Source organism: Pedobacter hartonius (assembly GCF_900107535.1).
GTDB lineage: Bacteria > Bacteroidota > Bacteroidia > Sphingobacteriales > Sphingobacteriaceae > Pedobacter > Pedobacter hartonius.
This window is the reverse complement of record NZ_FNRA01000012.1, coordinates 1-194,958: the sequence shown is the minus strand read 5'-3', so window position 1 is coordinate 194,958 and position 194,958 is coordinate 1. Positions and strand designations below refer to the sequence as shown.

The window sequence follows — 194,958 nt, the reverse complement described above, 5'->3', positions numbered from 1 at the left end:
AATGGTTCTTTATTTTTCATCGCGTCCTAAGTATTACTAAATTACTTATTTTAACTCTAACTTTTTAGAGTTGACACAGTTCACTTTACAGTCTCAATTTTATGGATTTGCAAACATTTTATAAAGACCAATATGATAAATCCCTTGCTAGTAAAAGCGAGATAAATTCTTCCTTATCTACACATATCGGTATATCAACCACTTTAGTGGCAGCTCTATTTTATGCTACCACAAATTTTGATTTTAATGATAATCTAATTTTAAGTGTATTTTTTATCGATTTCCATTTATCGTCTTAGTAAAGCCTTTTCGGATTTCCATGATGGGCAAGAATATGCTCGTTATCTATGTTGCAAACTGTCACAATCTCTTTAAGGTAGTTATCATCTTTTGGCTACTTAACAAAGGTAAAACGCGTGAATAGCCCGCGCAGAGGGGATGATGCTCATATTTTTCAGAATATCTAAAGCCATTCTTAGCAGGTAAAAGATCCTGGATTTCTGCTGCCGGATGATGATTGATTTTTTTAAGTATATCTACCATCCAGATCATTGGGTTTATTCCCTGTAATTTAAAGGTTCCCATGAAAGAATATAGCATTGCGCTTCTTTGTGCGCCATCATGTGATCCACTGAAGAGGAAGTTTTTTCTGCCCAGGGTAATAGTTCTGATACTTGACTCTATCGGATTGTTATCAATGTTTAGAAAACCCGTTATTCAGTGAAAATGATGGCGTGATTACGGTTTATACACCCAAAACGGTGTAATACTGGCATACCGACTCAGTAAGCGTTCTATATAATAAATTATTGAGATCCTAAACCAGTCCTACCGGGCATACCCCATCCTTAGGTCGCGGGTACCCCGGCTATACCTCAGCTATACCCCCATAGGTATAGTTGAGGTATAGCCGGAGTATGTTTTAAGCATATGCGGGGTATGTCTGATCAGACTAAAACACCAGCTATATACCATCACGCCCAGTCTTGTTATACACCCCTAACCGGGTCATTACAGCAAGCTCTGCAGCTGCATGTGAAAGCCAATAAGACCGCGCTGTAATCGGTAAATAATACTGCAGCATTTTCGTAAGCTAACACTACAGCATATGTAACCCTCCCTTTTTTCGAACCGGTTTAGGAGACGATAATTCAAATCTATATAATATTTTTTCATCCATCAGTATGCAGTCATCTCGCAGGAGATGACTGCATACTGATGCTCCATTCTGCTCTATATTCCAGCGGAGTTTTACCACCTAATGTTTCATGTGGTCTTCTGGAATTGTAATCTGTTACCCATTCTTCTGTTAGGATCTGTACCTGCATTACATCTTCAAATAAGTAGGCATCCAGAATACTTTCTCTAAAGCTTCGGTTGAAACGTTCTATGTATCCATTTTGCATGGGTCTACCGGGTTGGGTATACTGGATTTTGATATTATTGTCCTCGCACCAGGTATTAAATTCCTTACTTATAAATTCAGGTCCATTATCCTGATATATTTGGCTTTCCGTGTTCGTTAATAATCTGTTCCATTAGCGCTGTAACCCTCACTGCAGGCATAGAATGCGCAACATCAATAGCATCCCGGTTAAAATCATCAATTACATTTAATGTCCGGAACTTTCTTTGATTGGTTAGTACATCACTCATGAAATCAACAGACCACATTTCACCAGGAGCTGATGGTTGCGCAAGGGGATTTTTCACCCGCTGTGGCACACGTCTGCGTGTTTTTCGTCTTTGATTTAACCCCATTAGTAAATATACGCGCCGCACCCGCTTGCGATTCCACTTCAAGCCCTGCTGATACTAATATAATGGCTCTCCGCCACATAAGTAATCATGTTTTTGCGCTGGCAGGGCTTTAGAACTTTTTTGACAGCACGTCTTTCAGGATTTTATTGTCCAACGCCAGTTCAGCATACATATGCTTTAATCTGCGGTTTTCCTCCTCCAACTCTTTCAAACGGCGAAGTTCCTGGTTATACATTCCTGAATACTTTTTCTTCCAATTGTAAAAAGTCGCCTGATGTACGCTAAGAGCACGGCAGATATCCGCCAATGTTTTTCCTGACTCCTGTTCCTTAATTGCTGCCACGATTTGGCTCTCACTGATTATTTATTTTTTCATCTTACTGTTTTAAAGTTACAAATTTTCGTCTTTTATACAGTCCGATTTTTTGGGAGGGTTACACACCTTATACTGCGAAAAATTGTGTGATTTTACTAGGGGCTACAAACAAAAAACGCTTTAAACATAAGTTTAAAGCGTTTTAGTGTATTTTGATTATACATTTGCGGAGAGTGGGGGATTCGAACCCGCGGACCCTTTGACAAGTCAACAGTTTTCAAGACTGCCGCAATCGACCACTCTGCCAACTCTCCGCGACAAAAGTACAAATACTGCTTGATTCTGCAAATAATGATGTTGATTTTTTAACAGGAAATTGATAACTAGTTAAAGGAGAGATAGAAATATTTTTATTTATTCATTTTATTGCCCTCTAAAGGCGCTTTTTTGAACAAATTGAAGGGCTGTTTGATGATTTTGATGCTCCGTTTGGAGAGGTCTACACTTGCATTCAGCTCAAAACCGAGTAAAAGTATCAGAGAATTGAGGTATAACCAGATCATAATTACGATCAATGTACCTATCGATCCATACACTTTATTATAAGATCCGAAGTGGTTGATATAAAAAGAGAACCCCCAGATCGTCAGAAACGCAAGGATTGTAGCCAGCCATGATCCGGCACTGAAGAGACGCCATTTTTTGGTGTTGGCCGGGCCATAACGGTAGAGAATAGAAATGGTCACGAAATAGAGTAATCCAAGCAAGGCCCAGCGGGAAAGCTCGATGACATACACAATAAATTTCCCATTGATATGCAGTCCCCGGTTCAGATAGTTCAGTGTAATTTCACCGATAGTCATCGCGGCAATGGTAACGATCAGGGAAAATGCAATTACGCAGGTCAGTATTAACGCAATAAAACGCTGTTTAAGCCAGCTTCTGGTTTCCCGGGTGAGTGATGACTTATTGAAGGCCTTCATAAGGTTGTGTAAGCCGTTAGTAGCAAAGAACACGGACAGGATGATACCAAAAGATAACAACTTCCCGTTCTGTATCTTAACGATCTCAGCAATGGTGGTCTCAAAAGCTTTATAGGCTTGTTTCGGAAGGATCAGCTGCAGTAGCACCATGAGCTGATCCTGGAAGCCGATACGCTTAGGGATATAGGGGATTAAGGTAAACAGGAATATAATTCCGGGGAAGATAGCCAGCATGAAATTATACGCCAGTGAAGAGGCCTTGTTCACTAAAGATTCTTTGCCTATCTCTTTAAAGAAAAACACAGCAATAGTGTAAAGCGGGAGGGGGCTAAACCCTGGTAAAACATAAACTTTTGTCCAGTCTATAAATAAGGAGTAGAGCCTTATCTTTAAAAGTTGTCTATGTACCCAGATCATCCATCAAAATTAAGTAAAATATTGGGCTATCTTTTCCATAAAATATCCCGGTGGCTGACATGGCTTTTTCCTGGCCATATCAAAGAAAACCAGGATAGTTGACCCGATATTGATCAGCACTCCATCCTCATTGAAGATTTCATAGTTAAACGTTATCCTTGTGCCCGGCAGGTCATTCACAACAGTCCTGATGGTGAGTTCCTGGTCATAAAGGGCGGGTCTGATAAACTTACAGTGCAGCTCCAGCAGTGGCATCATAATTCCAGATTCTTCCATCTGAACATAGGTCATATCCAGACTGCGCAGCATTTCTGTTCTCGCCATATCGTAATAGATGGCGTAATTCCCGTTATGGACATATCCCATCTGATCCGTCTCATTGTATCTTACCCGTATCTTAGTTTCGTGCGTATACATCCTACTTAAAAATATTCCTCTTGTTGAGTGCTGCCCGGTATTTATTTGCATTGATCTCATGTTCCGCTTTAGTCTCCGCAAAGGCATGGTATCCTGAGAAGTCTTCTTTAGCGCACATGTAGATATAATTGTTTTTATCGTGATTGAGAACGGCATCTATCGCATTGATGCTGGGCATCATGATAGGGCCGGGAGGCAATCCTGCATATTTATAGGTATTATATTTTGAATCTACGCGCAGCAGGGCATTGGTTACCCGCTTCACCGTAAAATCATTATTGGCAAAGATGACAGTAGGGTCTGCCTGCAGCAGGATGCCCCTGTCCAGACGGTTGAGGTATAACCCTGCAATGATCGGCATCTCTTTGTCGTAAAGTGCCTCTCCATCCACAATGGAAGCCAGTACGGTTACTTGCTGCGGACTTAACTTCAAAGCAGCTGCCTTTTGTTTACGCTCTGCATTCCAGAATTTATCATATTCTTTCTGCATCCTGGTAAAGAATTCAATCGGCGACGTATTCCAGTACATATCATAGGTGTTCGGGATGAACATCGTATAACTATTATCAGTGGTAAAACCATATTTCTCAACAAGCGCTGCAGAGTCCAGCACCCTGATAAAAGTGGCTGAGTCTGCTTCCAGGTTTTTTGCCAGGTAACCTGAAAAATCTTCTTTTCTTCTGATGTTATGGAACTTTAGCTTTACGGGTTCCTGGTTTCCGGCTTTGATCATATTGATCAGCGCGCGGTTGGTCAGTCCTTTGGATAGCTTATAGCGGCCCGGTTTTAAGCGCTGTGCAAGATCCATTTTTGCAGCGGCCTGACTAAACGAACCTACATCTTTCAGCAGATCTTTGCCTTTGATCTCGGCATACAGGTCGTCAATAGAAGAACCTGTTTTAATATAGAGGTAGTTTTCTTTACCTGATATGTTGGGCTTGAAATATATCCTGAACTGCTGGTATCCATAAAACCCTGCTGCAATACCGAGCAGGAGCACACCTGCAGCTATAAGAATAATGGTACCTTTTTTTATTTTTTTATTTTCGGTAGTCATAGAAGATTTTGAATACTAATTTGTGGGCTTATTGTTTGACAAGGTAATATTTACAGGCGTACCAATTTTAACTTTTGATAAGGTATCTGATAACACCGGGTCCTGCCCTATAATAACGGCATTTGCGGTATCTGTGATATTGCCTTCATAAGTTATCGTTCCTAACTTAAGGTTTGATCCCCTCAGGGAGAAAGCAGCCTCGTCTCTAGTAAATCCTAACAGCGATGGTATATCCACATCTTCATTTCCTCTGCCGTCACCAAGCAGCATGTCTATTTTCGAACCTTTAGGGATAATATCTCCGGGTTTGATGGCCTGTCCTCCAAAAGAGACTTCCAGTACCACATCCCGGCTGACATCAGCTTTGTAGACCGTGTCACCAACTTTTAATCCAAAGCTGTTAATGACAGACTGGGCTTCAATGAACGACTTGAACTGCACATCAGGAAATTTCACATTTGGTGCCTGCGCGGTATTGATGGTGAGGTAAATGGTCCTGTTGTCCTTTACAAAAGTGTTAGCTTCAGGATCCTGATCGATCACCGTTCCCGGTGGCAGGTCCATAATATATACCGAGTCTACCTCATAACGCAATCCCAGATCCTCCAGTTTGGTAACCGCCTGGTTGAATGATAGTCCTTTAACAGCAGGAACATTCAAACCTTGTCCGTGTTTAGTATAATAACGCAGACTGAAAAAGGCAACCAGCAGCAAGACTACAACAGTAGTAATAGCAGCAAGAAGGTTATTTCTGAATGATTTAGTTTGCAGGTAGGAGATGAAATTTGCCATTTATTTTTATGGGTGCATTGTATTTGGGTCAAATTTAGACTAAAATTATATTTTATCGGAATTTAAATGAGATCTGAATAAACTATTTTAATATTTTTGAGCCAATATCTTATAGTTGAATTCATTTCATCGTAAAGATAAAGAATGCCTAAATATGAAAACAATGAAGAAAGTAATCGCATTACTTACCGGAGGTACTACAGGAGAATGGGTAGTGTCTGTAAAAAGCGCGGCAACGATAGCCCATAACCTCGATCCCGATAAATTTGAGGTTTATAAGATCATGCTGACACAGCAGGGATGGTTTTATGAACCTGCAGATTCTGTCAGGATAGAGATCGATAAAAATGATTTTTCACTCATTATCAAAGGACGGAAAGTAACTTTTGACGGGGTCTTTATTGCTATCCATGGCGCCCCCGGGGAAGATGGTAAGTTGCAGGGCTATTTTGATATGCTCGGTATCCCTTATACGACCTGTGATGCATTAACTTCAGCAATTACAATGAATAAAGGCTATACAAAAGCCATTGTACAGGATATTCCATCGCTACAGGTGGCCAAATCCGTTCAGATATTCAGCAATGCTCCCTATAACCTGGCCGATATCAAACAAAATCTTAAACTTCCTTATTTTGTTAAGCCGAACAATGGCGGCAGCAGTATTGGGATGAGCAAGGTAAAAAATCAATATGACCTGCAATCGGCAATCGATAAGGCATTTAAAGAAGACACTCAGATCCTGATTGAAGAATTTATTGAAGGCCGTGAATTTACGGTGGGTGTAGTAAAGCTGGACGGGAAAGTTACCGTGCTGCCGGCTACTGAAGTAGAAACAGCTAAGGAGTTTTTTGATTTTGAAGCAAAATATACCCCGGGAGTAGCCATTGAAACCACTCCTGCAAAATTGAAAGAAGAAACACGCAAAAGGGTGGAAGAGATTGCCTCAGCAGTATATTTGAAATTGAATTGCAGGGGAGTAGTAAGGATCGATTTTATTTTGCTTGGCGATGAAGGTGATTTCTATTTTATAGAGATCAATACCATCCCCGGTCAGACTGCAACGAGCTTTATCCCTCAGCAGGTAGCAGCATTTGGCTTACCGCTGAACGATTTTTATACAAAACTGATCAAAGAAACTATTGGCTGATCAAAGCGCTGAATTAATGATCAGAGCGCTGAATTAGAAAGAGCTGCAGTCTTGCAATGCGTCAGAAAGTGTTTAACTTTTTTGAGCGGTGCAAGACTGCAGCTCTTTTTGTTTAAAACCTGAAACCGATGTTTAATCCGGCCCGGGCACCAGCCCATGGGCCTTTAATATGGATGTTTGCGCCGTTGCCATCTACCTGAGCGGTAGCATGTACCAGCGGAAGATCCTCAACAAAGTCATCAAGCTGTTTTTTAAATTCGGCCTGCTCCAGGGCATTTAAGGTTTTCTGTCCGGTCAGGTCGCCTTTGGCAGTACCATAATTTGGCCCCACAATCCACCAGTCCAGGTACAAAAGTTTGGTCAGTTTCCATTGTGCCCCGATCATCAGCCCGGCAGTATAAGTATTAATGCCACCCTTAAAGTATATAGTTTCAGAGAGGTTCAATTGCGTGATGTCATATTGAAAAGGACCCTCACCATTGTATTTCGCATACCTTGCAAATGGCGCAAGGTAGAAGCCCTGGAATATACCTTTGCCCACATAAAACCTTACTTCAGGAGTAATCGCGAAGTTTGATGTTTTAAAATTATTAATCGTTCTTTCTGTTTGTTCATCGTCTACCCAGTCATTTATCGTAGATTTAAATGGAATTCCGGATTTGGGCATGAACCGGTAGCCTATAGCTACGGCTACTTTGTTTCCTACCGCACGTTCATATTGAAACGAGTAGCTTTTTGTAGCGAGTGCAGCCACGTTCCATTTGAGGATGTTTTTTCCATCTGCTGATGAGGCATCTGCGGAAGCAGTTTGCGCCCGGAGTTGCTGGATGCCAAATAGTAGTGAGGCTACTGAAAGTGCAACAATTTTTTTCGTAAGGTTTTTGCTCATAGTGATTTTTGAAAAATTAGATGTTATATGTGTATTTATTTTTACAGATTGAGTAATTTTGAGTAATGTTAAGTAATTTTTGGATAAAATATCATTTCAAAACCATCTTATACAAAAAGGGTGCCGTGATCTACGAATCGGGGCAGACTCCCCGGTATGTCTATTTTATTAAAAGCGGCGAGATCAGGATGGTGACAGTAAATCATGATGGTAAAGAGTTTATTCAGGGTGTTTTTAAAGCAAAGCAATATTTCGGTGAACCGGCCTTGCTGCTGCAGCGTTCCTATCTGGCCTATACCATTGCGTCCCGGGATACGGAACTGATCCTGGTGGACCGCCCTCATTTTCTCAAATTACTGGAAGAAGACAGGGCTTTCAGCATGAACCTGATAGAAACCCTCAGCAGCCGGTTGTTTTATAAATCTATGATGCTGGAGGAACTGGCCAATGAGCAGGCCGAACACAGGCTGCAAACACTGATTACCTATTTATGGCGTGATACAGAAAAAGGGGGCAGTCTGGATTTTACCCGTCAGGCATTGGCAGATATGAGTGGTTTAAGGGTGGAAACAGTGATCAGAACGATAAAAAAAATGGCCGCCGCCGGAGAACTGAAGCTGAGCAGGGGAAAGATCTTTAAGATCTAATATGATATAGGTCATAAAACCGGCAGCTGCGATTGCTTACCTTTGGGTATTAATTGATCATAATCAGATGAAACCTATATCAAAATTTGAAGCTGTTGTCCAATGTAAATGCCCAAGGTGCAGACAGGGGGATATATTCTCAGGTAAAATGTATTCTTTGTCTTTTAAAGGACAGACCACAAACGAATATTGCCCGCACTGTAACCTGCGTTTTGAAAGGGAACCCGGTTTCTTCTATGTTTCGATGTTTGTAAGTTATGCAATGAATGTGGCAGAAATGATCAGTGCAAGTGTGGCAAGTTATATTTTAGGACTTCCACTGGTTTATGAAAGTCTCTGGTATTATGTAGGTATCCTGCTATTGACAGTGTTTATCTTCAGCCCCTTCAATTACCGTTACTCCAGAGTGATCCTGCTGCACTGGTTAACCCCCGGACTGGGATATGTACCCGGCAGCGGAGATGAAGACGTTAAACTGATGAAAACTGCATGATGACCTATATACTATAGGTTTCGATCATCTGTTCGGTAACCCTGCTGCCTCTGCCTGAAGAAGTATCGATCAACACATAATCGAACCAGCCATCTGCTGCAATCTTCTTCGTTGCTGCATTTTCAATTTCAAACTGCACACGGCAGCCTTTTTCGTTGATCGTAAGTATGCCGGTGCGGATTTTTATCTGATTGCCCATTTTTAAAGGCCTTTTGAAATCCACATAGGCAGTACGCACTACCCATCCGTAGCCGTTCTGCAGGAAATGCTCCATCGGCATGTGGTAGAACTTCTCCATCTGCTCATACCGCGCAGCCAGCACATAATCAAAGTATTTGCTGTTATGAACATGGTTGAACATGTCTATATCGTCGGGCCTTACCTTCAATTCAGTCTCGAATATGCTGTACTGGTTCTTTTCCATGAGGCAAAAATAAGGCTTAAAGGCTGTTTATTGAAATGTTAATCATCACAAACATGTATTATTTAAATCATATTCTGATATTTGCGAATCATTAAAACTTACACTATCTTTGCGCTCAATTAATTAATCCATATACACTTTAGTATAATTCAAGTAATGTATTTAAGTAAAGAAGTAAAAGCCGAAATTTTTCAAAAACACGGCGAAGTAGAAACTAACACAGGTTCTGCAGAAGGTCAGGTAGCGTTATTCACCTACCGCATTGCACACTTAACAGAACACTTAAAGAAAAATCGTAAAGATTTCTCTACTCAGTTATCTCTTCAGAAATTAGTAGGTAAACGCCGTGGTATCCTGGCTTACCTGTTTAAAAAAGATATCAACCGCTACCGTGCCATCATCAAAGCTTTAGGGCTAAGGGATATTATCAAACCACTTGGTTCGAGAGACAGCAAATAAGCGTAATAATATCAAGGAAAGCCATTCTTTAGGATGGCTTTTTTACTTTGTGAAATAAAATAAGTATATATAAATCTGGTGTGGAGAAAGAGGAAAACACACCGCAACAAATTGTAAATGAATGTAATAAAAAAATCGTTCGACCTGGGAGATGGTAGGATCATTGAAATTGAAACAGGTAAACTGGCTAAACAAGCTGACGGTTCTGTAGTCGTAAGAATGGGTGATACCATGCTTTTAGCAACTGTAGTATCTTCTGTAGGCGCTAAATCAGGTGTTGACTTTTTACCTTTATCTGTAGATTACCAGGAGAAATATGCTGCCGCAGGCCGTATTCCAGGTGGTTTCTTACGTCGTGAGGCAAGATTATCAGACTATGAGGTTTTAATCTCACGTTTGGTTGACCGTGCTTTACGCCCGATGTTCCCTGAAGATTATCACTCTGATACACAGGTGATGATCACACTGATCTCATCTGATAAAAATATTATGCCGGATTCACTGGCAGGTTTAGCTGCTTCTGCTGCTATCGCTGTTTCAGATATTCCGTTTAATGGCCCTATCTCTGAAGTTCGTGTAGCAAAAATTGATGGTCAGTTAGTGATCAATCCTTATGTGAGCGACTTAGAGCGTGCAACCATGGAATTCCTTGTTGCAGGTACTGAGAATGATATCGTGATGGTTGAAGGTGAAGCTGATGAGATTTCTGAAGAGGAAATGGTTGAAGCGATCGAATTTGCACACAAAGCGATCGTTATCCAGGTTCAGGTTCAGAAAGAACTTGCTGAAGCAGTAGGTAAAACCGTTAAACGTACATATTCCCATGAAGACAGCAATCCTGAACTGAAAGAACAGGTGTATGCTGCTACTTATGATAAAGTATATGCTGTCGCAAAAAGCCAGACTTCAAAATCTGAGCGTGGTGATAAATTCGGAGAGATCCTGATGGACTTCATCGCTACTTTAGGCGAAGATATTGATGATGTAACAGGTTTCCTGTCAAAAAAATATTTCCACGATGTACAATATGACGCTATCCGTAACCTTGTATTAGATGAAGGTATGCGTTTGGATGGCCGTGATGCACGTACTGTACGTCCGATCTGGTCTGAAGTAAGTTACCTTCCTTCGGCTCACGGTTCAGCGGTATTCACACGTGGTGAAACCCAGTCTTTAACTACCGTTACTTTAGGTTCTAAAGATGATGAGCAAATGATTGATGGTGCTTTCATCAATGGCTACAACAAATTCCTTTTACACTATAACTTCCCTGGTTTCTCTACTGGTGAGGTTCGCCCGAACAGGGGAGCAGGCCGTCGTGAGATTGGTCATGGTAACCTGGCAATGCGTTCACTGAGAAAAGTTTTACCAGGACTGGAAGAAAATCCATATACTATACGTATCGTTTCTGATATCCTTGAATCAAACGGTTCTTCATCTATGGCTACTGTTTGTGCAGGTACACTTGCACTGATGGATGCCGGTATCAAAATCAAAGCTCCGGTATCGGGTATTGCAATGGGATTGATCACTGACGAGAAAACTGGTAAATATGCGATCCTTACAGATATCCTTGGTGATGAAGATCACTTGGGGGATATGGATTTCAAGGTTACAGGTACTGAAAAAGGTATCGTTGCCTGTCAGATGGACTTAAAAATCAATGGTCTGAAATGGGAAGTGTTAACTGCTGCCCTTAAACAAGCCAACGAAGCTCGTCTTCACATCTTAAACGAGATGAAGAAAACGATTGCCGCTCCACGTGAAGATTACAAGGACCATGCTCCGCGTATCGTTTCTTTAAGTATTGACAAGGAATTCATAGGTGCTGTAATCGGGCCCGGCGGTAAAATCATCCAGGAGATGCAACGCGAAACCGGCGCATCGATCTCTATCGAAGAGGTTGGTAACAAAGGTATCGTTGAGATCTTCGCTGATAACAAAGCGGCTATTGATGCTGCAGTAAAACGTATCAACGCGATCGCTGCCAAACCGGATATCGGTGCAACATATGATGGTAAAGTGAAATCAATCATGCCATTTGGTGCATTTGTTGAGATCATGCCAGGTAAAGACGGTCTGCTGCACATCTCTGAGATTGCATGGGAACGTTTGGAAACGATGGATGGCGTGCTGAAAGAAGGCGACAAGATCCAGGTTAAACTATTAGATATCGATAAGCAAGGTAAAATGAAGCTTTCCAGAAAAGCTTTACTGCCGCGCCCCGCTAAACCGGAAGGCACGCAGGAAAACAAACCTGCTTAATGAATTGTCATAAACCCCGCATTTTGCGGGGTTTTTTGTTTTAAAATAGGTTATTTTTTTATATTTACTTCCTCAAAACACTTCCCCGGTTTCCGGTTGCGTATTTTTGAAAAATCATAACTCAAACACATGAAACACCTGATTGCCCCTTCGGTTCTTTCTGCAGATTTTGCCAATCTGCAACGTGATGTGGAGATGATCAATTCCAGCGAAGCAGATTGGTTCCATGTAGATATTATGGATGGCGTATTCGTACCCAATATCTCCTTTGGTTTCCCCGTGATGGAAGCGATCAGCAGGCATGCAAAGAAACCCCTCGATGTACATCTGATGATCGTCAATCCAGATCATTATATTGAACGTTTCGCGCAAGCCGGAGCCTCAACGATCACGGTACATTATGAAGCCTGTCCGCATCTGCATAAAACCATACAGTCTATACATGAGGCAGGTGCAAAAGCCTGTGTTGCGCTCAATCCCCATACTCCGGTGGAATTACTGAGTGATATCCTTACAGATCTTGATATGGTACTGGTGATGTCCGTAAACCCCGGTTTCGGTGGGCAGAAGTTTATTCCCAATACATTGGATAAGATCCGCAGGCTGAGAAGCCTGGCCAATGTTTTAAATCCCGGTCTGCTGATAGAGGTGGACGGGGGAGTAGCCCTGCATAATACACCCGCTTTACTTCATGCCGGCGCAGACGTGCTGGTAGCAGGAAATTCTATTTTCGGAGCGGAATCGCCCGTAGAAATGATTTCCGCAATGAAACATCTGCCTTCAACTGAAAGCAGTAGTATATAAGATCTATTGTCCCGGTAGATAATTTCAAAAAGGCAGGTTTAATTTCTATAAAACGATTACATTTACAACCAATAAATAGCATATAAAATGAGACATAATTTTGGAGCAGGTCCCTGCATTCTACCCCAGGAAGTATTTAAACAGGCGTCACAAGCGGTTTTAGATTTTAAAGACGGGTTATCGATACTGGAAATCTCCCATCGTACACCAGAGTTTGAAGCGGTAGTAGAGGAAGCTGTTAAACTAGTTAAAGAACTATTAAATGTGCCTGAAGGTTACTCTGTGTTGTTTTTACAGGGCGGTGCAAGTCTGCAGTTTGCAATGGTTCCGATGAACCTGCTGAACGAAGGACAAACTGCAAGTTACCTGGAAACAGGTGTATGGGCTAATAAGGCCATCAAGGAAGTGAAAAACTTTGGAACAGCTAACGTGGTAGCTTCTTCAAAAGACGCTAACTTCACTTATATCCCTAAGGACTATTCAATTCCTGAAGACAGCACTTATTTCCACTTTACGTCAAACAATACAATTTACGGAACTGAACTGATGACTGTACCGGTAACGAAGGTTCCCGTAGTTTGCGACATGTCTTCTGATATCCTGAGCAGGGTAATCGATGTTTCCCAGTATGACCTGATTTATGCAGGTTCACAGAAAAATATAGGCCCTGCCGGTTCAACAGTTGTGATCATTAAAGATTCGATCTTAGGGAAAACTACCAACAAGATCCCTTCTATGCTGGATTATAAACAACATATCGACGGCGGATCTATGTACAATACTCCTCCGGTATTTGCTATTTATGTAGCCATGCTGAACCTGAGATGGTTAAAATCTAAAGGTGGTGTTGCTGAAATTGAAAAAGAAAATATCGCCAAAGCAAAAGCTCTGTACACAGAAATTGACAGAAACCCATTGTTTAAAGGTACCTGTGCTGTGGAAGACCGCTCCAGAATGAACATCTGTTTCGTTATGGAAAATCCTGAACTGGAAAAACCATTCCTGAAATTTGCTGAAGAGAACGGTATGGAAGGTATTAAAGGACACAGAAGTGTAGGTGGTTTTAGAGCATCTGTTTACAATGCCCTTCCAATTACAAGCGTACACGCATTAGTAGAACTCATGCAGGAATTTGCAGAAAAACACCAAAAATAAAATTTAATGACTAGGATACTTGCAAACGACGGGATAGACCCCATCGGAAAAAGATTATTAGAAGAAGCCGGTTTTATTGTAGATACAGAAACTGTCGCACAGGATAAACTGATTGAAGCGCTGCAAAATTATGACGGTATCACCGTTAGAAGTGCAACTAAGGTACGTAAGGACGTGATTGATGCATGCCCGAACCTGAAACTGATTGGAAGAGGTGGTGTAGGGATGGATAATATCGACGTGGAATATGCACGTGAAAAAGGTATTGCTGTTGTAAATACGCCTGCAGCATCTTCTTTATCTGTTGCTGAACTTGTTTTTGCACACCTGTTCACCGGTGTACGCTTTTTACAGGACTCCAACCGTAAAATGCCGGTTGAAGGTGCTGCCAGCTTTAATAAACTGAAAAAAGACTATGCCAAAGGTGTTGAACTGAAAGGTAAAACCTTAGGTATTATCGGTTTCGGTAGAATAGGAAGGGCAACTGCCTCAGTAGCTTTAGGCCTGGGAATGAATGTCCTTGCGTATGACCTTTATCCGTTTGAAGGTGCAATTACACTGAAGTTTCAGGGCGGCCTGAGCCTGGATATCCCGGTAAAAACTGTTGCGCTTGAAGAAGTGATCAAAAACAGTGACTTCATTACTTTACACACTCCATTTGCAGACCGTCCTATATTGGGTGCGGCTGAATTTGACCAGGTAAAACCAGGAGTAGGAATAGTAAACTGCTCAAGAGGTGGGACCATTGATGAGCAGGCGCTGATCAATGCGCTGGACAGCGGAAAGGTTGCTTTTGCAGGACTTGACGTATTTGACAATGAGCCTACTCCTTTAGAGGCGATCTTAAAACACCCTAAAATTTCATTGACACCGCATATTGGTGCCGCTACAAATGAAGCACAGGAACGTATCGGTGAAGAACTGGCCTCACTGATTATTGCTCATTTCAATAAATAAAAAGATCAGGTATAGGGGTTTAAACTATTGGATCCCTATACCTTGTTTATTTTCTCAGTCTGCTGAAAATAAAGATTCCGCCGGCCAGGATCACCACAGATAAAAAGATGATCACATAAGTACTGGTGTCTTTTTTTTCTGTTACTTCCGATGTTCTGGCTTTGAGCTCGTCATTCTGCTCCTGCAATTTTTTGATGGCGAGCATATATCCTTCTATGCGTTTATTGGTGCTGCTTGCATTGCTTTGTACCTGCTGCACTTCCTGGTCTTTATAATTCATCAGCACCTTTAGTTCCCGGAAGATATTATTATCACTGAGGATGATCCCTCTCAATATTTCATTGGAATTCCTCAGGTCATTTTTTGTTTGTAAACCGAAGATACCGGTCCTGGCGCTCAGGCTAAGATCATACTGACCGAATTTCGCACTCCGCTCTGCCAGCAATGCGTTGATCTTAAGGCGTTGTGTCTGGTAAGCAGATGTGTCGGCCTCCATAGCCATCACATTCAGGGCAGCACTTAAACCGATGCACAGGAGCAAAAATCTGATCATATTGTTTTTTTAGCTGATAAAGCAAACTTTATGCCTTATCGTATTTTTGATGAAAAAATGCAAAAATCAGGAGTGAAACTGGATACGGACAATATCACTCAGATGTAAGCCCAGTAACCCGCTCGCCTTTCCCTTGTTGATGGCAATCTCCAGGTGGTTACTGATCCCGAACAGGCACAGTTTTTCGCCTTCAGGGACTTCATTGTAATGCCAGCTCAGCTGGGTGATCGTTTCACTCTTCCTGAAGTAAAGGGTAAAGTCGCGGTTACGCTGTATTTTGGTGAATAGCTCTTTGGTAATATTGGTGATGACATTGCAGAAGGTGTCGATATAGATCACGCTCCCCCTGATCATGTCTTTCTCAATAACCGGGTTCAGCAGCGTCCGCTCTTCAATGCCGCCGGTGGGCAGGCCAATGTCTTTCAGTTTTCCGCCTTTGGCAAGATGAATTGCTGCTTTCACAAAAATGTCTACCAGCGGGAAGTGTAAATATTTAAGGTCCTGCATAATATTCAGCTCCACAATCTCATCCGGTTTTCCTTCAAAAAGGAGAGAAAAGATTCCGTTATCGGCACCAACAAAATAATGGTCCTGGTATTTTAGCCCTACGTATTTTGTATTCTCACTGAACACAGAATCTATACCTATCAGATGCACAGTGCCTTTAGGAAAATAATGGTATACATTCTTTAAAACGAAGGCCGCATAAGAGATATTGAACGAAGGAACTTCATGGGTGATATCAACAATAGTAGCTGTAGGTAAGATCGTCAGAATACTGCCTTTAAGGGCAGCCTGATAAAAATCTTTGGAACCTAAATCTGTTGTTAAAGTGATAATGGCCATTAAATATTGAATATTTATTCTTATTCTTGCGTATGCGGTAATCGCCTACAAATATTCAAATTTAAATCAAAATATACACCTCTATCCAAAAAACAATATTTTGAACGAACTTAAACTAACATTAGAAACAGTAGATCCGGCACAATTCTGGGGCTCGAACAACGAGCATTATGAATTGATCAAACGTGCATTTCCAAAGCTGAAAATAGTTGCCAGAGGCAATGAAGTTAAGGTGTTAGGTGATGAGGAAGAGCAGAAATTATTCGATAAGAAGTTCGGCAAATTAATAGGACATCTTGAACAATATGGTTCGCTGAATACAGGTGAGATAGAGTCAATTTTAGCGATCAAACATATGGCTGAATCTGCCGATGCTGCTCCTGAAAAGGTGAATGGCGGAGGAGGGGAGGTCATCGTCTTCGGTAACAACGGCGTAATGATCAAGGCCAGGACAGCTAACCAGCGCCGCATGGTGGACAGTATCGTTAAGAATGATGTCCTTTTTGCAATAGGCCCTGCCGGAACCGGTAAAACATATACTGCCGTAGCACTTGCTGTGCGGGCATTGAAAAATAAAGAGATCAAAAGGATCATCCTCACCAGGCCCGCAGTGGAAGCAGGAGAAAACCTGGGCTTTCTGCCGGGAGATCTGAAAGAAAAGGTAGATCCTTACCTTCGTCCGCTATATGATGCCCTGGACGATATGATTCCCGCTGAGAAACTTAAACTGTACCTGGAGAACAGGACGATTGAAATTGCACCCCTGGCGTTTATGCGCGGAAGGACGCTTGACAATTGTTTCGTGATCCTGGATGAGGCACAAAACTCAACCGACCTGCAGCTGAAGATGTTCCTGACAAGGATGGGCCCGTCGGCAAAGTTCATTGTTACCGGTGACGTAACGCAGATCGATTTACCAAAGAAAAACATGTCCGGCCTCCATAATGCCCTGCGTATCCTGGATGACATTCCGGGCATCGATATTATTTATCTGACCGGAGAAGACGTAGTCAGGCATAAGCTTGTGAAGAGGATTTTGAAAGCCTACGGAGATATACAGTAATTTTTAAACAATAAATTGATGTGATCCATCAACAACATGAGAGCAATAAAAGAAACCAATTTTAAATTTCCAAAACAGAGCAATTTCTATAAAGGTAAGGTACGTGACGTATATACGATTGATCACCGTCTGATGACGATGGTGGTGACTGACAGGATCTCTGCATTTGATGTGGTGCTTCCTGAAGCTATCCCCTTTAAAGGACAGGTACTCAATCAGATCGCTGCCAAATTCTTAAAAGCAACGGCTGATATTGTTCCGAACTGGGTGATCGCCGTGCCTGATGAAATGGTGACTATCGGAAGGATCTGTGAGCCCTTTAAAGTGGAAATGGTAGTTCGTGGTTATCTTGCAGGACATGCCTGGAGAGAATACAGTGCAGGTAAACGCAGTGTTTGCGGTGTGGCACTGCCGGATGGACTGAAGGAAAATGACCAGTTACCGGAGCCCATCATCACCCCGACAACCAAAGCGCATGTTGGTCATGATGAAGATATTTCAAGGGAGGATATTTTAGCCCGAGGCATCGTCTCGATCCAGGATTATGACAGGCTGGAAGAATTTACTTTCGCCCTCTACAAAAGGGGAACAGAGATGGCTGCTGAAAGAGGGCTGATCCTGGTGGATACGAAATACGAATTCGGCAAGGTTGGAGAGGAGATCTTCCTGATCGATGAGATCCATACGCCGGATTCATCGCGTTATTTTTATGCCGAGGGGTATAGGGAACGCCAGGATACCAATGAGCCACAAAAGCAGCTTTCAAAGGAATTTGTAAGAAAATGGCTGATTGATAACGGTTTTCAGGGAAAAGACGGACAAACAGTACCGGAAATGACGCCGGAACTTGTGGATTCTATCTCTGAACGTTATATAGAACTCTATGAACAGATCACAGGCGATAAATTTGTGAAGAATGAACAGGATGATATCCCCGACAGAATAGAGCAAAATGTTTTAAAGAGTCTGACTACACTTTTATCAAATTAAATTCTTAATTTGTTAGCATCAAATAGCGAAGTATGAAATTTTCAGTTGATAAACACGAAAAGTATGTTGTCCTCAGATTAGATGAACCCCGCCTTACCGCGGATAATACCCCCAGGTTAAAATCTGAATTCATTTTATTGAATGCTGAAGGATACTGTAATATAGTTCTGGACCTGTCTGTAGTGTCTGCATGTGACGACTCACAGGACCTGAGCTGTCTGCTGGTGGGGGACCGCTTATGCAAAAAAGCAAAAGGCTTATTCATTGTTACAGGCATAACGAAATGCATTTCCCAGTTATTGGAAATGTCTTCTATTGACCAGTCGTTAAATATTGTAAGCCAGCTGGAAGAAGCTGAAGATCTGATCTTCATGGAAGAAATAGAGAAGGAATTACTAGGGAGTTTTGATCAGAAAAATTAATGAAATTTGAGGTTACCATTTTAGGGAGTAGTTCCGCTACTCCTGTATTTAACAGAAATCCAACAGCACAGCTTCTAAATTGTAATGAAAAGATCTACCTGATTGACTGCGGGGAAGGTACGCAGCAGCAGATGATCAGATTCGGCCTGAAAGCCAGTAAGATAGATGCCGTTTTTATCAGCCACCTCCATGGTGACCATTATTTTGGCTTAATTGGCCTGCTTTCTACCATGCACCTCAACGGGCGCATCAAGCCTTTCCAGATATTTGCACCTCCTCCGCTGAAGGAGATCCTGGAAATGCAGTTCCGGTATTCTGATACCATACTGAGGTATGAGATTGATTTTATACCCACAACCGCTGATGCCCCGGCAAAAATCTTTGAAAACCAGGACATGGTTGTTGAAACGATTATCCTCAACCACCGTATTCCTACTACCGGGTTTAAATTCACTGAAAAGAAACGCCAGCGTAAACTGCGCTCAGAAAAACTGGAAGCAGACAATATTCCGCTGGAATACTATCCCTTATTAAAGAGGGGGCTTGACCTTGAACTGCCCGGCGGCAGGATCATTGCCAATGCAGACTATACCATAGACTCGGATGCTCCGAAATGTTACTGCTACTGTTCGGATACACTAGCGGACGGCAGTTACCTGGACAGTATCCGCAATTGTACCATGTTGTATCATGAAGCCACCTTTCTGGATGAGCTGCTGGACAGGGCCAATATGACCCATCATACTACCGCTTTACAGGCAGGATCTATCGCGAAGGATGTTGGGGCAGGCAAGCTGCTGATCGGGCATTTTTCTTCGAGATATAAAACGCTGCTTCCCTTGCTGGAAGAAGCTTCAGGTGTATTTGCAAATACTGAGCTGGCCCTGGAAGGAAATACCTACAGCATTTAACCGCATCGCAGCTTATCCCGGAAAAGGAGATACTGCCTGCGAAAAAATAATTGACGATATAAAAAAGGGGTGCTGCTTTCAAACGAAAAGCAGCACCCCTTTTTTATATCGTCACCCTCCGGATGCATGAAATTTATTATTTATCCTTTCCACCGCCTCCGAATACAGAGAAGTGTACATAACGTTTTGGATTTTCTTTCAGGTCTATGATCAGGTTATCCAGGTTTTTAGACGCATTGTTCAAATTATCATACATCTTGGTATCGTTCACCAGTAAACCCAGTGTGCCCTTACCATCATTTACTTTGGTCACGATGCCCTGCAGATCTGTAACGGCTTTGTTTGCGTTATCTATCGTTTGTTTAAAATTAGCAGCAGCTACCTGATCGGTAATGGTGTTGATATTGTTTAAGATCGCGTTGATCTTGGCATTGTTGTTTTTCAGGTTTCCTGAGATAGACTCCGCATTGGCGAGGATCGCTGCAATTCGTTTTCCTTCTGTTCCCACTAATCCGTCTACCTTTTTAGAGGTTCCTTCAAGGGAAGCCAGCGTAGCAGAAATACTGTTGAAACTTTTATTTACATTTTTCTGGAAGTCAGGATTCAGGATCGTATTCACGCTGGTCAGGATGGAGTCCATTTTTCCAATGATCAGCTCCGCTTTTTTCTGTACCGGCTGAACGGCTTCCATCAGGTTTTTCTCTACGTTTGAGTTCAGTGTATCACCATCCTGGGCGAAATCTTTACCCGTGCCCAAAGCCATAACGATTGCTTTACTTCCCAGCAGGTCTGTACCTTCAAGTCTGGCCACGCTGTTTTTGGGAATATCATATTTGCCTTTGATTTTCAGTGTAGCTACAATTTCACCATTAGGCTGCAAAACCAGTTTGTCAACCCGGCCGATCTGGAATCCGTTGATCAGTACTGGTTTTGATACACCCAGTCCGTCAACACGTGAGTATCTGGCATATAATACAGTTTCGCTTGAAAAAATTGAATTACCTTTCAGAAAGTTATATCCGATGATTAATACGGCGATGGAAAAGGCCGCTAGTATGCCTACTTTGGTTTCGTTTGCTATTTTCACTTATGCTATGATTTACTAATTTACTTCTGTTTGTTTCTTATAGGTCTTTACAGCCTTAAAAATTGCGTTCACAATTTCCGACTGTCCGCTGGCAGAATTCATGTAATCTTCTTCGGTAGGATTTGAAATAAATCCTATTTCGGTGAGTACAGAAGGCAAGCCACATCGTTGCAGGACTAAAATTCCCTGTTCTTTTACACCCCTGTCCATCCGGTGGTTTTCTTTTGTGTAATTGTTCTGGATCAGCTTCGCCAATCTTAAGCTTTTGTCTCTGTACACATTCTTAAACAAAGATAGTATAATAAATGTTTCGGGATCCTTCGGATCGTATCCGTCGTAATTCTTTTTGTAATCCTTTTCAAGGCTGATATCCGCATTCTCCCGGATCGCCCCGTCCTGTTCATGCAAGCGGTGGCTCCCTGCAACAAATGTTTCAACCCCTCTTGTCGACTTGTCTTTTACATAGCTGTAACGGGCTGTTTTTTTTCCTTTTCTCTTGGTGTAACCTGTAACTACTCTTTTATCCGGCATGGAATTACAATGGATGGCTATAAATAAATCTGCTTTGGCATTATTTGCGATCTCCGCTCTTTTATACAAGGATACATCGATATCCCTTTTGCGTGTATACAGGATTTTTACTCCCGGCATTTCCTCTTCAAATTTCCTGCCTAATTTAAGTGCTACCTGCAAAGCTATATTTTTCTCCTTCGAATAACTTCCTGCCGCACCGGGTTTATCACCACCATGACCAGCATCAATCACTATAGTTTTTACTCTATATCCCTGTGAAAAAGCATTTTGCAGTGTAAAGACAAAAAAAAGCGTCAGCAGGAATATATTTCTTTTCAGTATCATTTAGCTCTTTATTTTTATGCTGTTTTTTTTTATGTTTTTTACAATAAATTATGTCGTTCTGCAGGACAGATTATTCCGTTATACTGCCTTACTGCGAACAAAGATAGTATAATTAAGTTTTTAGTTTGAATTGTTGCACAACGCTTAAATTGTATTCTCTTTCAGGATCTTAAACCTTCCGGAATATTTGTGTCAACTCAAAATATTTTTAACGTATAATCATCTGATAATCTTATATTTATGTAACGAGAAATAAATATATTTTAGCAAAACAGGATTTGCTCCCGGCAATGCTATATTTTTCATTAATTTTGAGCGTTTTGGGATAAACACTAGTGCAATTGTTACATTCATTCACGAATTTGAGATTCTTACAGACTGTTATTTTATTGAGCTCAATCGCATTACTGGTGTTTGCCGGTCATTCTGCGTTTGCATCTTCCACTTTTTCGTCAATGCAGGTCATTCAGCAGCAGGATACCACCAAAAAACCTGCCGTAATTCCTCAGGATACCTCCAAAAAAGTAATCAAGGCCGGTGCGGAAAAGATAGAATACTCTGCCGTGGATTCCACGAAGTTCAGCAAGGACAAAAGCATTATTTATCTGTATGGGAAGGCGAGGGTGATCTATCAGTCTTTTGAGCTGGATGCCGACTATATTACCTATAATTCAAAAACCAATACCATATTTGCCAGCGGAAGGAAAGATACCAAGAGTAATAAATACCTAGGAAAGCCCATCTTTAAGATGGAAAAGGAAGGCTCATCAGTTGCAGATTCGCTGTTTTATAACACCAAATCGGGCAAGGGAACAGTATTCAATACTTTTACTGAGCAGGAAGGCGGATTTTTCTCCGGCGGACAAAGTAAAAAGCAACCCGATAATGAAATCAATGTGAAAGGTATAACCTACAGTACCTGTGACCTGCCGCATCCGCATTATGGCTTGTTTATCACCAAAGGTATTGTGACTGATAAACAGATCATTACCGGCCCAGTTTACCTGAAAATCGAGGATATCCCGCTTCCATTGGGATTACCCTTCGCTTTTTTTCCAAAACCAAACAAGAAAAATTCAGGAGTGATTATTCCTTCCTTCGGTGACGATGCCACAAGGGGCTTCAACTTTCAGAACGGTGGATATTATCTCATTCTGAACGATTACTGGGATGCGAAATTTCTGGGGACCATTTACACCAGGGGTTCCTATAGCACATCCGTAACCTCAAGTTATAAAAAGCGCTATAAATACACCGGTAATATCAAGCTGGACTATGCCAGTAACCGGTATGGGGTGGAAGGAACCCCTGAATATACACCGAGAAAGGATTATAGCATCCAGTGGGTACATACCCAGGATGCAAATGCCAAACCGGGAACCACCTTTAGTGCGAACGTAAACATTAAGACCAGCGGTTACAATACCAATACTGCAGGTAACAATTCCTATAATTACCAGGCGATCACTGAAAATATCCTGTCTTCAGGTATCAGTTATTCCAGGAATTTCTCCAATGGCATCAACTATTCACTGGCGGCAACGCACAGTCAGAATACGCTTTCAAAGGATGTAAATATCGTGTTGCCCTCGTTCAGCCTGAACGTTCCTACCTTCAGCCCTTTCGATTCCAAGAAAAGGGTAGGTGATCAGAAGTGGTATCAGAAGATCACTGTCGGGTATAGCGTAGTAGCAACGAACTCGATCAGCACGAAAGACAGTCTTTTGTTTAAACAGGAGAGTTTGAACCACCTCAGTAATGGTTTCCAGCACACGGTTCCGATATCAGTAAACTTTACAGCCTTTAAGTATTTCAATTTTACAGCAGGAGCCAACTATCTGGAAAAATGGCAGTTCCAGTCTACCAGGCAGGTTGCTATCAAGGGAGTTGTACAGAACGGTATCGTTCAGCCCTATCGTACGGTACTGGATACGGTTGACGGATTTAACCGCTCAGGTGAGTACAGTATCAATATGGGTTTGTCTACCAAGGTCTACAATACCGCACAATTTAAAAACCTGGGGAACTTAAAGGCCATAAGATGGGTGATCACACCAAGTGTGAACGCGAGTTACAGGCCCGACTTTTCAAAACCGTCCTTTGGCTATTACAAAGATCTCTTGTACCAGGATGGAACACCTGTTCGTGATGAGATCTACAACAGGACCAAACGTTACTCTATCTTTCAGGGTACAACCTACGGAGGCCCGGCAGAGGGGGAAAGCGGAAGTATCAGTTTCGGAATTGACAATACCGTGGAAGCCAAAGTGTATTCTGCAAAAGACACCACAGGCAGCGGTACAAGAAAGATCCCGATCATCCAGGGTTTAAGTATCAACGGTTCCTATAACTTTTTATCACCGTCATTCAAATTGTCAGAATTGTCATTCAGCGGCCGTTCGCAGTTTACTGATAAACTGGGTTTTACCTATGACGGTTCATTCAGTCCGTATGCCGTAAAGGATTCACTTATCAGTAGCACGGAAAAGGTGCGTAAAATGGTCGACCGGTATACGATACCCAGCTTAACCCGTTTTGGTTTCTCCTTCGGTTATAGTTTAAATGCTGAAGCATTTAAAGCACACAATCAGAATGTAGACAATGCGACGAAACAGGTGCAGAAAGCAGGGATGACGCCTGAGCAGGCCGCACAATTGCAGGAAGTGAGCAATGATCCGAATGCCTTTGTGGATTTTAATATTCCCTGGAACTTTACATTCTCTTACCGTTTTGATTACAGCAAACCGCGCACCGCATTTAACTCGACCACAACAAATACGCTGAACTTTAACGGCGACTTTAACGCGACTCCAAAATGGAAAATTCAGTTTACCTCAGGATGGGACTTTAAAGAGAGTGGCCTGTCGCCAACATCATTCTCCATCTACAGGGACCTTCACTGTTGGGACCTGAGTGTCCACTGGATACCGATTGGAACATACAGAAGTTATAACCTGACGATCAAAGTTAAGGCATCAATCTTGCAGGATCTGAAACTGAGCAAGCAACAGGCTTATTATACACGTTTTTAAAGAATTTTATGTTAGCTGAGATCATAACCATAGGTGACGAAATATTAATCGGCCAGATTGTGGACACCAATTCTGCATGGATGGCAAAAGAACTGAATGCGATCGGCATTAAAGTAAAGCAGATCACTTCTGTATCAGACGATGCTGACCATATTACAGAAGCACTGTCCAGGGCAGAGAAAAGAGCCCGCGTAATACTGATTACCGGCGGTCTTGGCCCTACAAAGGATGATATTACTAAATTCACCCTGGCGAAGTATTTTAAGATGGGGATGAGGCGTGACGCTGGTGTCCTCGAAAACGTAGAGGCCATATTCAAGCGCGGCAACCGGCCGATGATTGAATCAAATATCAGGCAGGCCGATGTTCCTGAGGGCTGTACCGTGATCCAGAATAAGAACGGCACTGCACCCTGTATGTGGTTTGAACACGGTGAAAATATCATTGTCTCTATGCCTGGTGTGCCCTTTGAAATGATGTATCTGATGGGAGAGGAGATCCTGCCGAGACTGACAAAGTCGTTCAAACTGCCTTTCATCTACCACAAAACTATATTAACGGCTAACCTTGGAGAATCATTTCTTGCGCAGGAAATCGCTGACATAGAAGATAGCCTGCCCCCGTCAATCAAACTTGCCTACCTGCCAAAACTGGGTCAGGTAAGACTGCGTTTAAGTACCAGCGGGCCTGATGAACAGCAGTTAAAAGATGAAGTGGAGATCTATGCCCGGCAGATCATCACCAGACTGAAACCTTATATCGTAGCTGAAGATGATATCGCACTGGAAGAAGCCATTCTGAATATCATGAAAAAGAAAGGACTGACGCTTTCTACTGCGGAAAGTTGCACAGGCGGATACATTTCTCATCTGATTACCAAACACCCCGGCTGTTCCGCAGTATTTGCCGGTGGGGCCGTGACATACTCCTATGAGCTGAAGGAATCTGTGCTGGGTGTAAAGGCGGATACGCTGAATACCTATGGTGCAGTCAGCGAACAAACGGTAAAGGAAATGGCTGAAGGAGCAATTAAACATTTCAATACAGATTACAGCGTTGCCGTAAGCGGCATTGCCGGACCTGATGGCGGGACGGAGGGTAAGCCTGTCGGAACCGTCTGGATAGCAGTAGCTAACAGGAATAAGGTAGTCGCCAGGGTATTCAGCTTTGGAAACAAAAGAATACAGAATATAGAGCGCTCTGCCAGCTCTGCACTGTCAATGGTTTTGAATTTACTGAAAGAAGACGTGAATTAGGTGTAAAAACCTTACTTTTGCAATCAATAGGAAATACCAAATTTACTGTAAACTAAATGGCACAATACGAATTATTATTACCTAAAATGGGAGAGAGTGTTGCAGAAGCAACTGTCATCAAATGGTTGAAACAGCCTGGTGATATGATCAGTTTAGATGATACATTGTTAGAAATCGCCACAGATAAGGTGGATTCAGAAGTACCGTCACCAGTGGCGGGAAAATTGATCAGTCAGTTATATAATGAAGACGATGTTGTTCAGGTAGGTGCGGTCATCGCCCTGATTGAAACGGATGAAGTGGAAAGCAAACCTGCAGTAGCGGAAGCGCAGCCTTCACCCGCAGAGCCGGAACCGGCAGCAGCTGCGACACCAGAGGAAAATATTCCTGGTATAGCGCAGCTACCGGAAACTGTAGTGCCTCAACCTGCTGTTCAACAGCAAGAGACCACATCCGATCGTTTTTATTCACCCCTGGTGAAAAATATCGCCACGCAGGAGCAGATCAGCACTGAGGAACTGGACCAGATCACCGGAAGCGGTGCAGATGGCCGGCTCACGAAAGATGACCTGCTGAACTACCTGCAGAACGGGCGCAAAAATACCACGCAGCCTTCAGCGGCTCCGGCCCCTCCGTCTGCATCTCAGCCGGTCAGCCCTGAACAACCGGCCACAAACAAACAGAACCTTACTGCGCCTTCAGCAAAACCTGAGGTGGCACGCCCTGCGGTAAGCATCAGTGGTGGTGACGAGGTTATTGAAATGGACCGTATGGGTAAGCTGATTGCAGATCATATGGTGATGAGTAAACAGACTTCGGCGCATGTTACATCCTTTGTTGAAGCAGATGTCACCAATATGGTGGTATGGAGAGAGAAGGTGAAGAAGAATTTTGAAAAGCGGGAAAATGAGAAAATAACCTTTACCCCGATCTTTATTGAAGCGGTAACAAAAGCAATCAAAGATTTTCCAATGATCAACGTATCAGTAAACGGTACCAGCATCATCAGAAAAAGAGATATCAATATTGGTATGGCAGCGGCACTTCCCAATGGGAACCTGATCGTACCGGTCATCAAAAACGCAGATCAGCTGAACCTTGTAGGTTTAACAAAAGCAGTGAACGACCTTGCCAACCGTGCCAGGGGATCTAAGCTTAAACCTGATGACACACAAAATGGTACCTTCACTTTAACCAATGTGGGTTCTTTTGGAAATGTGATGGGAACACCTATCATTAATCAGCCGCAGGTGGCGATACTTGCCGTGGGTACGATTAAAAAGAAACCTGCAGTGCTCGAAACTGAATTCGGAGATGTAATTGCTATCCGCCATATGATGTTCCTTTCGCTTTCTTATGACCATAGAGTGGTTAATGGGGCGCTTGGTGGCATGTTCGTAAGAAGAGTTGCGGATTATCTGGAAAACTGGGATGCGAACAGGGAAATTTAATCTACCTGGTTACTCAGTATGCTATGCATACTGTAAACTAATCCCAGTATAAGACATCTGTAATGCAGTTATGATATTTTGAACAGCTGTGTATTTAAGTGCCCTGCCTGGAACGGTGGTATAGAAGATCCCCCAGGAGGAACTTAAAAAAGATGGATATAATATATCCATCTTTCATATTGATGATCTTTTCGAAGTAAGTAATCAACTAAGCAAGCATAAACAATTAAGCGTTCAACTAAGAAACAATCCTCCTGAAAACACGGGACTATTGCACCAGCACTTCTTCAGCAGCAATTTCCTGGATCTGTTGTTCAGTATAAGTAAAACGGCCTGTATTAGCGATGAACACGTCTTTCTGTACTAGCAGGTCTTTATTTGCCAGAAGTGATTTCAGGCTTACACTTCCAATGACATACTTGTAGTCATTTCTTGAGAAACGTTCTATAATATTTTCAATTTTGAGTTTCTCTACCGTGTATTCGTGTGTGTATCTCAGGTATACCTCAATGTTCACATTATCAGTATGGATCAGTCCGTTTTTCTGGTGGTATTTTTTGTACTCATACCTGTAGCCGTATCTCAATGCAGCAATATCGGATAACACTGCAGCACCCGTTGGGTGCCCTCCGGCACCTTTTCCAAAGAAAAATTGTTTGTCGGCAAAAGCAGCCTGAACGGTGACACCATTGTATTCATTTTCAACGTTGAAAAGGAAATCATCAGACTTTACAAATTTTGGCAGTACATAAGTTACGACCTGTTTAGTGCTGATCTTGCGTGCGGTAGGTACCAGTTTAATCTTGAAATTCTTCTCCCTGGCATACTGAATATCATGCTCCGATAGATTCTGGATTCCTATGTTCAGGATCTTATCCGGATTGATGAACAATCCGTAAGCATGGGCTGTGGCAATGGCCAGTTTGAATTTTGGGTCGAAACCACCAACATCCATTATCGGGTCTGTTTCAGCAAAGCCAAGATCCTGAGCCTGTTTTAAAGCATCAGCATAAGGCATGTTCTCATTAAATATTTTGGAGAGGATATAGTTTGATGAACCATTGAATATCCCGCTTATTCCATGCAGCAACTCATTGTCGTAATACTCTTCAAGATTCCTGATGATAGGAATACTGCCGCAAACTGCGCCTTCATAAAGAAGGGAAGTTCCATATTTTGCCTGTAATTCAACCAGTTCTTCCAGGTGATTGGCAATCATTTTTTTATTCGCTGAAACGACATGTTTTCCATTAATCAGCGCTTTCCGGGTGATCTCAAAAGCCGCATCAGCATCATCAATCAGTTCAACTATGGTATTGATCTCTTCATTGTTCAGTATCTCATCATGATCTGTAGTAAACAGTTTAGCGTCAAGGCTCCGCTTTTTATCAGGATTTTTTATTGCTATTTTGATGATCTCGAGGTTCAGGTCCTGACCACGGATGATGTCATGCAATCCCTGTCCCACCACTCCAAAACCGAATATTCCAATTTTAAGTTTCTTATTCATTATGCTATTTTATGCAGTTTAACAATTTTTTTATTTGCGCTTTCCTTCAAAAAGTTCCCGATGATATTGGTTAAAATGTCTGTTTCAATCAGAAAGCCGTCATGTCCGTAGGCAGATTTGATGCTGTGGAACTCAGCTCCGGGAATATGTTTTCCCAGGAACTCCTGCTCATTGACAGGGAAAAGGAAGTCATTCTCAATGCCGATCACCAGCGTATTTGATTTGATTCCCGCCAGGGCATCGGCCACACTTTTTCGTCCTCTGCCAACATTGTGGCTGTCCATTGCTTTGGTAAGGTACCAATAGCTGTAGGCATTAAACCTACGGCAGAGTTTTTCGCCCTGATATTTTTGATAGGACGCAGCCCGGAAATCACCCGTCTTGTCATTTACACTTTCCACCTGTGTGGCATTATAAGCTTCATAGGTACGGTAGGAAAGCAAGGCTATACTTCTGGCTGCCTGAAGTCCTTTCATTCCACCGTCAGGCTGCTGGCTGTAGAAACTGCGGTCGGCACTGATGGCTAGGCGCTGGCTTTCATTGAATGCAATTCCCCAAGGGGTCTGGAAGGCGTTACAGGCTACGAGTATTAGATTTTCAATAGTGATGGTATTTGCAATTGCCCATTCTGAAGCCTGCTGACCTCCTAAAGATCCGCCGATCAATACCTTGATTTTTGTAATTCCAAGGTGGTCTGCCAATAGCTGATGTACTTTGGCAAGATCCCGGATGGTAAACTCAGGGAAGGAAAGGTAATAAGGATTTCCGGTTACCGGATCAATATTAAGAGGGCTGGTAGTGCCATAATGCGAGCCCAGCACATTAGCACAAATGATAAAATGCTCTTCAGGATTAAACAGGTATTTATCGCCTACAAGTCCCTTCCACCAGTCGGCCACATCTGCATTAGCAGTCAAAGCATGGCAAGCCCAGATTACATTATTTTTTTTGGCATTTAACCTGCCATAAGTCTGATAGGCAATTTGAAGTTCAGAAAGCTTTTTTCCGTTTTCAAGTTTAAAAGGCTTTTTGTGATGATATATAGCTGTTGATGACATTATACTAAATCTTTATATAGAGAGGCTGTTGCTGTGTGTTTAAACATGCATAAAGCCGTAATAGAATTTGTTTGAGTTGACATGTTGACTGAGTTGAAAAAGGAATACCTTCCGGTTGGGTTTACAATGGGAGGTTAGTTCAGGCAACAACACATATATTCAAAAGCCCGTGTATCAGGATTAATGTTAGGCTGCTTTTCGCCCGGTAGCGATAGTATTGATCTTGTTTTCATTTGTCTAAATTTATCTTTCCAGAAAGCAATATGCTGACTGGTCAGGAATTGGCACCTTCTCCATTTGGGAGGGTTGCCAGTGGGTCATAGAGCCTGTCTCTCGCCACTTCTTTATAAATCAAACCCGGTGATTGAGGTTGACTCGAAAAGCTTTCGCTTTATGTCTACAAATGTAATGCTACAGATTATATTTTCAAAATATAATTCTGAATAATTGTTACAGTACTGTAAGTTAGGGTGTTAAAATGATTTAAATCGTCAAATTCACAGGCGTTACGCCTTGAAATGAGCCCCTGTTCCTGCAAAACAGCGTTTAAATGTGTCTGCGTTAATCGGTACAGAAAAATTCAGAATTATATTTTGCAGGAATCAGGAGGGCGGCTATACTATATTTTCAAAGGCCTGTTCAAGATCTGCCCTGATATCATCTATATGTTCTATCCCTACAGAAACCCTCAGTAACTGTGGGGTAACGCCTGCAGCCAGTTGTTCTTCGTCCTCCATCTGCTGATGCGTAGTTGCTGATGGCTGTATGATGAGTGTTTTTGCATCTCCTACATTGGCCACGTGGCTGATCAGCTGCAGTGAATCTACCAGTCGTGTTGCCTGTTTTTTGTTGCCCTTTAATTCAAAGGCCAATACTGCGCCATACCCATTTTTCAAGTATTTTTTTGCGTTCTGATGATAAGGGCTGCTTTCCAGTCCCGGATAAAATACCTGGCTGACCTGCTCATGTTTTTCCAGCCATGTGGCCAGTGCAAGCGCATTGTCTACATGGCGCTGTACGCGAAGGGAAAGTGTTTCAAGCCCTTGCAGCAGGAGAAATGAATTAAAAGGAGAGAGGGCGGGGCCAAAATCTCTTAGGCCTTCAACCCGGGCGCGAATGATAAACTGGATATTTCCAAAGCTACTGCCTTCACCGAATACGTCGCTGTAAACCAGGCCGTGGTAACTCTCGGAAGGAGAACTGAACTGCCCGAACTTGCCATTGCCCCAGTTATACTTTCCGCCGTCTACAATCACACCGCCGATACTGTTACCATGACCGCCGATCCATTTGGTAGCAGACTGCACTACGATGTGCGCACCGTAATCCAGTGGCCTGAACAGGTAACCTGCAGCACCGAATGTATTATCGACAACCAAAGGAAGGTTGTATTTTTCAGCCACCAGGGCCAGCTCTTCAAAATCAGGAATACTGAAAGAAGGGTTCCCTATGGTCTCTACATACAGTGCTTTTGTATTTTCATCAATCCGGGATTCGAAATCCTTCGTATTGTCGCTCGCCGCAAACCGTACCTCTATGCCCAGTCGTTTAAAGGCGACTTTAAACTGGTTATGGGTACCGCCATACAGGTGTGGTGAAGACACAAAGTTATCACCAGTCTCCATCATGTTATTCAGCGCGATGAACTGGGCAGCCTGCCCCGAAGCCACTGCCAATGCTGCCACACCACCCTCCAGTGCTGCCACGCGTTTTTCAAACACGTCTGTTGTAGGATTCATGATACGGGTATAGATATTCCCGAATTCCTTCAGCGCAAAGAGGTTTGCCCCATGCTCGGCACTGTTAAAGCCATAAGAGGTGGTTTGATAAATAGGCACTGCTCTGGCGCCTGTTGTAGGATCTATTTCCTGTCCGGCATGAAGCTGCAGCGTTTCAAATTGATATTTTGTAGGCATCGCGATGTTTGTAAGGTTCAGGTAACATTAACGTGGTATAAATATATTTATTATTAATATTTTTCTATGCGATAAACCAGATAAAAACAAAATAAATTTCATTATTATTTTTCTCTGATTCTTAACTGATATGACATATGGAAAACACAACCTGAACTTTTTAACGGTCACAGCGCTTAGCAATGCAGACATTTATCCATTGTAATAAAATCTTGCGCTGCCTGGTTTTTATTAGAAACCAGGAGATGCACCATCAACTGATTTAGCACTTCCCTGTGTTACTGGGGGTTAAATTGCTGGTATTCGTCGTAGTGATTTTTGAGCAAATGAATTTAAATTTTTAAGTTTTTTGGCAGGATTTATGCAAGGGGTAAATTCAAAACAGACGTATATGAAAAGAATATTAGTAATAGCAGCCATTTTATGCAGTTCATTAATGGTTTTACAAAGTTGCTCCAGCACAAAAAGTACTGCAGGTACAAGTTTGAGAAGAGGGGCCGTAACAGGTAACTGGGTATTGAATAATATCACTTTTGAAGGCGTGCCTGCTGCCAATGTAAAATCCCTTTTCAATGAGGCTTCATACAAATGTTTTATTGGAAGTACATGGCGTTTAACCAATAGCGGAAATGGTAGCTACACATTGCCCGGAACCGCAGATTGCCCTGCAAGAACACAAGATATTTTTTGGTCGGTGAGTACTGCAGATGAGACATTCCAATTTAAAAAATTGAACGAAGGTGATAAAGCCAAGAGCATCACAGATGGTTACAGACTTGTCCTCTCTTCAACTTCCGGAGATCAGCTGATCCTGAAATCACCTGTGGAATACGGATCTGCGCCTGCAAACATTGTATTGAACTTTACCAAAGCGGCGAAATAGATTCCTATTCCTCCAATTAAAGTATACAAGCTGCCTCAGAATAATCTGAAGGCAGCTTTTTTTTACAGAAAAAATTCTGTATTTTAATAAAATTAATACAAATGGGTAATTAATTTAACCCATATTCAACTGTTTTATGCTATGGCAAATATTTCAATTATCGGTAGTGGTTTTTCTGGTTTGGCGGCATCCTGTTTTGCAGCGAAAGAAGGACATCGGGTTGCTGTATTTGAAAAAAACAGAGATATAGGTGGTAGGGCAAGGGTGTACAGTGCGGAGGGATTCACTTTTGATATGGGTCCCAGCTGGTACTGGATGCCTGATATTTTTGAGAACTTCTTCAGCGCCTTTGGAAAATCAGCCGCAGATTATTATGAACTGAAACAGCTGGATCCCGGTTTCCAGATCATCTTCGGAAAGGACGACGTCATAGAAATCCCTGCCAGTATGGATGAGTTAGAACAGGTATTTGAATCCATAGAACCTGGCAGCGCTGTCGCATTGCGTAAATTTTTAAAGGAAGCTGAGTTCAAATACGAAGTTGGTATGAAAGACCTGGTTTATAAGCCTGCATTTTCATGGATGGAGTACGCCAATATGGATGTGGTTCAGGGAATGCTGAAAGCCAATCTCTTCAGCTCCGTCAGTTCCCATGTAAAAAGCTATTTCAGGGATGAACGCCTCATTGCCCTGATGGAGTTTCCGGTACTTTTCCTGGGGGCGATGGCAAACAGGATACCCGCTTTATATACAATGATGAACTACTCAGCCCTGGTGCAGGGGACTTTCTACCCGGTTGGCGGCATGTGTAAAATCGTCAGCGGGATGAAAGAGCTTGCAGAATCCCTGGACGTTGAATTCCACGCCGGTGTACAGGTAGAACATATAGAGGTTACCGGAGGACTGGTCTCCGGCTTGAAAACAAGTATAGGCCCGGTCAAAACGGACGGACTGATTGCCGCAGCGGATTATCACCATGTTGAACAGCAGCTGCTGGATGAGCCTTACAGAAATTACAAGGAAAAATATTGGGAGAAAAAGACTTTCGCCCCTTCCTGTCTGATATATTATGTAGGAGTAAGCAAAAAATTGAAGAAGCTGCAGCACCATAACCTGTTCTTTGATGCCGATTTTACTCAGCATGCCCATGATATTTACAGCAGTCCGCAATGGCCCGAAGAGCCATTGTTCTATGTCTGCTGCCCATCCAAAACAGATGCAGGGGTAGCCCCTGAAGGAATGGAGAACTTGTTTCTGCTGGTTCCCGTTGCGGCGGGGCTGAAAGATGATGTGACTACCAGGGAAGGATATTTTGACGGGCTCATCAGGCGTGTTGAAAATTTTTGCGGCGAAAGTTTCCGCGAACAGATCATTTATAAGAGAACATATTGCATCAATGATTTCACTGAGGATTATCATGCTTATAAAGGAAATGCGTATGGACTGGCAAATACGTTAATGCAGACTGCTGTGCTGAAACCCTCCTTAAAAAATAAACAGCTTAAAAATATGTTCTATGCAGGGCAGCTGACAGTTCCCGGCCCGGGCGTTCCTCCCGCATTGATATCAGGTCAGGTAGCGGCCGGACAGCTGGATCAGTATTTTAAAAGAAAATAGCCATGAAAGAACTGTTTGATCATATTTCTGTTGCCTCAAGCACATTGGTCACCAAAACCTACAGTACCAGCTTTTCACTCGGCATCCGGTGCCTGAATAAAAAATTCCACAACGCCATTTACAGCATTTATGGTTTCGTGCGTCTGGCGGATGAAATTGTAGATTCATTTCATGATTTTAACAAGGCAGATCTGCTGGAAGATTTTAAAACAGACACCTATAAAGCAATCCGTCAGCGGATCAGCCTTAATCCTATACTTAACAGTTTCCAGCATGTGGTTCATGATTATTCCATTGAAAGCGGGCTTACTGACTGTTTCCTGGCCAGCATGGAAATGGATCTTCAGCAGACGCAGCATTCTGCAAATTCATACGAAACCTATATATTAGGCTCCGCAGAAGTAGTTGGGCTGATGTGCCTGCGGGTGTTTACCGAAAATAACCAGGAATTATACAAAAACCTGAAACCTGCGGCAATGAGGCTGGGGGCGGCCTTTCAGAAGGTGAATTTTCTGAGAGACCTGAAAAATGACTATGAAGTATTGGGAAGGGTATATTTTCCACAGGTAGACCTCAGCATATTCTCTGAAAAGGAAAAAAAAGAAATTGAGCGGGACATTGAAGAAGATTTTGCTGCAGCACTGGCCGGGATCAGGCAACTGCCACGCAGTTCCCGCTTTGGTGTTTATGTAGCTTATATTTATTACAGGAGCCTGTTCAACAAGATCAAGTCTGTTTCTTCCGTACGTATCCTTTCGGAACGGATACGTATCCCCAATTCAAGAAAACTGAGCCTTCTTGCAGGCTCGTATGTTAAACATAGCTTCCGGATGATATGAAAACTGTGCTGTTGCTGCTGTTTGTATGGCTGAAAATTGGCACTCCGGACCTTTCTGCATGCCGCAGGTTGCTGGATGGCTCATTCGGCAGTGAGAAGGTAACCGGTCAGTTCTACGGGCAGTTAAAGGACGTGGATGAAGATGATGCACCCGTCATGCTGGGTTTCAGGGCCATGTCTGAATTCATGATGTCTAAACACCTGGTTAATCCATTCAGCAGGATCAGCCACTTTAACCGCGGAAGAAGACTGCTGGAAGCGGCAATTGAAAAGGACCATACCTCAGCAGAACTCCTGTTTTTCAGGCTTGCCATACAAAGTAATGCCCCCTCTCTGCTGAGATACAGCAGTAACATCAGGGAAGATAAGCTGAACCTGATTTGTTATCTGAAGACCGGCGCAAATCAGCCCCATGCAGACAAAGAGTTACATAAACGAATTAAATACTATCTGCTGGTCAACCCATATTGTACCGGCGAAGAAAAAACACTGATTAAGACCCTATAATATGACTGAATACGTTTTACTGGTAGATGAGCAGGATAATGAAATAGGTATAATGGAGAAATTGCTGGCCCATCAGGAAGCTTTATTACACCGGGCGATATCTGTGTTTATATTTAATGATAAAGACGAACTGCTGCTGCAAAAACGGGCTGCAGAAAAATACCATTCCCCGTTATTGTGGACGAATACCTGCTGCTCACACCCCAGGCCGGGCGAAGTGCTGATTGAGGCTGCCCACCGTAGATTGATGGAGGAAATGAAAATGGCCTGTAATTTGACACACCAGTTTAGTTTTACCTATAAGGCAGTACTCACAGAGGAACTGACCGAGCATGAACTTGACCATGTATTTTTTGGGGAGAGTAATGCTTTGCCAGTTCCAGATCCTGCTGAGGTGTCCGATTGGAAATATCTGCCTCTTAAAGCCATTGAGGCAGATATCGAGAAAAATCCGGGTGTTTATACCAGCTGGTTCAAATTAATGTTAAATAAAATTAAAAGCGTTCGGGATGAACATACTGATTAATATAGCAATAGTACTGCTTACCTTTTGTCTGATGGAATGTGTAACCTGGTTAACACATAAGTACATTATGCACGGACTGCTCTGGACCCTGCATGACGACCATCACAACAAAGCCCAAACTTTTTTTGAGAAAAATGATTATTTCTTTGTGATCTTCGCCTGTATCTCCATGGCCTTTTTTATCCTGGGTACTTTCATTACCGACCTTGGTTTCCTCTTCTATATCGGTATCGGAATCACGCTGTATGGCCTTGCCTATTTTATGGTACACGATATCCTGATCCATCAGCGCTTTAAACTGTTCAGCAGAACCAATAATTTCTATTTCCGCGCTTTACGCAAAGCACATAAGGTGCACCACAAGCATTTAGGGAAAGAGGAAGGGGAGTGTTTCGGAATGTTATTCGTCCCGATGAAGTATTTCAGGGAAGCAATGAAGACGTTCAAATAGTTTTACGTTCATAGCTTTGACATAAACCTGACAGCTTAACGGCCTGCTGACGCCTTCATCTGTTGATTTTATCTTACTTTTGAGGTATAATATACCATATGGATACCAAGCAGAAACTTACTTTTATATTGAATGACGCCGATCTGGCTCAGGAATTAAAAGATATCGCGTTAAAAGTCCAGAACACTGAGCGGATCACCTTTGATGAAGGGGTCTATCTCTATGAACATGCTGAACTGGGTTTTCTAGGCGTTCTGGCCAATTATATCAGAGAACAAAAACACGGGGACAGAACTTATTTCAACCGCAATTTTCATATCGAACCCACCAATGTTTGTGTATATACCTGTAATTTCTGCTCCTATTCCCGTTTGATAAAAAATAAGGAAGAAGGATGGGAAATGAGTGTGGACGGGATGATAGATGCCCTGAAAAAATACGACAATGAGCCCGTAACGGAGGTGCATATTACCGGCGGTGTGGTGCCTAAACAAAACCTTGATTTTTATGCAGAGTTTTTCAGGAGGACCAAAGCTCACCGCCCCGGCTTGCATATCAAGGCACTTACACCCGTAGAGTATTATTACATTTTCAAAAAGGCAAAACTCAGCCATTATGACGGAATGAGATATATGCAGGAAGCCGGACTGGATTCCATGCCCGGCGGTGGTGCCGAGATCTTCCATCCGGAAATAAGGGAAAAGATCGCCAATGATAAATGTAATGCAGAGCAATGGCTGGACATCCACGAACAGGCCCATAAATTGCGCATGCGTACAAATGCTACGATGCTTTACGGACATATTGAACAATTCTGGCACAGGGTAGACCATATGGAGCGCCTGCGCCAGCTGCAGGATAAAACCGGAGGTTTCCAGGCTTTTATTCCGCTGAAGTTCAGAAATCAGAATAACCAGATGGACCATGTGCCTGAGGTATCTGTGATCGAAGACCTCCGGAACTACGCCATTGCAAGGATCTACATGGATAACTTTGACCATATCAAAGCGTACTGGGCAATGATCAGCCGCCAGACCGCACAACTTTCCCTGAATTTTGGTGTGGATGATATTGATGGTACACTTGATGATACGACCAAAATTTACTCTATGGCGGGTGCCGAGGAACAAACTCCCGGAATGAGCACAAAAGATTTAGTTAACCTAATCAAACAGGTACACCGTCAGCCTATTGAAAGAGATACCCTGTATAATGTGGTGACCGACTATACGGATTATGTATTTGATGAAGAAGTTAAACCACAGTTTTATAAGTTGCCGGTAATCAATTAATGGACAAAGAACTATATATCATCCGCCATGGGGAGACAGATCTGAATAAACAGGGCATCATACAGGGACGGGGTATAGACAGTGATCTCAACAACACGGGCAGGGAACAGGCTGCTGCATTTTATGCAATGTATAAAGATGTTCCTTTTGACAAAGTTTATACCTCAGCACTGAAGCGCACACAGCAGACTGTTCAGCAATATATTGACGCCGGCCTTCCCTGGGAAAAACATCCCGAACTTGATGAACTTGCCTGGGGGGAATGGGAGGGAACACAAACCAGTGAACATGCCATCGGTGCATTCAAAGACATGACCGAAAAGTGGCAGGGCGGAGATTATGATGCCCATTTTGCAGGTGGCGAAAGCCCGAATGATGTTGCCCTCAGGCTGAAAGTTATCATTGAAATCATCAAAAGCAGGTCTGATGAAAAGTTAATACTGGTATGTATGCACGGGCGCGCGCTGCGTTTGCTGCTGTGCCTTTTCAGTGGTAAACCAATGTCTGCAATGTATGATTTCCCCCATCAGAATACAGGCCTGTATAAAGTAACTTTAACAGGCGATACCTTTACAATTACTGATGAAAACAATACCGATCATTTAAATAATGGATAAAATTAAAATTTCTGCCGTTGCCTATACCAATACCAAGGCATTTATCTACGGCATTGAAAATTCAGGAATACAGGAACAAATCGATTTAAGTTTAGATATACCTTCAGATTGCGCTGCCAAAGTCATTGACGGAACCGTTGATGTAGGACTGATCCCCGTAGCGGCTATCCCGCATGTACCTCATGCCACGATCATTTCTGATTACTGCATAGGCTCTGTAGGCGCTGTAAATTCGGTGTTTATCTTTAGTAAAGTACCCGCAAGCCAGATCAGAACACTAAAACTGGACAGCCATTCCAGAACTTCCAATAACCTGGCAAGGGTTTTACTGAAATTCTATTTCAAACTGGACATTACTTATACTACAGACCCTGATGCGGAAACCGATGCGATCGTATTGATTGGTGACAGGACCTTTGGAAAAAAAGCTGATTATAACTTTGCTTATGACATGGGCGAGGAATGGATGAAATTTACCGGATTGCCTTTTGTATATGCTGCCTGGGTAGCCAATAAGCCTATACCGGAAGCTTTCTTGACGGAATTTAATGCAGCGCTGAAACTGGGACTGGATAACCGCAAGGAATTGTTAAAAACTCTGCCGCACAATCCTGATTTTGATGTGGAAGATTACCTGATGAATAAACTGGATTTTGAACTGACAGAGAAAAAACGTGAGGCGCTATCCTTGTTTTTATCTTATATCACACAATTGTAGAGGTTAAGCCGGGGCAAGTGCCCCGGCTTTAAGAATCGAAATCGCATCATCTGCCAGTTCATCGGTTAACCTAACCATAGGGCTTGTCATTACTAAATTCTGTTTCATATCAAACGGCAACGCATGTAGTGACTTATCATCATCAATGATGACGATCTGATCATCAGAGTGGCCACCAGAATTATACCATTGCAGAATTTCCTCTTTACGGCTTAAATTCAAATCGTTGGCTGTCAGCCGGTCAAGCGCAGAGACACTTATCCCCCGTAATTTAAAAATATCCTTCCACTCCGAAATACTGTAGATTGATTTATGCGATGTTGTCAGGACAAGGGTAGCATCAGTCTTATTAATGATCTTCTGCAATGCCTGTATGGATTTCAGACTAAATACAGGGAATCCGTCCTGAAGAAATTCAGGCCTTTTCCATGACTGAGCAGGAACCATTACACCATCTATGTCTAACAATACGTACATATCATCACACAATTTGATTTCCCCAAACCTGATTATATACCACATTTTCTGACACATTCGCCTGATGATTGGTGTACATAGTTTGGCATGTGTAGAAGCCAGATGAATTTCATTGTTCTTTAGATAATCCAGGATATATGAACTTGTGATTTGTTCCATCATAGTATACCTAATGTTGGATATTACTATATTTAACTAATTTGAAATAAATGATTATACCGGTAAAATTAATTATTAATTTATTAAAAGCGAATTTATTTTGGATATAATCCATTAAAACGGCACAATGTAAATTATAGAGATATCAATTGTGTGGCTATGATACAGCTCCATTTCTGAATGAGCTGACGCTTTATCGTATTGAGAAGATTCCTTTAAAGTATTTCCAATGCTATTTTTCAAAAAAAAACCTAAAGCTAAACCAGAGGTAGTATATTTACATTTTTTGTAACGTAACATATATTTTGGCTAAAGATAAGACTAAGGAAACACCGTTAATGGGTCAGTGGAATACGATTAAGGCGAAATATCCTGGCGCATTGTTATTGTTTAGAGTAGGTGATTTTTATGAGACTTTTGGGGCAGACGCCATCAAAACCTCAGAGATACTGGGTATTACTTTGACAAGACGGGGCAATGGTTCGGATATGAATAATGAGCTTGCCGGTTTCCCGCATCATTCACTGGATACCTATCTTTCCAAGCTTGTTCGCGCAGGCCAGCGCGTAGCGATCTGTGACCAGCTGGAAGATCCCAAAACTACCAAGAACATAGTGAAACGCGGGGTAACTGAACTGGTTACACCCGGGGTTGCTTATGGCGATAATATACTGAGTCAGAAATCAAATAATTATTTAGCAGCGGTTTATTTTGACAAAGCTGCTATTGGTGTTTCATTTGTAGATATATCTACGGGTGAATTTCATGTTGCCCAGGGCAATGCAGAGTATATAGATAAACTTTTACTTGGTTTTAAGCCCACCGAAGTAGTTTTCCAAAAAAGTAAGCGCCATGAATTCATGGAGTTATTCGGAGACAAATTTTATACCTATCCGATGGATGACTGGGCCTTTACCAGTGACTATGCCAATGAGATCTTAAACAAACATTTTGAAGTCAGTTCTTTAAAGGGTTTTGGTGTGGATAAGATACAATCTGGTATTGTAGCCGCAGGCATCGTGCTACATTACCTGAACGAAACTGAACACCGTAACCTGAAACATATCTCATCGATCTCCCGCCTGGAAGAAGATCATTACATGTGGCTGGACCGTTTCACGGTGCGCAACCTGGAGCTGGTGAGCTCGGCGAATGAAAATGCAACAACACTGTTCAACGTGCTCGACCACACTTCCACCCCAATGGGGGCCAGGATGCTCCATAAATGGATCGTCATGCCGCTCAAAGAACTGAAGGCAATCCAGGAGCGGCTGGGAACAGTTGAATTCATGGTTGGCCATGAACAACTCATGACGGAATTCCTGACCCATATCAGACAGATAGGAGACCTGGAAAGACTGATCTCCAAAGTAGGCCTGCAGCGTTGCGGCCCCCGGGAACTGTGCCAGCTGAAGAAATCGCTCTATTCCATCGAGGAAATAAAGAATACCGCGTTAAAAACCAACAATCCGTATTTAAAACAGCTCGCCGACCAGCTTGATCCCTGCCTCAGTATCCGCGATCAGCTGGAAAGAGAACTGCAGCAAGACCCTCCGGCATTGCTGGTCAAAGGGAATGTAATTGCAGACGGAATTGATGAGGAGCTGGATAAACTGCGCGCCATATCAGTAGGAGGAAAAGACTTCCTCGTAGAGATCCAGAAGCGCGAAGCGGCGAAAACAGGTATTCCATCTTTAAAAATATCTTTTAATAACGTATTTGGTTATTATCTTGAAGTTACGCATACGCACAAGGATAAAGTGCCTGCAGAATGGACCCGTAAACAAACGCTGGTGAATGCCGAGCGGTATATTACACCGGAATTAAAGGAATACGAGGAGAAGATCCTCGGGGCTGAAGATAAAATCCAGATGATCGAGGTACGGATGTATGAGGCGCTGGTCAGACAGGTTGCCGCCTATATCAGGCCCATTCAGCTGAATGCCTATCTTACTGCCCAGCTGGACGTACTGCTTTGTTTCGCCCAGCTTGCGATCAGCAATCACTATGTAAAACCGGATCTGAACAATTCAAAACTGCTTGATATCAAGGGCGGCAGGCACCCTGTTATCGAAAAGCGCCTTGCCGTAGGCGATGAATACATCACCAATGATGTGTTCCTTGACAATGATACCCAGCAGATCATTATCATCACCGGACCGAATATGTCCGGTAAATCGGCCATCCTGAGACAAACCGGCCTCATCGTGCTGATGGCACAGATGGGTTCCTTTGTCCCCGCAAAAGCTGCATCTTTCGGTATTGTAGATAAGATATTTACCCGCGTGGGTGCATCAGATAACCTGTCTTCAGGAGAAAGTACATTCATGGTAGAAATGAATGAAACTGCCAGCATCTTGAATAATATATCCGACCGCAGTTTAATCCTGCTGGATGAGATCGGTAGGGGAACCAGTACCTATGACGGGATTTCCATCGCCTGGGCTATTGCCGAATTCCTGCATACCCATCCCACAGCAAGACCGAAAACATTGTTCGCCACACACTATCATGAGCTGAACGAACTGGCAGCAACAATGCCCCGGATCAGGAACTTCAATGTCTCTGTGAAAGAAATGTCCAATAAAGTGATCTTTCTGCGTAAGCTCGTACCTGGCGGAAGTGAGCACAGCTTTGGGATACATGTAGCAAAAATGGCAGGAATGCCCGCTAAGCTGATCGGCCGCGCCAATGAGATCCTCAAGAAACTCGAGATTGACAGAACGGAAGGCCAGAGTATCAAGGACAGCATCAAAAAAGTACAGAACCAGGCTTACCAGCTGCATATGTTTGCTGTAGAGGACCCAGTTCTGGTGCAGATCAGGGATATGCTGAATAACCTGGATGTAAATGTGCTCACCCCGGTAGAGGCACTGCTGAAACTGGATGAGATCCAAAGATTAATTAAACAATAATATGAATACTTTAAGCCTGCGCCGCCATAGCTCTCTTCAATTCATGATCGTGATGGCTGTGCTGGTCTTTTTGTCTTCCTGCGGAAGCAAGAGGCCCGGGGCTTACAGCAGCACAAAAGCAGCAAAGGCTGCCGAAGCAATGGCCGAATTAAAGAGTAAGGCCTTGTACCGTTTCATTACCGACTGGACAGGAGTAAAATACAAATTGGGAGGAATGGACAAAAGAGGCATAGATTGTTCAGGATTTGCCTTACTTTTGAATAAGGAAATTTATGGACAGGATATTCCGCGGCGTTCGCGGGATCAGGCCGATGTGATCAGGGAGAAGAACCCGGATCAGCTGAAGGAGGGGGACCTTGTTTTTTTCTCCTTCGGAGGTAAGGAGATAGACCATGTTGGCGTTTACCTTAACCATGGTTTCTTTGTTCATGCCTCTACAACGAGAGGTGTAATTGTTGATGACATGAACCTGCCCGCCTATCAGCATGTGCTGATCAAAGGGGGACCGGTAAAAAATTAAATAAATGCAAATGGAACCTAAGCACGATATATCTTTCTGGACTAAATATAAAAAGTTTGCTACAACCGAAATATTGATGTATCTTATTATGATAATAGGTATAGGATTGGGTATTATCTTTCTAAGCTAATATAAAATCTGTATCAATATAAAATCAGGGTGTGAATAAATGCTAGTTTTAACCTGCCCTTTGACAACAAAAAAATAAAATACTGATGAAATTAAATTTAATCCGCCCTCTTGCTTTTTTCGATCTGGAAACCACCGGCGTTAATGTTGGTGCTGATCGTATTGTTGAAATTGCAATATTAAAGGCCATGCCAGATGGATCTGAGCTGGTAAAAACAATGCGCATCCATCCGGAAATGCCTATTCCCCTGCAGTCCTCACTGATCCACGGGATCTATGACGAACATATTGCAGCTGCACCTAAATTTAGTCAGGTGGCGGCAGAGCTGGCTGAATTTATCGGTGATGCAGATCTTGCCGGTTACAATTCCAACCGCTTTGATATTCCTGTCCTGCTTGAAGAATTCCTTCGTGCGGGAGTAGATTTTGATATGACCAACAGAAAGTTTGTTGATGTACAGAATATTTTCCACCAGATGGAACAACGTACCCTGCGTGCCGCTTACAAATTCTATTGTGATAAGGATATCATTAACGCACACTCCGCAGAAGCTGATATCACGGCTACTTACCACGTGCTGCTTGCCCAGCTGGAGCGTTATGAAAATGCCGATTTTGAAGATAAACAAGGCAATGTTTCGCAGCCGGTAAAAAATGATGTCGATGCGTTGCATTCCTTCACGAATATGAACAAACCGTTTGACTTTGCCGGCAGAATGGTATTTAACGAAGAAGGCGAAGAGGTATTCAACTTTGGAAAACATAAAAACCGCTCCGTAGAGTCTGTTTTTGATACAGAGCCAAGCTATTATGCCTGGATGAAACAAGGTGACTTCCCGTTGTATACCAAGAAAAAACTGGAAGAGATCTGGCTGAGATGGAACAAAAAGAAAGACCTGGCCAGGGCCGCAAAAAACCAGTCGCCAAAATCCACTGAAGCAGTACGGTCCAACGAAGGCGTAAAACATGCCGAAGCCACCAGATTTGCAGAAGCAGCGAAACCTGCAGCCGGAACCAATCCTGCTAACGCTAAGCCTGCTCAGCCCGCCCGCCCGGAACAACAGGGTGGTGGTCAGCCAAGAAAACCCTTCCAGCAGCAACCAAAAAAGGAAAAACCCGCAGTTGATGTCACATCAGATATGCTGGAACAGCTTAAAATGAAGTTTGGTAAATAAAATTCCCTTAATGAATAAATTTATAATGGCCGGCCTCATCAATATGATGGGGCTGTCTGCTTTTGCCCAGCAGGCTTTGCCTGTTCCTGCAGCCATACAGCAGGCTTATACCAAAGGAACGAGAAATGTGAATGGCGGGCCCGGAGCGAAATACTGGCAGAATACTGCGGATTACGACCTGAAGGTGAATTTCGATCCGGTATCCCGGATGCTGAAAGGAACCGTTGCGGTTGTTTATAAAAACCAGAGTCCGGATACGCTCAAAGAACTATGGTTTAAGCTTTACCCGAATCTATATAAAAAAGGCGTTCCGAGAATTTCAAAGATAGCAGAAAAGGACCAGGGAGATGGTATGCAGATCAGTGCGATGGAAGTCAATGGAAAAACCATTTCTTCAGATGCGATTGTTATTGACGGAACAAATATGCATACTACAATTTCTTCCCTTGCACCGGGTGCTACGGCAAAATTAACGATCACCTATCAGTATGAGCTTAATAAAGGATCCCATACCAGAACCGGGCAGGTAGATGATGGTGCTTATTTTATCGCTTACTTTTTTCCAAGGATAGCAGTTTATGATGATGTGGATGGCTGGAACAAATATCCTTATTTAGGTGAAGCTGAATTCTACAACGACTTTTGCAATTTCAAAGCCGCAGTGACTGTACCAGGAGATTATGTGTTATGGGCTACGGGCGACCTGAAAAATACGAAAAGTGTTTTCAGCCCGGCTATTGCCGAAAAGATCGCACTGGCAGAAAAAGTTGATTCTGTGGTGAATGTAATTACTCCGGCTGACCTCGCAGCTCAGCGCATTACCACTAAGCAGGATTTGAATACCTGGAAGTTTGAGGCAGAGAAGGTCACCGATTTTGTTTTTGCCCTGAGCAATCATTACCTCTGGAAATCCAGCAGCCTGGTGGTAGATCCGAAAACAAACAGACGGACACGCGTAGATGCCGTTTTTAATGCTGACCACAAAGATTATTACGAGGTGATAGATTTTGCACGGAAGACGGTGGAGTCTATGAGTTACCAATTTCCAAAATGGCCTTTTCCTTATGCACATGAAACGGTGTTCGATGGTTTAGACCAGATGGAATACCCGATGATGGTCAATGATAACCCTACAGGAAAACGCCAGGATGGGATTACGCTGACTGACCATGAGATCTTCCATACTATGTTTCCTTTTTATATGGGCATCAATGAGACCAAATACGGATGGATGGACGAAGGATGGGCTACGATTGGCGAATGGCTGATCTCTCCCATGATTGATCCTGATGTAGTGGACGAATACGGGGTTTCTGCCACAGCAATTTCATCGGGTTCAGGCAACGATACACCCATCATGACCTTTACAACAGATCTTAAAGGAGCAGGTACCTTTACAAATACTTATCCCAAACCCGGTCTGGGATACCTTTTCGTTAAAGATTACCTTGGGGATGAAGTGTTTACGAAGGCTTTACACCACTATATTGAACAGTGGCATGGTAAACATCCGATGCCATTCGATTTTTTCTATAGTATGAATGAAGGTTCGGGAAAGAATCTGGACTGGTTCTGGAAACGCTGGTTCTTTGATGGCGGCGTGAATGACCTTGGTCTTTTGTCTGCGGATAAAACAGCTGAGGGGTATGCGGTCCGTGTTGAAAACAAAAGCGGGCGACCAATGCCGGTTGATCTGAATTTATATTTTACCGATGGTTCTACTGACAAGCTGCACCAGACGATTGGTGTATGGGAAAACGGAGAGAAGGTGATCACCATTCCTTTGACCACAGCCAAAAAACTGAAAAGAATATTACTTGGCAGCACCTATGTGCCTGACAAATTCGATAATAATAATTTTTTAAATATTAAATAGGAGCATTATCACCGGGAATTTGCCTGATGAAATCAATATTGCGGGTTAAGCCTTTAAACTTAGTCCGCTTTACCGCCGAATGTTTAAAGATCTGCCTGAATACATCTTCTGTGATATCCAGCCAGTCTTCGCGTTTCATCTGCAGTAAATTCTCCCCGGGCTGAAAAGCCGGTTCTGTATGCGGAACGGAAAACCTGTTCCAGGGACAAACATCCTGGCAGATATCACAGCCAAACATCCAGTTGTCCATCTGTTTGTCAAAGCTCTTAGGGATTTCGTCTTTCAGCTCAATGGTGAGATAGGAGATGCATTTTCTTGCATCGATCACGAAGGGCGAAAGGATGGCCTCAGTAGGACAGGCATCAATGCACCTGGTACAGCTGCCGCAATGGTCGGTCTGGAAAGGCTCGTCATAGGCGAGGCCTAAATCAATGATCAGTTCCGCAAGGAAAAAGAATGAACCGCTTTTCTTGCTGATGATATTGCTGTTTTTTCCCACCCATCCTATACCGGCACGTTTGGCCCAGGCACGATCGAGCACAGGAGCGGAATCAACAAAGGCTCTTCCGCTTACGGCACCAATCGTTTCATTGATGAAATTGAGCAGCTGGAATAATTTGTCCTTAATGACTGTATGGTAATCTGTCCCATAGGCATATTTGGAGATCTTGGGCGCATCAGGGTCGGACTGACTCTCTGAAGGAAAATAATTTAGCGTCAATGAAATAACCGATTTGGCATCATCTACCAGCAAACGCGGGTCAAGCCGTTTGTCAAAATGGTTCTCCATGTATTCCATTTGCCCGTGATGGTTATTCTTCAGCCAGTTTTCCAGCCTGGGTGCTTCTTCTTCCAGAAATCCCGCTTTTGCAATACCGCATTGCATAAAGCCCAAACGTATGGCTTCATCTTTAATCAACTGGCTGTATTTTGCGGCATTGTTATACATCTCGGGTACAAAGGTAAGCTTTCGTTTGAAAACCTTTTGAGGATAGTTTTGTTATCTGAATGTAAACACAATCTAAACTTATGGAAAATACAGATCCCAAACACTCGGAAAGCCCAGATGGGAACGCAAAACCGGTAGAACATGATTATGCAAAACATGAACAGGATCCCGGACCATCGCCACAGGCTGTGAATGAAGAAAATGACAAAGGTGCAGGACCCACCATGAAATGGATTATTCCAATCCTGATCATTATCCTTGCTATTCTTTACTGGATATTCTTTAAAGACCGTCCATCCACAAATTAAAAGACGGACCTAAACAAATTGATCCGGCTATAGATAATGTAGCCGGATCAATTTGTTTAAAAGAAATCCGTCTATTTCAATAATTTCACTTCATAAAGATCTTTACGGCGGTCTTTCAATATTTTCACCGTACCAAAGTGGTGTAATTCATCCAGCAGGTGAAGGTCTACATCCACTACAAGCATCATCTCTGTATTTGGCGTAGTTTCTGCCTTTACCGCGTTGGTAGGGAAGGCAAAGTCAGATGGCGTAAAAACGGCCGACTGAGCGAACTGTATATCCATGTTATTTACTTTCGGTAAATTCCCTACGCAGCCTGCAATTGCCACATAACACTCATTCTCAATTGCACGTGCCTGGGCACATCTTCTGACACGCGTATATCCGTTTTGGGTATCTGTTAAGAAAGGCACAAAGAGGATTTGCATACCCTGGTCTGCATAAATTCTGCTCAGCTCAGGGAACTCCACATCGTAACAAATCAGGATCCCGATCTTTCCGCAGTCCGTATCAAATACTTTCAGTTTATCGCCACCCACCATACCATAGTATTTCTGCTCATTTGGCGTAATATGGATCTTCCTGTATTCTTCGGTTTTTCCACTGCGGTGACACAGATAGGTAGCATTGTACAATTTATTGTTTTCCAGTATCGGCATACTGCCCGATATGATATTTACATTATAAGACACAGCATATTCCTGGATCTTTTCTACAATTTCTGCCGTTAATTCAGCCAGCTTGCGCATCGCCTCCATTTCAGGCAAATGATTATAAGGCTGCAGCAATGGTGTGTTAAAAAGTTCAGGGAACATCAGGAAGTCAGACTTGTAACCGCTCACCGCGTCTACAAAAAATTCTACCTGCTCATAAAATGCATCCATATCCGGGAACAGGCGCATTTGCCATTGTACCAACCCTATGCGGATTGTTTTTGCAGAACGGGCTGAAGCATCAACGCCCTGGTAATAAATATTGTTCCATTCGATCAGCGTAGCAAATTCCTTGGATTCATGATCTCCCGGCAGGTAGTTCTTCAGCACTTTTCTGACGTGAAAATCATTCGAGATCTGAAAGGTAAGGGTAGGGTCATACAACTCTTTTGCCTTCACCTTATCAATATACTGTCTCGGGCTGAGGGTCTCTGCATGTTCGTGGTAACCCGGTATACGGCCACCCGCAATGATGCTTTTCAGGTTCAGGCTTTCACAAAGCTCTTTCCTGGCTTCATATAACCTGCGTCCTAAACGCAGGCCCCGGTATTCAGGAGAAACAAATATCTCTATACCATATAACGTATCTCCATTGGGATCGTGCGTGGAAAAAGTGTATTTCCCTGTGATCATTTCATAAGTATGTTTATCACCATACTCGTCATAATCAACGATGATTGCCAGAGAGCAGGCTACCACTTTATCATCAACAGCGATACATAACTGTCCTTCAGGAAAAAGTTTCAGCAGCTTTGCAATAGTTTGTTTACTCCATATTTGTCCGCCAAGCGTGTCGTACGCCTGTTCCATTGACTCTTTCAGGTCGTTGTAATCCTCAAGGGTTAGTTTTCTTGTTTCAATGTTCATCTGTATGCTGTGTTTTGTTTTGAAAGCGTCTTACAGGCGCCTGACGTGCAGAAGCACGCCGGCACACTTGACTACGCGGAGCAACACATAAATGATGCCCGGAATGTCAAAAAAGTAAAATCAACTGGATTGTTACCTCAAATCAGCTATTATAATTTAATCCTGCGAACCAGAATTACCTGAACATATCCTGCGAAAAAATAACTTAAACGCAGAAACATCAACAGAATGCCCTTAAAACAAACGCCCTGACTGCGCCGCGTAGGATCTGTTCAAGTGTTTGTATGCAGCTTCTGTTACTTCCCGTCCTCTCGATGTACGCATCATATATCCCTCCTGGATGAGGAAAGGTTCATATACCTCTTCAATTGTCCCTTCATCTTCACCAACTGCGGTGGCAATGGTTTTCAATCCCACGGGGCCGCCTTTAAATTTATCAATAATCGTCAGCAGGATCTTGTTGTCCATTTCATCCAGCCCGTGCTCATCCACATTCAGCGCCGTAAGGGCATATTTTGCGATGGCCGTATCAATCGTGCCATTGCCTTTAATCTGTGCGAAATCCCTGGTGCGTCTGAGCAATGCGTTTGCAATCCTCGGTGTACCGCGGCTTCTTCTGGCAATCTCGTAGGCACCTTCCTCTGTGATCGGTGTTTTCAGGATCTGCGAGGAACGGAGCACAATGGTTGTCAGCAGTTTGGCGTCATAGTAGGCCAGCCTGGAATTGATACCGAAACGGGCACGCAGGGGAGCGGTGAGCAGTCCCGAACGGGTAGTGGCTCCAACCAGCGTAAAGGGATTTAACGTGATCTGAACCGAGCGGGCATTGGGCCCGCTTTCCAGCATGATGTCAATCTTAAAATCTTCCATTGCCGAATACAGGTATTCCTCTACAAGAGGACTCAGGCGGTGGATCTCGTCGATAAACAGTATATCTCCGGTCTCCAGGTTGGTCAGCAGACCAGCCAGGTCACCGGGTTTATCCAGAACAGGGCCTGAGGTAACTTTGATACCTACGCCCATTTCATTGGCCACAATATAAGAAAGGGTGGTTTTCCCCAGTCCCGGAGGACCGTGAAGCAATACATGGTCTAAAGGTTCGCCCCGCAGTTTTGCTGCCTTAACAAATATCTTCAGGTTTTCCATGATCTTTTCCTGACCTGTAAAATCTTCAAAGGCCTGCGGGCGCAGGACTTTTTCTATATCCCTTTCACCAGGGCTTAAGCTTTCTGAAGAAGGGTCAAGGTTTTCATTCATTTTGTAAAGTTAAGATAAAAACTTTGCAGCTGGCCGCGCTTCTTTGGTACCATTGGAATAATCGTAAAATCCTTCGCCTGATTTGATACCTTTTTTGCCGGCCATCACCATATTTACCAGCAGCGGGCAGGGTGCATATTTCGGGTTGCCGAAGCCTTCGTGTAATACCTTCATGATCGCCAGGCATACATCCAGTCCGATAAAATCTGCCAGCTGCAGCGGTCCCATGGGATGGGCCATACCCAGCTTCATTACCGTATCGATCTCCTCTACACCCGCAACACATTCGTAGAGGCTGAAGATGGCCTCATTGATCATCGGCATCAGTATCCTGTTGGCGATAAATCCGGCGTAGTCATTTACCTCAACCGGTGATTTGCCCAGTTTCAGGGAGAGGTCCATTACAGCAGCTGTGGTTTCATCTGAGGTGGCATATCCCCTGATCACCTCTACCAGTTTCATTACCGGTACAGGGTTCATGAAATGCATGCCGATGACGTTTTTGCCTCTGCTGGTCACTGCGGCGATCTGTGTAATTGAAATGGAAGAGGTATTGCTGGCCAGTATAGCGTCAGCTTTACTGTAGGCATCCAGCTGTCTGAAGATTTTCAGTTTGAGTTCCAGGTTTTCCGTAGCCGCCTCCACAGTAAGATCTGCCTCGGCCACGCCTTCCTTTAAATCGCTGAAGGGATGTATCCGGTTCAGGATAGCCGTCTTGTCATCCTCGGTAAGGCTGCCTTTAGCTATCTGACGGTCAATGTTTTTGGCAATGGTAGTTAATCCTTTATTTAAGGCTTCCTGGGAGATGTCGACAAGGTTTACGTCGTAGCCAAACTGGGCAAAAGTATGCGCTATACCATTTCCCATCGTTCCTGATCCGATGACCGCTATTTTATTCATGATGCTGAGCGTTAGTTAAGGTGCTAGTCTGTCAATTTTCCAGTCTCCGTTTACGCTGCTGTAAGCGATCCTGTCATGAAGTCTGCTGGAACGTCCCTGCCAGAATTCAATATGTATGGGCTGTAAAATATAGCCGCCCCAGTGCTCCGGGCGGGGAACCTCTTTGTCTGCATACGCATCAGTAAGTTCCTGCACACGGTTCTCCAGTATCTCCCGGTTTGGAATAATGGTACTTTGCGGGGAGGCCAGTGCCCCGATCTGGCTGCCTGCAGGGCGAGAATGGAAATAGGAAGTAGATTCTTCCGGTGATACCTTGACGATCGTTCCTTCTATGCGGACCTGCCGCTCAAGTTCTGCCCAGAAGAACACCATTGCCGCCTGCGGGTTTTCCTGCAGCTCGCGGCCTTTCTGACTGGCATAATTGGTATAAAATACAAAGCCTTGTTCATCAAAGCCTTTCAGCAGTAAGATACGCGCGGAAGGTTTTCCGCTGAGGTCTGCCGTGGCCAGTGTCATTACATTCGGTTCAGACAACTGCGCCTCAAGCGCCTCTTTAAACCATTTGCCAAATTGTGTAAAAGGATTTTGGTCGATATCCGTTTCTGCAAGTATTGCAGCGCGGTAATCCTGTCTCAAATTTTGAATACTTTCTTTAGTCAGCTCCATTCAGCAAAAATAGGTTTTAGTTTTTTTAAAATTATCAGTATTTTTCAGAATGATAAGTCAACTCACACCTTCAGCAGGGAAACTGCTTATTTCTGAACCCTTTCTAAGCGACCCTAACTTCGCCAGATCTGTTGTATTGTTAACGGAACATGGTGATAATGGGACACTTGGATTTGTTATCAACCATCCGAGCCTCCTGATGGTGGATGACCTGATCTCTGATATCGGAGCAGCAAATTTTCCTGTATTTTATGGAGGGCCTGTGGCTACAGACACGATACATTTCATCCATCGTTGTCCGGACAGGATTGTGGATGGGGAGGAGATTGCAAAAGGGGTATACTGGGGCGGCAATTTCGAAACGCTGAAAGCGCTGATCGGGCAGGGGGCTGTTACCCATGAGGAGGTGAAATTCTTTGTCGGTTATTCCGGATGGGGAGAACAGCAGCTTCAGGATGAGCTTGAAGGAAATACCTGGATCGTATCGGATCAATACGATTCAGATATGATATTTTCTGCTGATGAGGAGCAATTATGGAAAGAGGTGATTATTCACCTCGGACCCAAATATGCGCACATCAGCAGGTTTCCTCAGAATCCGAATTTGAATTAAACCCTTTTTTGCCACCTGCTGCGCTACAGATAAACGGTATGTATATCACCTGTTTAGGGTATATGCTGAGGGAGTTAACTAAGTTAGTTTTGTCGGATCACAAATACATGTTTAACAGAATTTGATCAGGAAAAATGAAAAAAATTACTCTAACACTAATTGCTTTATTATTTGGATGTGTTGTATTAGTTGGTTTTACAGCTAAAAACCATTCGGGGATAACTGCAGAAGCCGCGCAGCCATCTGACATTGAAGCGGCAAAAAAAGAAATTGCTTTGCTGAACAGACAATTCTCTGAAAGTCTTCGTAAAGCTGATGCAGAAGCGGCAGCGAAAGTGTATACAACAGATGCGAAATATATGTCTCCAAATTTACCGGCCATACAGGGCAGGAAAAATATTGAACAATTTTATAATCAAGTATTTGTCAGAAACGGGCTCGATCTGGTTTTAACGACGGTAGAGGTTTGGGGAGACAAGAATATGGTTACAGAAGAGGGCACCTATGTTTTTAAAGCAAATGAAAGTGTGGAGCTTGTAGGTAAGTACCTGGCAATCTGGAAAAAGGAGGATGGCATGTGGAGAATTTTCAGACAGTGTTACAATCCTGATACACCTGCTAATTAGATCCTTTGAACTTCATTGCAATGCCTCCGAATTTGTGATTTTTTGGGGGCATTGCAATGAATGGGGCATTTTATACTATTTACTGATCTTAAAGCGTAGCTGCAGACGCTTCTACAGCTTTTCTCAAATCGTCTTTGTAATTCTGCATTTTTTCTGCCAGTGAGGCATCTGCAGTAGAGAGTATCTGTACCGCCAGCAGTCCTGCATTTTTTGCTGCATTTAATGCCACAGTAGCAACAGGGATGCCGTTCGGCATTTGCAGGATGGATAAGATAGAATCCCAGCCATCGATAGAGTTTGATGATTTCACCGGAACACCGATCACAGGAAGAACAGTGATGGATGCGACCATTCCGGGCAAATGTGCTGCACCGCCTGCACCGGCGATGATCACCTTTAATCCTCTTCCGGCTGCTTCTTTGGCATAAGTAAACATCCTCTCGGGGGTACGGTGTGCAGAAACTACCGTCATTTCAAATTCTACCCCAAATCCTTTTAATATGTCTGCCGCATCGTTCATGATATTTAAATCAGACTTGCTGCCCATAATTATACCTACTTTCACGCTCATTAAGATATTACTTTTAGTGTTTCTTTGATATAGTTTGCTTTTTCAATAGCCGCTTCGCGGTTCTGATCCACGATGGTCACGTGTCCCATTTTTCTGAAGGGCTTGGTGTATTTCTTTCCGTAAAGATGGATGTAAACACCTTCCAGTGCCATGATCTTTTCCATGCCTTCGTATCTTGCCACACCTTCATGTCCTTTTTCGCCCAATAGGTTGATCATTACTGCATTGCTGATGGAGCGGGTATCACCCAGTGGTAAATTGAATATCGAGCGCAGGTGCTGGTCAAACTGAGATACGTAGTTGCCCTCAATACTCTGGTGCCCGCTGTTATGCGGACGCGGGGCAAGTTCATTCACCAGGATTTGTCCTTCCCTGGTCACGAACATCTCTACAGCCAGCAGTCCGGTTACATTTAAGGCAGCCGCGATATTTTTGGCAATAATCTCTGCGCGCTCCTGGATATGGTCAGGATAGGTGGAAGGGGAGATCAGGAATTCTATCAGGTTGGCCTCAGCGTTGAATTCCATTTCTACCATAGGGAAGGTCTTCACCTCGCCATTGGAGTTCCTGGATACGATCACGGCGATCTCTTTTTCGAAATCCACGATCTCTTCAATCAGACAGTGGCTGTCGAAAGCATTTTCCAGATCTTCAGCAGAATTAATCCTCATCACACCCTTACCGTCATAACCGTCCCTGCGCTGTTTCAGCATGTATGGGAAGGCGATATGTGAATGCAGCATATCTTCTTTGCTATTGGCCAGCTGGAAAGGAGCCGTGGGGATATCGTTCTCTTTGAAGAATTGTTTTTGTACGCCTTTATCCTGGATCAGCCTGATGACGCGGGCTTGCGGAAACACCATTTTGCCTTCTTTTTCAAGCTGCTCCAGTGCTTCAATATTTACTTTCTCAATTTCAATAGTGATGACATCTGCTTTTTTACCGAATTTATATACGGTATCATAGTCGGTAATAGAACCGCACTCAAAGTAATTGGCAATGTGTTTACAGGGGGCGTCAGTATCAGGATCCAGAACCAGCGTAGTCAGGTTATAATTAATGGCTTCCTGAATTAACATTCTGCCCAATTGTCCCCCGCCTAAAATCCCCAATTTTGAATCACTTATTTGTTTTGCCATATCGATATGAAAAAGTTATGCTTATTTTGCACAAAAATAACAATATAAACGGATTTGATGGATGCTGATGCTATAATAATTGGTGCGGGGGCCTGCGGATTGATGTGTGCAGTGCAGGCGGGATACCTTGGAAAGAAGGTAATTATCCTGGAAAAAGGGAGTAAAGCAGGTGCCAAAATATTGATCTCCGGTGGCGGCAGATGTAATTATACCAACCTGTTTGCTACTGATGAACAGTTTATTTCCGGTAACAAACACTTCAGCAAATCGGCCTTTACACAGTGGACGGTGGCGGATACGATTGTTTTTTTTGAAACCTACGGCATCCGCGGAAAAGAAAAGACACTGGGACAGCTTTTTCCGGAGGACAAAAATGCAAAGGCGATCGTAGACCTCTTTGCCGGGCTTTGCGAGGAAATGGGGCAGGAGATCAGATGTGACACAGATATCACTGATATTATTAAAGAAGAAAATAGTTATACCGTGGTTTACCAGCGTTCAGGAAAAGAACAGCGGTTAAGGGCAGGCAAGGTGGTGATCGCAACCGGCGGCCTGCCAATTCCAAAGATGGGCGCAACCGATTTCGCTTTGCGTTTTGCGCGGAAAAACGGACTGAATATTATAGAAACAGCGCCGGCATTGGTTCCGCTGACCATTACCGGGAAAGAGGAGGACTGGTATGCGCAGCTTTCGGGGAATTCAGTTTTTGTGGAGATCAGTAATGAGCGCATCTCCTTTGAAGAGAACATCCTGTTTACGCACTGGGGGCTCAGCGGGCCGGCAGTATTGCAGATTTCATCCTACTGGCGTGCAGGCGAAACGATCAATATCAACCTGATGCCGCAGGAGGACATCAGTGAACTGATTGAAGAGGAAAGGAAGTTTAACGGAAAAACACTGCTTTCAACATTACTAAACAGGTATTATGCGAAGAAATTTACAGATGCGCTGGGCAAATTCATGCCGCTCGGCAAACAGGTGGCCTCGCTCACAAAATCAGAAATGGAAGCAATCCATACTACCATTCATTTGTTTAGGGTAAAACCGGCGGGCGATAAAGGTTATGACAAGGCCGAAGTCATGCGTGGCGGGATTGATACCGCAGAATTGTCGTCAAAGACCCTGGAATGTAAAAAACTGCCGGGAGTGTATTTCGGTGGTGAATGTGTAGATGTGACCGGCTGGCTGGGGGGATATAATTTCCAGTGGGCCTGGGCATGTGGGTTTGTGATCGCACAGGGAATATAAATGATGAATGAACTGGAGATTTTAAAACAATACTGGGGATTCAGCTCCTTCAGGCCGTTACAGGACGAGATCATTGCCGCCGTTATGAACGGAGAGGATACGCTTGCGCTGCTGCCTACCGGCGGAGGGAAATCTCTGTGTTTCCAGGTACCTGCTATGGCTAAGGAGGGTATCTGCATCGTGGTTTCCCCGCTGATCGCCCTGATGAAAGACCAGGTGGAGAATTTAAAGGCCAGGGGAATCAACGCAGTGGCGATCTATGCCGGAATGGGCAAAAGGGAAATTGACATATTGCTGGACAACTGCATCTACGGGCCTGTCAAGTTCCTGTACCTGTCGCCCGAAAGGCTGTTGTCCGATCTCGTCAGAACCCGTATTTCTTATATGAACGTCAACCTGATCGCCGTTGATGAAGCGCATTGTATTTCCCAGTGGGGATACGATTTCCGGCCTCCTTACCTGCAGCTCAGTTCGCTGAGGGAGATCCACCCGAACGTGCCCTTTATTGCACTTACCGCAACGGCTACGGCTTTTGTAAGGACTGATATCCAGGAAAAACTGGAGTTGAAAGAGCCAAAGGTATTTGTGCAGAGCTTTGCCCGCAAAAACCTGAGTTATGTAGTAATTGACCTCGAAGATAAATATAAAAAGCTGACGGCTATCGTGACGAATGTAAAAGGCAGCGGACTCGTATATGTACGCAACCGGAGGGAGACCGCCGAGGTGGCCCTGTTTCTGAATCGGAACGGGATTGCTGCTGATTTCTACCATGCAGGCCTCGATAAAGATGAACGGTCCCGCAAGCAGTCAGACTGGAAGCAGAACAAGATCAGGGTAATGGTGGCTACAAATGCCTTTGGGATGGGAATTGATAAACCTGATGTACGTTTTGTGGTACACCTGGATCTTCCTGAAAGCCTCGAGGCCTATTACCAGGAGGCCGGGCGTGCCGGCAGAGACGGAAGGCGCTCTTTTGCAGTGCTGCTGGCAAACAGGTCTGATCAGCAGTCGCTGAAAGCAAAATATACCGATAGCTTCCCCAGTGTGGAGGAAATCAGAAAGACCTATCACCATCTGGGTTCTTACTTCCAGCTGGCCTATGGTGCCGGAGCGGGAGTAAGCTTCAGCTTCGACCTGGCAGACTTCTGCAAGCGCTTTAAGCTGGGGGTAATCAAAACGATCGGCGCACTAAAATTCCTCGAACATGACGGGTATATCACGCTGTCTGAGAACATATTTCTGCCCTCACGCATACTTTTTACCGCAGGCAATGAAGATGTGTACCGTTTTCAGATTGAGAACTCCGGGTATGACCCGCTGATAAAAACTGTACTGAGATCATATGGAGGGATGTTCGACCATTACGCGGCCATCAGTGAAAGTGATATTGCGAAACGCCTCGGTGTCTCTTTTAACGACGTTGTGCGCCAGCTCAGTAACCTGCAGGACCAGGGCCTGCTGTCGTATCTGAAGCAAAGTGACCAGCCCCAGCTGCAATATATTCTGGCGCGGGTAGACCTGCTACACCTCGATACCGATGTGAAATATATTGAACTGCGTAAAAAGATCCAGGCTGAACAGATCAGCGCAGTACTGGCCTATGCAGGAACCGCCATTTGCCGCAGCATTCAGCTGCTGGCTTATTTTGATGAGCCTAATGCCGGTAAATGTGGGGTATGTGATGTTTGTCTGTCGGAAAAGAAACAGGAAGAGCTAGCCGAACTGAGGGATAAAATTGATTTTGAAATTGCTACGCTGCTGCAAACCGGGATGCGTCCGCTGGATGAGCTGGTGCCGGAAGTTAAAACCGGGTCAGACCAGGATAAGCTGGACCGGATCAGGGAGCTCCTTGATGCAGGTAAAATTAAAACAGACGGTAAAAACTATTATCTTTGATCAATGTTGATTTAATTATGATGAATAGAAAACTTTTATACTTACTGATCTTTCCTGTCCTTATCACTGCTTGTAAACCAAAATGCATTGAAGATCTGGGCATCCATTCCAGCAGGGATTACACCCTTAAACCCTTTGATGAGATCAGGCTCAGCGGTCCTATCCGGCTGGTGATGCGCCAGGACAGCAGTTTTAAAGTGAATGTACAGGCAGATTCAAGTGTGATCGGATTGGTGAAAGCTGAGGTCAGCGGTCACAGACTGGACCTGAAGCTGGATGCAAAACAGTATTGTGGTAAAGATTCTATCATCATCAGTGCGGGCATCGGTGCGCTGAAGAAAATTGAATCGGACGGTGCCGGTCATATCTATACCTCTTCGCTGATCAGCGTGGGCGACCTGGAGCTGGACCTGTCAGGTGCAACAATGCTGATGATGCAGATGAACGCAGCGAAGCTGACTACCACTACAGACGGCGCTGCAAATATTGTGCTGCTGGGACAGGCCGGAGTACATCAGCTGAAAAGCAAAGGCGCAGTTGAGCTCACTGCCTTCGATTTTGTTACAGGTGTTTCTGATCTTACCCTGGAAGGTGTGGCCAAGCTAAAGATCAACGTACTGAATGATCTGAAAATCAACAGTACAGGATCATCAAGCATTAGTTATAAGGGCAGCCCTAAAAATCTAGAAGAGAAGAAAACAGGAACTTACAAACTTGAAAAAGTAAATTAACGCTGTAATTTCTGTTTATACATGGAACAAAAAAATGATAAAAAGGTTATCAGGTCATGGGCATTTTTCGATTGGGCAAATTCTGCCTATAATCTGGTCATCACTTCTACGATATTTCCTGCTTATTATACGATCATTACTTCCGATAAGGATAACAATACAATTGACTACGTGACCTTTATGGGCATGAGGTTTATCAACTCAGCCCTCTATAACTACGCGCTGGCCTTCGCCTTCCTGGTGATCGCCCTGTTATCCCCGGTATTGTCCTCCATAGCTGATACCAGGGGCAATAAAAAGTTTTTCATGCAAATCTTCACCTATATCGGTGGTTTAGCCTGCTGCGGGCTCTATTTCTTTGAAATTGAAACGCTGCAACTCGGTGTGGTGCTGTTTGTTCTGGCAGCGATAGGTTACTGGGGAAGCCTGGTTTTTTACAATGCCTATCTTCCCGAGATCGCAACACCAGAACAGCAGGATAGTGTGAGTGCTAAAGGTTACGCGTACGGTTATGTGGGCAGTATCATTTTACAGCTCATCTGTTTTGTATTTGTATTTTTCCCGTCTGCCTTTGGTTTATCACCGGGTTCACAGGCGCCGCGCCTGTCTTTCCTTCTGGTGGGAATCTGGTGGATGCTGTTTGCGCAGATCCCCTTCAGGAAACTGCCCAAAGGATGTTCTGATCTGAAGAAAGCAGGCGCTAACTGGCTGACCAGCGGATTTACCGAACTGAAGAAGGTATGGGAGCAGCTGAAACATATGCCTTACCTAAAGCGGTTCCTGACGGCATTTTTCTTCTATTCGATGGGGGTACAGACGGTGATGCTGGTTGCGACCATTTTTGGCGAAAAGCAATTGCATCTGCCAACAGAAAAACTGATTGGCACGATTTTGCTGCTGCAGCTGGTAGCCATTCCCGGCGCGATGCTGATGTCGTGGTTGTCGCGCAGGTATTTTGGCAACGTGAAGGTGCTCATCGGAGTAGTGATCATCTGGATCTTCTGTTGTATCGGAGCTTATTATATAAAAACGGAAATGCAGTTCTATTACCTGGCTGCCGTAGTCGGCCTGATCATGGGCGGCATACAGTCGCTCTCCCGTTCTACATATTCCAAGTTCCTGCCACAGGAAAGTCCGGATCATACTTCATTTTTCAGTTTTTACGATGTAACCGAAAAAGTTGCCCTGGTGATAGGGATGTTCAGCTTTGGATATATCGAAGAATTTACCGGCAGTATGCAGAATTCGCTGATCGCCCTGGCCACATTTTTTGTAGCAGGGCTTATCTTTCTGCTGCTGCTGAGGAAAGTGGAGCCTGATGCGGTGCCTGCATAAAAAAATGATCATAACAGACATTAACACATATCAATGAAAGTAGAACTATTTATCCCTTGTTTTGTCGACCAGCTCTATCCTGAAACTGCATTCAGCACGATCAAGTTACTGGAGAAAGCAGGATGTGATGTCTCTTATAACGCTGGTCAGACCTGCTGCGGGCAGCCGGCTTATAATGCTGGTTACTGGGAACAGGCAAAAGAAACCGGGACAAAGTTCCTGAACGATTTCTCTGACGCCAATTATATTGTAGCCCCATCCGCATCCTGTGTCGGTATGGTGAAAAATGGCTATAACGATTTATTTACCAACACCACCGTTCATAACAAATGCAGAACACTCCAGGGAAATATCTTTGAACTGTCTGACTTCCTGATCAATGTATTGAAGAAGGACTATTTTGGCGCTGAACTGGAAGGAAAGGCCGTTTACCACGATTCATGCAGCGGACTAAGGGAATGTAAGATCAAAGAGGAGCCGAGGCTGCTGCTCGACAAAGTACATGGACTGGAAATGATGGAAATGAAGGATACCGATATGTGCTGCGGTTTTGGCGGTACCTTTGCCCTGAAGTTTGACGCTATCTCTTCGGCCATGGCGGAGCAGAAGGTAAACCACGCCCTTGATCAGGATGCTGATTATATCATTTCTACTGATCTGTCCTGCCTGATGCATTTACAGGGTTATATCGATAAAAATAACATAGCTTTAAAAACCATGCACCTTGCAGACGTATTGGCAAACGGCTGGCTGGAAAGCACAGAATATTAATTTTATTTTAACGTTTTTTAACAATCCGTTGTTTACTATTGAAGTAAATTAGCCTGTTTAATTTGATATAGAATGAAATCACTGTTTATCGCCTCGATATGTGTTCTCGGACTTGCCGTCCAGCTCAAAGCCCAGCCAAAAAAATCTGGTGCGATTCAATTTGAAAGCACCTTTGACCCGGCTGCTATGGCCGCTGCAAATGGCATCAGGCTGAGCGATCAGGCCCTGGCCAGGATGCCCAGAAACTCGGTATCCAATTTTGAGCTGCTGTTTAACCAAACCAATGCAAGCTATATGCCGGTTGAGGATACGGAAGACAGTAACAACAGTGCCGGACAGGGCGGAGGCATGCGCTTCGGCGGCTTTGGAGGAGCAAACAGGGATTATTATTACAGCTTCACCGATCATCAGCTGGCGGAAGTATTTGATCTGAACGATACCACCTTCGTCATACAGGATAAACTGGGGGATCATTCCCAGACAGGATTCGGTATGCAGCAGCCGGCACCCGTCATAGAATATGTAAGAACAGATGAAACAAAAAATATTCTCGGTTTTACCTGTCATAAGGTAACCGTTAAAACAACCATAAAGCGTAAAATAATGGAAGAGGAGAAGGTGTTCACTGATGAAACCAACGTGTGGTTCACCAATGACCTCGGCTTTGATTTCTCCCCCAACCCAGGTTTCTGGACCGAAGGAGCAGTACTTGCAATTGAAGGTAAGGGAACACACATTTATGCCAAAAGTGTAGAGTTCCGCAATGTAAGTGCTAAAGATGTAAGCCTTCCAAAAAAACTGGTGCCAATCACTCAGGAAGAGTTCCGCCAGAAAATGGAAGCACGGCGAAAACAGTTTCGCGGAAATAGGACCGGTGCCAATGGACCAGTGAGGACGATTACGATCAACTGATCCAGGCGTACTGCCGGCTGATGCTATTGGCATTTGATTGGCTGAGGTGCTTTCCTGCGGGATGCTTTTCAGCAGGATGTTTAAGATGATTCAGGCTTCGCTGAAAAAAAAAGGATAGCTGTTTCAATGCTGCCTGCTGCTGAAGCGCAGCAGAGAAGGCATCGAAACAGCTATCCTTTTTTTTTAAGTTCCTCCAATAGCATGATGGCCATGCAGGGCGGCTTGTTAAATTGCCCGGCAAACCGATTGCACTGGAATTTTCCGGTATACCATGCAGGATATGAAGGCCGGAGATAGGTTTACTGTGGTTTCGGTTTGACCGGATGGCTGGCCGACCGGGTTAGTACGGTTGTTTAGGAGATCCCTCAGGATAAGCTTTAAAAAATTTGATATGCTGTATTCCGGCCTAGTCGTTCTTTCGCGCAGCGAATTAATGCAGCCGGAATACAGCATACCAATTTTTCAGCGAAGCCAGATAATCCCGGTCCACTAAAGCAACACGCAATATACTTCCTGAATCAGCGAAGCAACAAAATCCCGGTCCACTTAAACAACAGCTGATATACCCCCTAAATAACAAGGGATTACATAATCTTTTGAACATATTTCGCCATTCCACCCAGCTCCTTCAGACATGTGTTTTTACACCATTTTCCAGGAGAACTTTTGCATTTATTTTTTCTAACATTAGCAGTTGCTAAAACGAGTTACTAACAACTTTCAGGCGTCTTTCAAGATATGATATTTTTTCTGTAATTCTCTTTTTCCGAGTGCGTTGCGAAACATGTTTATATTCAGCATAACCATTTTATTGAATTTTTAGTAAATAATCAGTCATAATTAAAGGTGTATTTTCCACTGGTGTTGATAACATTTGGAATCGGTCTAAGCTGAAATTTGCATTTTTGATCTCCGCTAAAATAGGTCGGCATGAGGGCTGATTTAATTAAAAAACCTTCGCAAATGAGCACAAAAAGAATCATCAAATTCGAAAAAGACGATTGCAATCCCTGCAATATGGTTTCAGAATACCTGGACAGAAAAGGTATCGTTTATGAAACGATCAATCCATTTAACCAGCCTGAACTGGCTATGCAGTTCCGTGTCCGTTCAGTCCCGACGGTAATCCTGCTGGAACAGGAGCAGGAGCTTTCGCGTGTGATTGGTTTTAAACCCGAAGAATTATCTGCCTTACTGGCAAGTTAAGAATTCACAGCACAAAAGCCGATGACCTGGATTTATTACGATAGTAAAACGGGAAATGTTGAGCGCTTTGTAAACCGGCTGAAGCTGCACCGGGACTGGAGTATTCTGAAGATCGACGCTTCCTTCAGACCCCTGCACGCAGGTCACCTGATTACTTATACCACAGGGTTCGGAGAAGTGCCGCTTTCTACGCTTCGTTTTCTGGAAGAGAACAGCAGTATGATCAAGTCGGTAACCTCCAGTGGCAATAAAAACTGGGGCCCTAATTATGGGCTGGCAGCAACAAAGATCTCTACCCGGTTTAAACTGCCGGTACTGATGAAGTTCGAGCTTTCGGGCACCATGGCAGACATTCAAAAATTTATAGATAATATAGAGGGCTAAAATATATGGTAACTAAAAAATGGATCTTGCTTAACAACGAGATCATGGTTAAAAACGACGACGAATTTAGCCTCGGTAAAGATAAGGATGCCGTACGTTCCTATTTTCTTGACTATGTCAACAAAAACACTGTTTTTTTTTACACGCTGAAAGAAAAGATCGACTATCTGATTGAACAGGAATATTATATAGATTTTTACCAGTGGTACACCTTTGAGCAGATGCAGGAAGTGTATGACATGGTCTATGCAAAGAAATTCAGGTTCCAGTCCTTTATGAGCGCATTTAAGTTCTTCCAGAGTTATGCATTGAGAGATGACAGCGGAGAGAAGTTCCTGGAGCGTTATGAAGACCGCGTGGTTGCAGTTTCCCTTTTCCTCGCCAGAGGAGATGTAAAACAGGCGCGCGAATATGCAGAGATGCTCATCAATCAGGAATATCAGCCCGCGACACCAACTTTCCTGAACTCAGGAAAAAAACGTTCAGGTGAACTGGTTTCCTGTTTTCTGGACGAGATTGGCGACAATCTAAACGGTATCGGGTACGCCATAGACTCGGCGATGAAACTCTCTTCAATAGGCGGTGGGGTTTCTTTCAACCTGTCTAAGATCCGCGCCAGGGGCGAATCCATTAAAGATGTGGAAGGCCGCGCCGGTGGTGTACTTCCGATCATGAAAATCCTCGAAGATACATTCTCCTATGCCAATCAGCTCGGACAGCGTCCCGGAGCAGGAGCGGTATACCTGAATGTATTTCATACCGATATCGAGGAATTTCTGGACTGTAAAAAGATCAACGTAGATGAGAAAGTAAGGATCAAATCACTTTCAATCGGTGTAGTTGTTCCTGATAAGTTCATGGAGCTTGCAGAAAAAGATGAAGCCTGCTACCTTTTCCATCCCCATACCGTATTAAAGCAGTACGGCAAATACCTGGATGAGATGGATATGGACGAGATGTACGAAGAACTGGTCACCAATCCTGCAGTGAAAAAGAAAAAAGTGAATGCCCGCCACCTGATGGTGAAAATTGCGCAGACACAAAAAGAAAGCGGATACCCCTACCTGTTCTTCAAAGGGAATGCAAACAGAAGCCATGCGCTGAAGGACATCGGAAACGTGAAGTTCTCCAACCTCTGTACCGAGATCATGCAGATCTCAGATGTATCTGATATTGAGATCTACGGTACCGAAGATAAAATCCGTTACGGCATCTCCTGCAACCTTGGCTCATTGAACATCGCTACGGTAATGGACAACAAAAGGATCAGGGAAGCGGTAAAAACAGCCATGCGATCGCTTACCATCGTCTCAGACATCACTAATATTGCAATGGTACCTTCGGTTCAGAAAGCAAATAAAGAGCTGCACAGCGTGGGCCTTGGCGCAATGAACCTGCATGGTTTCCTGGCCAAGAATTTCATTATGTATGAAAGCAAGGAAGCGCTGGACTTCTGTAATGTATTTTTTATGATGGTGAATTTCTATTCGCTGCAAAGCTCGATGGAGATTGCCAGGGAAAGGAAAGAAACCTTTGTAGGCTTCAAAGCTTCGGAATATGCAAACGGAAATTACTTTACACAGTACATCGCTAAAGACATCGTTCCAGTAAATGAGAAGATCGCCGCCTTGTTTGAGGGAGTGGAGATTCCAACCGCGGCCGATTGGACCCAGCTCATGAATGACGTGAAAGAACATGGTATCTTTCATGCGTACAGGCTGGCCATCGCCCCTAATCAGTCTACATCATATATCATGAATGCTACGGCATCTGTAATGCCTGTAGTGGATGTGATAGAGGTAAGGGAATATGGCGACAGTACCACATATTATCCAATGCCTTATCTGAATAACGACAATTACTTCTTCTACAAATCTGCATACGATATGGATCAGAAGAATGTACTCCGGCTGATCTCCGTGATTCAGAAACACGTGGATCAGGGTATCTCTACCATCCTGCATACCAATACGAAGGATACTACACGGGATATTGCAAAGTATTACATCTATGCACACAAAATGGGGTTAAAATCGCTTTATTATACCCGTACCCGTAAAGCCGGTATTGATGAATGTGTGTCTTGTTCAGTGTAAACCCAATATTTAAGAAACAAAAAGATGAGCAATTATAAAGCAGTAAACTGGAATACGCCCGAGAATGATTATGCGGGCATGTTCTGGGAGCAGAACTTACGCCAGTTCTGGGTTGATACCGAATATATCCCATCAAAAGATATTGATATCTGGAAAACACTTCCTCCTGAAATCCAGGAGGCTTATAAGAAAGCATTAGGCGGCCTTACGCTGCTGGATACGCTGCAGAGCCATACGGGGATGCCAAAGCTGCTGGATCATATCGACGGGCTGCAGAATAAAGCCGTATTGTCGTTTATGTGTATGATGGAGGCTATCCATGCAAAATCCTATTCTACAATCTTTACTACAGTGGCTACCACAGTAGAGATCAATGAACTGTTTGAGTGGGTAGAAAGCAATAAACTGCTCCAGTTTAAGGCTGCAACAATAGATAAATACTACAGGCGCCTGGATGCTGACAACGTGAGCAACGAAACGTTATTTATGGGCCTCGCCGCCTCCGTATTACTGGAAACGTTCCTGTTCTATAGCGGTTTCTTTATGCCATTGTGGTTATCAGGGCAGGGGCAGATGGTTGCCAGTGCAGACATCATTAAAAAGATCGTCGCCGATGAATCTATTCACGGTGTGTTTGTTGGCTTGCTTGCGCAGGATGTTTACAAAAAACTTCCTGATCCTGAAAAGAGCAAGGCCGAACTGACAGAGCTGCTGATGGAACTTTACGAAAACGAACTGAAATATACGGATGAGTTATACACTGAAGTAGGGCTTACAGCTGATGTAAAGGAGTATATCCGATACAATGCGAATAAGGCTATGATGAACTTAGGGTTTGAAGAAATTTTTGAAGTGAAGGCCATTAACTCCATTGTATTAAATGGGTTAAATGGTGAAACTACTCAGCATGACTTCTTCTCAAAGAAATCTACGAACTACGAAAAAAGCATGGAGATGATCTATCTCCGTGATGAAGATTTCGAAATGGATACCGACCCGGTATTCTCCTGATCTTTCACTTTTCAGAAAAAAGCCTGTCTGATCGATCAGACAGGCTCTTTTTGTCCACAACATACCCATTAAATTAGGGGCAAAATACCCGGATCAATATTGCTGCAATTCGTTACATTTGTTAGATACACACAATTTGATGCGTTCTCTAACCATTCTTCTTCTTTTTCTTGTCACCGGCACGGCTAAAGGCGAAGTGATCGTTATTGGAAAAGATTTACCTTACACAAGCCTGGGAAGATCTGTTACCTATCTGAAAGATAATGGGGGACGCCTGACATTGGGGCAGGTGATCAAAGCCGATCAGCAGCATAAATTCCTGAAATCAAACGCCGATGTGCTGAATTTTGGTAATACCGCTGCAGCATACTGGGTAAAGTGTTCCTATATCAACAGGAGCCGCGACAATGCCTTCCTGATACTGGATATCTCCAGTATCGAAGAGATAGACTTTTATGCACAGGATAGCCCGGGTAAATACAGCAGGATACATTCCGGCAGCACTGCCGCACTGAACCCTAAGGTAATTACCGCCAACAACTATATTTTCAGTTTACCTATAAGTGCGTATCCAGGTAAAACAGAGACTATTTACCTGAGGTTAAGAACGAATAATATCCTTTTTGCTCCCCTGAAAATTGCCCTTTCCCAGAGGCTGATTGCCGGCATCAATGCGATTGACAGTTTAGAAGCGATCAGCATAGGTATCCTGCTGGCGCTGTTGCTCTTCAATATGTCGGTATATGTCAAATCCAGAGACCTCACTTATTTATACTACAGCATCCGCATCCTGGGCCTGTTCATTTTCCTCATCTTCTATTTCCGCGGATACAGCTACCTGCTGAACGAAAATTTCAGGCACTACATCAATACCCATCCGCATATTTTCCTGGGCATAGGTTCTATGGCCGGTATAGCTTTTTCTAACCGGTTCCTGAATTTGAAGGCGGTGTTGCCCTGTTCAGTGAAGCTGGTCCGGGTACTGTCAGTCGCCTGGCTAACGCTGATTGTGATATCAATGCTTGGATATAAAGCTGTAGGATCTGATATATCACAGTTTTTGTCGGCATTTACAGCCCTAACCTTATTGGGACTTGGCATAACGGCCTATGTCAACGGCTATAAGCTGGCGCTGTATTATATCTTTGCCTGGTCTTTTGTATGCCTGACAACGGTGTGGACGGTACTGTCCTTGGCGGGTTTCTTTCCGTATAACGAATCGTCATTCCACCTGATGCCCCTGGGGTTTATCTTTGAACTGCTCCTGCTTTCCCTGGCACTGGGTGACAGGCTGCGCGAGATGAAGAAATCAAAGCTGCAGGGCCAGGCCGATCAGCTGAAGGTTCAGGAGGAAAACCTTTACCTGATCGGCAGCCAGAACGAACGCCTGGAAAAGATCGTTGAATCACGCACCAGGGCATTGAAGAAGCTGGTGCAATCCCTTGAACAGGCCAATGCAGATAAAACAAGGATCTTTTCTATCATTGCTCATGACCTGAGGAGCCCGTTCAACAGTCTGATCAGCCTGTTCTCGCTCAATGATATGAACCTGCTTACCTTTGAGGATGTTAAAAAGCTGCTGAACGACAGCCGCAAAAATGTCGATAATATCCATAACACATTAAATAACCTTCTGTATTGGGCGCAAAGCCAGATGAAGGGCATTATTACCTCACCGTCGAGGTTCAACATGCGGGTAATGGTGGAAGATCTGATGCTCGTTTATCAGCCGCTAATCCGGAAAAAGAATATCAAAACAGAGGTTGTGGTGGATGATGACGCCGACGTATTTGCCGATCTGAACCAGATCAACCTCGTGATGCGCAACCTGATCGACAATGCGATTAAGTTCACACCGCTGGGTTATCACATTCATATCAGGATCTGGGGCAATTCGAATTTTATCTACGTGGATGTCTGCAATCCGATTTCCGATACCATCAACATAGACCGGCTGATACACAAAGAAAGGAATGAGTCTTCCTATGGGACTTCCAACGAGCGGGGAATTGGCCTCGGCCTTCATCTCTGCCGTGATTTCGTGGAAAAGAATGGCGGTATGCTGAAAGTAAGCAAGAAAAATGAATGTATCATACTTCGTTTCAACATCCTTAAGTTTATCAGTGAGGCATCTTCAGCAATAGAGGCCTCACTGATGGAAGAAGCCTGATATTCCCAATTATTTCTTTTTTCTGAATGCCCTGCTTAAGTTAGGTTTAATACCGATAGTGACAGGTATCGCATTAAACGGCCTGTTCCCGATATTGCCTATGCCATGCATATAGCTGGTTTCGATAAACACGTTGGCACCTCCGATATTGTATTCTATTCCTGCTCCCGGTTCTATGATCCCCATATGGTTGGTTTTGTTGTTTAAGACGGCCATATTGGTCTCCTGGCTGACCATAATCCTCGGCGTAAGTACAAACCCTCCACCACCACCTAAAAAGCCATAGAAAGCAAAACTCCGGACGATCTTCCGGTAGCCTAGTGCCACGTTCAGCAGATAAGTAGTAGCGCGTCCTTTTTCCAGTTCGTAATTGGAGTTCTTTCCAATCAGTGCATTATCGTACCCGAATACGTGCAGGCTTAACTTCGGATACAGGAATAAATGACCATTCCCAAGGCCGATGTTTGTGCCGATAGTGGTGGAGAATTTTGGCCTCATAAAAGCGGCGCTGCCACCCGTAGGAATGGAAAATCCAAATCCGCTCATGGTGTAAAACTTATCAATGCGAAGGGGAGTGTCCTGTGAAAATGATGATCTTGAAAATGATAAAAGAAAGGTAATTGTAAACAAAGCGCGGAAGTAGATATTCATGGGTATGGTTGTGGTGTAAAGATACAACAGCAAGGTTAAGTTAATGTTTAAATACAATCACACCTATGCTGTTTAATGCTTTTCCAGTCGTTTCTATGAAATGGCAGCATTTATCATTCTGAAGTGAAACAAAATTATATTTGGCTGTTTTTATTTACCAAATATAATTCTATGATACATATTAATGGACAGTAATTCTGTTAGTTAACGCAGTTGTTGTCAATTAAGGCTTTATAATGCGGCACCGAAATAAATTAAAATCTGTGAAAAATGCAGAATAAAATATTGTTTAGCTATATTTTATTCTATTATACAGTTAGTTACAGGTTTTATATGTATTAATACTGCTGCCTCTTGTAAGCTGCTGAGAAATCCGTCCGCATGGCCTTAAACCTGTCTACCACGGTGGCAATAAAAGCTTCATCAAGGATCTGAAAGATCTCATTTGCTCCCCCTCCGCTCAGGTCAATTTCTGATAATTTATAGCTTTGTTCTAATGTTCCCTGTTCAAATTTTACAATGTACTTCTGGTTCATGTTGAACAAAGTTATTTTACATTCGGGATGTGGCAGTTCTGCAATTACTCTCATTGATCTCGGTTAAATTCATTGGTATTACCCGCCCAAATCTAACAATATTACGCATGCTTTACGTAGTTGTATCACCAATTGCTTAATTTTATCATTTCATATACCCGCAACAATGGCAGAAGATTTAGTAATTATAAAAAGTGAAAGTAAAGAACGGCAGTATCAATCATTGTTACCGCAGATCGAAGCACTCATTAACGGCGAGGAAGACCTTACCGCAAACCTGGCAAATGTAGCTGCGGCGCTGAAGGAACAGTTCGGCTGGTTATGGATCGGCTTTTACCTGGTAAAAAATGAGGAACTGGTTTTAGGACCTTTCCAGGGACCGGTTGCATGTACAAGGATCAGGAAAGGCAAAGGGGTATGCGGCGCGGCCTGGCTGGAAGCTAAAACTTTTATTGTGGATGACGTGGACCAGTTCCCCGGGCATATTGCCTGCAGCTCCGCTTCAAGATCAGAGATCGTATTACCACTGTTGAAAGATGGGGAAGTAATAGGAGTGCTAGATGCAGACAGCGCAGAGTTATCTCATTTTGACAGCGTAGATGAAGAGTACCTCGGCAAGATCATTGCTCACATCAGCTTATAGTCTCCTGGAAAACAAATTCAGCAGGAGGATGTTTAGTAGGAAAACATTCGACATGAAAAACGAAAAAAATATTGAAATATTAAAAAGAAAAATTGAAGAGGTCAGAATCTGCATTTTCACCACACTTTCTGCCAAGGATGAATTTTCGAGCCGGCCTATGGCTACTGCTAAAGTAGAGGAAGATGGGAGTATCTGGTTTTTTACCAATGAGTATTCTCCTAAATCAGCAGAGATATCAAAGGACAATCAGATAACTTTAGGTTATAGCAGCCCGTCTGACAATACCTACATTACGGTGAATGGTAAAGCAGAACTGGTGGATGACCGGGTGAGAAAGGAAGCATACTTTTCCGCACCTGTTAAAGCATGGTTTCCGGACGGAATCGAAGATCCGAGACTAATACTGATTAAAGTGACGCCGGAATCTGCGGAGTACTGGAATGGAACATCGTCAAAGATAGTGCTTGCTTTTAGTCTGCTGAAAGCGATTGTTACCGGTGAGCAGCCTGACGCAGGGAAACATGATAAGATTAATTTCTAATATGTTAGCAGCCGTTGCTTGATGTATTTGTAAGTAACCATTGCTTAATTTATGTGTCAGTAGCCTAAGTTATTCCTGGCTTGGCTGAAAAAAAGTGAACATTGGTTTCGATGCTGTCTACCGCTGAAGCGCGCCAGAAGGCATCGAAACCAATGTTCACTTTTTTTAAGTTATCCTGTAGCAGGATGGCTTGTTAAGTTGCATAGGTAATCATCCTGTAGCAGAGCAGTTCAGCAGTCCTGGGAAAGATGGCTTGCTAAATTGCTATTTTGAATATTCTTTATCCAGGAACAGGTAACGGGCGCGGTCAGTCTCTACTTCAGCTTTGGTGTTGACATCCAGGTTGATATAGTTTACCTGCTGATTGCTTCTGATCTCCGGCCATTTTGGTAATTTACCGCCGTTTGGATTGCCGTTTTTGACGAAGTTGGCGAAGTATTCCAGCATGGTATCAGATACTTTATGGTCGTCTGCCGTCCAGGCATATACCTTGTTGTAGTGGAGGTTGCCCATGGCGTATTCAATTTCAAATGCGTGGGGTGCGCCGGCGGGTGCTGCGGGTTTTGCAGCAGTAGTGCCGGTAGTTCCTTTCATGATGCCTCCTGCGAAACCCGGAACCGCATTTTTCATACTTTCGGTCATCGGTGGTTTGGATTTGGAGAAGAGGTACCGGTATACGGGTTTTGCTCCGGTTTTAGTGTGCAGGTCGGCCCATTTCCAGGTGCTGTAGGCGATGAACCTGTCACTGGACAATGCTGTAGCTGAACAGATCACTTCGGCTTCTGTAGTTGCCGGATAGAGCTTTAAAACTTCGCTGCTTTTTTCACCGTATAGTTCCTTTAACGCTTTGGTATAGTTTTCAAGGGTAGGTGATGCGTTTTTGAGGATAGACTGGTAGGATACCTCTGCCGAATTCCAGCCCACCAGTATCGGTACATGGGCTTGCCGGCCTTCGGTAAAAGTTTTTACGGGTAGCTCAGGGAAGAAATATCCGTCAACAGTAGTGGTGGCGCCTCCCATATTGTTTTGGTAGGCGATATCCAGAAGTTTGGTGGCAGGAAGCTTGCGCAGATCGGCCAGTGATGCAGCGCCGGTCTTTGCTGCAAAGGCAGTACCTCTGGCTTCTCCTGCAGCCAATGGAACAGGAGCGATGGTAGGAAAGATGGCAGCGCCGCTTTCTCCGATGGCACCTGCAAACAGGCCTTTAGAGAGTGGAGAAGCCATTTGTGCAAACACGGAGATTGAACCTGCGGATTCCCCTGCGATGGTTACCCTGGACGGATCACCACCAAAGGCCTCAATATTTTTCTTCACCCATTTCAGGGCTGCAGTCTGGTCCATATAACCATAGTTCCCTGATGCGTGATGTGGCGATTCTCTGCTGAGTTCAGGATGCGAGAAAAAACCAAAGATACCAAGACGGTAATTGACGGTTAGGGTAACTATTCCTTTTTTTGCCATGCTCTCGCCGTCGTACCGCGGTTCAGATCCATCACCAGCAACCAGTCCGCCGCCATAGAAATAGACCAGCACAGGCAGTTTTTCTTTTGAACTGCGGGCCGGGGTCCATACATTCAGGTACAGGCAATCTTCACTGATACTGTCAGCCCTGAACCCCATGTCGCCAAACACCGGTTTTTGCATCCCCCTGTTTCCGAAGTGATCAGCTTTACGTACACCCTGCCAGTTCTGCACAGGCTGAGGCTCTTTCCATCGCAGTTCACCCAGCGGGGGCTGTGCAAAGGGAATGCCCTTAAAACTGGTAATGCCGGAACTTTCGGCGGTGCCTTCCAGAATGCCGTTGGCAGTAGTTACGCGTTTGAGGGCAACCGGCTGCTGGCTTTGGCCAAGCACGGCGAGGTTACTGCAGCAGATGAACATGAATATCGTCAGGTTGTATTTCATAGGTGAAGTGTATCGGTTTTTGATGTAATAAATTTAATCAATATTGACCCATATTTCCCTGCCCTCAGGATTATTATTGTAACAATTTCACTTTGCTCGGAAATGTATGGTTAGCTGCGCATAATTTTTATTTTTCATTTTGAACATATTGAGAGGTTTGTTGGTTATACACTCACAAATGATATAATGGCCTGAACAGGGCCTGTGTCCCGCATCTAATTTTATTGGAAAAGAAATGGAAAATACAATTTACGAAGGAACTGCACATTGGGCTTATGGTACTGATATACTGGAAATGGAGGTTTCCGACGGGTATACAGGCAGGCATTTTTCATCCGTTCCACCTTTATCCAAATATCAGGGAAAGATTTTTCTGACACAACGGGCAATTCGTATTGACGGAGACCAGGGCGTGATGATCCCCATTGCTGAGATTAAAGAGCTGTACATGGGATTCGATGATGTATTTCCTGCTGCTTCGGTGAACAGCCTCGGTATGTTCTGGAAACCGCTGAGAATAAAGTACGGGCCGGATACTGATATTTACCTGATTGTAGACTACAGCCTGATGATCTCCAACAACAACCGGTTCTATGACCTGGTGAGAAAACTGCTGGTTTAGATGATATGTATACTATACTTTTCCCAGGCTGATGATTTCCTTTCCTTTGATCGGGCGTTTGCCGCCGGATAAACTCACCACACGGATCATTGCCCGCGCCAGTTCTTTCATGGTGCAGAACCCTGACCCGGCCGGAACGCATAAACCATACCCGTTGTTCCAGTGATTATTACTTTGATAGGGCTATCCATGAGCGTGTTTCGTTATATTATACGAATATAACATTTGTTGCCATTATCCCAGAGAAAATCTGGTTCAGAATGGCTGCATTTAAAGGGTATTCTTCATTCACGGCGGCCGGCCGCTGTAAGCTGAATGTGTGCTGGGAGTGATATTAATGTGAGTGTTGAGCGGTAACTCAGGTTTGTTTCTTTCTCAACCCACACTCAGGCTACAGCAGCCGGCCTGCCCGAAGCCAGAATGAAAGGCAAGGCTCTGCTGATGTAATGAGTTGCCGGTTACAGGACTATTCTTTTCCCGCTTGCAGCAGATCTTTTCGCTGCATCCAGGATCTCCATGACGATCATATTGTACTTTAATGATGAAAGATCGTCAGTTCCCGGTATTTCATTTTTGAGTACGGCCGCGAGGTAGGTCATCGGGTTGCTGACAGAAAGCTCCAGCGGAGCAGCCTTTTTGGTACTCATATTGTTTTCAGGCATTCTGGTCAGGATAGTGGTGTTGTCCAGCGCATGAAGATAACCGGTTTCGCCAAACACCTCCAGGTCTTTGATAGAAAACGGCCAGTTCCAGGAGGCTTCAATTAATCCGGTTGCCCCCGGGTATTCAACAAGGATCGTCGCATCGTCTTCCACTTTTGGGTAAACCTCCGGTTTATAGTGCCTTGCAATGGCCGTTACAGCTATCGGGCGGTTGCCCTTCATCAGCCAGGTCATCAGATCGGCGCCATAACAGCCAAAATCATTCAGCGCACCGGCCCCGTTTTTTACCGGATCAGTTAACCAGGTTAAAAATTCAGGGCTGCAGCCAATTTCCTTTGGCCCCTGATGCCCGTCATGAACTACCATCTTTTTTATTTTTCCAATGTTTTCCCCGTTTACCGTGTTGTACACCTCATGATAGGAGGAGTACCAGGTAGTTTCATAATTAGTCAGGACTTTTACCTTGTATTTCAGTGACAGGGCTTCAATCTGCTTTGCCTGCTGCAGGGTGGCCGCCAATGGTTTTTCCACCATTACAGGAACTCCCAGCGGAGCACAAATCTGCACAATGGCAAGATGATCTGCCACGGCATTATAACCCAGTACAGCATCTGGTTTTTTTGCAACAAGCAATTGCTTTAGGTCGCTGAAAAACAACGAATCCGGCAGCTGGTATTGTTTGCTGAACTTGAGCTGCAATTGCCTGCTGGGCTCCACAATACCTACTACAATGACCTTACCGTCCTTAAACTCATGTAAAATGTTGTGGATATGGTCGTGGTTCAGTCCTGCAATCACTACACGGATCTTCTGCTGGGCTGAGGAGAAGCCTGCTGAAAGGCACAAAAATATCAGTAATGTTATTCTTTGACAATATTGAACAGCTGTTTTCATGAGTATATATTCAGGTATTTTAGATTGGAGAGAACGAAAGTATAACTTGTGAAAAACTAATGCCTTTATTTGATGTAACAATATTACGTTTCTACCATTTTTTTTTCAACAATAAGTAAAAATAGAATTCCATTCCCGTTTTTTGTATTCCTTAGGCAACTAATTATGATCAAGTATATTTTTTTTGTTCTTTATCTCATCAGCTTTACTTGTTTTGGACAGGCTACGTTGAAAGATCCCGACTATATTAAAGCCAATTACAACAAATTTGAATACCAGATCCCGATGCGTGACGGGAAAAAGCTGTTCACGGCAGTGTATGTCCCTAAAGACCAGTCGCTGAAATACCCGGTGATGCTGCAGCGTACCTGTTACAGTGTATCTCCTTATGGACCGGATCAGTATAAAACAGCACTGGGGCCATCTTCGCAGTTTTTGCATGACGGTTATATCTTCGTTTATCAGGACGTCCGCGGGCGCTGGATGAGCGAGGGCATTTACGAGGAGATGACTCCGGAACTGGAGAAACACGATACAAATAAGGCTGTGGACGAAGGTACAGATACCTATGATACGATTGACTGGCTCCTGAAAAATGTTGCCGGGAATAACGGAAAAGTAGGGGTATGGGGTATTTCCTATCCGGGTTTTTACACCACTACCGCACTGCTGAGCCGTCACCCCGCACTGGTAGCGGCCTCCCCGCAGGCGCCGATAGCAGACCTTTACCGTGATGATGCTTTTCACAATGGGGCTTTTATGCTCGTCGCCAACTTTGGGTTCTATCCCGGATTTACCAACCGCCAGGATGGACAGCCAACACAGCGCCGCGGGAAGGAATTTGAGCCCGGTACCGAAGACGGGTACGACTTCTTCCTGAAAATGGGCCCGGTAAAAAATACGAACGTGAAATACTATAAGGATACGATCAGGCTCTGGAACGAAATGCTTGATCACCCGGATTATGACCAGCACTGGAAAGAACGCAATGTGCTGACGCACCTTCATGATATCAAAACTGCAGTGCTTGTAACCGGAGGATGGTATGACGCTGAAGATCTGTATGGTGCTATTCATACCTACCAAACCCTGCAAAAGGAAAACCCCGCCACACCCGTATATTTTGCGATGGGGCCATGGGTACATGGAGGATGGGCACGCGGAAACGGCGATCATTTAGGCGATATCGGTTTTGGGGGAGCAACTGCACCGGTCTACAGGGAAAACATCGAGTTTAAATTTTTCAGCCATTACCTGAAGGGAACAAAGCTCGACCTGCCAAAGATAAGTGCCTTCGAAACCGGCAGAAACCAGTGGAGGAACTATCAGACATGGCCTCCGAAGGAAGCTGAAGAAAAACAGCTGTACCTGCTTCCGGGGCACAGGTTATCATTTAATCAACCCAATGGCAGTGCCAATACTTATGATGAATACGTGTCAGACCCCGCCAATCCTGTGCCTTTCCTGGCTGGGAAAAGTATGGATATGGACCGCGAATATATGACTGCAGATCAGCGGTTCCTCTCCGGGCGTAAAGATGTGCTGAGTTACCAGACCGATGTACTGGATCAGGACATTACCCTGGCGGGAAATATCCGGGCAGACCTGAAGGTGGCTACCACAGGCACTGATGCAGACTGGGTAGTAAAAGTGCTGGACGTATATCCTGACACTGCCGCAAACGACCAGTGGACCGGCAAAGGGGTTCAGATGGCAGGCTACCAGCAGATGGTGCGCAGTGAGGCCATGCGCGGTAAGTTTCGCAATAGCTTTGAAAAACCCGAACCATTTGTGCCCGGTAAAGTAACACCTGTGAATTTTGAGCTGCAGGATGTGCTGCATACTTTTAAAAAAGGGCACCGCATTATGGTTCAGCTGCAGAGTACCTGGTTCCCGCTGATTGACCGCAACCCGCAGACCTTTACCGATATCATGAAAGCCGGTGAGCATGATTTTAAAAAGGCCACACATAGGGTTTATACCTCCAAATCGCATTCAAGCTATTTGAAGGTAAGGGTGATGTAATGATCTTAATGCCCTTTTTCTACCTTTTCCAGGTCAGGATTGTCCTTTTTTATAAAATTGTAATTCATAAAATCACTATCCTGTGGAATGGACAATAAGAAATTCTGGATTTTGGCGACCTCTACCGTAAGATCTGCTCCTGAAAAGTCCAGCACATGCCCGCCCTGGGTTTTGCTGTCTGACAGGAAATGGAAATGGAAGCCTTCTATACTCAGGCCGTTCAGGTAATGCGGTAATTTGTACCCTACGATCGTTCCTTTGGTATTGCTGAACTCAAAGAATTTTTGCCTGCCTATCAGTGTGGCAAGCGAAGGATATGGTTTTTGGGTATAGGGAGGGAAGGCCCTGGTTTTTAAATGGTCAAAGCTGCCCGATATTTTGATGGCATAAACTCCATTTTTCTGGTGTAAATACTTTTCGATCTGATCAAAAGCTTCTTTCTGATTCGAGGCCGCACTGATATGGAAGGCTGTATCTGCTTTAAAAAAGGTAACAAAACCCAATGCTGTTTTAAAAGTATCAGGAACCTCCCTTGTGATCCCCTTGGCCTGAGTCTGATAAGCATGTCCCTTATAAACGATCAGCTCGCCATCCACCTGGCCCGGTGCCCCGATTCCAAAATCCCCGTGTTGTTTCAATTCGCTAACAGGCAGCGTGGCTTCAAATAATCCTCCGATAAAACTATCAGCAACGCCATATTGGAAGAGTGTGTTGTACGTGATACCTGTATTTGAATTCTTGTTTGATGGAATGGTCATTGTTTTCTTGCCTGTGGTTTGTTGTGCCTGAATTGTTACAGTAGAGAGGCAGCAAATAAAAAGTAGAGTTACTTTCATAGCGATTGTTTTCATGGTAATATTATTTTCAATAACGTATAAATATACGACTCAGTATTTAACTGATGTGAAATAGCACACCAAACATGTTTTTCGCAGGTTACTGAACTGTAGTAAAAAGAATTAAGTTCAGTCGCAACCCGTCCCGAGGCACTGCTTTGTTATTTTTATTATATTGAGGCCTGAAATTGTAAAGTATGGATCATAAGCCTTAAAGCTGTGCCGGTAAAATTAGTAACCGAGGTTATCCGGCTGCTGGAGAAACCAGGATCTATGTTTAACAGGGAGATTGAAATAGAAAAGCGCAAATTGAATCTTTATAGTGTGACAATAGGATAGTATAATTAACCAGGGTTTAATTATATTGTGTTACAATTTCTGATAACGAATAAATATAATGAGAAAAATATCATTCCTTTTAAATACATCTGCTGCACTGGCACTATGTGTTTCGCCCCTGACGGCCAGGCTGCAAACCAAAACAGAAGCTAAATCCTGGATCGAAAAATCTAACGGATACACCGCCCTGCTGATTGATCTTGATAAAAAATATTCACCTGAGTACGGTTCTTCACAGGGATTGTTGGAATATGATACGCAGATCTCGGTTCCTACACTGGCCAATGAAATAGCCTACAGGAAAGAAGAGCAGGTGCTGCTGGAAAAGTATAGTGCCAGTTTAGGTACTGAGAAAGATATGGCTGTTGCACAGGATCTTAATATTCTGATCAACCGTCTTAAATTGAATTTCAGGCAGCAGGACTATGAGCTGAAACATCAGGTTCCTTTTTTAAATGCGTCATCTATGATCTATGGCGGACTGGAGATTTTACTGGACGCGCAGACCGCAACTTCAAGACGCCCTGCTGCAGTGCTGAGGATGAGAAAATACGCAGGTCTTGAAAAAGGCTACAGGCCGCTGACCACAATTTTACGTGAACGCATCTCCCATCAGATTGCCGGTAAAGATATGGTGTATCCTTCTGCGCAGCAGATGGAGGTAGAGCTATCCAGAAATGCGAGTATCGTTAACGGAATTGCGGAGCTCTGCAAAAAGTATAACCTCAGCGGATGGGAAGAGCCTTATCAGCAGCTAAAAAAACAGACGGCAGATTACGACAGCTGGATTCGTAAAAACGTGCTCATTAAAGCCAGGAAGAATGCCCGTCTTCCCGCAGAAGAATATGCCCTGGCCCTCGAAGGCTTTGGCGTAAATATACCTCCCGCTGAACTTGCTGCCATGGCACATATGGCCTTTACAAGTATCCAGAACGAAATGCGGCCAATTGCCAGACAGGTCGCCGGACAACGGCATCTGCCATCGGCAGATTACCGCGATGTGATCGCTGAACTGAAAAAGGAGCAGATCCATGGGGATTCTATTATTCCGCTATATGAAAGGCACCTGAAAGATATTGAGGATATCATCCGTAAGCAGCAGCTGGTCACCCTGCCCGGCAGGCCCGCTATCATCCGTTTAGCCACTGCTGCGGAAACTTCTAGGAGCCCGGCACCACATATGGTTCCGCCGCCTTTTCTGAATAACACAGGCCAGCGCGGGGTTTTTGTATTGCCGCTGAACATGCCGGCAGCACCCGGAGAGAAAAAAGCCAATAAATATGACGATTTCACTTTTGATGCGGCATCCTGGACGATTATAGCACATGAAGCCAGACCTGGACACGAACTGCAGTTTGATAAAATGGTTGAAGAAGGTGTTTCGCAGGCACGTTCATTATATGCTTTCAATTCTACAAATGCCGAAGGATGGGGTTTGTATGCCGAATATATTACCCGTCCTTTTATGCCACTGGAGGGCCAGCTGATTTCCCTTGATTATAGGTTGCTGAGAGCTGCACGTGCCTTTCTCGACCCTGAGATACAGGCAGGAAAGGTGACCCAGCAGGAGGCGCTTGATATCCTGATGAAGGATGTTGTACAATCCAAAGCCTTTGCCCAGCAGGAGGTAGAACGGTATTCGCTGAAGATGCCCGGACAGGCCAACAGTTATTTCTATGGCTTTACGAAGATGATCGCCCTGAGAAAAGATACTGAACAGGCTTTAGGGGCTAAATTTAATGCCCTGCGTTTTCATGATTTTATCCTTTCACAGGGATTGCTGCCGCCTGCACTGATCCGTGATGCTGTGATGAAGGATTTCATTCCTTCTGAGAAAAATAAATAATCCATATCAATCATAGTCGTACAATTTTATTTTAAAAAATGAAGAAGTGTTTAGTCTTAGCGTTAATGTGGAGTTGCTCCGCACATCTTGTATCTGCCCAGGTTCCTGTCTCCGATGCCGGAGGCCTGAAGGTATCCTGGGAGTTTTCTGAAAACAATTATCAAAAAAAGGGAGAGCTATTGTCCGTGCTAACCCTGACCAACACGGGATCCCGGCCTTTGCCTGCCAATGGCTGGACGGTCTATTTTAATGGTGCGGCACCTCATAATGAGGGCGATACATCGGTGATCAGCGTAGCACGGGTAAACGGCGACTATCTTCGGTTTTCTCCCGGAAAATCATTCCATGGCCTGGCGCCAAAAGCAGCTGTGCAGGTTAAATTACTGACGAGGCCGCTTAGAAATATAACAGATTATCCAAAGGGTTTTTATATAGTTTTCGATACCGATCCTTCCCATGGGATTCCGCTGCCGCTGGAAACGAAATCCGCAATAGACTATACCAAACAGGAGAGGGCGATCGCGGAGAAACAGTATGCACAGAATCTTTCGGTAAAAAATCTTCCTGAAGCACAGATGAGCCCTGTATTTCCCAGTCCTGTGAGTTACCGCAGAACCTCCGCGTTGTTTAAGCCTGCTGCCGGTTTGAAGATCATGGCAGATAAAGACTTTGGAAAGGAAGCGGCTTATCTGGCTGATGAGTGGCAGAAAGTTACAGGCGTTAAACCTGCTGTGGGCATTGCGTCGGGTAGTGCAACAAAAGGACCGCAGAAGATCGTCCTTCAGAAGAAAGCAATCGCATTTCCGGAAGGGTATGAACTCAGCGTCAGTGCAGATCAGATCGTGATCAGCGCTTCAGATGCAGCCGGTGTGTTTTACGGCATTCAGTCGCTCAAAGTTTTACTTCCACCAGATTCCTGGGATGGAAAACATACTGCTGTCAGCATTGCCGGTATAGAGATCAAGGATCATCCGCGTTTTCCGCACCGTGCTTTTATGATGGATATTGCACGTAATTTCCAGCAGAAGGGTGAAGTGATTAAAACGATCGAGGTACTGTCCCTCTATAAAATAAATATATTACACCTTCATTTGAATGATGACGAAGGATGGAGAATTGAAATTCCCGGTTTGCCGGAGCTTACGGAAATAGGGAGCAAAAGAGGGCATACAACAGATGAGCAGACACACCTTTTCCCGTCATATGGATCAGGCCCATCTATAGCCAATTCCTCTGGAACGGGCTTTTTAACAAGGGCTGACTACCTGGAGATCCTCAGGTATGCCACCGCAAGGCATATCACCGTAATTCCTGAATTTGAAACACCGGGTCATGCCAGGGCCGCTATCAAATCTATGGATGCCAGATATAAAAAATTTATGGCTGCCGGGAAGACGGCCGAAGCCACGCAATATCTTTTAAGAGACCGGGATGATCAGTCCGTATACCGTTCCGTTCAGGGCTGGAGCGACAACGTAATTAATCCTGCCTTGCCCTCTGTGTACAGTTTCATGGAAAAGATCAGCGATGAAACGATTGCAATGTACAAGGAGGCCGGTGCGCCCCTGCAGACCATCCATTTCGGAGGCGATGAAGTTCCTGCAGGTGTCTGGGAGAAATCCCCTGCTGTGGCAGCACTGTTGAAAAGTGATGCTTCCATTGATGGGGTAGATGATATGTGGCATTATTACTTTGAGAAAGTAAATGTCATGCTGAAACAGCGTGGCCTTTACCTGTCAGGCTGGGAAGAAACAGGACTGAAGAAGGCCCTTGTGGATGGAAAGAAGAAAATGATTGTTGACACACGTGCTGCCGGCAATAATTTTCATACTGATGTATGGAACAATCTCTCCGGCAATGAAGACCTGGCCTACAAACTTGCTAATGCAGGGTATAAGGTGGTGCTCACCAATGTGACCAACCTGTACATGGATCTTGCTTACAGCGCCAGCGACGCAGAACCGGGTCAGTACTGGGGCGGTTATGTGGACGCAGATAAACTCTTTAGCTTTATCCCTTACGATTATTACAAGAATCAGAAAGAAGACGAAAGAGGAATGCCTCTGGACCCTTCACATTTTAATGGAAAAGAGCGTTTAACGGAAGCGGGCAAGGCCAGCATCATAGGTTTACAGGCGCCTTTGTGGAGCGAGGTCATTACCAGTCCTGAGCGTTTCGAATACCTGCTGCTGCCAAAGCTTTTTGGCCTTGCAGAGCGGAGCTGGGCGGCTGATCCGGATTGGGCTACAGCCGCAGATCCTGCCGTAACGGAGCAGCTTTACCAGAAATCATGGTCGGCCTTTGCAAATGTCATCGGTAAAAAGGAACTGCCGAGGCTGAATACTTATGCGGGTGGCTTCAGCTACAGGATTCCGACTGCGGGAGTCCGTGTGGAGCAGGGGATGGTGAAAGCCAACGCCCAGTATCCCGGGCTCATGATCCGTTATACTACTGATGGTACAGAACCTGCTGCAAACAGCAAAGTGTATTCAGGTGATCTTCCTGCGTCGGCCAATCTTTCATTCCGGCTGTTTAACAGTGCCGGTCGTGGCGGCCGCACGGTTAAGTTTGCCCTCCGGTAAGAACGTTTGATGTTCCTGAACAACCCTCCGGTTGCTCAGGAACGATAAAGTTTCAAAGACAATAATAATCAAACGATAGGCAGATACCTATATTTTTACGGTTGACAGAGTGGATTGCAGCGAAATCACTGCTTTTATCCTTCTTTCTGCTACCAATAATGATATCAATAAAAGCAGCCCTACAGCCAAAAATACATCCAGCACTATGGACGAAATGCGCATTTCATGCGTCACTGCTTCAACGAATCCGAAAGTGAAAAGGCCAACTACAATGGAAAGTTTTTCTGTCACATCATAAAAACTGAAGTACGAGGCGGTATCAGGGATATTTTCAGGAATGAATTTTGAAAAAGTAGAACGGGACAGGGTCTGAACTCCACCCATCACCAGGCCAACAAGTGTGGCCGCGGCATAGAACTGGTATGCATTGATAATAAAATAAAAGAACCCGCATAACAATGTCCAGAAGGCAACGATCACGATCAGTACTTTCACATTGCCGTATTTAGCAGAGAATTTTGCAGTCAGCCAGGAACCCAGTATGGCAACAAATTGTATGAGCAGGATCACGCTGATCAGGTTTTCTTCGGGCAGGTGAAGTTCTTTTGCACCAAAATTGGCAGCTACCAGCATGATGGTCTGCACGCCTACGGAGTAAAAGAAAAATGCGGGAAGAAAACGTTTCAGGAGCGGCATTTCCTTCACCTTGGTCCACACCTTGGCAAGTTCTTTAAAACCTCCTGTCAATACATTATAATTATGCGATCCCACATTCGGCTTTCCTTTTGGTAAGATGTAAAAGGGAATCAGGGAGAAGCCAATCCACCAGAAAGCGACGATCAGGAAAGATAAACGCGCAGGGAAGGCCTCGTCGGTAATTCCAAAGACACCCGGTGCCAGTACAAAAATAAAGCAGATGATCTGTACGACTATACAGCCCGCAAAACCATAGATAAAACCTTTGGCGCTGACGGCATCCTGCTGATCCAGGGTGGCTATCTGCGGCAGATAGGAATTGTAGAACACAAATCCCCCGCAATAGCCAATGGAGGCCAGACCGAAACAGATCATGCTGAATTCGAAGGTGTCCATGGTAAAAAAGAACAATCCTGCGCAGGACAGACTTCCCAGCCAGGTGAACAGCTGCATATACAGTTTTTTGTTCCCGCGGTAATCTGCAATGGAGGTAAGGATCGGCAGGGTAACAACGACAATGAGGTAGGAGAGTCCCAGGATGTAATTGGATAAAACAGTATTGACATACTGATGCCCGAAAAACGTAACCATATCGCCATTTTGTTTGTTGGCGGTTATTGCAACGTAATAGGCCGGAAATATAGTCGTGGTGATGACCATATTGTAAGATTGATTTGCCCAGTCGAACATAGACCAGGCCCAGATAATTTTTTTATTGTTTTTTGCTTCCATGATTATTATAAATCAACAGCTATGGAAACTTTTTTTAAATACCCGATAAAGATGAATTATATCCCCATAAATGGGGATATATCCGCTAAAAAGTAAAATAGAAAATCCTAGGTAATAAAAAAGCAAACGGTTTTTGGCCATTTGCTTTTTTGTGATGGAATCTATTTAGAAAATATTAAGGATTACCGTTTGGCGGTATTGCATTGGCAGGCAGTTTGAGCCCTGAAATACCGGTAACTACTTCTTCCTCTTCATCCTTGCTGTGTTTTTTCTTCTTTTTCTTGTTGCCTCCACGTAACTGCTCTTCTAAAAAATTATCATAATCCGTTTGCTGGTCGCCCTTTAAGATATTCCTGATGTTCGCAGTGGTTTGGTTCTGGCGTTTGTAGAACCTGGCGATGTCATCGTCATTAAAACCTCCGGCCTGTTGCTTTTTAGTCAGTTCCAGTTGTTCTTTATACATGTCCATTGTATAATTATAGATGATGTTCCGTTGTGTTGGATTCATCTTCACCTTTTTATCCATAGCGTCCATGTTTTTGTTGGTCAGTTCGGTAGCTGTTGGTGTTTTTGGTTGCGCTGCCGCAAAAAATACCGTACCGAAAATCATCGACAGAATTAAAGTGTATCGTTTCATTGTGATTTGATTAGTAAAAGTAATGCTCATGTGCCTGTGGCCATTTATAAGCGCAATTTATAAAATAATCTGCAATAGTTTCAGTGTTTAAAATAAATTGAAAAATATCAGTTACGGGCTGATGCAGGGACAATTATTTTACAGATACAGTCAGGAATACACGACGAATAGATTTATATTATAGAATATTATTATTTTAATAAAATATCATACAATTCATAAAATATCATTTAAGGAAAACAAATGTAATTTCAGATAATATTCTATTCGGAAGATACGTTTCATAGTAATTAAGAAATCACCCCACACAAAAATTATTTTATTTATGAAACGAAATTTTTTACCCTCAATTTACACCATGATGGCTATTGCTGCTCTCGCATCGTGTAATTCATCACATCATCCCGGTTATCCATCAGCGGGAAAAGCAGATTTTTCCACTTACATTGCTGTAGGCAACTCTTTAACTGGCGGCCAGGGAGATGGCGGGCAATATCTGGAAAGTCAGCAGAATTCTTACCCGCAGATTCTGGCGGCGCAACTGAAAACCGCAGGCGGGCGCGACTTCTCTTCGGCATTTTTTAACGCCGGTCAGGAAAACGGAACGGGCTTCCTCGCCCTCGCCGGATCTAATCCGGATGGCACGCCTATTATTAAAGAGGTAACTACAGACCTTGCCATCCGTGGCCAATTTACCTTGCCAGACGGAAGCACGATCAACTTGCTGACGAAATACACCGGGCCGCTGAATAACTACGGCATCTCGAATATCAGGCTTTCAGATATTAATTCTCCTTCATTCGGCAACATTAACGAGTTCTACGAACGCTTACTACCAGAAAATCCGCCTGCAAATACAAAACCATACATTGACTTTATCACTGATAAACCATTTAGCTTTTTCACCTGCTGGTTAGGCAATAACGATGTCCTGCTGTATGCAGCCAGGGGTGCATCAACACCCGCAGACTTTCCTACAGATAAGGCTACGTTTAGTACGCTGTATAATCAGGTGACTGACAGGCTTACTGCAAAAGGCGCAAAAGGAGTGGTCTCTACTATTCCGGATATTACAAAAACGGCCTTTCTTACTACGGTGACCCTTCAGTCCCTGCTGAAAGCTGTTCAGGTTACTGCGCCCCAGGTAAAAGACCTTTTTGTTCAAACGGGAAAATCGGTTACCAGAGCGGCTACGGCAGAAGACCTGTTTACGCTGAATTTCGGGTCGGCAAATCTTCTGGGTGTTCCCAATAGCGCAGGCCAGCCCTACGGTTTAGATCCTGCAAACCCTATAGAGAACAGGTTTGTGCTGGATAAGGATGAGATTCCAATCATTAAAGACTTTACTGATTCCTATAATAACACGATCAGGTTAGTAGCGCAGGCTAAAAACCTCGCTTTATATGACGCCTTTAATGTATTTAATGACATTGCCGATGCTGACGGGGTGACGGAGAATGGCGTAAAGTTTAGCAATACGTTTATCACAGGTAACCTTTTCGGACTGGACGGGATACATTTAACACCCAGGGGTTATGCGCTTGTGGCAAACGGGATCATCAGGGCGATCAATCAAAAATATTCGGCAAACGTACCACTGACCGATATTTCAAAGTTCCGCGGAATTAAAATGCTGAACTGACAGCACATTACCGGGCAAATCATCACCCATAAAAAAGCGCCTGGCCACTACAAAGTGATCAGGCGCTTTTTATAAGCTTGATAGCTGGAATTACATTTTTTTCGTGGTGTCTTTAACAGTAGTGTCCATTACAGCTGAATCTTTAGCCGCAGTGTCCATAGTAGACATTGTAGAATCTGTTGTAGTAGTTGTAGAATCAGTAGTTTCTGTTTTTTTCTCAGAGCTACAAGCTGCAACTGATAAAGAGATCGCGAAGGCTAAAAAGCCAAATTTGAATACGTTTTTCATATTAATTCTTTTTTTTGATACAAGTTTTGTCTACAGCTTAATACAGGGAATTAGAAAAGGTAACCCATTAAAATCAAAGAAAAATCGATTAAGCAAAAATCTTTGCTGTTTAGTTTACTGAATTGGAAAATAGATGTTTCTACGTAAAAAGTTGCTCAGATCGGCAGAGACTCAGCCCGGCGCTTTGATAATTTAGCTGCGTAGTAATACTTTATAATAAATATACGTAGATCTACGCATATTATTCCCGTTTTCAATAGATATATTTGCTTTGTACAACAATCTAATTTAAAGGACCTGATCACATGAAAGACATTCAAACACTTAAATTTTACTGGTTAAAATACGAAGTAAGTGATATCAGGGAGATGATTAACAATTCTCCCGGTATAGATAATTTTGTATTTACTTATTATTTCCCGAACACGGCTGATGAAGATAAGCCGATACAATTGATCGCGTATGCACATATGGATAGTAAAGATCCTGTGGAAGCGCGTTACAGCGATTATTACGATACGCTGGAGGTCTATAACAGCAATGCACTGGAAGCAGGCGGGCCTTTGATGATGAGCAATAATATCCTCTCCCTGAATAGTATGCAGGCCCTGATCAACAGCATGGGGCCAAATGGCGACAAACCTGAATTTCTGGTCTTTGTACCCAACGTAAATAACTCGGGCCATGTTTATTATGATATTGTGGCTTATACCAGACGTGGCGGCGAAGAAAGCCCATTGCCGGGAAATGGTTCTATTATAGATACCACCAATCCGTCACCACCAGCCACATTGCAGGAACAGTCTGCCGTTGCTTAATGCTGAAAATCTTTCAGATGATCATCGACTGGTCTGAAGTATGGTCATTGCTCATCCCTCTGACTATATTGCTGACAAAAAAACAACCGGCTGTGCTGAAGCCGGTTGTTTTTTATGTTTGGATTGCCCTGTTAATTAACCTGGCAACTGATCTTACCTGGAAATTCAGGCACCTGCTGACGGAGACGCAGAATTCAAATAATTATCTCTATAACATTCACTCCATCATTCGTTTTCTATTGTTTAGCTTATTCTTTATAAGGCTTAATCAGCCATTTCTCGTCCATATCAAGAAACTCATTCCGGTTTTCTTTATTCTTTTCGTCCTTATCAATTTCTGGTTTTTTGAGAGTTTTTTTGATTACTGGAAGTTCAGCAGCAGGCTTTTATCTGTGGAGGCTATTTTACTGTTGTTCTATTGTCTGCAGTATTACCTTTTTAAAATTAATGACAACGTGGAGGTCAAAATTTTTAATGCCGACTTCTGGATCGTTACGGGCCTGGGTATCTACGTGACCTTTAACTTCTTTATTTTTCTTTTATATAATGAATTAACTGTCAGGCTGCAATATTTTGCCATCAGCCTATGGAGCTTTCATAATATATCGTTTGTGATTTTCAATGTGTTTATAGCGAAAGGGCTTTATGATTCCGACAAATAACAATTTTACACTTTTACTCGTAGTAGGCATTGCAGCAATGCTGATGCTGTTTATCAGCATTCTGCTTATCTTTATCTTCACGCAGCGCAAAAAGCTGCAGTACCAGAATGCGCTTCAGGCCCTGCGCGACGAACAAAAGGATCAGCTGATCGAAGCAGCAGTACGCAGCGAGGAAATTGAAAGGCACCGTATTGCCGGAGAGCTGCATGACGATGTGGGGACTTACCTTTCCTCTGCAAAACTGCATTTCCACAGTGTCAAAATCGAAGAATATGATATGTCCAGCAGGTATTTACACGAGAAAGGGAAGGAGCTGCTCGATGAGGCCATACAAAAGGTGCGGGAAATTTCCCATAGCCTGCATTCCAGTATCCTGCAGGAGTTCGGGCTCAATGAAGCGATTGAACATTTTGCCGGTTCCATCAGCCACGAATCAGTAATACGGATGACCACAGATCTTGATCACAGCTACCCTCAGCATGCCACTCAGAACGACATCAGCATCTACAGGATGTTACAGGAGTTTATCAATAACATTGTCAAACATGCCAGTGCAAATAAAGTGCATATCAAGTCGGTCTACCTGATCAAATCACTGACGCTGACCATCTCACACAATGGCTTTGGCCTTACACAGGAACATTATGAAGAATTACAATTCCGTAAGCAGGGGCTTGGCTTAAAAAACATTCAGAACAGGGTGATTTTACTTAAAGGTAGCCTTAAATTTTATTTCAATAATGACGGTTATTATATTGATATTTATGTTCCTACAACCGATGGATAACAATGGAAAAAATAAAAATTGCCATAGCCGACGACTACGCTATATTCAGAGATGGGATCAAAGCCGGCCTCAACCGTGACAAGAACCTTGAAGTGATGCTGGAGGCCGGTAACGGCGAAGAGCTGCTCAGTGAACTGGATAAAAAGCAGCCGGATGTAATTCTTATGGACCTGAAAATGCCGGTCATGGACGGCATGGAAGCCACCAGGCAGATCAGGAGAAAGTATGAACACATCAGGATCCTCGCTGTAACGATGTATGATGATGACAAGTTTATCATCCATTTAATGGAGAACGGTGCAAATGGTTACCTGCTGAAAAATGCAGACGCCAAGGAGATCCGGAAAGCCATTTATGCGGTTCATGAAAACGGTTACTATTTTAACGATATCGTAAACAATGCACTCTTAAAAAAACTGGTGATCAAAGGTAATTTTAAACCCTCCTTCAACCAGGATGTCTTGTTTTCAGAACGGGAGCTGGATGTGATCAAAATGATATGTAATGAAAAAACAGCCGCTGAAATTGGCTCGGAATTGTTTTTAAGCCCGCGCTCTGTGGAAGGCATCAGGCAGCGCCTGATTGAGAAGATAGGCGTACGCAATACCGCCGGGCTGGTCATGTTTGCCGTGAAGAGCGGCATCATATAAGTGTAACGAGAATTAATATATTGATAATGCTATAGTAACCCGATGAAGTAAGGCAAGTCTTAATTTTGTATTTACTCCTATGAGGTTTCTTCGTATCATTTTAAGTATCATTTTATATGTGGTTCTGCTTTTTGCCACACAGGCAGGATATGCTCAATTCACTGCGCCTACTGACGGTAATTTTGATAGCCTGCATCACCTCGCCATAAAGAACTATAGCATTAATGATGGCCTGCCTTCTAAAAATACCACCTGCACCATTAAGGACAGGAACGGGTTTTTGTGGATAGGAACTCAAAACGGCCTCTGCAAATTTGATGGTTATCAGTTCAAGACCTTTATAAAAATTCCGGGTGACAGCAGCAGTTTAACAAACAATTATATTAACGTGATCACCGAGGATAAAAAGGGCCGTATCTGGGTGGGCACCTTGGATGGCCTCAATTTATTTGATCCGCTTACCGGGAAATTTAAACGTTTTTATCACCGGGACCAAGTTCCGGGTTCGCTGAGTAATAACAAAATCTGGGCATTGCTGGCCGATAAAAATAACAATATCTGGATAGGCACAGATGATGGTTTCAACAGATTTTTGGAGAAAGAGCAGCGCTTTGAAATTTTTCAACCCAATTCCTCAAACCCAAATGCGATAAAGGGGCAATCAGTTAATGCGATAGTTGAAGACCAGGCCAATAACCTATGGCTGGGTTGCTGGGCGGGGGGGCTCAGCAAGTTTGATAAGGGTACTAAAAAGTTTGTGAATTTTCCGCAGCCCCATGTTGCTGATGAAAAAAATCCTAATGATATATGGAGCCTGTGTATGGCAGAGGACGGCAATATCTGGGTAGGCACGTATTGGAAGGGCTTATTCAAATTTGATGTAAGCAGTAAAAAATTTATAGCTTATGCTGCTCCAGACAAAGGAAGATACAGTGTTTTTAAAATTCTGGATATCGGGAACCATCTTATGGTGCTGGGCTGTAATGATAACTTTTACTGGTTTAATTCATTGGATAATAGATGGCAGCGAATTCCTGAGCTCAAAAGTTTTGATCGTGGCGGTTTGTTTCTTGATGAAAACGCGATCATTTGGATTTGCTCCATGGAAGGACTTACCAAGATTGACAGGCAGCAATATAAATTTAAGTTTTTGCCTTTTAAGCAAGAAAAGCGATGGATTAAAAGTGTTTTATATAAAGATCATGCTGCCTGGCTGGCTACCGATAGTGGCCTGACGGTTGTCCCGCTGGGCCATGGAGTGTCACATTCATTCCTGCACTCCTATAACCGGCAAAGTATCAGTAACAATGCGGTTAACAGGCTGTATCTGGATTCGCAGCATAAATTGTGGGACGTGACAGAACGCGGATTTGACGAATACGATGAGCGTTACGGTAAATTTATCCGTCATACACATCATTCCGGCCTGGGCGGCTTATTTAATGAAGATGTTTTCTGGGATATCTTAGAAATAAAACCTGGCGAATACGGGCTGGCTACAGACGCCGGTTTTAAGATATACCACCGTGATAGTGAAACCTTTACCCATTATTTTAATCAAAAAAGGAAACCCTATTCCTTGAGTAACAATCAGGTATACTGCCTGGCGAAAGATGGCAATACCATTTGGATGGGCACTGGCGGGGGCGGATTAAACCGGTTTGACTGTTCGTCGCGGCGTTTTTATAATTATGTGGCCAATGATAACGTGCGCGGCAGTATGAGCAATAATTATGTTCATCAGGTTTTTATAGACAGCCGTAAGGACGTTTGGGTGTGTACGCAGGACGGCTTAAATAAATATAACAGAAAGTCAGATTCCTTTCAGGTCTATTCAAAAGCAAATGGTTTTGCCAGCAACGTGTTTAAGCAAATGGTGGAGGATAAGATAGGAAACCTGTGGATCATAACTGAAACCGGACTTTCCTGTCTGAACCCCAGGACAATGCAGATTGCCAATTTTGACGAAGGTGATGGGATACTGGCCAATGCGGTAATCTGTAAAACCGATATGGGGCAGATTTTACTTGCCGGCAATAAAGGCCTGGTTTTTTTTGATCCGCTCTCTATTAAATATAATAAGACACCACCGCCTGTGTATTTTTCGAGCCTGCAAATATTTAATAAGCCCGTTGAGCCGAATGAAACCGCTGCGCTTAGGGTACCGGTTCAGAATGCCAGGGAGATTGTGTTGAACTACAGTCAGAGTGTTTTCTCCATAGAATATGTTGCGCTCAATTATACCCACACGGAAAAAAACAGGTACGCCTATATGTTGGAAGGTTTCGATCAGAACTGGAACTATGTGGGCGGGCAGCGCAAAGCCACATATACCAATTTAAGTCCGGGTACCTATACTTTTCGGGTTAAGGCATCGAATAACGATGGAGTATGGAATAAAACAGGAAAGTCGCTCACCATTGTCATCAGGGTTCCCTGGTATCTGAGCTGCTGGGCTTATATGATTTACGCATTGGTTGCAGGAGCAGTAGTTTACGGATGCATTGTTTACAACAACCGGCATGACCGGCTGCAGTTTGAGATCAGGCTGACCAAAATTGAAGCGGAGAAAGAAAAGGAACTTCATGAAAAAAAACTGAGCTACTTCACGCATATTTCCCATGAGTTCAGAACGCCGTTAACTTTGATCATTAGTCCGCTGGAGGAAATATTACTTCATGGTGGCAGTCCTATAGATCAGCAAAAATTAAATACAATTAACCGGAATGCCCGGAGATTACTGAGCCTTGTTGATCAATTGTTATTGTTCAGGAAATCAGAAGCGGGCGGAGATGAATTGAAACTGGCGAAAATTAATATTGTTGATCTCAGTCGTGAAGTTTCATTATGCTTCAGGTATCAGGCCAGCCGGGCCAGCATCGACTTTGAATATGTATGCCATGATGATGATATAGAAATTATTGCCGACCAGGAAAAGATTGAGATTGTATTATTCAATTTACTGTCAAATGCATTTAAATTTACACCATCGGGCGGACGGATAGTGATGTCGGTGTGCCGTTCTGCAGATCGGGTATGGATTGAGGTCCGCGATAGTGGCTGCGGTATTCCGTCCAGGGCGGGCGATAAACTGTATCGTAAATACTACCAGGAATATCAGCCGGATACTTCATCAAAGGCTGGACTGGGCATCGGTCTTTACCTGGTTAAAAATTACACTGAACAACATGGCGGGGAGGTCAGCTATGATAGCAAACCCGGAAACGGGACGGTTTTTAAACTGGACCTGCCGGTAGGGCATGGGCATTTTAACCCGGATACCGTTAAAACAGACCATCTCCAGCGCTCCGTTCTTTTTAATGAGCTGATGGAAGACAGGGCCGTAATGGAATCAGCGCCGGTTCCAAATGTTCCTGCACCGGGCGATACAGATATCACCAGCGATTTCAAATCCATGCTGATCGTTGAAGATAACAGCGAAATCAGGGCCTATATTAAGCAGGTATTTATTGCAGACCATCTGGTGTATGAGGCAGATAATGGCCTGAGCGGCCTGAAGATGGTGGCGGAACTGATGCCGGATATCATCATCAGTGATGTAATGATGCCTGGGATTAGCGGCGTTGAACTGTGTACCCGTATTAAAGAAGATCCTAATCTTTGCCATATTCCGGTTATTTTGCTGACAGCTATTACCTCGCCCGAAATTAAGCTGAAGGGAATTGAAGGCGGGGCTGACGATTATATCAGTAAGCCATTTGAAAAGGATATGCTGATTGCGCGTGTAAAAGGATTATTAAAAACGCGGAACAACCTGCAGCAGTATTTTTTTAATGAGATTACCCTCAAACCAAATGATCTCAAAATTTCGCAGGAGTATAAGGAATTCCTTGAAAAATGTATCAGCATAGTGGAGCAGCACCTGGGCGACCGAGATTTCAGTATCAAGGTTCTCGCTGCCGGAGTTTGCATGAGCCATTCCAATGTTTACCGCAAAATAAAGTCCATCTCCGGGCAATCGGCAAATAGCTTCATCCGTTTTATCCGCCTTAGAAAAGCGGCCGAGTTATTTTTAACTACCGATAGTACGGTTGCTGAAACTGCCTACAAAGTGGGTATTAATGACCTTAAGCATTTCCGGCAGCAGTTCAGCAAACTATTCGGCTTAAACCCTTCGGAGTTTATCAAGAAATACCGGAAGCCATTTCATAACGACCAGAGGGTCAAGGTTAGTGTCTTTAAAAAAGCGGAACGTGTCCTGGTTTAGTACACCAGTCTGAAAGGGTTGGTTTGGCTTTTTTGCTTGTTTTGCCCCGGTCAGTTGCAAGGTTTGCCCCCCAGCCATCTCCAAAAATTGCTTCAATTTCGTAGTGCCGATTACGAGTGAACATGGAATCACAATTCAGCATTTATCCCGAACAACTAAAAAGTTATTAAAAATTATGGAATCAAATTTACTTAGAATGTATGCTTCGCAGAGGAAAAAAAATCCTGCAAGGTTAAGCTTGCTCGCAGGGGCGGCACTGGCCTGTTACCTTTTTTGCGCGATGCCGGTCCCGGTTTTTGCTGCAGACAAAACTTCAACAGCATTGGTCAGCACCCGCGTGAGCGGTAGTGTAACGGATGAAAAAGGCGCTCCTCTTCCGGGTGTAACTATCTTCCTGAAAGGCACCACAACAGGTGCCATTTCAGATAAGGATGGTAATTTTTCGCTGAACATACCAGATGGAGCCACAGGTACATTGGTATTCACGTTTATCGGTTATCAGAGTCAGGAAATTGCCTTATCCGGGCGCAGCAGCATTAAGGTCATCATGCAGGAAGATGCCAACAAACTTAATGACGTGGTGATCGTAGGTTATGGTTCGCAGAAAAAAGCAACCCTAACCGGTTCAGTCTCGGTGGTTAAAGGCAGTGATCTGGTTAAAAGCCCTCAGCCCAACGTTTCCAACTCATTTTCGGGCCGTATTTCGGGGGTGGTTGCCAACAACGTATCTGGCGAACCTGGGGCCGACGGATCAAATATTCTAATCCGCGGTATGGCTACAACAGGCAGTAACGCTGTATTAGTTGTTGTAGACGGCGTACCCGGACAGATTGGAGGTTTAGAACGGCTGGACCCGAATGACATTGAAAGCGTTTCGGTCTTAAAAGACGCCTCAGCTGCGATTTATGGCAACAGAGCGGCAAACGGTGTAATTTTAATTACCACCAAACGCGGTAAAACGGGTAAAGCGTCAGTATCCTATAGTTTTAACCAGGGATTCAGTTCGCCTACGCGCTTACCTAAACTGGCAGATGCGGCCACTTACGCAAAGCTTGTCAATGATATTAATTATTACAACAACCCCGGCGGCGGCCTGAGCCAGGTGTACGATGCTGAACAGATTCAAAAATTCAGAGACGGAACAGACCCGCTTAATTTCCCCAGTACCGATTGGGAGAAAACGACGCTTGAAAGTTACGCACTGCAAAATCAGCATAACCTGAGCGTTAGCGGCGGATCAGAAGATGTCAAATATTTTACGTCGGTTGGTACCATTTATCAGGACGGTATTTATAAAAACGGCGCTTCCAAATATCATCAGTACAACTTCAGGTCAAATATAGATGCGACGATCACACAGCGGTTTAAAGTAGGTTTGTCCCTATCCGGCCGTGAGGAAGACCGCGAATCCCCAACCACCTTAGCGGCGGACATCTTCCGTTCCATTTACCGGTCGTACCCTACAGCTGCAGCGTTTTATCCAAATGGATTACCCACCACCGGTATCGATCAGGCAAACCCGGCACTTACGGCCACAAGTATTGGCGGTATCAACAGAAACCCGACTCAAACTTTTAACGGTATCCTGAAGGCCAGTTATGATATTCAGGAGATACAGGGCCTTTCAGTGGATGGCTTTTTCTCTGCAGACAAATCGAACAGTTTCTCAAAAGCATTTTATACTCCTTATACGGTATATACCCTTAATAAATCAACAGGAATTTATGCTCCAAGTGTGCAGGGCGGATTAAGCGGTACTGCATATTTATATGAATCACAGTTAAATCAGTCGCAGATTACATCTAACATCAAACTAAATTTTGTACGGCAGTTTGACAAACATAACGTGAATGCCTTTGTGGGATACGAGCAAAGCAAGAACACCTATGATTTTTTCTTTGCCAGGCGCAACAACTTCCTGACCACTACAACGCCTGAGCTGTCTCAGGGTGGAACAGCAGCGAACAACGCAACCAATGGCGGCAGCAGCAGCAATAACAATGCAACCTCACCCGCATATAATTACAACCGCCGGAGTGTGATCAGCAGGCTTGCTTATAATTATGATGAAAAATACCTGTTAGAAGGACAATTGCGTGCGGACGGTTCATCGCTTTTTGCGCCAGGTCATCAATGGGGGTATTTTCCTTCAGTTTCTGCTGGTTACCGGATCTCTAAAGAAAACTGGTTTAAGAACAGCATCAGTTTTATAGATGATCTGAAGATACGTGCATCTTATGGTGTATTGGGTGATGATATTATCGGCGCCTATCAGTATTTCGACAACTACTCGTCCAACAACACAGTGGTATTCGACAATGGTTCGGGAGCATCCGTTCAGCCGGGTTTTGCACTGACAAAAATTGCCAATCCAAATATCACCTGGGAAACAGCAAAGAAAACAGATATCGGTATCAACGCGGTATTCCTGAAAAACTTTACGCTTGAGGCAATCTACTTCCGCCAGGTGAGGTCAGATATTCTGGCTTACCGTAACGGATCGCTGCCCGGTACTTCGGGAATTGTAAACCCGATTACCGGAAATCCGCTGGTACCGGCAGAAAACATCGGCAAGATCAATAACAATGGTTTCGAAGCTACGCTGGATTACAATCACCGGGGAGTGTTCTCATGGGGCGCCGGTGCAAACTTTACCTATGCCAAAAGCAAGGTCGTTTATGTAGATGAGGCAGCTGGTACATTGCCGTACCAGAGGAGAACAGGCGGGCCCCTAAATACAAGCTTATTGTATGATGCAACAGGGATTTACAGAACCCAGGCCCAGATTGATAATACCCCGCACGTTACAGGTGCTATGGTAGGTGACCTGATCTATAAAGATTATAACCAGGATGGGCAAATTACAGCGGCCGACCAGATCCGGACTAAATATGGTAACATTCCGCAGATCGTTTACGGGCTTAACCTGAATGCGGGCTATAAAAACTTTGATTTATCAGTACTATTTGCAGGCCAGGCACAGGTAAGCCAATATGTTCTCCCGGAATCCGGAACCATAGGCAACTTCTACAGTTCATGGGCGGATAATGCAACAAGTCCTTCTAACCCCAACGGGTCTTACCCAAGGGTGTCAGACCGTGCGTCTACTGCGGTAAGCGGAGGTTTGTACAACAGCACCTTCTGGCTGAATGATGCCTCATTCGTCAGGCTTAAAAATGTGCAGTTCGGCTACACCTTTCCGGCCAAAACGCTGGACCGCATACATATTTCCGGCTTAAGGTTATATGCAAGTGCATTTAACCTGTTTACCATTACCAAAGTAAAGGATTACGATCCTGAAGGAATCAGTGCAACCGGACAGTTTTATCCGGAACAAAAAATTATCAATATAGGTGCCAATATTAAATTTTAAAACCATGAAGAATATTAGTTATATCACAGGCGCTGTGATGCTCCTTATCGCATCATTTACATCCTGTAAAAAAGATTTCCTTACATTATCCCCAACTGACAGGGTTACTGACAATTCAATTACTACTGATACCGCCGTGTTCGAAGCCTACGTAATTAACGGATACGTCGGCGCAATTTTACAAACAAAAGAAGGGAGTTACTCTCCACCGGGTTTTGGGCGTGGTTTTGAATATGCCATGTGGAGTTCTGTTACTGATGAATCTGTCTATACCGGTAATGATGGATCATGGGTGTTACAGCAAGGCCAGTTATCAGCTGATAACACCGGGATTGCAGGCACATTCTGGGGGCGTAGCTATCGCAGTATCCGTGAGTGTAATTATGCATTAAGCGTCATTAATGGTTTGCCGTTGAATGCTGCACACAAAGCGCGGTTAATTGGCGAACTGGAATTTATCAGGGCTTTCAGATACCAGGATCTCATCCGTAACTACGGTGGTGTGGTACTGATTGGCGATAACGTAACCGGCTTAAACAGTAACCTGCAGGACCCGGCCCTTTTCAAACGTGCCACCATCGCAGAATCTATCAGTTACGCCGTTGCACAGCTGGATGATGCTGCGGCCAAACTTCCTGTAAATAACAGTTCATCATGGGCATTGGGGAGGGCAACAAAAGGAGCAGCTCTTGCCTTAAAATCGAGGTTGTTATTGTACGCTGCGAGTCCGTTATACAATGCAGGTACCTGGGAAGCTGCCGCCGCAGCTGCTAAAGCGGTGATGGATATGGGAAAATATAATATTGATCAGGGTGGTTATTCAAAACTGTTTTTGAATCCGAACAGCACTGAAATTATATTTGAGCGCCTCTACTTCTCAAATACCGCTATACATTTGCCGATAGAGCGGGCCAATGGCCCGAATGGATATGACGGATGGGGTGGTAATGCACCATTACAAAACCTGGTGGATGCCTATCCGATGGCCAATGGTAAACCGATCACCGATCCGACTTCAGGCTACGATCCCCAGAACCCTTATGTAAACCGGGACCCAAGATTTTACGCTACGATATTATACAATAAGGCCGCCTACAGGGGCAGCACGGTGGATGTTTATTTGCCGGGAGGGAAAGACAGCAACCAGGGGCCATCAAACTGGAACACCGGTTTAACGGGTTATTACCTCCGCAAGTTTATGAACGATAACTACCCGATTGTTAATCCGGCAGGTGTTGCCGGGGCACAACCCTGGATCTATTTCAGATACGCGGAGATACTGTTGAATTATGCTGAAGCCCAAAACGAGGCAGCCGGACCGGATCAAAGCGTTTACCAGGCGATCAATACCGTAAGGTCGCGCGCCTCGGTGGTGATGCCTCCGCTGTCTGGTTTGTCTAAAAGCGCTATGCAAGCGGCCATACAAAATGAAAGGCAAATCGAGCTTGCCTTTGAAGAGCATCGTTTTTATGATGTAAGGCGCTGGAAAATTGCATCGCAGACCGAAAATGTACCAGCATACGGTATGTCGGCCACTGTAAACAGTGCTAACCCATCCGGTTACACCTATGCCAGAAAAGTGGCATTGACAGGTCGCGTATTTAAAGAATCAGAATACTGGCTGCCCATTCCATTGACGGAAATACAGGCATCAAACGGCCAGCTAAAACAGAATGCAGGATATTAATCCAGAGCATATTTAAAAAAAAGCCTGTTAACTGTTTTCAGTTAACAGGCTTTTCAGTTGATTATAAAGTAGCCATGTCAATGACAAACCTGTAACGGACATCACCTTTTTCCATCCGCTCGTAAGCAGTATGAATGTCTTTCATGTCGATCATTTCGATATCTGAAACGATGCCATGTTCTGCGCAGTAATCAAGCATTTCCTGAGTTTCGGCAATACCACCTATGCTGGAACCTCCGACACTTTTCCTGCCGGCCAAAAGACTGAATGCAGCTATCTGTGCAGGTTCTGGTGGCACTCCCACACAAATCAGCTTACCATCAGTAGCCAGTAAAGACAGGTACATGTTGAAATCATGTTCAGCAGAAACCGTGTCCAGTATAAAATCAAATGTGCCCATGGCAGCTTCGATTTGTGCTTTATCACTGGTCACTACAAAATGATGTGCACCTAACTGTTTTGCATTTTCTTCTTTTTTAGGAGAGGTACTGAGCACGGTTACTTCAGCGCCGAAAGCAACACCGAATTTAACAGCCATATGGCCCAGTCCGCCTAATCCTAAAACGGCAAGTTTATGCCCTTTACCCACTTTCCAGTGTCTCAGTGGCGAATAGGTTGTAATACCAGCACACAGTAAAGGTGCTACTGCTGCCAGGTTTAATTTTTCTGATACATGTAACACAAATTCTTCTCTGACTACGATGGTATTGGAATAGCCACCATACGTTGGCGTTTTACCATCGCGTTCCAGTCCGTTATACGTTTGCGTATTGCCTTCAAGGCAGTATTGTTCAAGATCCTTTTTACAGTTTGTGCAAATCTGGCAGGAGTCTACCATACAGCCAGTACCGGCAAGGTCTCCGACTTTGAATTTTTTTACATGGTCGCCCACGGCAACAACACGGCCAACGATCTCGTGTCCGGGTACCATTGGAAAGATGCCCTCAAACCAATCATTCTTCATCTGGTGTAAATCTGAATGGCAAACGCCGCAGAATAAAATGTCAAACTGTACATCATGCGGACCTACCTCGCGACGCTCGAAGGACCAGGGTGCTAAATCTTCGCCTGCACTTTGTGCGGCATATCCTTTTGTCTCTATCATTATCAATTCATTTAGTTAAGTTGATATAAAGATAGGTTACTTGTCTGAACGTTGAACTGTGAAATTCAAATCATTCATTACAATATTCAAATATCTGCATTGTTTAACTGATAGCCATTGCGCTTTTGCAGACACACGGCAGAGTGAAACACCATATTGCGTATTAAATGCGTATTTTCCTCCTGATTACAGGTGTTTATCGCGAAAACAAGTTTTGAAATGAGGGGTTTTTAAGTTGAAAACTATCTTACCTGATAAACTTCAGGTGTTGCACAACACATTGGTGCAACGTAATCTTTAGTTACAGCGATCCCTTTATGAAAAAACTACTTATTATCCTTGCATTTGCCGGAGTGGTATTTGCCGGTTGTGATTTGGATGAAAATTACCGCGACTTGAAAAAGGAGTCTGAAAGTGAAAGCTCTGATAGTGGGGCGGTACTGAAAGACAGCACCCAGCGTAAGGGCGAAGTGTTACCAGAAGATAAGCCTAAGCGAAAAAGACGGCAGTACCTGTTTCATAAAGAATCTAAACGGGTGGATACATCACTCGCTTAGATTCCTTGCCGATTGACCTCTTGCTGATCATTCAGCTTATTTTTCTCGCCTTTTTAAATTCACTGGGCGACAAACCGTATCTGGCCTTAAAAATTAAGCCCGGCTAATGAGCGGACTGTATAAGAAGGCATTTAAAGGCCCAAGCAGCCGCCCGTCTGGTAAAGCCAGCCTGAAACCTACTTTCTCTGACCAGATGATCAGGTTATCCTGAAAATGCTGATGAAGTTTTCTCTGTTCGGAAGTAAGTTCATGCGGGTATAACAACGGGAGTCTGCCATCATCAAATAGCTCATCCGGAACAATTTTGTTTTGATTTTCCATCGTTTTGATAAAATTAGTAGGATGAGTTTATTTGTGTTGGTCTGCAAAAATTGCAAGTCCCTGCTTTAGAACGTCAGTAGCGTCAGTAGAACCCTCTAAAGGAATTAATTTGCGGGTCTTGATCTTCCAGCCATCCTCCATACGCACCAGAGACCACCGATTTGCTAATACCCGGTGAATTCGGTATCCCTTTGAGAAGCCGTGGTTGGGAAGTTCACGTTCTTCACCTTTAATGTCGGGTGTGAGGATTTGCAAATAGGAGGTAACGAACGCCTGATCTCCCTGAAGCTCAATCAAAGGAAGGCCGGTAAAATGTGCCAATCCACCTGCAATAGCCTGTTTATGCTCCGGTTTTTGTAAAAAACCAGCTATTGCCTCCCTACCTTTTGCTCCTGGCAGAGGCCCGCGGTCAAAAACGCTGTCTTCCATATAAACCTGACGTGCATAATAGTCTGCTCCGGTATCGGCGCTCAACGGATGACCTGCGATCAGGCTATAAATTTCCAGGCGGTCTTCAATATTTCTTAACCGTTCTTCGAGTGTTTTATTTTCTTTTTTGTTTGCCATAACTAAATTTTTAATATAACTGTAGATGCGTATCAGCATCATTGATTAGCAGTACAAAGTTAAATCGAAAATATAACCGGGGCATTATAACTTTCAGTCAATTTAATATAACATTCAGAGATTATCACTGATAGAACTTGGCGTTACCTGCGTGTTTTTACGGAAGAAGTTGGTAAAATAGGCAGGTTCTTCAAATCCAAAGGCGTAGGCAATCTGATTGATGCTCCAGTCCTCATGTTGAAGTAAAGTATAAGCCTCTTTAACGATCCTTAATGTGATATGTTGGGTTGATTCCTGAATAAGCGGCTTAAAATCAAATGGCTGGATAAAGGTTGACGTAAAAATGCAAAACCAGCCTTTCTGTTCCAGGGAATCAGGTTCCCATGAATAAGGAATTAAAGGGCTGGAGAGCAGGAGTGCCGGTTTATCAATAACAATCCATTTATTGGCATAATGAAGTTTGCCCTTGCTTAGAATTAGGGAAACCTTGTAAAAATCTCTTCTGTTAAAAGGAGTGTTTTTACCTGATTGCCTTCTTTCAAAAACGTTAAAATGTCCGGGACCTGCATTGTCCGCTGGCAGGCGGTTAGCATTGGCAAATGGTAACCGCTCATAATATTGCTTTAGTGTTTCTGTATTTCCATAGATCCAGGCTTAATATCCAATTGGTCGTTTCCAGCCTGGTTGTGCCGGAGGAGAATAATTCCTGATCACTGACCTTAATCAAATATATGCCAATTACTACAATATCGTCTTCTTTTTTAAGGCTTGCTTAAGACATATGAAATGAATCACATAAATATTTCCGTTATAATACTTTTCCTCATAGCAGATTAATATAATATTAAATCAAAAGGAGGGTCGGATTTTAATTTATTAATTTATGCAGCATTTTATTTTTTCAAATGTCTAATTGTAATATAGAATAAATTAAATGAGGAAACTACTGCTCTTATTATTTTTTGCAATACCACTATTTTGTTCTTCACAGGTCAATAATGATATTTTGATTGGTAAAAGTTATAAAACTAACTCTAAAGAACTGGGCGAAGAGAGGTCATTTTTTGTACATGTTCCTAAAAGTGCTTCCGACAGACTATATGAAAAGCAGAAATACCCAGTTATCTACTTACTGGACGGAGAGGAACACTTTGAGGGACTCACTGCAATGGTAGAAAATATGGGTTCACTGAGAGTGTTTCAAGAGTGTATTATTGTTGCTATACCAAATGTTGACCGCATCCGGGATTTTACCCCCACCCATATCAATTCAGGAATTTTTTTAGACAGCATTTCTGCTAAACCTAGCGGCGGTGGTGAAAAATTTACCGATTTTTTGCAAAAGGAACTTATTCCGGAAATTGAATCTAAATATTCAACCGCACCTTACCGTATGTTAATCGGGCACTCTTTAGGCGGCCTCTTTGTTATAAATACTCTGCTCAAACATACTGAATTATTTAATTCTTATATATCGATAGATCCGGCTTTATGGTATGATAATTCTAAGCTTGTAAAAGAAGCAGGCGATATATTAAAAGATAAGAAGTTTGATGATAAAAGTTTATTTATCTCAATCGCAAACGGCTTCAAGAAAAAGGTTGATACAACCGAGATCAGAAAACACAAATCACCGTATAGTGATGCAGTCCTTGCAATGCCTATTCTAACATGCACTTTACAAAAAAATAATAACAAAAAATTTCATTGGGAAATTAAATCTTACGAGAGAGAGGGACACAATACATCCCCGTTCATCAGTGAATACGATGGACTCCAATATATTTTTCGGGACTATAACTTTCTATCTGTGGATAATTATGATCTATTTAACACCGCTGTTAAAGGTAAAGCCATTCTTGACACGCTAGTGCTTGGTTATAAAAAAATATCAGATTCTATGGGCTATAAAGTAGTTCCTTCTGAAAGAATTATTAATAATATGGGGTATGCTTTTCTACGTTCAAACAAACTGGAATCCGCATATCTTTTTTTTCAATTTAATGAACAGAATTATCCCAATAGTTTTAACGTATACGATGCATGGGGTGATTATTATTTAGCGTCAGGAGACAATAAAGCGGCTAAGAAATATTTCAGTAAAGCCTTAACAATTTTAGATTATGCGCCTACTGCAGTCAAAATTAAAGCGTTAAACTGAATCTAATATATTAATTCTGTTTTACATCTAAGTAATAAGTTATTTTTCGGAATACACATGATAAGTTCTACTAGTTGCTTGTTATAAATTGTCCAAGATGAAATTATCCGCTCACCATCTATGTGTTGATAATAATTGAATTGATTCCATTTATTTTGGTCATAAACAATGGTTGGTAAAAGCTCAAATTGTCCACGAATAAGTGTCAAAATGTTTGATCATACAACCGGTTCATTACCAGTTAAATATAATCAATTCGGTGAGTCTTTTCAATTTCTCAATTTACTCACCGAATATCTCACTCACAGGATGAGAAACTATGCGAATTTTGAGAACCTCTAAAATGCAAAAAGCCTGCTATCTTACGATTTGCAGGCTTTTTGTTGGTTTTAATACCCTATCTGCGGAGAGTGGGGGATTCGAACCCGCGGACCCTTTGACAAGTCAACAGTTTTCAAGACTGCCGCAATCGACCACTCTGCCAACTCTCCGCCGCGAAAGTACAAATAAAGTTGATCCGGGCAAACTATCCTCTGGAACTATCTTTTAATTGCCTCATTATGAATCTGATTTTTTTATTTTTTGATAAACTTAAAGGCTGCAGAGTTCATACAGTATCTCAAACCACCTTTATCCCTCGGTCCGTCATCGAATACATGTCCTAAATGCAACCCCGTTTTGGCTTCCACAACTTCATCTCTGGACATGCCAAATGAACTATCGTGTATCACAGCAATAGCCTTACTGTTGATCGGCTTGGTAAAACTTGGCCATCCTGTTCCGGAATCATATTTATCTTCTGAACTGAACAGTGGTTCACCTGTTGCGGCACTCACATAAATACCTTTCTCAGGGTTATTATAATAAGGGTTCTGATATGCCCTCTCTGTCCCTCTTCTCACCATAATATCAAATGCAATTGGACTCAGTACTTTCTTCCATTCTGCATCAGATTTCGTAATTTCATATTTCGTTTGCTTATTTTGTTTTGGCTGCTGTCCGCAAGCTGTTAGAAACAACATTAATATTGCGGTCATACCTATCATCTGTTTCATAAGAATATTATAATTTGATATAATAAAGCAAATTGCGTTCCTAAGGATTGAACGCTGGTCATAGGATTGTATTATTATTCATTATGAAGCATTGTAATGTTTGAATTTTGCAATTATTGGTTTGATTATCGTAATTGGAATTGATACAGGCAAGGTAGATTTGTTTAAGTAAAATTTTCTTAAATTCATTATATGGAAAAGACGCAAACGCTCGAGCACTTCTACAAGCATAAATTTAACAGTGTGCCACAGTCATTACAAGAAGGCGTAGGGCACTTTAACGTGTTCCGTATAGAAGATTGTTTTGGCCCGAATGCAAAGCCCGTATCGTACAGTAGAAGGGATTTCTACAAGGTTAGCCTGGTTCGCGGAAAGTACTTGTACCATTATGCAGACAAAAGTTTAGCTATAGAAGGAACAACCCTGATCTTTTTTAATCCCAACGTTCCTTACACCGTACAGTCACTTTCAGATAACAATACCGGCTTCTTTTGCATTTTCACCGAGTCATTTTTCATTGAAAAAATTCGCGGAAGCCTGAGTGAGCTGCCTATGTTCACCCATGGGGGGAAGCCAGCGTACTATTTAGATGAAAAACAGGAAAGGCATGTTTCAGATATCTTTATTAAAATGCTAGAGGAAATTGAATCTGATTATGTTTTCAAGTACGACCTGCTGCGTAATTACGTGACGGAAATCACCCACTATGCCCTGAAATCGGAGCCTACGGAAAGCCTGTATCAGCATCCTGATGCAAAATCCCGCATTACTTCCGTTTTTACTGAACTGCTGGAACGCCAATTTCCTATTGAAACGCCTTCACAGCGTTTTTCAATGCGATCTGCCAAGGATTTCGCGGAGAAACTTGCTGTGCACGTTAATCACCTCAACAGGTCTGTTAAAGAGACTACAGGAAAGACAACGACTGATATTATCGCACAGCGCTTACTGTCGGAAGCAAAGTCTCTTCTGAGACATACAGACTGGAACATTTCTGAGATTGGCTACTGCCTAGGCTTCGAAGAAGCAGCACATTTTAATAACTTTTTCAAAAAACAGACAGCATATACTCCAGGTTCCTTCAGGAATGTTTGAATTTAGTAATAATGTGCTTGATAATTGTAATCTAAAAGTACCCTGGATGAGGTAATTTTGATATATATATGAATAACATGGATTCAAAATCAAAAGTTTGGTATGTGACCGGTGCCTCTAACGGACTGGGATTAAGCTTAGTTAAACAATTACTTGCTGGAGGGTATAGGGTGGCCGCCACCTCCATGAATTTAGCGGATCTGGAATGTGCAGTAGGTGAGGCCAATTCAAATTTTCTGCCGATGGTTGTGGATCTTACTAAAGAGGACAGCGTGAGCGCTTCCCTGCAAACTGCCGTAGATACATTTGGCAAAATTGACGTTGTTGTAAACAATGAAGATCACGGACAGATCGGCAGTCTGGAAGAGCTGAGCGACAAAGAGGCAAGGGCTACCTTCGAAATCAATGTTTTTGCTATGATCAATGTCATCAGGAATTCAATGCCCCATTTTCGGAAACAACAGTCAGGACACATTTTCAATATTTCCTCAATAGGAGGGTTCAGCGGAGGTTATCCCGGATTTAGTATTTATTGTGCCACCAAATTCGCTGTAATTGGCGTTTCTGAATCGCTCGCAATGGAAGCTAAACCATTTGGAATAGACGTCACTGTTGTACTGCCTGATTATTTCAGGTCAAATCTTCTTAGTTACGGCCCGTTGAGTGTTGCTGAACGCCAGATCCCGGAATATGACATTGTGCGTGATGTACAACAGGCCTATCTGCAGGCAAAAGATTCCATTCAGGACGCAGGTCCAGAAAAAACTGCCGGGGTGATTATCGATGTTGCCGAATCAGGAGATTCTCCTTTACATTTATTCCTGGGCAAAGAAGCATATGAAATCGCTGATCAAAAGGTGCTGGAAGTAAAAAAAGATATGTGTCTTTGGAAAAGTATTGCTGCCCACTCAGACTTAGCTGTTAACGGTTAGCTTAAGGAAACGACAGCGCAGGGGACTGATGAGTTCCACCAGGATTGCATTTAATATGCGGATAACAACAATGTCTGTAGGACCAAGAGTCTGTATGGCATAAAAATTAGTACATGGAAAGTGCTAAAAAAGGGACATCCGAGGACTCAAATGCAACATTTTCTAAATATTTAAAATTTAATTGAGAATTTATTTGTATCCAGTCTTAATAATGCTAATATTTGTATTATAATCATAATTGTTAATGCAAAACGTAATAACCGCAGCACCATCAGTTGAATTTGTAGAAGTATTTCAAACCCTAAGGGGTTCTGTTTTTCAGTCTGACAAAGAAAATTGCTGGTATATTGATTTTGTAGGTAAACTTGCACGTTTTGATTACAGAAGTATTATGAAGCTCAGGAAAGCGATCTATGCTATTGACATAGAGGCCCTTTTGCTGAACTCCGAAATCAGTCCGGATCTTGAAATCGTATTCATCTGTGCATGTGATCACTGTTATGTTTTAACCCTGCTGGAGATCATAGACTTTAAACAATTACTGGAAGGAACGTTCGTGATGCTGGAGCTCAACCGTATCATACATGACAGGGTTTACCGCCTAAGTATCTGACCTTCTTTAGATTTAGAATCTTTCCATATTTCTATTTAATGCTACAAAGTTGATTTTAAGCACTATTTTTGTATCAGTCAAATCGACAAAGACATAAATACAAATATATGAAAGACATCACTCGCGTTCAATGTTTGCTCTCAACTGAGATCGAATCATTGTTAAATCAACAAATAAAAAAAGAAGCTCAATCTGCATCAGCTTATCTTGCAATGGCATCTTGGTGTGATAGTAACGGATTTGATTTCTCGTCTGACTATTTCTTCAAACAATCTGAAGAAGAAAGACAGCATCAGCTTAAAATTTTTAAATACGTTCTGGATATGGGCGGTTCAGCTATATCACCAGAAGTAACCAATATACAAACTGAGTTTAACTCTTTCAGAGAAGTTTTTGAAGAAGCTTTGGAGGCCGAGATCAGTGTAACACAGTCGCTAAAAAATATCGCGGCCAACTGCTATAAAGAGCAGGACTATGTAACTATCGAATTCTTAAACTGGTTTTTCAAAGAACAACGTGAAGAAGAATACAAAGCAAGACGTGCGCTTGAATTGTTTGACGTGATCGGCGAAGCAGGAACCGGAAGATGGGAAATTGACAAACACGTTAACGATATAAAATACGATAGCGAAGGTTAAGCTTAGCTGTTATTCCGGAAAACCGTTCAGTAATTGGACGGTTTTTTTTTGTTCCATGATCTCCCCGTCTGAAACTGCTTCTGCGATCATCGCATCATTTAACCTGTGAACCTCTCATCCGGTTGGTTAAATAAATGTATCAATTGAGTTATATATACCTTTTTGAAACTAAAAATTGAATATCATTGTTATATATACATATAGATTTTTTAATCATTTAAAGGAGATACTCAATATGGGACTATTTGATATATTTAAGCAGAAAAAGGAAACCGATCCACTGGACAGTGTCACTGAGGAGATGATAGCTGAAACTGAGGATATGGAACTCGATGTGCTTATGGAAAAAGCCATACAGGAGCCTGCCTATAAGTCGGCATTTTACAGTCGGGTACTAACAGACGAAATTATAGTTATCTCAGTAAACGTTAACGTTTCTGAAGGTTATCAATACCTGGAGGTTGGTACAAGCGTTGAGATTTATTCACTTCCTGATGGAAGTATCCCGCTGTTTACAAGCATCGACAGGATCTTTGATAACGGTATCGTAACAGACGATGTCGAGTTCTTAAAAATGAGCGGGGCAGACCTGTTTAGCGTTGCCCTGGGTGAAACATTTATTGTTAATCCGTACTCAGAATACAAAAATAAAATATCAGCTTCGGTAGCTGAACGTCTGCTGGATGGAAGGATGTAGATAGGAAATAAGTAAAATAGCCCCGGTTTCTATACTTAGAGACCAGGGCTATTTTTTTGGCGGAGTCCGGTATCAAATCTCGCTCATCATCATCAATTATTGTTGCTGTTGTTCCTGAGCTTTCTCTTTTTCCTTTGCAGCTGCTTTATCTCTCTTCCTGAAGAAACCTCTCAGCAGGAAATTATGCTGTAGTGCTTCCATATTCTCATCAAGTTTTTTGGTACTTGATTCCAGATTGGTAACTGTACTTTTCAAACGTGCACCAGTCTCTTCATCGTTCAATAAAACACCCACAGCATTTTTATCAGAATTCAGTTTTTTACTTGTGGCATTAAAATTTCCTGTCATTTCGGAAGCGGAAGCAGCGGTAACCTGCAGGCTTTTAACAGCCGATTTAAGGTTACTGAAGACTACGGTATCGGTGAGCAGTTCTGTTGCCAATGTACCCTTATTATTCAGTTTAGAGGTATATTGTGAAATAGCAGAAGTAACCCTTGCTGTAGTAGCAGAAGCATTCTCCAGGTTCACCGTCATCTGGCGCAGGCGGTCGGCCATTACAGAATCTGTAAGTAAAGCTCCCACGGCGCCTTTTCCCCTAACTATTTCTGCACTAACTTTCCTGAAGTCGGTAGTGATGGCCAAAATGTTCTTATTGTTGTCCTGCAGTGTTTTCAGAATGTCATCAGGTGCCAGTGCAGCAGCGATATCCAACCTGTCACCATCTTCAACCACTGGCGCCTGTGCTGTTCCACCCAGTATCTCGATCATTTTATTTCCGATGAAACCTTCTGAACTCAGCTTTGCCATTGAGTTTTTGTGGATATATTGCTGTGCCGATTCTTCGATATGCAGCGTTACTTCAACCTGGGCATTGCCATAGAATGCAACTTTGCTGACGGTACCGATCTTTACACCGGAGAAAAATACATTGTTTCCCGCTGTGATACCATTTACATTGTTAAATATAGCTTTAAGCGTAATACTGCTGACAAACCGTTTTTGTTTTCCTCCCAGGGTAAGCACACCTGCAATAAAGATGATTACGCCGATGACGATGAAAATCCCTACGATTACTGACCTTTTGTTTTCTGAAGCGCTCATTTATTCTATTCTGTAAAATTATAATTGTAAAAAGATTGCACACGGAGATCATCACTGGCGAAAACTTCGTCGAATGTTCCCTGTATAGCAAATTGTCCGTCCAGTAGCATAGCAATTCTGTCGCCAGTTTCCTTTGCACAGGTTAAATCATGTGTAATAATGATGGCGGTCGTTTTATATTTTTCCTGAACTTCGTTGATCAGGTTATTGATTTCTATGCAGGTGATAGGATCCAGTCCGGCTGTTGGTTCATCATATAACATGATTTCAGGCCTCAGAATCAATGTTCTTGCTATACCTATACGCTTGCGTTGTCCACCTGACAATTCCGAAGGCATCTGCTCAATAGTTTGCAACAGCCCTACAGCGTCAAGTACACTTTCCACTTCATCATTGATCTGGCTGCGCTTTAAGTTTCTTGAATTCCGGACAAGCGGGAACTCCAGGTTCTGCCGTACAGTCATACTATCATACAACGCACTGTTCTGAAAAGAAAACCCTACTTTTAACCGTAACTCCATCAGCTCCCGGGAAGGCAGCTCTGCTACTTCCTGGCCCAATACATTTACTTGTCCCGCATCGGGGAGGAGCAATCCTGAAATAATTTTGATCAGCACTGATTTTCCTGTACCGGAACGGCCCAATACCACCAGGTTTTCTCCTTTGTAAACATCGAGGTTTACACCTCTGAGTATATGAAGACTTCCAAAAGCCTTTTGCAAGCCTCTAATAGAGATTACTGGGTTATTTCTATCTATCGCTTTCTGTTCTTTTATCATGATCTTTTAACGGAAGGCATTTACAATTGCAACAATAACTATTTCTTCCACGAAGATCAGGAACATGGCCGCGACTACGGCTGAGTTAGCAGCTTTTCCAACACCTTCAGTTCCCTTAGTAGAATTATAACCACAATAACAGCCAACAACACCAATGGTAAAACCAAAGACGGTCGATTTAAACGAGGTACTAAAAAGATCTAAAAAGCTGAGTGAATCAAACACCTGTGAGAAAAACATTGCGAAGCTGGTCTGCTCATTACTATGCACACTTAAATAAGCGCCCATCAGCGCTACAAATGCCGTGTACATCACCAATAAAGGTATCATAAATGTAGTGGCCAGTATTCTGCTGACTACAAGATATTTAAAAGGATTAGTGGCCGAAACTTCCATGGCATCAATCTGCTCTGTCACTTTCATAGAACCCAGTTCGGCACCCATATTGGAGCCTACTTTTCCAGCAGCGATCAGCGCAGTAACCAGAGGAGCAAGTGCCCGGACAATAGCGATTGAGATCAGGGAAGGTAACCACGATGTGGCACCAAAGTTTGCCAGTGAAGGGCGTGACTGGTTGGTAAATACTACACCTGTAATAAAGCCGGTAAGGGAAATCAGTGGAAGGGATTTATAACCTACCTCATAACATTGATGTATAATTTCCTTAAATTCGTACGGAGGTATGAATACTTCCTTGAAGAAACGAAGGATGAATTGATAGATTTCGTAAACAGTAAAGAACAAATCGTCCATTTTTTTGGATACGATGTATTTGGTAGGCTGGATATTGGGATTGTCTGAGTTCGGATCCATTCGTTATGATTGATGCTGCCAAATATAATTTAAATCATCATTATATTTATTCTATATAAGAAAGCAACAAAATAAGAAAATTGTTTTTGTTTTATGTTGACTAAATATGCATTTTGGTCAAATGTAAGATATCATGAATCATTCACCAATCCACGATTTTAAAATGACACAATAATGATGTGCCCATAAGCAATAATTAAACCATATGATACAAACCTTCAAATCAGCATTATTAGGCGCAATTTTCCTTGTTATAGCCAGCCTGAATGCCCATGCCCAGGAACATCCTCCATTCTGGGATGACGTCAAAGCGATCAAAGTATATGACCAGATCTATGCGCCGCCAAAAGAGCCCATCTTATTTATCGGCAGTTCCTCCATTCGCCTCTGGGTAGATTTTACAACGACTTTCAAAAACTACACTGTGCTCAACCGTGGCATCGGTGGGGCGGTGACCAGCGATGTAGACCGCTATCTGAATGAGATCGTATTTCCGTACCATCCCAAACAGATCGTTATTTACGTAGGGGAGAATGACCTGCTTAAAGCCCCTAACGCCGCATTAGTGTTCAACGACTTTAAAAAGCTATACGCAGATATCAGAACCAAACTTCCGAATACCCCTATAGTATATATAGCCATAAAAGGAAGCCCATCAAGGAAACAATACCAGCAACTGGCAATTCAGGCCAATCAGCTAATCAGTAACTTTATCAAAGGACAGCAGCACATCACCTTCGTTGATGTCTATCATCCCATGCTGGATAAAAGCGGAGCTATGCAACCCGTATTGTTCAAGCAGGACATGTTACATATGAATGGCTCCGGCTATAAAATATGGAACAAACTGCTCATCCCGCACCTCCTGAAACACTAGGAGGAAGTACCGGATTAGCAAGGGATACACCATATCTGAAAAAGCTCGTAACTATACGCAGGCGTGCAAGAAGGTAGCTAAATTCTTCATTTTCCATAAGCGTAAGTTTGCTTAAATATAAGCGTATTTCAGTTTGCAGCACCGGCACAACGACTCCAAAATTAAAAGCCACCCTGCAAACCCCTTCTTTCGTCGGTGTATTCGGCATGCTTGTCTAATTTCATCCGATCTGTAGTATTTATTCAGTTCATTTGATTGAATGCAGCGTTATGGATTATACCACTCAGCAATAGCTTTCAGATTGTGATTTGTGTAACACTTCCATTACCTGTTAGCATTTTAATGAAGTTGGCAAAATTATGATCGGTGTTGTAACTCATTTAAATATCTTTGTTTAACAAATATGTTAAATAAGAATATTAAACAGTAATAAAGAAATGGCAGTAAGAGACACAGGTGACCCCAACAAACCTGTCAATAGGCCTGCCGTCCCAACTACTGCATAACCGTCCTGACGTTCAGCAGGCAGAATTTGCATTCAGGAATTCATTTGAAAACACCAACCTCGCCAGAACATATTTCTATCCAAGTTTAACGTTAACCGCAGACGGCGGTTTATCCACCCTGCAGTTAAAGAACTTTTTTGATGAGTCTATCTTTTATTCATTAATAGGCGGACTGACGCAGCCGATCTTTAACCAGGGGATCAATAAAGCCAGGCTGACCACTGCTCAATCGCAACAGGCAATGAATACCTTTCAGCAGACGCTGCTGGTTGCCGGACAGGAAGTATCCAACTCACTGTTCGATTACCAGTCGGCCGTAGCCAAACAGGATTCCAGGGCAACACAGATCCTGGCACTTACCAAAGCTGTGGACTATACCCAGGAGTTATTGCGTTTCAGCTCTGCTACGAACTATACGGATGTGCTGACTTCAGAGCAAAGCCTGTTGGCAGCACAGCTGAGCGGAGTAAGTGATCAGCTGCAGAAATTGCAGGCAGTAGTGAATCTTTACCGTGCATTGGGCGGTGGCTGGAAATAACCAGCTACCAGTCTATGCCCTGAAGAGATTCATGATATTTTACAGGATCAATGCTGTAAAGGTTGGGTGATTTATGCGCCCCGCCTTTACGGCGATCCTCATGTTTGATCAGAATACCGAACCGCATGATGCGCCGGTAAAAATTTCCCCTGTTCAAAGTTCTTCCCAATATTGTTTCATACAATTTCTGTAGTTCGGAGATTGTAAATCGTTCCGGAAGCAGGTTCATACCGATAGGTTTATAACTCAGTTGCTGCCTTAAAGATGTCAGCGCAGTATCATAAATTGCCTGGTGGTCCATGGCCAGTGCCGGCATCTCATCAATCGCTTTCCATTCGCAGATATCACTGTAATCATCTATTTCTGGGATTACTTCCATGTAGTTTACTAACGCATAAAAACCTATTGAAATGAAACGTTGTTTATGCCAGAGATCATCCTCATAATCGTCAAAATATCCTTCAGAGCGGTTGATGTTCCCGAATACACCAAATTCCTGTAAATAGACCCTATCTACGCCTGTACGCTCCCTAAGCACCCTTTGTGCTGCATCTTCAACATTTTCATTCTTGAATACATACCCGCCTGGCAGCAGCCATTGCCGGGTAGAGGCCATCCTTGTCAGCAGTACTTTAAGCTGGTTTTCATGAAAGCCAAAAACTACACTGTCAACCGAAATGTGAGGGACGGCATTGTCCCACATCTGACGGCTCATCTCTATTATCTTTTCGTCTTTTTCCATGTTCCGCAATAATAAGCCTAAAATAAATATTTGCAAGTTTAAATAAAATAATATATTATTGCTTCATAAAGAAGCTGTGGTACTGAATTTTATTCATTACGCTTAGATTTTATTCAGTATCCTGGTGGGGGACCTCACCATTGCCCCGGACTTAAAGGGATATTATTATAGAATACCGTACATTCCTTATAGCTATACGTTGAAAAATCTGCTATTACTGCATAAAATTTTAACGGACGATGGCCTATTTTAAACAGTTTTCCTTCAAAAAGTTTGGTCTGATGGATTTGAAAGGCCAGAAGCCGGAAGATACAGCCGGTCAGCAGTTCAATGATTATATTAAAGTGATCTTTCTAAAAAAGGGAGCAAAGGTAAAGGTAGACTTTAACTCTTAGTACCTTCAGTCAGACGCCTTATTTTTTGTTCACGGCGGACAGTATTACCAAAGCTGTTACGGTTCTATGATCTATTACAACCGTGATATCAAATCTACCAGGATCTGGAAACTCGAACATGATATACAGACGGAGGAGAGCAGGCACGAGCTTGAATTTATCAGGCATTTCTCCCAGCTGGTAGAGTGGCACTTTGCCACCAAACATACTGTAGCCGAATATGCGGATATCCTTAATATCACTGCCAAGGCACTCAATAAAAACTAGGATATGATGATCCTTCCTACTTTATCCGCCTGTTCACCAAACAGACCGGTTCCTCGCCTCAGCATTTCAGGAAACAATACACTGCAGTATAATTTTCACTGCAAAATCAACATTAGTACAAAATGGCATATTATTAAAATTATTTGCCATTTTGTTTATAATAAATATTTTTTAATTAACTTTAATTTAATATATATACAATACACCTTATCGGTTTGTGATTATAATAGTTTTGATAAAAATAAATGTGATTTCCTAAACAGCAAAAACCCAATGCATATGTCAAAGTTCCTGTTTGTTGTACCTCCGTTTTTTGGCCATATTAATGCAACATTAAGCCTGGGGGCAAGTTTACTGCAAAAGGGGCATGACGTTAAATGGCTGGGTATTCAGCCTCTTGCTGTACATCATATTCCTCCCGGAGGCGAGTTTATCTGTCCGGAGAAGGATCTTGCTGCTTACCACCAGCAGATCCAGGGAATACTGGCGCGGCAGGGTGATGAAAATGCCTATTCCGGTCCGGAGGTCATGAAATTCACTTTTGAAGAGACCTTCATCCCATTTGCAAGGATAATGATGCCGGTACTGGACAAGTTTGTGGATACCTGGAAGCCGGATGTGATCATTGGCGATTATATGGCATTTGCAGGTTCGCTGTGTGCGTATCTCAGGGAGATTCCCTGCGTGATCAGCTATCCCGTACCACCAGACCTGGTCTCCGGGATGGAAGAGAATGTGCCCAAAGTATTTACCTGGCATGAAGAACTGATGAAGGGGCTGCAGCAGGAATTTGGGGTATCTGGTGATGTGGTGATCAACAATCTGAAACAAATGGATCTTGTATTTACCTCAGCAGAGTTCTCAGGAATTGCAGCACCTCCGCCGCATATGAAATTTGTAGGCCCGGTAAAGGGGAGGCCCAATCCGGTAGCTTTCAGCTGGGACCTGCTGGAAAAAGCAGCTTCGCCAAAGGTCTTTGTATCCCTGGGAACCGTGCTTTCGGGTGTAAGGGAATCGTTTTTCAAAAAGCTGGTGGAAGCGTTTGCTGATATGCCGCTCACGGTCATCGCCGTTACCGATCCTGCACTCTTTGAGCAATGGCCTGATAACTTCATTGTGAGCCGCGTTGTCCCTCAGCTGGAACTGCTGCCAAAAATGGATGTTGTCATCAGTCACGGCGGATTTAACACCATTAATGAAACACTGATGAATGGCCTGCCAATGCTGGTCACCCCAATTGCCTATGACCAGTTCCACAATGCAAAGCTGGTTGAAAATGCGGGCTGTGGTATCGTTTTACGTTACAAAAGGTTACGTGCCGAAGATATGAGAAACGCGGTACTCAGCCTGTTGAACGATCCAAAATACAAAGAATCTTCAGCCAGGATTAGGGATAGCTTTACCGATGGCGGAGGAAATGATAGGGCTGTACAGCTGCTGGAAGAGTTTGTGGCCAGGCGCAGCCCGCTGATTTCATAGCAGAATCTTCCCAATCCATCGGCATGATCTCCTATTCTGCCTCATTTAACATTTCGTAACAATTAGCAGGGCATATATTTCTGGATTTTAGGGAAATATTAAACCCTATATGAAGACTATTTTACTATTGTTATTGTTTTGCGGCTTGTTTTTTATACAGCAGGCCAGTGCCCAGAAGGCCCAGAGCGTTCCAAACTTCCAGAATGATACGGCGAAAGTCAATAAGTTCATTACTGCCCAGCTGGATGAAGTTCTGGATGAATTCGGCGCTACCTACAAGATCAGGTTCATATTTGATCGTGCCCAGATGCACAAATATGGGGTGAGCGATCACTACTTCCAGGATAAGGTGAAAGACATCATCCGGCAGATCTGCCGTAGCAATGGCATCTATTATGCCAAACAACCGGATGGTACGTACTACATCCTGGAGAAACCTGAAGATATCACCAGGCTCAGAAGGCTGCCTGCGAGCGCTATAAAACCTACTGTGGAGGGAAAAGAAAATCAGACCTTTACGGAAGAGACCATCACTACAGCGGCGGCAATCACCCCTGTACATACCAATTTCTCCCTCGCGGGCAGGGTGACAGACAATGCTACAGGCGAGTCACTGCCATCGGCCTCCATAAAAATAAGAGGAACAAATATTACTGCGGTCACCAATACGGATGGATATTTCAACCTGCTCAATGTTCCTGCTGATACCTCAGTCCTGCTGGTCAGATATGCCGGGTACCAGACCTCGGCAGAAAGGCTGACGCCTGAACGGGCAGCACAAAAACTGGTGATCTCTTTACTGCCGGCGGATAATGCACTGAACGAGGTTGTGATCAACGGAGAGAAAAAAGAAAGTGTAATGAACACCGACACCCGGAGGGTAAGTGTTGTTCAGCTTACGCCGGCCAAACTGGCCGTACTACCAAACATCGGGGAAAGAGATATCCTGCGGGCCTTCCAGCTGATGCCGGGAATCAGCGGAAGTAATGAGTCGTCTTCGGGAGCTTATGTAAGAGGAGGTACTCCAGATCAGAACCTGGTGCTGTTTGACGGGTTTACGGTTTACCAGGTCGATCACTTGTATGGATTTTACAGCGCTTTTAACGTTAACGCCGTCAAAGATGTGCAGATGTACAAAGGCGGTTTCTCCTCGAAATTCGGCGGCAGGTTATCCAGTGTTACCGATATCACAGGTAAAGACGGGAACAAGAAGACTGCCGGTTTTGGTGTGGATCTCAGTTTGTTAAGCGTCAATATTTACGGTGAAACACCTATAAACGACAAATCTTCGCTTTTATTCAGTCTGCGGAGATCATACCAGGGACCGCTTTACAATAAGATCTTCAACAAACTGACCAATACGACTATGGCAACTGCAGGTACTGGTGGTGCTGGCTTCGGAGGGCCGGGCGGCAGAGGAGGAATGGCCAATTTCCAGACTCAGGTTTCTTCCTGGTTCTATGACCTCAATGGAAAGTATACCTACACACCGGACGACAAAAATATCTTCTCACTGAGTTTCTACAGTGGAAAGGATAAACTGGATAACAGCCATGACCTTGGTATTCCAGGTGCTTTGTCCAGTACCGTAAACAGCTCCAGCATCACAGACCTTACTACCTACGGAAACGTGGGCTCAAGCGCAAAATGGTCAAGAAGGTGGACTAATAAACTATACTCCAATACCCTTGTCAGCTACTCCAATTTTTTCAGCCACCGTAACAGGGGTATGGAAAGCTCCATTACAGACTCTACCGGAAGTACGGTCAATACCAGCAACGGATCTGCAGAGAACAATAACCTAAGGGATATCAGTGCAAAATCAGACTGGGAATGGAACATCACCAATACCGGTAAGATCCTTTTTGGCGCTTTTACGGCTAAACAGGATGTAAAATATGATTATACCCAGAACGATACTACCAAACTGATCGACCAGAATAACAAGGCGCTGACCGTAGGTGCCTATACAGAGCTGGAGCAAAACTTCGGCCCTTTAAGGTTTACACCCGGTGTGAGGTATACACATTACGATGTGACCCATAAAAATTATGTGGAACCCCGCTTTTCTGCAAGTTATGCGATTAACGACAAACTGATGCTCAAAGCCGCTACCGGGCGCTTCTACCAGTTTACCAACCGCGTTGTACGTGAGGATATCCTTTCGGGAAGTAAAGATTTCTGGGTACTTGCCAATGGCAGCAGCATTCCCGTAGGCAGTGCTATCCATTATATTCTTGGTGCCAGTTATGAAACGAATAAATTCCTGTTCAGTGTGGAAGGCTATTACAAAAGGCTGAGTGACCTCACCGAATATTCACTAAGGCAAACCGGAACGGGAGGGATGGGCAATCCCAATTCCACCATCACACTTGAACAGAATTTCTACAATGGCAAGGGCTATGCGAAGGGAATTGAATTCCTGGTTCAGAAGAAAGCAGGACAGTACACCGGCTGGATAGGCTACACGCTCGCCAGTGCTTTCAACAAATTCGACGTCTACGGGACGGATTATTTTCCGGCAGCCCAGGACGTACGCAATGAATTCAAATCCATTAACCTGTACCAGGAGGGAAGGTGGACGTTCTCTGCCACCTGGATCTACGCCAGCGGCAGGCCCTATACCGCACCTGTAGGAAGTTATACGATCAATAAAGCAGGATCCGGAACCGAGACCTATTTCGTCATCAGCGGGAAAAACACGGAGCGCTTTAAAGCCTACCACAGGCTGGATGCTGCGATTACGTATGACCTGATCAAAACCAGCACCAAGAAGATCGGCAGCATAGGTTTCTCCTTTTTTAACATCTATAACCGGTCAAACACCTGGTACAGGGAATATGCCATACAGGGAAACCAAGTCATTTCTACTGACGTCAATTATCTGGGTTTCACACCTAACTTAACACTAAGCTTAAAATGGTAACAATCATCAACTATAAAAAAATCCTGTTCAGCAGTATCGTTGTGCTGCTTTTCCTGGCAGCAGCCTGCAAAAAAGACAATTCATCGGCCGATTACAGTTCACTGCCCGTGGTAGAAGCCTACCTGATGCCCAATAAAATCGTGGAAGTGAAAGTGTCCCTGCAAAAGGCGCTTGTAGATACCAATGCCTATGGTGTGCCCATCTCTGGCCTTACCATCAGCATATCAGATGGTACCACCACAAAAGTGCTCACAGAAGATAAAACAGGCCATTATGTGCTGAACGACCTTAGTTTCGTTAAATCAAAAGGTCTGTACAGCTTATCGTTCATTTATAACGACCTGCCTGTAACAGCAAGTACCGTTGTTCCCGGTAAACCATCGGATGTGGTGACTTCAGCAGATACCGTGGTGATCCCTAAAATGACCTTTGGCAGTACAGCAACCGCATTTGTGCCGGTATTTATTGGATGGAACAACAGCGGGGCATATAACCATATTGTGGTTTTCCGGTACCTTGAATCCTTTAAATCTATCATTTCCAATCGCTTTAACAGCGATACCAGCACCAGCGTAGAGGTAAACGCCGTTAAAACCTCCAGTTTTGAATTGACAGCACGCACTTTTAAATATTACGGAAATTATAAGGTGATCGTAACGCGGGTAAACCAGGAATACCTGGATATGCTGAACAATACGAGCAAATCTTCACAAAATTTAACAAATGCGCCTACCAATGTTACGAACGGATTGGGTATTTTTACCGCAATGCAGTCCGACACGCTCTCTAAAAATTTGCTGGTTAAAGCGGAAGAATAACTGAAAAGATCATGAAGCGTTTATCCAGGCTGATATCAAATAAATATGTCATTTATGCCATCCATGTGTTGTTCTGGATGCTGCTGATCTTTCCTTTTTTATCAGGGCCGTATCATCCTGCGTATTTTGAACAGTTAAAGTACAGGATAATCTTCAATAACAGTATTTTGATTATCCTGTTCTATTTCAATGCGTATTATCTTTATCCAAAGGTGTTCCGCACCAGGGGCTGGCCTGCATATATCTTCAGCGTCATGTTATCCGTTGGGCTGCTCGTTTACGTATCTTTTTATGTAGAGAAAAAATGGATGCCCGTTGACGAATTTACCCGTTTCCAGTGGCATCACCATCGCCGTTCCAACCGCGACTTCCCTCCGCCAATGGGGCCGCCGAGAGGTGGTTTCCCTTTCGCTATGTACCTCTTCATCATCGGGATCAGCTTTAGCTACAGGTTGATGACGGATCAGAATATTGAGGAAAAGAAACGCAAGGAACAGGAAACCGAGACTTTAAAAACAGAGCTGGACTTCCTGCGTTCGCAGATCAGTCCTCATTTCATGTTCAATGTGCTCAATACGCTGGTAGCTATGGCGAGGAAAAAATCAGACCTGATCGAGCCTTCGCTTATCCAGCTGTCTACGCTGATGCGTTATGTGCTCCATGAAAGCAATTACAGCAGGATACCGCTGGGCAAAGAGGTGGAATACCTGAAAAACTATATCGAACTGCAGTCGCTCAGGTTTGGGGATGATCTTAACCTGATCATGGAGATCGCAGAAAATACAGAAGGATTTGAGATTGAGCCCATGCTGCTGATCCCCTTTGTGGAAAATGCTTTCAAACATGGGCTCGGCACTGGCGATGAAGCACGCCTGCTGATCCGCCTGAGCATTGACAACGCGCTGTCAGTCCTGCATTTTACAGTGGAAAATGAAATTGCGCCCCTGAATAACAGTAAAGATGCCAGTTCGGGTATAGGGCTCAAAAACGTGAGCCGAAGGCTTGAATTATTATACAAAGACAGATATACCCTGAATACGATGGTAAATGATAATATTTTTATTGCTGACCTTACAATTGAACTGAGATGATCCGGTGCCTGATAATTGATGATGAACGTTTTGCCAGGGAACTGATTGAGGATAATATCCGCCTGATCCCGTTTCTGGACCTTGCAGCCAGCTGCAAAAATACAGATGAGGCCATGAAAGTAATGGCCACGGAGAAAATAGACCTGGTATTCCTGGATATACAGATGCCCGGATTGTCTGGCATACAATGGCTGAAAGCCGGTCTGATCAGTTCCCCGATGGTCGTTATGGTTACCGCTTATGAAAATTATGCGCTGGACGGGTTTAACCTGAAAGTGCTGGATTACGTGGTAAAGCCTGTGTCATTCGACCGCTTTCTAATGGCATCAACCAGGGCAATGGAAATGTACCTCCTGAAAAACAAACAGGCGGCGGCAGTACCTGCAGAACCCAATACGATGTTCGTCAACTCAGATTACTCCCTGGTAAGGATCAATATGGATCATATCACACATATTGAAGGCCTGAAAGATTACATCAAGATCTATCAGCTGCACAGCGACCGGCCAATCATCCCAAGGCTTACCTTACACTACATGGAGGCCAAGTTGCCTGCAGCAGCCTTTCTGAGGGTCCACCGGTCGTACATCGTTGCACTGGATAAAATCGTCTCTGTGAAAAGAAACCGGTTATACCTGCCTGATGCAGACATTCCGTTCACCGATAATTACAGGTCACAACTGATGGAATATATCGGACAGCGCAGCTGACAGGAGCAGAGTAACCACGGGGAATAGGTTTAACGATCATGGCATCACCGATGGATGCTGTTCGAAAATATACCTTATATTTTTGTCATTGCCCGTGGTATCTTGTTTTAATGTCAGTTTTTTCCCTTCGTAACGCTGATAATCCACTTTTGCACTTTTTTGTGCGTCGGGACTTGTCCTGATCATTTCCACCGTTTGCAGGTTGCCCGGGATTTTTGCGCCAAACCAATGCTCATCCTTTTTCTGTTTCCAGGTGATCATGGCCAGCACTTCACCGGCCTGAACCGGGGTACCTGCTTTCGCTGTATTCAGGGCAAGGTCGTTCCCGTAGATCGTAGACATTGTATTTTGTTTTTCGTTGACCGATGAACTGAGCACCTTCAGCCCAAGTTTGCTGAAATTGAAGTCTTCTGGCAGCGAAGCTTCCTTATTGATCAGCTGCTTTTCATCGGGTTGTTCTCTGCAGGCTGCTGCTAACAGTACCAGGACCGGAAATAGGATATATATAGCTTTCATCGTTTTAGTGTTTAACTGGCATTGTGAATACAAAATCGTTGTTTTTCATCGGGCGGTGGCAATTCACGCATTCAGTGGCAAAGAGCCTTGTTTTTCCATAGGGAAGCATCTTCGGGGTTTTGAAACGGGCAAATCCCCATCCGGCAGTGGAAGCATATTTTTTATCATTCTTGATCATGTATTCCACCTGCTTAAAAGCACCGGTTTTTACATTCCCGTTTGCGTCTTTTAGCCTATCCCATGCTACTTTAGCGAAGATGGCGCCGTTGGGCCAGGGGTTAATATGATTTTTTTTGATCGCTTTAATGGCGATGTCGTTTCCGAATACGACCCTCAAGCTGTTGTTATCGAAACGGTCTGATGTGGTGACCACCTGCCAGTTCTTATAATCAGGAATGAACTCGATACCATTCAGAGCTACAGGAAGATTGGTCTTTGGCGCTTCGGCACCTTTAGCCCATTTGTCATACTGTATGTCCAGCGCATTGGTTTTGCTGGTATCCGCAAGTTTGCTGGTCACGGTGCCTGACAGGTAATTCCTGAGGATAAGCAGATCTGTAGCGGATACCTTTGTACCGGGGTGAACGATCTGATAAGATTTGATGGGCATTGCGCCGGCCTGGATCTGGTTAACGGCTTCCCAGAGTTTGGCCGCCTGTTCTGGTTTGGCCATGGCAGACCAAACAGAAAAATTTAATCCCTCACGTCCTTTTTTTACGTCCTCCGCTACTTTCCAGTAAGCAGGGGCGATTTTATCATACCACCTGATGTTGCTTTCGTTGGAATGACAGTCATAACAGGCTCTCTTCAGAATTGCCTTTACTTCCTGCGGCGCCTGGAGATCACCTGTAACCGGTGGGTTTTCAATCACGGGCCTGTTAATGAACTGAAGGATCAGCAGGCAGCCCAGGACTACGAAGACAAGGGAGATGATTATTTTCTTTAACGGGGTTTGTGAAACTGCACTCATTTCTTGTTTTTTTATAAAGGAACACTTATTATAAACTTATTTCCATCCTAAATAGTTTAATCAGGGGAATAAATAGTTGAACCTTCCAAAAAACAATGTAAAAATTTCCGTTACACCTTTATTCCGAATTCATTTGCGAGCCGCTTAAAGTCCTGCTGTATCATTCTATTGAGGGCTTTTTGCTGATAAACTGCCGTGATCCTGTCTAATCCGCTCAGCACGTAGAGCCCTAATCGTATATTTTGCAGCTGCGCCTGCTGATACTGAGGATCAAGTGAACTGATATAGCTAAACTCCTGTTTCAGGTAATCCGTCGTTTCACGTGTCAGCTCAGTAGCCTCTTTCAGGTGATGCAATGCATAGAGGTTCTGAATGGTATTGATCCTGCTGATGGTATCTGTGATGCTGTAATTTCTGAGCGGCAGTTCTTTCATGCTTTTCCTCAGTACGTGGTCGGCCTCAGTAATATTGCCTTCCATGATCAGGTTGCCTGTCAGCGTATTGTTCATTGCCCAGGTTCCATATAGGAATGACCGCATTTGCGGATCGAGGTAAGCAGATTTTTTAAAGGAAGAGAAATCCATTTTATTCATCACATGATCATACATCACAGCCGTATTGGTCTTGTCAGATTTATCGCGCGGATCTGCCGGATCTGCGCTGAAGGGCAGCAGGCGGTATGCATATCCTTCAAGATACAGGTATTTGTCCAGTCCGATATAAGTATCCTCAGAAACGGATGTAGCAAAATATACAGGCCGTTCCCAGTTGTTGTGTACCAGGATGTCAAATATGGCAAGGTCTCCTTTGCTGGCGTAGGATTTACGGAAATCCCATTCCATGGCTTTTGCCACCTTTGGCCGTTCTGTTTCGCTGATGGTATGTGTTTTGACCAGCTGATCCGTGTCCACTGTTAGCTTCAACTTCTTTGAGGGAAGGAAATTCATGTATTCACCGCTGGTCATTTGAACCTGATCTTCTTTATTGTCAGAGGTCATTACCGCGAACAAGTCTTTCAGTTCTACGCTGTCCGTCAGGCCATAGTCTACATAAGGCAGGTAATCCCTCGTTCCGTCAGCATACTGACTTTCAGCCATGGTAACCGGGAGCGGGGCCGACAGGTTCATTTGTTTCTTCATCTGATTGATGTAACCTGCATCGGGCAGGAACTGTACGCAGAGTACCCGCACGTCCGTTCTGATCCCTTCAACCTCCTGGGCATACCACAGCGGGTAGGTGTCATTATCGGCGTTTGTAAACAGGATTGCATTCGGTGCACAGGAGTTCAGGTAATTCCTCGCCCAGTCGCGCGCTGTAGTTTTTTGCGACCTGTTATGGTCATCCCATCCCTGTGTTCCCATTAAAATGGGAGCACTGCAGCAGATCAATGCAGCAATAACAGGGCTCAGTTTTGAAGCTGCAAATCTGTTTAATACATCTTTTACGGCCAGCAGGCCGAAGCCGATCAAAATGGCAAAGGCATAGAATGAACCTGTATAGGCATAATCACGCTCTCTTACCTGCAGCGGATCCTGGTTCAGGTAAACGATAATTGCTATCCCGGTAAAGAAGAACAGGGCGAGCAATACAAGTGCGTCACGTTTACTTTTACGGTACAGCCATACCAGGCCTGCGATACCCAGGATCAATGGTATGGCGTAATAAACATTATGTCCTTCATTGGTCATCACACTCTGAGGAAGATCATGCTGGTTACCCAGGCGGCTGGCGTCAAGAGGTTTAATGCCTGTGATCCAGTTTCCATGTTCTATGCCGCCCTGTCCCTGGATATCGTTCTGGCGGCCCGCAAAGTTCCACAGGAAGTAACGCCAGTACATGAATCCGAGCTGCCATGAAGTGAAAAAGCTGATATTCTGGGTGAATGATGGTGTTTCACCTTCAGCGAGGTTCAGCCATTGCCGGTAAAAGGCGGGGTGGTTATCTTTCTGGCTATAGGTCCTGGGGAAGAACAGGTTTTTATCATAGGTGGTTTTGTAGGTGCTTCCCGAAACTTCGTATTTTGTTTTTCCCTTTCTGTAGGTATTGCCGGTTTCCTTATTCTCCAGCGTCTTCGCGTCAAATGTATTTCCGTACAGCAGCGGTGTAGTGCCATAATTGACACGTGAAAGATAGCTGTACAGCGAAAATGGATTATCCGGATTGCTAAGGTTGATATTTGTTTTTGCGTTGGCCCTGATGAGGATCATGAAATAAGAGCTGAAACCAAAAAGCAGGAATACCAGGCAAAGCAAGCCGAGGTTGAGGTTATATTTTTTTATGCGGATGGAGTATCTTATTGCCCAGGCAGTTGCACCTGCAAAAAACAGGAGGAAGAACATTGCGCCGGAGCCGAATCCAAAACCCAGGGTATTCACAAAAAACAGGTCTGCCTTTGCGGCAAACAGTACGAAATACTGAATGATCAGGATCTGGACGATGCCAACGATGAGGCAGCCCGCAAGGAATGCTTTAATGGTGCCGGCAAGGGTAGGCAGGTTTGTTTTTTTGAAGTACCAGACCAGTGTTACTGCCGGAATGGCCAGCAGGCTCAGCAGGTGTACACCGGTAGACAGGCCTACAATAAATGCGATGAGCACCAGCCAGCGGTCATTGGACTGGCTTTCCCATTTTAAAATGGACCAGAAGGTGATTGCTGTAAATAAAGAGGAGAGGGCATATACCTCCGCCTCCACCGCTGAGAACCAGAAAGTATCTGAAAAGGTGTAGGCCAGTGAGCCTATGGCCCCTGCAGCGATGATGCTAAAGGTTTTGGTGCTGATCTTTTCGCTTCTGTAAACTTTGGCAGCCAGCGCTGTGATGGTCCAGAACAGGAACATGATTGTTGCGGCACTTGCCAGTACGGCACTGAAGTTAATCCAATACGCGGTTTTCGCTGCATTTCCTATAGCCAGCAGGCTGAACATTTTCCCGATCATCAGGAACAGTGGCGCACCCGGCTGGTGGCCTACCTGCAATTTGCTGGAAGTTGCGATAAATTCCCCGCAGTCCCAGAAGCTGACGGTGGGCTCCATTGTGAGCCAGTAAGTGAGCAGGGCGATAGAAAAAATTACTAACCCGGCAATCGTGTTGATACGTTGGTAGCGCTTTTTCTCTCTTGGGGTATTGATCATTTCCGCGAATTCCGTGTCAATATATTCCTTTACCTGCTTCATATCAAATGATGCCGGTTTTTGTTCCAGTGCGGTCAGGATATGATCATAAAGTTCATCAAATGAATTGTCTGTCAGCGATACCTCCAGGAGGTGACGGCGGACATCAAGCTGCTGCTGCCGGCTGAGTTTCATGACAGTTTGGAGTTTAAGCTGAGCAGTAATTCCAGGTTGCCGATAAAACTTCTGGCTTCCTGAAGCTTCGTCTCTACGGCGATCTTGCCTTCTTTCGTGAGCGCATAATACTTCCGTATCCTGTTATCTACCATTTCAGTAGTGGTGGTCAGGATGCCATCAGCTTCCATTTTATGCAGGGAAGGGTACATGGAACCTTCTGTGAGCAGGATTTCACCGTTGGTGATCTCTTTTACCTTTTGAGTGATCTCATAGCCGTACATCTTTTCATTTTCCTGCAGCAGCTTCAAAATGATCGTTTGCAGACTGCCCTTTAACATACCGTTTGTTGTACTCATGACACAAATATATAATTTTCCTACATACATAGGAAAATTATATATTTGTTTTTTGTATTACTTTACTGTTCCTGACACAGAAGCCGGGACTGTTCCGGTGTTGGATAACAGAAGGAAGTGTTCTTCCTTCTGTTGCCAAGACTACAGGTTTTGTCCGCCAGACACCTCGATGCGCTGGGCATTGATCCATTTTGCATCATCTGTACACAAAAAGGCGACAACACTTCCGATATCATCCGGCCGTCCAACACGTCCCAGTGCGATCACATTTGAGATATGTTTATTCATTTCAGCGTTATCTCTTACCGCTCCGCCGTTAAAATCAGTTTCAATTGCTCCCGGCGCAACTACATTGACGTTAATCTGTCTTGCCCCCAGTTCCTTAGCCATATATTTGGACAGGTTTTCAACGGCGGCCTTCATGCTGGAATAAATTGAGAATCCGGGGGTAACGAAACGGGCAAGGCCGGTGGAAATGTTGATGATGCGTCCTCCGTCGTTAATGATGCTGAGAGATTTCTGACTAAGGAAATAAACGGCCTTATAATTCACGTTCATCAATGTATCAAACTGCACTTCGGTGCCTTCAGCAAATGGAACGGTAATACCAATTCCGGCATTGTTGATCAGGAAATCAAAACGGTCAGTATCAAATTTCTCTCTTAAAACGGTTTTAACCTCTTCCAGAAAGGGATCAAAGTTACTCACCTCAGCTGTATTCAGTTGCAGAGCGGCTGCCTTCCGGCCGGTTTGTTCAATTTCGGCGACAACAGCAAGCGCCTCCTCTTTCTGACTGTTATAGGTCAGGATCACGTCGAATCCTTTTTTGGCAATACTCAATACCATGTCTTTGCCCAGTCCCCGGCTACCACCGGTCACTACAGCAATTTTACTTTTTGGTTCCATCTTTTAAGTTTTAATTCGATGGTAAAAGTAGCATGAATACCGTGTGCTGAGTTTGCAAACTTCAATCCGATGTTTGCAAATTTCAATCTTAGACCCGGAACAGGTTAGGGGCGATGCTGGTTTGCTTTCTGAAAAAGTTTGAAAAATGTGCCAGTTGTTCAAATCCAAGGCAGTAAGCGATCTCAGAGATGTTCCAGTCTGTTTGTTTCAACAGGATCTTGGCTTCCTGGATGATCCTTGAGCTGATGATTTCAGTAGTGGTCTTTCCGGTATTTTCCTTCAGCACTTTATTCAGATGGTTCACATGCACCGAAAGGCGGTCAGCATAGTCTTTGGCAGTACGCAGGTCAAGTTTCTGGTGTGGCGATTCAATGGGGAACTGGCGCTCCAGCAGTTCAATAAACAGCGATGAAACACGGGCTGAAGCATTATGGGATGGGTATAAGGATGATGCAGGCTGCAATTTCTGTCCGTAATGGATCAGTTCGAGCACATAATTGCGGATCAGGTCATATTTATAGGCGTAATCAGAAGATAACTCCTTGTACATCTTAGTAAAAATGGCTGTAATCTCTTCAGTTGCTTCATCTGTCAGCTGGAAGATCGGATAGCCACCGGGCTGAAATATTGGCAGATCGTCTAATATCACACCGCTTTTGTTTTTGATAAGGAAGTCGGCAGTGAAGATACAGAAGTATCCATACTGGTCATCATCCTGGGGAACATAGTTATAAGGGATCTTCGGAGTAGCAAACAATAAGGCATTTTTCTCGATATCAATTACTTTATCAGCGTATTCAGCTTTATTTTTTCCACTGATCATGCTGATCTTATAGTAGGTTCTTCTGTTATAGGGCATTGTCGCCTTTTTATTAGCGCCTCTATGGATCATATCATTGATTTTGAACACATTAAAATGACCAATTTCTTTATTGATACCGTCCGGAATGAGCATTGATGTCTGCTGATAAAATTCCTCTACCGTTGTTGTTGCCATAAGACTATTGTTTGCGAATTTCAAAGATAGGTAATTACGGGGAAAACATCAGATATCCGGCACATATCACTAACTTTATGCTAAATACAGATAAGCGCCGACGAAGATTACAATCGCCAAAAAAAATATACCAATGAAAAAACAGTTTATGCTGCTGCTTTTCCTGCAAACATTTTATGGCCTGCTTCATGCACAGCAGGATAGTATTTACCAGGTCATGGTGGCAAAAGCCGGCCTGTTTCATCTTCAAAAGGACTATGTCAGTGCCATCAGTACCTATCAGTCTGCCTTTAAACTGAGGCATCCCGATGCACTGAACGCTTACAAAGCTGCAGGTGCTTACGCCTTATCGGGAGATGCGGACAAATCGTTTCAATTGCTCAAATTTGCGATTGATTCGGGCTGGACAGACGCGGAATGGCTGGCTGCCGATCCGGATTTCGCTTTACTTTCAACGCGATCAGTACAGGAATGGCAGGAAATCAAAGCAAACGCATTTGCGAAAGAGAGAAAGTATGAGCAAACGATCAGTCTGCCGGAGCTGAGGAAGAAGATCAACAGGATGACACTGCGTGATCAGCAGCTGCGTTTCAATAGGGTACAAGCGCTTGAAAAAACAGAGATAGCAAACATTAGCCTGCAGATTGAAAAGGCTGACAGAGACCATACATCGGAAGCCAGGGCAATTTTGAAGAAATACGGATGGCCAAAAATAGCGGATATCGGAAAAGACGGGCAGAATAATTTCTGGTTACTGGTGCAGCATGCTGATCATGATGTGCATTTTCAACAGCAGGCTTTAAGAGAAATGGAAAAGTTAAAAGCGGGTGGCGAAATGAATATGGAAAATTACGCTTTCCTGCTGGACCGCATCTTGTGTAATCTCAACTGGAAACAGATCTATGGTACACAGGTAATCTGGACGGCCAATGGTGAAGCTTCTGGCTTCAGGCCGATCATCAGAGAAGATCTGGCAGATCAGCGAAGGCGTATACTCGGTTTAGTTCCGTTGAGCACGTATGCACTTACCTACGGATTCAGGTACCATGCGGTCAGCAAAGAACAGGCGTTCAGGAAAGATGCAGACGATCTTGCCTATACAGGCATACTGATTGATAGCGCAAAATGGTATTACGGCAAAAAGCAATTTCAGAAGGTCTATGATGCCTATAATAACGCATCTATGATAGCAGGAGGGATGACTGATGAACAGAATTACCAGGCTGCTCTTCTTTTTGCGAAAATTGCAGCCACGGAAACGAATCCTCAGTATAAAAGTATCTCACTTGATTTTCTGGGTCTGATAGCTGCAAGGGAACAGTTATCTGCACTGCAGCTTCGGGACGCATCGTTCGGGGTCCTCAGGTCAGACCAGAGGTGGGCCGGATTGCTGAAGTCACCATTAAACAAACCCCTGCGAACCCGGGGTTCGCAGGGGCATCACTAATTATCCGTAATAACACAGATAGGCGGTATCGCTATCACATTTCACGTCAAACGATACACCTGCAGGAACATCAAATTCTTCCTGCGCCTGATATTTTACATAAGCAGCATTTTCCAGTTTCACATCCAGTGTACCTGTGATGATGATCATTTTTTCAGGTGAGGAGGTAGAGAATGTATAACTTCCTTTTTTCATCACACCCAGTGTAGCTTTTCCTTTTTCTGTTTCCAGTCCCAGGCTCTGAACTTTGCCTTCAAAATACACGTTATGGCTTATGGCCTCGTCTGCCTCAGAAGGCTTAATGGAATTACTCATGGTTTCAGGTTTATTGAATAGGTTTTAATGCTCAAAAATAACCTTTTTTTAAATAATTTATTTGATGTTGTAATAACCATTGATCATTTTAGAGAACATTGTGCTTGGCAGAAGGGCTTTTACCATCATAGGAAGGCCGGTTTGGCCAAAATCGCCCACCATATAGCGGTGTGCAGGTTTTGACTTACCAACTATTTTGGCTATCAATTGGCCTACTTTGGCTGGATCACCACCATTAATTTCATTTTTTTCAACGATTTCCAATGCCGCTGCATACTCAGCTTCCAATTGTGCGTGGTCTAATGCAAGGGGCAACTTTTTGCGGGTACTTGTGTTATTTGTTTTGAAATCACCAGGATTTACTACAGTAACATTTATGCCTGTATTTTGTAATTCCATACGAAGAGACTGTGAATATCCTTCGAGTGCAAATTTGGCTGCTACATATGCGCCTGTATAGGGTGTTCCGAATAAACCGGCCATTGAGCTTACATTGATGACCAGGCCCTTTTTATTTCTGATCATTCCAGGGATTACAGCAGTACTTACGCGAATTATACCAAAGAAATTCACTGCGAATTGATCCTGAACAAATTCAACCGGTGTAGTAGCCAGAAATCCAGCTGTGGTGACTCCTGCGTTGTTTACCAGCACATCAATCCGTCCTTCTGCTTTAAGGATCAGTGCTACCGCTGAATTTACTGACTGATCATCTGTAACATCCATCTCCAGAGGAATAAACGATATGTTTTTTAGATTTTTGACACTTCTGCTGGCTCCATAAACGATATGACCATCGGCTTGAAGCGCGGTTGCAGCTGCCAGGCCAAAACCGGAAGAAGCACCTGTGATAAGAATTACTTTTTTCATTTTATGGTTCTATTATAATTGAATATATACGGGGTTAAAGTAAGTAAAAGTTAGCTATTGAATAGCGTATTAAAAAGTAGCAATATTACTATTAATTAAAGAAATATCATGTACCCGATAGTGGGGATATTTATGTAAGATCAGTCTGCAATTATCTTATTGATAATTTGAGTAAATTTGAACCCGCTGCTTTACTGAGTTTAAAGCGGAAATGTCCATATGAATAAAGATCAAACACCAGAAAAAATAGAAAAGGAATTATCATACATACAGAAAGTATGGCAAACAGTGGCCATAGTAGCCTTACTGGTGGTGGTGATACTGATAGCCAGGGTTGCATTTAATGTGTTGCTGATGATCCTGGCCGGTTCACTTATTGCGGTATACTTTCATGGACTTGGTGATTTGATTGAACGGAAAACAAGGCTGAACAGAACAGCGAGCATGGTGATATCTGTTGCAGGTTCATTTATCCTTCTGGGCATACTGCTGTGGTTCATGGGAACAAAAATTCAAAATCAGATTGCGTTACTTTCAGATTCATTACCTGGTACTATAGAAACAGCCAAGGCGAGGCTGAATGAGCACTCCATAGGAAAAAAAATTCTGGCTTATTTTTCTGACAACAACTCAGACAAACTCTTTGCTACCGCACAAAAGTTCTTCAGTACCAGCTTTGGCGTTTTAGGTAATGTTTATGTGATCCTGCTGCTGGCCATCTTTTTCACGTCTAATCCCTCCGTTTACAAAGACGGCATCATTAAACTTGTTCCCCGAAGGAACAAAGCGATGGCAAAAAATTCGATAGACCGTATCAGCCTTGTCCTGAAAGGCTGGTTAAAGGGAACGATGTTATCCATGTTACTGATCACAATATTGATTGCTATTGGCTTATCTGTCATGGGAATCCCCGGTGCGCTGGTACTTTCGATGTTAACCGGAATGTTAAAACTGATCCCCAATTTTGGATCCACTGCTGCCATGATTCCGGGTGTTTTACTTGCTCTGATGGTGAGCACTAATACGGCTGTTATTGTTGCATTAATTTATATTGTTTCCCAAACGGTGGTGAGTAATATTGTAACTCCGCTCATTCAGAAAAAGATGATTAACCTTCCTCCGGCGCTGACAATTATCAGTCAGGTAATCATGGGCACTTTATCCGGCGTGCTGGGAATCATACTTGCAGTTCCCCTGCTGGCTATTATCATTATACTGGTGGATGAGTTATATGTGAAGGAAATAGAGCAGGATACGGTTTAGAATGATAAAATCTTCACAAATTTCGCAAAGATTTTATCATCCGGCAAATCGTATATGCGTCAGTTATGCCATATCTTCCATTCCATACTGCTTTAATACGTCCTTAGGTACGCCTTCCCATTTATTGGGCTGGTTACCTGCATAGCCGATATCTTTCACCCCAATTTCACTGGTATAAAAACCAGAGGCGGTAAGGTCTCTCATCAGGTTAAAAAAGGCAACGCCCTGCGCCATATTCGGTTTTGCCTTTTGAGGATAGGCAATCTCATCGATGAGGCTTAACTGCTGTGCAGAAGCAGCCTTGCTGAAAGGCTGCTGGAACCTGTTGTAACTTTGGATATCCAGCCATTTCAAGCCCCCGCGCATCGGGATCTGGTGTTTAGGCATGTCTTTCACAATGAACTCTATAAAATCAGGCACCTTTGCATCTGTGGCGCTGCCCGACTTTTCATCTTTGGGGATAATGATATCGGCCAAAATGGCAATTGTAGTCATTTCATGTTCATCAAAGAACTTTGCCTCCTTCAGGGCTTTATCGCGTTCAACTTCAAAATCCTGTCTGCCGGGCTGAGCGGCACTTTCTTTATTTACTACAGCTTCTTTTACGTCTTTTCCTGGTTTACAGGCTTCCAGTAAAATTCCTGTACCTATTGCAGTGAGGCCAATGGCCTTTAACGATTCGCGTCTGTTCATATCTGTACTTTAAAGCGACTTAAGTAATGATTTTATTTTTAGCTCAGGTTTGTTTTTTTCTTCTGCGCCAGGATAAATTCTGCGGTCCGCATAGCTAAAGCAAGAATGGTCCATGTCGCATTTTTATCACCCTGCTGTACAAAAGGGCCTGCGTCAACCACAAAAAGATTTTTGCAGTCATGCGCCTGGCACCATTTGTTCAGTGCAGATTTCTTAGGATCATTGCCCATTCTTACCGTACCGGTTTCATGAATGATTTTTCCGGGTGCTTCCAATCCATAACTTGTATCAGCACCGGGCAGTTTGGACGTGATGATGGCACCCATTCCGTGCATAATTTCCTTAAAGGTCTCCTGCATATGTTTGGCCTGTTTGACCTCATCAGGATCCCATTTATAGTTAAACCGAAGTACCGGAATACCAAATTTGTCAACAACTGTAGGGTCAATCTCACAGTAATTACTCTCTCTGGCTATTGCTGTACCACGACCGGCCATTCCAACGTTGGTACCAAAAAAACGTCGGTAATCATCTTTAAGTGAGGCTCCGTAACCTCCGGCTTCTTTCATTTTGCCGTCCCGTCCCGGAACCAGGCCATTGATGTTCTGGATAGAGGAGCCAATACCATAACCGGGCATGTGAAGGCCACCGCCGTATTCGATATGATATCCTCTCGGGAAATCCAGTTTTTTATTATCAAGCCACCATGGTGAGTAGATATGAACACTGCCTACACCATCTTCATTGTAACGTTTACGGTCTAACAGCTGTGGTAAGAAGCCGCTTAAACTTGCTCCTGTAGAATCATGCAGGTATTTACCTACTATACCACTGCTGTTGGCAATTCCATCGGGGTGTGCCGTGGATCTTGAGTTCAGTAACAGTCTGGCGGATTCTCCGGCGCTGGCGCCCAGGATCACCATTTTACCGTTAACCTGGTATTCCTGAAGATCTTTGGTATTTACATAAGATACGCCTGTAGCCAGTCCGGTCTTGTCGGTTAAAACTTCTCTTACCATTGCATTGGTAATCACAGTAAGATTGCCTGTTTCTATAGCAGGAATCACCAGGCATGATGAAGATGAAAAGTCGGCATACACCTTACATGATCTGCCGCATTGTCCGCAAAAGAAGCAGGTGCCTCTCTGGTTATTGCCTGGCAGTGCTTCGGTTAAAACTGATCCTCTGCCGGGAATTACTGTTACTCCGGCTTTCTTAGCACCCTTCTTTATAAACAATTCATGCAGCCTTGGTTTTGGGGGTGGCAGGAAGATTCCGTCGGGTTCACTTTCAATCCCTTCGGCGGTGCCATAAACCCCAATTAACCGGTCTACCTTGTCATAAAAAGGTTTTAGCTCATCGTACGTAATAGGCCAGCTGTCTGTAAGTCCGTCCTTAGGCTGGAAGTCATCCGGCCCCATTCTCAAAGAAATCCTTCCCCAGTGATTGGTTCGCCCGCCCAACATTCTGGACCGGAACCACGCAAATTCTGATCCGTTCTTCTGTGTGTATGGTTCTCCTTCCAATTCCCAGCCTCCGTATGCGGCATCAAAATCACCGAAAGGGCGGGTAGTACTGGCCCCCCGCCGGGGTGATTCCCATGGCCATTTGAGTTGCTGTGCATCCGTTCTCGGGTCAAAATGGGCACCAGCCTCCAGCATTAATACTTTTTGGCCTGCGTGGGCGAGTACATACGCAGCCATACCGCCTCCTGCACCTGATCCTACAATAATTGCATCGTATTCGAGGTCCGATTTTTTAATCTGAAATTCGTTCATCCTTAATTCTAGGTTTACTAAGCTTCTATATCTGGGTCTTTATTTTCCTAATGTAGAACTAAAATTGAAAAATCAGGTTATTTTTTTATAACATTCTCGATGTGTATCTACTCTTTATTTATAAATAACTGGATAATAGTATATATGTATCGCAGTAATGATATCTGGTTTAATTATTTATAGCCGATGCGATGTGGCTGTTATTCAATTATTAACTTATCTTCAGAATGTCTACAAAATTCATGAAGATATTAGTATGATGAAAGTGCTGATTATAGAGGATGAAATTAGTTTACAGGTAAGTATTCAGAAGTATCTTACTGCTGAAGGCAGTACCTGTGATTGTGCTTCAACCTTTGATAGTGCTTACCAGAAGTTAAGCATCTATAATTATGATTGTATTCTGCTTGACCTCACTTTACCCGATGGGGAAGGTCTCCAGCTGTTAAAATATCTCAAAAAATTAAATAAAACAGATGGCGTGCTGATTATTTCTGCACGTGACGCTATTGATCAGCGGATAGAAGGGTTACAGCTTGGGGCAGACGATTATCTTGTGAAACCATTTCATTTGTCGGAACTGAACGCGAGGATAAATGCTATAGTGCGGAGACGGAATTTTGCAGGAAATAACATCGTAGTTTTTCAGGAAATCGAAATCGATCTGAATGCACGTCAGGTTAAAGTCAATGATACTGTTTTGTATCTGACAAGAAAGGAGTTTGACATCCTGTTGTATTTCGTTGCCAATAAAGGTAAGGTCATCTCCAAGGCGGCGGCTGCAACCCATATCTGGGGAGATGATGCCGACATGGCGGATAGTTTTGATTTTATTTATACCCATATTAAAAACATGAGGAAGAAATTAACCGATGCAGGTTGTCATGACTATTTCCATTCTGTTTACGGCGTAGGTTATAAATTTAGCCTGACATGAAATTATTCAGCAGTTACAACAGGATTTTACTGGTCATCAGTTTTGCCGGATTATTTATTATTGGAGTGCTCTTTTATAAAACACTGGCGTACTACCTTGACAGGCAGATTGATGATGGACTGGTAGAAGAACTGATGGAGGTGCAGGATTTCACACATGAAAAAAACATTCTTCCGGCACCCAGTTACTATAAGGATCTGGTAGTAGAGTATAAGAACATCATAAAAGTACTGAATAAGAGCTCCTTTGCTGACACCGTATACTACAATCCTAAAAAAAAACAGCTGGAACCGGCAAGGTACCTGAAAACTGATATTTCCCTTAATGATAAAGCGTATCAGGTGCTGATCATGTATTCAAAAGCACATCGTAATGAAGAGATCAGGAGTATTTGCCTGGTCATCATCATTCCCTTTTTATTTCTTTTGCTGGTTCTTTTTTGGGTCAACAAGGTATTAATTCATAAACTTTGGGCTCCGTTCAGACAACTGCTGGTTAATATTAAGGTTTTCAACCTCAACCACGACCAATCTTTTGAACCTGTTTCTACCCAAATTCAGGAGTTTAAGGAATTGAGCAATGCTATCGAAGATCTGTCTTTTAAAGTGCGTTCTGATTATAAAGAAATCAAATTGTTTACAGAAAATGCATCGCATGAGATGCTGACTCCCCTGGCAGTGATCAATTCCAAGCTGGACACCATGCTGCAGTCTGCCCGCCTCGGGCCGGAGGAAAGCGAAACTTTGAGTGATCTCTATAAAGCTACATCCCGGCTGACGAAATTAAACCAGTCTTTATTACTGCTGGTGAAAATTGACAACAATCTAATGATGGATACCGAAGAGGTCGCCGTCATGGATATGATCAAGGAGAAGCAGGCTTTTTTCCAGGAACTGATCCATAAGCGTAACCTTAGGATTGAACTCCATCTTGATCCGGTTTATTTGATTGTGAGCAGACAATTATTTGATATACTGATCAATAATTTATTTAGCAATGCGATAAGGCACAATTACGAAGGCGGGCTTATCAATATTAAATTGACGGAAACATCTTTAAGCTTTAGTAATACCGGAAAAAGTGGTTTACTAAAGGAAGAGATGATCTTTGAAAGATTTTTTAAAGACCCTGCTTCAGACGGGACGGGTTTGGGACTGGCCATTTTAAAACAGATCTGCAGCAGGCAGCAATATCAGCTAAGCTATCATTATGAGAACCAATTGCACATTTTCAAAGTAAAGTTTAATAAAAATTAGCAGGATAAACGCACAATCATGAAAGCACTTCTTATCATCTTCCTTTATTTTCTATTCCCCTCTGTAGTTTGGCTGGGGAACTTTAACGAGGCGGAAAAGCACGCGGCAGCGTCACATCGTCTGATCCTGGTTAATTTCTCCGGAACTGATTGGTGCGGACCATGTATCCGTTTACGAAAAGAGATATTGGAATCCACGACCTTCGAACAATATGCGGCAGATCACCTGGTATTAGTGCGTGCGGATTTTCCAAGGCAGAAAAAGAACCAGCTTCCCGCGGAACAGGTAAAACTAAATGAGGCGCTGGCCGACCGCTATAATCCTGATGGAAAATTCCCCTATACTTTGCTGATTGATGAAAAGGGAAAAGTAATAAGAACCTGGGATGGCTTTCCGAATGTGACCCCGGAACAATTTGTACAGGAACTTATTGTGCATACCGCTAATAAATAAACAATGGACAAGAATGTATCCTGCAGCAGAATATTGAAGTTAATGGGAAACCGCTTTGAGTTTACGGCCCTTGCCGGTGACCATGAATCAGGCGACAGGGCAATAGATCATGCCGTTGCTGAAGTACAGCGCATTGAAGAGCTGTTATCTACTTATAAAGAAAGCAGTGAAACCAATTTAATCAACCGCAATGCAGGGTTAAAACCAGTAAAGGTAAGTGAAGAAATGATTCAGCTGATCCAGCGCTCTTTGAAGATCTCCGGATTAACGCAGGGTGCTTTTGACATCACTTATGGATCAATTGATGCGAATTTATGGAATTTTGATGTCAGTATGACTTCATTACCGGATAGGGAGACGGCGTTGAAATCTGTGGATCTTATCAATTATAATAATGTACTGGTAGATACAGCAACCTCAGAGGTTATGCTCAAAAACAGGGGGATGCGGATTGGCTTTGGCGGGATAGGTAAGGGCTATGCGGCCGACAGGGCAAAGCACATTTTATTGTCGGCAGGTATAGAAAGCGGGATAGTCAATGCGGCGGGAGACCTGATTACCTGGGGCTCGCAGTTAGATGGCCAGCCCTGGACCATAGGAATAGCAGATCCGGATCAGCGTACACAATCATTTTCAGCCTTAAACATCAGCGATACGGCCATCGCTACCTCAGGAAACTATGAGAAATTCGCCATTATTAACGGACAAAGATATTCCCACACCATTGATCCCAAAACCGGGCTTCCGGTTAGCGGAATTAAAAGTGTGAGTATCATCTGCAAAAGTGCCGAACTGGCTGATGCCCTGGCAACACCAGTAATTGTAATGGGGGTAAAGGTTGGCCTGGATCTGATCAACCAGTTACAGCAGATAGCCTGTGTGATTGTAGATGATGCCGATAAAATATATACTTCTAACAATATTAATATAAAATACTGATATGAAATTTCCTAAAAAAGCATTGGTGCTGTATTTCGGAGTAATGCTGATAGCTGGCGTGCTGAGCGCCTGCAGCACTGTTAAACCGTACCAGAAAAACAAGCTGAATGACTCAGAGATGGCGCTGTCAGCAAGATCAGCGCAGAAATTTGAACAGAGCTTTCAGCTATACCGCGAAGCCGGATCCGGGGCTAACGGGGGTAAAAGTGGTGGCGGTTGTGGTTGTAATTAATTTAGACAGAAAGTCATGAGAAAAATTTTTCTGCATATTGCCGTATTGTATCTGGGAATTGCAAGTACCTATGCCCAGACCAAACCACAAAAAGCGGTTACCGATTCAACACAATACAAGAGCCGAAAGCTTGAGGTCGAGGAAATAAATTTTGTTTCAGCGTATTACCATCAGAACGGAAATAATTCTGCCGTCACTGGTGGTATTGGTACAGAGAAACTTACCGATTTTGCGAATACGATCGATTTGCAAATGGCGAAATACAACAAAAACGGAAGGAAGAATACTTTTTTATTTGAACTGGGTGTAGATCACTATACTTCAGCCTCATCAGACAAAATTGACCCAAACACCATCTCTTCCGCATCTATGAAAGATATCCGGATTTACCCTTCTTTAAATTGGACACAATCCAACGAAAGCACAGGCAATTCTTTCGGTTTTACCGGATCATATTCCAGGGAATACGACTACCAGTCTTTGGGTGGTGCTTTCAACCTTACCCGGTTGTCAAATGACAAAAACACCCAGATCGATGTAAGGCTGCAGGCGTTCCTGGATACCTGGAAAGTTATTCTGCCTGTAGAGCTGCGAGAGGGATATACAGGACCGGGTTCTGAGGGTAATAAAAATTACCCTTCATCTCCAAGAAATTCTTTCAGCGCCTCTTTCTCCTTATCGCAGGTGATCAATCAGCGTTTGCAGGTGCTCTTTATGATAGAACCAGCATATCAGCATGGATTATTAGCAACTAAATATCAGCGTGATTATTTTACAGACGGCTCATTAAGGGCAGAAAATCTGCCAGGTAAACGCTATAAGCTACCTGTCGCGGCAAGATTCAATTATTTCCTGGATGATCATGTATTGATCAGAACCTTTTACCGTTACTACCTGGATAACTGGGGTATAAGAGCACATACGGCAGAGCTTGAAGTTCCTGTCAAGTTGAGTTCATTTTTCTCTATAAGCCCGTTTTACCGTTATAATAAACAAACGGGCACCAGATATTTTGCTGCCTACGGAGAGCATAATCCTGATGCGCGGTACTACACCAGCGACTATGACTTATCTACATTAAACAGCAATTTCTATGGAGCAGGAGTGAGGTTTTCTCCTCCAAAGGGCGTATTTGGCTGGCAGCGTTTAAATATGCTGGAATTACGTTACGGACACTATACAAGGTCTACGTCCCTCAATTCCAATATTGTAACACTCAATTTGAAATTTAAATAACCATCGGGTATGTCCATGCCGGGGCATGTCCGTCAGGATGTAGAACGTCAAAGTACTTTGGAAGTATATTGTTCGGAGCAAAACTATTCCTGATATATAGCCGCACTAGTATGGCTATATATCAGGAATAGATGAACTATAGTTTAGCCCAAACCAGTATACGATGAAACGCCAGATATCTCATCTGCATTCTTAAAAGTTAAATAAATGATTGAGTAAAAATAACATTTAATTAGATTTTTGATTAGTTTTTGTTGTTCATGAAATATGCATTTGAGTGTCGTTGAAACAAAAAAGAGGATGCCACTTTTGGACATCCTCCTACATTATATAATTCTAAGAATTGCTGTAAACAGGCCGGGGGGAACGGGTTATTCCGTTAATTCCGGTTTTTCGGCCTTCTTTTTATCGGTAAGTGCTTTGAGCCATTCCAGCACAGGTACAAGCGCTTCATCTGAATTAAGTTCATAGATAAGCCCGTGGCCATTACCGTCAACACCATGGTCAGGTAAATGAAGTTCTTCTGCCGAAGCACCTGCTGTATTTAGAAACCCGACAGTCGCCGGAGCGGATTTGGCAAATGGCGAAGCACCACCAGTCACTAATGCGACCTGTAAACCTTTTAAGGCAGGTATCTGCAAGGTGGCCGGATCAGCGGCTTCTACGTCTGCCGCAGTTTGAAGCGGTGGGTCATACGTTACAGGCGCAGCGGTCAGTCCCCAGTCGAGCCTGCCTATACCATGAATATCTGCGAAAGCCGGACCTATCGGTTCCACCGTTACAACGCCAACAACCAAGTCAGGGCGCTTATTAGCAACAAGCCAGCCTAAAGGACCGGAAGCGGAATGCGTCATTAAGATGCATTTCCCAACACGGTCAAGGAGCTTCACCAACCGGTCTGTATCCATTTTCTGAGATTCAGCGAGTTTCGCCGGTAAAGGTCCGAAAGGTGCTATAAAGCTATCAAGCGCAGCATCATCTTCACGATCAAATGGCCATTGTGTATGCCTGTCGGCCCATTCCGACGGAAAAAACACATGTCTTCCATCTTCATAAGAGAAAGGCGTACCAACCGGGCCGGTGAGATCAGGATGGGTATGTGAATGACCATGCCCCGGCCGGTCTACAACAAGAACTGCATATCCTGCTTCAACCATCCGTTGAGCCCATCCCGGACGGCCATCCGGGGTGTCGAGCCACTCAGTACCTTGTAAAAGGCCTCCATGGACCAGTATGACCGGGTAGGGTTGAGTTACTTGTTCAGGCGCCTCCCAGGCAACGAACATTGGCCCGTTCTGAAAAGTCTGACCGTCCTTCATTACACGTTCGCCGGCAATCCAAAAGTGGCCTCTTTTAGATGTTCTTACTGCTTTATTTTTCCAGAATTCGAACAAATCCGGTGTTATTGAGCTATCCGGCATATTTGATTTATCGTTTAATTTCATTGTGTTTAATTTAGCCGCAGAAAGATTCCGTATCAAAAATCCGTTCCGAATGTAACCTCTTTCATCCGTTCAAAATCTGTTTTCAGTAGCTCAAGCTTTTTTTGTCCGGCATCGTAAGCATCTTTTCCAAGCAGCAGACGGAGGGGAGGGTTTTCCATATTAACCAGATCATAAATTGCGACGGCAGCTTTCTCTGGATTACCTGGTTGTTTACCGTTATTTCCTGCCAGCCTCGTTCTGCTACTTCCGGCAGAAGCATCATAATCACTGATGATCTGCTTAGCACGGATCATTGATTTATCCAGGAAATTAGTGCGGAAAGCACCAGGCTCCAATATCGTTACATGAATACCAAGGTCTTTCAGTTCATGATACAAAGATTCTGAAAAACCTTCGACGGCATATTTGGTTGTATTATAAATGCCGACCCCTGGCTTGCTGAACAATCCGGCCATAGACGAGAGATTGATAATATGTCCGCTTTTTTCGGCCCGCATATGAGGCAGAACGCTGCGGATCATCCGCAGGGTGGCAACGACGTTGATGGAAAGCACTTCATCAATTTCTTCAGGTGATGCTTCTTCCACAGCACCTATGAAACCGTGTCCGGCATTATTAATAAGAACATCAATGCGGCCATATTTTTCGGCTATCCTGTCCACCGCGTTTTTGACGTCCTGCTCGCTATGCAGATCAAGTGAGATCACTTCCAGACCGGAATGCTGAATAACTTCCGGGTCAAAATTTTCTCTATTCCTGGTAGTAGCTATTACCGTTTGATTTTGCGATAACAGATATTTCACAGTAGTCAGGCCTAATCCCTGAGAGGCTCCAGTAATCAACCAAATTTTTTCCTTTTTCATAGTAATATTAATTTGTGTTACAAAATTATTTAAAAAAACTATAGTGATCTATAGCTTTATCAAATTGATTTATATGAAAATCAACTACGACTGCTCCGCCATAAAACCGGCACCACAATCTTAATAATTCCATATAACTTAAATAATTCATCTGCCAATCAACAGTTAGCCCTTTAAATGGTTTTAGTATGGCCGCAAATTTTCACCGGAATTACCGGATCACACTACTGGAATGGGAAAATATTTGTCGGGCTTTAGAAAATAGCTTACGGGATTCCCATGAAAGAATATAGCATTGCGCTTCTTTGTGCGCCATCATGTGATCCACTGAAGAGGAAGTTTTTTCTGCCCAGGGTAATAGTTCTGATACTTGACTCTATCGGGTTGTTATCAATGTTTAGAAAACCCGTTATCCAGTAAAAATGATGGCGTGATTACGGTTTATACACCCAAAACGGTGTAATACTGGTATACCGACTCAGTAAGCGTTCTGTATAATAAATTATTGAGATCCGAAACCAGTCCTACCGGGCATACCCCATCCTTAGGTCGCGGGTACCCTGGCTATACCTCAGCTATACCTCCATAGGTATAGCTGAGGTATAGCCAGGGTATGTTTTAAGCATATGCGGGGTATGTCTGATCAGACTAAAACACCAGCTATATACCATCACGCCCAGTCTTGTTATACACCCCTAACCGGGTCATTACAGCAAGCTCTGCAGCTGTATGTGAAAGCCAATAAGAGCGCGCTGTAAAATAATGCAGCATTTTCGTAAGCTAACACTACAGCATAGGTTCGATTTATTGCAGCTCTTTCCACCTGTGGGATAAAAAATCCTGGATTTCTGCTGCCGGTTGATGATTGATTTTTTTAAGTATATCTACCATCCAGATCATTGGATTTATCCCATGTAATTTGCAGGTTCCCATGAAAGAATATAGCATTGCGCCATCATGTGGTCCACTGAAAAGGAAGTTTTTCTGCCCGGGGCAATAAGTCTGATACTTGACTCGATTGGGTTGTTATTGATGTTTAACAATCCATTATCCATGTATACTGCTAGGCGCTTATATCTTTTCATGGTGTTTGTATAACAATGAGTTATACGCTATTCGGTGAGTAGGAGATACTTAAAAAATGGCTCTAATTATATGTGAAACAGTGTGTTTTTTAGTACTCCTGAAAAAACAAAAACCCTGCTATCTGATGATTTGCAGGGTTTTTAACGTTTTGATCTAAATATTGCGGACCGGACGGGACTCGAACCCGCGACCTCCGCCGTGACAGGGCGGCATTCTAACCAGCTGAACTACCGGTCCGTTGTCCCTTGCGGGGCTGCAAAGATAGAAAACAAATATTCAAATGCAAATCTATTCTTAAGATTTTCTCTTTTTCTTCTTTTTTCTGCCCAGCCAGATCATAAACCCCGTTATGGGGAGGCTGGCAGCGATCAGGCTGGCTATAAAAGCCAGGATCTTTCCGGGTAAGCCAAGAATAGCGCCTACATGAATATCGTAATTCATTCCATATAGTTTCTCACCTGCATTCTGCTCGTCGTAGTTTCTCCTGTTCAGTAGTTTCCCCGTATATCGGTCAAACTGCAAAATATCTGCATTGTAATACGTTTCTTTTCCTCTGATTCCATTGATGAAGATGACACCTTCTTTGCCGCTGGCAGGGCCTACAGTGATCCGGTCTGAGGTAGGGAACATGGCCTTCGCCCGTAGGAAAGCGAAATCTATTGGGCTGGAAACGGGAGTTACAGAGACAGATTTCTCGTATTTAATTACCGGTTGTACAGAAGTTCCGGATGCAACAAAATAAACAACCTGCTGAAACCAGGTGAAGGCAAACACCAGTCCCGTCAATGCAAGTATCAGTGTAAGCAGCATCGCGTAAAATCCCGGTACATTATGCAGGTCGTAGTTGACACGCTTAAAACCAGCCTTCCATTTCACCTTAAAACTTCTGTTTATATTGGATTTACTCCATTTCTTAGGCCACCACATGATCATGCCCGTGATCAGCATGATGACGAATATCAGGGTAGAACAACCTGTTATAATTTGTCCGTAACTATCATTTAACAGCAAGCCCCAATGGAGCATTTTTATGATATTGAAAAACTCATGTTTGTAATCGATGTGACCTGTTACTGCACCTGTATAAGGATTAATAAACACGGAATCATAATAATCTATGGTATCAAAATAGAAGAACGCTTTTTCATCACCACCTTTGTAGGTCATAAATTCCCATGCACGTCCGCGGTCTTTATAGCTGACTGAATAATTTACTTCACGGCCTTTGCCGATGGTCTGTCTTGCCTTACCAAGTAAAACACTGTAAGGAAGTGGAGCTCCGGCAGAAGGAGATTTAACCAAAAGCACTTTTGAATAAACCACATCCGAGATCTCCTTCTGGAAAGCAAAGATGCAGCCTGTGATACTTAAGACCAGCACTACCAGCCCGGAGATTAATCCAAGCCATAGATGTATAAAGCCTGTTATTTTTCGAAATCTAGTCATTTAAATAAATGATAAGGGGATGCGGATTAAAGGAGTCGTATTTAGACGCATTATAATTACCGTAAAGCAACATAAATTTATGTTACCCTTCAAATCTAATTTCAAATCGCAGCAGCTAATTGAAATAGCTATTTAATATTCTGATTAATCAGCGTCGTTTTCATTTCTTACGATAGGATAAGATTTATGAAAAAGGGAAGGGGTAAATTTGTTTCAACAAAAAGGTAAAGCAACCATGGGGGTTGATGAACCCTTATAATAATTTAAGAAAGATCATTATGGAAAACACAATTTTAGGTCTGCACCACATTACTGCAATTGCAGGAAATGCAAAAGTTAACTACGATTTCTACACCCGTATATTGGGTCTGCGTCTGATAAAAAAAACTGTCAATTTTGATGACCCTAAAACTTATCATCTTTACTATGGCGATGAAGCGGGGTCGCCGGGTACAATATTAACCTTCTTTCCCTGGGGAGATATAGGAGCAGGCAGAAGGGGTACAAGACAAGCAACAGAAATTGGTTATAGTGTTCCCGAAGGAAGTCTGGATTTCTGGCAGGAACGCCTGGAAAAAAACAATGTGATCTACAATAAGACCGCAGAGAAATTTGGTGAAAAATACCTGACCCTTCTTGATCCCGACGGCCTCAAATTTGAACTTACCGTTGCAAAGAACAAAGACAGCAGGAAACCATTTTTAACGCCTGAAATCAATGCAGAACATGCAATACTTGGCTTTCACCAGGTGACCATTACTACCAATAAAATTGACAGAACCGCTGAAGTACTGACAAATATATTTGGCTATAAACTGATGGAGCAAAGCGTAAACCGCTACCGCTTTGTTACGGATGCAGTTAATGATGCCGCAATTGTGGATCTGGTTGAGGCACCCGGAGAAACTGCAGGTCATGTTGCAGGTGGTTCTGTACACCATGTAGCTTTCCGCGTAAAAGACGAGCAAACACTCATGTACTTCAGGGATAAGATAGTGGCTATGGGCTTAAATATTACGGAGAAAATTGACCGTAACTATTTCTACTCTTTATATTTCCGTGAGCCGGGAGGTGTACTGTTTGAACTGGCTACAGATAATCCAGGTTTTACCGTTGACGAACCGCTGAATGAACTGGGCACCAATTTGAAATTGCCTGCTCAGTACGAACGTCAGAGAGCGGATATTGAACGTGCTTTACCTAATCTTATTTAAAATGTACCAGCACTCAAAAAATATTGTCACTGCAGGCATACCTGCAGAAAATGCTAAAAGTGCCCTTGTAATGATTCATGGCAGGGGGGCTTCTGCCCAAAGTATGGTTCCCTTAAGCAGCTATCTGAACACAAACGATATGGCTGTGTTTGCCCCGGAGGCAAGCCGCCACAGCTGGTATCCAACGAGTTTTATACAACCCGTTGAAGAAAATCAGCCGGCACTGGACTCGGCCCTGGAGGTGATCTCTGAACTGGTAAAGGATATTATCGGTTCGGGTATTCCCGCTGAACAAATTTATTTCCTTGGTTTTTCACAGGGTGCATGCCTCACCCTGGAATATGTGACCAGGAATGCGATGAAGTATGGCGGCGTAATTGCTTTTACTGGAGGATTGATAGGTAAAGATCTGCGAATGGAAAATTATCAGGGAGACTTCGGTCAGACCACCATCCTGATGACGACCGGTGATCCTGACGCTCATGTCCCTCTGAAAAGGGTAAAGGAAAGCGCCGCAATTATGGAAAAAATGAATGGCAGAATGCATGTAATTGTTTATCCTGCTAAACAGCATACGATTACCAATGATGAAATTGACCTGGCCAATCAGCTCTTTTTCAGCGCTGCGGTTAACTTATAATAGGCTACGATATGATAAAATTATGGTTATACTTACGGGACAATTTAATTGGATATTATGTATCTCTGCATTTCAAAATGTATTAAATTTGCCTTCCACCGATAGGCCATAAAAACTATGGGTATTAAAACAGGGGAGGAAAATTGAGTACAGCAGATGAGCCGATAGCACATTATAACAAACGTTTTGAGCATATCAACTACGAAGACAAACACCTGACTGGCAGGTATTTTGATAACTGCGTATTCTATAAATCAACCATAAAGGGATGTCTTTTTGAAGACTGCACTTTTAATAAATGCACCTTTGAAGAGACTGATCTTTCTTTGATCAAACTTAAAGAGACCTATGTCAGTGATTGTTCCCTGGTCAATTGTAAAGCCATAGGTATCTTGTGGTATGACACTCAAAATCCATTTTCACTGCAAGCCAAAGGTTCTGTCATCAGTTATTCCAGCTTCTTTGGCAAAAACCTGAAAAAGGTAAAATTATTGAACTGCATTGCACATGAAGTAGATTTTACGGCTTGTAATATGAGCAGTGCCAACCTTAGCGGTACAGACTTTATGGGCTCTACCTTTTCGGATACCGACCTCAGGCTCGCTAATTTTACCGGAGCGCAAAACTATCAGATTGACCCTTCAGGAAACAAGATCAGGGGAGGAATATTCCAACTGCCCGCAGCCATTTCATTTCTGGATAACCTCGGAATAACGATCGCAGACTAAACACCAAGGCCCTTCAATAGCGCTAAAAACTATTTTAATAGTAATTTATGAAAACGTTTTCATAAATTCGTTGAAATCGTTTCAAGGAGACTTAATGAAGGAAAACCAACAGCATAACACCATTCTTGACCTGGCGGCGGCGCTGAACTTATCGCCCGCTACGGTATCCAGGGCGCTGAACAATACTTCTTATGTAAAACCTGAAACCCGTCAGAGGGTTGTTGAAATGGCCTCAAAAATAGGCTACAGGAAAAATAAAATGGCTGCGGGCCTGAGAAACAACAAGACCAGCACCATTGGTTTGATCCTTCCTAAAATATCAATGTATTTCCATGCTGCTGTAGTGACTGTCATTCAGAACTTATTACATGCCCGCTCAGCTCTAATTTATATGAGGAGAGAGCCGCCGGCTTTATCGGGGCGCTGCAGCTCTTCAACCTGCCTGTACATAAACAATTGTTTTTTTACCAGCAGCTGAACCCGGAGCAAACGCTTTCCACCATGCGCAAAATGTTTGCAGGGAAGATGAAACCTGATGCTTTGTTTGTAACGAGTGACAGGAACGCGGTGGCTGTTGTACAGTATGCAAAAGAAAACGGGATCAGCATTCCTGGCCAGCTGCGTGTCATTGGGTATTCCAATGATCCGATCACTGCCGTAATCAGCCCGTCAATTACCACAATAGACCAGTTTCCCTCAGTATTCGGGGACCGGCTGGTACAAACGCTGCTAGAAATGCTGAAACAGGGATATACAACGGTGTACAGCCCTCCTGTGGTGACACCTGTGGAGTTAATCCAAAGGGAATCAGGATAATGAACGACTTCGTTTAGAATCAAATAAAAAACTATACAAATAATCTTTAATTAACTATTAGCACAATACAAATACTATTATGGAAAATCGTTTTGAAAGTCGTTATGCAGTCAGTCCTGTTGAAACCAAAGGAATGGATACCGCTACACTACGCAGTAATTTTTTAATCAGTTCAGTATTTGAAGCAGATCAAGTAAATCTTACACTGTCGCACTTTGACCGGTATATCGTAGGTGGTGCAATGCCTGTAAACGAAAAACTGTCACTGCCCAATCCTGACGACCTGAAGGCACCTTATTTCCTGCACCGCAGGGAGATCGGAATGATCAATGTTGGAGGAGATGCGATCATCTCTGTTGATGGCGAAAAATATCATCTGGCGTATAAAGAAGCCTTGTATATCGGAAAAGAGAGTGAAGAAGTTTATTTTGAATCCGCCGAACCAGAGAATCCTGCAAAACTATATATCAATTCTGCGCCCGCACACCATAAGTACCCTACAAAAAAAGTAACGAAAGCAGATGCCGATATTGTAGAACTTGGCGCACTGGAGACTGCCAATCACCGGGTGATCAATAAGCTCATCGTCAACAGCGTAATTGAGACCTGCCAGCTTCAAATGGGAATGACAGAGCTTAAAGCAGGCAGTGTCTGGAATACGATGCCGGCACATACGCACGATAGAAGGATGGAAGCTTATTTTTACTTTGAAGTTCCCGAAAAACAAAGTGTTTGCCATTTTATGGGACAGCCACAGGAAAGCAGGCACATCTGGATGCAGAATGAAGAGGCAGTAATTTCTCCAAACTGGTCAATACACTCAGGCGCAGGAACCAGTAACTACACATTCATCTGGGGTATGGCAGGTGAGAACCTTGACTATGGAGATATGGATCATTGTGCAATAAACGACTTAAAATAATCAGATAACCAAACAAACTATGTCAGTATTAAATACATTTGATCTCACCGGAAAAACAGCACTTGTCACGGGATGCAAACGAGGAATGGGCATGGCAATGGCCATTGCCCTTGCAGAAGCCGGAGCAGATATCATAGGCGTATCTGCAAACCTCGAAACTGAGGGCAGTGAAGTGGAAAAACAGGTTTCCGCCCTGGGTAGGAAATTCACCGCTTATCAGTGTGATCTGGGTAATAGAGCGTCACTTTACGTGTTCATTGATAAAGTAAAAGCAGGACACCCGGTAATTGATATCCTGGTAAATAATGCCGGTACAATCCAGCGCCGGCCTGCCGCAGAACACACTGATGCCTACTGGGACGAAGTGATTGCAGTAAACCAGACCGCTCCCTTTATCCTGACAAGGGAAATTGGTAAGGGAATGATCGCCAGAGGAAGCGGTAAGATCATCTTCACAGCCTCCTTACTGGCTTTCCAGGGAGGTATAAACGTTCCGGGATATTCAGCAAGTAAAGGTGCTGTGGCACAATTAACCAAGGCCTTTTCGAATGAATGGTCTGCTAAAGGCATCAATGTAAATGCTATCGTTCCGGGATATGTTTCCACTGACAATACCAATGCGCTGAGAGCCGACGAAAACCGTAACCGCTCTATCCTGGAGCGTATCCCTGCAGGCAGATGGGGAGAGGCAGATGATTTTAAAGGTTCGATAGTTTTTCTGAGCTCGAAAGCGTCCGACTATATTTGTGGCACATTGCTGACCGTAGACGGTGGCTGGATGGGCAGATAAAACCAACATGATGAAAGGATTTCAAAAAGGCATATGGATACTATTCCTGGCATGCAGCAGCACAAAACTGAGCGCACAACAAACCGTTATTCAGTTGAAAAACCAGCTGCCGGTAGCACGTAAAAACGAACTGATCGAACTGGACCGCACTTTCCTCGAAAAGAAACTGGGTAAACTGCCCGAAGTGGAACCCCTGGAAATTACCGGACAGAAACAACCGGTAGCTATGCAATTTGATGATCTTGACGGCAACGGCAAATGGGATAAGGCCGTGTTCCTCTACAGTTTCAAATCCAGGGAAACGGTGAAGCTGAAAGTGGTGCTAAGCGGGGATGTCCTGGTTTCAGGAGCCCCCGTAGCGCATGTAAGACAAAGACGGAAACTCGCCAATGATATATTTGGGCCGGCTCTATTGGCTGACACGGTACCCGCCGGGCAACCTAATACTGATTTCACCAAAGCAAAGCTGCCCCCCTTTCTTACCGAAGGGCCAGCCTGGGAAAATGATAAGGTAGGTTTCAGGATCTATATGGATGTAAGAAATACCAAAGATATCTGGGGTAAAACAACAACTGACATGATGATGGATATAGTAGGGGTTGACCCTTCAGTCATCTACCATCACCTGGCACCCTGGGGAATGGATATCCTCGCAGTAGGGAAATCCCTTGGGGCCGGATCACTGGCACTAAGTGTCCCGGTAGCAGGCAAAAGTGATACGCTGGTAAGACTGGGCGGTGTAAATATGGGAAAGATCATTTACAGGAAAATTGCTGATGGACCGGTACGTGCGATTTTCCAGATGGAGTACCCGCAATGGAACGTAATGGGAAATGGCAAATTAACCAGCCTTACCGAAGAGATTAGCATCTGGGGCGGGCAATATTTCTATGAAAGCAGGGTGTCCCTTAAAAATGCACCGAAGGGGGCTAAACTGGTTACGGGTATTGTTAATCTGAAGAGCACTAAAGCAATGCAGGACAGTATCAATAACGCCATGCTGTTGTCTACATTTGATCAGCAAAGTGAAAACAAAGATAACCTTGGAATGGCCGTGTTAGTCAACAAAGCAGACTTTGTTGCTTTCGGAAAAACGCCAGATGCAGGTAGCGAGGTGCTGAACACCTACGCCGTACTGATGAAAGTTCCTTCAGCAAAACAAAAAGTGGCCTTTCGCTTTTACTCCTGCTGGGAACGTTCTGACGCTGCCTTTACAACAGCATCACGTTTTAAAAGTTACCTGTCAAAGGAAACAAATACCTATAACAGCCCAATCCTTGTGAAATAAGGATTATAGCTGCTTCATCAGGACCGGTGGAGCAGCTTTACCTGATAAATAATTTCGTGTTTAAGATCGTCTGCTCAAATTCAGTCACCGGAAACTTTGCTTCGATCAGTTCCAGCAACTTTTCCGTAGCCAGCTGCCCCATATCAAAGGCTGGCTGAAAAACGGAAGTGATAGGAGGGTTGAACAGATCAAGTACGTCCGAATTGCTAAACCCGGCAATGGCAATTAGAGTAGGATTGAGCATATTCAGCTTTTTCAAGACATGCATACAGCCCATCGTTAGTCGGTCGCCGGCAACAAATATTGCATCAGGCTTATCCTTCAGGTTCAGTAACTCCTTTACTGCAGTTTCCACTTCATCCTGAATCATTCCACCATGCGAACAATTTTTAATATACTCAGGTTGAATGGATATTCCATTTTTATTTAAAGCATCAGTATATCCAGATAACCTTTCGATACTGATGGATAAATGGGCAGAACTTGAAATATGTGCAATCTTTTTATGCCCGGACCGGATCAGGTGTAAGGTCGCTTCAAAAGCTCCCATCGCATTGTCGGCAATGATCTTATACGTATTGATGCGCTCAGGTACACGGTCGAAAAATACGATCGGTAATCCCCGCTGATGTAACTGTTCCAAATGGCTTACATCATTGGTTTCGGCAGACAGGGAGATGAGCAGCCCGTCTACAGATCTCGAAGCAAGATGCTGTACGTTGGTCTTCTCCCTTTCAAATGATTCATGGGTTTGGGTGATAATCACCGTATACCCGCGGCTGTTGGCAATTGACTCGATTCCATTAATCGCCTGTGAAAAGTAGTGATTAGCCACTTCGCTAACCACAATACCGATCGATTTACTTCTTCTTTCCTTAAGGCTTAAAGCATTCGGGTTGGGCCTGTAGTTTACCTGCTTGGCATATTCCATCACCAGCTTTTTTGTTCCTGCGCTGATTTCGTAGCTATCTCTTAGTGCTCTGGAGACGGTAGAGGTAGAAAGGCCCAGGGCCCTGGCAATATCTTTAATGGTAGAGCTCTCAAACATTAGTTTAAAGGAGTATTTATAGGCGGCAATAATGGACCTTCTTCTACAAGTTTAATGAAATAATTTGAATTTTTATGACACAAAAATTGTTTTTGGCAACGATTGCGTAAATTAATAATATGATGTAAATTCTTTATGACGAAAAACTTATTAGAATTGCAGGATTACCACACTGAAACCAGATACCTTGTATGAACATACCCCGCCGCTATCAAATTATAATTATCCGACTTATATTCAACGCTTTTCTGATCATACTTTTAGCCGGAACAGCGGCGGAGGTTAAAGTTTGCCTCCTCATTTCCTATATTTAACGATCAAATATGAATAAATTCAATTTATTCAGCCAAGCCCTGTTTTCCGCGCTGATACTGTTGTCTGCTTTGCAGGCCATTGCTCAAGTAAAACCCTATTCTTTTAGCCATCTTCCGGAGGTAAAAGAAACGAAATTCAGAAATGATACGATTCGTATTACCACTTTCGGCGCCAAAAATGATGGTGTTACCCTAAACACGAAAAGTATTAACGATGCGATTACGGCCTCTCATAAAAAGGGCGGCGGTGTGGTATTGGTACCGGCAGGACTCTGGGTAACCGGACCGGTCGTATTGCAGAGTAACGTGAACTTACACCTTCAGAAGAATGCATTGCTGCAGTTTACCAAAGACTTTAGCCAGTACAAACTGCTAAAGGGCGATTGGGAAGGGATTCCGCAAATGCGCAACCAATCTCCGGTTTCAACCACGGATGCTGAAAACATCGCGATTACCGGTTCCGGAATCATCGATGGAAATGGTGATGCCTGGAGGATGGTGAAAAAGGACAAGCTCACAGAAAGCCAATGGAACCGGCTGCTTGCGTCCGGCGGCACAGTGATCGAGGCAAAGAAAATGTGGTACCCTTCAGTGCAATCGGCAAAAGGGTCATTACTAAAGAATGCCGGTGCCCTGTCTCCGGATAAAACCCCCGAATTCTACGCATCAATAAAGGATTTTTTAAGGCCAAACCTGGTGGTGCTCAATAACTGTAAACGCGTATTGCTTGAAGGGGTGACCTTTCAAAATTCGCCGGCATGGAACCTCCATCCACTGATGTGCGAGGACCTGATCGTAAGGAATGTATACGCTAAAAACCCATGGTACGCGGCAAATGGCGATGGGATTGATATCGAGTCCTGCAAAAACGTATTGGTTGAAGGCAGCACCTTTGATGTAGGGGATGACGGGATCTGTATCAAATCAGGCAGGGACGCAGAAGGCCGTAAACGCGGGCTACCCACGAAAAACGTGATTATCCGCAACAGTACCGTCTACCATGCACATGGCGGCGTGGTGATCGGTAGCGAAATGTCCGGCGGCGCTAACAGTATTTTTATTTATGACTGCTCATTTATCGGTACAGACATCGGTCTCCGCTTTAAAACTACACGCGGCCGTGGTGGTGTTGTCGAAGCCATTTATGCAAAGGATATTGTAATGAAAGACATTATAGGCGAAGCAATCCTCTTTGATATGTATTACGCAGCACAAGACCCTATCGCCCTGAAAGGTGAGAACAGAGATGCACCAAAAGTTGTTAAATACCCTGTCACCGAAGAAACTCCTGTCTTCAGGGATTTCCATATCAGCAATGTGGTATGTGACGGTGCAAGGAAAGCGGTGTTCATCAGAGGACTGCCCGAACTGAATATCAGTGATATCTATCTCGACAATATGGTGATCCAGGCAAGGGAAGGCGTGGAAATCCAGGAAGCAAAAAATGTGCAGCAAAAGAATGTACGTGTGATACTGACCGGTGATAAAAAATAAACCCTTATGAACTTATCTTTGAGATTTACAGCATTTTGCCTGATCGCAACCTGTGCAGGAACGATCAGTGGAACGCAGGCCCAGACAAAACCTTTGTCAGAACAGATGGCCGCCACAGTCATGGACATCTGGAAGGATTCCCTATCCATGGGCGGCCACCCCGTAAGATGGACTTATGACCAGGGCATAATCCTGGAAGGTGTAGACGCCATCTGGCGCCGCACCGGCAATGCAGATTACTTCCGCTATGTCCAAAAAAGCATGGACCATTTTGTAACACCCGAAGGTGACATCAGGACCTATAACCAGGATGCACACAATATAGATAACATCAAAAACGGAAGCTCCCTACTGACCTTGTATAAGGTAACTGGTCAACAAAAATATTTTAAGGCCGCAACGCTGTTGTGGAACCAGCTGCAGTTACAACCCCGGACAAAGGAAGGCGGTTTCTGGCATAAAAAAGTATACCCTTACCAGATGTGGCTGGACGGATTATATATGGGTGAACCGTTTTATGCAGAATACGCGGCACTGATCCGGGATGACAAGGCTTTTGACGATATTGCCAATCAGTTTATTTTTATGGAAAAACATTCCAGGGATGCAAAGACAGGCCTGTTATACCATGGCTGGGATGAATCTAAAGAACAAAAATGGGCAGACCCGCAAACCGGGCATTCCCCTCATTTCTGGGGCAGGGCAATGGGCTGGTACGCCATGGCACTGGTGGATGTGCTGGATAATTTCCCGGCAAGCCACACTAAGAGAAAAGAACTGCTCGCCATTTTATCCCGCCTGGCAACAGCAGTTCAGAAATACCAGGACCCCGAATCAGGAGTGTGGTATGATATCCTGAACCTGCCAGACAGGAAAGGGAATTACCTGGAGTCATCTGCTTCCAGTATGTTCGTCTATGCTTTGCAGAAGGGTGTAAGGAAGGTTTATCTGCCTGTCAGTTATGCAGCTGTAGCCAAAAAGGGATATGCAGGAATTCAAAAGGAATTTATTGAGCAGCGTGCCTCCAGCCAGGTAAACCTGAAAGGAACAGTAAGTGTTTCTGGTCTGGGCGGTAAGCCTTACCGTGACGGATCGTTTGAATATTACATCCGCGAGAAGGTGATCACCAATGATCCTAAAGGTGTAGGGGCGTTTATGCTGGCCGCCAATGAAATGGACCTGGCAGCAGTAGCGAAAAAAGGATTGGGGAAAACGGTAATGCTGGACTATTATTTCAATAGTGAAGTTAAAAAAGACCAGAGCGGGCAAGACATACAGTGGCATTACAAATGGGAAGAGATGAGCAACGGAGGATATTCACTCTGGGGCCAGGTATTCGAACAAAGAGGATTTAAACTTAAAAGCCTCACTGCAGCACCAACAGCGGCAAATTTAAAGAATGCTGCTGTATATATCATCGCAGACCCGGATATCGTAAAGGAAAACCCAAAACCTAATTATATCGGTGCGGCGCACATCACCGCAATCACAAATTGGGTAAAAGCCGGCGGTGTACTGGTCATCAGGGCCAATGATACGGGAAATGTGGAACTGGACCACCTGAACCAGCTGACCGCAAACTTCGGCATCACTTTCAATAAGGATAGTAAGAACCGCGTAACAGGCAGCAAATTTGAAATGGGCAGTATCATAATCCCTTCCTCAAATACTCTTTTCAAGGATATCAAACAGATCTATGTGAAAGAATACAGCACTCTGCAGCTAAAGAGCCCTGCCAGATCTGCGTTACAGGATAAGGAAGGAAATGCAGTCATGGCAGTTGCCCGCCTCGGCAAAGGCAGCGTATACGCAATCGGAGATCCATGGTTATATAATGAGTATACCGATGGCAGAAAGATACCCGGAGAATACGAGAACTTTAATGCCGCAGGAGATCTTACAGATTGGATTGCCGGACAATTACCCGTAGTTAACAAAAAGTAGAAAATGGCACATTATGTTAGTTCCGATAACGATTGCGTAGATAAAAACCCGATGGATGGGATCATTATTTCTATATAATCGTTAGAATTGTTGTTTAGCAAATATTCCACCTGTTACATGATACTAACCAAAGAAAATTTAAAAAATATCGATACCGCTAAGGTAATTGTTCCCGCTGAAGACCTGTTAAGCCTTCCTGAAAAAGTTCTGCAGTTCGGAACTGGTGTTTTACTCCGTGGCCTTCCCGATTATTTTGTTGATAAAGCGAACAGACAAGGTATATTCAATGGCCGCATTGTGATCGTTAAATCTACCGGAAATGGCGATACATCAGATTTCGACAACCAGGACAGCCTGTATACCATTGGTGTACGCGGAATTGAGGACGGAAAGAACGTTGAAGAGAATATCGTGTCTTCAGCAATTTCAAGGGTCATCTCCGCCGAAAAGGATTGGTCTGCAATCCTGGAGGTAGCTATAGATCCGGAGTTAAAGCTCGTGGTGTCGAATACTACTGAAGTAGGTATTCAATTGCTGAATGAGCCTGTTGCCGGCAATCCGCCTGCATCCTTCCCCGGAAAGCTGCTTGCCGTATTGTATGAAAGATATAAGGCACTTGGAAATACCGCCAATGCCGGCCTGGTAGTGATTGCTACCGAACTGATTCCTGAAAATGGAAAGAAACTGGAGGTTATTGTGTATGAACTTGCAGCTTATAACCTGCTGGAAGACGAATTCATTAACTGGTCCAAAGCCAGCAATATCTTCTGCAATTCACTGGTGGACAGGATTGTTCCTGGAAAACCTGATGCCGCTAAACTTGCCGAACTAAAGGATGAACTCGGATATGAAGACCAGCTCCTGATCCTTGCAGAGCCTTACCGCCTCTGGGCGGTTGAGGGCAATGATAAGGTAGCCGGAGTGCTAAGCTTTATGCAGGCAGATAAAGGACTGATCGTTAAACCGGACATCGAAATCTACCGTGAACTAAAAGTACGTTTGCTGAACGGCACGCATACATTAACTTCAGGAATTGCCTGTCTTTCAGGAATTGATACCGTGAAGGACGGAATGGATAATGCAGATGTACTAAATTTTGTGGAGCAGGTGATGCGCAAGGAGATCGCCCCGGCTATCCCGTACCAGGTGTCGCTTGAAGAGGCACTTGTTTTTTCAGGCACCGTGATTGACCGTTTTGCAAATCCGCATATCAAACATTTATGGCTCAGCATTACAGTTCAGTATGCAATGAAGATGAAAATCCGTGTGCTGCCCGTGCTGTTTAACTACCATACGCTTTTCAATACCATTCCGCCATTTATTACTTTCGGTTTCGCAGCATTCCTGCATTTTATGCGCTCCTCCAAACTGGAAGGCGGTAAATATTACGGATCGTTCAACGGACTGAAATATGTGATCAATGATGATAGCGCGGCATACTTCTACCGGAAAACCGTTGAGGTGAATGAAGCTGAATACGTGGAAGAGGTATTAAATGATCCCGAATTTTGGGGAGCCGACCTGAACGAGATCCCTGGTTTTATTGAGGTGGTGGAAAATGATTACGACAATATCCTTGAGAAAGGAATTACAGCTGCTTTAGAGAACTTAAACCGTAAACTGAAGGCTGTTAAATAGGCGCATCAAATGGAAAAGAAAATATTAAAGGTACACCCGAAAGATAATGTGCTGGTGGCCCTGGTAGATCTGGCCGAGGGTGAGGAGATCACCTATGGCAATGAGGTCTACATCTTAAAAGATCATGTAAAAGCAAAGCATAAATTTGTTACGCAGGGCCTGCGGACGGATGACCAGGTGATCATGTATGGTGTTCTGGTTGGCAAGGCCAAACTGCCGGTGCCAAAAGGGGCGGTGCTGACTACCGCTAATCTAAAACATGCGGCAACAGGCTTTGATACGGGTGAAAACCATATGGACTGGCATGTGCCTGACGTATCTGCCTGGAAGGACAAAACTTTCAATGGCTTTCACCGTACTGACGGACAGGTAGGGACAGCCAACCACTGGCTGGTGATCCCCATGGTGTTCTGTGAGAACAGAAACCTCGATGTGATTCAGGAAGCACTGCTGAATAACCTTGGTTATGGCAGGAATGAAAATTACCAGGCCCAGGCCAAGGAGCTGATGTCGCTTTACCAGAGCGGGGCAGGTGTGGAAGAGATCCTCAATGCACAGATCAGCTATCCCGAAAAAACAGAAAAGAAAAACAGGATGTTCCCGAATGTGGACGGAATCAAATTCCTGACGCACAATGGTGGCTGTGGCGGCATCCGCCAGGATTCACAAACCTTATGCGGCCTGCTGGCGGGATATATCACCCACCCGAATGTTGCCGGGGCAAAGGTTTTGAGCGTGGTGAATGTTCTGGACTATCCCGAGAAGGTGACAAAACCGGGATTGAACCTGCTGTGCACGCCAGGTAATGATGTAGAATCTACCACTGCTGAAGTGGGCTCGGGGGCTAATACTGTGCTCTTCACCACTGGCCTGGGAACACCTACCGGCAACCCGATTGCCCCGGTAGTTAAGATATCTACCAATACAGTGCTTTACAATAAAATGAATGATATTATTGATCTGGATACAGGCTCGATCATCGCTGGTGAAGAAACCATTGAAGAAGCCGGTGCACGTATCCTGAATTATGTGATCGATGTAGCAAGCGGAAATACTACAGTAAGTGCGGTACGCCATATCCAGGATGATTTCATCCCATGGAAACGCGGCATCTCACTGTAACATAAAATATGAAAATATGAAGCCTTTTTTAGACGAAAACTTTCTTTTGAACAGCAAAACTGCTGAAGTACTTTACCACCAGTTTGCGAAAGACATGCCGATCATTGATTACCATTGTCACCTTCCGCCGGATCAGATCGCTGAGGATAAGAATTTTGAAAACCTTACTCAGGTATGGCTGTATGGCGACCATTATAAATGGCGGGCAATGCGTGCCAATGGTGTTCCTGAAGAATTTATTACAGGCAACAGAAGCGACTGGGAGAAATTTGAGAAATGGGCAGAGACCGTTCCCTATACTTTACGTAATCCACTGTACCACTGGACACACCTGGAATTACAAAGATATTTTGATGTTTATGATATCCTTTCGCCGGCTACCGCGAAAAAGATTTATGATGAATGTACTGCCAAATTGCAGACACCTGAATATTCGGTGCAAAGCCTGCTGAAAAAAATGAACGTGGTCACAGTAGCTACTACGGATGATCCCTGTGACGATCTCGCACATCACCAGAAATTGAAAGCATCTGGTTTCGAAGTGAATATATTGCCTGCTTTCAGACCAGATAAGGCAATGAATGCCGATGACCTGACCGCACTGAACGCCTATGTCGCAAAACTGGAAAAGATACATGGTGCTGAGATTAAGACCTACAGGGAATATTTGTATGCGCTGGAACGCAGACACGATTATTTTGCCGAAAACGGTTGTGTACTGTCTGACCACGGTTTGGAGCAGTTATATGCTGAAAATTATACGGAAGAGGAAGTGGAGGCTATCTTTTTAAAGATAGGAGGGGGTGACACGCTGACGAGACTGGAAATTCTGCAGTTCAAATCTGCAATGCTGCATGCATTTGCGGTTTGGGACCATGAAAAAAACTGGGTACAGCAGTACCATATCGGTGCACTCAGGGATAACAATACCAGAATGCTGAAAAATCTCGGCCCTGATACCGGGCTGGATTCCATTGGTGATTTTTCACAGGGAGCAGCACTGTCAAAATTCATGAACAGGCTGGATACAGGTAATCAACTGGCAAAAACCATTATATACAACCTGAATCCGGCTGATAATGAACTGATCGCAACGATGATCGGCAATTTTAACGATGGTACTATCGCCGGAAAAATCCAGTACGGATCGGCCTGGTGGTTCCTGGACCAGAAGGATGGCATGATCAGGCAGATCAACGCGCTGTCAAACATGGGCCTGTTAAGCCGCTTTGTAGGCATGCTTACGGATTCAAGAAGTTTTCTCTCCTTCCCGCGTCACGAATATTTTAGAAGAATATTGTGTAATTTATTAGGAGAAGATATTGAAAATGGTGAACTTCCCGACGACATAGCCTGGGTAGGTAAAATTGTACAGGATATATGTTATAACAATGCAAAATCCTATTTCAATTTCTAAATGATGAATAAAGTTTTAAGTTTCGGCGAACTGCTGCTCAGGATTTGTCCTGATTCTGCAGGGAGCTGGCTGAAGGAGAATAGTTTCCCGGTGTACGTTGGTGGTGCTGAAGCAAATGTGGCTGCAGCGCTTGCCCTTTGGAAGATCCCTTCGGCATATATGTCTGCCATCCCTGATAATTTTATAGCCAGGCAGCTGCTGGGATACCTTGATGAATTGAACGTTGATACCAGCGCCATGCAGTATTCCGGTGAACGCATCGGCCTTTATTTCCTGGATAAAGGAAAGGACCTGAAGAATGCCGGTGTGATTTATGACCGTAAATATTCATCCTTTTCTGAACTCGAAACAGGCACTATAGACTGGGATAAGGTGTTTTATGGCGTAACCTGGTTTCATTTCAGTGCAATATGTCCTGCAATTAACCAGTCGGTAGCCGATGTATGTGAGGAAGCCCTGAAAGCGGCGTCTGAAAAAGGCATTACGATATCGATCGACCTGAATTACCGCGCTAAACTCTGGAAATACGGAAAGGAACCTGTGGAGGTCCTTCCTGCACTGGTGCAATACTGCGACCTCGTGATGGGCAATGTTTGGGCAGCCGAAAAAATGCTGGGCATTCCGGTTTCTGAAACACTGGTAGAAGAGCATGATAAAAGTGCTTATCTGCAGCAATCACAGATCAGTTCAAAGGCAATAATGGAGGCTTTTCCGAAGTGTAAGAACGTTGCGAACACTTTCCGCTTTGACCATGGCTCAGGTATACAATATTACACAACCTTGTACACGCAGGAAGAGCTATATATTTCTAAAGAGTATATGGCAGATCAGATTGCAGGTAAGGTGGGCAGCGGGGATTGTTTTATGGCAGGCCTGATCTACGGGTTTTACAAGGAGCATTCGCCACAGGAGATAGTTGACTTTGCAACGTCAGCAGCTTTTGCCAAGTTATTTACAGAGAGTGATTTTAATACAACAAAGTTAGAAGATATAAAAAAGGTAGTTCAGGAATATGAAAACTAAACAAGAAACTTTAAAAGTGATTACAGAACAGGCACTCCTGCCTTTGTTCTTTTATGAAGATGCAGATGTAAGCCTGGAAGTAGTGCGTACGTTATACCGCGCGGGTGTCCGTGTAATTGAATATACGAACAGGGGGCCTGCAGCCCTGGAAAATTTCAAACTGCTGACTGAAGTGGCTAACCGTGAAATGCCTGAATTACACGTCGGAATCGGAACAATCAAAAATACACGGCAGGCATCAGACTTTCTTGACGCAGGTGCACATTTTATTGTTTGCCCGGTGGTAGACCTGGAGATTGGCAAACTGGTGCATGAAGCCGGACTGCTTTGGATTCCCGGATGTTTCTCCCCAACAGAAATTAACCTGGCCTCGCAGAATGGTGCCGGACTGATCAAATTATTCCCCGCAAACCTGCTTGGCCCGGCATTTATGTCTTCCATCAAAGATCTATTCCCCGGACAATTGTTTATCCCGACAGGTGGTGTGGAAATTGAAGCAGACAATATCAGCAGCTGGTTTAAATCAGGTGTTTGTGGAGTTGGAATGGGCAGTAAGCTCATTAGCAAGGATATATTAATGAATAATGATTACGATACCCTATTTACATTAACCGAAAAAACATTCAAAATCATTAGTGAAACCAGGCTGAGTTAAGGAATTAACCCGGCCCCCCTCTGTCCTTACCAACCTCAAACCAAATATAACCAATGAAAGAAGCTAAAATGAGCAATTACCGCTGGACGATCTGTGCGTTGTTGTTTTTTGCCACTACTGTTAACTATCTGGACCGCCAGGTATTAAGTCTTCTGCATCCAATGCTGGAGAAGGAGTTCAACTGGACAAACAGCGATTACGCCAATATTACATCGGCATTCCAGTTTATTTATGCTATATCGATGCTGTTTGCAGGCAGGATAGTTGACAAGCTGGGTACAAAATGGGGCTATGCAATTTCTTTGATCGTATGGTCTGCCGGTGCTATCATGCATGCATTGGCTATTCCAATCGGGGAAGGCCTTTCTTCAATGTTAAGCTGGGCTGGTTTGGGCTTAATTCCGGTTTCTGTTCTGGGTTTTATTGCTTCAAGGGCAGTGCTCGGTTTTGGTGAATCCGGGAATTTCCCCGCTGCAATTAAAGCTACTGCAGAATATTTCCCAAAAAAGGAACGTTCTTTTGCAACAGGAATTTTTAACTCAGGAGCGAATATCGGTGCAGTTCTGGCACCGCTGACCGTACCTTGGATAGCTTCCAAATGGGGTTGGGAGAGTACTTTTATCATCGTTGGCGCCGTAGGGTTGATCTGGCTTGGATTCTGGTTCTTTTTCTATGAGAAACCTGAGAATCAGAAAGGCATTACCGCTTCTGAGCTGGCTTACATCAATAGCGACTGTTTAAATGATGATGGTATTATGGAGATCGAGGATACGGAAAAAGTTTCCTGGCTGAGGCTGCTGGGTTATAAGCAGACCTGGGCTTTCGTATTCGGTAAGTTCATGACCGACGGCGTATGGTGGTTTTTCCTTTTCTGGCTGCCTTCATACCTGAAGGTTCAGTATGAGATGGAAGGTACTGCGATCATGATTCCGCTGACGGTATTGTATAGCATGACAATGATCGGCAGCGTCGGCGGTGGATGGTTCCCCGTGTATTATATGAAAAAGGGGCTTGCCCCATATGATGCAAGGATGAAAGCCATGTTTATTATTGCATTGTTTCCCTTAATCGTTTTGGCTGCACAGCCTTTAGGCCATATCACCTTCTGGATCCCGGTAATTCTAATCGGTATCGGTGCTTCTGCACACCAGGCTTGGTCTGCCAACATCTTTACCACCGTTTCTGATATGTTCCCTAAAAAGACAATAGGTACGGTGATCGGTATCGGTGGTATGGCTGGTGGTTTGGGTGGGGTTGCCATCTCCAAACTGGGTGGTGGACTATTCGATTATTATAAATCCCTGGGCCATACACAAACCGGATATACAATCATGTTTGCAATTTGCGCAGTAGCATACCTGCTGGCGTGGATCGTGATGAAAATTCTGGTACCTAAATACCGTCCGATTACGGATTTATAGCATATTTCCTGAAGAAAGTTATTATCTTCATAAATTGTTAATTTAATTCAGTTCTCTTATGTCTGTAATAGATCTATCCTCAATTTTCGTTGAGGAACAGCAAATTCCTGAGCAACATAGATTAATGGAAGAGGTTCATCAGCGTGAATATTTAAGTAACGGTGAGATGCTCCCATGGAACGGAGAAGTACATACTGTACTTTCTCCCGTTTGTATCAAAACAGCGCAAGGGCTTAAACGTAAAGTGATAGGAACCTATCCGTTATGTACGGAAAAGGAAAGCTTCGAAGCGCTTGACGCTGCTGTAGCTGCCTATGACAATGGCCGGGGAATATGGCCCACCATGAGCGTGGCAGACCGTATTGACTGCGTAGACAAGTTTACGCAGCGCATTATCCTCAAAAAGGATGAAGTAGTAAAATTGCTGATGTGGGAGATCGGAAAATCTCATGCTGACTCGGTGAAAGAATTTGACCGTACGGTTGAATATATCTATGCCACTATCGATGCGCTGAAAGACCTGGACAGGCAATCTTCAAAATTTAGTATCGAACAGGGGATAGTAGCTCAGATCAGGCGCTCACCATTGGGTGTGGTACTGTGCATGGGCCCTTTTAATTATCCGCTGAATGAAACATTTACAACACTGATCCCGGCACTAATCATGGGAAATACGCTGTTGTTCAAACCACCTAAACATGGTACGCTGCTCCATTACCCTCTCTTAGAAGCTTTCAGGGATTGTTTTCCTAAAGGAGTGGTGAATACAATATACGGCCGCGGAAATAAGATCATTCCCGGTCTGATGCAATCAGGAAAGATCAATGTGCTTACGCTCATCGGCTCCAGTAAAGTAGCGGACGAACTGAAAAAACTCCACCCGAAAGTGAACCGCTTAAGGGCTATTCTGGGGCTGGATGCCAAGAATGCAGCAATCATAACCGCAAATGCCGACCTGAAGCTTGCCGTACAGGAAACTCTGCTTGGATCCCTGTCTTTCAACGGACAGCGCTGTACGGCACTGAAGATCGTTTTTGTTCACCGTACTCTTGCAGATGCCTTTCTGGAACTGTTAGCTGAAGCAGTAGCCAAACTGAAATATGGTATGCCCTGGGAAGACGGAGTTGCAATAACTCCATTGCCGGAGGCACATAAACCTGCGTATCTTAAGGAATGTATAGACGATGCAATTGCTCATGGCGCCCGCGTGGTAAATGAGAACGGCGGCCTCAGCAATGAATCGTTCTTCTATCCCGCAATCATTTACCCCGTGAATAAGGAGATGAAATTATGGGAAGAAGAGCAATTTGGCCCGGTAATTCCTGTAGTACCTTTTGATGACCTGGAAGAAACGATTGAGTACCTGATCGATTCTACACACGGTCAGCAGGTCAGCATTTTCAGTAATGATGATGAGGAGATCGCAGGACTGATCGATCCGCTGGTCAATCAGGTAAGCCGCGTCAATATCAATTGCCAGTGCCAGCGCGGCCCGGATGTTTTTCCTTTTACAGGAAGAAAGGATAGTGCCGAAGGTACGCTGTCAGTAGTTGATGCCCTCAGATCGTTCTCCATCCGCTCGCTGGTAGCCACAAAGCTGAATGACACCAATAAGCATTTGCTTAATGCTATTGTAGAAGGTAACAGCAGCAACTTCCTGTCTACTAAGTTCCTGTTTTAAAATTTAACATAAAAAGAATAAGGCCGGCATATCAATGCCGGCCTTATTCTTTTTATGCGTTCACAAAGGTACACTCAATGGCAAACAGAATGTTAATCAACCAGCCGTTTCTCCAGGATGAAGGAACTCTGAATTTTTCTCTTTTTTGAGTTGTTCAGGATCACATTATAGTTCCCCAGGAATCCTGTGCCAATCACGTTATGTGGGGCAGCAGAACTCAAAACTACCTTTTGGTTCTTTAGCGCTATGCCGTTGAAGGTCATTTTTGGGATGACTGCTTCATATATGGTGTCTACTAACTTGTGGGAATGGATATTGGAAGTTACTGTCCTTGACGGACTCAGGTGATAATCTTCAATGATCGCCTGTCCGATTGCAGTAGTGGTACTGAGAAGAAAGCCCGCGCCAGATCCAAGGTCAAGAATAAACTCGGAATTGACGTTGCTGATATTCACTATGGCGGTAGGGAAAGTGTTGTTCTTATAGCTTACGGTAGTAAAGGGCTGGCTTGGGCTGAACGGGGCTTTGGAAACGGACATTTCGTTTCTGTCATTATCAATCATCCAGTTGTACTGGTATACCATCAGCGTTCCGGTAGAGCCAGTTGCGATTGAATCCGGAAAGGCCTGGTTAATGACGGTCTCCTCGTTACGGAATTTCAGCTTACCGATCTCGATCTTAGGAAGGTAGAAAAGCGATTTACTATGCGGGCCGCCGTATTTATCTGTAGACATCAGGCGATCCCAGCTAGGCCATAACTGCCTGGTCTCATAGAAGTAAGGCGTTAACCTTAAAGTCTTGGAATAGGTAGCAAAGAGGAGTGCTATCGTATCATTATCTACTCTCGCTGGCAGGAATATCCGGTTAAACTTATCCTTTTTAAAGGCGATCTTCGTGACTTCTTTTTTTGACTGGGCCTGCACAGCCGTTGAAGAGATCAGACAAACAAGGTTAATGCAGGCAACTGCAAAAATGAACTTTGATGTTCTTTTGGTTAACAGATTTAGCGTATTCATATGTGTGTGAATTTATAAGCACTAAAATAATCAATTTACAGGACAAAACTAGCTTTAAACAAATACCGTAATTAAATGTTTATTATAAAAAACACATCCTATGCCTTTCTGGTTAAAACGCTCTCTGCAAGTCTTTGCTGCACTTATTATTCTTATCATTGTTGTCTTTATCGGACTGGCGGTTTACGTGAATGTGAATAAAAAAGCACTGCTGGTTTCTATCAATAAGGAACTGAACAGAAACATCAACGGAAGTGTGACCGTAGGCGCAATGGAGCCTACTTTTCTGAAGGGCTTTCCTGGAGTTTCCGTATCACTGAAGAATGTGGAGATCAGGGACAGCCTGTGGAAAGTACATCACCATTCGCTGCTTACTGCAAAGGATTTTGACATCTCAGTGAATGCAATGGCCTTATTGAGAGGTACGATAGAGATCAGAAGGATCTCTATTAATGATGCTGAGGCCTATCTCTATACAGATAGTACGGGATACAGCAATACTTCTGTTTTTAAAAAGAAGAATGCCGCACCGGTTGACAAGGAGGAAAGTACCTCACCGGCTGAGATCAGGAGGTTTGACCTCAACAATGTCCGCTTTATCCTGGATAACAGGAAAGGCAACAAGCTTTTCTTATTCGCCGTTCAGGATTTCAGCGGTAAAGTAGATTATCCTTCTTCCGGCTGGAAGGCAGATGTGAACCTGAAAACCCTTGTCCGCAGCCTCGCCTTTAATACCAAACGCGGAAGTTTTGTAAAGGATGAGGTGCTGCAGGGAAAAATGGATATTGAATATGACAATCAGCTTGGCCTTATTGAGGTTAAACCAAATATTCTAAACATCGGTGATGACCCTTTCATCATTGGCGCAAAGTTTAAAATCGCAAAAGACCCTACGGAGTTTACGATTACCGTTGAAGCACGCAGCATTTTATGGAGGAACGCCTCTGCCTTGCTGGCACCCAATATAACCTCCCGCCTGAACATGTTCAACCTGGATAAACCTATTGCCGTAAAAGCTATTATTGACGGCAATATGGGCGCCGGTGGCGATCCTTCGATCTTTGTAAATGCATCTGTAAAAGCAAACCGGCTGACAAGCCCGGGAGGAGTAGTGGATAATGTTAGTTTTTCAGGCGTATATACCAATAACTTCATCAATGGCAAAGGGTTCACAGATGCCAACTCAGCTGTGAAACTGTACCGTTTTTCCGGCAGTATGGCCGAAATCCCCTTTACCATCGATACTGCCTTTATCCATAATTTTGATAAGCCTGTGGCCACAGGAACATTCAGATCTAAGTTTGATGTGTCTAAACTGAATAACCTGGTGGGGGACGACCTGCTGAATTTCACGAAGGGAACCGGTGAACTGAAACTTCATTATTCAGCTGATATGGTGAATTTCAAATTGAATAAACCCGTGATCACCGGTCTGGTGACAGTTAAAAATGCCGATGTAAGTTATGTGCCCAGGAATGTGAATTTTAAAAATACCTCGATCACGCTCGACTTTCAGAAGGAAGACCTGCTGATTAAGGATATCAGGCTGCAAAGCGGGAAAAGTATAGTTTTCATGGAAGGAAGCATTAAGAATTTCCTCAACCTGTACTATACAGCCCCGGAAAAGATCATCATGAACTGGAACATGCGCAGCCCGCAGGTCTATCTTGGAGAATTTATGGGCTTCATCGGATCGAGAAAAGGGCGCGCGTCCGCTAAATCAAAAAAGAAAAATAAAGTAAGTGCAGGCCAGCTCAATGAAATGCTGGAAAAGGGAAAGGCCGAGATCCATCTGAAGGTAGACAAAGTACATTATAATAAGTTCCTTGGCACAGACGCCACGGCAGATATCTTACTCTCTGACGCCGGTGTATATTTAAATAACGTCAGTTTAAAACATGCTGGCGGATCTGTTAAACTCAATGGTAGCGTGACCCAGATTGGTGCCCTGAACAGGTTTACGGTAAATACCGTGGTCTCTAATGTAAGCATCAGGGATTTCTTTTATTCTTTTGACAATTTCGGGCTCCGTACACCCACTTATAAAAACCTGAGAGGCAACTTCTTTACAAAAACAAATGTATCCGGAAATATCACTGCCGAAGGAAAGGTCATTCCGGGATCCATGAACGGGAGTGTGGTATTTGATTTAAAAAATGGTGCCCTTGTCAACTTCGATGCCGTGCAGAATGTAGGTAAGTTTGCTTTTCCGTTCAGGGACCTCAACAATATTACGTTCAATAACCTGAACGGGAAATTTGATATCAGGGGAGAAAAGGTGACCATCAACCCCATGAAAATCAATTCCAGTGTGCTGAATATGGACATCGGAGGAATCTATTCCATGGGCCCGGGCACGAATATCCTGCTGGACATCCCGCTGAGAAATCCAAAAAAGGATGAAGATATTACCGACAAAAAAGAGATCAGGGAACGCAGGATGAAAGGGATAGTTGTACATATCCAGGCGATCGACGGCGATGACGGCAAGATCAAATTTAAACTGGTCAGGAAAAAAGACAGGGATAAAACGGACTAAGGCTGCAGGCTTTCAAATTTATCACCAATCAGAAAGATCAGGTCTTCATCCAGTGAGACCTCATCATTGCTTACCCACATATCTTCTTCCGACAGGAAGATCTCAAATTTTTCATGTCCCGGTATTTCTGCGAAGTAAGCTGTATCCTCATCCTGTTCAACTTCAGTGATCACTACCGGGATATTTTCACCTTCAAATTCTACTGTAAATTCTGTTTTTAAATCTGCCATAGCGTTAAATGTATGTTCTGCGAAGTTATTCTTATTCTATTTATAATTATGATGAAAGATCAAAAACATTTGGTCGACTTTTTGTTATTCGTAAAATAATATATATTTAAATCCCTACGGAGAAAATTCTGAGTTTATCTAATGACTAAAAAACGATCTGAAACGTCTCAAGCTGCTCATTTTAGCACCTTGCAAAAATCACCTACCGGCATCAATGGGCTGGATGAAATTACGAAAGGAGGGCTTCCCCTGGGCAGGCCGACCTTAATTTGCGGCAGTGCCGGCTGCGGAAAAACTTTAATGTCTATCGAATACATTGTAAGGGGAGCGCTACAGTTTAATGAACCCGGCGTATTCATGGCCTTTGAAGAAAAACCTGAAGAACTCGCCTTAAATGTGGCTTCTTTAGGGTTTGACCTGGATCAGCTGATGGCTGACAAAATGGTTAAAGTTGACTATGTACACATTGAACGCAGTGAAATTGAAGAAACAGGAGAATATGACCTTGACGGTTTATTTATCCGACTGGGATACGCAATAGACAGCATAGGTGCCAAACGTGTGGTACTTGATACCATTGAAAACCTGTTTTCGGGTTTAACGAATGAAAGCATCCTGCGTGCGGAGCTAAGACGGTTATTCCAATGGCTGAAAGACAAGGGTGTTACCGCAATCATTACCGGTGAGCGTGGTGACAGCACTTTGACAAGACAGGGACTGGAAGAATACGTATCCGATTGTGTGATCTTACTTGATCACAGGATATCCAATCAGATCTCTACACGTTTGCTGCGCGTAGTTAAATACCGCGGCTCTATGCATGGTACAAATGAATATCCTTTTTTAATAGATGATGAAGGCATTTCAGTACTGCCGGTAACATCGTTGCAGCTCAATATTGACGTGTCTACCGAAACGATCTCCTCAGGGATCCCGAGCCTGGACAGGATGCTGGGTGGTGACGGGTTCTTTAAGGGCAGCAGTGTCCTGGTTTCAGGCACTGCCGGAACAGGAAAAACCAGTATAGCTGCTTCCTTTGCTCATTCCACCTGTCTGGACGGAAAGAAATGCCTTTATTTTGCATTTGAAGAATCACCCATGCAAATACTCAGAAATATGCTTTCTGTGGGTATGGACATGAGTAAGCACTTAAAAAGCGGATTGCTGGAATTCCATGCATCCAGACCTACCATGTACGGCCTGGAAATGCACCTGGTGGCAATGCACAAAAAAATAAAGCGCTTCAAACCCGAAGTGGTGATACTGGACCCAATCACAAACCTGATCACGGTGGGGTCGGTAAGTGAGGTAAAAGCGATGCTGATCAGGCTGGTAGATTTTCTGCAGAATGAAAGGATCACGGTGATGTTTACCGCGCTTGCGTTGAATAATACCCTGAATGAACAAACAGATGAGGGCATCTCTTCACTGGTAGATGCCTGGCTGCTGATCCGTGATATAGAATTTAACGGGGAGCGGAACCGTGGCATGTATGTGATGAAATCAAGGGGAATGGGACATTCCAACCAAGTCAGGGAGTTCATTATTACCAGTAAAGGACTGGATCTGGTAGATGTATACCTGGGCCCCGATGGAGTGCTCACAGGATCTGCAAGACAGGCACACATTTTGCGTGAGCAAACCGGAATAGCCCTGCATGGCCAGGCCGTGAGCAGGAAAGACCGTGAGATCTCAAGAAAACGCAAACTCCTTGAATCAAAAATAGCCAGCCTGCAAACCGAATTCGAATCTGTTGAAGAAGAATTGAACAAGGTATATCTTGAAGAAGAACTTAAAAATCAGATACTGGAAACAACACGTCTGGAAATGCTCGAAAAACGCAGGGGAGTAGAGGGCAACAATAAACAAAAATCACCAGGCAGTAAAAAGAAATAAAATGGGCGAAGCCGAACAAATGTGGGAGCTGAGGCTCTATATCGCAGGTAAAACACCTAAATCTATCAGCGCATTAAGTAATCTCACCAAATATTGTGAGGAGCACTTAAAAGGAAAATATAAAATTGAAATTATTGATTTATTACTCCAGCCACAGTTGGCAGAAGGTGATCAGATCTTCGCGGTACCTACGCTGGTAAGAAAAGTGCCGGTGCCAATCCGTAAAATAATTGGAGATCTAAGCAACGAGGAAAAAGTTCTTGTTGGGCTAAACATCATACCCTTAAAGAAGAGCTAATTGGAAACTCAAGCATATCATCTCTCTCTTTTCATCACAGGTGCCTCTCCGAATTCGGTACGTGCTATCAATAACATCAAATGTATCTGTGAGAAATACCTGCCTGGAAATTACGAACTGGAGATCATTGACGTCTATCAAATTCCTGAAATTGCGCAAATAGAACAGATCATTGCCTTACCGACACTGATCAAAAAAGGTCCGTCGCCGGAAAGAAGAATGGTGGGCGATATGTCTGATACGGCAAAGGTATTGAGAGGATTGGGCATTGTCATTAAAGATTAAGCATGGACGCGGAAAAAACACGTGAAGAACTACAGGCAGAATTAGATGAACTCCGCTTCCAGCTGGAAGAGGCAAGTGATACAATAGAAGCAATCAGAACCGGAATGGTGGATGCTTTTGTTGTACATGGTGAAAAAGGCCACCAGCTGTATACGCTTAAAACTGCTGACCAAACCTATAGGGTGCTGATTGAAAAAATGGGAGAGGGAGCAATCACCCTGAATAAACAGGGGGTGATCTTGTACAGCAACTCCCGCTTCGCTGAAATGGCGGGCTTATCCCTGGATAAGGTCATCGGTAAACATTTTAGCCTGTTCATTGAAGGTTATACAGCTGAAAAACTAAATAATATTATTGAAAACCGTGCGCTGTCAGATTATAAGACGGAAGAGACGCTGATATGTAACGCATGCCCTTCATTACCGGTTTTACTGTCTATCACCAATTTAAACCTTGAAGAAGGCACTGCACTGAGCATCCTGCTCACCGACCTGAGCCTGCAAAAGGAAACACAGCATGTGCTGAAGTCAAAAAACGAGGAGCTTGAAGAGGCGAGAAATGTAGCGGTAAAGCTGAACAACGAGCTTGAAGATACCGTGACAGAGCGTACTAAGGATCTTTCAGTAAGCAGGGAACACTTTATGGTGCTCGCGAATAACATTCCGCAGATCACCTGGACAAACCTGCCGGCGGGCCAGTTCAATTTCTTTAACCAGCGCTGGTATGATTATACAGGCCTTTCCTTTGATGAAACCTTTGAAGAAGCCTGGACAAACGTTATACATCCTGATGATGTAACTTATACACGGGAAAAATTCATGCACAGCATCAGCACCGGAGAAGTTTTTGAAATGGAAAACCGTTACAAACGTAAGGATGGCGTTTACCGCTGGCATCTTAACAGGGCAATCCCCCTGAGGAATGAATCCGGAGAACTGTTGTTTTGGGTAGGAACGGCTACCGATATTGATGATCAGCGTAAGGCGATTGAAAGAAAAGATGAATTTATTAGCATTGCCAGCCATGAGCTTAAAACTCCGTTAACCAGCTTAAAGGCCTATCTGCAGCTCATGTCTCATTATAAAAAGGAAGAAGTTCCTGAGCAGATTAAAAGTTTTATTGTGAAGGCTGAAGGTTCCCTGGGTAAACTGCAGACGCTGGTGGATGACCTTCTGGATGTGAGCAAGATCCAGGCCGGTAAACTTTATTTTAGCCAATCGCCCATCAGTGTAAATGAACTGGTATCGGTATGTATTGAAAACGCCGGGCACATGTTTCCTGATTCCCGTATGATTTATCATCCCGGAACTGATTTCCGGATCAACGGCAATGTAGAACGACTGGAGCAGGTACTGATGAACCTGATCAATAACGCGGTTAAATATTCGCCCTTGAATAAAGACGTGATCCTCTCTGTTGAGAAGGAGAATCATCATGTCCGTATCTCTGTAACAGACTTTGGTATAGGGCTGTCACCTGAACAGCGGGAAAAGATATTTGAAAGGTTCTACAGGGTAGATGATAAGAATTTCCTAACCAGCGGATTGGGGATGGGATTATATATATCGATGGAGATCATCAATAACCATAAGGGCAAAATGGGAGTAGAAAGTACGATCGGCAAAGGATCTACGTTTTATGTTTTATTACCTTTGCTCTGATGAAATACGCATTTACTTTTCTTTGCTGCCTTCTGGCGCTCTTCGTTAGGGCACAGAACATGGAATTAAGCCGGCTGAAATCGTTTATCGAGCGGCCGGCTGCAAAGGTTACCGATAGTCTCAGGAAAGCAGGATGGTCTTTACACGCAGAGCTGTCCGGCGTAAAGGGCGCTCAGATGTACCAGACCTGGTCTTTTGGAAAACACAAGGCTGAAAAGGCAAAAGCACTGGCATGGTTCAGGTTGCATGCCGACAAGGGGTTCATCAACCAGTTATACTATCAGTCGCCCGGTATCACACAATATAATGTGCTGCTAAAGGAAATTAAGGAAACAGGGACTGAAAGAAAGGATGTGCAGAGCATCGAAAACAAAAAACTTAGTACTTACTATGTTTCACCTGATTATATCTTTCAAACGATAGTAGGCATGGACAGTTATACCGTAATGGTTATGGCAAATAAGGCGCAGTAATTGACCGTTTAGAAGGCCTCTCCCAGATTAACAGCAAATCCTTTATATCCCTGACTTACCCCATAATCAATAGCAATGTTGGTATTCGAAGTTTTGTTAAACTTAATACGTAAACCCGTTCCAACCGCAGGGTGCAGCTTTTTAAATTTATTGTTCTGTTCGGTAACCGAGGTAGCATTAGCAAACACCACAAATCCAAACAGGCCATTATCAGTGATATCCCTTCTGTATTCACTTTCCACATAGAAAAGCCCTTTACCTCTGTATCTGTTCTGATCTACACCACGGCCCGATTTATTATTAGGGTCCCAGCCGATGCTTGGCAGGTTGAGATAGGGAATGTTGTTGTTCAGCCCCGTCCACAGATATGACCAGAATGCCAGTGTATTCTGCTGATGGGGTTTCGTATTGAGGGAAATGTACTTTCTGGCATCCACGTAAAGAGATTGCCAATTCGTTTTACTGCCCAGGAAACCGGGATTTTCTCTCAATACAATATTCAGATAGGCTCCGGGCAGGGGATTGATCGAATTGTTTCTTGTATCATAAAGCAGGTTCAGCGATACGCCGGATGTAAAGGAATTTTCTCCGGTTGCTGTGCCAATAGGATAACCTGAAAAATCTGCTAAACCTGGTGCTTCGCCCCGTACGTTAATAAAATAGTCGAGGTTATAACCCAATCCTGCATACAGGTAAGGTTCTATGCGTTTAAGTGCATTTTGATAAAATCTGATATACTTATAGTTCACCAGGATCTTGTTTTCTTCAACACCACTGCCTATACCCCATGTATTTTGAGGATAGTATAGGAAACGGGTATCACCCTGTACAACCCATTCGTTGCCATTGAGCCACAAATTTGATCTCAGCGGCAAGCCAAACCTGCTTTTCAGGTTCCAATAGGGGGTAAAAGTTATATTGGATATGTTGGTTGTCTCTCTCTCTCCCAGGTAAAACCCTGCACTTGTTGAGGTAATCAGCGCACGTCCGCCTCCTGGTACATTGGCTCCAATGGGTAAAAGCGAAAAGAACACCTTTTTCTCTCCCGGTTTGGTTCTTGGCCGTCCTTTAATATTGAATAGTGTTTTAGCAATATCAATTAAGTCTTTCTTCATGGCCGTATCACGAACTTCATTGTTTGCAGAAATCGCATTGCCCGCGTTCTGAGCATGCACACCTATAGCTATAAACAGCAAGAAAAAAGAGAGCAAATTTTTAATCATATTTTGATCACAAACAAAACTCGAGCCATTAATTGACAGAATTATATTTATATACGAATTATTTTTATAAAATAAAGTTTGGCAGGATAGAATATAGCAGAATGGAGTCATCTGATGAAATATCGGAAATAATTATTTTGTATGTTTGCGCTATGGCGAATAAAGCTATAAGACGCTTAATACAACTTTTCGATTTTTCACAAAAGATCAATTATAAAACTGAAATACTGGCTGGCCTGACGGTCGCAATGACGATGATGCCGGAATCACTTTCCTTTGCAATTCTTGCCGGCTTCCCCCCATTGGTTGGTCTGTATGCGGCATTTATCATGGGTCTCATTACTTCGGTATTTGGCGGGCGCCCGGGTCTGATCTCCGGGGGTGCAGGCGCCGTGGTTGTGGTGTTAATTGCCCTGATGAAATCACACGGCTTAGAATATGTATTTGCGGCAGTTGCACTCGGAGGGCTTATTCAGATCACCATCGGGTTATTTAAACTCGGGAAATTTATTCGTCTTGTGCCACAGCCTGTCATGTACGGGTTTGTAAACGGACTGGCGGTGATCATCTTTATGGCCCAGCTTCAGCAGTTTAAAACAGTAGTAAACGGAGAGCTTATCTGGTTAACTGGTACACCGTTATACATTATGGCCTGCCTGGTGGCCTTAACGATAGCTATAGTGCTGATCCTGCCCCGTTTCACGAAGGCCGTACCTCCTTCATTAGTAGCCATCATTGTGGTTTTCCTTATCGTTCTGGGTTTCCATATCGATACAAAAACCGTGAGGGACATTGCTTCGGTAAACGGTGGATTTCCTCCCTTTCACATTCCGCATATTCCTTTAAATACAGGCACTTTATACATCATTTTTCCATATGCACTGATTATGGCAGGGGTAGGCCTCACGGAAGGGCTGCTTACCCTTAACCTGGTAGATGAAATTACCGCTACCAGGGGCGACGGAAACCGGGAATGCATTGCTCAGGGTACGGCAAATATTCTGAACGGATTTTTCTTCGGAATGGGTGGTTGTCCGATGATTGCACAAACACTGGTCAATCTCAGTGCAGGGGCCAGGGCAAGATTGTCCGGGATCATTGCTTCCTTAACCATCCTGATGATCATCCTGTTTGGTGCACCGCTGATTGAACGGGTGCCGATGGCTGCATTAACCGGCGTAATGATCATGGTGGCAATCGGTACTTTTGAGTGGGCGAGTTTCAGGATTATTAATAAAATGCCCCGGCAGGATATATTTGTTGGAATTGCAGTTGCCGCGATCACCATCTGGCTTCATAATCTGGCGCTCGCAGTATTGATAGGAGTGATCATCTCGGCATTGGTATTTTCATGGGAAAGTGCCAAACGGATCAGGGCCAAGAAGTATACAGATGAGAACGGAGTAAAACATTATGAGATCTATGGCCCGTTGTTCTTTGGCGCTGTTACTGCATTTACAGAAAAGTTTGATGTGGTGAATGATCCGGCAGAAGTAATCATTGATTTTAAGGAAAGCAGGATAGCAGATATGTCGGCCATAGAGGCACTGAACAAGCTTACTGAACGTTACCGCAAGCTGGGTAAGGTGCTTCAGTTGCATCACCTGAGTGAGGATTGCAGGCTATTGCTCAAGAACGCAGAACCTGTGATAGCGGTGAACATTCTGGAGGACCCGCATTACCATGTTGCCCGATAATATTTTACAATAATTAACGGTATTTCTGTATTTCTATCACACAAAAGCTTCTTTAATGATCATTAATTTCCGGCCGTGTAAACCTTTGGCAGCTAAATTGGTCCGGGCAGATGATGATGATCAGAAACAATGTGGCTACACACCTGTTAACTACTAAAAAATATTTAGACGATAACCAATCATTAGCCAGCATGAAAGCACTCATCATTAATTGTACCTTAAAACCGTCACCGGCCTTTTCCAATACTGATGCACTTATTAACAAGGCGGCATCCCAGCTTCAGGAGAAAAATGTAGGGACAGAAATTATACGTTTAGTAGATTATGAAGTTAAACCAGGAAATTCTTCTGATCAGGGAAATGGCGATCAGTGGCCGCTCATCCTGGAAAAGATAAGAAATTGTGATATCCTCATTATTGGCACTCCCATCTGGATGGGCCACCTGGCATCTACCGCGCAGCGTATGATTGAACGCCTGGATGCCATATTCCACGAAGAAGGATTTACCGACGAAAAGACAGGGCAATATTTCACCTACAATAAAGTAGCCGGCTGCCTGATCACAGGAAACGAAGACGGAGCCCATTCCTGTGCTGCGCAATTACTCTGGTCAATGCAGGAACTTGGATTTACCATTCCCCCAAATGTCAATGCCTATTGGGTTGGCCTCGCTGGCGGAGATCAGGATTATGTAGAAGCAGGGGGAGAGCAGTATCTTTATACAAATACTACATTGCGTTATATGATAGGCAATCTGACATATTTTGCGAATCTGTTGAAAAATAATCCAATAGATACCAACCTAAAGGAATTAGAGGAAGCAGCAAAAGCCGAGAGCGACCCGGAATAATTAATATACAGATTCCTGCGCTGAGGCGGGAATCTGTATACAACTCCTCAGCCTTGTTTTCTTACGTATTTGGTGAGGATGACGATCACCTGTCCCTCAATTTTTCCTTCGATCTGATCAGTATTATTTTCTACCAGACGAATGTTCTTTACCACTGTGCCCAGTTTCGCATTTAAGGTAGAGCCTTTCACGTCCAGTGATTTTGTCAGCACGATAGAGTCGCCAGCTAACAAAGGGCTGCCGTTACAATCTTTATGTATTTCAATAATTTCATCGTTTTCGTCTTCAGCCGCTGCTTTTGCCCATGCCAGCGTTTCGTCATCAAGATACATCATATCGAGATTATCCACAGCCCAGCCTTCAGTGCTCAGCCTGTTGAGCATACGCCAGGAAACTACCTGTACAGCAGCAAGCTCACTCCACATACTGGTGGTTAAACAGCGCCAGTGATTTTTTTCGGTCTCTTTATTTTTTTCAATCTGTGAAAGACAGGTGTCACAAACAATGATACAGTTGTCCACATTGTTTGCCGACTGTGGCGGTACTGCATATAATTTCAGGGTTTCCCCGGATTGGCATAATTCACATTTGTTTTCGCTTCGTTGCAGCAGTTGTTCTTCCAGCATCATATACTTTTGTTAATTCAATCGGCGAAGATAATTATTTTAGCCATGTTAGTATCCATATTGTGACAACCGCAGTCAGAGATTATCTTTTCACCCTGTTTTATTTTGTTAATTTTAGGTATCAACGGATCTTATGAAAAAATACTTATTATCAGCTCTCCTCATTTCGGCTACACTGCTATCAGCCACAGCGCAGCAAACCCAGAAACCTGTGCTGCACGGCCGCAACTGGATGGCCATTACAGGTAAACCCTTAGCAGCTACAGCGGGCGCCATGATTTTTCAAAAAGGGGGAAATGCTGTGGATGCATCCTGCGCTATGCTTGCGGCTGCCTGCACAATGTGGGATACTTTAAGCTGGGGAGGTGAAACACAGTTGCTGATTTATAACCCTAAAACCAAACAGGTAATTGCAATTAATGCGATGGGAGTGGCTCCAACCGGTGCTACTGCGGCATTCTTTAAAGGCAAAGGATATAACTTTCCCCCGGAATATGGTCCTTTAGCCGCTACCACACCTGGTACACCGGGCGGGCTGATCTATATCCTGGCCAATTACGGAACACTAAGCCTTGAACAGGTTCTGGCACCAGCCATGGAAATGGCAGCAGGTTATCCTATAGAAGCACAGTCTGCCAACAGCATAGAGCGCGGTAAAACACTGATCAAACAGTGGCCATACAGCTCAAAGGTATTTTTAACCCATCCCGCAGAAAAAAGAGAAGCGCCGGAAGCAGGTGAGATCTTTGTACAAAAAGACCTGCTGGAAACGCTGACTAAACTGGTAGCAGCAGAAAAGAACGCATTGAAACAGGGAAAAAACCGCAAAGAGGCCTTAATGGCGGCATACGACCGCTTTTATAAGGGAGACATTGCACAGGAATTCGTACGGGGATCTAAAGAACAGGGAGGACTGATCACTATGGAAGACCTTGCAAACTGGAAACCTCTTGAAGAGAAACCCCTGATGGTGAACTATAAAGGCATTGATGTGTACAAAATGCAACAGTGGACACAGGGGCCGGTAATGCTGCAGGCCCTGAATATCCTCGAAAATTTTGACCTGAAAAGCATGGGCTACAATAGCCCTAAATATATCCACACCTTGTACCAGGCAATGAACCTGGCCTTTGCCGACCGTGATTTTTATTATGGAGATCCCTATTTTAACCCTTCTGAACCAATGAAAGGATTATTGAGCAAGGCCTATGCAAAACAACGTGCGGAGCTGATCAGAGATGACAGGAACGATCCGAACATTGGCCCGGGCAACCCGTATCCTTTTGAAGGAAAAACAAATCCCTATATCAATTTACTGAAAAGCAGGGGTTTTGAGCTGGACACCAGCAAACGAAACTTCGCCCCTAAACATGATATGACTAACAATTCTCCTAAAGCGGAATATCAGGACAGGTTATGGCGAGGAACCACCTCTGTGGAAGCGGCCGACAAAGAAGGCTGGGTAGTGTCAATTACACCGAGCGGCGGATGGCTTCCGGCCTGCATTGCAGGTAATACCGGGATAGGCATGAGCCAGCGTATGCAAAGTTTTATGCTCGATTCTGCCATTAACCCTTTCAATGTGGTAGCACCGGGCAAAAGGCCGAGGGTTACTTTGTCGCCCGCCCTGGCCCTTAAAGACGGCAGACCTTACCTGTCTTCTGCTGTGCAGGGAGGTGATACGCAGGATCAGAACCTGCTGCAGTTCTTTTTAAATATGACTGAGTTCGGAATGAACGTACAGCAGTCGTCTGAGGCCGCAAACATCAATACCAACCAGCTTTGGCTCTCTCTGGGAGGCTCAAAAACAGATGATCGTAAACCTAAACCGGGGCAGCTTTTATTGAATAGCAATACTTCGGAAGCAACACGTGCAGAGCTAAAAAAAATGGGATATATACTTAGTTTCAGCGACCGCACCAGCGGCCCCATCAATGCAGTGTATTTCGATTGGAAACATGGCAGTATGTGGGGCGGATCCAGTAATCATGGAGAAGATTATGGCATAGGATGGTAAAAAAGCATTTATTAGAGAATCTGACTTTAAGATGAGAAGTCTTACGACTTGTTTTTTGTTGTCTATATAAAAACATAACGTATGAAATTTTTCGTCAATGAAACTGATCAGATTGTAAATGAAGCAATAGAGGGATTACTAACCAATCCGAAACTAACCGTACTGGACAGCTTTCCCGAAGTAAGGGTAGTGATCCGCAAGGACTGGGATCAATCAAAGGTGGCAATCATCTCCGGTGGAGGGTCAGGCCATGAACCCGCCCATGCGGGTTTTGTAGGGAAGGGTATGCTTACAGCAGCTGTATGTGGCGACATTTTCGCGTCACCTACCGTAGATGCAGTTTTATCAGCTATTTTAGCTGCTACCGGTCCGAAAGGCTGTTTACTGATCATTAAGAATTATACAGGTGACCGCCTTAATTTCGGCCTTGCTGCAGAACAGGCGCGTGCACTCGGACTGGATGTAAAGACCGTCACCGTTGATGATGATATCGCTCTCGGGCAGCATGTAAAAAAACGCGGACTTGCCGGTACTTTATTTGTCCATAAAATTGCCGGGCAGCTTGCGAAAGAGGGAAAAACACTGGACGAAATTGCCGCAACAGCACAGCGGGTGATAGATCATACTGCATCGATCGGCCTTTCACTTACTGAATGCCAGCACTTAGGGCAGGAAACCACCCAACGCTTAAACGATAACCAGGTAGAGCTGGGATTAGGGATTCACGGAGAGCCGGGCATAGAGGTCATCGCTTATGACCAGGCCGATGTACTGATGCGTGTGGCCATTGAAAAACTGGCAGCAAACCTGCCGGATGCGAATGGCAGATATGCAATGATATTTAACAATATGGGAAGTGTGAGCCCTATAGAAATGAGCCATATGAGCCGTCCGCCAATACCGCGGTACAACTGCTGATTGAAGACCTTGGACAGTTGCTGGTAGCTATCGAAAAAGAGATCAATGGCCTTGACGCGAAAGTAGGTGACGGCGATGCCGGCTCTACGTTTTCGCTAACCGGGAAACGTCTGTTATCTGTGGTGACCAAGCTGCCCCTGAATGATACCGGTAAGTTACTGCTCACTATTGGCCGTATACTAGCCAGGGAAGCCGGCGGCTCAAGCGGAGTTTTACTTTCCATCCTGTTTACGGCAGCGGGCAACACGTATTCAAAAGATCCGGACCTGGGAAAAGCACTATTGGAAGGGCTGCAGAAAGTAAAGAATTATGGCGGGGCGGAAAAAGGAGACAGGACAATGATAGATGCACTTCAGCCAGCTTTTGAAGCGCTCGCAAATCATGAAAGTTTAGCCGCTGCCGCACAACAGGCACGTGCCGGAGCAGAACATACCAAAACCGTTATCAATACGAAATTTGGCCGTTCGTCCTATCTTTCAGAGGCGGTACTGAGAGATGTTCCGGATCCCGGGGCAGAGGTAATTGCAAGGGTTTTTGAAAAAATAGCTGCAATGAACAGCAAGATGTAAATCTGATCAATTATTCAGCTGTTAAAAAGGCATCGTATAAATACGATGCCTTTTTATTAGAGGTGGACTTCAAAAAATGACGAAGGATCATTATCATAAAGATAACCATCAAACAATGTATTGTTGTAGCCACTGCCAAGAAACCTGATCTGTGTCTGATCCTGGTCGTAATTGGTATAAACAGATACCAGGATAGATGGCGGGTCATAATTGTAGGGAATAGACTGGAACCCTAATACATTATAGGTCTGGACGCTGTTTCTGCTCTCCAGCCTGATGGTACAATTGCCGCAGTAAACTTCAAACCGGTAATCGGACTGAGGCGAGCCTTCAGTTGTTTTTTGACAGGAGCTGAATAAGAAACAAAAAAACAGGAGAAATAACAGTTTATTCATTATAAATATATGAATTGTCAAAGCTAACTAAATGACAGAAATATCATCATATTTTATAGCGTATTTGAAAAAAAACGTACGATCTGAGCAATTCCTCCTGTTAAGTTACCAAAAATTATTGTTTGGCAGCAGTGGCAACAAGTCCGAAAATTTCTTCTGGGCCCGATGGCTCTTTACGGGGCACATGGTTGAGCTTGTTTCTGAGTATGGACGATTGCCGGTACACTTCTTTGCGGGTGAGCTGTAAATTCCCCAGGGGGCGGTTTTCTTCCAGGCAGCGGAAAGGGCTAAAGGAAAGATGTTCCATGATCTTGAGATTATCTCCGCCCGAAATATCCTGTTTTGGTATCTTTAAGTTGGCAACCGTAACAAAAGGCGATAATTGCTCGGGCCATTTAATGGTAAGATCTTCGACAGGCATTCTTTTCAGGTCCTTGCATAGCTGTACCTGGATAACAAATTCGTAATTATGTTCTTTCAGTTCTTCAGCAAGTGCCGGCCGGAATACCTGATCTGCAGATTTAAGATTCAGGACCCTGCGTGTGATTTCATCTGCATAGGCTGTTACCGGTTTAGCACGGATCTTAGCTATATAATCCCCGTGCCTTACCGCGCCCACACTATAGTATTCATTGAGCAAAAGATTAGTGGGTTTCAGCCTTGATAAAGAAATGAAATTGTACAGCTCTCTGATAGTCAGTGGTGTAGGAAAAAATTTACCCATACCAGTAAGCCAATGGTAACCAAATTTCAAAATACCCGGAATTCCTTTAGCAAAGTATTCATCAACTTTCAGCACCAGGTGATTGATATAGGAATAATGTTCAATTGAACTGCAGAATAAAGAGGGGATACTGATCAGGTTATAGTCAAAGGTGCCGCTGTGAGCCTCGTCATCCAGGTCAGTTTCACCTGCCACATCAAAAATCTTGATGGCCATTCCCATAAAGGGGGCACTCTTTGCATCAGTAGTAAGTGCCGATGAAGCATTTGAAAAACGGATGACAGCCTTGTATTTTCCTGCTTTTGCATACAATCCCTGTGCAAATTCTTCAGGAAGATCTTTCCGGATCTCTAATTCTGCCTTTAGCAGACCATAACCCTTAACATGAACATCACGCGTAGCATAGCCATTTCCGCTACGCTGTTTTGACAGGCGAACCGTTTCCAGTGTCTCTGCTATAATTTTTTCAACCTTCTGGTTGAAATCCGGCGGTATATTTTCGATCCCGGGATCAAATTTTATGTATTTATGAGTCATATGCATTGGATAAACCCCCGTTTGAAAGAACAGAGTGCGTCTTTACGGTGTCACGACGCTATCTATATAATGCACTATATATGAAATTATTATATCTTTAGATAAATATATATTGTATATAGTAAAATAAACTGACAAAGTATAGGTTACGCAGTACCATGTAAAGGTAGATGCATTTCAAAAAACTACGGTAGATAGGGTATATCTATGTGGTGACAATTCCCAGATGATAAGATCAGCTTATACTTACTGGTAACCACTTGCTGATCCTTGATGAACAGGAGAGGTTACCAGTTTAATTTTTCGCGGCCAGCCTGTTTTTACAAAGATTCCAGCGTGGCCTTGATCGTATTTTCCAGGGCCTGCACAATTGCTCCCTTATATGCAGTAAAATGAGTCTGACGATCCTCATCGGAATCGCTTTCCTTAACTGATTTTTTACCTTCTTTTACAGCTTGTAATTCATTGGTGTACAGATCACCAAATGTTTCAGGCTCTTTATTTTTTAATATCCTGACCGTATGCGAATACTTCTCCTGATTATCCAGAAGGATGGCCAGATTTTTCTCATTATAAACATCTATACCGGCAGTTCTTGTCAATAGCTTTTCAAGCTTTCCTCTTTCTTTTGCGTAACCCATAATGGGGCAAATATACCAGTTCTGCCGAAGAATCTACTATCAGGGATCGTCTTTAAAGATCTTGTTTTTGTTTTTCGGTTTCTACCCGGCTGAAATGGCAGATAGTTTTTTTTAATTACAATGTATATACAGATTTAAACCGTTTTTACCATAATATTTTATTTCGATTCTTCAACCTATCATTACTTTGATTACTTTTAGCCCGTAAATGAGAGCTGTATTTTACATATATCTATTTTTATTGTTTTTATGTGGCGGGCATAACGTTTATGCAGGTACACATCAGGATCGCAATTCACCTTCAACAAAGGGAATTGCGAAAAAACAGCATGTTAAACTCAACAATACAAGCCAGGGTGATCCATTGCTTGATGAAGCGGATCTGGATGCGGACGATGAATACCTCACCGATCATGATGAAGATGAAGGGCCGGTTAAATTTCTTACCACAAAATACGGCGTGGTGGACAATTGGTATCTGACTTTCTCTGTACAGCCCATTTCAAACCATTACAACAAGCATTTTAACACATTGCCAGCGTTCTGCGGCAATTCTTCTCCCATTTATATTACACAAAGGGTATTACGGATTTAAGCAATATTATTACCGGAGCACTGATCTTTATTTCAGTCATTTCCTGCCGGCAAAAAAATAATTACGTCCAAAAAGAATATCTGAAATCCAGGCATTCAATCGCTTAACCCCATTTATAATATGAAGAGAATAGTCGTGTTTAAAGGCTTAATCGCCCTTATATGTCTTTCAAGCTGTACATCTAAAAAAGAAGAAAAACAAGAAGAAAGTAAGTTCACCGTTACCAATGCCATCAGAATTGATACTTCGTTTACGAAGCAATACGTGTCGCAGATTAAGTCTGTAAGAAACATAGAGATCCGTTCACAGGAAAAAGGCTTCCTTCAAAACATTTATGTTGATGAAGGCCAATCTGTCAAATCAGGTCAGTTATTGTTTAAAATTATGCCTAAAGTTTATGAGGCAGAATTACTTAAAGCTCAGGCTGAATATAAATCTGCAGAAATTGAATTGCAGAATGCCAAAACGCTTGCAGATAAAAACATAGTTTCCAAAAATGAGCAGTCAGTGGCTCAGGCTAAACTTGAACAGGCAAAAGCCGAAGTCTCCCTGGCAAAACTCCATTTGTCATTTACCGAAATCAGAGCACCATTTGATGGTACTATCGACCGTATTCCTTTAAAATTAGGAAGTTTAATAGATGAAGGTGAACTGATGACCAACCTTTCGGACAATACCCAGATGTTTGCCTATTTTAACGTCTCGGAGCCGGAATACCTGGAATATCAGACCAATATAAAAGGACGTGCTGAAAATAATGTAAGCCTGCTCCTGGCTAACAACCGCCCATTGCCATATAAGGGAAAGGTGGAGATCATTGAAAGTGAATTTAATAATGAAACCGGAAATATCGCATTCAGGGCAAAGTTCCCAAATCCCGACAAGCTGTTAAAGAATGGTGAAACGGGAGAAGTGCAGATGGTTGTCCCACTGCATCAGGCCCTCGTAATTCCGCAAAAAGTAACCTACGAAATCCAGGACAAAATCTATGTATTTGTGGTTGATGGCCGCGGTGTTGTACATTCCAAAAACATAACCATTACCGGCGAGATGCCGGATCTTTATGTAGTGAGCAGCGGACTTGGTGACAATGACAAAATCCTGCTGGAAGGTGTTCAGAAAGTGAGGGATGGTGATAAAATCAAGTTCGGGTACACAGCACCTAAAGAATGGATCTCCAGTTTGAGATTAAAAGCTGAATAGGTTCAGCTGAAGCTGAAAGCGCTACACAAATCCATTTGGTTTAATCATTAAAAAAGCAATCAATGTTTAGTAAATTTATACAGAGGCCTGTACTCTCTATAGTGATCTCCCTGATCATCGTATTTTTGGGATTTCTGGCTATGAAGGGTTTACCGGTCACACAGTTCCCTTCAATTTCACCCCCTAAGGTGAATATTACAGCAGAATATCCCGGCGCCAACGGCGAACTCATGATCAAATCGGTAATCATTCCCCTGGAAAGGGCGATCAATGGTGTACCCGGAATGAAATATATGGCTTCAGATGCAGGTAACGACGGTGAGGCCACCATTCAGGTGATATTCAACTTAGGTACCGATCCTAACCAGGCATCGGTAAACATCCAGAACCGCGTGGCTTCGGTGGTGAATAAACTCCCGCCATTAGTAGTTCGTGAGGGTGTAAAGATCACCCGTGAGGAATCGAACATGCTGATGTACATCAACTTGTTTAGTAAGGATCCTAAGACCGATCAGAAATTCCTCTACAATTTTGCGGATATCAATATCCTGTCGGAATTAAGAAGGGTTGACGGGGTAGGTGTTGCCGATATTCTGGGTACCCGTGAATATGCGATGAGGATCTGGCTGAAACCAGACCGGATGCTTGCCTATAAAATTTCTGCAGATGAGGTGCTTGAAGCATTGAATCAGCAGAGTCTGGAAGCTTCACCTGGTAAAACAGGAGAAAGTTCCGGCAAAAGGTCCCAGTCGTTCGAGTACGTTTTGAAATACTCCGGAAGGTTCACCACTAAAGAACAATATGCAAATATCATCTTAAGATCTACTAAAGACGGAGAAATTCTGCGTCTGAAAGATGTAGCCACTGTTGAATTTGGCAGTGCAATGTATGATATTTATTCTAACCTGAATGGCCATCCTTCGGCAGCAATTACCATCAAACAGTCGTACGGAAGTAACGCCAGCCAGGTAATTAAAGACATTAAGGCGAAGATGGAAGAGATTAAGAAAAGCTCTTTCCCCCAGGGATTGGACTACGAGATCAGTTACGACGTCTCGAAATTCCTTGATGCCTCCATTGAAAAAGTAATTCATACACTTGTAGAAGCTTTTATCCTGGTAGGTTTAGTGGTATTTCTGTTTTTGGGCGACTGGCGTTCTACGCTGATTCCGGCCATTGCGGTACCTGTATCCCTGATAGGAACATTTGTATTCATGCAATTCTTTGGAATTACGCTCAATCTGATCACGTTATTTGCACTCGTGCTGGCCATTGGGGTCGTCGTCGATGATGCGATTGTGGTCATCGAGGCCGTCCATGCCAAGATGGAAGAGAAACATCTCTCACCGCTGAAGGCTACCCAGGAGGCTATGCATGAAATCGGTGGTGCGATCATCGCAATCACCTTCCTGATGGCTGCCGTATTTGTGCCCGTAGCCTTCATGTCTGGTCCGGTAGGTATATTCTACCGGCAGTTTTCCATTACAATGGCAACAGCGATTATCCTGTCAGGAGTTGTGGCCTTAACGCTTACACCTGCGCTTTGCGCGATGTTGCTGAAAAACAACCATGGTAAACCGAAAAAGAAAAAAGGACTGGATAAGTTTCTGGATGGTTTTAACAATGGTTTCAATAAACTTACGGGCAGATACCAGAAAGTGCTTGGTCTGATTGTAAACCGCAGGATGCTCACATTTGGAGTGCTGATCGCATTTTGTGTCGGTATATTCTTCCTGAACAATAGTCTCCCGTCCGGGTTTATCCCGAATGAGGATCAGGGAATGTTTTACGCCATTATTCAGACTCCTCCGGGGTCATCTCTGGAAAGAACAAACCAGATTGCTGAGAAACTGCAAAAGATTGCCGAAAAAATTGACGGTGTACAGTCTGTATCTGCACTTGCAGGATATGAGATCCTGACAGAAGGTACCGGGTCCAACTCCGGAACCTGTCTGATCAACCTCAAAAGCTGGGAAGACCGTACACATTCTGTACAGGAAATCATTGCGGAAATGGAAGAGAAATCCAAAGAGATCAACGGTGCTACCATTGAATTCTTTCAGCCACCAGCAGTACCCGGATACGGAGCTGCGGGCGGTTTTGAGCTGCGTTTGCTGGATAAAGCAGGCTCTGGTGATTTCCATAAGATGGAAACCGTAAGTAAGGACTTTGTAAGGGAACTGAGTAAACGTCCTGAGCTGGCTTCTGTCTTTACTTTTTACAGTGCCAGTTTCCCGCAGTATATGCTGAAGGTAGACAATGATATTGCCAAACAAAAAGGCGTTACTATCGAGAATGCCATGAATACGCTGTCCACACTGGTGGGAAGTAACTACGAGACTAACTTTATCAAGTTTGATCACCAGTACAAAGTAATGGTGCAGGCTTCGCCGGAGTACCGTGCACTGCCAGAGGATATTCTGAAGTTATATGTGAAAAATGATCGTGATGAGATGGTCCCTTTTTCTGCCTTTATGAGAATGGAGAAAGTATATGGACTATCAGAGATTACGCGTCACAATATGTACAATGCTTCTGAGATCAGTGGTGCATCAGCTCCCGGATATAGTAGTGGTGCTGCTATCCAGGCCATTACTGAGGTAGCTGATAAAACGCTGCCAAGGGGATTTGGTATCGACTGGGCAGGTATTTCCAAGGATGAAGTAGGCCGTGGAAACGAAGCGCTGTACATCTTCATGATCTGCCTGGGTTTCGTGTACCTTGTTCTTGCTGCACAATATGAGAGTTTTATCCTGCCTTTCGCGGTACTGCTTTCTCTGCCATGCGGAATTTTCGGGGCATTCATGCTGCTGAAGATATGTGGACTGGAGAATAACATTTATGCCCAGGTGGCACTCGTGATGCTCATCGGTCTGCTAGGTAAAAATGCCGTACTGATAGTTGAGTTTGCTGTACAAAAACATGCACAGGGATCCACTGTATTAGAGGCGGCGATGGAAGGAGCCGCGGTAAGGTTCCGTCCGATCCTGATGACCTCCTTCGCATTTATTGCTGGTTTGATTCCCTTGGTATTTGCCTCAGGCCCAGGCAAGATTGGTAACCGAACTATCGGGTCTGCCGCCGCCGGCGGGATGCTTTTAGGAACACTGTGCGGTGTGCTTGTCATACCCGGATTGTACTATATATTCGGCAGGATTGCAGAAAAAAATCGCATGGCTAAACATGAAGATGAAAATCCATTAACAGAAGAAATCGATCACAATGTATAAATTTAAATTAGAGAGATACCTTATTGTGCTGGCCATAAGCCTTGCAGCGGCGAGCTGCAAGGTGCCGGCAGTCACGACGGGAACTGCCGGCAGGCCTGCTCCCGAATCATATGGCAACAACCGGGATACGACCAATATATCAACTATTCCTTACCGCAACTTCTTTAAGGACCAGCATCTGGTAGACCTGATCGATACTGCAATGAAGAACAACCAGGAACTCATGGTTACCCTGCAGGATATTGAGATCGCAAAAAACGACGTTCGCTTGAGAAAAGGGGCACTATTGCCAACCGTTGGAGTAAGGGCGGGAGCAGGAATTGAAAAAGTAGGCCTGTATACCAGTCAGGGTGCGGGAGATGCCTCTACGGATATTATTCCGGGTAAAGAAGTGCCGGAAAATCTGTTGAACTATACGCTCGGAGTTGAGGCCAACTGGGAGATTGACATCTGGAAGAAACTGCGTAATTCCAAGAAAGCGGCAATTAGCAGATATTTGTCCACCATCGAGGGCAAAAATTTTGTATTGACAAACCTTGTAGCCGAAGTAGCCAGTTCTTATTATGAGTTACAGTCACTGGACAGCCAGATGGAGATTGTAAAGCAGAATATTGAACTTCAAAAAAATGCTTTAGAGATCGTAAAAGTTCAGAAACAAGCCATGAGGGCCACCGAACTGGCCGTTCAGAAGTTCAGGGCTGAGGTATTGGCTTCACAAAGCCGGGAGTTTGAAATCCTTCAAAAGATAAAGGAAGAAGAGAACAACATCAACTTTCTGCTGGGCCGTTATCCGCAGGAAATAAAGCGGGATAAAAGTAACTTTTTGGACCTCACCCCATTGACGGTCAGCTCAGGAATCCCTGCACAGTTACTGGCGAACCGTCCTGATATCAAACAGGCAGAACTGGACCTGACAGCTGCAAAACTTGATGTTAAAGTAGCCCGTGCAGAATTCTATCCTTCACTTGATATTTCTGCAGCACTTGGATTAGAGGCCTTCAGACCTTCTTACCTGTTTAAGATACCGAAGTCAGTGCTGTATTCCCTAGCCGGAGATATTGCAGGACCATTGGTGAACAGGAATGCGATCAAAGCAGAGTTTAACAGCGCCAATGCACGGCAGCTTCAGTCGATGTACAACTATCAGCGGATCATTCTCAATGCATACATGGAAGTTTCAAAGGAACTTTCCAATATAGACAACCTTGGGAAAAGTTATGATTTGAAGTCGCAGCAGGTTGATGCACTCAACAAGTCGATCGAAGTATCCAATGATCTGTTCAAATCTGCCCGGGCAGACTATTTCGAAGTGCTGATGACACAACGTGATGCGCTGGAATCTAAACTTGAACTGGTGGAAACAAAAAAAGAACAGCTCAACGCAGTGGTCAACGTTTATAAGGAGCTGGGAGGGGGCTGGAAATAAACGGCCGGAATTCAGTATCTTTGTGCAACTAAAACCGAGAAATATGAATACTGAAAAAGCGATTCTGGCCGGCGGTTGTTTTTGGGGAGTAGAAGAACTGATCCGTCACTATCCGGGTGTAATTTCAACGGTAGTTGGATACACAGGTGGTGACTTTCCGAATGCAACATACCGGAATCATGGAACACATGCCGAAGCTATTGAAATAACATTTGATCCTGAAAAATTACCATATCGTGGACTGCTTGAATACTTCTTCCAGATTCACGATCCAACAACCCGGAACAAGCAGGGAAATGACAGGGGTGTATCATACCGTTCCGCCATTTTCTTTATGGATGAAACGCAACGGGAAACTGCGGAGACATTAATTGCCGATATGGAAGCTTCAGGCGTATGGCCTGGAAAGATCGTAACTGAAGTTGTCCCGGTATCTGATTTCTGGAATGCAGAGGAAGAACATCAGGATTACCTGCAAAAGAATCCATACGGGTATACCTGTCACTTTGAAAGGCCCGACTGGAAATTGAGTTAATTCCATTTTTACAATAAACAGCGAAGGGAAATGCAACGCCTTCAGAAAGTATTAACTTTTTGGGCATTGCATTTCCCTTCGCTGTTTATTTTGGCTGTATGCGCCCTTGAACTTCGCTTCAGATAGAACGAATTCAGTTACTATGGTGCTTTAAACTAAATCTTCTTCAAATAAAAAACGGCCTGGTCGCCCTGTTTACTTTCATTTAAACGTTGGGCTTCATCTTCATATTCTGCCAGTACTTTCTCTGAAAAGAAATCCGACGGGCTTCTGTATTGTTTCGTTTCCTGATCAACCAATGCGATATTACGTTTATATAACTCACTTCCCCAAAATTGAAAGGCGTTCGAATCATGAACAACGTTGGTGATGGTAAAACCAGCTTGTTTTGCCAGTATTGCTATGCTTTCTCCGGTATGGATAAAAAAGTGTCGCGGTGCATCGAGTTGAATCCAGTTTTCATTGTATTTTTGCCAGGCTTTTCCAACCACAGGTATTCTGACAATAAGGTGTCCGTTTTTTTTTAGTAATGCATGACTCTTTTTTAGCTCATCGAGCGGTTCAGCCATGTGCTCAAATACATGGTGCATCATCAGCAAATCATAGTTCTCCTTTTGAAGCTCAGACAGATCCCTCTGGAAAACTTTAACACCATAACCGTAGTCAATCTCCCCGCTTATGAATTTATCTGCGCCATGAACGTTCTGGAAACCAAAGTTAAATAATTCGCAGATATACCTGCCTGTCCCGCATCCGATATCCAATATTTTATTTGATGGTAATATTCCAAGTGGTCTCAGCCATTTTAACAGATCGTTTTCGCTTGCCTTATACATCTTTTTCATTCTTGAATCTTTCACCAATCTTTTCATCAACGGTAAAGGTTTGAGTTTTGGTACTTCCTGTATAAATGAATAATAATACGGGGGGTAATATGCCGCAATCGATTCAGGTTCAGAAAGTATCTGTATGGTACCGCAGTTAGAACAGATTCCATATTCAAATTCGTCGCGGAAACCCAGCATCATTTCTCTGGCGGCAAATGTATTTGACAAACGGGCTTTACAAACTTCACAATCCTTCATATGGAATTCTTATTCTAATAAGCAATGACACAATGAGTATGTAATAAACATTTAAACCAAAAATATCTTTTTTAATCTGTAACCTACAAAAAATATATAAATAATTTCATTTTCTCAGGGAACAAGCAATAATGGATTAATTATTTCTTTATAAAACATCAAACTACAAATTTTATCAAAATCTTGCTCCACTAAAAATATTAGCATAGATTTGTGTACATGGAGAGGGCTTTTAGAAATTATGCGGGAGAAACGGAGTGGCATCGCGACTGGAAAGCAGCCTTCCCACCGGCATTCAGGGAGATAAGTTTTTCGGATGCAATATTGGGAGAGCTTCATCGCGCAGATGTGCATACGCCCTGCGGCACAACACTTGAATTTCAGAATTCTCCTATTTGCCTGGAGGAACTAAAAAGCAGGGAGGCCTTCTATCCGAAGCTAATCTGGATCCTGAACGGAAAAAAATTTAAAGGCTTCCGCGTCCTGAAAAACTTACCGGATGTGGATGACCCGGTAATTGCTGATTACGATTTCTGCCATACCGACCATCTGTCGATGATCAGGAAGTCTGATTTCCTTCGGGGCAGCGCCCGGGTTCTTAATTTCCACCATCCGGAGCTCAGGAAGCTTCCAATTACTTCTTACTATTACTCGTTCTGCTGGAAACATCCACACCGGGTCTGGTATCAGGCCAAAAATCCAATTATTGTTGATCTGGGAGGACATTTTATTTATCAGCTGAAGCAGCGCAGGCAGCTATCCGGAGATTATCCCTATCTTCATATTATGACCAGGAAATCTTTTATTGAGCAATATGTCCGGTGATATTGTTAAGGTATTACAACCTGTCTTCCATTACGGCCTGCATTTTCTGACACCGGGGGCAATCGCATTTCTATTTTTCAAAAAACAATGGAAGCGGGCATGGCTTATCATGATCTGCACTATGCTGGTAGACGCTGATCATTTATTGGCAACACCAATTTTCGATCCCGGAAGGTGCAGTATTGGCTACCACCCTTTACATTCTTATTATGCAATTGCATTTTATTTTATATTACTGCTATTCCCTAAGACCAGGATAATTGCCGTTGGGTTACTTTTTCATATGTTTACTGACTGGCAGGACTGCTATTGGTCTGTAATGCTGTAAGTTTCATAATCACACCAACAGTTGTATTGTGGTAGCGAAATTGAAAATAATCGTAAATTTACCAGGGGAGATATCATTCCTTTTAAACCTATAATTGCAGAGATGGAGGAAGTTAAAATTGAGCAGATCAACTATCAACTTACCTGGCAGATCAGGCATGAGGTGATGTATCCTGACTATCCTTTAGATAAAATTAAGCTGGATAATGAAGAAGAGGGACTTCATTTCGGATTATTTACCGGTGAACGCTTAACTTCTGTGATTTCGCTTTTCTGGGAGAAGGAGGTTTATCAGTTCAGGAAATTTGCAACGCTAAACAATGCACAGGGCAAAGGTTACGGCTCATTCTTACTGCAGCACGTGATCAATGTAGCAGGAGAAAGAGGGGCAACCCGGTTGTGGTGCAATGCAAGACTTTCTGCTGCTCCGTTCTATGAAAGATTTGAGCTTGTAAAAGTAGGGCAGGGGTATATAAAAGATAACATTGACTATGTCACCATGGAACTGATCTACAGTTTACCTTCGTATTGCTCTTTTCACAAATAGGATAATAGCGGAAAATATTTATCCCCAAATCCGGGGGGATGTAAATGAGCAACCGCTTGCGGTTGGTCATTTTACATCATTGCGATTTTCCCATCGTATCTAAGATTTCCTTTATTATTTTTGCACTAAAAGTGTGCCTGCCCATCAGCCAACTTTTGATTTCGTCCGGATTGATATCAAGGGAGACAGCAAGTTCATTTGAAGAAAGACCTCTATCAGCTAACGTTTTTGAGGTTTTACTGGCAACGTCCAGATTCAACTGTGTTAATTTCTCTATAGCGGGGTTTCCGCTTTCTACCAGCCAGATTGATGCAAAATCGTTCTCTTCCATATATGTTTTTCGTAATGTTTACAGTATTCAGCGTCTTTAGCACTATTCGTTCATTTGGGCGGCAAATTTAATGATATTAATTTTATTATCGCAACTGCAGTAGAAGTCTGCCTAATCGCTCACGATTTTTTTCAATACGTTTTAGCAGCAATTGCTATCTTATTGAGATAATAAAACATGGATTTTAATTCACTTAATTTTTAAAAATTTGCAGTTAATAAGCTTGAATTAGAAGATTAGCCGGGATGAACATCCGGACATGTTTAAATTTATGTAAATCAATAATTTACATCGTTTTTGGTGAGTTCCAAATCCCCCAATTTTACTATGAATACAATAAAGGGAAATTTAGACCAAACAACAAATTCGCTGATAAATCCTTAAAATCTTCAAACATTTTATATACGCAGTCTTGCAGCTACATAGAAGTTTGTTCCTGGACACGTTCATGCCTAGAAGGTCTCACTGTTACCATTACCGAATCACCCAGTTCCCAAACACTTTATGCATTCGCTTGTCCTCCGCCCACAAATATCCCCGGATGTGAACAAGGTAGCTGGAGAAAGTCGGATTCATATCTAAAAACCAATTGTTCAGGTAGTGGACAACCGCCACCTCCTCCAGTTCCTCCTGGCACAATTGGTGGCGGCTCCGGCGGGGGCACTGGAAGTGAGGGAGAATCATCACAAACACCTGTTCCAGCAGATACAAATGTTGCAAAGATCGCTTTGTATTGTTC

At 43.6% G+C, this 194,958-nt stretch carries 185 protein-coding genes, 3 tRNA genes, 1 pseudogene and 1 riboswitch; of the genes and pseudogenes, 117 read left to right on the top strand and 72 right to left on the bottom strand.

The window, feature by feature from the left end:
* Positions 1-360 precede the first annotated feature (360 nt).
* From BLW16_RS19140 to BLW16_RS19110, 10 genes and pseudogenes are all read right to left on the bottom strand, one after another.
* Positions 361-585 carry a transposase domain-containing protein gene (locus BLW16_RS19140; protein WP_175470642.1) on the bottom strand — a complete coding sequence of 75 codons (225 nt, stop codon included), beginning with the start codon at positions 583-585 and terminating at the stop codon, positions 361-363.
* A 36-nt stretch (positions 586-621) separates the two neighbouring features.
* Positions 622-699, bottom strand: a pseudogene (locus tag BLW16_RS24090) (IS66 family transposase); the annotation flags it as partial.
* Positions 700-1,190: 491 nt separating this feature from the next.
* Positions 1,191-1,433, bottom strand: coding sequence for an integrase core domain-containing protein (locus BLW16_RS24160; RefSeq protein WP_449415906.1), 243 nt, complete (start codon positions 1,431-1,433; stop codon positions 1,191-1,193).
* Positions 1,434-1,491: 58 nt separating this feature from the next.
* Positions 1,492-1,761: a hypothetical protein gene (locus BLW16_RS24155; RefSeq protein ID WP_449415904.1), complete on the bottom strand. Its 270-nt coding sequence runs from the start codon at positions 1,759-1,761 to the stop codon at positions 1,492-1,494.
* A 109-nt stretch (positions 1,762-1,870) separates the two neighbouring features.
* Positions 1,871-2,107 (bottom strand): transposase, encoded by a 237-nt coding sequence (locus BLW16_RS24150; RefSeq protein ID WP_449415905.1) that lies wholly within the window; start codon positions 2,105-2,107, stop codon positions 1,871-1,873.
* 197 nt (positions 2,108-2,304) lie between these two features.
* Positions 2,305-2,391, bottom strand: a tRNA-Ser gene (locus tag BLW16_RS19130).
* 96 nt (positions 2,392-2,487) lie between these two features.
* Positions 2,488-3,477: a YihY/virulence factor BrkB family protein gene (locus tag BLW16_RS19125; RefSeq protein WP_090559472.1), complete on the bottom strand. Its 990-nt coding sequence runs from the start codon at positions 3,475-3,477 to the stop codon at positions 2,488-2,490.
* 9 nt (positions 3,478-3,486) lie between these two features.
* A complete protein-coding gene (locus BLW16_RS19120; RefSeq protein ID WP_090559471.1) occupies positions 3,487-3,894 on the bottom strand; it encodes an acyl-CoA thioesterase in 408 nt (135 codons plus the stop codon).
* A gap of 1 nt (position 3,895) precedes the next feature.
* Positions 3,896-4,951: an endolytic transglycosylase MltG gene (mltG, locus tag BLW16_RS19115; protein WP_090559470.1), complete on the bottom strand. Its 1,056-nt coding sequence runs from the start codon at positions 4,949-4,951 to the stop codon at positions 3,896-3,898.
* 15 nt (positions 4,952-4,966) lie between these two features.
* Positions 4,967-5,743 carry a PASTA domain-containing protein gene (locus tag BLW16_RS19110; RefSeq protein ID WP_090559469.1) on the bottom strand — a complete coding sequence of 259 codons (777 nt, stop codon included), beginning with the start codon at positions 5,741-5,743 and terminating at the stop codon, positions 4,967-4,969.
* 163 nt (positions 5,744-5,906) lie between these two features.
* On the opposite strand from BLW16_RS19110, the gene BLW16_RS19105 reads away from it, so the two are divergent.
* The gene (locus tag BLW16_RS19105; protein WP_090559490.1) at positions 5,907-6,893 is read left to right on the top strand and encodes a D-alanine--D-alanine ligase; all 987 of its coding nucleotides are present in this window, start codon (positions 5,907-5,909) and stop codon (positions 6,891-6,893) included.
* 112 nt (positions 6,894-7,005) lie between these two features.
* On the opposite strand, the gene BLW16_RS19100 is transcribed toward BLW16_RS19105, so the two are convergent.
* Positions 7,006-7,782, bottom strand: a complete 777-nt coding sequence (locus BLW16_RS19100) for a DUF3575 domain-containing protein (RefSeq protein ID WP_090559468.1) — start codon at positions 7,780-7,782, stop codon at positions 7,006-7,008.
* 65 nt (positions 7,783-7,847) lie between these two features.
* Here BLW16_RS19100 and BLW16_RS19095 point away from each other — a divergent pair, with 65 nt between their 5' ends.
* A complete protein-coding gene (locus tag BLW16_RS19095; RefSeq protein ID WP_090559467.1) occupies positions 7,848-8,429 on the top strand; it encodes a Crp/Fnr family transcriptional regulator in 582 nt (193 codons plus the stop codon).
* A gap of 157 nt (positions 8,430-8,586) precedes the next feature.
* Positions 8,587-8,922, top strand: a complete 336-nt coding sequence (locus tag BLW16_RS19090; RefSeq protein ID WP_394332036.1) for a DUF983 domain-containing protein — start codon at positions 8,587-8,589, stop codon at positions 8,920-8,922.
* 4 nt (positions 8,923-8,926) lie between these two features.
* On the opposite strand, the gene BLW16_RS19085 is transcribed toward BLW16_RS19090, so the two are convergent.
* Positions 8,927-9,346, bottom strand: a complete 420-nt coding sequence (locus BLW16_RS19085) for an acyl-CoA thioesterase (RefSeq protein ID WP_090559465.1) — start codon at positions 9,344-9,346, stop codon at positions 8,927-8,929.
* 156 nt (positions 9,347-9,502) lie between these two features.
* Here BLW16_RS19085 and rpsO point away from each other — a divergent pair, with 156 nt between their 5' ends.
* From rpsO to BLW16_RS19060, 5 genes are all read left to right on the top strand, one after another.
* Complete coding sequence (rpsO, locus tag BLW16_RS19080; RefSeq protein ID WP_090559464.1) at positions 9,503-9,805, top strand: 30S ribosomal protein S15; 303 nt, start codon at positions 9,503-9,505, stop codon at positions 9,803-9,805.
* Positions 9,806-9,922: 117 nt separating this feature from the next.
* The gene (pnp, locus tag BLW16_RS19075) at positions 9,923-12,070 is read left to right on the top strand and encodes a polyribonucleotide nucleotidyltransferase (RefSeq protein ID WP_090559463.1); all 2,148 of its coding nucleotides are present in this window, start codon (positions 9,923-9,925) and stop codon (positions 12,068-12,070) included.
* Positions 12,071-12,199: 129 nt separating this feature from the next.
* Positions 12,200-12,874, top strand: a complete 675-nt coding sequence (gene rpe, locus BLW16_RS19070) for a ribulose-phosphate 3-epimerase (RefSeq protein ID WP_090559462.1) — start codon at positions 12,200-12,202, stop codon at positions 12,872-12,874.
* Positions 12,875-12,961: 87 nt separating this feature from the next.
* Positions 12,962-14,029, top strand: a complete 1,068-nt coding sequence (serC, locus tag BLW16_RS19065) for a 3-phosphoserine/phosphohydroxythreonine transaminase (protein WP_090559461.1) — start codon at positions 12,962-12,964, stop codon at positions 14,027-14,029.
* 6 nt (positions 14,030-14,035) lie between these two features.
* Positions 14,036-14,986 (top strand): D-2-hydroxyacid dehydrogenase, encoded by a 951-nt coding sequence (locus BLW16_RS19060; RefSeq protein ID WP_090559460.1) that lies wholly within the window; start codon positions 14,036-14,038, stop codon positions 14,984-14,986.
* A gap of 46 nt (positions 14,987-15,032) precedes the next feature.
* Here the strand turns inward: BLW16_RS19060 and BLW16_RS19055 are convergent, their stop codons facing one another.
* Together BLW16_RS19055 and BLW16_RS19050 are read right to left on the bottom strand one after the other, a co-directional pair.
* On the bottom strand, positions 15,033-15,539 hold the full coding sequence (locus BLW16_RS19055) for a hypothetical protein (RefSeq protein WP_090559459.1): 507 nt from the start codon (positions 15,537-15,539) through the stop codon (positions 15,033-15,035).
* A 66-nt stretch (positions 15,540-15,605) separates the two neighbouring features.
* Positions 15,606-16,385, bottom strand: coding sequence for an SAM hydrolase/SAM-dependent halogenase family protein (locus BLW16_RS19050; protein ID WP_090559458.1), 780 nt, complete (start codon positions 16,383-16,385; stop codon positions 15,606-15,608).
* 100 nt (positions 16,386-16,485) lie between these two features.
* Here BLW16_RS19050 and BLW16_RS19045 point away from each other — a divergent pair, with 100 nt between their 5' ends.
* Genes BLW16_RS19045 through BLW16_RS19030 form a run of 4 tightly spaced genes read left to right on the top strand, consistent with a single transcriptional unit; the run spans position 16,486 to position 19,771 of the window.
* A complete protein-coding gene (locus BLW16_RS19045; RefSeq protein WP_090559457.1) occupies positions 16,486-17,448 on the top strand; it encodes a PhoH family protein in 963 nt (320 codons plus the stop codon).
* Positions 17,449-17,484: 36 nt separating this feature from the next.
* Positions 17,485-18,438: a phosphoribosylaminoimidazolesuccinocarboxamide synthase gene (locus BLW16_RS19040; protein ID WP_090559456.1), complete on the top strand. Its 954-nt coding sequence runs from the start codon at positions 17,485-17,487 to the stop codon at positions 18,436-18,438.
* Between the two features lie 32 nt (positions 18,439-18,470).
* Positions 18,471-18,860 (top strand): STAS domain-containing protein, encoded by a 390-nt coding sequence (locus BLW16_RS19035; protein ID WP_090559455.1) that lies wholly within the window; start codon positions 18,471-18,473, stop codon positions 18,858-18,860.
* Positions 18,860-19,771 carry a ribonuclease Z gene (locus BLW16_RS19030; protein ID WP_090559454.1) on the top strand — a complete coding sequence of 304 codons (912 nt, stop codon included), beginning with the start codon at positions 18,860-18,862 and terminating at the stop codon, positions 19,769-19,771. Before BLW16_RS19035 ends, BLW16_RS19030 begins: the two co-directional genes overlap by 1 nt.
* A gap of 136 nt (positions 19,772-19,907) precedes the next feature.
* On the opposite strand, the gene BLW16_RS19025 is transcribed toward BLW16_RS19030, so the two are convergent.
* Together BLW16_RS19025 and BLW16_RS19020 are read right to left on the bottom strand one after the other, a co-directional pair.
* Positions 19,908-20,858 (bottom strand): MlaD family protein, encoded by a 951-nt coding sequence (locus BLW16_RS19025; RefSeq protein ID WP_090559453.1) that lies wholly within the window; start codon positions 20,856-20,858, stop codon positions 19,908-19,910.
* 15 nt (positions 20,859-20,873) lie between these two features.
* Positions 20,874-21,716, bottom strand: coding sequence for an N-acetylmuramoyl-L-alanine amidase family protein (locus tag BLW16_RS19020; RefSeq protein ID WP_090559452.1), 843 nt, complete (start codon positions 21,714-21,716; stop codon positions 20,874-20,876).
* Positions 21,717-22,105: 389 nt separating this feature from the next.
* On the opposite strand from BLW16_RS19020, the gene BLW16_RS19015 reads away from it, so the two are divergent.
* The 3 genes from BLW16_RS19015 to BLW16_RS19005 are packed head-to-tail and all read left to right on the top strand — an operon-like array spanning position 22,106 to position 27,455.
* Positions 22,106-24,748, top strand: a complete 2,643-nt coding sequence (locus BLW16_RS19015; RefSeq protein WP_245735383.1) for a putative LPS assembly protein LptD — start codon at positions 22,106-22,108, stop codon at positions 24,746-24,748.
* Positions 24,749-24,756: 8 nt separating this feature from the next.
* Positions 24,757-26,004, top strand: a complete 1,248-nt coding sequence (locus BLW16_RS19010; RefSeq protein WP_090559450.1) for a competence/damage-inducible protein A — start codon at positions 24,757-24,759, stop codon at positions 26,002-26,004.
* A gap of 56 nt (positions 26,005-26,060) precedes the next feature.
* Positions 26,061-27,455, top strand: a complete 1,395-nt coding sequence (locus tag BLW16_RS19005; protein WP_090559449.1) for a dihydrolipoamide acetyltransferase family protein — start codon at positions 26,061-26,063, stop codon at positions 27,453-27,455.
* Positions 27,456-27,723: 268 nt separating this feature from the next.
* On the opposite strand, the gene BLW16_RS19000 is transcribed toward BLW16_RS19005, so the two are convergent.
* The 3 genes from BLW16_RS19000 to BLW16_RS18990 form a co-directional block, all read right to left on the bottom strand.
* A complete protein-coding gene (locus BLW16_RS19000) occupies positions 27,724-28,965 on the bottom strand; it encodes a homoserine dehydrogenase (protein WP_090559448.1) in 1,242 nt (413 codons plus the stop codon).
* The gene (locus BLW16_RS18995; protein ID WP_090559447.1) at positions 28,965-30,023 is read right to left on the bottom strand and encodes a homoserine O-acetyltransferase family protein; all 1,059 of its coding nucleotides are present in this window, start codon (positions 30,021-30,023) and stop codon (positions 28,965-28,967) included. The genes BLW16_RS19000 and BLW16_RS18995 overlap by 1 nt, the downstream gene beginning before the upstream one ends.
* 240 nt (positions 30,024-30,263) lie before the next feature.
* Positions 30,264-30,376: riboswitch (SAM riboswitch) on the bottom strand.
* A 261-nt stretch (positions 30,377-30,637) separates the two neighbouring features.
* Positions 30,638-31,939 carry an O-acetylhomoserine aminocarboxypropyltransferase/cysteine synthase family protein gene (locus BLW16_RS18990; protein ID WP_090559446.1) on the bottom strand — a complete coding sequence of 434 codons (1,302 nt, stop codon included), beginning with the start codon at positions 31,937-31,939 and terminating at the stop codon, positions 30,638-30,640.
* A gap of 391 nt (positions 31,940-32,330) precedes the next feature.
* Between BLW16_RS18990 and BLW16_RS18985 the strand changes: the two genes are divergently transcribed.
* The 9 genes from BLW16_RS18985 to BLW16_RS18945 all read left to right on the top strand — a co-directional run bounded on the left by BLW16_RS18985 (position 32,331) and on the right by BLW16_RS18945 (position 39,388).
* A complete protein-coding gene (locus BLW16_RS18985; RefSeq protein WP_090559489.1) occupies positions 32,331-32,822 on the top strand; it encodes a lipocalin family protein in 492 nt (163 codons plus the stop codon).
* Between the two features lie 141 nt (positions 32,823-32,963).
* On the top strand, positions 32,964-34,439 hold the full coding sequence (locus tag BLW16_RS18980; RefSeq protein ID WP_090559445.1) for a phytoene desaturase family protein: 1,476 nt from the start codon (positions 32,964-32,966) through the stop codon (positions 34,437-34,439).
* Positions 34,440-34,441: 2 nt separating this feature from the next.
* A complete protein-coding gene (locus BLW16_RS18975) occupies positions 34,442-35,278 on the top strand; it encodes a phytoene/squalene synthase family protein (protein WP_090559444.1) in 837 nt (278 codons plus the stop codon).
* The gene (locus BLW16_RS18970) at positions 35,275-35,784 is read left to right on the top strand and encodes a hypothetical protein (RefSeq protein WP_090559443.1); all 510 of its coding nucleotides are present in this window, start codon (positions 35,275-35,277) and stop codon (positions 35,782-35,784) included. The genes BLW16_RS18975 and BLW16_RS18970 overlap by 4 nt, the downstream gene beginning before the upstream one ends.
* 1 nt (position 35,785) lies before the next feature.
* Positions 35,786-36,310, top strand: coding sequence for an isopentenyl-diphosphate Delta-isomerase (idi, locus tag BLW16_RS18965; protein ID WP_090559442.1), 525 nt, complete (start codon positions 35,786-35,788; stop codon positions 36,308-36,310).
* Complete coding sequence (locus tag BLW16_RS18960; RefSeq protein WP_090559441.1) at positions 36,294-36,761, top strand: sterol desaturase family protein; 468 nt, start codon at positions 36,294-36,296, stop codon at positions 36,759-36,761. The genes idi and BLW16_RS18960 overlap by 17 nt, the downstream gene beginning before the upstream one ends.
* A gap of 98 nt (positions 36,762-36,859) precedes the next feature.
* Complete coding sequence (gene mqnE, locus BLW16_RS18955; RefSeq protein ID WP_090559440.1) at positions 36,860-38,053, top strand: aminofutalosine synthase MqnE; 1,194 nt, start codon at positions 36,860-36,862, stop codon at positions 38,051-38,053.
* Complete coding sequence (locus BLW16_RS18950; RefSeq protein WP_090559439.1) at positions 38,053-38,670, top strand: histidine phosphatase family protein; 618 nt, start codon at positions 38,053-38,055, stop codon at positions 38,668-38,670. The genes mqnE and BLW16_RS18950 overlap by 1 nt, the downstream gene beginning before the upstream one ends.
* On the top strand, positions 38,663-39,388 hold the full coding sequence (locus tag BLW16_RS18945; RefSeq protein ID WP_090559438.1) for a menaquinone biosynthetic enzyme MqnA/MqnD family protein: 726 nt from the start codon (positions 38,663-38,665) through the stop codon (positions 39,386-39,388). Before BLW16_RS18950 ends, BLW16_RS18945 begins: the two co-directional genes overlap by 8 nt.
* 3 nt (positions 39,389-39,391) lie before the next feature.
* Here the strand turns inward: BLW16_RS18945 and BLW16_RS18940 are convergent, their stop codons facing one another.
* Positions 39,392-40,027, bottom strand: coding sequence for an HAD domain-containing protein (locus BLW16_RS18940; RefSeq protein ID WP_245735382.1), 636 nt, complete (start codon positions 40,025-40,027; stop codon positions 39,392-39,394).
* A 302-nt stretch (positions 40,028-40,329) separates the two neighbouring features.
* On the opposite strand from BLW16_RS18940, the gene mutS reads away from it, so the two are divergent.
* The 4 genes from mutS (at position 40,330) to BLW16_RS18920 (ending at position 46,639) form a co-directional block, all read left to right on the top strand.
* Positions 40,330-42,939, top strand: a complete 2,610-nt coding sequence (gene mutS / locus BLW16_RS18935; protein ID WP_090559437.1) for a DNA mismatch repair protein MutS — start codon at positions 40,330-40,332, stop codon at positions 42,937-42,939.
* Between the two features lies 1 nt (position 42,940).
* Positions 42,941-43,459 (top strand): C40 family peptidase, encoded by a 519-nt coding sequence (locus tag BLW16_RS18930; protein WP_090559436.1) that lies wholly within the window; start codon positions 42,941-42,943, stop codon positions 43,457-43,459.
* A gap of 215 nt (positions 43,460-43,674) precedes the next feature.
* Entirely contained in the window at positions 43,675-44,763 is a 1,089-nt protein-coding gene (locus BLW16_RS18925; protein ID WP_090559435.1) for a 3'-5' exonuclease, read from the top strand.
* 10 nt (positions 44,764-44,773) lie between these two features.
* Complete coding sequence (locus tag BLW16_RS18920; protein ID WP_090559434.1) at positions 44,774-46,639, top strand: M1 family metallopeptidase; 1,866 nt, start codon at positions 44,774-44,776, stop codon at positions 46,637-46,639.
* Here BLW16_RS18920 and queG read toward each other — a convergent pair.
* Positions 46,632-47,588, bottom strand: coding sequence for a tRNA epoxyqueuosine(34) reductase QueG (gene queG, locus BLW16_RS18915; protein WP_090559433.1), 957 nt, complete (start codon positions 47,586-47,588; stop codon positions 46,632-46,634). The two genes, BLW16_RS18920 and queG, sit on opposite strands and share 8 nt — an antisense overlap.
* Positions 47,589-47,668: 80 nt before the next feature.
* Here queG and BLW16_RS18910 point away from each other — a divergent pair, with 80 nt between their 5' ends.
* Complete coding sequence (locus BLW16_RS18910) at positions 47,669-47,896, top strand: hypothetical protein (RefSeq protein WP_090559432.1); 228 nt, start codon at positions 47,669-47,671, stop codon at positions 47,894-47,896.
* A gap of 71 nt (positions 47,897-47,967) precedes the next feature.
* Here BLW16_RS18910 and BLW16_RS18905 read toward each other — a convergent pair whose 3' ends face one another.
* The 4 genes from BLW16_RS18905 to pdxH form a co-directional block, all read right to left on the bottom strand.
* Positions 47,968-49,476 (bottom strand): bifunctional GNAT family N-acetyltransferase/carbon-nitrogen hydrolase family protein, encoded by a 1,509-nt coding sequence (locus tag BLW16_RS18905; protein WP_090559431.1) that lies wholly within the window; start codon positions 49,474-49,476, stop codon positions 47,968-47,970.
* 234 nt (positions 49,477-49,710) lie between these two features.
* Positions 49,711-50,733 (bottom strand): Holliday junction branch migration DNA helicase RuvB, encoded by a 1,023-nt coding sequence (gene ruvB, locus BLW16_RS18900; RefSeq protein ID WP_090559430.1) that lies wholly within the window; start codon positions 50,731-50,733, stop codon positions 49,711-49,713.
* Between the two features lie 9 nt (positions 50,734-50,742).
* Positions 50,743-51,633, bottom strand: a complete 891-nt coding sequence (locus BLW16_RS18895; protein WP_090559429.1) for a 3-hydroxybutyryl-CoA dehydrogenase — start codon at positions 51,631-51,633, stop codon at positions 50,743-50,745.
* 15 nt (positions 51,634-51,648) lie between these two features.
* Complete coding sequence (pdxH, locus tag BLW16_RS18890) at positions 51,649-52,299, bottom strand: pyridoxamine 5'-phosphate oxidase (protein ID WP_090559428.1); 651 nt, start codon at positions 52,297-52,299, stop codon at positions 51,649-51,651.
* Between the two features lie 49 nt (positions 52,300-52,348).
* On the opposite strand from pdxH, the gene BLW16_RS18885 reads away from it, so the two are divergent.
* Both BLW16_RS18885 and BLW16_RS18880 read left to right on the top strand, forming a co-directional pair.
* Positions 52,349-52,912, top strand: a complete 564-nt coding sequence (locus BLW16_RS18885) for a YqgE/AlgH family protein (protein ID WP_090559427.1) — start codon at positions 52,349-52,351, stop codon at positions 52,910-52,912.
* A gap of 134 nt (positions 52,913-53,046) precedes the next feature.
* Complete coding sequence (locus tag BLW16_RS18880) at positions 53,047-53,538, top strand: YybH family protein (RefSeq protein ID WP_090559426.1); 492 nt, start codon at positions 53,047-53,049, stop codon at positions 53,536-53,538.
* 88 nt (positions 53,539-53,626) lie between these two features.
* Here BLW16_RS18880 and purE read toward each other — a convergent pair whose 3' ends face one another.
* Positions 53,627-54,109: a 5-(carboxyamino)imidazole ribonucleotide mutase gene (gene purE, locus BLW16_RS18875; RefSeq protein WP_090559425.1), complete on the bottom strand. Its 483-nt coding sequence runs from the start codon at positions 54,107-54,109 to the stop codon at positions 53,627-53,629.
* On the bottom strand, positions 54,109-55,248 hold the full coding sequence (locus BLW16_RS18870; RefSeq protein WP_090559424.1) for a 5-(carboxyamino)imidazole ribonucleotide synthase: 1,140 nt from the start codon (positions 55,246-55,248) through the stop codon (positions 54,109-54,111). The genes purE and BLW16_RS18870 overlap by 1 nt, the downstream gene beginning before the upstream one ends.
* A 57-nt stretch (positions 55,249-55,305) precedes the next feature.
* Between BLW16_RS18870 and BLW16_RS18865 the strand changes: the two genes are divergently transcribed.
* From BLW16_RS18865 to BLW16_RS18810, 11 genes are all read left to right on the top strand, one after another.
* Positions 55,306-56,496 (top strand): BaiN/RdsA family NAD(P)/FAD-dependent oxidoreductase, encoded by a 1,191-nt coding sequence (locus BLW16_RS18865; protein ID WP_090559423.1) that lies wholly within the window; start codon positions 55,306-55,308, stop codon positions 56,494-56,496.
* A 3-nt stretch (positions 56,497-56,499) separates the two neighbouring features.
* Positions 56,500-58,392, top strand: coding sequence for a RecQ family ATP-dependent DNA helicase (locus tag BLW16_RS18860; RefSeq protein ID WP_090559487.1), 1,893 nt, complete (start codon positions 56,500-56,502; stop codon positions 58,390-58,392).
* 17 nt (positions 58,393-58,409) lie between these two features.
* Positions 58,410-59,123, top strand: coding sequence for a head GIN domain-containing protein (locus BLW16_RS18855; RefSeq protein ID WP_090559422.1), 714 nt, complete (start codon positions 58,410-58,412; stop codon positions 59,121-59,123).
* A 21-nt stretch (positions 59,124-59,144) separates the two neighbouring features.
* Entirely contained in the window at positions 59,145-60,458 is a 1,314-nt protein-coding gene (locus BLW16_RS18850) for an MFS transporter (protein WP_090559421.1), read from the top strand.
* 33 nt (positions 60,459-60,491) lie between these two features.
* Positions 60,492-61,229: a (Fe-S)-binding protein gene (locus BLW16_RS18845; protein WP_090559420.1), complete on the top strand. Its 738-nt coding sequence runs from the start codon at positions 60,492-60,494 to the stop codon at positions 61,227-61,229.
* Positions 61,230-61,301: 72 nt separating this feature from the next.
* Positions 61,302-62,141, top strand: a complete 840-nt coding sequence (locus tag BLW16_RS18840; RefSeq protein WP_090559419.1) for a hypothetical protein — start codon at positions 61,302-61,304, stop codon at positions 62,139-62,141.
* Between the two features lie 963 nt (positions 62,142-63,104).
* Entirely contained in the window at positions 63,105-63,347 is a 243-nt protein-coding gene (locus BLW16_RS18830) for a thioredoxin family protein (RefSeq protein ID WP_090559486.1), read from the top strand.
* A 21-nt stretch (positions 63,348-63,368) separates the two neighbouring features.
* On the top strand, positions 63,369-63,731 hold the full coding sequence (nrdI, locus tag BLW16_RS18825; RefSeq protein ID WP_090559417.1) for a class Ib ribonucleoside-diphosphate reductase assembly flavoprotein NrdI: 363 nt from the start codon (positions 63,369-63,371) through the stop codon (positions 63,729-63,731).
* A 5-nt stretch (positions 63,732-63,736) separates the two neighbouring features.
* On the top strand, positions 63,737-65,827 hold the full coding sequence (gene nrdE / locus BLW16_RS18820; RefSeq protein ID WP_090559416.1) for a class 1b ribonucleoside-diphosphate reductase subunit alpha: 2,091 nt from the start codon (positions 63,737-63,739) through the stop codon (positions 65,825-65,827).
* A 24-nt stretch (positions 65,828-65,851) separates the two neighbouring features.
* A complete protein-coding gene (gene nrdF / locus BLW16_RS18815) occupies positions 65,852-66,838 on the top strand; it encodes a class 1b ribonucleoside-diphosphate reductase subunit beta (protein WP_090559415.1) in 987 nt (328 codons plus the stop codon).
* 139 nt (positions 66,839-66,977) lie between these two features.
* Entirely contained in the window at positions 66,978-69,008 is a 2,031-nt protein-coding gene (locus tag BLW16_RS18810) for a sensor histidine kinase (RefSeq protein WP_090559414.1), read from the top strand.
* Positions 69,009-69,017: 9 nt separating this feature from the next.
* On the opposite strand, the gene BLW16_RS18805 is transcribed toward BLW16_RS18810, so the two are convergent.
* Positions 69,018-69,659 carry a hypothetical protein gene (locus BLW16_RS18805; RefSeq protein ID WP_139298356.1) on the bottom strand — a complete coding sequence of 214 codons (642 nt, stop codon included), beginning with the start codon at positions 69,657-69,659 and terminating at the stop codon, positions 69,018-69,020.
* Between the two features lie 338 nt (positions 69,660-69,997).
* Positions 69,998-70,249: a hypothetical protein gene (locus BLW16_RS18800; RefSeq protein ID WP_090559412.1), complete on the bottom strand. Its 252-nt coding sequence runs from the start codon at positions 70,247-70,249 to the stop codon at positions 69,998-70,000.
* A 112-nt stretch (positions 70,250-70,361) separates the two neighbouring features.
* Here BLW16_RS18800 and BLW16_RS18795 point away from each other — a divergent pair, with 112 nt between their 5' ends.
* Both BLW16_RS18795 and BLW16_RS18790 read left to right on the top strand, forming a co-directional pair.
* Entirely contained in the window at positions 70,362-70,838 is a 477-nt protein-coding gene (locus BLW16_RS18795) for a GAF domain-containing protein (RefSeq protein WP_090559411.1), read from the top strand.
* A 52-nt stretch (positions 70,839-70,890) separates the two neighbouring features.
* Positions 70,891-71,379, top strand: coding sequence for a pyridoxamine 5'-phosphate oxidase family protein (locus BLW16_RS18790; protein WP_090559410.1), 489 nt, complete (start codon positions 70,891-70,893; stop codon positions 71,377-71,379).
* 264 nt (positions 71,380-71,643) lie between these two features.
* Here the strand turns inward: BLW16_RS18790 and BLW16_RS18785 are convergent, their stop codons facing one another.
* A complete protein-coding gene (locus BLW16_RS18785; RefSeq protein WP_090559409.1) occupies positions 71,644-73,284 on the bottom strand; it encodes a carboxylesterase/lipase family protein in 1,641 nt (546 codons plus the stop codon).
* A 235-nt stretch (positions 73,285-73,519) separates the two neighbouring features.
* Between BLW16_RS18785 and BLW16_RS18780 the strand changes: the two genes are divergently transcribed.
* Positions 73,520-73,906 (top strand): hypothetical protein, encoded by a 387-nt coding sequence (locus BLW16_RS18780; protein WP_090559408.1) that lies wholly within the window; start codon positions 73,520-73,522, stop codon positions 73,904-73,906.
* A gap of 458 nt (positions 73,907-74,364) precedes the next feature.
* Here BLW16_RS18780 and BLW16_RS18775 read toward each other — a convergent pair whose 3' ends face one another.
* Positions 74,365-75,414 (bottom strand): Gfo/Idh/MocA family protein, encoded by a 1,050-nt coding sequence (locus tag BLW16_RS18775; protein ID WP_245735379.1) that lies wholly within the window; start codon positions 75,412-75,414, stop codon positions 74,365-74,367.
* Positions 75,415-75,627: 213 nt separating this feature from the next.
* On the opposite strand from BLW16_RS18775, the gene BLW16_RS18770 reads away from it, so the two are divergent.
* Positions 75,628-77,487: a CocE/NonD family hydrolase gene (locus tag BLW16_RS18770; protein ID WP_090559406.1), complete on the top strand. Its 1,860-nt coding sequence runs from the start codon at positions 75,628-75,630 to the stop codon at positions 77,485-77,487.
* A gap of 5 nt (positions 77,488-77,492) precedes the next feature.
* Here the strand turns inward: BLW16_RS18770 and budA are convergent, their stop codons facing one another.
* A complete protein-coding gene (gene budA / locus BLW16_RS18765; protein WP_175470641.1) occupies positions 77,493-78,323 on the bottom strand; it encodes an acetolactate decarboxylase in 831 nt (276 codons plus the stop codon).
* Positions 78,324-78,720: 397 nt separating this feature from the next.
* Here budA and BLW16_RS18760 point away from each other — a divergent pair, with 397 nt between their 5' ends.
* On the top strand, positions 78,721-80,508 hold the full coding sequence (locus BLW16_RS18760; RefSeq protein ID WP_090559404.1) for a DUF885 domain-containing protein: 1,788 nt from the start codon (positions 78,721-78,723) through the stop codon (positions 80,506-80,508).
* A gap of 38 nt (positions 80,509-80,546) precedes the next feature.
* Positions 80,547-83,090, top strand: a complete 2,544-nt coding sequence (locus BLW16_RS18755; protein WP_090559403.1) for a family 20 glycosylhydrolase — start codon at positions 80,547-80,549, stop codon at positions 83,088-83,090.
* An 87-nt stretch (positions 83,091-83,177) separates the two neighbouring features.
* Here BLW16_RS18755 and BLW16_RS18750 read toward each other — a convergent pair whose 3' ends face one another.
* The gene (locus BLW16_RS18750; protein WP_175470640.1) at positions 83,178-84,518 is read right to left on the bottom strand and encodes an MFS transporter; all 1,341 of its coding nucleotides are present in this window, start codon (positions 84,516-84,518) and stop codon (positions 83,178-83,180) included.
* A 175-nt stretch (positions 84,519-84,693) separates the two neighbouring features.
* Positions 84,694-85,155: a hypothetical protein gene (locus BLW16_RS18745; RefSeq protein WP_090559485.1), complete on the bottom strand. Its 462-nt coding sequence runs from the start codon at positions 85,153-85,155 to the stop codon at positions 84,694-84,696.
* Positions 85,156-85,480: 325 nt separating this feature from the next.
* On the opposite strand from BLW16_RS18745, the gene BLW16_RS18740 reads away from it, so the two are divergent.
* Entirely contained in the window at positions 85,481-86,797 is a 1,317-nt protein-coding gene (locus BLW16_RS18740) for an SGNH/GDSL hydrolase family protein (protein WP_090559399.1), read from the top strand.
* A gap of 90 nt (positions 86,798-86,887) precedes the next feature.
* Here the strand turns inward: BLW16_RS18740 and BLW16_RS18735 are convergent, their stop codons facing one another.
* Positions 86,888-87,085: a hypothetical protein gene (locus BLW16_RS18735; RefSeq protein WP_090559396.1), complete on the bottom strand. Its 198-nt coding sequence runs from the start codon at positions 87,083-87,085 to the stop codon at positions 86,888-86,890.
* A gap of 305 nt (positions 87,086-87,390) precedes the next feature.
* Between BLW16_RS18735 and BLW16_RS18730 the strand changes: the two genes are divergently transcribed.
* The 7 genes from BLW16_RS18730 (at position 87,391) to BLW16_RS18700 (ending at position 99,290) form a co-directional block, all read left to right on the top strand.
* A complete protein-coding gene (locus tag BLW16_RS18730; protein ID WP_090559395.1) occupies positions 87,391-87,903 on the top strand; it encodes a hypothetical protein in 513 nt (170 codons plus the stop codon).
* Positions 87,903-88,565: a hypothetical protein gene (locus BLW16_RS18725; RefSeq protein WP_090559393.1), complete on the top strand. Its 663-nt coding sequence runs from the start codon at positions 87,903-87,905 to the stop codon at positions 88,563-88,565. Before BLW16_RS18730 ends, BLW16_RS18725 begins: the two co-directional genes overlap by 1 nt.
* Entirely contained in the window at positions 88,549-89,352 is an 804-nt protein-coding gene (locus BLW16_RS18720; protein ID WP_090559391.1) for a sensor histidine kinase, read from the top strand. Before BLW16_RS18725 ends, BLW16_RS18720 begins: the two co-directional genes overlap by 17 nt.
* A 2-nt stretch (positions 89,353-89,354) precedes the next feature.
* On the top strand, positions 89,355-90,002 hold the full coding sequence (locus tag BLW16_RS18715; RefSeq protein WP_090559390.1) for a response regulator transcription factor: 648 nt from the start codon (positions 89,355-89,357) through the stop codon (positions 90,000-90,002).
* A 79-nt stretch (positions 90,003-90,081) separates the two neighbouring features.
* Complete coding sequence (locus tag BLW16_RS18710; RefSeq protein WP_090559388.1) at positions 90,082-94,230, top strand: hybrid sensor histidine kinase/response regulator transcription factor; 4,149 nt, start codon at positions 90,082-90,084, stop codon at positions 94,228-94,230.
* A gap of 175 nt (positions 94,231-94,405) precedes the next feature.
* A complete protein-coding gene (locus BLW16_RS18705) occupies positions 94,406-97,603 on the top strand; it encodes a SusC/RagA family TonB-linked outer membrane protein (RefSeq protein WP_090559387.1) in 3,198 nt (1,065 codons plus the stop codon).
* 4 nt (positions 97,604-97,607) lie between these two features.
* Complete coding sequence (locus tag BLW16_RS18700; protein ID WP_090559385.1) at positions 97,608-99,290, top strand: RagB/SusD family nutrient uptake outer membrane protein; 1,683 nt, start codon at positions 97,608-97,610, stop codon at positions 99,288-99,290.
* Between the two features lie 61 nt (positions 99,291-99,351).
* On the opposite strand, the gene BLW16_RS18695 is transcribed toward BLW16_RS18700, so the two are convergent.
* The gene (locus BLW16_RS18695; protein ID WP_090559383.1) at positions 99,352-100,395 is read right to left on the bottom strand and encodes an NAD(P)-dependent alcohol dehydrogenase; all 1,044 of its coding nucleotides are present in this window, start codon (positions 100,393-100,395) and stop codon (positions 99,352-99,354) included.
* Between the two features lie 317 nt (positions 100,396-100,712).
* Here BLW16_RS18695 and BLW16_RS18690 point away from each other — a divergent pair, with 317 nt between their 5' ends.
* On the top strand, positions 100,713-100,952 hold the full coding sequence (locus BLW16_RS18690; RefSeq protein WP_090559381.1) for a hypothetical protein: 240 nt from the start codon (positions 100,713-100,715) through the stop codon (positions 100,950-100,952).
* Between the two features lie 93 nt (positions 100,953-101,045).
* Here the strand turns inward: BLW16_RS18690 and BLW16_RS18685 are convergent, their stop codons facing one another.
* The 3 genes from BLW16_RS18685 to BLW16_RS23770 form a co-directional block, all read right to left on the bottom strand.
* Positions 101,046-101,273, bottom strand: a complete 228-nt coding sequence (locus BLW16_RS18685; RefSeq protein WP_090559379.1) for a hypothetical protein — start codon at positions 101,271-101,273, stop codon at positions 101,046-101,048.
* 27 nt (positions 101,274-101,300) lie between these two features.
* The gene (locus BLW16_RS18680) at positions 101,301-101,840 is read right to left on the bottom strand and encodes a nuclear transport factor 2 family protein (RefSeq protein ID WP_090559484.1); all 540 of its coding nucleotides are present in this window, start codon (positions 101,838-101,840) and stop codon (positions 101,301-101,303) included.
* A gap of 114 nt (positions 101,841-101,954) precedes the next feature.
* A complete protein-coding gene (locus BLW16_RS23770; protein ID WP_262497166.1) occupies positions 101,955-102,119 on the bottom strand; it encodes a helix-turn-helix domain-containing protein in 165 nt (54 codons plus the stop codon).
* 655 nt (positions 102,120-102,774) lie between these two features.
* Between BLW16_RS23770 and BLW16_RS18670 the strand changes: the two genes are divergently transcribed.
* Positions 102,775-104,001, top strand: a complete 1,227-nt coding sequence (locus BLW16_RS18670; protein ID WP_090559377.1) for an alpha/beta hydrolase-fold protein — start codon at positions 102,775-102,777, stop codon at positions 103,999-104,001.
* Between the two features lie 404 nt (positions 104,002-104,405).
* On the opposite strand, the gene BLW16_RS18665 is transcribed toward BLW16_RS18670, so the two are convergent.
* Both BLW16_RS18665 and msrB read right to left on the bottom strand, forming a co-directional pair.
* Positions 104,406-104,492 (bottom strand) — tRNA-Ser (locus tag BLW16_RS18665).
* A gap of 84 nt (positions 104,493-104,576) precedes the next feature.
* Positions 104,577-105,056, bottom strand: coding sequence for a peptide-methionine (R)-S-oxide reductase MsrB (gene msrB, locus BLW16_RS18660; protein ID WP_090559375.1), 480 nt, complete (start codon positions 105,054-105,056; stop codon positions 104,577-104,579).
* Between the two features lie 192 nt (positions 105,057-105,248).
* Here msrB and BLW16_RS18655 point away from each other — a divergent pair, with 192 nt between their 5' ends.
* The 5 genes from BLW16_RS18655 (at position 105,249) to BLW16_RS18635 (ending at position 109,031) form a co-directional block, all read left to right on the top strand.
* Complete coding sequence (locus BLW16_RS18655) at positions 105,249-106,151, top strand: helix-turn-helix domain-containing protein (protein WP_090559374.1); 903 nt, start codon at positions 105,249-105,251, stop codon at positions 106,149-106,151.
* 77 nt (positions 106,152-106,228) lie between these two features.
* Positions 106,229-107,083 carry an SDR family NAD(P)-dependent oxidoreductase gene (locus tag BLW16_RS18650; protein WP_090559482.1) on the top strand — a complete coding sequence of 285 codons (855 nt, stop codon included), beginning with the start codon at positions 106,229-106,231 and terminating at the stop codon, positions 107,081-107,083.
* Between the two features lie 244 nt (positions 107,084-107,327).
* Positions 107,328-107,696 (top strand): hypothetical protein, encoded by a 369-nt coding sequence (locus BLW16_RS18645; protein ID WP_090559373.1) that lies wholly within the window; start codon positions 107,328-107,330, stop codon positions 107,694-107,696.
* Between the two features lie 107 nt (positions 107,697-107,803).
* A complete protein-coding gene (locus BLW16_RS18640) occupies positions 107,804-108,334 on the top strand; it encodes a ferritin (RefSeq protein WP_090559371.1) in 531 nt (176 codons plus the stop codon).
* A 235-nt stretch (positions 108,335-108,569) separates the two neighbouring features.
* Complete coding sequence (locus tag BLW16_RS18635) at positions 108,570-109,031, top strand: SseB family protein (protein ID WP_090559370.1); 462 nt, start codon at positions 108,570-108,572, stop codon at positions 109,029-109,031.
* A 96-nt stretch (positions 109,032-109,127) separates the two neighbouring features.
* Here BLW16_RS18635 and BLW16_RS18630 read toward each other — a convergent pair whose 3' ends face one another.
* Genes BLW16_RS18630 through BLW16_RS18620 form a run of 3 tightly spaced genes read right to left on the bottom strand, consistent with a single transcriptional unit; the run spans position 109,128 to position 111,724 of the window.
* Positions 109,128-110,132: an MlaD family protein gene (locus BLW16_RS18630; RefSeq protein ID WP_090559368.1), complete on the bottom strand. Its 1,005-nt coding sequence runs from the start codon at positions 110,130-110,132 to the stop codon at positions 109,128-109,130.
* A 5-nt stretch (positions 110,133-110,137) separates the two neighbouring features.
* The gene (locus BLW16_RS18625) at positions 110,138-110,911 is read right to left on the bottom strand and encodes an ABC transporter ATP-binding protein (RefSeq protein ID WP_090559366.1); all 774 of its coding nucleotides are present in this window, start codon (positions 110,909-110,911) and stop codon (positions 110,138-110,140) included.
* A gap of 6 nt (positions 110,912-110,917) precedes the next feature.
* Positions 110,918-111,724: an MlaE family ABC transporter permease gene (locus BLW16_RS18620; protein ID WP_090559365.1), complete on the bottom strand. Its 807-nt coding sequence runs from the start codon at positions 111,722-111,724 to the stop codon at positions 110,918-110,920.
* A gap of 205 nt (positions 111,725-111,929) precedes the next feature.
* Here BLW16_RS18620 and BLW16_RS18615 point away from each other — a divergent pair, with 205 nt between their 5' ends.
* Both BLW16_RS18615 and BLW16_RS18610 read left to right on the top strand, forming a co-directional pair.
* Positions 111,930-112,601 carry a GDSL-type esterase/lipase family protein gene (locus BLW16_RS18615; RefSeq protein WP_090559363.1) on the top strand — a complete coding sequence of 224 codons (672 nt, stop codon included), beginning with the start codon at positions 111,930-111,932 and terminating at the stop codon, positions 112,599-112,601.
* A 456-nt stretch (positions 112,602-113,057) separates the two neighbouring features.
* Positions 113,058-113,645, top strand: coding sequence for a TolC family protein (locus BLW16_RS18610; RefSeq protein ID WP_245735377.1), 588 nt, complete (start codon positions 113,058-113,060; stop codon positions 113,643-113,645).
* Positions 113,646-113,649: 4 nt separating this feature from the next.
* Here BLW16_RS18610 and BLW16_RS18605 read toward each other — a convergent pair whose 3' ends face one another.
* A complete protein-coding gene (locus BLW16_RS18605) occupies positions 113,650-114,387 on the bottom strand; it encodes an NUDIX hydrolase (RefSeq protein ID WP_090559361.1) in 738 nt (245 codons plus the stop codon).
* Positions 114,388-114,626: 239 nt separating this feature from the next.
* Here BLW16_RS18605 and BLW16_RS23335 point away from each other — a divergent pair, with 239 nt between their 5' ends.
* The 8 genes from BLW16_RS23335 (at position 114,627) to BLW16_RS18575 (ending at position 122,073) form a co-directional block, all read left to right on the top strand.
* Positions 114,627-114,782 (top strand): hypothetical protein, encoded by a 156-nt coding sequence (locus BLW16_RS23335; protein WP_175470639.1) that lies wholly within the window; start codon positions 114,627-114,629, stop codon positions 114,780-114,782.
* 66 nt (positions 114,783-114,848) lie between these two features.
* A complete protein-coding gene (locus tag BLW16_RS18600) occupies positions 114,849-115,049 on the top strand; it encodes a hypothetical protein (protein ID WP_090559359.1) in 201 nt (66 codons plus the stop codon).
* A 23-nt stretch (positions 115,050-115,072) separates the two neighbouring features.
* Positions 115,073-115,141: a hypothetical protein gene (locus tag BLW16_RS24085; protein ID WP_394332039.1), complete on the top strand. Its 69-nt coding sequence runs from the start codon at positions 115,073-115,075 to the stop codon at positions 115,139-115,141.
* Positions 115,142-115,328: 187 nt separating this feature from the next.
* Positions 115,329-116,528 (top strand): glycosyltransferase, encoded by a 1,200-nt coding sequence (locus tag BLW16_RS18595; RefSeq protein WP_090559357.1) that lies wholly within the window; start codon positions 115,329-115,331, stop codon positions 116,526-116,528.
* A gap of 109 nt (positions 116,529-116,637) precedes the next feature.
* Positions 116,638-119,454, top strand: coding sequence for a TonB-dependent receptor (locus BLW16_RS18590; RefSeq protein ID WP_090559356.1), 2,817 nt, complete (start codon positions 116,638-116,640; stop codon positions 119,452-119,454).
* Entirely contained in the window at positions 119,448-120,272 is an 825-nt protein-coding gene (locus BLW16_RS18585; protein WP_090559354.1) for a DUF4249 domain-containing protein, read from the top strand. The genes BLW16_RS18590 and BLW16_RS18585 overlap by 7 nt, the downstream gene beginning before the upstream one ends.
* Before the next feature lie 11 nt (positions 120,273-120,283).
* Positions 120,284-121,363 (top strand): sensor histidine kinase, encoded by a 1,080-nt coding sequence (locus BLW16_RS18580; RefSeq protein ID WP_090559352.1) that lies wholly within the window; start codon positions 120,284-120,286, stop codon positions 121,361-121,363.
* Positions 121,360-122,073 (top strand): LytR/AlgR family response regulator transcription factor, encoded by a 714-nt coding sequence (locus BLW16_RS18575; RefSeq protein ID WP_090559350.1) that lies wholly within the window; start codon positions 121,360-121,362, stop codon positions 122,071-122,073. The genes BLW16_RS18580 and BLW16_RS18575 overlap by 4 nt, the downstream gene beginning before the upstream one ends.
* Before the next feature lie 36 nt (positions 122,074-122,109).
* Here the strand turns inward: BLW16_RS18575 and BLW16_RS18570 are convergent, their stop codons facing one another.
* The 6 genes from BLW16_RS18570 to BLW16_RS18545 form a co-directional block, all read right to left on the bottom strand.
* Positions 122,110-122,589, bottom strand: coding sequence for a cytochrome P460 family protein (locus BLW16_RS18570; protein WP_090559348.1), 480 nt, complete (start codon positions 122,587-122,589; stop codon positions 122,110-122,112).
* 4 nt (positions 122,590-122,593) lie between these two features.
* The gene (locus BLW16_RS18565) at positions 122,594-123,559 is read right to left on the bottom strand and encodes a heme-binding domain-containing protein (protein ID WP_090559347.1); all 966 of its coding nucleotides are present in this window, start codon (positions 123,557-123,559) and stop codon (positions 122,594-122,596) included.
* A 110-nt stretch (positions 123,560-123,669) separates the two neighbouring features.
* Entirely contained in the window at positions 123,670-126,864 is a 3,195-nt protein-coding gene (locus BLW16_RS18560; RefSeq protein WP_090559345.1) for a glycosyltransferase family 117 protein, read from the bottom strand.
* Positions 126,861-127,202 (bottom strand): PadR family transcriptional regulator, encoded by a 342-nt coding sequence (locus tag BLW16_RS18555; protein WP_245735376.1) that lies wholly within the window; start codon positions 127,200-127,202, stop codon positions 126,861-126,863. Before BLW16_RS18555 ends, BLW16_RS18560 begins: the two co-directional genes overlap by 4 nt.
* Positions 127,203-127,343: 141 nt before the next feature.
* The gene (locus BLW16_RS18550) at positions 127,344-128,108 is read right to left on the bottom strand and encodes an SDR family oxidoreductase (RefSeq protein WP_090559342.1); all 765 of its coding nucleotides are present in this window, start codon (positions 128,106-128,108) and stop codon (positions 127,344-127,346) included.
* A gap of 88 nt (positions 128,109-128,196) precedes the next feature.
* Entirely contained in the window at positions 128,197-129,105 is a 909-nt protein-coding gene (locus tag BLW16_RS18545) for a helix-turn-helix domain-containing protein (RefSeq protein ID WP_090559340.1), read from the bottom strand.
* A 133-nt stretch (positions 129,106-129,238) separates the two neighbouring features.
* On the opposite strand from BLW16_RS18545, the gene BLW16_RS18540 reads away from it, so the two are divergent.
* Entirely contained in the window at positions 129,239-130,552 is a 1,314-nt protein-coding gene (locus tag BLW16_RS18540; RefSeq protein WP_090559338.1) for a DUF6624 domain-containing protein, read from the top strand.
* Here BLW16_RS18540 and ppnP read toward each other — a convergent pair whose 3' ends face one another.
* Entirely contained in the window at positions 130,553-130,867 is a 315-nt protein-coding gene (ppnP, locus tag BLW16_RS18535) for a pyrimidine/purine nucleoside phosphorylase (RefSeq protein ID WP_090559337.1), read from the bottom strand. It lies immediately after the preceding gene.
* Positions 130,868-130,924: 57 nt separating this feature from the next.
* Complete coding sequence (locus BLW16_RS18530; protein ID WP_090559335.1) at positions 130,925-131,737, bottom strand: SDR family oxidoreductase; 813 nt, start codon at positions 131,735-131,737, stop codon at positions 130,925-130,927.
* A gap of 219 nt (positions 131,738-131,956) precedes the next feature.
* On the opposite strand from BLW16_RS18530, the gene BLW16_RS18525 reads away from it, so the two are divergent.
* Positions 131,957-133,000 carry an AI-2E family transporter gene (locus BLW16_RS18525; RefSeq protein ID WP_090559333.1) on the top strand — a complete coding sequence of 348 codons (1,044 nt, stop codon included), beginning with the start codon at positions 131,957-131,959 and terminating at the stop codon, positions 132,998-133,000.
* A 63-nt stretch (positions 133,001-133,063) separates the two neighbouring features.
* On the opposite strand, the gene BLW16_RS18520 is transcribed toward BLW16_RS18525, so the two are convergent.
* Entirely contained in the window at positions 133,064-133,693 is a 630-nt protein-coding gene (locus tag BLW16_RS18520) for a gluconate 2-dehydrogenase subunit 3 family protein (protein ID WP_090559331.1), read from the bottom strand.
* Between the two features lie 38 nt (positions 133,694-133,731).
* Positions 133,732-135,471: a GMC family oxidoreductase gene (locus BLW16_RS18515; RefSeq protein WP_090559329.1), complete on the bottom strand. Its 1,740-nt coding sequence runs from the start codon at positions 135,469-135,471 to the stop codon at positions 133,732-133,734.
* A gap of 259 nt (positions 135,472-135,730) precedes the next feature.
* Here BLW16_RS18515 and BLW16_RS18510 point away from each other — a divergent pair, with 259 nt between their 5' ends.
* Genes BLW16_RS18510 through BLW16_RS18485 form a run of 6 tightly spaced genes read left to right on the top strand, consistent with a single transcriptional unit; the run spans position 135,731 to position 140,524 of the window.
* On the top strand, positions 135,731-136,408 hold the full coding sequence (locus BLW16_RS18510) for a response regulator transcription factor (RefSeq protein WP_090559481.1): 678 nt from the start codon (positions 135,731-135,733) through the stop codon (positions 136,406-136,408).
* Complete coding sequence (locus tag BLW16_RS18505) at positions 136,405-137,664, top strand: sensor histidine kinase (RefSeq protein ID WP_217631602.1); 1,260 nt, start codon at positions 136,405-136,407, stop codon at positions 137,662-137,664. Before BLW16_RS18510 ends, BLW16_RS18505 begins: the two co-directional genes overlap by 4 nt.
* Before the next feature lie 18 nt (positions 137,665-137,682).
* On the top strand, positions 137,683-138,117 hold the full coding sequence (locus BLW16_RS18500; protein WP_090559327.1) for a thioredoxin family protein: 435 nt from the start codon (positions 137,683-137,685) through the stop codon (positions 138,115-138,117).
* A gap of 3 nt (positions 138,118-138,120) precedes the next feature.
* Positions 138,121-139,056 carry an FAD:protein FMN transferase gene (locus BLW16_RS18495; protein WP_090559325.1) on the top strand — a complete coding sequence of 312 codons (936 nt, stop codon included), beginning with the start codon at positions 138,121-138,123 and terminating at the stop codon, positions 139,054-139,056.
* A gap of 1 nt (position 139,057) precedes the next feature.
* Complete coding sequence (locus BLW16_RS18490) at positions 139,058-139,288, top strand: DUF4266 domain-containing protein (RefSeq protein WP_090559324.1); 231 nt, start codon at positions 139,058-139,060, stop codon at positions 139,286-139,288.
* Between the two features lie 15 nt (positions 139,289-139,303).
* Positions 139,304-140,524, top strand: coding sequence for a DUF3570 domain-containing protein (locus tag BLW16_RS18485; RefSeq protein ID WP_090559322.1), 1,221 nt, complete (start codon positions 139,304-139,306; stop codon positions 140,522-140,524).
* 371 nt (positions 140,525-140,895) lie between these two features.
* Here the strand turns inward: BLW16_RS18485 and BLW16_RS18480 are convergent, their stop codons facing one another.
* The 7 genes from BLW16_RS18480 to BLW16_RS18455 all read right to left on the bottom strand — a co-directional run bounded on the left by BLW16_RS18480 (position 140,896) and on the right by BLW16_RS18455 (position 145,364).
* Positions 140,896-141,969, bottom strand: coding sequence for an alpha/beta fold hydrolase (locus BLW16_RS18480; RefSeq protein ID WP_217631601.1), 1,074 nt, complete (start codon positions 141,967-141,969; stop codon positions 140,896-140,898).
* A gap of 32 nt (positions 141,970-142,001) precedes the next feature.
* On the bottom strand, positions 142,002-142,832 hold the full coding sequence (locus tag BLW16_RS18475; protein WP_090559320.1) for an oxidoreductase: 831 nt from the start codon (positions 142,830-142,832) through the stop codon (positions 142,002-142,004).
* Between the two features lie 266 nt (positions 142,833-143,098).
* A complete protein-coding gene (locus BLW16_RS18470) occupies positions 143,099-143,227 on the bottom strand; it encodes an IS66 family transposase (protein ID WP_394332038.1) in 129 nt (42 codons plus the stop codon).
* 409 nt (positions 143,228-143,636) lie between these two features.
* Positions 143,637-143,765, bottom strand: coding sequence for a transposase domain-containing protein (locus BLW16_RS24080; protein WP_394332035.1), 129 nt, complete (start codon positions 143,763-143,765; stop codon positions 143,637-143,639).
* Positions 143,738-143,941 (bottom strand): IS66 family transposase, encoded by a 204-nt coding sequence (locus BLW16_RS24075; RefSeq protein WP_394332037.1) that lies wholly within the window; start codon positions 143,939-143,941, stop codon positions 143,738-143,740. The genes BLW16_RS24080 and BLW16_RS24075 overlap by 28 nt, the downstream gene beginning before the upstream one ends.
* A 140-nt stretch (positions 143,942-144,081) precedes the next feature.
* Positions 144,082-144,155: transfer RNA gene (locus tag BLW16_RS18460), tRNA-Asp, on the bottom strand.
* Positions 144,156-144,212: 57 nt separating this feature from the next.
* The gene (locus tag BLW16_RS18455; protein ID WP_090559317.1) at positions 144,213-145,364 is read right to left on the bottom strand and encodes a PepSY-associated TM helix domain-containing protein; all 1,152 of its coding nucleotides are present in this window, start codon (positions 145,362-145,364) and stop codon (positions 144,213-144,215) included.
* A 278-nt stretch (positions 145,365-145,642) separates the two neighbouring features.
* Here BLW16_RS18455 and BLW16_RS18450 point away from each other — a divergent pair, with 278 nt between their 5' ends.
* The 8 genes from BLW16_RS18450 (at position 145,643) to BLW16_RS18415 (ending at position 151,762) form a co-directional block, all read left to right on the top strand.
* Positions 145,643-146,578, top strand: a complete 936-nt coding sequence (locus BLW16_RS18450) for a ring-cleaving dioxygenase (protein ID WP_090559477.1) — start codon at positions 145,643-145,645, stop codon at positions 146,576-146,578.
* Position 146,579: 1 nt separating this feature from the next.
* Entirely contained in the window at positions 146,580-147,218 is a 639-nt protein-coding gene (locus BLW16_RS18445) for an alpha/beta hydrolase (protein WP_090559315.1), read from the top strand.
* Positions 147,219-147,361: 143 nt separating this feature from the next.
* Positions 147,362-147,946: a pentapeptide repeat-containing protein gene (locus tag BLW16_RS18440; protein ID WP_090559313.1), complete on the top strand. Its 585-nt coding sequence runs from the start codon at positions 147,362-147,364 to the stop codon at positions 147,944-147,946.
* A gap of 94 nt (positions 147,947-148,040) precedes the next feature.
* On the top strand, positions 148,041-148,424 hold the full coding sequence (locus tag BLW16_RS18435; protein ID WP_090559311.1) for a LacI family DNA-binding transcriptional regulator: 384 nt from the start codon (positions 148,041-148,043) through the stop codon (positions 148,422-148,424).
* The gene (locus BLW16_RS18430) at positions 148,310-148,762 is read left to right on the top strand and encodes a substrate-binding domain-containing protein (protein WP_317039982.1); all 453 of its coding nucleotides are present in this window, start codon (positions 148,310-148,312) and stop codon (positions 148,760-148,762) included. The genes BLW16_RS18435 and BLW16_RS18430 overlap by 115 nt, the downstream gene beginning before the upstream one ends.
* A 79-nt stretch (positions 148,763-148,841) precedes the next feature.
* On the top strand, positions 148,842-149,684 hold the full coding sequence (gene kduI, locus BLW16_RS18425) for a 5-dehydro-4-deoxy-D-glucuronate isomerase (protein ID WP_090559307.1): 843 nt from the start codon (positions 148,842-148,844) through the stop codon (positions 149,682-149,684).
* Positions 149,685-149,703: 19 nt separating this feature from the next.
* Positions 149,704-150,474: an SDR family NAD(P)-dependent oxidoreductase gene (locus BLW16_RS18420; protein WP_090559305.1), complete on the top strand. Its 771-nt coding sequence runs from the start codon at positions 149,704-149,706 to the stop codon at positions 150,472-150,474.
* A gap of 7 nt (positions 150,475-150,481) precedes the next feature.
* Positions 150,482-151,762 carry a DUF4861 domain-containing protein gene (locus BLW16_RS18415; RefSeq protein WP_245735374.1) on the top strand — a complete coding sequence of 427 codons (1,281 nt, stop codon included), beginning with the start codon at positions 150,482-150,484 and terminating at the stop codon, positions 151,760-151,762.
* Between the two features lie 37 nt (positions 151,763-151,799).
* Here BLW16_RS18415 and BLW16_RS18410 read toward each other — a convergent pair whose 3' ends face one another.
* A complete protein-coding gene (locus BLW16_RS18410) occupies positions 151,800-152,810 on the bottom strand; it encodes a LacI family DNA-binding transcriptional regulator (protein ID WP_090559304.1) in 1,011 nt (336 codons plus the stop codon).
* Positions 152,811-153,133: 323 nt separating this feature from the next.
* Between BLW16_RS18410 and BLW16_RS18405 the strand changes: the two genes are divergently transcribed.
* From BLW16_RS18405 to BLW16_RS18365, 9 genes are all read left to right on the top strand, one after another.
* Positions 153,134-154,618 carry a glycoside hydrolase family 28 protein gene (locus BLW16_RS18405; RefSeq protein WP_090559302.1) on the top strand — a complete coding sequence of 495 codons (1,485 nt, stop codon included), beginning with the start codon at positions 153,134-153,136 and terminating at the stop codon, positions 154,616-154,618.
* A 6-nt stretch (positions 154,619-154,624) separates the two neighbouring features.
* Positions 154,625-156,562: a glycoside hydrolase family 88 protein gene (locus BLW16_RS18400; protein WP_090559300.1), complete on the top strand. Its 1,938-nt coding sequence runs from the start codon at positions 154,625-154,627 to the stop codon at positions 156,560-156,562.
* Positions 156,563-156,679: 117 nt separating this feature from the next.
* A complete protein-coding gene (locus BLW16_RS18395; protein WP_090559299.1) occupies positions 156,680-158,200 on the top strand; it encodes a tagaturonate reductase in 1,521 nt (506 codons plus the stop codon).
* Between the two features lie 9 nt (positions 158,201-158,209).
* Positions 158,210-159,322, top strand: coding sequence for a UxaA family hydrolase (locus tag BLW16_RS18390; protein WP_090559298.1), 1,113 nt, complete (start codon positions 158,210-158,212; stop codon positions 159,320-159,322).
* Positions 159,323-159,338: 16 nt separating this feature from the next.
* Complete coding sequence (gene uxaC, locus BLW16_RS18385) at positions 159,339-160,739, top strand: glucuronate isomerase (RefSeq protein ID WP_090559296.1); 1,401 nt, start codon at positions 159,339-159,341, stop codon at positions 160,737-160,739.
* On the top strand, positions 160,740-161,762 hold the full coding sequence (locus tag BLW16_RS18380) for a sugar kinase (protein ID WP_245735373.1): 1,023 nt from the start codon (positions 160,740-160,742) through the stop codon (positions 161,760-161,762).
* Positions 161,752-162,417, top strand: a complete 666-nt coding sequence (locus BLW16_RS18375; RefSeq protein WP_090559294.1) for a bifunctional 4-hydroxy-2-oxoglutarate aldolase/2-dehydro-3-deoxy-phosphogluconate aldolase — start codon at positions 161,752-161,754, stop codon at positions 162,415-162,417. Before BLW16_RS18380 ends, BLW16_RS18375 begins: the two co-directional genes overlap by 11 nt.
* A gap of 53 nt (positions 162,418-162,470) precedes the next feature.
* Positions 162,471-163,838, top strand: a complete 1,368-nt coding sequence (locus BLW16_RS18370) for an MFS transporter (protein WP_090559293.1) — start codon at positions 162,471-162,473, stop codon at positions 163,836-163,838.
* A 58-nt stretch (positions 163,839-163,896) separates the two neighbouring features.
* Complete coding sequence (locus BLW16_RS18365; RefSeq protein ID WP_090559291.1) at positions 163,897-165,519, top strand: NADP-dependent glyceraldehyde-3-phosphate dehydrogenase; 1,623 nt, start codon at positions 163,897-163,899, stop codon at positions 165,517-165,519.
* Positions 165,520-165,611: 92 nt separating this feature from the next.
* On the opposite strand, the gene BLW16_RS18360 is transcribed toward BLW16_RS18365, so the two are convergent.
* The gene (locus BLW16_RS18360) at positions 165,612-166,535 is read right to left on the bottom strand and encodes a hypothetical protein (RefSeq protein WP_090559289.1); all 924 of its coding nucleotides are present in this window, start codon (positions 166,533-166,535) and stop codon (positions 165,612-165,614) included.
* Positions 166,536-166,635: 100 nt separating this feature from the next.
* Between BLW16_RS18360 and BLW16_RS18355 the strand changes: the two genes are divergently transcribed.
* Entirely contained in the window at positions 166,636-169,074 is a 2,439-nt protein-coding gene (locus BLW16_RS18355; protein ID WP_090559287.1) for an AsmA family protein, read from the top strand.
* On the opposite strand, the gene BLW16_RS18350 is transcribed toward BLW16_RS18355, so the two are convergent.
* On the bottom strand, positions 169,071-169,304 hold the full coding sequence (locus tag BLW16_RS18350) for a hypothetical protein (protein WP_090559285.1): 234 nt from the start codon (positions 169,302-169,304) through the stop codon (positions 169,071-169,073). The two genes, BLW16_RS18355 and BLW16_RS18350, sit on opposite strands and share 4 nt — an antisense overlap.
* 141 nt (positions 169,305-169,445) lie before the next feature.
* Here BLW16_RS18350 and kaiC point away from each other — a divergent pair, with 141 nt between their 5' ends.
* From kaiC to BLW16_RS18325, 5 genes are read left to right on the top strand one after another with little or no spacing between them, the layout of a single operon-like run.
* A complete protein-coding gene (gene kaiC / locus BLW16_RS18345; protein WP_090559283.1) occupies positions 169,446-171,200 on the top strand; it encodes a circadian clock protein KaiC in 1,755 nt (584 codons plus the stop codon).
* Position 171,201: 1 nt separating this feature from the next.
* Positions 171,202-171,498 carry a circadian clock KaiB family protein gene (locus BLW16_RS18340; protein ID WP_090559282.1) on the top strand — a complete coding sequence of 99 codons (297 nt, stop codon included), beginning with the start codon at positions 171,202-171,204 and terminating at the stop codon, positions 171,496-171,498.
* A complete protein-coding gene (locus BLW16_RS18335; RefSeq protein WP_090559280.1) occupies positions 171,499-171,783 on the top strand; it encodes a circadian clock KaiB family protein in 285 nt (94 codons plus the stop codon).
* Positions 171,784-171,785: 2 nt separating this feature from the next.
* Positions 171,786-173,444, top strand: a complete 1,659-nt coding sequence (locus tag BLW16_RS18330) for a PAS domain-containing sensor histidine kinase (RefSeq protein WP_090559278.1) — start codon at positions 171,786-171,788, stop codon at positions 173,442-173,444.
* A complete protein-coding gene (locus tag BLW16_RS18325; RefSeq protein WP_090559276.1) occupies positions 173,444-173,917 on the top strand; it encodes a hypothetical protein in 474 nt (157 codons plus the stop codon). The genes BLW16_RS18330 and BLW16_RS18325 overlap by 1 nt, the downstream gene beginning before the upstream one ends.
* 8 nt (positions 173,918-173,925) lie before the next feature.
* Here the strand turns inward: BLW16_RS18325 and BLW16_RS18320 are convergent, their stop codons facing one another.
* Positions 173,926-175,140: a BamA/TamA family outer membrane protein gene (locus BLW16_RS18320; RefSeq protein WP_090559275.1), complete on the bottom strand. Its 1,215-nt coding sequence runs from the start codon at positions 175,138-175,140 to the stop codon at positions 173,926-173,928.
* Positions 175,141-175,292: 152 nt separating this feature from the next.
* Here BLW16_RS18320 and BLW16_RS18315 point away from each other — a divergent pair, with 152 nt between their 5' ends.
* Together BLW16_RS18315 and BLW16_RS18310 are read left to right on the top strand one after the other, a co-directional pair.
* Positions 175,293-176,837, top strand: coding sequence for a SulP family inorganic anion transporter (locus BLW16_RS18315; protein ID WP_245735372.1), 1,545 nt, complete (start codon positions 175,293-175,295; stop codon positions 176,835-176,837).
* A 110-nt stretch (positions 176,838-176,947) separates the two neighbouring features.
* Positions 176,948-177,688 carry a flavodoxin family protein gene (locus tag BLW16_RS18310; protein ID WP_217631600.1) on the top strand — a complete coding sequence of 247 codons (741 nt, stop codon included), beginning with the start codon at positions 176,948-176,950 and terminating at the stop codon, positions 177,686-177,688.
* A gap of 47 nt (positions 177,689-177,735) precedes the next feature.
* Here the strand turns inward: BLW16_RS18310 and BLW16_RS18305 are convergent, their stop codons facing one another.
* Complete coding sequence (locus tag BLW16_RS18305) at positions 177,736-178,317, bottom strand: PhnA domain-containing protein (RefSeq protein ID WP_090559273.1); 582 nt, start codon at positions 178,315-178,317, stop codon at positions 177,736-177,738.
* A gap of 130 nt (positions 178,318-178,447) precedes the next feature.
* On the opposite strand from BLW16_RS18305, the gene BLW16_RS18300 reads away from it, so the two are divergent.
* From BLW16_RS18300 to BLW16_RS23545, 3 genes are all read left to right on the top strand, one after another.
* Complete coding sequence (locus BLW16_RS18300; RefSeq protein ID WP_090559271.1) at positions 178,448-180,331, top strand: gamma-glutamyltransferase family protein; 1,884 nt, start codon at positions 178,448-178,450, stop codon at positions 180,329-180,331.
* Positions 180,332-180,412: 81 nt separating this feature from the next.
* Complete coding sequence (locus BLW16_RS23550) at positions 180,413-181,249, top strand: dihydroxyacetone kinase subunit DhaK (protein WP_217631599.1); 837 nt, start codon at positions 180,413-180,415, stop codon at positions 181,247-181,249.
* A gap of 17 nt (positions 181,250-181,266) precedes the next feature.
* Positions 181,267-181,818 (top strand): dihydroxyacetone kinase subunit L, encoded by a 552-nt coding sequence (locus BLW16_RS23545; RefSeq protein ID WP_217631598.1) that lies wholly within the window; start codon positions 181,267-181,269, stop codon positions 181,816-181,818.
* 56 nt (positions 181,819-181,874) lie between these two features.
* On the opposite strand, the gene BLW16_RS18290 is transcribed toward BLW16_RS23545, so the two are convergent.
* The 3 genes from BLW16_RS18290 to BLW16_RS18280 all read right to left on the bottom strand — a co-directional run bounded on the left by BLW16_RS18290 (position 181,875) and on the right by BLW16_RS18280 (position 184,115).
* Positions 181,875-182,213: a hypothetical protein gene (locus BLW16_RS18290; RefSeq protein WP_090559270.1), complete on the bottom strand. Its 339-nt coding sequence runs from the start codon at positions 182,211-182,213 to the stop codon at positions 181,875-181,877.
* 115 nt (positions 182,214-182,328) lie between these two features.
* A complete protein-coding gene (locus BLW16_RS18285; protein ID WP_090559268.1) occupies positions 182,329-183,474 on the bottom strand; it encodes a catalase family protein in 1,146 nt (381 codons plus the stop codon).
* 320 nt (positions 183,475-183,794) lie between these two features.
* Positions 183,795-184,115 (bottom strand): hypothetical protein, encoded by a 321-nt coding sequence (locus tag BLW16_RS18280; RefSeq protein ID WP_090559266.1) that lies wholly within the window; start codon positions 184,113-184,115, stop codon positions 183,795-183,797.
* A 208-nt stretch (positions 184,116-184,323) separates the two neighbouring features.
* On the opposite strand from BLW16_RS18280, the gene BLW16_RS18275 reads away from it, so the two are divergent.
* The 5 genes from BLW16_RS18275 (at position 184,324) to msrA (ending at position 191,104) form a co-directional block, all read left to right on the top strand.
* Entirely contained in the window at positions 184,324-184,710 is a 387-nt protein-coding gene (locus tag BLW16_RS18275; RefSeq protein WP_090559265.1) for a hypothetical protein, read from the top strand.
* 120 nt (positions 184,711-184,830) lie between these two features.
* A complete protein-coding gene (locus tag BLW16_RS18270) occupies positions 184,831-185,913 on the top strand; it encodes an efflux RND transporter periplasmic adaptor subunit (RefSeq protein ID WP_090559263.1) in 1,083 nt (360 codons plus the stop codon).
* Between the two features lie 62 nt (positions 185,914-185,975).
* Entirely contained in the window at positions 185,976-189,143 is a 3,168-nt protein-coding gene (locus BLW16_RS18265; RefSeq protein ID WP_090559262.1) for an efflux RND transporter permease subunit, read from the top strand.
* Positions 189,136-190,569: a TolC family protein gene (locus BLW16_RS18260; protein WP_090559260.1), complete on the top strand. Its 1,434-nt coding sequence runs from the start codon at positions 189,136-189,138 to the stop codon at positions 190,567-190,569. The genes BLW16_RS18265 and BLW16_RS18260 overlap by 8 nt, the downstream gene beginning before the upstream one ends.
* Before the next feature lie 43 nt (positions 190,570-190,612).
* On the top strand, positions 190,613-191,104 hold the full coding sequence (gene msrA, locus BLW16_RS18255) for a peptide-methionine (S)-S-oxide reductase MsrA (protein WP_090559258.1): 492 nt from the start codon (positions 190,613-190,615) through the stop codon (positions 191,102-191,104).
* A 155-nt stretch (positions 191,105-191,259) separates the two neighbouring features.
* Here the strand turns inward: msrA and BLW16_RS18250 are convergent, their stop codons facing one another.
* Positions 191,260-192,189 carry a class I SAM-dependent methyltransferase gene (locus tag BLW16_RS18250; RefSeq protein WP_090559256.1) on the bottom strand — a complete coding sequence of 310 codons (930 nt, stop codon included), beginning with the start codon at positions 192,187-192,189 and terminating at the stop codon, positions 191,260-191,262.
* A gap of 219 nt (positions 192,190-192,408) precedes the next feature.
* Between BLW16_RS18250 and BLW16_RS18245 the strand changes: the two genes are divergently transcribed.
* From BLW16_RS18245 to BLW16_RS18235, 3 genes are all read left to right on the top strand, one after another.
* Positions 192,409-193,014 carry a competence protein CoiA family protein gene (locus BLW16_RS18245; protein WP_090559255.1) on the top strand — a complete coding sequence of 202 codons (606 nt, stop codon included), beginning with the start codon at positions 192,409-192,411 and terminating at the stop codon, positions 193,012-193,014.
* Positions 193,004-193,342: a DUF6122 family protein gene (locus BLW16_RS23765; protein ID WP_090559253.1), complete on the top strand. Its 339-nt coding sequence runs from the start codon at positions 193,004-193,006 to the stop codon at positions 193,340-193,342. Before BLW16_RS18245 ends, BLW16_RS23765 begins: the two co-directional genes overlap by 11 nt.
* A gap of 102 nt (positions 193,343-193,444) precedes the next feature.
* Positions 193,445-193,888 (top strand): GNAT family N-acetyltransferase, encoded by a 444-nt coding sequence (locus BLW16_RS18235; RefSeq protein ID WP_090559252.1) that lies wholly within the window; start codon positions 193,445-193,447, stop codon positions 193,886-193,888.
* Positions 193,889-193,964: 76 nt separating this feature from the next.
* On the opposite strand, the gene BLW16_RS18230 is transcribed toward BLW16_RS18235, so the two are convergent.
* Positions 193,965-194,219, bottom strand: coding sequence for a hypothetical protein (locus tag BLW16_RS18230; RefSeq protein ID WP_090559251.1), 255 nt, complete (start codon positions 194,217-194,219; stop codon positions 193,965-193,967).
* Positions 194,220-194,958 lie beyond the last annotated feature (739 nt).

Coding starts and splice junctions, on each gene's coding strand:
- BLW16_RS19140 (WP_175470642.1), bottom strand. CDS start 585: ATGGGAACCTTTAAATTACAGGGAATAAACCCAATGATCTGGATGGTA.
- BLW16_RS24155 (WP_449415904.1), bottom strand. CDS start 1,761: ATGGGGTTAAATCAAAGACGAAAAACACGCAGACGTGTGCCACAGCGG.
- BLW16_RS19125 (WP_090559472.1), bottom strand. CDS start 3,477: ATGATCTGGGTACATAGACAACTTTTAAAGATAAGGCTCTACTCCTTA.
- BLW16_RS19120 (WP_090559471.1), bottom strand. CDS start 3,894: ATGTATACGCACGAAACTAAGATACGGGTAAGATACAATGAGACGGAT.
- mltG (WP_090559470.1), bottom strand. CDS start 4,951: ATGACTACCGAAAATAAAAAAATAAAAAAAGGTACCATTATTCTTATA.
- BLW16_RS19110 (WP_090559469.1), bottom strand. CDS start 5,743: ATGGCAAATTTCATCTCCTACCTGCAAACTAAATCATTCAGAAATAAC.
- BLW16_RS19105 (WP_090559490.1), top strand. CDS start 5,907: ATGAAGAAAGTAATCGCATTACTTACCGGAGGTACTACAGGAGAATGG.
- BLW16_RS19100 (WP_090559468.1), bottom strand. CDS start 7,782: ATGAGCAAAAACCTTACGAAAAAAATTGTTGCACTTTCAGTAGCCTCA.
- BLW16_RS19095 (WP_090559467.1), top strand. CDS start 7,848: ATGTTAAGTAATTTTTGGATAAAATATCATTTCAAAACCATCTTATAC.
- BLW16_RS19085 (WP_090559465.1), bottom strand. CDS start 9,346: ATGGAAAAGAACCAGTACAGCATATTCGAGACTGAATTGAAGGTAAGG.
- rpsO (WP_090559464.1), top strand. CDS start 9,503: ATGTATTTAAGTAAAGAAGTAAAAGCCGAAATTTTTCAAAAACACGGC.
- pnp (WP_090559463.1), top strand. CDS start 9,923: ATGAATGTAATAAAAAAATCGTTCGACCTGGGAGATGGTAGGATCATT.
- rpe (WP_090559462.1), top strand. CDS start 12,200: ATGAAACACCTGATTGCCCCTTCGGTTCTTTCTGCAGATTTTGCCAAT.
- serC (WP_090559461.1), top strand. CDS start 12,962: ATGAGACATAATTTTGGAGCAGGTCCCTGCATTCTACCCCAGGAAGTA.
- BLW16_RS19060 (WP_090559460.1), top strand. CDS start 14,036: ATGACTAGGATACTTGCAAACGACGGGATAGACCCCATCGGAAAAAGA.
- BLW16_RS19055 (WP_090559459.1), bottom strand. CDS start 15,539: ATGATCAGATTTTTGCTCCTGTGCATCGGTTTAAGTGCTGCCCTGAAT.
- BLW16_RS19050 (WP_090559458.1), bottom strand. CDS start 16,385: ATGGCCATTATCACTTTAACAACAGATTTAGGTTCCAAAGATTTTTAT.
- BLW16_RS19040 (WP_090559456.1), top strand. CDS start 17,485: ATGAGAGCAATAAAAGAAACCAATTTTAAATTTCCAAAACAGAGCAAT.
- BLW16_RS19035 (WP_090559455.1), top strand. CDS start 18,471: ATGAAATTTTCAGTTGATAAACACGAAAAGTATGTTGTCCTCAGATTA.
- BLW16_RS19030 (WP_090559454.1), top strand. CDS start 18,860: ATGAAATTTGAGGTTACCATTTTAGGGAGTAGTTCCGCTACTCCTGTA.
- BLW16_RS19020 (WP_090559452.1), bottom strand. CDS start 21,716: ATGATACTGAAAAGAAATATATTCCTGCTGACGCTTTTTTTTGTCTTT.
- BLW16_RS19010 (WP_090559450.1), top strand. CDS start 24,757: ATGTTAGCTGAGATCATAACCATAGGTGACGAAATATTAATCGGCCAG.
- BLW16_RS19005 (WP_090559449.1), top strand. CDS start 26,061: ATGGCACAATACGAATTATTATTACCTAAAATGGGAGAGAGTGTTGCA.
- BLW16_RS19000 (WP_090559448.1), bottom strand. CDS start 28,965: ATGAATAAGAAACTTAAAATTGGAATATTCGGTTTTGGAGTGGTGGGA.
- BLW16_RS18995 (WP_090559447.1), bottom strand. CDS start 30,023: ATGTCATCAACAGCTATATATCATCACAAAAAGCCTTTTAAACTTGAA.
- BLW16_RS18990 (WP_090559446.1), bottom strand. CDS start 31,939: ATGCCTACAAAATATCAATTTGAAACGCTGCAGCTTCATGCCGGACAG.
- BLW16_RS18985 (WP_090559489.1), top strand. CDS start 32,331: ATGAAAAGAATATTAGTAATAGCAGCCATTTTATGCAGTTCATTAATG.
- BLW16_RS18980 (WP_090559445.1), top strand. CDS start 32,964: ATGGCAAATATTTCAATTATCGGTAGTGGTTTTTCTGGTTTGGCGGCA.
- BLW16_RS18975 (WP_090559444.1), top strand. CDS start 34,442: ATGAAAGAACTGTTTGATCATATTTCTGTTGCCTCAAGCACATTGGTC.
- BLW16_RS18970 (WP_090559443.1), top strand. CDS start 35,275: ATGAAAACTGTGCTGTTGCTGCTGTTTGTATGGCTGAAAATTGGCACT.
- idi (WP_090559442.1), top strand. CDS start 35,786: ATGACTGAATACGTTTTACTGGTAGATGAGCAGGATAATGAAATAGGT.
- BLW16_RS18960 (WP_090559441.1), top strand. CDS start 36,294: ATGAACATACTGATTAATATAGCAATAGTACTGCTTACCTTTTGTCTG.
- mqnE (WP_090559440.1), top strand. CDS start 36,860: ATGGATACCAAGCAGAAACTTACTTTTATATTGAATGACGCCGATCTG.
- BLW16_RS18950 (WP_090559439.1), top strand. CDS start 38,053: ATGGACAAAGAACTATATATCATCCGCCATGGGGAGACAGATCTGAAT.
- BLW16_RS18945 (WP_090559438.1), top strand. CDS start 38,663: ATGGATAAAATTAAAATTTCTGCCGTTGCCTATACCAATACCAAGGCA.
- BLW16_RS18940 (WP_245735382.1), bottom strand. CDS start 40,027: ATGATGGAACAAATCACAAGTTCATATATCCTGGATTATCTAAAGAAC.
- BLW16_RS18930 (WP_090559436.1), top strand. CDS start 42,941: ATGAATACTTTAAGCCTGCGCCGCCATAGCTCTCTTCAATTCATGATC.
- BLW16_RS18925 (WP_090559435.1), top strand. CDS start 43,675: ATGAAATTAAATTTAATCCGCCCTCTTGCTTTTTTCGATCTGGAAACC.
- BLW16_RS18920 (WP_090559434.1), top strand. CDS start 44,774: ATGAATAAATTTATAATGGCCGGCCTCATCAATATGATGGGGCTGTCT.
- queG (WP_090559433.1), bottom strand. CDS start 47,588: ATGTATAACAATGCCGCAAAATACAGCCAGTTGATTAAAGATGAAGCC.
- BLW16_RS18910 (WP_090559432.1), top strand. CDS start 47,669: ATGGAAAATACAGATCCCAAACACTCGGAAAGCCCAGATGGGAACGCA.
- BLW16_RS18905 (WP_090559431.1), bottom strand. CDS start 49,476: ATGAACATTGAAACAAGAAAACTAACCCTTGAGGATTACAACGACCTG.
- ruvB (WP_090559430.1), bottom strand. CDS start 50,733: ATGAATGAAAACCTTGACCCTTCTTCAGAAAGCTTAAGCCCTGGTGAA.
- BLW16_RS18895 (WP_090559429.1), bottom strand. CDS start 51,633: ATGAATAAAATAGCGGTCATCGGATCAGGAACGATGGGAAATGGTATA.
- pdxH (WP_090559428.1), bottom strand. CDS start 52,299: ATGGAGCTGACTAAAGAAAGTATTCAAAATTTGAGACAGGATTACCGC.
- BLW16_RS18885 (WP_090559427.1), top strand. CDS start 52,349: ATGATAAGTCAACTCACACCTTCAGCAGGGAAACTGCTTATTTCTGAA.
- BLW16_RS18880 (WP_090559426.1), top strand. CDS start 53,047: ATGAAAAAAATTACTCTAACACTAATTGCTTTATTATTTGGATGTGTT.
- purE (WP_090559425.1), bottom strand. CDS start 54,109: ATGAGCGTGAAAGTAGGTATAATTATGGGCAGCAAGTCTGATTTAAAT.
- BLW16_RS18870 (WP_090559424.1), bottom strand. CDS start 55,248: ATGGCAAAACAAATAAGTGATTCAAAATTGGGGATTTTAGGCGGGGGA.
- BLW16_RS18865 (WP_090559423.1), top strand. CDS start 55,306: ATGGATGCTGATGCTATAATAATTGGTGCGGGGGCCTGCGGATTGATG.
- BLW16_RS18860 (WP_090559487.1), top strand. CDS start 56,500: ATGAATGAACTGGAGATTTTAAAACAATACTGGGGATTCAGCTCCTTC.
- BLW16_RS18855 (WP_090559422.1), top strand. CDS start 58,410: ATGATGAATAGAAAACTTTTATACTTACTGATCTTTCCTGTCCTTATC.
- BLW16_RS18850 (WP_090559421.1), top strand. CDS start 59,145: ATGGAACAAAAAAATGATAAAAAGGTTATCAGGTCATGGGCATTTTTC.
- BLW16_RS18845 (WP_090559420.1), top strand. CDS start 60,492: ATGAAAGTAGAACTATTTATCCCTTGTTTTGTCGACCAGCTCTATCCT.
- BLW16_RS18840 (WP_090559419.1), top strand. CDS start 61,302: ATGAAATCACTGTTTATCGCCTCGATATGTGTTCTCGGACTTGCCGTC.
- BLW16_RS18830 (WP_090559486.1), top strand. CDS start 63,105: ATGAGCACAAAAAGAATCATCAAATTCGAAAAAGACGATTGCAATCCC.
- nrdI (WP_090559417.1), top strand. CDS start 63,369: ATGACCTGGATTTATTACGATAGTAAAACGGGAAATGTTGAGCGCTTT.
- nrdE (WP_090559416.1), top strand. CDS start 63,737: ATGGTAACTAAAAAATGGATCTTGCTTAACAACGAGATCATGGTTAAA.
- nrdF (WP_090559415.1), top strand. CDS start 65,852: ATGAGCAATTATAAAGCAGTAAACTGGAATACGCCCGAGAATGATTAT.
- BLW16_RS18810 (WP_090559414.1), top strand. CDS start 66,978: ATGCGTTCTCTAACCATTCTTCTTCTTTTTCTTGTCACCGGCACGGCT.
- BLW16_RS18805 (WP_139298356.1), bottom strand. CDS start 69,659: ATGAATATCTACTTCCGCGCTTTGTTTACAATTACCTTTCTTTTATCA.
- BLW16_RS18800 (WP_090559412.1), bottom strand. CDS start 70,249: ATGAGAGTAATTGCAGAACTGCCACATCCCGAATGTAAAATAACTTTG.
- BLW16_RS18795 (WP_090559411.1), top strand. CDS start 70,362: ATGGCAGAAGATTTAGTAATTATAAAAAGTGAAAGTAAAGAACGGCAG.
- BLW16_RS18790 (WP_090559410.1), top strand. CDS start 70,891: ATGAAAAACGAAAAAAATATTGAAATATTAAAAAGAAAAATTGAAGAG.
- BLW16_RS18785 (WP_090559409.1), bottom strand. CDS start 73,284: ATGAAATACAACCTGACGATATTCATGTTCATCTGCTGCAGTAACCTC.
- BLW16_RS18780 (WP_090559408.1), top strand. CDS start 73,520: ATGGAAAATACAATTTACGAAGGAACTGCACATTGGGCTTATGGTACT.
- BLW16_RS18770 (WP_090559406.1), top strand. CDS start 75,628: ATGATCAAGTATATTTTTTTTGTTCTTTATCTCATCAGCTTTACTTGT.
- budA (WP_175470641.1), bottom strand. CDS start 78,323: ATGAAAGTAACTCTACTTTTTATTTGCTGCCTCTCTACTGTAACAATT.
- BLW16_RS18760 (WP_090559404.1), top strand. CDS start 78,721: ATGAGAAAAATATCATTCCTTTTAAATACATCTGCTGCACTGGCACTA.
- BLW16_RS18755 (WP_090559403.1), top strand. CDS start 80,547: ATGAAGAAGTGTTTAGTCTTAGCGTTAATGTGGAGTTGCTCCGCACAT.
- BLW16_RS18750 (WP_175470640.1), bottom strand. CDS start 84,518: ATGGAAGCAAAAAACAATAAAAAAATTATCTGGGCCTGGTCTATGTTC.
- BLW16_RS18745 (WP_090559485.1), bottom strand. CDS start 85,155: ATGAAACGATACACTTTAATTCTGTCGATGATTTTCGGTACGGTATTT.
- BLW16_RS18740 (WP_090559399.1), top strand. CDS start 85,481: ATGAAACGAAATTTTTTACCCTCAATTTACACCATGATGGCTATTGCT.
- BLW16_RS18735 (WP_090559396.1), bottom strand. CDS start 87,085: ATGAAAAACGTATTCAAATTTGGCTTTTTAGCCTTCGCGATCTCTTTA.
- BLW16_RS18730 (WP_090559395.1), top strand. CDS start 87,391: ATGAAAGACATTCAAACACTTAAATTTTACTGGTTAAAATACGAAGTA.
- BLW16_RS18725 (WP_090559393.1), top strand. CDS start 87,903: ATGCTGAAAATCTTTCAGATGATCATCGACTGGTCTGAAGTATGGTCA.
- BLW16_RS18720 (WP_090559391.1), top strand. CDS start 88,549: ATGATTCCGACAAATAACAATTTTACACTTTTACTCGTAGTAGGCATT.
- BLW16_RS18715 (WP_090559390.1), top strand. CDS start 89,355: ATGGAAAAAATAAAAATTGCCATAGCCGACGACTACGCTATATTCAGA.
- BLW16_RS18710 (WP_090559388.1), top strand. CDS start 90,082: ATGAGGTTTCTTCGTATCATTTTAAGTATCATTTTATATGTGGTTCTG.
- BLW16_RS18705 (WP_090559387.1), top strand. CDS start 94,406: ATGGAATCAAATTTACTTAGAATGTATGCTTCGCAGAGGAAAAAAAAT.
- BLW16_RS18700 (WP_090559385.1), top strand. CDS start 97,608: ATGAAGAATATTAGTTATATCACAGGCGCTGTGATGCTCCTTATCGCA.
- BLW16_RS18695 (WP_090559383.1), bottom strand. CDS start 100,395: ATGATAGAGACAAAAGGATATGCCGCACAAAGTGCAGGCGAAGATTTA.
- BLW16_RS18690 (WP_090559381.1), top strand. CDS start 100,713: ATGAAAAAACTACTTATTATCCTTGCATTTGCCGGAGTGGTATTTGCC.
- BLW16_RS18685 (WP_090559379.1), bottom strand. CDS start 101,273: ATGGAAAATCAAAACAAAATTGTTCCGGATGAGCTATTTGATGATGGC.
- BLW16_RS18680 (WP_090559484.1), bottom strand. CDS start 101,840: ATGGCAAACAAAAAAGAAAATAAAACACTCGAAGAACGGTTAAGAAAT.
- BLW16_RS18670 (WP_090559377.1), top strand. CDS start 102,775: ATGAGGAAACTACTGCTCTTATTATTTTTTGCAATACCACTATTTTGT.
- msrB (WP_090559375.1), bottom strand. CDS start 105,056: ATGAAACAGATGATAGGTATGACCGCAATATTAATGTTGTTTCTAACA.
- BLW16_RS18655 (WP_090559374.1), top strand. CDS start 105,249: ATGGAAAAGACGCAAACGCTCGAGCACTTCTACAAGCATAAATTTAAC.
- BLW16_RS18650 (WP_090559482.1), top strand. CDS start 106,229: ATGGATTCAAAATCAAAAGTTTGGTATGTGACCGGTGCCTCTAACGGA.
- BLW16_RS18645 (WP_090559373.1), top strand. CDS start 107,328: ATGCAAAACGTAATAACCGCAGCACCATCAGTTGAATTTGTAGAAGTA.
- BLW16_RS18640 (WP_090559371.1), top strand. CDS start 107,804: ATGAAAGACATCACTCGCGTTCAATGTTTGCTCTCAACTGAGATCGAA.
- BLW16_RS18635 (WP_090559370.1), top strand. CDS start 108,570: ATGGGACTATTTGATATATTTAAGCAGAAAAAGGAAACCGATCCACTG.
- BLW16_RS18630 (WP_090559368.1), bottom strand. CDS start 110,132: ATGAGCGCTTCAGAAAACAAAAGGTCAGTAATCGTAGGGATTTTCATC.
- BLW16_RS18625 (WP_090559366.1), bottom strand. CDS start 110,911: ATGATAAAAGAACAGAAAGCGATAGATAGAAATAACCCAGTAATCTCT.
- BLW16_RS18620 (WP_090559365.1), bottom strand. CDS start 111,724: ATGGATCCGAACTCAGACAATCCCAATATCCAGCCTACCAAATACATC.
- BLW16_RS18615 (WP_090559363.1), top strand. CDS start 111,930: ATGATACAAACCTTCAAATCAGCATTATTAGGCGCAATTTTCCTTGTT.
- BLW16_RS18605 (WP_090559361.1), bottom strand. CDS start 114,387: ATGGAAAAAGACGAAAAGATAATAGAGATGAGCCGTCAGATGTGGGAC.
- BLW16_RS23335 (WP_175470639.1), top strand. CDS start 114,627: ATGGCCTATTTTAAACAGTTTTCCTTCAAAAAGTTTGGTCTGATGGAT.
- BLW16_RS18600 (WP_090559359.1), top strand. CDS start 114,849: ATGATCTATTACAACCGTGATATCAAATCTACCAGGATCTGGAAACTC.
- BLW16_RS18595 (WP_090559357.1), top strand. CDS start 115,329: ATGTCAAAGTTCCTGTTTGTTGTACCTCCGTTTTTTGGCCATATTAAT.
- BLW16_RS18590 (WP_090559356.1), top strand. CDS start 116,638: ATGAAGACTATTTTACTATTGTTATTGTTTTGCGGCTTGTTTTTTATA.
- BLW16_RS18585 (WP_090559354.1), top strand. CDS start 119,448: ATGGTAACAATCATCAACTATAAAAAAATCCTGTTCAGCAGTATCGTT.
- BLW16_RS18580 (WP_090559352.1), top strand. CDS start 120,284: ATGAAGCGTTTATCCAGGCTGATATCAAATAAATATGTCATTTATGCC.
- BLW16_RS18575 (WP_090559350.1), top strand. CDS start 121,360: ATGATCCGGTGCCTGATAATTGATGATGAACGTTTTGCCAGGGAACTG.
- BLW16_RS18570 (WP_090559348.1), bottom strand. CDS start 122,589: ATGAAAGCTATATATATCCTATTTCCGGTCCTGGTACTGTTAGCAGCA.
- BLW16_RS18565 (WP_090559347.1), bottom strand. CDS start 123,559: ATGAGTGCAGTTTCACAAACCCCGTTAAAGAAAATAATCATCTCCCTT.
- BLW16_RS18560 (WP_090559345.1), bottom strand. CDS start 126,864: ATGAAACTCAGCCGGCAGCAGCAGCTTGATGTCCGCCGTCACCTCCTG.
- BLW16_RS18555 (WP_245735376.1), bottom strand. CDS start 127,202: ATGAGTACAACAAACGGTATGTTAAAGGGCAGTCTGCAAACGATCATT.
- BLW16_RS18550 (WP_090559342.1), bottom strand. CDS start 128,108: ATGGAACCAAAAAGTAAAATTGCTGTAGTGACCGGTGGTAGCCGGGGA.
- BLW16_RS18545 (WP_090559340.1), bottom strand. CDS start 129,105: ATGGCAACAACAACGGTAGAGGAATTTTATCAGCAGACATCAATGCTC.
- BLW16_RS18540 (WP_090559338.1), top strand. CDS start 129,239: ATGAAAAAACAGTTTATGCTGCTGCTTTTCCTGCAAACATTTTATGGC.
- ppnP (WP_090559337.1), bottom strand. CDS start 130,867: ATGAGTAATTCCATTAAGCCTTCTGAGGCAGACGAGGCCATAAGCCAT.
- BLW16_RS18530 (WP_090559335.1), bottom strand. CDS start 131,737: ATGAAAAAAGTAATTCTTATCACAGGTGCTTCTTCCGGTTTTGGCCTG.
- BLW16_RS18525 (WP_090559333.1), top strand. CDS start 131,957: ATGAATAAAGATCAAACACCAGAAAAAATAGAAAAGGAATTATCATAC.
- BLW16_RS18520 (WP_090559331.1), bottom strand. CDS start 133,693: ATGAACAGACGCGAATCGTTAAAGGCCATTGGCCTCACTGCAATAGGT.
- BLW16_RS18515 (WP_090559329.1), bottom strand. CDS start 135,471: ATGAACGAATTTCAGATTAAAAAATCGGACCTCGAATACGATGCAATT.
- BLW16_RS18510 (WP_090559481.1), top strand. CDS start 135,731: ATGAAAGTGCTGATTATAGAGGATGAAATTAGTTTACAGGTAAGTATT.
- BLW16_RS18505 (WP_217631602.1), top strand. CDS start 136,405: ATGAAATTATTCAGCAGTTACAACAGGATTTTACTGGTCATCAGTTTT.
- BLW16_RS18500 (WP_090559327.1), top strand. CDS start 137,683: ATGAAAGCACTTCTTATCATCTTCCTTTATTTTCTATTCCCCTCTGTA.
- BLW16_RS18495 (WP_090559325.1), top strand. CDS start 138,121: ATGGACAAGAATGTATCCTGCAGCAGAATATTGAAGTTAATGGGAAAC.
- BLW16_RS18490 (WP_090559324.1), top strand. CDS start 139,058: ATGAAATTTCCTAAAAAAGCATTGGTGCTGTATTTCGGAGTAATGCTG.
- BLW16_RS18485 (WP_090559322.1), top strand. CDS start 139,304: ATGAGAAAAATTTTTCTGCATATTGCCGTATTGTATCTGGGAATTGCA.
- BLW16_RS18480 (WP_217631601.1), bottom strand. CDS start 141,969: ATGAAATTAAACGATAAATCAAATATGCCGGATAGCTCAATAACACCG.
- BLW16_RS18475 (WP_090559320.1), bottom strand. CDS start 142,832: ATGAAAAAGGAAAAAATTTGGTTGATTACTGGAGCCTCTCAGGGATTA.
- BLW16_RS24080 (WP_394332035.1), bottom strand. CDS start 143,765: ATGGGAACCTGCAAATTACATGGGATAAATCCAATGATCTGGATGGTA.
- BLW16_RS18455 (WP_090559317.1), bottom strand. CDS start 145,364: ATGACTAGATTTCGAAAAATAACAGGCTTTATACATCTATGGCTTGGA.
- BLW16_RS18450 (WP_090559477.1), top strand. CDS start 145,643: ATGGAAAACACAATTTTAGGTCTGCACCACATTACTGCAATTGCAGGA.
- BLW16_RS18445 (WP_090559315.1), top strand. CDS start 146,580: ATGTACCAGCACTCAAAAAATATTGTCACTGCAGGCATACCTGCAGAA.
- BLW16_RS18435 (WP_090559311.1), top strand. CDS start 148,041: ATGAAGGAAAACCAACAGCATAACACCATTCTTGACCTGGCGGCGGCG.
- kduI (WP_090559307.1), top strand. CDS start 148,842: ATGGAAAATCGTTTTGAAAGTCGTTATGCAGTCAGTCCTGTTGAAACC.
- BLW16_RS18420 (WP_090559305.1), top strand. CDS start 149,704: ATGTCAGTATTAAATACATTTGATCTCACCGGAAAAACAGCACTTGTC.
- BLW16_RS18415 (WP_245735374.1), top strand. CDS start 150,482: ATGATGAAAGGATTTCAAAAAGGCATATGGATACTATTCCTGGCATGC.
- BLW16_RS18410 (WP_090559304.1), bottom strand. CDS start 152,810: ATGTTTGAGAGCTCTACCATTAAAGATATTGCCAGGGCCCTGGGCCTT.
- BLW16_RS18405 (WP_090559302.1), top strand. CDS start 153,134: ATGAATAAATTCAATTTATTCAGCCAAGCCCTGTTTTCCGCGCTGATA.
- BLW16_RS18400 (WP_090559300.1), top strand. CDS start 154,625: ATGAACTTATCTTTGAGATTTACAGCATTTTGCCTGATCGCAACCTGT.
- BLW16_RS18395 (WP_090559299.1), top strand. CDS start 156,680: ATGATACTAACCAAAGAAAATTTAAAAAATATCGATACCGCTAAGGTA.
- BLW16_RS18390 (WP_090559298.1), top strand. CDS start 158,210: ATGGAAAAGAAAATATTAAAGGTACACCCGAAAGATAATGTGCTGGTG.
- uxaC (WP_090559296.1), top strand. CDS start 159,339: ATGAAGCCTTTTTTAGACGAAAACTTTCTTTTGAACAGCAAAACTGCT.
- BLW16_RS18380 (WP_245735373.1), top strand. CDS start 160,740: ATGATGAATAAAGTTTTAAGTTTCGGCGAACTGCTGCTCAGGATTTGT.
- BLW16_RS18375 (WP_090559294.1), top strand. CDS start 161,752: ATGAAAACTAAACAAGAAACTTTAAAAGTGATTACAGAACAGGCACTC.
- BLW16_RS18370 (WP_090559293.1), top strand. CDS start 162,471: ATGAAAGAAGCTAAAATGAGCAATTACCGCTGGACGATCTGTGCGTTG.
- BLW16_RS18365 (WP_090559291.1), top strand. CDS start 163,897: ATGTCTGTAATAGATCTATCCTCAATTTTCGTTGAGGAACAGCAAATT.
- BLW16_RS18360 (WP_090559289.1), bottom strand. CDS start 166,535: ATGAATACGCTAAATCTGTTAACCAAAAGAACATCAAAGTTCATTTTT.
- BLW16_RS18355 (WP_090559287.1), top strand. CDS start 166,636: ATGCCTTTCTGGTTAAAACGCTCTCTGCAAGTCTTTGCTGCACTTATT.
- BLW16_RS18350 (WP_090559285.1), bottom strand. CDS start 169,304: ATGGCAGATTTAAAAACAGAATTTACAGTAGAATTTGAAGGTGAAAAT.
- kaiC (WP_090559283.1), top strand. CDS start 169,446: ATGACTAAAAAACGATCTGAAACGTCTCAAGCTGCTCATTTTAGCACC.
- BLW16_RS18340 (WP_090559282.1), top strand. CDS start 171,202: ATGGGCGAAGCCGAACAAATGTGGGAGCTGAGGCTCTATATCGCAGGT.
- BLW16_RS18330 (WP_090559278.1), top strand. CDS start 171,786: ATGGACGCGGAAAAAACACGTGAAGAACTACAGGCAGAATTAGATGAA.
- BLW16_RS18325 (WP_090559276.1), top strand. CDS start 173,444: ATGAAATACGCATTTACTTTTCTTTGCTGCCTTCTGGCGCTCTTCGTT.
- BLW16_RS18320 (WP_090559275.1), bottom strand. CDS start 175,140: ATGATTAAAAATTTGCTCTCTTTTTTCTTGCTGTTTATAGCTATAGGT.
- BLW16_RS18315 (WP_245735372.1), top strand. CDS start 175,293: ATGGCGAATAAAGCTATAAGACGCTTAATACAACTTTTCGATTTTTCA.
- BLW16_RS18310 (WP_217631600.1), top strand. CDS start 176,948: ATGATGATGATCAGAAACAATGTGGCTACACACCTGTTAACTACTAAA.
- BLW16_RS18305 (WP_090559273.1), bottom strand. CDS start 178,317: ATGATGCTGGAAGAACAACTGCTGCAACGAAGCGAAAACAAATGTGAA.
- BLW16_RS18300 (WP_090559271.1), top strand. CDS start 178,448: ATGAAAAAATACTTATTATCAGCTCTCCTCATTTCGGCTACACTGCTA.
- BLW16_RS23550 (WP_217631599.1), top strand. CDS start 180,413: ATGAAATTTTTCGTCAATGAAACTGATCAGATTGTAAATGAAGCAATA.
- BLW16_RS18290 (WP_090559270.1), bottom strand. CDS start 182,213: ATGAATAAACTGTTATTTCTCCTGTTTTTTTGTTTCTTATTCAGCTCC.
- BLW16_RS18285 (WP_090559268.1), bottom strand. CDS start 183,474: ATGACTCATAAATACATAAAATTTGATCCCGGGATCGAAAATATACCG.
- BLW16_RS18280 (WP_090559266.1), bottom strand. CDS start 184,115: ATGGGTTACGCAAAAGAAAGAGGAAAGCTTGAAAAGCTATTGACAAGA.
- BLW16_RS18275 (WP_090559265.1), top strand. CDS start 184,324: ATGAGAGCTGTATTTTACATATATCTATTTTTATTGTTTTTATGTGGC.
- BLW16_RS18270 (WP_090559263.1), top strand. CDS start 184,831: ATGAAGAGAATAGTCGTGTTTAAAGGCTTAATCGCCCTTATATGTCTT.
- BLW16_RS18265 (WP_090559262.1), top strand. CDS start 185,976: ATGTTTAGTAAATTTATACAGAGGCCTGTACTCTCTATAGTGATCTCC.
- BLW16_RS18260 (WP_090559260.1), top strand. CDS start 189,136: ATGTATAAATTTAAATTAGAGAGATACCTTATTGTGCTGGCCATAAGC.
- msrA (WP_090559258.1), top strand. CDS start 190,613: ATGAATACTGAAAAAGCGATTCTGGCCGGCGGTTGTTTTTGGGGAGTA.
- BLW16_RS18250 (WP_090559256.1), bottom strand. CDS start 192,189: ATGAAGGATTGTGAAGTTTGTAAAGCCCGTTTGTCAAATACATTTGCC.
- BLW16_RS18245 (WP_090559255.1), top strand. CDS start 192,409: ATGGAGAGGGCTTTTAGAAATTATGCGGGAGAAACGGAGTGGCATCGC.
- BLW16_RS23765 (WP_090559253.1), top strand. CDS start 193,004: ATGTCCGGTGATATTGTTAAGGTATTACAACCTGTCTTCCATTACGGC.
- BLW16_RS18235 (WP_090559252.1), top strand. CDS start 193,445: ATGGAGGAAGTTAAAATTGAGCAGATCAACTATCAACTTACCTGGCAG.
- BLW16_RS18230 (WP_090559251.1), bottom strand. CDS start 194,219: ATGGAAGAGAACGATTTTGCATCAATCTGGCTGGTAGAAAGCGGAAAC.